This is a genomic window from Ruminococcus hominis (assembly GCF_014287355.1).
Taxonomy (GTDB): domain Bacteria; phylum Bacillota; class Clostridia; order Lachnospirales; family Lachnospiraceae; genus Schaedlerella; species Schaedlerella hominis.
The window spans coordinates 807400-1038085 of record NZ_JACOPE010000001.1; the positions used below are offsets into that span (position 1 = coordinate 807400).

The 230686-nt window shown below is 38.7% G+C and carries 196 protein-coding genes, 1 tRNA gene, 3 pseudogenes and 1 riboswitch (2 of these 201 running past the window's edge); of the genes and pseudogenes, 178 read left to right on the forward strand and 22 right to left on the reverse strand.

Translation table 11 applies throughout. The features are described 5' to 3' along the window. The 10 genes from thiF to bsh all read left to right on the forward strand — a co-directional run. Window positions 1-488 carry the 3' portion of a sulfur carrier protein ThiS adenylyltransferase ThiF gene (gene thiF / locus H8S40_RS03540; protein ID WP_118738007.1) on the forward strand. Its footprint begins 160 nt before the window's first position, so only the last 488 of its 648 coding nucleotides appear in the window; its start codon lies beyond the left edge, outside the window; it ends in the stop codon at window positions 486-488. A 77-nt stretch (window positions 489-565) separates the two neighbouring features. After that, a complete protein-coding gene (locus tag H8S40_RS03545) occupies window positions 566-1339 on the forward strand; it encodes a thiazole synthase (protein WP_022075865.1) in 774 nt (257 codons plus the stop codon). A 12-nt stretch (window positions 1340-1351) separates the two neighbouring features. Further along, entirely contained in the window at window positions 1352-2566 is a 1215-nt protein-coding gene (gene thiH, locus H8S40_RS03550; RefSeq protein WP_186864563.1) for a 2-iminoacetate synthase ThiH, read from the forward strand. A 58-nt stretch (window positions 2567-2624) separates the two neighbouring features. Continuing rightward, window positions 2625-3212 (forward strand): thiamine phosphate synthase, encoded by a 588-nt coding sequence (locus H8S40_RS03555; RefSeq protein WP_186864564.1) that lies wholly within the window; start codon window positions 2625-2627, stop codon window positions 3210-3212. Window positions 3213-3386: 174 nt separating this feature from the next. Continuing rightward, window positions 3387-4286, forward strand: a complete 900-nt coding sequence (locus H8S40_RS03560) for a DMT family transporter (RefSeq protein ID WP_186864565.1) — start codon at window positions 3387-3389, stop codon at window positions 4284-4286. An 18-nt stretch (window positions 4287-4304) separates the two neighbouring features. Further along, a complete protein-coding gene (locus tag H8S40_RS03565) occupies window positions 4305-5693 on the forward strand; it encodes an MATE family efflux transporter (RefSeq protein WP_186864566.1) in 1389 nt (462 codons plus the stop codon). Window positions 5694-5778: 85 nt separating this feature from the next. Further along, complete coding sequence (locus H8S40_RS03570) at window positions 5779-6315, forward strand: HD domain-containing protein (protein WP_186864567.1); 537 nt, start codon at window positions 5779-5781, stop codon at window positions 6313-6315. A 74-nt stretch (window positions 6316-6389) separates the two neighbouring features. Further along, window positions 6390-6480: riboswitch (NiCo riboswitch) on the forward strand. Window positions 6481-6592: 112 nt separating this feature from the next. Beyond that, window positions 6593-7474 (forward strand): cation diffusion facilitator family transporter, encoded by an 882-nt coding sequence (locus H8S40_RS03575; protein WP_186864568.1) that lies wholly within the window; start codon window positions 6593-6595, stop codon window positions 7472-7474. 44 nt (window positions 7475-7518) lie between these two features. Beyond that, window positions 7519-8430 carry a hypothetical protein gene (locus tag H8S40_RS03580; protein WP_186864569.1) on the forward strand — a complete coding sequence of 304 codons (912 nt, stop codon included), beginning with the start codon at window positions 7519-7521 and terminating at the stop codon, window positions 8428-8430. A 28-nt stretch (window positions 8431-8458) separates the two neighbouring features. Continuing rightward, complete coding sequence (bsh, locus tag H8S40_RS03585) at window positions 8459-9433, forward strand: choloylglycine hydrolase (protein ID WP_186864570.1); 975 nt, start codon at window positions 8459-8461, stop codon at window positions 9431-9433. A 230-nt stretch (window positions 9434-9663) separates the two neighbouring features. Here bsh and H8S40_RS03590 read toward each other — a convergent pair whose 3' ends face one another. Beyond that, window positions 9664-10992, reverse strand: coding sequence for an IS4 family transposase (locus H8S40_RS03590; RefSeq protein WP_186864571.1), 1329 nt, complete (start codon window positions 10990-10992; stop codon window positions 9664-9666). A 333-nt stretch (window positions 10993-11325) separates the two neighbouring features. Between H8S40_RS03590 and H8S40_RS03595 the strand changes: the two genes are divergently transcribed. From H8S40_RS03595 to H8S40_RS03615, 5 genes are all read left to right on the forward strand, one after another. After that, a complete protein-coding gene (locus H8S40_RS03595) occupies window positions 11326-12336 on the forward strand; it encodes a response regulator transcription factor (RefSeq protein ID WP_186864572.1) in 1011 nt (336 codons plus the stop codon). A 146-nt stretch (window positions 12337-12482) separates the two neighbouring features. Next, the gene (locus H8S40_RS03600; RefSeq protein WP_186864573.1) at window positions 12483-20693 is read left to right on the forward strand and encodes an InlB B-repeat-containing protein; all 8211 of its coding nucleotides are present in this window, start codon (window positions 12483-12485) and stop codon (window positions 20691-20693) included. 10 nt (window positions 20694-20703) lie between these two features. Further along, on the forward strand, window positions 20704-21192 hold the full coding sequence (locus H8S40_RS03605; RefSeq protein WP_186864574.1) for a hypothetical protein: 489 nt from the start codon (window positions 20704-20706) through the stop codon (window positions 21190-21192). 15 nt (window positions 21193-21207) lie between these two features. Further along, window positions 21208-21702, forward strand: coding sequence for a hypothetical protein (locus tag H8S40_RS03610; protein WP_186864575.1), 495 nt, complete (start codon window positions 21208-21210; stop codon window positions 21700-21702). An 11-nt stretch (window positions 21703-21713) separates the two neighbouring features. Continuing rightward, window positions 21714-22421, forward strand: a complete 708-nt coding sequence (locus tag H8S40_RS03615; protein WP_186864576.1) for a hypothetical protein — start codon at window positions 21714-21716, stop codon at window positions 22419-22421. 110 nt (window positions 22422-22531) lie between these two features. On the opposite strand, the gene H8S40_RS03620 is transcribed toward H8S40_RS03615, so the two are convergent. Together H8S40_RS03620 and H8S40_RS03625 are read right to left on the reverse strand one after the other, a co-directional pair. Continuing rightward, window positions 22532-23893, reverse strand: coding sequence for an MATE family efflux transporter (locus H8S40_RS03620; protein ID WP_186864577.1), 1362 nt, complete (start codon window positions 23891-23893; stop codon window positions 22532-22534). A 243-nt stretch (window positions 23894-24136) separates the two neighbouring features. Further along, window positions 24137-25174: a YeiH family protein gene (locus tag H8S40_RS03625; RefSeq protein WP_121057080.1), complete on the reverse strand. Its 1038-nt coding sequence runs from the start codon at window positions 25172-25174 to the stop codon at window positions 24137-24139. A gap of 364 nt (window positions 25175-25538) precedes the next feature. Here H8S40_RS03625 and H8S40_RS03630 point away from each other — a divergent pair, with 364 nt between their 5' ends. The 10 genes from H8S40_RS03630 (at window position 25539) to H8S40_RS03675 (ending at window position 38273) form a co-directional block, all read left to right on the forward strand. Further along, a complete protein-coding gene (locus tag H8S40_RS03630; protein ID WP_186864578.1) occupies window positions 25539-26420 on the forward strand; it encodes a LysR substrate-binding domain-containing protein in 882 nt (293 codons plus the stop codon). A 210-nt stretch (window positions 26421-26630) separates the two neighbouring features. Continuing rightward, window positions 26631-27749, forward strand: a complete 1119-nt coding sequence (locus H8S40_RS03635; RefSeq protein ID WP_186864579.1) for a 5-methyltetrahydropteroyltriglutamate--homocysteine S-methyltransferase — start codon at window positions 26631-26633, stop codon at window positions 27747-27749. A 205-nt stretch (window positions 27750-27954) separates the two neighbouring features. Next, window positions 27955-28575 carry a phosphatase PAP2 family protein gene (locus tag H8S40_RS03640; RefSeq protein ID WP_186864580.1) on the forward strand — a complete coding sequence of 207 codons (621 nt, stop codon included), beginning with the start codon at window positions 27955-27957 and terminating at the stop codon, window positions 28573-28575. 26 nt (window positions 28576-28601) lie between these two features. Continuing rightward, window positions 28602-29195: a DUF308 domain-containing protein gene (locus H8S40_RS03645; protein ID WP_186864581.1), complete on the forward strand. Its 594-nt coding sequence runs from the start codon at window positions 28602-28604 to the stop codon at window positions 29193-29195. Between the two features lie 140 nt (window positions 29196-29335). Continuing rightward, window positions 29336-31060 carry an ABC transporter ATP-binding protein gene (locus H8S40_RS03650; protein WP_118688740.1) on the forward strand — a complete coding sequence of 575 codons (1725 nt, stop codon included), beginning with the start codon at window positions 29336-29338 and terminating at the stop codon, window positions 31058-31060. A gap of 195 nt (window positions 31061-31255) precedes the next feature. Continuing rightward, on the forward strand, window positions 31256-33094 hold the full coding sequence (locus tag H8S40_RS03655; protein ID WP_186864582.1) for a family 43 glycosylhydrolase: 1839 nt from the start codon (window positions 31256-31258) through the stop codon (window positions 33092-33094). A gap of 19 nt (window positions 33095-33113) precedes the next feature. Continuing rightward, window positions 33114-35648: an alpha-L-rhamnosidase gene (locus H8S40_RS03660; protein WP_121056574.1), complete on the forward strand. Its 2535-nt coding sequence runs from the start codon at window positions 33114-33116 to the stop codon at window positions 35646-35648. A gap of 53 nt (window positions 35649-35701) precedes the next feature. After that, window positions 35702-36379 carry a response regulator transcription factor gene (locus tag H8S40_RS03665; protein WP_117991572.1) on the forward strand — a complete coding sequence of 226 codons (678 nt, stop codon included), beginning with the start codon at window positions 35702-35704 and terminating at the stop codon, window positions 36377-36379. Next, entirely contained in the window at window positions 36369-37394 is a 1026-nt protein-coding gene (locus tag H8S40_RS03670; RefSeq protein ID WP_118725151.1) for a HAMP domain-containing sensor histidine kinase, read from the forward strand. The genes H8S40_RS03665 and H8S40_RS03670 overlap by 11 nt, the downstream gene beginning before the upstream one ends. A 114-nt stretch (window positions 37395-37508) precedes the next feature. Then, entirely contained in the window at window positions 37509-38273 is a 765-nt protein-coding gene (locus H8S40_RS03675; RefSeq protein ID WP_243238175.1) for an SDR family NAD(P)-dependent oxidoreductase, read from the forward strand. A 100-nt stretch (window positions 38274-38373) separates the two neighbouring features. Here the strand turns inward: H8S40_RS03675 and H8S40_RS03680 are convergent, their stop codons facing one another. Further along, window positions 38374-39234: a sugar phosphate isomerase/epimerase family protein gene (locus tag H8S40_RS03680; RefSeq protein ID WP_117991525.1), complete on the reverse strand. Its 861-nt coding sequence runs from the start codon at window positions 39232-39234 to the stop codon at window positions 38374-38376. 247 nt (window positions 39235-39481) lie between these two features. Here H8S40_RS03680 and H8S40_RS03685 point away from each other — a divergent pair, with 247 nt between their 5' ends. The 10 genes from H8S40_RS03685 to H8S40_RS03730 all read left to right on the forward strand — a co-directional run bounded on the left by H8S40_RS03685 (window position 39482) and on the right by H8S40_RS03730 (window position 52122). Then, the gene (locus tag H8S40_RS03685; protein ID WP_117991522.1) at window positions 39482-40786 is read left to right on the forward strand and encodes a glycoside hydrolase family 1 protein; all 1305 of its coding nucleotides are present in this window, start codon (window positions 39482-39484) and stop codon (window positions 40784-40786) included. A 17-nt stretch (window positions 40787-40803) separates the two neighbouring features. Next, a complete protein-coding gene (locus tag H8S40_RS03690; protein WP_117991520.1) occupies window positions 40804-41043 on the forward strand; it encodes a hypothetical protein in 240 nt (79 codons plus the stop codon). 19 nt (window positions 41044-41062) lie between these two features. After that, a complete protein-coding gene (locus tag H8S40_RS03695; protein ID WP_117991517.1) occupies window positions 41063-42268 on the forward strand; it encodes a helix-turn-helix domain-containing protein in 1206 nt (401 codons plus the stop codon). Between the two features lie 242 nt (window positions 42269-42510). Then, on the forward strand, window positions 42511-43986 hold the full coding sequence (locus H8S40_RS03700) for an MFS transporter (RefSeq protein WP_117991513.1): 1476 nt from the start codon (window positions 42511-42513) through the stop codon (window positions 43984-43986). A gap of 5 nt (window positions 43987-43991) precedes the next feature. Further along, a complete protein-coding gene (locus H8S40_RS03705) occupies window positions 43992-46199 on the forward strand; it encodes a glycoside hydrolase family 2 protein (protein ID WP_117991510.1) in 2208 nt (735 codons plus the stop codon). Window positions 46200-46251: 52 nt separating this feature from the next. Next, window positions 46252-47334, forward strand: a complete 1083-nt coding sequence (gene uxuA / locus H8S40_RS03710) for a mannonate dehydratase (RefSeq protein ID WP_186864583.1) — start codon at window positions 46252-46254, stop codon at window positions 47332-47334. Then, window positions 47321-48940: a mannitol dehydrogenase family protein gene (locus H8S40_RS03715; protein ID WP_186864584.1), complete on the forward strand. Its 1620-nt coding sequence runs from the start codon at window positions 47321-47323 to the stop codon at window positions 48938-48940. Before uxuA ends, H8S40_RS03715 begins: the two co-directional genes overlap by 14 nt. A gap of 14 nt (window positions 48941-48954) precedes the next feature. Continuing rightward, window positions 48955-50364 (forward strand): glucuronate isomerase, encoded by a 1410-nt coding sequence (gene uxaC, locus H8S40_RS03720; protein ID WP_186864585.1) that lies wholly within the window; start codon window positions 48955-48957, stop codon window positions 50362-50364. Between the two features lie 70 nt (window positions 50365-50434). Continuing rightward, window positions 50435-51082 (forward strand): bifunctional 4-hydroxy-2-oxoglutarate aldolase/2-dehydro-3-deoxy-phosphogluconate aldolase, encoded by a 648-nt coding sequence (locus H8S40_RS03725; RefSeq protein ID WP_186864586.1) that lies wholly within the window; start codon window positions 50435-50437, stop codon window positions 51080-51082. A gap of 11 nt (window positions 51083-51093) precedes the next feature. Next, the gene (locus tag H8S40_RS03730; RefSeq protein WP_186864587.1) at window positions 51094-52122 is read left to right on the forward strand and encodes a sugar kinase; all 1029 of its coding nucleotides are present in this window, start codon (window positions 51094-51096) and stop codon (window positions 52120-52122) included. Window positions 52123-52182: 60 nt separating this feature from the next. Here H8S40_RS03730 and H8S40_RS03735 read toward each other — a convergent pair whose 3' ends face one another. Further along, on the reverse strand, window positions 52183-53145 hold the full coding sequence (locus H8S40_RS03735) for an AraC family transcriptional regulator (RefSeq protein WP_186864588.1): 963 nt from the start codon (window positions 53143-53145) through the stop codon (window positions 52183-52185). 113 nt (window positions 53146-53258) lie between these two features. On the opposite strand from H8S40_RS03735, the gene H8S40_RS03740 reads away from it, so the two are divergent. Beyond that, entirely contained in the window at window positions 53259-55961 is a 2703-nt protein-coding gene (locus tag H8S40_RS03740) for an alpha-L-rhamnosidase (RefSeq protein ID WP_186864589.1), read from the forward strand. After that, window positions 55939-56871, forward strand: coding sequence for an alpha/beta hydrolase (locus tag H8S40_RS03745; protein ID WP_118688728.1), 933 nt, complete (start codon window positions 55939-55941; stop codon window positions 56869-56871). The genes H8S40_RS03740 and H8S40_RS03745 overlap by 23 nt, the downstream gene beginning before the upstream one ends. Window positions 56872-56926: 55 nt before the next feature. Here H8S40_RS03745 and H8S40_RS03750 read toward each other — a convergent pair whose 3' ends face one another. Next, window positions 56927-58018: a helix-turn-helix transcriptional regulator gene (locus H8S40_RS03750; RefSeq protein ID WP_117991485.1), complete on the reverse strand. Its 1092-nt coding sequence runs from the start codon at window positions 58016-58018 to the stop codon at window positions 56927-56929. A 157-nt stretch (window positions 58019-58175) separates the two neighbouring features. On the opposite strand from H8S40_RS03750, the gene H8S40_RS03755 reads away from it, so the two are divergent. From H8S40_RS03755 to H8S40_RS03820, 15 genes and pseudogenes are all read left to right on the forward strand, one after another. Next, window positions 58176-60548 carry a glycoside hydrolase family 2 TIM barrel-domain containing protein gene (locus H8S40_RS03755; protein ID WP_186864590.1) on the forward strand — a complete coding sequence of 791 codons (2373 nt, stop codon included), beginning with the start codon at window positions 58176-58178 and terminating at the stop codon, window positions 60546-60548. Between the two features lie 101 nt (window positions 60549-60649). After that, complete coding sequence (locus H8S40_RS03760; protein WP_494545939.1) at window positions 60650-60781, forward strand: TnpV protein; 132 nt, start codon at window positions 60650-60652, stop codon at window positions 60779-60781. 176 nt (window positions 60782-60957) lie between these two features. Then, window positions 60958-61914 (forward strand): ORF6N domain-containing protein, encoded by a 957-nt coding sequence (locus H8S40_RS03765; RefSeq protein WP_186864591.1) that lies wholly within the window; start codon window positions 60958-60960, stop codon window positions 61912-61914. 79 nt (window positions 61915-61993) lie between these two features. Next, window positions 61994-62308, forward strand: a complete 315-nt coding sequence (locus H8S40_RS03770) for a helix-turn-helix domain-containing protein (RefSeq protein ID WP_019162573.1) — start codon at window positions 61994-61996, stop codon at window positions 62306-62308. A gap of 251 nt (window positions 62309-62559) precedes the next feature. After that, on the forward strand, window positions 62560-62793 hold the full coding sequence (locus tag H8S40_RS03775) for a hypothetical protein (protein ID WP_436286247.1): 234 nt from the start codon (window positions 62560-62562) through the stop codon (window positions 62791-62793). A gap of 216 nt (window positions 62794-63009) precedes the next feature. Next, complete coding sequence (locus H8S40_RS03780) at window positions 63010-63390, forward strand: plasmid mobilization protein (protein WP_118738334.1); 381 nt, start codon at window positions 63010-63012, stop codon at window positions 63388-63390. Continuing rightward, a pseudogene (locus H8S40_RS16515) lies at window positions 63387-63745 on the forward strand (relaxase/mobilization nuclease domain-containing protein); the annotation flags it as partial. The gene H8S40_RS03780 and the pseudogene H8S40_RS16515, both read left to right, overlap by 4 nt. 18 nt (window positions 63746-63763) lie before the next feature. Beyond that, a complete protein-coding gene (locus tag H8S40_RS03785; RefSeq protein ID WP_436286271.1) occupies window positions 63764-64579 on the forward strand; it encodes a relaxase family protein in 816 nt (271 codons plus the stop codon). A 28-nt stretch (window positions 64580-64607) separates the two neighbouring features. Beyond that, window positions 64608-65210 carry a DUF6040 family protein gene (locus H8S40_RS03790; RefSeq protein WP_186864592.1) on the forward strand — a complete coding sequence of 201 codons (603 nt, stop codon included), beginning with the start codon at window positions 64608-64610 and terminating at the stop codon, window positions 65208-65210. A gap of 534 nt (window positions 65211-65744) precedes the next feature. Continuing rightward, window positions 65745-66101 (forward strand): ArsR/SmtB family transcription factor, encoded by a 357-nt coding sequence (locus H8S40_RS03795; RefSeq protein WP_004841340.1) that lies wholly within the window; start codon window positions 65745-65747, stop codon window positions 66099-66101. A gap of 58 nt (window positions 66102-66159) precedes the next feature. Next, window positions 66160-68280 (forward strand): heavy metal translocating P-type ATPase, encoded by a 2121-nt coding sequence (locus tag H8S40_RS03800; protein ID WP_186864593.1) that lies wholly within the window; start codon window positions 66160-66162, stop codon window positions 68278-68280. A 14-nt stretch (window positions 68281-68294) separates the two neighbouring features. Beyond that, window positions 68295-68804: a DUF6921 family protein gene (locus H8S40_RS03805; protein ID WP_004841343.1), complete on the forward strand. Its 510-nt coding sequence runs from the start codon at window positions 68295-68297 to the stop codon at window positions 68802-68804. Window positions 68805-68812: 8 nt separating this feature from the next. Beyond that, window positions 68813-69352 (forward strand): hypothetical protein, encoded by a 540-nt coding sequence (locus H8S40_RS03810; protein WP_004841344.1) that lies wholly within the window; start codon window positions 68813-68815, stop codon window positions 69350-69352. Further along, window positions 69349-70905, forward strand: coding sequence for an FAD-binding protein (locus tag H8S40_RS03815; protein WP_009246016.1), 1557 nt, complete (start codon window positions 69349-69351; stop codon window positions 70903-70905). Before H8S40_RS03810 ends, H8S40_RS03815 begins: the two co-directional genes overlap by 4 nt. 2 nt (window positions 70906-70907) lie before the next feature. Continuing rightward, complete coding sequence (locus H8S40_RS03820; protein WP_004841347.1) at window positions 70908-71609, forward strand: succinate dehydrogenase/fumarate reductase iron-sulfur subunit; 702 nt, start codon at window positions 70908-70910, stop codon at window positions 71607-71609. Window positions 71610-71753: 144 nt separating this feature from the next. On the opposite strand, the gene H8S40_RS03825 is transcribed toward H8S40_RS03820, so the two are convergent. Continuing rightward, complete coding sequence (locus tag H8S40_RS03825) at window positions 71754-72308, reverse strand: helix-turn-helix domain-containing protein (protein ID WP_004841349.1); 555 nt, start codon at window positions 72306-72308, stop codon at window positions 71754-71756. Between the two features lie 607 nt (window positions 72309-72915). Between H8S40_RS03825 and H8S40_RS03830 the strand changes: the two genes are divergently transcribed. From H8S40_RS03830 to H8S40_RS03935, 22 genes are all read left to right on the forward strand, one after another. Continuing rightward, window positions 72916-73110 carry a hypothetical protein gene (locus H8S40_RS03830; protein WP_004841353.1) on the forward strand — a complete coding sequence of 65 codons (195 nt, stop codon included), beginning with the start codon at window positions 72916-72918 and terminating at the stop codon, window positions 73108-73110. Between the two features lie 200 nt (window positions 73111-73310). Continuing rightward, window positions 73311-74534: a tyrosine-type recombinase/integrase gene (locus H8S40_RS03835; RefSeq protein WP_186864594.1), complete on the forward strand. Its 1224-nt coding sequence runs from the start codon at window positions 73311-73313 to the stop codon at window positions 74532-74534. Window positions 74535-74874: 340 nt separating this feature from the next. Beyond that, a complete protein-coding gene (locus H8S40_RS03840) occupies window positions 74875-75303 on the forward strand; it encodes an Hsp20/alpha crystallin family protein (protein ID WP_118738326.1) in 429 nt (142 codons plus the stop codon). Window positions 75304-75386: 83 nt separating this feature from the next. Next, on the forward strand, window positions 75387-75845 hold the full coding sequence (locus tag H8S40_RS03845; protein ID WP_118725160.1) for an Hsp20/alpha crystallin family protein: 459 nt from the start codon (window positions 75387-75389) through the stop codon (window positions 75843-75845). A 485-nt stretch (window positions 75846-76330) separates the two neighbouring features. Next, entirely contained in the window at window positions 76331-77233 is a 903-nt protein-coding gene (locus H8S40_RS03850) for an AEC family transporter (RefSeq protein WP_186864595.1), read from the forward strand. Window positions 77234-77482: 249 nt separating this feature from the next. Then, window positions 77483-78094 carry an energy-coupling factor ABC transporter ATP-binding protein gene (locus H8S40_RS03855; RefSeq protein ID WP_243238177.1) on the forward strand — a complete coding sequence of 204 codons (612 nt, stop codon included), beginning with the start codon at window positions 77483-77485 and terminating at the stop codon, window positions 78092-78094. Between the two features lie 5 nt (window positions 78095-78099). Further along, window positions 78100-78249 carry a hypothetical protein gene (locus H8S40_RS16060; protein ID WP_186864596.1) on the forward strand — a complete coding sequence of 50 codons (150 nt, stop codon included), beginning with the start codon at window positions 78100-78102 and terminating at the stop codon, window positions 78247-78249. Between the two features lie 35 nt (window positions 78250-78284). Further along, complete coding sequence (locus H8S40_RS03865) at window positions 78285-78800, forward strand: cysteine hydrolase family protein (RefSeq protein WP_186864597.1); 516 nt, start codon at window positions 78285-78287, stop codon at window positions 78798-78800. Window positions 78801-79050: 250 nt separating this feature from the next. Beyond that, a complete protein-coding gene (locus H8S40_RS03870; protein ID WP_366482220.1) occupies window positions 79051-79266 on the forward strand; it encodes a ketopantoate reductase family protein in 216 nt (71 codons plus the stop codon). After that, window positions 79253-80032 carry an alpha/beta fold hydrolase gene (locus H8S40_RS03875; protein WP_186864598.1) on the forward strand — a complete coding sequence of 260 codons (780 nt, stop codon included), beginning with the start codon at window positions 79253-79255 and terminating at the stop codon, window positions 80030-80032. Before H8S40_RS03870 ends, H8S40_RS03875 begins: the two co-directional genes overlap by 14 nt. Continuing rightward, window positions 80032-80832 carry a class I SAM-dependent methyltransferase gene (locus tag H8S40_RS03880; RefSeq protein WP_186864599.1) on the forward strand — a complete coding sequence of 267 codons (801 nt, stop codon included), beginning with the start codon at window positions 80032-80034 and terminating at the stop codon, window positions 80830-80832. The genes H8S40_RS03875 and H8S40_RS03880 overlap by 1 nt, the downstream gene beginning before the upstream one ends. 19 nt (window positions 80833-80851) lie before the next feature. Continuing rightward, the gene (locus H8S40_RS03885) at window positions 80852-81787 is read left to right on the forward strand and encodes an acyl-CoA thioester hydrolase/BAAT C-terminal domain-containing protein (RefSeq protein ID WP_186864600.1); all 936 of its coding nucleotides are present in this window, start codon (window positions 80852-80854) and stop codon (window positions 81785-81787) included. Window positions 81788-81812: 25 nt separating this feature from the next. Beyond that, window positions 81813-82577, forward strand: coding sequence for a hypothetical protein (locus tag H8S40_RS03890; protein WP_186864601.1), 765 nt, complete (start codon window positions 81813-81815; stop codon window positions 82575-82577). A gap of 17 nt (window positions 82578-82594) precedes the next feature. Beyond that, window positions 82595-83083, forward strand: coding sequence for a hypothetical protein (locus tag H8S40_RS03895; protein ID WP_186864602.1), 489 nt, complete (start codon window positions 82595-82597; stop codon window positions 83081-83083). Between the two features lie 223 nt (window positions 83084-83306). Then, window positions 83307-83414 carry a helix-turn-helix domain-containing protein gene (locus H8S40_RS03900; RefSeq protein WP_366482222.1) on the forward strand — a complete coding sequence of 36 codons (108 nt, stop codon included), beginning with the start codon at window positions 83307-83309 and terminating at the stop codon, window positions 83412-83414. 153 nt (window positions 83415-83567) lie between these two features. Beyond that, entirely contained in the window at window positions 83568-84197 is a 630-nt protein-coding gene (locus tag H8S40_RS03905; RefSeq protein ID WP_186864603.1) for a TetR/AcrR family transcriptional regulator, read from the forward strand. Window positions 84198-84376: 179 nt separating this feature from the next. Continuing rightward, entirely contained in the window at window positions 84377-86131 is a 1755-nt protein-coding gene (locus H8S40_RS03910) for an ABC transporter ATP-binding protein (RefSeq protein WP_186864604.1), read from the forward strand. Window position 86132: 1 nt separating this feature from the next. Then, complete coding sequence (locus H8S40_RS03915) at window positions 86133-87872, forward strand: ABC transporter ATP-binding protein (RefSeq protein ID WP_186864605.1); 1740 nt, start codon at window positions 86133-86135, stop codon at window positions 87870-87872. Between the two features lie 202 nt (window positions 87873-88074). Then, window positions 88075-88533: an Hsp20/alpha crystallin family protein gene (locus H8S40_RS03920; RefSeq protein ID WP_186864606.1), complete on the forward strand. Its 459-nt coding sequence runs from the start codon at window positions 88075-88077 to the stop codon at window positions 88531-88533. A gap of 135 nt (window positions 88534-88668) precedes the next feature. Beyond that, a complete protein-coding gene (locus H8S40_RS03925; protein WP_186864607.1) occupies window positions 88669-89712 on the forward strand; it encodes a DnaJ C-terminal domain-containing protein in 1044 nt (347 codons plus the stop codon). 136 nt (window positions 89713-89848) lie between these two features. Next, a complete protein-coding gene (locus H8S40_RS03930) occupies window positions 89849-90454 on the forward strand; it encodes an SAM-dependent methyltransferase (RefSeq protein WP_186864608.1) in 606 nt (201 codons plus the stop codon). A 118-nt stretch (window positions 90455-90572) separates the two neighbouring features. Continuing rightward, window positions 90573-91925 carry a M20 family metallopeptidase gene (locus H8S40_RS03935; RefSeq protein WP_186864609.1) on the forward strand — a complete coding sequence of 451 codons (1353 nt, stop codon included), beginning with the start codon at window positions 90573-90575 and terminating at the stop codon, window positions 91923-91925. A gap of 385 nt (window positions 91926-92310) precedes the next feature. Here the strand turns inward: H8S40_RS03935 and H8S40_RS16290 are convergent, their stop codons facing one another. Beyond that, a complete protein-coding gene (locus H8S40_RS16290) occupies window positions 92311-92433 on the reverse strand; it encodes a hypothetical protein (RefSeq protein WP_276312744.1) in 123 nt (40 codons plus the stop codon). A gap of 645 nt (window positions 92434-93078) precedes the next feature. Between H8S40_RS16290 and H8S40_RS03940 the strand changes: the two genes are divergently transcribed. The 6 genes from H8S40_RS03940 to H8S40_RS03965 all read left to right on the forward strand — a co-directional run bounded on the left by H8S40_RS03940 (window position 93079) and on the right by H8S40_RS03965 (window position 100675). Further along, on the forward strand, window positions 93079-93537 hold the full coding sequence (locus H8S40_RS03940; RefSeq protein ID WP_243238178.1) for a MarR family winged helix-turn-helix transcriptional regulator: 459 nt from the start codon (window positions 93079-93081) through the stop codon (window positions 93535-93537). Beyond that, on the forward strand, window positions 93534-95285 hold the full coding sequence (locus H8S40_RS03945) for an ABC transporter ATP-binding protein (protein ID WP_186864610.1): 1752 nt from the start codon (window positions 93534-93536) through the stop codon (window positions 95283-95285). Before H8S40_RS03940 ends, H8S40_RS03945 begins: the two co-directional genes overlap by 4 nt. After that, window positions 95285-97180 carry an ABC transporter ATP-binding protein gene (locus tag H8S40_RS03950; protein WP_186864611.1) on the forward strand — a complete coding sequence of 632 codons (1896 nt, stop codon included), beginning with the start codon at window positions 95285-95287 and terminating at the stop codon, window positions 97178-97180. Before H8S40_RS03945 ends, H8S40_RS03950 begins: the two co-directional genes overlap by 1 nt. Window positions 97181-98141: 961 nt before the next feature. Next, on the forward strand, window positions 98142-98501 hold the full coding sequence (locus tag H8S40_RS03955) for an ArsR/SmtB family transcription factor (protein ID WP_118725110.1): 360 nt from the start codon (window positions 98142-98144) through the stop codon (window positions 98499-98501). A gap of 20 nt (window positions 98502-98521) precedes the next feature. Then, window positions 98522-98740, forward strand: a complete 219-nt coding sequence (locus tag H8S40_RS03960; RefSeq protein WP_117992008.1) for a heavy-metal-associated domain-containing protein — start codon at window positions 98522-98524, stop codon at window positions 98738-98740. 75 nt (window positions 98741-98815) lie between these two features. After that, window positions 98816-100675 carry a heavy metal translocating P-type ATPase gene (locus tag H8S40_RS03965; RefSeq protein ID WP_186864612.1) on the forward strand — a complete coding sequence of 620 codons (1860 nt, stop codon included), beginning with the start codon at window positions 98816-98818 and terminating at the stop codon, window positions 100673-100675. 78 nt (window positions 100676-100753) lie between these two features. Here the strand turns inward: H8S40_RS03965 and H8S40_RS03970 are convergent, their stop codons facing one another. Further along, window positions 100754-101005 (reverse strand): helix-turn-helix domain-containing protein, encoded by a 252-nt coding sequence (locus H8S40_RS03970; protein WP_186864613.1) that lies wholly within the window; start codon window positions 101003-101005, stop codon window positions 100754-100756. Between the two features lie 197 nt (window positions 101006-101202). Here H8S40_RS03970 and H8S40_RS03975 point away from each other — a divergent pair, with 197 nt between their 5' ends. The 6 genes from H8S40_RS03975 to H8S40_RS04000 all read left to right on the forward strand — a co-directional run bounded on the left by H8S40_RS03975 (window position 101203) and on the right by H8S40_RS04000 (window position 105976). Then, window positions 101203-102153 carry a helix-turn-helix transcriptional regulator gene (locus tag H8S40_RS03975; RefSeq protein WP_186864614.1) on the forward strand — a complete coding sequence of 317 codons (951 nt, stop codon included), beginning with the start codon at window positions 101203-101205 and terminating at the stop codon, window positions 102151-102153. A gap of 150 nt (window positions 102154-102303) precedes the next feature. Next, entirely contained in the window at window positions 102304-102855 is a 552-nt protein-coding gene (locus tag H8S40_RS03980; protein WP_186864615.1) for a hypothetical protein, read from the forward strand. Window positions 102856-102879: 24 nt separating this feature from the next. Beyond that, window positions 102880-103386, forward strand: a complete 507-nt coding sequence (locus H8S40_RS03985) for a hypothetical protein (protein ID WP_186864616.1) — start codon at window positions 102880-102882, stop codon at window positions 103384-103386. Between the two features lie 22 nt (window positions 103387-103408). Beyond that, window positions 103409-104827: a hypothetical protein gene (locus tag H8S40_RS03990; RefSeq protein WP_186864617.1), complete on the forward strand. Its 1419-nt coding sequence runs from the start codon at window positions 103409-103411 to the stop codon at window positions 104825-104827. Window positions 104828-105124: 297 nt separating this feature from the next. After that, window positions 105125-105553, forward strand: coding sequence for a hypothetical protein (locus H8S40_RS03995; RefSeq protein ID WP_186864618.1), 429 nt, complete (start codon window positions 105125-105127; stop codon window positions 105551-105553). 60 nt (window positions 105554-105613) lie between these two features. Then, the gene (locus H8S40_RS04000) at window positions 105614-105976 is read left to right on the forward strand and encodes a hypothetical protein (protein ID WP_186864619.1); all 363 of its coding nucleotides are present in this window, start codon (window positions 105614-105616) and stop codon (window positions 105974-105976) included. A gap of 70 nt (window positions 105977-106046) precedes the next feature. Here H8S40_RS04000 and H8S40_RS04005 read toward each other — a convergent pair whose 3' ends face one another. Continuing rightward, window positions 106047-106988, reverse strand: coding sequence for a DMT family transporter (locus H8S40_RS04005; protein ID WP_186864620.1), 942 nt, complete (start codon window positions 106986-106988; stop codon window positions 106047-106049). 324 nt (window positions 106989-107312) lie between these two features. Here H8S40_RS04005 and H8S40_RS04010 point away from each other — a divergent pair, with 324 nt between their 5' ends. Continuing rightward, complete coding sequence (locus H8S40_RS04010) at window positions 107313-108641, forward strand: IS4 family transposase (RefSeq protein WP_186864359.1); 1329 nt, start codon at window positions 107313-107315, stop codon at window positions 108639-108641. A gap of 275 nt (window positions 108642-108916) precedes the next feature. On the opposite strand, the gene H8S40_RS04015 is transcribed toward H8S40_RS04010, so the two are convergent. After that, window positions 108917-109810: an RluA family pseudouridine synthase gene (locus H8S40_RS04015; RefSeq protein ID WP_186864621.1), complete on the reverse strand. Its 894-nt coding sequence runs from the start codon at window positions 109808-109810 to the stop codon at window positions 108917-108919. A gap of 225 nt (window positions 109811-110035) precedes the next feature. On the opposite strand from H8S40_RS04015, the gene H8S40_RS04020 reads away from it, so the two are divergent. From H8S40_RS04020 to H8S40_RS04090, 15 genes are all read left to right on the forward strand, one after another. After that, complete coding sequence (locus tag H8S40_RS04020) at window positions 110036-112195, forward strand: Tex family protein (protein WP_186865618.1); 2160 nt, start codon at window positions 110036-110038, stop codon at window positions 112193-112195. A 194-nt stretch (window positions 112196-112389) separates the two neighbouring features. Beyond that, window positions 112390-112938, forward strand: coding sequence for a biotin transporter BioY (locus H8S40_RS04025; protein ID WP_117992005.1), 549 nt, complete (start codon window positions 112390-112392; stop codon window positions 112936-112938). Beyond that, window positions 112929-113348: a DUF1284 domain-containing protein gene (locus tag H8S40_RS04030; RefSeq protein ID WP_022074823.1), complete on the forward strand. Its 420-nt coding sequence runs from the start codon at window positions 112929-112931 to the stop codon at window positions 113346-113348. Before H8S40_RS04025 ends, H8S40_RS04030 begins: the two co-directional genes overlap by 10 nt. A 215-nt stretch (window positions 113349-113563) precedes the next feature. After that, window positions 113564-114955 (forward strand): dihydropyrimidinase, encoded by a 1392-nt coding sequence (gene hydA / locus H8S40_RS04035; protein WP_186864622.1) that lies wholly within the window; start codon window positions 113564-113566, stop codon window positions 114953-114955. A 34-nt stretch (window positions 114956-114989) separates the two neighbouring features. Next, window positions 114990-115943, forward strand: coding sequence for an alpha/beta hydrolase (locus tag H8S40_RS04040; RefSeq protein WP_186864623.1), 954 nt, complete (start codon window positions 114990-114992; stop codon window positions 115941-115943). Beyond that, window positions 115940-117757 (forward strand): DUF6320 domain-containing protein, encoded by a 1818-nt coding sequence (locus H8S40_RS04045; protein WP_366482224.1) that lies wholly within the window; start codon window positions 115940-115942, stop codon window positions 117755-117757. Before H8S40_RS04040 ends, H8S40_RS04045 begins: the two co-directional genes overlap by 4 nt. Before the next feature lie 148 nt (window positions 117758-117905). Then, window positions 117906-118832: an orotidine-5'-phosphate decarboxylase gene (gene pyrF, locus H8S40_RS04050; protein WP_118688979.1), complete on the forward strand. Its 927-nt coding sequence runs from the start codon at window positions 117906-117908 to the stop codon at window positions 118830-118832. Window positions 118833-118843: 11 nt separating this feature from the next. Beyond that, window positions 118844-119626 carry a dihydroorotate dehydrogenase electron transfer subunit gene (locus H8S40_RS04055; RefSeq protein WP_022074818.1) on the forward strand — a complete coding sequence of 261 codons (783 nt, stop codon included), beginning with the start codon at window positions 118844-118846 and terminating at the stop codon, window positions 119624-119626. Then, on the forward strand, window positions 119626-120528 hold the full coding sequence (locus tag H8S40_RS04060; RefSeq protein ID WP_118725102.1) for a dihydroorotate dehydrogenase: 903 nt from the start codon (window positions 119626-119628) through the stop codon (window positions 120526-120528). The genes H8S40_RS04055 and H8S40_RS04060 overlap by 1 nt, the downstream gene beginning before the upstream one ends. A gap of 182 nt (window positions 120529-120710) precedes the next feature. Then, a complete protein-coding gene (locus H8S40_RS04065; protein WP_186864624.1) occupies window positions 120711-121874 on the forward strand; it encodes a trans-sulfuration enzyme family protein in 1164 nt (387 codons plus the stop codon). Then, entirely contained in the window at window positions 121868-123058 is a 1191-nt protein-coding gene (locus H8S40_RS04070) for a MalY/PatB family protein (protein ID WP_366482227.1), read from the forward strand. The genes H8S40_RS04065 and H8S40_RS04070 overlap by 7 nt, the downstream gene beginning before the upstream one ends. 904 nt (window positions 123059-123962) lie before the next feature. Next, entirely contained in the window at window positions 123963-124838 is an 876-nt protein-coding gene (locus H8S40_RS04075; protein WP_118725100.1) for a transporter substrate-binding domain-containing protein, read from the forward strand. Between the two features lie 120 nt (window positions 124839-124958). Then, window positions 124959-125618 carry an amino acid ABC transporter permease gene (locus H8S40_RS04080; RefSeq protein ID WP_186864625.1) on the forward strand — a complete coding sequence of 220 codons (660 nt, stop codon included), beginning with the start codon at window positions 124959-124961 and terminating at the stop codon, window positions 125616-125618. Beyond that, window positions 125599-126273 (forward strand): amino acid ABC transporter permease, encoded by a 675-nt coding sequence (locus H8S40_RS04085; RefSeq protein ID WP_186864626.1) that lies wholly within the window; start codon window positions 125599-125601, stop codon window positions 126271-126273. The genes H8S40_RS04080 and H8S40_RS04085 overlap by 20 nt, the downstream gene beginning before the upstream one ends. Window positions 126274-126278: 5 nt before the next feature. Further along, window positions 126279-127028 carry an amino acid ABC transporter ATP-binding protein gene (locus H8S40_RS04090; protein ID WP_117991994.1) on the forward strand — a complete coding sequence of 250 codons (750 nt, stop codon included), beginning with the start codon at window positions 126279-126281 and terminating at the stop codon, window positions 127026-127028. A 61-nt stretch (window positions 127029-127089) separates the two neighbouring features. Here H8S40_RS04090 and H8S40_RS04095 read toward each other — a convergent pair whose 3' ends face one another. Continuing rightward, window positions 127090-127632: a prolyl-tRNA synthetase associated domain-containing protein gene (locus H8S40_RS04095; RefSeq protein WP_186864627.1), complete on the reverse strand. Its 543-nt coding sequence runs from the start codon at window positions 127630-127632 to the stop codon at window positions 127090-127092. 1134 nt (window positions 127633-128766) lie between these two features. Here H8S40_RS04095 and H8S40_RS04100 point away from each other — a divergent pair. From H8S40_RS04100 to addA, 3 genes are read left to right on the forward strand one after another with little or no spacing between them, the layout of a single operon-like run. Further along, window positions 128767-129738 (forward strand): hypothetical protein, encoded by a 972-nt coding sequence (locus tag H8S40_RS04100; protein ID WP_186864628.1) that lies wholly within the window; start codon window positions 128767-128769, stop codon window positions 129736-129738. Window positions 129739-129763: 25 nt separating this feature from the next. Further along, complete coding sequence (locus H8S40_RS04105; RefSeq protein ID WP_186864629.1) at window positions 129764-133159, forward strand: PD-(D/E)XK nuclease family protein; 3396 nt, start codon at window positions 129764-129766, stop codon at window positions 133157-133159. After that, entirely contained in the window at window positions 133160-136837 is a 3678-nt protein-coding gene (addA, locus tag H8S40_RS04110; protein WP_186864630.1) for a helicase-exonuclease AddAB subunit AddA, read from the forward strand. It begins immediately after the preceding gene. 505 nt (window positions 136838-137342) lie between these two features. Here addA and H8S40_RS04115 read toward each other — a convergent pair. After that, window positions 137343-137876, reverse strand: a complete 534-nt coding sequence (locus H8S40_RS04115; RefSeq protein ID WP_186864631.1) for a DUF5721 family protein — start codon at window positions 137874-137876, stop codon at window positions 137343-137345. Between the two features lie 315 nt (window positions 137877-138191). Here H8S40_RS04115 and H8S40_RS04120 point away from each other — a divergent pair, with 315 nt between their 5' ends. The 8 genes from H8S40_RS04120 (at window position 138192) to H8S40_RS04155 (ending at window position 147826) form a co-directional block, all read left to right on the forward strand. Then, a complete protein-coding gene (locus H8S40_RS04120; protein ID WP_118724347.1) occupies window positions 138192-138989 on the forward strand; it encodes a GDSL-type esterase/lipase family protein in 798 nt (265 codons plus the stop codon). Next, window positions 138986-139474 (forward strand): DUF4358 domain-containing protein, encoded by a 489-nt coding sequence (locus tag H8S40_RS04125; RefSeq protein WP_118738080.1) that lies wholly within the window; start codon window positions 138986-138988, stop codon window positions 139472-139474. The genes H8S40_RS04120 and H8S40_RS04125 overlap by 4 nt, the downstream gene beginning before the upstream one ends. Window positions 139475-139491: 17 nt before the next feature. Next, complete coding sequence (locus H8S40_RS04130) at window positions 139492-140904, forward strand: MBOAT family O-acyltransferase (protein ID WP_186864632.1); 1413 nt, start codon at window positions 139492-139494, stop codon at window positions 140902-140904. 8 nt (window positions 140905-140912) lie between these two features. Beyond that, entirely contained in the window at window positions 140913-142088 is a 1176-nt protein-coding gene (locus tag H8S40_RS04135; RefSeq protein WP_022074577.1) for a DHHW family protein, read from the forward strand. Continuing rightward, a complete protein-coding gene (gene rluF / locus H8S40_RS04140) occupies window positions 142081-142845 on the forward strand; it encodes a 23S rRNA pseudouridine(2604) synthase RluF (protein WP_118738078.1) in 765 nt (254 codons plus the stop codon). The genes H8S40_RS04135 and rluF overlap by 8 nt, the downstream gene beginning before the upstream one ends. 58 nt (window positions 142846-142903) lie before the next feature. Continuing rightward, a complete protein-coding gene (gene ligA, locus H8S40_RS04145; RefSeq protein WP_186864633.1) occupies window positions 142904-144856 on the forward strand; it encodes an NAD-dependent DNA ligase LigA in 1953 nt (650 codons plus the stop codon). Between the two features lie 95 nt (window positions 144857-144951). Beyond that, the gene (clpX, locus tag H8S40_RS04150) at window positions 144952-146424 is read left to right on the forward strand and encodes an ATP-dependent Clp protease ATP-binding subunit ClpX (protein WP_022074580.1); all 1473 of its coding nucleotides are present in this window, start codon (window positions 144952-144954) and stop codon (window positions 146422-146424) included. A 130-nt stretch (window positions 146425-146554) separates the two neighbouring features. Then, a complete protein-coding gene (locus H8S40_RS04155; protein WP_186864634.1) occupies window positions 146555-147826 on the forward strand; it encodes a cation:proton antiporter in 1272 nt (423 codons plus the stop codon). A 100-nt stretch (window positions 147827-147926) separates the two neighbouring features. Here H8S40_RS04155 and H8S40_RS04160 read toward each other — a convergent pair whose 3' ends face one another. Further along, a complete protein-coding gene (locus H8S40_RS04160) occupies window positions 147927-149630 on the reverse strand; it encodes a S8 family peptidase (RefSeq protein ID WP_186864635.1) in 1704 nt (567 codons plus the stop codon). Window positions 149631-149777: 147 nt separating this feature from the next. Between H8S40_RS04160 and H8S40_RS04165 the strand changes: the two genes are divergently transcribed. From H8S40_RS04165 to H8S40_RS04185, 5 genes are all read left to right on the forward strand, one after another. Continuing rightward, a complete protein-coding gene (locus H8S40_RS04165; RefSeq protein ID WP_022074583.1) occupies window positions 149778-149948 on the forward strand; it encodes a hypothetical protein in 171 nt (56 codons plus the stop codon). 14 nt (window positions 149949-149962) lie between these two features. Further along, the gene (locus tag H8S40_RS04170; protein ID WP_186864636.1) at window positions 149963-150637 is read left to right on the forward strand and encodes a response regulator transcription factor; all 675 of its coding nucleotides are present in this window, start codon (window positions 149963-149965) and stop codon (window positions 150635-150637) included. Beyond that, on the forward strand, window positions 150634-151575 hold the full coding sequence (locus H8S40_RS04175; RefSeq protein WP_186864637.1) for a sensor histidine kinase: 942 nt from the start codon (window positions 150634-150636) through the stop codon (window positions 151573-151575). The genes H8S40_RS04170 and H8S40_RS04175 overlap by 4 nt, the downstream gene beginning before the upstream one ends. 141 nt (window positions 151576-151716) lie before the next feature. Continuing rightward, window positions 151717-152484 carry an ABC transporter ATP-binding protein gene (locus H8S40_RS04180; protein ID WP_186864638.1) on the forward strand — a complete coding sequence of 256 codons (768 nt, stop codon included), beginning with the start codon at window positions 151717-151719 and terminating at the stop codon, window positions 152482-152484. After that, entirely contained in the window at window positions 152477-154459 is a 1983-nt protein-coding gene (locus H8S40_RS04185; protein WP_186864639.1) for an ABC transporter permease, read from the forward strand. The genes H8S40_RS04180 and H8S40_RS04185 overlap by 8 nt, the downstream gene beginning before the upstream one ends. 216 nt (window positions 154460-154675) lie before the next feature. Here H8S40_RS04185 and H8S40_RS04190 read toward each other — a convergent pair whose 3' ends face one another. Then, the gene (locus H8S40_RS04190) at window positions 154676-155434 is read right to left on the reverse strand and encodes a hypothetical protein (RefSeq protein WP_186864640.1); all 759 of its coding nucleotides are present in this window, start codon (window positions 155432-155434) and stop codon (window positions 154676-154678) included. A 456-nt stretch (window positions 155435-155890) separates the two neighbouring features. Between H8S40_RS04190 and rhuM the strand changes: the two genes are divergently transcribed. After that, complete coding sequence (gene rhuM, locus H8S40_RS04195) at window positions 155891-156466, forward strand: RhuM family protein (RefSeq protein WP_366482231.1); 576 nt, start codon at window positions 155891-155893, stop codon at window positions 156464-156466. 14 nt (window positions 156467-156480) lie between these two features. Then, window positions 156481-157221 (forward strand): hypothetical protein, encoded by a 741-nt coding sequence (locus H8S40_RS04200; protein WP_186864641.1) that lies wholly within the window; start codon window positions 156481-156483, stop codon window positions 157219-157221. A gap of 102 nt (window positions 157222-157323) precedes the next feature. Here H8S40_RS04200 and spoVAC read toward each other — a convergent pair whose 3' ends face one another. Next, the gene (spoVAC, locus tag H8S40_RS04205) at window positions 157324-157791 is read right to left on the reverse strand and encodes a stage V sporulation protein AC (RefSeq protein ID WP_186864642.1); all 468 of its coding nucleotides are present in this window, start codon (window positions 157789-157791) and stop codon (window positions 157324-157326) included. Window positions 157792-157972: 181 nt separating this feature from the next. Here spoVAC and H8S40_RS04210 point away from each other — a divergent pair, with 181 nt between their 5' ends. The 17 genes from H8S40_RS04210 (at window position 157973) to H8S40_RS04290 (ending at window position 173952) form a co-directional block, all read left to right on the forward strand. Further along, window positions 157973-159001: a stage V sporulation protein AD gene (locus H8S40_RS04210; RefSeq protein ID WP_366482232.1), complete on the forward strand. Its 1029-nt coding sequence runs from the start codon at window positions 157973-157975 to the stop codon at window positions 158999-159001. 19 nt (window positions 159002-159020) lie between these two features. Next, window positions 159021-159377 (forward strand): SpoVA/SpoVAEb family sporulation membrane protein, encoded by a 357-nt coding sequence (locus H8S40_RS04215; RefSeq protein ID WP_022074590.1) that lies wholly within the window; start codon window positions 159021-159023, stop codon window positions 159375-159377. A 111-nt stretch (window positions 159378-159488) separates the two neighbouring features. Then, complete coding sequence (locus tag H8S40_RS04220; protein WP_186864643.1) at window positions 159489-160412, forward strand: substrate-binding domain-containing protein; 924 nt, start codon at window positions 159489-159491, stop codon at window positions 160410-160412. 1 nt (window position 160413) lies between these two features. Then, window positions 160414-161307: a phosphate ABC transporter permease subunit PstC gene (gene pstC / locus H8S40_RS04225; protein ID WP_117992181.1), complete on the forward strand. Its 894-nt coding sequence runs from the start codon at window positions 160414-160416 to the stop codon at window positions 161305-161307. Between the two features lie 31 nt (window positions 161308-161338). Beyond that, entirely contained in the window at window positions 161339-162169 is an 831-nt protein-coding gene (pstA, locus tag H8S40_RS04230) for a phosphate ABC transporter permease PstA (RefSeq protein ID WP_118724360.1), read from the forward strand. 14 nt (window positions 162170-162183) lie between these two features. After that, a complete protein-coding gene (pstB, locus tag H8S40_RS04235) occupies window positions 162184-162933 on the forward strand; it encodes a phosphate ABC transporter ATP-binding protein PstB (protein WP_117992180.1) in 750 nt (249 codons plus the stop codon). A 3-nt stretch (window positions 162934-162936) separates the two neighbouring features. After that, window positions 162937-163590 (forward strand): phosphate signaling complex protein PhoU, encoded by a 654-nt coding sequence (phoU, locus tag H8S40_RS04240; RefSeq protein WP_186864644.1) that lies wholly within the window; start codon window positions 162937-162939, stop codon window positions 163588-163590. A 104-nt stretch (window positions 163591-163694) separates the two neighbouring features. Then, window positions 163695-164378: a winged helix-turn-helix domain-containing protein gene (locus H8S40_RS04245; protein WP_117992171.1), complete on the forward strand. Its 684-nt coding sequence runs from the start codon at window positions 163695-163697 to the stop codon at window positions 164376-164378. Continuing rightward, a complete protein-coding gene (locus H8S40_RS04250; protein WP_118724332.1) occupies window positions 164368-165690 on the forward strand; it encodes a sensor histidine kinase in 1323 nt (440 codons plus the stop codon). The genes H8S40_RS04245 and H8S40_RS04250 overlap by 11 nt, the downstream gene beginning before the upstream one ends. Before the next feature lie 155 nt (window positions 165691-165845). Next, the gene (glnA, locus tag H8S40_RS04255) at window positions 165846-167177 is read left to right on the forward strand and encodes a type I glutamate--ammonia ligase (protein ID WP_186864645.1); all 1332 of its coding nucleotides are present in this window, start codon (window positions 165846-165848) and stop codon (window positions 167175-167177) included. Between the two features lie 62 nt (window positions 167178-167239). After that, window positions 167240-167788, forward strand: coding sequence for an ANTAR domain-containing response regulator (locus tag H8S40_RS04260; protein WP_117992168.1), 549 nt, complete (start codon window positions 167240-167242; stop codon window positions 167786-167788). A 15-nt stretch (window positions 167789-167803) separates the two neighbouring features. After that, the gene (dapF, locus tag H8S40_RS04265; protein WP_186864646.1) at window positions 167804-168640 is read left to right on the forward strand and encodes a diaminopimelate epimerase; all 837 of its coding nucleotides are present in this window, start codon (window positions 167804-167806) and stop codon (window positions 168638-168640) included. Between the two features lie 14 nt (window positions 168641-168654). After that, window positions 168655-169869: an LL-diaminopimelate aminotransferase gene (locus H8S40_RS04270; protein WP_186864647.1), complete on the forward strand. Its 1215-nt coding sequence runs from the start codon at window positions 168655-168657 to the stop codon at window positions 169867-169869. Window positions 169870-170940: 1071 nt separating this feature from the next. Then, window positions 170941-171507: a zinc ribbon domain-containing protein gene (locus tag H8S40_RS04275; protein WP_186864648.1), complete on the forward strand. Its 567-nt coding sequence runs from the start codon at window positions 170941-170943 to the stop codon at window positions 171505-171507. A 13-nt stretch (window positions 171508-171520) separates the two neighbouring features. Further along, window positions 171521-171994 carry a signal peptidase II gene (locus H8S40_RS04280; RefSeq protein WP_186864649.1) on the forward strand — a complete coding sequence of 158 codons (474 nt, stop codon included), beginning with the start codon at window positions 171521-171523 and terminating at the stop codon, window positions 171992-171994. Window positions 171995-172108: 114 nt separating this feature from the next. After that, window positions 172109-172945 (forward strand): NAD(+) diphosphatase, encoded by an 837-nt coding sequence (nudC, locus tag H8S40_RS04285; RefSeq protein WP_186864650.1) that lies wholly within the window; start codon window positions 172109-172111, stop codon window positions 172943-172945. Window positions 172946-173088: 143 nt separating this feature from the next. Continuing rightward, window positions 173089-173952 carry a YitT family protein gene (locus H8S40_RS04290; protein ID WP_118724328.1) on the forward strand — a complete coding sequence of 288 codons (864 nt, stop codon included), beginning with the start codon at window positions 173089-173091 and terminating at the stop codon, window positions 173950-173952. Between the two features lie 152 nt (window positions 173953-174104). On the opposite strand, the gene H8S40_RS04295 is transcribed toward H8S40_RS04290, so the two are convergent. Together H8S40_RS04295 and H8S40_RS04300 are read right to left on the reverse strand one after the other, a co-directional pair. Further along, complete coding sequence (locus tag H8S40_RS04295) at window positions 174105-175367, reverse strand: dihydroorotase (RefSeq protein ID WP_186864651.1); 1263 nt, start codon at window positions 175365-175367, stop codon at window positions 174105-174107. A gap of 227 nt (window positions 175368-175594) precedes the next feature. Continuing rightward, on the reverse strand, window positions 175595-176404 hold the full coding sequence (locus tag H8S40_RS04300) for a Cof-type HAD-IIB family hydrolase (protein ID WP_186864652.1): 810 nt from the start codon (window positions 176402-176404) through the stop codon (window positions 175595-175597). A gap of 221 nt (window positions 176405-176625) precedes the next feature. On the opposite strand from H8S40_RS04300, the gene H8S40_RS04305 reads away from it, so the two are divergent. The 9 genes from H8S40_RS04305 to H8S40_RS04345 all read left to right on the forward strand — a co-directional run bounded on the left by H8S40_RS04305 (window position 176626) and on the right by H8S40_RS04345 (window position 186407). Then, window positions 176626-176697, forward strand: a tRNA-Gln gene (locus H8S40_RS04305). Between the two features lie 205 nt (window positions 176698-176902). Next, window positions 176903-179080, forward strand: a complete 2178-nt coding sequence (locus tag H8S40_RS04310; RefSeq protein WP_186864653.1) for a PTS sugar transporter subunit IIABC — start codon at window positions 176903-176905, stop codon at window positions 179078-179080. Between the two features lie 166 nt (window positions 179081-179246). Further along, the gene (locus H8S40_RS04315) at window positions 179247-180083 is read left to right on the forward strand and encodes a PRD domain-containing protein (protein ID WP_121056492.1); all 837 of its coding nucleotides are present in this window, start codon (window positions 179247-179249) and stop codon (window positions 180081-180083) included. A gap of 184 nt (window positions 180084-180267) precedes the next feature. Continuing rightward, window positions 180268-181287: a molybdopterin-binding protein gene (locus H8S40_RS04320; protein WP_186864654.1), complete on the forward strand. Its 1020-nt coding sequence runs from the start codon at window positions 180268-180270 to the stop codon at window positions 181285-181287. 69 nt (window positions 181288-181356) lie between these two features. Beyond that, a complete protein-coding gene (moaA, locus tag H8S40_RS04325) occupies window positions 181357-182346 on the forward strand; it encodes a GTP 3',8-cyclase MoaA (RefSeq protein WP_186864655.1) in 990 nt (329 codons plus the stop codon). Window positions 182347-182348: 2 nt separating this feature from the next. Then, window positions 182349-183293, forward strand: coding sequence for a molybdopterin adenylyltransferase (gene mog, locus H8S40_RS04330; RefSeq protein WP_186864656.1), 945 nt, complete (start codon window positions 182349-182351; stop codon window positions 183291-183293). Window positions 183294-183621: 328 nt separating this feature from the next. Beyond that, the gene (modA, locus tag H8S40_RS04335) at window positions 183622-184512 is read left to right on the forward strand and encodes a molybdate ABC transporter substrate-binding protein (protein ID WP_186864657.1); all 891 of its coding nucleotides are present in this window, start codon (window positions 183622-183624) and stop codon (window positions 184510-184512) included. A gap of 86 nt (window positions 184513-184598) precedes the next feature. Next, a complete protein-coding gene (modB, locus tag H8S40_RS04340; protein WP_186864658.1) occupies window positions 184599-185303 on the forward strand; it encodes a molybdate ABC transporter permease subunit in 705 nt (234 codons plus the stop codon). A 51-nt stretch (window positions 185304-185354) separates the two neighbouring features. Further along, on the forward strand, window positions 185355-186407 hold the full coding sequence (locus H8S40_RS04345; RefSeq protein ID WP_186864659.1) for a sulfate/molybdate ABC transporter ATP-binding protein: 1053 nt from the start codon (window positions 185355-185357) through the stop codon (window positions 186405-186407). Between the two features lie 103 nt (window positions 186408-186510). Here the strand turns inward: H8S40_RS04345 and H8S40_RS04350 are convergent, their stop codons facing one another. After that, window positions 186511-188187: a putative bifunctional diguanylate cyclase/phosphodiesterase gene (locus H8S40_RS04350; protein ID WP_186864660.1), complete on the reverse strand. Its 1677-nt coding sequence runs from the start codon at window positions 188185-188187 to the stop codon at window positions 186511-186513. Window positions 188188-188624: 437 nt separating this feature from the next. Here H8S40_RS04350 and H8S40_RS04355 point away from each other — a divergent pair, with 437 nt between their 5' ends. The 6 genes and pseudogenes from H8S40_RS04355 (at window position 188625) to H8S40_RS04380 (ending at window position 198421) form a co-directional block, all read left to right on the forward strand. Continuing rightward, entirely contained in the window at window positions 188625-189593 is a 969-nt protein-coding gene (locus H8S40_RS04355) for a calcium/sodium antiporter (RefSeq protein ID WP_186864661.1), read from the forward strand. An 83-nt stretch (window positions 189594-189676) separates the two neighbouring features. Then, a pseudogene (locus H8S40_RS16520) lies at window positions 189677-190678 on the forward strand (ABC transporter ATP-binding protein); the annotation flags it as partial. 577 nt (window positions 190679-191255) lie between these two features. Further along, on the forward strand, window positions 191256-192092 hold the full coding sequence (locus H8S40_RS04365; RefSeq protein ID WP_186864663.1) for an ABC transporter permease: 837 nt from the start codon (window positions 191256-191258) through the stop codon (window positions 192090-192092). A gap of 4 nt (window positions 192093-192096) precedes the next feature. Further along, complete coding sequence (locus H8S40_RS04370) at window positions 192097-193992, forward strand: extracellular solute-binding protein (protein WP_186864664.1); 1896 nt, start codon at window positions 192097-192099, stop codon at window positions 193990-193992. A gap of 311 nt (window positions 193993-194303) precedes the next feature. Then, window positions 194304-196901: an ATP-dependent chaperone ClpB gene (gene clpB / locus H8S40_RS04375; protein WP_186864665.1), complete on the forward strand. Its 2598-nt coding sequence runs from the start codon at window positions 194304-194306 to the stop codon at window positions 196899-196901. 356 nt (window positions 196902-197257) lie between these two features. Then, complete coding sequence (locus H8S40_RS04380) at window positions 197258-198421, forward strand: PD-(D/E)XK nuclease family transposase (protein ID WP_186864666.1); 1164 nt, start codon at window positions 197258-197260, stop codon at window positions 198419-198421. 156 nt (window positions 198422-198577) lie between these two features. Here the strand turns inward: H8S40_RS04380 and H8S40_RS04385 are convergent, their stop codons facing one another. Further along, on the reverse strand, window positions 198578-199426 hold the full coding sequence (locus H8S40_RS04385; RefSeq protein WP_186864667.1) for a 3-isopropylmalate dehydrogenase: 849 nt from the start codon (window positions 199424-199426) through the stop codon (window positions 198578-198580). 1067 nt (window positions 199427-200493) lie between these two features. On the opposite strand from H8S40_RS04385, the gene H8S40_RS04390 reads away from it, so the two are divergent. From H8S40_RS04390 to H8S40_RS04455, 14 genes are read left to right on the forward strand one after another with little or no spacing between them, the layout of a single operon-like run. Then, window positions 200494-201216 carry a CpsB/CapC family capsule biosynthesis tyrosine phosphatase gene (locus H8S40_RS04390; RefSeq protein ID WP_186864668.1) on the forward strand — a complete coding sequence of 241 codons (723 nt, stop codon included), beginning with the start codon at window positions 200494-200496 and terminating at the stop codon, window positions 201214-201216. A gap of 2 nt (window positions 201217-201218) precedes the next feature. Further along, window positions 201219-202001 carry a YveK family protein gene (locus H8S40_RS04395; protein WP_186864669.1) on the forward strand — a complete coding sequence of 261 codons (783 nt, stop codon included), beginning with the start codon at window positions 201219-201221 and terminating at the stop codon, window positions 201999-202001. 16 nt (window positions 202002-202017) lie between these two features. Further along, the gene (locus H8S40_RS04400) at window positions 202018-202740 is read left to right on the forward strand and encodes a polysaccharide biosynthesis tyrosine autokinase (protein WP_117991171.1); all 723 of its coding nucleotides are present in this window, start codon (window positions 202018-202020) and stop codon (window positions 202738-202740) included. Then, on the forward strand, window positions 202737-203432 hold the full coding sequence (locus H8S40_RS04405; protein ID WP_186864670.1) for an immunoglobulin-like domain-containing protein: 696 nt from the start codon (window positions 202737-202739) through the stop codon (window positions 203430-203432). The genes H8S40_RS04400 and H8S40_RS04405 overlap by 4 nt, the downstream gene beginning before the upstream one ends. Window positions 203433-203486: 54 nt before the next feature. Beyond that, window positions 203487-204908: an LCP family protein gene (locus tag H8S40_RS16300; protein ID WP_279286784.1), complete on the forward strand. Its 1422-nt coding sequence runs from the start codon at window positions 203487-203489 to the stop codon at window positions 204906-204908. Between the two features lie 41 nt (window positions 204909-204949). Next, window positions 204950-207004: a polysaccharide biosynthesis protein gene (locus H8S40_RS04415; protein WP_243238179.1), complete on the forward strand. Its 2055-nt coding sequence runs from the start codon at window positions 204950-204952 to the stop codon at window positions 207002-207004. Between the two features lie 38 nt (window positions 207005-207042). Next, window positions 207043-208248, forward strand: a complete 1206-nt coding sequence (locus H8S40_RS04420; protein WP_186864671.1) for a DegT/DnrJ/EryC1/StrS family aminotransferase — start codon at window positions 207043-207045, stop codon at window positions 208246-208248. Between the two features lie 17 nt (window positions 208249-208265). After that, window positions 208266-208961, forward strand: coding sequence for a sugar transferase (locus H8S40_RS04425; RefSeq protein ID WP_117991179.1), 696 nt, complete (start codon window positions 208266-208268; stop codon window positions 208959-208961). Between the two features lie 5 nt (window positions 208962-208966). Then, window positions 208967-209752, forward strand: a complete 786-nt coding sequence (locus H8S40_RS04430; protein WP_186864672.1) for a glycosyltransferase family 2 protein — start codon at window positions 208967-208969, stop codon at window positions 209750-209752. Window positions 209753-209761: 9 nt separating this feature from the next. Then, window positions 209762-210535 carry a glycosyltransferase family A protein gene (locus H8S40_RS04435; protein ID WP_117991183.1) on the forward strand — a complete coding sequence of 258 codons (774 nt, stop codon included), beginning with the start codon at window positions 209762-209764 and terminating at the stop codon, window positions 210533-210535. Continuing rightward, window positions 210532-211896, forward strand: coding sequence for a hypothetical protein (locus H8S40_RS04440; RefSeq protein ID WP_117991186.1), 1365 nt, complete (start codon window positions 210532-210534; stop codon window positions 211894-211896). The genes H8S40_RS04435 and H8S40_RS04440 overlap by 4 nt, the downstream gene beginning before the upstream one ends. Window positions 211897-211920: 24 nt before the next feature. Next, a complete protein-coding gene (locus H8S40_RS04445) occupies window positions 211921-212934 on the forward strand; it encodes a glycosyltransferase (protein WP_117991189.1) in 1014 nt (337 codons plus the stop codon). A gap of 1 nt (window position 212935) precedes the next feature. Beyond that, the gene (locus tag H8S40_RS04450) at window positions 212936-214378 is read left to right on the forward strand and encodes a lipopolysaccharide biosynthesis protein (protein ID WP_117991192.1); all 1443 of its coding nucleotides are present in this window, start codon (window positions 212936-212938) and stop codon (window positions 214376-214378) included. Window position 214379: 1 nt separating this feature from the next. After that, window positions 214380-215483, forward strand: coding sequence for a DegT/DnrJ/EryC1/StrS family aminotransferase (locus tag H8S40_RS04455; protein ID WP_117991194.1), 1104 nt, complete (start codon window positions 214380-214382; stop codon window positions 215481-215483). 256 nt (window positions 215484-215739) lie between these two features. On the opposite strand, the pseudogene H8S40_RS04460 reads toward H8S40_RS04455, so the two are convergent. Beyond that, window positions 215740-217071: pseudogene (locus H8S40_RS04460) on the reverse strand (transposase); the annotation flags it as partial. A 241-nt stretch (window positions 217072-217312) separates the two neighbouring features. On the opposite strand from H8S40_RS04460, the gene H8S40_RS04465 reads away from it, so the two are divergent. From H8S40_RS04465 to H8S40_RS16305, 6 genes are all read left to right on the forward strand, one after another. Next, window positions 217313-218155 carry a helix-turn-helix domain-containing protein gene (locus tag H8S40_RS04465; RefSeq protein ID WP_186864673.1) on the forward strand — a complete coding sequence of 281 codons (843 nt, stop codon included), beginning with the start codon at window positions 217313-217315 and terminating at the stop codon, window positions 218153-218155. 95 nt (window positions 218156-218250) lie between these two features. Beyond that, window positions 218251-219504 carry an ATP-grasp domain-containing protein gene (locus H8S40_RS04470; protein WP_117991199.1) on the forward strand — a complete coding sequence of 418 codons (1254 nt, stop codon included), beginning with the start codon at window positions 218251-218253 and terminating at the stop codon, window positions 219502-219504. 17 nt (window positions 219505-219521) lie between these two features. Then, window positions 219522-220655, forward strand: a complete 1134-nt coding sequence (locus tag H8S40_RS04475) for a tyramine oxidase subunit B (RefSeq protein WP_117991202.1) — start codon at window positions 219522-219524, stop codon at window positions 220653-220655. Between the two features lie 41 nt (window positions 220656-220696). After that, complete coding sequence (locus H8S40_RS04480; RefSeq protein WP_243238181.1) at window positions 220697-222082, forward strand: APC family permease; 1386 nt, start codon at window positions 220697-220699, stop codon at window positions 222080-222082. A gap of 480 nt (window positions 222083-222562) precedes the next feature. Beyond that, on the forward strand, window positions 222563-223108 hold the full coding sequence (locus H8S40_RS04485; RefSeq protein ID WP_117991208.1) for a hypothetical protein: 546 nt from the start codon (window positions 222563-222565) through the stop codon (window positions 223106-223108). Window positions 223109-223286: 178 nt separating this feature from the next. Beyond that, window positions 223287-223418: a hypothetical protein gene (locus H8S40_RS16305; RefSeq protein WP_279286785.1), complete on the forward strand. Its 132-nt coding sequence runs from the start codon at window positions 223287-223289 to the stop codon at window positions 223416-223418. Window positions 223419-223612: 194 nt separating this feature from the next. Here H8S40_RS16305 and H8S40_RS04490 read toward each other — a convergent pair whose 3' ends face one another. After that, the gene (locus tag H8S40_RS04490) at window positions 223613-224668 is read right to left on the reverse strand and encodes a helix-turn-helix domain-containing protein (protein WP_117991214.1); all 1056 of its coding nucleotides are present in this window, start codon (window positions 224666-224668) and stop codon (window positions 223613-223615) included. Window positions 224669-225416: 748 nt separating this feature from the next. Between H8S40_RS04490 and H8S40_RS04495 the strand changes: the two genes are divergently transcribed. From H8S40_RS04495 to H8S40_RS04520, 6 genes are all read left to right on the forward strand, one after another. Next, window positions 225417-226532, forward strand: a complete 1116-nt coding sequence (locus H8S40_RS04495) for a hypothetical protein (RefSeq protein ID WP_186864674.1) — start codon at window positions 225417-225419, stop codon at window positions 226530-226532. Between the two features lie 268 nt (window positions 226533-226800). Next, window positions 226801-227589, forward strand: a complete 789-nt coding sequence (locus tag H8S40_RS04500; protein ID WP_022076307.1) for a DUF4393 domain-containing protein — start codon at window positions 226801-226803, stop codon at window positions 227587-227589. A gap of 315 nt (window positions 227590-227904) precedes the next feature. Next, a complete protein-coding gene (locus tag H8S40_RS04505) occupies window positions 227905-228744 on the forward strand; it encodes a hypothetical protein (protein WP_117991222.1) in 840 nt (279 codons plus the stop codon). A gap of 203 nt (window positions 228745-228947) precedes the next feature. Further along, complete coding sequence (locus H8S40_RS04510; protein WP_186864675.1) at window positions 228948-229298, forward strand: helix-turn-helix domain-containing protein; 351 nt, start codon at window positions 228948-228950, stop codon at window positions 229296-229298. Window positions 229299-229418: 120 nt separating this feature from the next. Continuing rightward, complete coding sequence (locus H8S40_RS04515; RefSeq protein ID WP_186864676.1) at window positions 229419-229715, forward strand: helix-turn-helix domain-containing protein; 297 nt, start codon at window positions 229419-229421, stop codon at window positions 229713-229715. Between the two features lie 710 nt (window positions 229716-230425). Next, window positions 230426-230686, forward strand: the beginning of a protein-coding gene (locus H8S40_RS04520) for a PD-(D/E)XK nuclease family transposase (protein WP_243238182.1). The gene runs 447 nt beyond the window's last position; the window shows 261 of its 708 coding nt (coding positions 1-261); its start codon is at window positions 230426-230428; the stop codon falls past the right edge of the window.

Consider the following 230686-nt stretch of genomic DNA (forward strand, 5'->3'; position numbering starts at 1 on the left):
TAGGGCATTTACATTTGATAGATTTTGACGTCGTGGATATTACAAATTTGAACAGGCAGCAATATTTTATGGAGCATATAGGAATGCCAAAAACAGATGCATTGAAATCGTTGCTTTTGAAAATCAATCCTTATCTGGATATTCGCACGGATTGTGTGAAGGTGACGGAAGCGAATCTGAAAGAGCTGTTTGAGGATGCACAGATTGTCTGCGAGGCATTTGATAATCCAGAGGCAAAGGCGATGCTTGTAAATGGAATTCTGGAATATTTTCCGGAAAAGAAGCTTGTGTCAGCAACAGGAATGGCCGGTTATGAGAGTAGCAATACGATTTGTACGAAGAGAATGATGAAAAATTTTTACTTGTGTGGAGATCGTGTGACAGAGCCGACTTATGGAAACGGATTGATGGCTCCAAGGGTGGCAATCTGTGCGGGGCATGAGGCAAATATGATCACACGCCTACTTCTTGGAGAAGAGGATGTCTAAAAGGGCATCTTGGGATTAAAAAACAAGGTGATTATTCTAAAAAATCACAATATAACATAGAAAGAAGGACTTAAATCATGAATCAGAAGGATACATTTACACTTGGCGGAAAAGAATTTAATTCGCGTTTTATTTTAGGATCAGGAAAGTTTTCATTGGATCTTGTGAAAGCATGTGTAGAAAAAGCGGGGGCAGAGATTATCACGCTTGCCCTCCGTCGTGCTAATGAAGGTGGGCTTGCAAATATTCTGGATTATATTCCGGAAAATGTAACACTTCTTCCGAATACTTCCGGAGCAAGAAATGCAGAAGAGGCAGTTCGTATTGCAAGACTTTCCAGAGAAGTTGGATGTGGTAATTTTGTGAAAATTGAGGTTGTAAGAGATTCAAAATACCTTCTTCCAGATAATTACGAGACAATCAAAGCAACAGAAATCCTGGCAAAGGAAGGCTTTGTAGTTATGCCGTATATGTATCCTGATTTGAATGCAGCAAGAGATCTTGTCAATGCGGGAGCTGCGTGTATTATGCCTTTGGGAGCACCAATCGGTTCCAATAAAGGGCTTTGTACAAAAGATTTTATCCAGATTTTAATTGATGAGATTGACCTGCCAATTATTGTTGATGCAGGAATCGGACGTCCATCTCAGGCTTGCGAGGCAATGGAAATGGGAGCAGCTGCAGTTATGGCGAATACAGCAATTGCGACAGCAGGAAATGTTGCAGAGATGGCAGAGGCATTTAAGAAAGCAATTGAGGCCGGAAGAAGTGCATACCTTGCCGGACTTGGAAGAACACTGGAACGAGGTGCAAGTGCATCTTCACCACTGACAGGATTTTTGGAAGACTAGGGGGATGTGAAGATGGAAAATACACATATTAATGAAAGTATTTTAAGCGAAGAAATTCTGGAAGATCAGAAGAAAAACAGAATTGATCATATGACATATCTTCCGGGAATGGAAGACATTGGTTCGGAAATTATGGATCAGGTAATAAGTGCAATGGAGGAATATGATTACAGTAAATATACAGCGGCAGATGTAAAAAATGCGATTGCACATTCGGAGCGTACACCAGAAGATTTCAAGGCACTTTTATCTCCGGCAGCGTTACCATTTCTGGAAGAAATCGCACAGGCCGCACAGCTGGAAACAAGAAAACATTTTGGAAATAGTGTTTATATGTTTACTCCGATCTATATTGCAAATTATTGTGAGAATTATTGTATTTATTGTGGATTCAACTGTCACAACAAAATTAACCGTGCACAATTAAATGCACAGGAGATTGAAAAAGAAATGGCGGCGATCGCTGAAACCGGATTACAGGAAATTCTGATTCTTACGGGAGAAAGCCGTAGCAAATCTACAGTAGAATATATAGGTGAAGCCTGTAAGATTGCAAGAAAATATTTTAAAGTAATCGGTCTGGAAATCTATCCGGTTAATTCGGATGAGTATGCATATTTGCATGAATGTGGTGCGGATTATGTTACAGTATTCCAGGAAACCTACAATTCGGATAAATATGAGACGCTGCATCTGGCAGGACATAAAAGAATCTTCCCATATCGTGTCAATGCACAGGAGAGAGCTTTAAAAGGAGGTATGCGAGGCGTTGGTTTCGGAGCACTTCTTGGATTGGATGATTTCAGAAAAGATGCATTTGCAACAGGATATCATGCATACCTTTTACAACGAAAATATCCACATGCAGAGATTGCATTTTCATGTCCGAGACTTCGTCCGATTATTAATAATGACAGAATCAATCCGATGGATGTCCATGAGCCGCAGCTTTTACAGGTAGTCTGTGCATATCGTCTGTTTATGCCATTTGCAAGCATTACAGTTTCAACGAGAGAGTGTGCACGTGTCAGAGATAATCTGGTAAGTATTTCTGCAACAAAAATTTCTGCGGGGGTAAGTACAGGAATTGGAAGTCATGTGGACGATATTGAAGATAAGGGTGATGACCAGTTTGAAATTTCGGATGAACGTTCTGTAGATGAGGTGTATCAGGCGTTATTAGAGCGTCATTTACAGCCGGTTATGAGTGATTATATTTACGTGTAAATCAGACTTCATTTGAGTCGGGTAAAGATTTTATACATAAAAACAAAGGAGACGAAAAATGAATTGCGATTTGGCAGGGCAGGATTTCAAAATCATAGCAGTTAGTAATCGTAAATTGTGTGAAAGACCATTTACAGAGCAGATAGAACGTGTATGTCAGATAAAGCCAGAAGCAATTATCCTGCGTGAAAAAGATTTGTCAGAAGAGGAATATAAAATTTTGGCTGAAAGGATAATGGAAAGCTGCGAACAGTATCAGGTTAAATGTATTTTACATACTTTCTGGAAAACAGCTGCTAAGCTTGGCTGTACTTCGATACATCTTCCTATGGCAGAATTAAGAAAACTTCCGGAAGAAGAGAAAAAACATTTTAGAGAAATAGGTACTTCTGTTCATTCTGTGGAAGAGGCAGAAGAGGCAGTCAATCTTGGAGCAACGTATTTGACAGCGGGGCATATTTATACGACAAACTGTAAGAAAGGTGTTCCGCCAAGAGGACTTGGATTTCTAAAAGAGGTTTGCAGCAGGGTGAAGCGTCCTGTATATGCAATCGGAGGAATCCGGTTTGATCAAGAACAGTGGGAAGAACTAAAACAGGCAGGCGCAGAAGGCGGTTGCATCATGTCTGGGATGATGAACCTTTAGGGACGGGGATTTCCGGCTTTTTTAAAGCCGGAAATCCCCGTTTTTACATATAAAGCAAAAGAAAAATCAGAAGTCATAGAATAACTTGCTTGAAAAGACTGGACTTACAAAGAAATAAAATGTACACTGAAAAGAAGCTCAAAAAAATGAAGCTATTAATTAGGAGGAAATATAATGAAGAAATGGCTGGCAATCGGAGGCCTTATACTGGTTACGGTCATATGGGGCGGAGGCTTTGTGGCAAGTGATATAGCATTGGAAAGTATGAAGCCTTTTCAAATTATGATGGTAAGATTTTTGCTCGCATCTGTACTTATGGGAGTGATTAGTAGAGGGCAGCGAAAAAGTGAAGAAAAATTGAAAGACCGTGCAGGAGCCATAAAAGCAGGAATCTTGATGGGAGTAACGCTTTTTATGGGATTTGCTTTCCAAATTATTGGATTGCAGTATACGACACCTTCAAAAAATGCATTTCTTACAGCACTTAATGTAGTTATTGTGCCGTTTATAGCATTTGTTATTTTAAAGAAAAAAATCGGTGCAAAGGGGATTATTGGAGCAGTTATGTCTGTTCTCGGCGTTGCATTACTTTCTTTGAATGGAAATTTTACATTAAGTCTGGGAGATGGTTTAACATTATTTTGTGCCGTTGGATTTGCATTTCAAATATTTTTTACTTCAGAATTTGTAAAAAAATATCCGGCATCTGTACTAAATACGATTCAGATGTTTACCGCATTTGTATTATCAGCAATTAGTCTTATGATTTTTGGGGAAAATGATTTCCAGGTCACAATACAAGGCTGGTTAAGTGCGTTATATTTGGGAGTAGTAAGTACGACAATCTGTTACTTGCTTCAGACTGCATGTCAGAAATATATAGATGAGACGAAGGCTGCAATTATCCTTTCCATGGAATCTGTGTTTGGAACAATCTTTTCAATACTGATTCTTCATGAGGTGGTTACCGTTCGTATGGTAATCGGATGTGCGGTTATATTGGCGGCAGTCATTATTTCTAATATGTCTGAGACATCAGAGAAAATAGAAGATAAAGAAATTTGCAAAATATAAAAAATAGGGGAAAATAATATGTTATTGCAATTAAAAGAAAAATATATTGGTGATGCAGCATTTTATAAGAGATATCTTTGTCTTGCATTACCGATGATCTTGCAAAATGCCATTACGAATCTGGTCAGTTTTCTTGACAATATTATGGTCGGTCAATTAGGAACAGAGCCGATGTCAGGAGTAGCCATTGTCAACCAGCTGATATTCGTGTATAATCTGGCGATTTTTGGGGCAGTGTCAGCAGCAAGTATTTTTGGAGCACAATATTTTGGTAAAGGAAACCATAAGGGGCATATGCACTCTTTTCGGTTCAAATTATATGCAACATTAACTGTGACGGCATTAACGATTCTTTTGTTTATTACGAAAGGTTCCGCACTGATATCCTTATATCTGACGGATACGACGGGAAGCGGAGCAACAGAAGTTGCATTACAGTATGGATTGGAATATCTTGCGATTATGATGGTGGGACTGATTCCGTTTGCAATAAATCAGTCTTACGCAACGAATATAAAAGAGACAGGACAGACATTGATACCTATGATAGCCAGTTTTGTAGCTGTTGGAACGAATGCAATCCTGGATTATGTATTGATTTTTGGACTTGGACCGATTCCAAAACTCGGAGTTGCCGGTGCGGCACTTGCAACAGTGATTGCACGTTACATAGAAGCGTTGATCGTAATTGTGTGGGCTCATGCACATAAGGAGAAAAATAGGTATCTTGCAGGGGCTTATAGAGGTTTAGGAATACCAAAATCAGAGTTTAAAGCAATCATTATAAAAGGTTTCCCGCTTATGCTAAATGAAATTTTATGGGCAGCAGGCATGACAACAGTAACGCAATGCTATTCTATCCGAGGGTTAGAGGTTATTGCCGGATTAAATATCGCAACAACGATTACAAACTTGTTTAATATTATTTATATTCAGCTTGGTGCATGTATCAGTATTGTTGTCGGGCAGTATTTAGGAGCAGGAAAATTAAAAGAAGCGAAGGATGCTGACAATAAAATGATTGTTTTCAGTGTGTTTTGTTGTGTAGTTGTTGCAGTGGCAATGTTGCTGATTGGTGGATTCTTCCCACAAATCTATAATACTTCCGAACAGATTAAAGCATTGGCTAAGAGTTTTATTGCTGTTTCAGCGATTATTATGCCGTTTTGTGCTTTCAGCCATTCATCTTACTTTACTCTGCGTTCGGGAGGCAAGACGATGGTTACGTTTTTATTCGATTCAGTATTTACATGGGTAGTTGTAGTGCCATCAGCATTTATTCTGGCACATTATACAGGACTTGGAATTGTGAGTGTATATTTCCTGGTTCAGGCAACAGAGCTGATAAAAGTAGTGATTGGATATTTTATGGTAAAAAGTAACGTATGGGTTGTACAAATGGTATAAGCCGACAGGGACGGGGTTTTCCGGCTTTTTTGCTTGCAAAAAAGCCGGAAAATCCCGTCCCAAAATGGCACTAGGAGGAAAAAAGATGAGTTATATTACTACATATACAAGGAAACATTTTGACCCGGTAAACCCTGATCCGGAATTAATCTGTATCGAAGATATTGCTCATGCACTTCCGCTAATCTGCAGAGGAAATGGACAGGTTAGTTCATTTTGGTCTGTTGGGGAGCACTGTATTTTGTGTTCAAAAGAAGCTGTGGCAAGGGGCCATGAGGATCGACTGGTATTGGCACTTCTTTTGCATGATGCGAGTGAATGTTATATGTCAGATGTTCCACGTCCGTTAAAACAAATCATGGATATATATAACAAACAGGAAAAGCATTTGCTCGATGTTATATATACAAAATTTCTTGGTTCGACACTAAGCGAAGAAGAGGAGCGTCAACTAAAAGAAATTGATGATGCAGTTTTATGGTATGATCTGAAATATTTATTAGGTGAAGGAGAGGAAGCTGAAAAGCCCAAACTTCATGTAAATGTTGATTATACAGTACGTGAATTTAAAGAAGTGGAGCAGGAATATTTGAAATTATTTGAAAAATATACTTGCAAATAATTTCTTTTGAAATATTGACAAGTTATAAAACATATGATATATCTATCATAACTCTTTGCACTGCATATAAAACTACAGTACAAACTGAGCAGACCGTGATAGATTATCATGGAGTCGGGTCACACAGGTGACAGTGGAATGAATCTTTGCATCCACGGGACAGTAGTTGCTTATACTGGTTCGTGGGTGTTTTCTTTTTTTTTGGAAAACGTATCATATTTAATTCCCACATATATTAGTGCCATAGAGCTATCTTATTTATTTGGAGGTAACGAATATGGAAACAAGTGATTTTCAAAAGGTGGCAAATAAGGTATCATTTATTACAATTATTGGAAATATTGTATTGTCGTTGTTGAAGCTTTTCGCAGGAATCATAGCACATTCCAATGCAATGATCAGTGACGCTATTCATTCCGCATCAGATGTATTTAGTACATTTGTAGTAATCATCGGAATAAAAGTATCTTCGAAAAGTGCTGATAAGGAGCATCCTTATGGTCATGAGCGTCTGGAATGTGAGGCGGCGATCATTCTGTCGCTGGTTTTATTTATCACAGGACTTGGAATCGGGCTGGAAGCATTAAATAATATAATGCAGGGAGAATATAATAACCTTCAGGTTCCGGGAATGTTGGCATTGATTGCTGCAATTATATCAATTGTCAGTAAAGAAGGTATGTATTGGTATACAAGACATTATGCCAAAAAAATTGATTCCAGTGCATTGATGGCAGATGCGTGGCATCATCGTTCCGATGCAATTTCTTCGATTGGAGCACTTATCGGAATTGCAGGTGCGAGATTAGGATTTCCAATAATGGATTCCATTGCAAGTTTAGTTATCTTTGTATTTATCGTAAAAGCAGCCTATAGTATTTTCAAAGATGCTATGGATAAGATGGTAGATCACTCTTGTGACGGGGATACAGAAAATGCAATCCGCGCGTGTGTAAGAAAGAATAAAAATGTGCGGGGAATCGATCTGCTTCAGACAAGAATTTTTGGAAATAAAATATATGTGGATATTGAAATCGCACTGGATGGAACTATGACTTTGCAGCAGGCACACAATATTGCAGAAGAAGTTCATGATGAGATAGAAAATGATTTTCCTAAGGTAAAGCATATTATGGTGCATGTGAATCCGGAAAAATAGAATGTCGAGGGTAGCCTTGAAATAGAAAGTATAGAGAAATGTAAATGAATGAAAATCAAAAAGGAAAAATATATTATCATCTTCCGGGATTATTTGAATTTTATGAATTATATAGCGTATTCCTTCCATTATTTCAGGAACATAGAGAATATTTTTATGATTGGTGTGAAATAGGCTCTATATATGGTGCTCCGGCAGATTGCATCTGGGGAGGAGGACGAGTCGGATTTGGAGACTGCGATTCGCAAGCGGTGTTGAAGATGATGCAGAAATATGGAATTTCGGCAAGGCTTACATTTAGTAATTCATTACTGAAGGAAGAGCATTTATCAGATAAAAAGTGTAATGAATTGTGTGTACTGTTTGAAAATGCCAACGAAAAACAGAATGGTATTATTGTTCACTCCGATCTGTTATTAGAATATTTACAAAATAAATATCCGGGATTTTATTTTGTATCATCGACCACGAAAGTCTTAACGGAATTTGAACAGCTCATGAATGAGGTAAACAGGTCAGAGTTTCGTTATGTAGTGCCGGATTTTCGGTTGAATAAGGCTTTTGATAAATTGGAGCAAATGACTGGAAGTGAGAAAGAGAAGATAGAGTTTTTGTGCAATGAATGTTGTTGGTTTGGGTGCAAAGACAGAAAATATTGTTATGAAACGGTCAGTCGGAAGAATCTGGGAGAAGATTGCCCAGAGCATCTGTGTCGCGCACCGGAGTCAGAACAGGGATATCTTTTTTCGAAAGCTATGACAAATCCGGGATTTATTGGTATTGATGAGATAAGAAATATTTATATGCCAATGGGATTTTCAAACTTCAAAATAGAAGGTCGTAGCCTTGGCAGTGCATTAATTTTAGAATTTTTACTATATTATATGACAAAACCAAATTATCAACTTCAAGTCAGAGAAGCAATATATTTGGATAATATGTTGGACCTGTTTTAGAAATACAATGTCTAAGGAGGAAAGCAGTATGTGTACAGCAGCAACTTATAAAACAAAAGATTTTTATTTTGGAAGAACACTTGATTATGAATTTTCTTACGGAGATCAGATTGCGATAACACCGCGCAACTATCCGTTGCATTTCCGACATGCCGGTGATATGGAAAATCATTATGCAATCATCGGAATGGCACATGTGGCAGGCGATTATCCACTGTATTATGATGCCATTAATGAAAAAGGTGTTGGTATGGCAGGACTTAATTTTGTGGGAAATGCAGCTTATGCGGATGTTTGGTCAGGGGTGGATAATATCGCACAGTTTGAATTTATCCCTTGGATATTAAGCCAGTGTTCTTCAATCGTGGAAGTCCGTAAACTGCTTGGACAGATTAATATTGTAAATACGCCATTTAGTGAGCAATTTCCGTTGGCACAATTACACTGGATCATTTCAGATGAAAAAGAATCCATTACTGTAGAATCGATGGCAGATGGCATGCATATTTATGATAATCCGCTAGGAGTACTGACAAATAATCCTCCTTTCCCGCAGCAAATGTTTCAGTTAAACAATTATATGCATCTTTCTCCAAAGCAGCCGGAAAATAATTTCGGCAATGGGATCGAGCTTAATGCATATAGCCGTGGAATGGGAGCATTGGGGCTTCCGGGAGATTTATCTTCATCATCTCGATTTGTACGTGTGGCGTTTACGAAAGTAAATTCATTTTCCGGCGAGTCCGAGGAAGAAAGTGTCAGCCAGTTTTTCCACATTCTCGGTTCGGTAGATCAGCAGCGTGGTTGTTGCGAAGTGTCAGATGGAAAATATGAGATTACATTGTATACTTCTTGTTGCAATGCTACAAAAGGAATTTATTATTATAACACATATGAAAATCATCAGATCAGTGCAGTAGATATGCATAGAGAAGATTTAGAAAGTCAGAAATTGATTTGCTATCCGGTTATTCAAGGAGAAAAAATAAACTTCCAGAATTAAGGGGTGCCGGTTGGGGACGGAGTTTAGGGTGAACCATTGGGGACGGAGTCAATAACATTTAGTTAAGCTTTTTTCATCATAGTATGAACCTATTGAAGTTCTCTTCCCTAAGCTTTTAAAAAGTATTATTATCATAAAAGTAGATGATTTTTATAAGAAAATATTTTTTTGCACCATAATCAGGCAGAGCCTTGCTTCTGCCTGATTAATACAATATAATATATCTTGTGTTAAGCTCTATTGTTTAACGGCTTTACAGTTTGTGATCTGACCTGTCGAGCGGTCTGTTGTTTCACCCTAATAGCTGTTTGATGTCGTAGCATTAGAGCTTTTACTATATCATTCGTCATTCGATGTTTTATGAATCTTCGTGCAATAGGAAGAACATCTTCAAAGGATATTTTGTATTCATATTTCCTTTTTTTCTTTCCTTGCTCTTTCTTTTTTTCTTCTGTAGCAAAGGCGTGAAGAAGTGAGGCAAAGTTATACATAATAAGTTTTGCATATACTTCTTGAATAATCAGTTCCCGATTAACCGAATGTAAATACACTAGTGAAAGCGCATATTTTAAGCGTCGGAAAGAAGTTTCAATAGACCATCTTTTCCAGTAAAGTTCTCGTAGATCCAGTGCAGAAAAATTTTTTAATGGTAAATTAGAAATCAAATATTCGTAGTTTCCATTTTCAAGTTGTATACAGGTGCATCGAATTTTCATGGTATATACACTTTTCTTATCATTAATCGGAATCGGCTCGAAGATTCTTTTATTTTTTACTATTTTCATTTTATCCCCATGACAAAGATGCTTGTTTTTTTTCGATCTTGTTACGTCCAAAACAATCTCTCTATCTGATTCTGTTTCAGCTGGCAAAATATCTTTCAGAAAAGCAGATGGTGCAGACGGAGATTTCCAGCGAATGAGAAAAAATTTCTTTTTTTCAATTAAATGAGCCATTGTGTTTAGCGAGGCATATCCTCTATCTGCGATAAGTATCGTATTTTCTGGCAGATTACAGTGATCGACCATATGACAGAAAGCCTGTGTTTCATTCATTTTAGGGCGTGGTTGGGTAACAGCAGTAATATACCTGTTTTCACAGATATCAAACAAAGTGTTCAAATGCATCTGAAAAAACACATTGTCACTTCGAGCCTGTTTTATACGATATTCAAAATCATTTTTATTAGTAGGAAGATTAATATCAGAACCATCTACTGCAACAAGATGAAACCCTTTATACGTTTTGGTAAAAGGAATTTTTTCATTAAAAGATTTTAAAAGATACGGGAAAAAATCAGCAATTAGTTTTTTTCGCTGTTGTGTGAAAGCTGATTTAGATGGAACTTTCTTGTTTTGGGACATAAAAAAGTTAAATAATTCTGTATTTGTCCTATTCATGGTGAGGCAGAGAGTAGATTTTACCGTGTCAGAAAAAGGACAGAGTCTGTGTCTGGTCATATCTGAACCTGGAGTATTAACATACAAATGAATATTTTTCTCTGCTGTTTCAAGAACAGAGAAGAAACGTTTTCGAATAGTTGCTGGTGTCATGTACATGTGTGGTACCTCCTTGAAGTAAAAATATATCTAACTTCAAAGGGCACCTTACTGATTATAATAATCAGTAAGGTGCCGCACATTTTTACGATTTTGTCAACTATTAATTGAAAAAAGCTTAACTAAATGTTATTGGGACGGAGTTTAGTGGCTTTTTGCGAGCAAAAAGCCACTAAACTCCGTCCCCAAATGGTCCACCAAACTCCGTCCCCAAATGGTCTTGTATGAAAATAATGTTTTTGATAATATAAATATATTAAACTGTTTAAATGTCTTTTATCGATAAAGATCATATTGGCAGAGAAAATAATTTTATAAGAAGTGGTGAAAGAAATGAAAACATCTGACAGAGTCATCCTTCCTTTGGTTGGAAGTGCATTTCAACCGGGAAAGGCAGCAGAAGCAATTGAAAGAATAGAAGATAAGGAACTGGCGCAGATTGCACAGGGAGAATATTATTTCTTCTCAGCTCAGGCAGAAAAATGTGTGGAGATGGTAAAAGATTATCTGGATCATGATGATGTGATGCTCCGGCTATCGGCGGATATGCTTTATATATTTGCGAATCTTACACTTGGAGATCCTCAGGCAGCACAGCATACAAGGGAAGATGTGCATCAGTGTCTGACATGGGCAATGCAGGAGGACGCGCCTGTGAATGTAAAGGCAGCATGTCTGTTCGCATTTTATGTAATCAGCACATTTCTTCATATACCGCCGGAGAAAGGAACCCCACCACTTCAGCAGTACATTCCGTATCTTCCAATTGGACAACGATTATTTGCAGTGAGTCTTTTAGCACATGAGATTTATCTGAGACAGGATTATGCAAAGGCAAAAGGTGTTGTACAGGGTGCATTTCTGATGGCAGACGGAGTTTATCCGATTTCCATGATTTATCTGGGGTGCGTACAGGCAATGTGTCAGATTAATCTGAAAGAACAAGAAGAAGCAATTCAGACGGTGACCCGGGCATGGGAGAGGGCAAGACCGGACAAACTCATGGAACCATTCATCGAGTATCATGGTCTACTTCAGGGGACTTTGGAAGTCTGTATCCGGAGAAAAGAGCCGGAAATGTACAAGAAGCTGGCGGATGGTGTACTTGCATTTAGCTGTGGTTGGATGAAGATTCACAATCCCAAGACGCAAAAGGCAGTGACGGATCTTTTGACTCCGCTGGAATTTTCCATAGCCATGCTGGCGTGCAGGGATTGGACGAACAAGGAAATCGCAGAACATCTGGGACTGTCTGTGAATACGGTGAAGCACTATGTCTCCGGAATTCTGGAAAAACTACAGATTGATAAACGTGATAAGATTAAAGATTTTGTAAATCAATAATATGATATGGAAAGTGTCTGTTTTACAGAGAAATTGTAAAATAGGCACTTTTTTTGCTTTCAACGGGCATGTGCGGATTGTATTTTTTTTGATACAATATGTATAGACACTTATTTTTGAGAAAAAAATGAGGAGGGATAATACATATGAAGAAACGTCTGATCAGTATGATTTTGAGTGCGGCACTGCTTGCAACATCGGTGCCGGTCACGGCATTTGCTGAAGATGCGAATACGCAGAATCCGGTTGTGCATTCGGAGGAAGGAACGTCTCAGGGTTCGAATGTGCTGAAGGAAACCAGCATTGACTATAAGAAAAATGGAGGAGCGTTTGTGGAAGGATACACGGCTCCGTCTAATTACGACGAGCCGGTGACAGAACTTCCGGGAGCAGAGAAGATCACAAAAGCAGGATATGAGTTTGCCGGCTGGTATGATAATGAGAAGTTTAACGGGGAACCGGTTAATTTGCTTAGTACGGCTGATCATACTGGCAGCGTTGTCCTCTATGCAAAATGGACGGAACGTTACTATTATGTGGATATTCCACAGAAGGTCAATGCGAATGGGGATAAGTTTACGATAAAAGCGGATGCAGGTGGATTATATGACAAGGATTATGTGAGTGTGACAGTCCAGTCTGAAAATGACTGGAAATTAAAGAGTGGTTTACATAGTCTTGCATATGAACTGAGAAATCCGCAGAGTGGTTCGGCACTGGAAAATGGTTCGGTTGTCGCAAGTCTTACGAAAGATGAGAGCCATAAGCAGCAGGAATATGACTGCAACATTCTGGACAAACCGAACTATACGGGTGATTATACAGATCACCTGACTTTTGATATTGCATTTCAAGATACAACGTACAACATTAAATATGAGACAAATGGCGGAACTATCACGAAGAAGAATCCGCAGCAGGCAGATCAGATGCTCACAATAACAGAAGAGCAGTACCAGGCAGGAACTATTCTGAAGGATCTGCCGGCACCGGTGAAAAAGTCCAGTACATTTCTTGGCTGGTGTTACGATGAAGCATGCACCAGATATGTGGACAGTAAGGATCGTCTTTTGAGTGATGTGACACTGTATGCTTCCTACGCAGACAACCAGCCGATGGAAGAAGTGTCCATGGCGACTTATGCCAGAGCAAATGATGTGGCAACAGATTTTACGATTCCGGTGACGGATACAAGTGCTGCTATGACGCCTGACCAGGTGCGGAAAAATTTCACGATAAAAAACGTGACAGATTCTTCCGAAATGGTTACGGTAGATGTGACCGAAGGAGCAGACCATACATTTACGATCAGTAATCCGAACGGATGGACACCGGGGGCGGCCTATAAGTTGGAGCTTCAGGAAAAGGCATTATATTTTACAGGATTTGACCCGACGATCCGTGTCTATGATTTTACGGTCTACCGCGAAGAAGTCAAAAATGTAGAGTTAAATAAAGAGATTAAGTATATTCACAAGAAAGAGCTGTCCAATCTGACTGTAAATGGAAAGAAAGTAGAGGAAGTCTCAATCGCGGCAATGACGATTGGAACAGACGGTTCCCTGACCGAAGAAGGCAGTGACACGACCGGAACATTTACTTATAAGAAGCAGTTAGAAGTCGGCGACCAGGTCGCAATTTATTCCGGTGATGTGATCCCGACCATGGATATGTCCTCTGGTGACAACAGTGATGTGTCATTTGTCGAGATTACAGGAGCGGATGGTGACAAGTATACATATCGCGGCTCCAGACCGGAAGATGTGCTCTTTATGCCGGATGTGCTGCCGCTTTCTATGGATAAAGATCAGGACGGTGATCCGGATAATAACAGTGTAACGATTAATGTCAGTGATCTGACCTTTGGTGATGACGCTATGAGTCAGGCTATGGATCTGGACAGTGAGACAACCGTAGATGCGGGTGATTATCTGGCAATTTATACGGGGACAATGGGAGAGAATGGAAGCGGAGCTGTGTCTCTCTATGGAGAGATTACGAGCGTGCTGTTATCTGGAGACAAATATATAGTAAGCTATATTCCTGTGAGCGAAGAAGATATGCGTCAGACTATGGACGTGTATCAGAAGGAAAATGTAGAAGGTGAGGAGCTTCTGGAAGATACAGATGTGCAGGCGCTGGAAGAGGATATTGAGACACAGGCAGTAGACAGCGGATTTGCATCAGAAGTTGCAGAAAGAGTTGCTGATGCGGCAATGGAGACAGAATCTTTTGAGGAGCTTCAGGAATCTCTCAAGGAAGATATGAATGCAGATATCATGATTCAGAGCCAAAGCTATGGTCAGTTGAGAAAGGCAAGAGCCGCAGGTGGGGCAGGCGGTTCCAGTGTGGAATTAGGAGTACCGACTGTAAAAGCAAATCTCGGCACGACACTGAAACATTTTGACGGAGATGTGAGTGGACTAAGGCTTGCACTGGAGATTGGCGTGCCGATTACGATTCATGTGAACCGGGGCGCAGACATCGAGATCATGATCACAGCGACATTTGAACAGGAAGTGCGAGTATCCATCGATGTGGACGGTTCAGCCGTGTGGAAAACATGGGGATTTATTCCGTACATTGCAGATTATCGCGTAACGGCATCTCTGGAATTATATGAATACACAGGAATCGGACTGAATGTCAACTTCAAGACTGCAGAAACCGGAAACCCGGTATCTGATTCCAGTTCGAAATTACGAAAAGGTGTCAACAAGATTACCGAAGAGCTGAAGAATATGATGGAGAATGGCGAGGATTATCTAAATTCTGCATCAGGTCTCGTCAGTGGCGGAGATGAAATATCCGTATCCAAGTCTCTGGCAGAGAGGTACTCGGAACTTCTGGCAGACGAGGCAGACTGGGTGGAAATCTACAAGCGTCCGCTGGTAGACCAGCATTTCCGTGTGCTTCTGATCATTGACATTCAGGTGAAGCTGGAATTCGTTGTTTCCGCGAATGTGAACATTTCCATCGGAATGACGTACTGGTATAAGAATGCGAAAGAGTATGTCTTCTGTGTACGGGTCAAAGAGCGGACGGCGACCAATGATACGACAGATCTGGTAGAGGAGCAGTATGAATTTACGGCATATGCTATGGGAACTCTTGGCATCAAAGCCGGTGTGAGACTGACGGTGCGTGTGGGATTATTATCAACGTCCATCGCCAGTGTTGGTATCTCGGCGGATGTGGGCGGTTATGCACAGGTCTGGGGTTACCTCTACTACGAATTGAAGTATACGGCATCGGCAGGACGAAGCAGCCGTGCTATGGGAGCTATGTATCTGGAAATTGGTATTTATCTGGAAGTGAAGTTCGAGGCACAGGCACTGTCCAATGCATTTACCTATAATCCGACACTTTACGAGAACGAGTGGCCGCTTTATAGGGTAGGTGTTCTGGAAAATGTACTGGATTTTGCTTATACCCAGGATAAGATTGCCGAGATTAATATGAAGCGGGAGATTCAGTCGGTTCAGATTCCGGATGAATATTTCAAGATGCAATATATGGACATGAAGAACGGACTGGACGACGGAAAATATTACGAGAAGATTTACGAAGATGATACAAAGTATTTCAACATTTCCATGACGAACAGTGCGTTTACGTATGATCCGGCGACCAATATTATCCGTGTAAATCCAGGTGATGAGCCGGAGCAGGATGGCGAGATGATCATTACATGGAAAAACCAGGAAGGTACTTTCAATACGAAGCCGTGTGCAAGAAAGATCAAGCTTCACTGGGACCGCCTGCGAGATGGTTACTATATTGCATTCCAGAGTAATGGCGGATCTTTCGTCGATGCAATTACCGGAAAATATAATGCCAGGATCAAGAAACCGGAAGACCCGGTAAGACTCGGATACACATTTGCCGGCTGGTATGAGGACATGGATCTCACCATTCCATACACAATTCCGGAAACCATGCCGGAAGAAGACAGACTTGTCTATGCAAAATGGGAAGCAGCCGATGTGGGTTATACAGTCGTAGATTATATAGAAGGAACGAATGGAACCTATGAAGCACAGACTCCGGTGAAAATGAGTGGCAGGACGCAAGAGAAAGTAAGCCCGGTTCCAAAAGAGCGTACGGGATTTGTAACACCGCCGCAGCTTACGGAGACTGTAAAAGCAGACGGCAGTCTGGTCATCAATTACTATTATGCAAGAAATAAATATACACAGACATTCAAGTCCGAAAAAGAGACGGAGAATGGAACTGAGACAGAAGTGATCGCAGACGGAAATTACCGATATGGAACCATGATGCCGACACCGGCAGTCTACAGACCGGGATATGAATTCCTTGGCTGGGAGGACGAAGAAGGCGCTGAGGTTCCAAAGGAAGTTCCATCTGAGAACAAGACCTACATTGCAAAATGGAAAGCACTGGAAGGCATTACTTATACCGTGAAATACTACGTGCAGAATACGGATAACAGCGGATACAGCTTAAGTGAGACTGCGGCTCTGACCGGACAGATGGGAGAGAAAGTCACAGCAAAAGCAGCAGATTTTGACGAGAAAGTCTATCACTTAAAAGGTGAACTGCCGAAGGGAACGATCAAGGCAGATGGCAGTCTTGTACTGAAAGTGTACTATGATCTGAATGAGTACAAACTGACCTTTGATGCAAAAGGCGGAGAATCAGACCAGACAGAAGTGACGGCAAGATATGGTGACAAGATTGCATTACCGATGCTGACAAGAAAAGGCTATGTATTTGAAGGCTGGTATACAGACGAGGCATGTGAGAACGCATTTGGCCAGACGATGCCGGCAAAAGATATGACGGTCTATGCAAAATGGGAGAAGCAGAAAGTCAACTATACAGTCCGGCATCTGATGGAAAAATTGCCAGATGCAGAAGAAGAAAACCCGGGTGGAGATAAAGAAGAGTATCCGGACTTAGATAAACCGGTTGAGGAAGAAGATCCATATATCTTATATGAAGAGGAAGTCTTTGCGGCATATCCGGAAGATAAAGTGACGCCGGACGTGAAGCGTTACGAAGGCTTTACTTCACCGGAAACACAGACCGTGGTAGTGGACGGAAACGGCAACACAGTTATTGAATACAAGTATGCGAGAAATATCCATAAGCTGAAACTGGTAGACCGCGGGGTCGATGAAAATAATATGGAAGGATTCGGAATGCCATTTGGTGCGGCGATTACAGAAGTAGCAATCCGGGATGGATATCGCTTTGAAGGCTGGTATACAGATAAAGATTTCAACAATCGATTCGATGGAACCATGCCGGACAAAGATCTGACGCTCTATGCAAAACAGACACCAGTGATGAGCAACTATACCGTCTATCATTATAAAGAATCTGTAGATGGTTCTTACTTTGGTCTGACGGACGAAGAAGTATTAAGCGGACTGACAGAATCAGAAGTGACTCCGCAGCCAAAACAGTATGAAGGATTTACTTCGCCGGAGGCCAAAACAGAACAGGTAAATGGCTGGGGCGGACCGGATATCTGGTATTACTATACGCGGAACAGCTACAATCTGACTTATGTCCTGAATAATGGAGAAGATAACAAGACTTCAGAAGTTCGCTATGAGGCAGATATTACAAATACTCCGTCGCAAACAGGCTATGCATTTGCAGGCTGGTACACGGACGAAGCACTGACACAGCCGTACGTACAGACGACCATGCCGGCACATGACCTGACACTCTATGCAAAATGGGAAGCCGGAATGAAGACTTATCAGGTGAGACATTATCAACAGTCCATTGACAATTCAGAGCAGTATGATCTGGCAGAGACAGAAAATGTCACAGCTAAAACAGGAGAACATCTGACGCTGGCAGTAAAAGCGTATGAAGGATTTACAGCACCAAAGCCGGTTAGCTATGATGTAGTAGATGATGGCGAGATCACATATGTAGATTACAAATATACGCGTGACCGTCATCAGGTAACGATCTATTACAATAACGGTAATGACAGCGAGACAAAAGAACTTGCATATGGTGAGAAATGGGAGGAAAAATCATATCGTGCCGGTTATGCATTTGCAGGCTGGTATACAGACGCAGAGTTTACAAAAGCATTTGACGGAGTGGTTCCGGCACGTGACATCACACTTTATGCAAAATGGGATGTGCAGAGTGTAAACTACACAGTCAAGCATTGTCTGCAAAATGCCAATGATGACGGATATTCGCTGGGAGCACAGGAGAACTTCAACGCTGATACGGATACGGTTGTCACACCGGAAGTAAAGAACTTTGATGGATTTACAGCACCGGAGAAACAGCAGGTGACAGTCGAAGGTGATGGAAGAACAATGGTCATTTACCGTTACACAAGAAATGTGCATACGCTGACGCTTAAGAACTACGATGGTAAGACAGATAAGACGGTAGAAGCAAGATATGAAATGTCCATACCGAAGCCGACAAGAGCCGGTTATGCATTTACAGGCTGGTATACAGATGAAAAATGTACGAAAGAGTACAAAGCGAATATGCCGGATCAGGATCTGACACTCTATGCAAAATGGGAAGCAAACATCGTCAACTATGTAGTAGAACATTATCAGCAAAATGTACAAGGTGACGGTTATACGCTGAAAGAAAGCAGTCATGCACGGGCGGCTGCGGATAGCGAAGTGACACCAGAGATCATGAAATATAAAGGCTTCGAGGAACCAAAGACAGAGAAAGTGACCATTTCCGGAGACGGACAGACGACAGTGAAGTACTACTATAAGAGAAATGTACATACAGTCACATTTGACGCAGATTCCGGAACATTCGTTGCAGAAAAGGGTGAGGACGACAGTAAGATTGTCGTGACCGGACGCTATGGTGCGAATATTATAGTGCCGAAAGCGCCGACAAGAACCGGATACCAGTTCCTTGGCTGGGACGAAGACGTTGAAATGACGATACCGGATAAAGACCTTACCTATAAGGCGCAGTGGCTGAAGATGGAATATACCCTTCAGTTCAAGACGGGAGAAGGAACGTCTGTTTCACCAATCAAAGGAAATTACGGCGACAAGATAAATGCACCAGAAAATCCGACAAGAAAAGGATACATTTTCAAAAACTGGAGTGAGAATGGTAAGAAAGTGGACAAGCTTCCGACGACTATGCCGGCCGAAAGTCATATTTACACAGCAATATGGGAGCAGGAGACATACCAGATTACTTATGACTTAAATGGCGGAAGCATGAAGTCCGGGGAGAAGAATCCGACGACTTACAACGTGGATACCACTGTATTCAAACTGAAAAATCCAGTCCGGGCAGGATACACATTTACTGGTTGGAGCGGAACCCAAATTACAGGAGTAAGTGACAATGTGTCTGTAAAACAGGGTTCTACAGATAACCGGACATATAAGGCGAACTGGAGAGAGAATACATATCAGATTACATTTATCTTAAGCGGTACGGAGGCAAAAGGCTCCATGGCAGCAAAGACGGTCAATTACACGGAAAATGTAATACTTCCAAAATGCGGATTCACCTGCAAAGGCCACTCCTTTAAGAGATGGTACACCGTGGATAAGAAGGGCAAGAAGACTTATTACTCTGACCGGCAGAAGGTGTCAAAGCTGACCGATGTAAACGGCGGTGTTGTGACACTCTATCCGGAATGGGAGGCAAATGTGTACAATGTTACATTTGACTATGGTGACGGAAGAGCGAAGACAGTTAGAAAGACCAAATACGGTGATAAATACCAGTTCCCATCAGATCCGACACGTTACGGCTGGGAGTTCAAAGGCTGGAAAAAAGAAGGAGCCAACACAGCATTTGACATGAGTACGAAAGAGCTGCAGCTTCAGGACACGAAAGATATTACCTTATACGCAAGCTGGAAAGCGAACCAAAAATATTCTTACAGACCATCAAATTCCGGCAATACATATCGTGTGACAGATAAACATGAGTATACCAGATTTACTTATTATGTAGACGGTAATCAGACTTCTGTAAAGACAACCGGAGACAGTGGACTGAATCCGGCAAGATATCATTTGAATATGAAGAATATTTCCTATAATGCAGTACATCAGAATTATTCAAAGATGAGGATTAGGATTAGTTACAAGATTAAAATGGTAAAAGATGGTTATTCAGATCTGAGAATTTCCTACCATACGAAATCCGATAATAAGGATCACACAGAGTGGAAGAAAAATACGGAGGATCTGAAGAAGAAAAACGGTAAAACGATTACCTGTGAATATACACTTACGACCGGAAGCAAGATTGATGTGGACAGTCTGACGCTGGAATTTGATGCACATGGAATAGGACCGGATCGATATGATCTCAGCAATCTGAATGTAGATATTACATTTGAGTAGGAGGAAACAGATGAAAGAACATACAGGAAAAAATAAAATATTTATTGTCATTATCATCTGTCTGTGTGCGGTCATCATTGCAGGACTGATTTGTTTCATGAAATTGAAAGGAGGTTCAGATTCGGCTTTTACGCCGGATCTGGATCCAAATGCGAAGACGCAGACGGCAGACGATACCGGGGAAAAACCGATAGGAATCCGGATACCGGGTTATCCGTCCATTACGATTGAGGAAGACAAAAAAGACGTGCAGATGAACCTGATGAATCCGGAAGGAAACCCGTGTTACTTTACATTTGAAATCGTGCTTAACGACACAGGTGAGACCATCTACACATCAAAGATGGTAGAACCGGGGAAGGCAATTACAGAGGTGACATTAGAAAAGGCACTTGCAGCGGGAGAATATCCGGCGACCATCAAGATTACGACAGCATCACTCACGGACGGTTCTGCCATGAACGGGGCAAATGTAGAGACTACATTAATTGCACAGTAACAGGAGGGGAGAACGATGAAAAAGAGAAGTATCAGAACACGAATTTTTTTCGCACTATTGACTCCGGTGCTGTTTACCTGTGTGGAAAAGCCAGCCTATGCAGCAACCACTCAGACGGCAGGAAGTTCAACGGTCACCTATCATGTGGATCCTGCTTACCAGGTTACAATACCGGTAGATACAAGTATGCAGCTCAATGAGACAGAAGTTCCATATGGAAAAATTGTGGTAGATCAGGTGCAGATTGAGGATGGAAAATGTATCCAGGTGTCACTGTTAGCTGATTTTAACTTGAAGAATTCCAACAATTCAAAAGCAATAATTCCTTATCAGATTTTGGCTGGGGACGAGGCGGGAAGCCACCCATTTACATCAGCGCAGTATACAAAAGCCGGGGAAGAGACACCTCTTACTATCGCGATTAAAAAAGAAGACTGGAAGAAGGCGGTGGCCGGACAGTACTCAGATACGGTAACATTTACCATATCCTATGTAGACAAAAGTGAGTAAGGGGGGATTTCATGAGGGAAATAAAAGGAATTTCGTCAGGAAGTGTGGAAAACAGAAAAGTCAGAGTGACAACTGCACTAATTGCGACCATTCTGATTATAGCTGCGACAGTTATTGCCATGTATTTTACAACCCTGTCCGTTTTGGCAGCAGATGCAGGAAGCACATCGAATTTCCAGAGTACCATAAGTACGACTGTACCGGATTCGCATAATATTCGTGTAGAAAAAAGTCATGCAGATGTAGTGATTGAAGGAGAAGAAGACCAGAGCGATGGAAACATGGATAACTTTGTTGTAGATCGTTTTGCCAAGCCGAAGATTCAGATCACACCGGAGAAAGGATGGAAGGTTTCAAGGCTGCTTCTGAATGGGGAAGATGTTACGGAACAGTTCAAGGACGGATATCTGACACTGGAAGAAGTCTGTGAAGATCTGACACTGGTCATTGAGACAGCCGAAGATACCAGCGGCGGAGAAAACAAAGACCAGGACAAAGATAAAGATCCGGGAAAAAATCCAGATAAGGATAAAGATCCGAATAAAGGAACTACAGGCAGTGGAAAGGGAAAGGACTCAGGGGAGAAGACTCCGATGAATAAGCTGAAGAACTGGAAGGCGGCAGTCACAGGAGATGAAGCCAGACCGATGCTTTATATAATAGCAGTGATTGCAGCAGGAGTGATTAGTGTGCTGATATTAAGAAGAAAAAGTAAATAACAGGGCCGGTTGGGGACGGAGTTTAGTGGCTTTTTTGCGAGCAAAAAAGCCACTAAACTCCGTCCCCAAATGGTTCTAACTCCCGTCCCCAACCTTCCATCCCAAAAGGTTTATTCTTTATCTAGTATTTTATTGAACCGGCTTAAGAAAGTTATTGTTGTGATTATCGCAGCCAGTATATCACTGATAGGTTCAGCTAAAAAGACGGCAAATACTTTATTCTGGATAAAAAGTGGCAGGATAAAGATTAAAGGAATCAATAAAATCAGTTTTCTTAAACAGGCAAGCAACAGACTGACCTTTGCCTGCCCAAGAGCCATAAAACTTTGCTGGCAGCAGACTTGAAAACCGAGGGAAAAGATTCCGGCCATATAAATTCTTAAAGCCCATGCAGTATAAGTGATTAATTCCGTATTATTAGAAAAAATTCCGGCAAAGAGTCTTGGAAATGCAGTTACAATAATACAGAAAAGGGTTGTAAATATTGCACATACTTTAAATTGTGTAAAAAAGGCTTTCTTGACGCGGTCTTTATTTCCGGCACCAAAGTTGTAACTCATGATTGGCTGACCACCCTGACAAATTCCCTGAAGCGGTAAGGTGGCAAGCTGACTGATGCTTGTAATAATCGTCATGGCACCAACAGCAATATCTCCGCCGTATCTTGAAAGGCTGGAAGTAAAGCTGATCGAAAGGATACTTTCTGTGGACAGCATGACAAATGTGGAAACACCAAGTGCAAGACAAGGTAAAATAATATCTTTTTGTAATCTAAAATTTTCTTTCTTCAGATGTAAAATCGTCTTTTCCCCAGATAAGAATCTAAGAATCCATATTGCTCCGACTGCCTGACTTAAAACAGTGGCGATTGCAGCTCCTCTTACTCCGAGATTAAATACAAAAATAAAAATCGGGTCGAGAATGATATTGATTACGGCACCGATTATTGTTGTGAGCATGCTGATTTTGGCAAATCCCTGTGTTGTGATAAAGGGATTCATTCCAAGAACAATTAAGACAAAAATGCTTCCAAGAATATAAATTCTCGCATATGCTACAGCATAAGGGAGTGTTTTTGCACTCGCTCCAAATAAAGTCAGAAGTTTTGGTGCTAAAATAAAGAAAATTATGGTAAGGATTATGGCCATAAGAACCAGAAGTGCGAAACAGTTTCCCAGAATTTGTTCAGCTGTTTTGTTATCCTTCTTTCCCATTGAAATTGCAGCACGTGGGGCACCACCGGAACCGGCAAGCATGGCAAATGCATTGATCAACATAAGGATTGGGGTAAATAATCCGACTCCGGTTAAAGCTGCGGCACCAACGCCTGAAATATGTCCAATGTAGATGCGGTCTACAATGTTATATAAAAGGTTAATAATTTGCGCAACAACAGCCGGAATTGCAAGCTGTGCCAAAAGACGTGGTATTTTTTCAGTTTCCATCGCTTGTGTGTTAGACCTACTATTCATATCTGTGTTCTCCTAAATAATTATAAAATCAAAGAGCATTATATCCAGTTATCAACAAAAATTCAAGTATTGGGGAGGGGGTTAGTGAACCATTGGGGGTTAGGGTGCCAGTTGGGGACGGGGTTTGGGTGCCGGTTGGGGACGGAGTTTAGTGGCTTTTTTGCATAGCAAAAAGCCACTAAACTCCGTCCCCAACCGGCACCCAAACCCCGTCCCCAACTGGCACCCCAACCAAATCAACTCTTACCAAATATTCATGATATGTTGCATTATCAGGCTGACTACAGTAATGCCAACCCAGCAGGATGCTCCAAGTAAAATTGGTTTGCCACCGGATTTTACCAGCTTGACAACATTGCTGTTTAAGCCAATTGCAGCCATCGCCATAATGATGAAGAACTTAGACAATTCTTTCAGTGGAGCGAATACATCTGCGCTCACGCCGAGACTCATGCATATAGTTGTGATAATTGCTGCAATGATAAAATACAGGATAAACATTGGAAATGCACGTTTCAGGCTGAAATTTCCGGTTGATTTTCCATCTTTTGCGGCTGACTTTGCACGAATCAAGGACAGAACCAGTGTAATTGGAATGATTGCCAGAGTACGAGTCAGTTTTACAGTGACAGCAGTATTCAGTGTTTCACTTCCAAGATTCCACATACTGTCCCAGGTAGAGGCAGCAGCAGTGACAGAAGATGTATCATTAATCGCAGTTCCGGCAAATATACCGAAAGCATTTCCGCTTGTAGTATCAAAACCGAGTGCATTTCCAAGGATTGGAAATAATACAGCAGCGATGACATTAAAAAAGAAGATAACGGAAATCGCCTGTGCAACTTCTGTATCATCGGCGTCAATGACTGGTGCAGTAGCAGCAATTGCAGAACCACCGCAAATGGAAGAACCAACTCCGACTAAAATAGAGGTATTAGAAGGAACGTTTAACACTTTGCGAAGCAGCCATGCGATAAGCAAAGAGGTACTAATTGTGCTGATGATAATCGGAAGGGACTGACGTCCGGTCTGCAAAATAACTCCGAGGTTCATACCAAAACCAAGGAGGACAACAGCGGTCTGTAAAATGATTTTGGAAGTCCATTTGATTCCGGCTTCTGCATTTTTTTTATTTGTCCAGAAACAAGTGATTACCATTCCGGCAAGAATCGCAATGACAGGTCCTCCGATGACAGGAAATATTTTTCCGATAAGCCAGGAAGGAATGGCAATAAAGAAACAAACCAGAATACCGATAAGATTTTTCTTGATAAAATTCATGATAAATTCCTTTCTTTGAAATAGTTTTGTGTTTTGTAATTGCAATCGTTACGATTTACATTATGTGCGACCAGTAACTTGAAATTTACTAAACAATTACAAAGTATAACACTAGAAAACAATAATAAAAAATTATATAATATTATTAAAAGATAAAAATATATTATCTCAGTCGAGAAGACTCCCACCTCTTCAGGTGGTGAGTAATAGAAAATTTGTCTCAGTGGGAGTCCAATCTCCGACTGAGATAAACGCTCCGCGAGGATGCGCAGTGATTCTGATAGGAATATGTCAGCTTCGCTGACCAGAATCACGCGCCAAGTCTCACGGACATTCGACTTGAATGATAAAAAAGGAAAACAGCATGTTAGATTTTAGAATAGAGACATTTTTGATGGTTTCTGAAACCATGAATTTCACAGAGGCAGCCAAGAGGCTTCATATTACACAACCCGCAGTATCACAGCATATTCATTTCCTGGAGAAAGAATATGATACCAAATTATTTTCCTATCATAACAAGCGGCTTAAAATGACAGAAGCAGGAGCGATATTAAAAAAGCGTCTCATGACGATGAAAAATGATCAGCTTGCACTGAAAAATGAAATCAAAGGGCAAGAAAACAAGAAAGAAGTCCTTTCTATTGGAGTTACAATGACAATTGGAGAATATGCGATTGTAGAGCGGTTGGCAGATTTTTTGCTAAAACATCCCGAGATGAATTTGCATATCCATTATGGAAATACAGCACAGCTGTTAACGTTGCTTGATAAAGGGAATATTAATATGGCATTAGTGGAAGGAAATTATCCGAAAGAGAACTATGAACATAGAAAATATAGTACCGAAGATTATATAGCAGTTTGTGCAGTCGAGCATAAATTCGAACAAGCAAATCCAAAAACAATGAAAGAGCTTTTGCAGGAACGCCTGCTTGTCAGGGAAGCCGGTTCCGGAACGAGAAATATTCTGGAAGAATTATTGCTTGCAAGAGGAATGAAGATAGAAGACTTTCAGCATTATGTAGAAGTAGAAAATATGCATACGATTATAGGATTCTTAAAGAAAGACTGCGGAATTTCATTTATGTATAAAGTTGCAGTTGAAGACGAATTGAAAAAGGGGACGCTAAGAGAAATTCAACTCTCAGATTTTAAAATGCAGCATGATTTTGATTTTATCTGGGAGAAAGGAAGCATTTATGCAGAAAAATATCGTGCAGTGTGTGAAGAACTGCAAAGTTAGGGATCATTTTGGGACGGGGACCATTTGGGGACGGAGTTTAGTGGCTTTTTGCTCGCAAAAAGCCACTAAACTCCGTCCCCAAATGGCCCTCACCAATGGCTCGTCCATAGCTTCAAACTATGAACAACTGCAATTTTTAAGTATTTTTCAAGTTATGGTGAAGATGTTAGAATTTCTTCAGATTCAAAACAAAAAACGGAGGACATGATTATGAGTAAAATAACAACACCATATAGATACGATTTTGTGGGAAGCTTTTTAAGACCGCAGAGATTGAAGGAGGCAAAGATTTCATTTCAAAATAATGAAATTACACAGGAAGCATATGATGAAATTGTGAATGAAGAGATTACAAAAGTTGTAGCAAAACAGAAAGAACTTGGATTTCATGTAATCACCGATGGAGAATTCAGAAGAACTTTCTGGCATCTTGATTTTATGTGGGGACTGGAAGGCGTTGCACATGAAAACACGGGAAATGGGGTAAAGTTTGATGCAGAGTTAGCAGTGCTTGACGACACCTATCTCGTAGGAAAAATCAAGGCAAAAGCACATCCATTCGTAGAATATTTCAAATTTTTAAAACAGTTTGAAGATGAAAATACAGTTGCAAAATATACCATCCCGGCACCGGCACAGACATTCCAGCAGATGGTTGTTCCAATGAATCTGGAAAATACAAGAAAATATTATGCAACAAATGAGGAGTTGATTAAGGATATCGGAAAAGCATATCAGGAGGTCATTAAACAATTTTATGATGCCGGGTGTCGAAATCTTCAATTGGATGATTGTACATGGGGTGCAGTAGTCGGTGATGCAGCAGCACTTCGTTATAAATCATTGGGAGAAAATCTTGAGGATGTAAAACAACAGTTACTTGAAGTAAATAATTTGGCATTGGAAGGAAAACCAGAAGACATGGTGATCACTTCACACATTTGCAGAGGCAATTATCATTCCACATTTTTTACAAGTGGACCATATGATACAGTAGCTGATTATGTATTTGCAAAAGAAAATGTAGATGCACTGTTTCTTGAATATGACGACGAAAGATCAGGAGGATTTGCACCACTTGCAAAAGTATCAGAAGATAAGACCGTAGTATTAGGGCTTATTACAACAAAATCCCCGGTACTTGAAGATAAAAAAACGGTGATTAAGAGAATAAATGAAGCTGCCAGATATGTTCCATTAGACAGATTGTGTTTAAGTCCACAGTGTGGATTTGCTTCCTGTGAGATTGGAAATAAACTGACAGAAGAAGAACAATGGGCAAAACTCAGACTTGTAAAAGAAATAGCAGAAGAAGTCTGGGGAGAATAGACCATTTGGGGACGTAGGAACATTTGGGGACGGGGTTTAGTGGCTCTTTTGGCATGCCAAAAGAGCCACTAAACCCCGTCCCCAAATGTTCCTATTCTTGTAAAAAATAAAAAAACGCCGTATAATAGCGTTACAAATTGTAACACTATTATACGGCGTTTTTTTTATTAGCAAGAGAATATTTATTAGAATTGGAGTCAAAACAATGAAACTGATATTGGTGCAAGTCATTCTGCTTTCTTTCCAGACCCTATTGTATTTCGGCTGCGAGTTTTTTCAGAGCAGGATCCATGACGTAAAACGTCCGGTGGATGATAAGATTCCTTTTCTTCCATGGACGGTGTTGCTTTACTGTTTTTGGTTTCCGCTGATTGCTTTTTATCCGCTGATCGTTTTCAGGACAGATTCATATTCTTGTTGTACTTATCTGATGACTATGATATTGGAAGTTGTACTCAGTGTGTTGTGTTATCTGCTCTATCCGACTTCTTTTCAGAGACCGGTGCCTCCGGATGGTTTCTGGGGCAATTTTATGAAATTTATTTATCGTGGCAGTTATAGAGGATTGAATTGTGCACCAAGTCTGCATTGTTCCAGTTGTTTTCTTGTAATATGTGTTTCTTGCACATGTGAGGGAATGAATCCGTGGGTTCGGATATTTACAACTTTAATTGCTGTCATAATTGTGCTGTCAACACTTACAACAAAACAGCACACACTAATTGATGTGCTGACAGCAGTTCCACTTTTTGGGATTAGCAGGATTCTGGGAATTTGGTTGACAGTACGATATTATGTACCGATTTTGACGTTTATTGGGAATTAAGTAAAATTTTAAAGGAAGGTGTAACTATGAAAATGATAAAAAAGATTAAGATGGATATGTGGATTAACGTGTTTATGCTGCTTTTGATTGGCATAGTGTTTGTTGTTCGTCCACAGGACTCGCTGGAAGTGGCAGCTATGATCGCAGGGGCAGTGATACTTGCAAATGGTATTTTTGACCTCATTTATTATTTCCGGGTGTGGGTAGATTTTTATTCAAGGGGTTCTCTGTTTGAAGGAATCATGAAGTGTGTTTTGGGAATTTTTATAATTACCCATGCAGGAATTACGACAGTCTTATTTTCATATGTGTTTAGCATTTATATTATAATTAACGGCATTATCTGTATAGAAACAGCAATTTATATGCAAAGGGCATTTGAAGTGAATTGCATAAAAGATGTGATTTTGTCATGCTTTGTAGTGGTGGGTGGAATTATTATGATGTTCTTTTCACCAAATACAGTAAAGCTGGCTGCAATTATGACAGGAATTATTTTTATTATAAATGCGGTAATTGATGGAGTAATTTTATATCGTATTCATAGAATAAGCAGAAAATGTGCCGAAAAGCTTCAGGATGCCGTAGATGAATTGAGTGGAAATATTATTGATGAATGATTATTTGGGGACGGTAGACCATTTGGGGACGGGGTTTAGTGGCTCTTTTGGCATGCCAAAAGAGCCACTAAACCCCGTCCCCAATCGACTCTCCTTGTGCTATAATATAATGGAATAATTAAAAAGAAAAGGAGATTGGTATGCATACATTAAAAAAATTTATTCAATATTATGGACCGTACAAAGGGGTATTTTTTCTGGATTTGATCTGTGCTGCTGTAATCAGTCTGGTGGACCTGGCATTTCCGCAGATTTTGCGGATACTAACGAAGACTTTATTTACGGAGAGTTCTGCCACAATCCTGCAAGCTTTATTGCCGATGGCAGTGATTTTGTTTGTAATGTATTTGATTCAGACAGGATGTAAATATTATGTCAGCTACCAAGGGCATATGATGGGGGCACGTATGGAGAGTGACATGCGTCAGCAGTTGTTTGATCATTATGAGAAATTATCATTTTCTTATTACAATAAGAATAATTCTGGACAGATGATGAGTAAACTGGTGTCAGATCTTTTTGATATTTCAGAGTTTGCACATCATGGACCGGAAAATTTATTTATTTCATTAATAAAGATCATCGGCTCTTTTGTATTTTTGTTCCTGATCAACTGGAAACTGGCAATTCCTCTTTTGATACTGGTAGTATTTATGGTGATTTTTTCTTATGGACAGAACCGCAAGATGCAGGCAACATTTATGGACAACAGACGTAAGATTGGGGATTTGAACTCAAGCCTGCAGGATACATTAGCGGGAATCCGTGTAGTGCAGTCTTTTGCAAATGAAGATATTGAGCGGGAGAAGTTTAAAAAGAGTAATCAGGGATTTTTGATTTCAAAAGATGCCAATTATCGTTGTATGGGCAGTTTTATGAGTGGAAATCTATTCTTCCAGGGAATGATGTATCTGATGACACTTGTATTTGGCGGATGGCTGATTGCACATGGACAGATGGAGGCAGGTGATCTTGCGATGTATGCTTTATATATCGGAATCTTTATCAGTCCGATCCAGATTCTGGTGGAGCTGACAGAGATGATGCAGAAAGGATTGTCTGGATTTAGAAGATTTTTAGATGTAGTTGAAACAGAACCAGAAATTGTAGATGCAGAGGATGCAAAGCCGTTGGAGAATATTAAAGGTCATGTACGTTATGAAGACGTTTCTTTTCATTATAGTGATGACAATACTTTAGTACTTGCGGATGTGTCTATTGATATTCCGGCAGGAAAATCAATTGCGCTTGTGGGACCGTCGGGAAGTGGAAAGACAACAATCTGTTCACTGCTTCCAAGATTCTATGATGTGACCGGCGGACGTATTACGATTGATGGAAAAGATGTAAGAGAACTGACTTTAAAGAGTCTGCGTAGCCAGATAGGGCTGGTACAGCAGGATGTGTACTTATTCTGCGGAAGTATTCGTGATAACATTGCATATGGAAAGCCGGGTGCGTCGATGGAAGAAATCATAGCTGCAGCAAAGAGGGCGAATATCCATGATTTTATTATGGAATTGCCGGATGGTTATGAAACTTTTGTAGGAGAACGTGGAACAAGATTATCAGGAGGGCAGAAACAGAGAATTTCGATTGCAAGAGTATTTTTAAAGAACCCTTCCATTTTAATTTTAGATGAGGCTACCAGTGCGCTGGATAATGAGAGTGAGAGATTTATTCAGAAGAGTCTGGATGAGCTGGCAAAAGATAGAACCACGATTACGATCGCACATAGATTATCAACTGTCCGTAATGCAGATGAGATATTGGTAGTGGCTGATACGGGAATCGCAGAGCGTGGAACACACGAAGAACTGCTGGCAAAAGGCGGAATTTACGCACATTATTATGAAATGTCGTAAAATTGTGCTGAAAGAGGAAAAAGAGTGACGTAGAAAAAAATGTTCAAAAATGATTATTACTGATACAACAAAATATTTAACAAAAAAATAAACATCTTAGCGAAAAACGGAACGCAGTAAGAAATAAGATAAAGTAGAATTACAATTACAGTAAGATTACTTATCGGAAATTTTATTCTTCAGGAGGAAACATATATGAAATATTATTGTAATCCAATTAACGTTCCGTATCGCTATCAATTCAATATGGATCCACGCTCCCACGGGAAATTACAAATTGACAGGGAAGCGGCGGATCCTTCTATGATTTTATTTCAGGGAAAATATTATATCTTCGCGTCAATGAATCTTAGCGTATGGGTATCAGAGGATATGGTGAACTGGGAGTCTTACAGATTACCGGATAATCTGCCTCTTTATGATTATGCACCGGATGCAAGGGTATGTGGAGATTATGTCTATTTCTGTGCATCCAAAAAAGGAGAAAACTGTAATTATTACAGAACAAAAGATATTATAAACGGACCATATGAGGAAATTCCAGGAACGTTTGATTTCTGGGATCCGAATTTATTCTTTGATGAAGACGGAAGAGTATATTTTTATTGGGGATGTTCTAATATTACATCGGTCTGGGGTGTCGAGCTGGATCCGGTTACGATGGTTCCAAAGACAGAACGGATTGACCTTTTATCTGGTAATGCCTATGAAAGAGGTTATGAACGGATGGGCGTGGATCATTGTGAATTTCCGAAAAGCGAGGAAGAAGTGGAGATGATGTTCCAAGAATTTGTGAAGCAGAACGGAATTAGCGTAGATCAGATACCAAAACAGATGATTCCACAGATTCGGGGAATGTTTACAAGAAGAGCATTTATTGAAGGAGCGTGGATGGATAAGCAGAATGGAAAATATTACCTTCAGTATGCATGTCCGGGGGCTGAGTATAATGTCTATGCAGATGGTGTCTATATGTCAGATTCACCGCTTGGCCCATTTGAACTTGCAAAGAATAATCCGTTTTCCTATCATCCGGGTGGATTTATGCCGGGAGCAGGACATGGTTCAACTATGTGGGATAAAGAAGGAAATCTCTGGCACACTTCAACGATGAGAATCAGTGTAAACCACCAGTTTGAGCGGCGTGTAGGTATCTGGCCGGCCGGCTTTGATGCAGATGGGGAATTGTTCTGCAATCAGAATTATGGAGACTGGCCAAGAGCTGTAGCAGAGGGATGCAATGATCCGTGGAAAGAGCCGGACTGGTATCTCCTTAGTTATGCGAAACCTGTGAAATGTTCTTCCAACGAAGAGGGCAAGGGCGCAGAGCAAACAGTAGATGAGGATTCTCAGACCTGGTGGAGGGCAAAGACAGCAGAAAGCGGACAGTGGCTTGAGGTGGATCTGGAGCAGGTAATGGACGTAAGAGCCGTCCAGATTAATTTTGCAGATGATAATCTTCCGATTGCTTCACCGGGAAAAATACAGGGCTCTGTTACACAGCCGAGATATATTGAAGAGCGAGAATTGTGTACAAGATGGAAGTTTGAAGGCTCAACAGATGGAATTGAATATTTTACAATTGAGGATAAATCAGAGGCAGTGACAGATCTTCCACATGATTTTATTGTTAGGGAAAATGGAATTCAGGTACGTTTCCTGCGTCTTACAATCCTTGAGATTCCATATGATGTGGCACCATGCATCTCCGGGGTACGTGTATTTGGTCTGGGGGATGGAGAAAAAGCAGAGGTACCGGAGTTCACAGCGAAAAGAAGTGAAGACCGGCTGGATCTTCTTCTTACGATTGAAGGAAAGAAGGATGCCATTGGTTATAATATTCTCTGGGGACATGAAGAGAATAAACTGTATCACAGTTATCAGATTTACCGTGATACAGAAGATGTACAGGCAAAAAAGAATCATGTGATAAAGAAAAGAATCGGGGCACTTGTGAAAGCACAAGAGTATTTTGTGCGAGTAGATTCTTACAATGAAAATGGAATTACAAAAGGACAGGTTGTCAGACTGTAAAGGAGCATTAGAAGCATAGATGAAAGCAGTAAATTTAAGAACAGAACATTTAGTAGATCCAATCGGAATTGATATCCGGACGCCATATCTTTCCTGGAACTGTGAAGAGGGAAAAAAGCAGACAGCTTATGAGATTGAGGCAGTATCTGATGGAAAAGTGGTTTGGAACAGTGGGAAAAAAGAGTCAGATGAGATGCATACTACATTCGGGAAAGAAGCAGAAAGCAGACAGAACATTTCCTGGAAAGTACGTCTTTGGGACGAAAACGGAAAAGAAGGAGAATGGAGTAAGGAAGGAGTCTTTGAGCTGGGAATTCTTGAAAAAAATCAGTTTGTGGCAAAATGGATCAATCCGGAACTGGTCTGTGATCCGAAAGTGCACAAGCCGGCAAGCTGTCTGAAAACTTCATTTTTCCTTGAAAAAGCAGGTAGAGCAAGACTTTACATTACTTGTCATGGGTTATATGAAGCTTCAATCAATGGAAAAAGAGTAGGAAATTTTGTGCTGGCACCGGGTACCTATACTTATGATAAAAAGTTGGCATATCAGACTTACGATGTATCTGGACTGGTACACGAAGGAGAAAACGAAGTGCAGGTGATTCTGGGAGATGGCTGGTACCGTAGTTGTTCAGGTGTTGATGGAGACAGAAATCTGTATGGAGAAGATATTGCACTTTATTTCCAGCTCGAAGTTGACGGAAAGCCAGTATGTATCTCGGATGAGAGCTGGAAGGCTTCTCAGTCTGGACCAATCCGGGAAAATGATATGCAGCAGGGAGAAGTAATCGACGCCACGATGGAAGAGCCAGATGATTATCATGAAGTGAAAGTGGAAGACTTTGGCGTGGAAAATTTTGTATGTTCAAACTGCGTACCAATCGTAGAGTGTGAGCATTTTGAAGGAAAGATTATAAAAACACCAAATGGTGAAATCGTGATTGATTATGGACAGAATCTTGCGGGTTATATTGAATTTACAGTAAATGCCCATGCAGGTGATAAAATTGTCCTGACACACGGAGAAACTTTAGATGAAAATGGAAATTTCACGACAGAAAATTTTCAGGATAGAAAACGTCATAAAGAAGGTGGAACAAAACAGCAGGTTGTTTATACTTGTAAAGAAGGAGAAAATCATTACAAATCCAAATTTACAATATGGGGATTCCGTTATGCACTGGTTGAAACAGAGATTAATTTGTCCGATGCCAAATTCACTTCCATTGCGGTATATTCAAAGATGGAACAGCTTGGAACATTTACCTGTTCCAATGAAGATGTCAATCAGTTAGTTAAGAACAGTATCTGGAGTCAGAAGTCTAATTTCTGTGATGCACCGACAGACTGTCCAACAAGAGAGCGCGCAGCCTGGACAGGAGACATGGGTGTATTTGCGGATACAGGAATTTATCTTGAAGACTGTTATCCGGTAATCCGTAAATGGCTGGATGAATGTAGAATTAACCAGTATGAGGATGGAAAGGTAGCGAATATTGCACCGAAGAATAATAATCCAAGTTTCTTTTCAAAATTGTTGGCTGGTTCTGTCGGATGGGGAGATGCATGTATTATTGTTCCGTATGTCCTTTATAAGAGATATCAGGATAAGAGAATTCTTGAAGAAAACTATGAGATGATGCAAAAGTGGTATCACTTTCTTGAAGAACGTGCAAAGCAGAAGCCGAAGAATCCAATGAAGCTGTTAAAGAGAAATCCATACCGCAGATACACGATCGAGACAGGAATTGATTATGGTGAGTGGTGCGAGCCGGATGTGGAAAGTACGAATGCAATGCGTACTCCACAGGGAAAAGTGGCAACTGCGTATTTCGCAAAATCTGGAGAAATGCTTTCAGAGATTGCATCTATTCTTGGAAAAGAGGAAGATGCTTCCGCATATAGAAAAACAGCGCAAATGGCAAAGAAAGCATTCCGGCATATTGCTCTGAAGGATGGAAAAATCAGTTCTGACAGACAAGCAGAATATGTACGTGCAATCTCTTTTAACCTTCTGACAGAAGAAGAGAAAAAGCAGGCAGCAGAGGAACTGAATGCACTGGTAGTAAAAAATGATTATCATTTGAATACCGGATTCTTATCAACACCATCCCTTTGTCCGGTATTGGCGCAGTATGGATATATAGAAACAGCGTACAGACTGCTTTTGCAGGACACGAAGCCTGGCTGGTTATATGCAGTGAAAAAGGGGGCTACGACAATCTGGGAAACCTGGGACGGAATCAATGAAAAAGGAGAAGTGAAGGAATCATTGAACCATTATTCTTACGGTGCTGTGACTGGCTGGCTTTTCTCCGGAGTTTGTGGGATTTCTCTAAATGAAGGAAAAATCAGTATAACACCACAGCCGAATCCACAACTGGGATATGCAAAAGCAAGTTATCAATCACCAGTGGGAAGAATTGTCAGTGGATGGAAATATGAGAATGATAAACCAATATATGAAATTGAGATTCCGTCCAATACAGAGGCAGAAGTTACACTGCCGGATGGAAGAAAAAGAATCTTGACAGCAGGAAGCTATAAACTGTGATGAACAGAAATTCCAGTTCTGCAGGCTACATTTTTAATAAGGGGTTAGGAATTATGATTACCGTGTTAGTGATTGAAGATGATTACAGTACAAGGTTGGTTACAAAATTACATTTGAAAAATGAATACAATGTAGTGGAGGCATCCAATGGAGTAGAAGCACTGGAGAAGCTGGAACATCAGAAAGCAGATCTGGTCATTGCAGATGTGATGATGCCGAAGATGGACGGATATGAATTTGTAAAACAATTTCGGCTGATGAATAAAACAACTCCGATTCTCATGCTGACAGCAAAAAAAGAATGGGAAGATAAGAAGAATGGATTCGCAATCGGTATTGATGATTATATGACAAAACCTGTGCATTACGAAGAACTTCAGTGGAGAGTACGTGCACTTCTGAGAAGATCACAGATTCATCTGGAAAAGAAAATTACAATTGGCGATTTGATAATAAGCGAAGATGACAATACAGTAAGCTGTGGGGAAGAACGTATCACACTTCCCAAAAAAGAATTTGATTTGTTATTTAAACTTCTGTCCTATCCGAAGAAAGTATTTACTACAACACAATTGCTGGATGACATTTGGGGATATGAAACAGATTCTGATGAAACAACTGTAAGAACGCATATCAACCGTCTGCGGAAGCGGTTTGCTTCTTATCAGGAATTTGAAATTGTTACAGTACGTGGACTTGGGTATCGAGGAGAAATAAGATATGGTAAGTGAAGGAAGAAGGCGGATCGGTACAATTCGCTGGGCTGTCGGACTGGGGATTATCATCAATGTTTTTGCAGTTGCATCCTATCTGGTCATGGTAGCTATACGTTATTATTATTTTGATATAAAAAGTGACAATTTTTTAGTATGGAGCGTTGCAATCTATCAGACCATGGGAAATCTGTGTGGCGTTGTTCTTGCTGTTGTTTCTGCTATGTTGTATCGGAGAATGGAAAAACTGATCAATGGACTGGATGAGGTCGCAAAAGGAAATCTGGATGTAGAATTATCATTAAAGTATTCAGGTGAGTATAAAGCAATTTACGAAAACTTTAATCGCATGGTAAAAGAACTGAAAAATGCAGATGAGCAGCAGAAGCAGTTTATGAAAGATTTTTCCCATGAATTTAAGACACCGATTAACTCTGTAAAAGGAATGGCAGAATATTTGGCAGTAAATGAGCTCCCAAAAAAAGAGGAAAAAGAATATCTGAATATTATGGCAAAAGAAGCAGGGCGTTTATCCCAATTATCCCAGAATACCCTGTTACTTTCCAAACTTGAAAATATGGAGCTAATTCAGAAGAAAGAAAAATATCGGCTGGATTCCCAGATAAGGAATTGTGCAATTCTGCAGTTGCCGGCTTTTGAAACAAAATACATCAGTCTGGAAGTGAATCTTCCAGAGATATGGTATTTCGGAAACGAAGAGTTACTGGATGAAGTCTGGACGAATCTGCTAGACAATGCCAGAAAGTATTCATCGGAACATACAACGGTATTTATTAATGGAAGAAAGACAGAAGAAGGCATCTGGATTGAAGTAAAAGATGAGGGACAGGGAATGGATGATGATATAGTGAGTCATATTTTTGAACGTTATTATCAGGGGGATGACTCGCATGAAACATCGGGCTTTGGACTTGGATTGTCCATTGTAAAAAGAATTGTCGAATTGTCAGGCGGTTCTATACGTGTGGAGAGCAGAGCAGGAAAAGGAACATCATTTTTTGTATATTTATAAGCAAAAGTTTATGTTGAGTTTATATACATCTCTTATTCTATTATCAGAAAACAGGTGATGGATTACAGAAACAAAAAGCAGTAATCCACAGAATAAAGGAAGGAAAGAAGAAAGATGGATTTTTCAAGTGTAAATGGAAAAGTAGCAATTGTTACAGGAGCGGGCAGCGGAATTGGGGAGGCAGTTGCAAAGATTTTCGGAGAAAATAGAATGAAAGTAGTCTGTGCAGATATAAATATAGAACAGGGACAGGCAGTAGCAGATAAAATCTGTGCGAATGGTGGAGATGCAATATTTGTACAGACGGACTGCAGTGAGAACAGTCAGGTTAGAAATTTGATTGATAGAACAGTAGAGCATTATGGAAAGCTGGATGGAATTGTGAATAATGCAGGAATCGGGCAAGGAGGCCGTCCATTGCATGAATATGAGATGGAAGAGTATGACAAAATCTTTGAACTCAATAGTAAAGGTGTATTCGCCGGAATGAAATATGCGGCAGAAGCAATCTTTAAATCCCACAGTCAGGGTGGATTTCTAATCAATGTGGCATCCATTGCAGGTCTTATCCCACAGCGAGGACAGGCTCTTTATACAGCAACAAAGCATGGAGTTGTTGGCATGACGAAAGCAGCAGCACTCGACTATGCCCCATATGGAATTACTGTAAATGCAATCTGTCCTGGATATACGAAGACGTCTATCTTTGGAAATGCTCCGGAGCAGGCAATGGCATTTTTTGCAAAGGACTGTCCGGCAGGACGGATTGGAAACCCAGAAGAATGTGGATATCTGGCACTTTTCCTTGCAAGTGATTTGTCACGTTATATCACAGGAGCAGCCATTCCTGTAGACGGAGCATTATCGCAGGTCACATGAATGTATCAACATGGAAACATCCTGAGATTCGTGAGTAATAAAAGAAAAGAAGCCGGTGCGTTCAACGTAAAAAACGTTTGAAGCACCAGCTTTTTTTATATTAGGAAAGTCCTTGTATTTCACGGTTCATAAATTCAGAACTGACTTCCAAAGATCTTAAAGGAGATTTATCAATCCAGTTTTTATGACTCTCAAGAATAATGGCATCCACATTTACACGCAACGCCTGTGTTACAAGCTCTTTCAAATTCATATTACCATAGCCAAGTTCCATACTGTCAGATTTTAAAATTGGTGTCATGGATGCTCCTTCCAGTCTCGTTCCACGATCATTAATATGGTATAATTTCATGCGGCTGCCTAATTTTTTCATAAGTGAAATGGCAGATATGCCGGCTTCTGTAGGCCAGTAGGAATCAAACTCGAATCCGACCAGATCGGGATCTGTATTTTCGAACAGAAGGTCATAGGCTGTTTTCTCAGACTCCACTTTACGAAATTCACAGTTATGATTGTGATAAAGCAGGTGGATTCCAGATTGTTTAAGCGTTTTACCGGCTTCATTTAAATCACGCGCAAGTTTTAATACAGTGTTTTTGTCTGAATAATCAAAGCGGTACATTCCTGTGATAACAACTTTGTCAGTACCGAAATTTTTTGCTTCGGTAATCACAGTGTCAGATTCACGCTGAATAGTTCCAAGATCTTCATGGACACTGACAACCTGAAGCCCTGCTTGTTTTACAAGGGAAGCCCAGTCGTAATTGCCACCTTTTCCGACAGGCATTCCGGCCATCTTTGTCATTATACGAACCAGAAATGAAGTGGGCCGGATCATAAATCCGTTCAACTCAATCCCATCATAGCCGGCTTTTTTTATTCGGTTTAATGTTTCTAGTGTTTCTTTTTCGTTTTTTGTCACGCTTCCAAGCATAATCTGTTGTACTGCTCTTATTGCCATCTTAATCCTTCTTTCCTATTTTTATTAAGAATACAACAAATTTTATAATTTTGTGTTCTTAATTTCGTGTAAATGTATTATAATTCGTTATACAGACTGTATTAAACGAAAAAACGAACATCATCCTTAATTATTTAACACAAGAAGTAGAAAAAAGATTTATTATGAATATGAAAATTATACAGAATATACATTGTTGTCATTCATGCGACATGTGAAATAATAAAGAATTAAGGAGGATATTTAAATGACACATTTTCCAAAAGAATTTTTACTCGGGGCATCGACAGCAGCACACCAGGTAGAGGGAAACAACACAAATAGTGACTGCTGGGCAATGGAACATATGGAACATACAAGTTATGTAGAGCCTTCTCTGGATGCAGTGGATCATTACAATCGTTACGAAGAAGATATTAAATTAATGGCAGAGGCGGGATTGAATGCTTATCGTTTCTCACTGGAATGGGCGAGGATTGAGCCGGAAGAAGGTGTTTTCAGCAAAGAGGCAGTTGAACATTACCGCAGCGTAATCAGATGTTGTAGAAAATATGGGGTAGAGCCGGTTGTTACATTGCATCATTTTTCAAGCCCGATATGGCTGATTAGTAAAGGTGGCTGGGAAGCAGAAACTACAATTGATGATTTTGCACGTTATACACGCTATGTGATTGAAAAACTGGGAGATGAGATTAATTATATTTGCACAATCAACGAAGCAAATATGGGACTGCAGATTACAGCAATTGCCGAACGCTATAAACGCCAGATGATGGCACAGATGGCAAAAGCGCAGGAAACTGCCGGCAAAGATGATGCAGATGGTACAGTTCAGGTTGGTATTAATTTACAGAAAATGATGGAGGAGCAGAAGGAAGCAGCAGAAGAAAATAAAAAAGTATTTGGCGTAGAAAAAGTTGCCAATTTTACTTCAGTGCGTTCTGTGGAGAGTGATATTCTTGTCATGAAAGCACATCAGGCTGCAAAAGAAGTAATTAGAGAACTGGCACCGCAGATTCAGGTGGGACTTACTTTAAGTCTTCATGATATGCAGGCTGTCCAGGCAGGAGGAGAGCCTTTTGCTGAAGAAGAATGGGAAAATGAATTCACACATTATCTTCCATATATTCAGAATGATGATTTTCTTGGAGTACAGAATTATACCCGTTCTTTATTTGGACCGGAAGGTGGAATGCCTTCTCCGGAAGGAGCTGAACTTACCCAGATGAACTATGAAGTTTATCCGGAAGCACTTGAACATGTAATCCGCAAGGTTGCAGAGAATTTTAAAGGAACGCTGCTTGTGACAGAGAATGGAATTGCGACAGATGATGACAGCAGACGAGTTGCGTTTATCGAAAAAGCACTTGAGGGTGTTCAAAACTGTATTCAGGATGGCATTCCGGTAAAAGGGTACTTCCATTGGAGTTTGCTGGATAATTTTGAGTGGCAGAAAGGATATTCTATGACATTTGGTCTTATTGCAGTGGACCGTTCTACACAGACAAGAATACCGAAAAAGAGTCTTACATATCTTGGATCTTTCAGGTAGATAAGGGAGGGCATTTTATGGAATATGTGTTTCCATTTAAAAATACAATTAATCTGAAAACATTTCTGGAAGATGTGACAAAGTGTGAACAGGAGGTGCTTTTTGAGTCGACAGAAGGAGATAAACTTGCATTGAAATCTTCTCTGAGCCGGTTTATCTTATATTCTGTCTGCAACCAGCCAGAATTATTGGAAGGTGCAGTTATACGCTGTAATTGCGATAATGACAGAAAACTTCTTGCACCATATTTTGAATAATACAAAGGAGGAAAGTAGTATGGAGACAAAGGATAAGATTTCTTTTTTTCTGGAATTGATTAATTGCAATTATGAACTGCATCATTGGAGCTTTGATCTGGATTTTAATCTGTTGGAAACAGATTGGGAGAATGCTTTGTTTTCCTGCGATTTCTTTGAGTTTGTGAATTTTAAAGACTTGCTCTTCCAACATTTGTCTGAAAAAAAATATGTTCCAGTTGTGCTGGAAACAGATGCCAGTCTTATGTGGATTGCCGGGTTTCAACTGGAAAATGGAAATCCGGTCAGAATCCACATAGTCGGTCCGGTTTTTTGTGGACAGAATGATCATCTGCTTCTCCAGAAAAAACTGGATTCTTATGAATTGTCTGTAAAACTGCGTATTGCAATACTGTCAATTTTTGAAAAAATTCCGACAGTCCCTTCTAATATTGTGATACAGTATGCAGTAATGCTTCATTATTGTCTGAATCAACAGAGGATTGCAATGAATGAGGTCGTTTTTTTGTCAAACAATCCATCCGGACAAGAGAAAGTTGCTGTAAAAAGTACTTCTCATGCCGGAATATGGGCGAATGAACAGCTTTTCTGCCAGATGCTGGCAGATGGAAATCTGAAGTACAAAGAAGTGCTTCAAAAATCATATACCTTAAGCCATGGTGTAAAGGCGAATATTGGAGATGCACTCCGCAGCCACAAGAATAATTGTCTTGTTTTACTAACTTTATGTTCCAGATCATGTATTTATGGAGGGTTGTCTCCAGATATTGCGTATGATCTGAATGACTATTATGCCAAGAAAATTGAGTGCTGCAAATCAATGGCAGATACGAACAGATTATGTTCAGAGATGTTGGATGATTATGTTAGTCGTGTACAGGAAATGAAGAATAATCCGTCTGTTTCTAATTTGATGAGAAATGCATGTGAATATATAAAGAATCATCTGACAGAAGAAATTTCGATTGCAGATCTCGCAAATAATACAGGATATACAGAATATTATTTTTCACATAAGTTTAAAAAAGAAATTGGCAATAGTGTGAAGGAATATGTTCAGAAGAATAAGATTGAGAGGGCAAAAAGCCTTCTGTCCAGTACAGAAAAGACGATTCAGGGAATCAGTGATGAACTTGCATTTAGTACGAGAAGCTATTTCTATACCTGTTTCCAGAAAATGACAGGAATGTCTCCAACAGAATATCGGAAAATATACCGCAAATGAAACAGCACATCATTAGGATGTGTCTGTTTCATTTGCTTTTTCTATATTAGGAAAGTACCTTCAATGTTCAATTTTTTGGTAAAATGTTTTGAAATTCATACTATTATGAAATATGCATGAATTACAGAACATCTTTGTGAATTTGTGAACAGCATAATATACAAAATTATTCTATAGTAACATCATGAAGAAAACACATCAAAGAACGAATAGATGTATGGAGGACAAGGGAGAGAAAAATTATGGCGAAAACAAAAAAACGAACACAGAGTGAGATCGATGGCGTTCAGTATAGACGCGCAAAATTATGGCAGATTCTTTTGTATGCCTGCAATGGTCTGGTAGGAATGGGAATCTACCAGTTAATCGGTATGGCAAGCTATGCAGCAAGCGTTGGATTCGGAATTGCTACAGTAGCAGTCGGAGTAATACTGACAAGTACACGTATCCTGGATGCGATTACAGATCCGATGCTGGCATTTGTATATGACAGAGTAAATACGAAATACGGAAAAATCCGTATTCTGTTAATCAGTGGTTTTATTATTGAGGCAATTGCACTTCTGGCAATGTATGACTGGACAGCAGGAAAAGGATTTGGAGTTGCAGTATTTGTCATTCTGTATGTATTTTATGTTATTGGTTACACATTGGCAAATATGACAGCACAGACAATCCCGCCGCTTCTTACAAACGATCCGAAGCAGCGCCCGACAGTAGGTGTATGGACAACAATTGTGAACTATATGACACCGATGATTTTAAGTATTGTATTAAATGCAGTTCTACTTCCAAAATTCGGTGGAACATATAATCTTGAATTTCTGGCAGCAGCATGTAAGCTTTGTCTTGTAATTGCAGGAATCGGAGTAATTCTTGTATGCATCGCAGTTTCAGAATATGACAAACCAGAAAATTTTGTTGGTCTTCAGGAAAAGAAAGAACCACTGAAAGTAAAAGATATGATTGAAGTATTGAAGGATAATCGTCCACTTCAGTGCTATATTGTATCCGCAGCTTCTGATAAGCTGGCACAGCAGACAGCAACACAGGCAGTTATCACAACAATGCTCTACGGTATTATAATTGGCAATATGGGACTTTCTTCTATTCTTACAGTAATAGGAATGGTTCCATCTATCATCTTTGCAGCAGTAGGCGCAAAGTATGCCGGAAAGGTTGGAAGCCAGAGAACAATCGTTACATGGACAAAAATCAGCGTTGGTGTATCTGTTGTGATGTTTCTGTTCTTTGTAGCAATCGACCCAAGTAAGATTGCACAGATGGGCGCCATGACGATTGTTTATGTTTTACTTACATTCTGTAAAAATGGCGCAATGATGTGTGTTTCAACAGCAAATACATCGTTTATGTCAGATATCATCGACTATGAGCTTGACCGCAGCGGTCGTTATATTCCAGCAGTTGTCACAGGTGTTTATAGTTTCCTGGACAAAATTATTTCTTCTGTCAGCGCATTGATTGCAGCGGGGGCAGTTGCTGTGATTGGTTATACGGAGACAATGCCACAGCCGGGAGAAACCTGCACACCGCAGATTTTATGGCTGACAATGTTCATTACATTTGGACTTCCAATCTTAGGATGGATTTGTACACTAATCGCTATGAAGTTCTGTAAGCTCGGCAAAGAAGAAATGATTGCTGTACAGAAGCGTATTGAAAATAAAAAGAATGCGGCAAAGACAGAAGGGAATTAGAAAATATGAGAAATATCGTATCATTTAATGATAATTGGAAATTTATAAAAAATGCGGCTGACGAAGTGGAAGCAGCAAAGGGAGAAGGGGAGAGCATTGCTCTCCCACATACCTGGAATGCGGTTGACGGACAGGATGGCGGAAATGATTATCATCGTGGAACCTGCTGGTATGTTAAAAAATTTGCAAAACCGGAAAAGAATGAAACAGATAAAGCCTATCTCGAATTTTGTGGAGCTGCAATGACAGCAGAAATTTATCTGAATGGAGAAAAAATATCCCGTCATGAAGGCGGATATTCTACGTTTCGTGTAGAAATCACAGAAAGACTGGAAGAAGAGAATACACTGGTTGTTTCTGTTGATAACTCGAACAATACGACAGTATATCCTCAGACAGCAGACTTTACATTTTATGGTGGACTCTACCGTGATGTAAATTTAATCATTGTTCCGGAAACACATTTTGAGCTTGCTTACTGCGGTTCACAGGGAATCAAAGTAACACCGGTTGTTAATTTGGAAGAAAAGAAAGCTGTTGTGACAGTTGAGGCCTGGGTATGTGGTGACGCAGATATGGTTACTTTTGAAGTAAATCAGGAGAAAATAAATGCTTCGTTAGAAGATGGACGTGCAAAGGCAGAATTTGTGATTGAAAATGTACATCTCTGGGATGGAGTGGATGATCCATATCTCTATACCGCAAAAGCATTTATGGAAAATGGAGACATCGTTAGCACTCGTTTTGGATGTCGCAAATATTATATAGATCCACAGAAAGGTTTCTTTTTAAATGGACATCCTTATCTGCTTCGTGGTGTTTCCAGACATCAGGATTTCAAAGGGGTTGGAAATGCACTTACGATTGAACATCACAAAAAGGATATGGAAATCATAAAAGAAATCGGAGCCACAACACTTCGTTTGGCGCATTACCAGCACGCACAAGAATTTTATGATCTGTGCGATGAAAATGGACTGATTGTATGGGCAGAGATACCGTATATTACAATGCACATGAAAAATGGACGTGCAAATACACTTTCCCAGATGGAAGAACTGGTGGTACAGAATTACAATCATCCATCCATTATCTGTTGGGGACTTTCCAATGAAATCACAGCTGCCAGTGCGGTAGATGATGACCTTTTGGAAAACCACAGATTATTGAATAATCTGTGTCACAGACTGGACAGCACGCGTCTTACTACAATGGCAAATGTATTTATGCTCGAGACGGATTCCCCGATTCTGGAGATTCCGGATATCAATAGTTATAACTTGTATTTCGGATGGTATCTTGGAGAATTGGAGCAGAACGATGAATTCTTTGATGAATATCACGAAAAATATCCGGACAGAGTGATTGGATTTTCTGAATATGGTGCAGATGCGAATCCACAGTATCAGGCAGCGGTACCGGAGAAAGGCGATTATACAGAAAGCTATCAGGCAGTATACCATGAACACATCCTTCAGATGATTGAAAAACGTCCGTGGTTATGGGCAACACATGTATGGAATCTATTTGATTTTGCAGCAGATGGAAGAGATGAAGGCGGCAAACATGGAGAAAACCAGAAAGGTCTTGTGACAATTGACCGCAAGACAAAAAAAGATGCATTTTATCTGTATAAAGCAGCATGGAATAAGAAAGAACCATTCGTACATTTATGTGGAAAACGCTATGTAGACCGTACAGAAGATGTAACGGAAGTGAAAGTATATTCCAACCAGTCCAAAATAACATTGGTTGTAGATGGAAAAGAATTTGAGACACAGACAGGAAAAACAATTTTCAAATTCAATGTGCCAATCTCAGGTGAGCATAAGATTACTGCAATTGCAGATTCTTGTACAGACAGCATTACAGTGAAAAAAGTGGAAGAAGAAAACCAAGATTACATTTTTATAAAACGTAGTCCGGTTACGAACTGGTTTGATGCAGATGAGTTAGATCCGGAATGTTTTTCAATCAATGATAAATTAGCAGAGATTAAAGCAAATCCAAAAGCAGGTGCAATCATTGATGAAATGATGGCAAAAGGAGCTTCTGACCGCGGAGATGTGGCAGATGCAGTAAAAGACAATCCGGGACTGCAGAGAATGATGGGACGCATGACACTCATAAGTCTGCTCAAGCAATCGGGTGCAGACGATGAAAGCATTAAACAGGTGAACCGCATTTTGCAGGGAATTAAGAAAGAAAACTAACAGATGCGACCGCGAGAAATCCGCAGGCATTATAGAAAGGATGATCAGAGTTATGGAAATGACCCTTAGATGGTATGGATCAAAATTTGATACTGTTACATTGGAGCAGATTCGTCAGATACCGGGAGTGACAGGAGTTATCACAACATTGTATGACACAGATCCGGGAGAGGTATGGAGCAGGGAACGTATTCGTGCATTGAAAGATGAAGTAGAAGCGGCAGGACTCCATATTTCAGGTATTGAGAGTGTGAATGTACATGATGCAATCAAGACAGGAAGTGCAGACAGAGATAAATATATTGACAACTACATTGAGACACTGGAGAATCTTGGAAAAGAGGATATCCATCTGGTATGTTATAATTTCATGCCTGTTTTTGACTGGACGAGAACAGAGCTTGCCCGTAAGCGACCGGATGGATCAACAGTTCTCGCTTATACACAGGAAGCTGTTGATGCACTGAATCCAGAAGACATGTTTGGCTCGATTGCTTCCGATATGAATGGCACAGTGATGCCGGGCTGGGAGCCAGAGCGTATGGAACATATCAAAGAACTGTTTGCAATGTATAAAGATATTGACGATGAAAAGCTCTTTGAAAATCTGAAGTATTTTCTTGAGCGTATCATGCCTGTATGTAATAAATATGATATTTACATGGCAATCCATCCAGATGATCCTGCATGGAGTGTGTTCGGACTGCCGCGTATCATTATTAACAAGGAAAATATTCTTCGCATGATGCATATGGTTGATGATCCGCACAATGGTGTTACATTCTGTTCAGGTTCTTATGGAACAAATCGTGAAAATAATCTTCCGGATATGATTCGTTCCTTAAAGGGAAGAATTCACTTTGCACATGTGCGTAATCTGAAGTTCCATACACCGACGAATTTTGAAGAAGCTGCACATCTCTCATCAGATGGCTCCTTCGATATGTTTGAGATCATGAAAGCACTCTATGATATCGGATTTGACGGACCGATCCGCCCGGATCACGGAAGAATGATCTGGGGAGAAAAGGCAATGCCAGGATATGGTCTATATGACCGTGCACTCGGGGCAACTTATCTTAATGGGTTGTGGGAAGCAATCACAAAGGAGGAGAAAAGGCATGAAGCTGTATAAGGAAGGTCTTAAAGATCATGCTTTATGGGAAGAGAAAGGTTATCAGCTTCCTAAATACAATCGTGAAAAGGTTGCAGATGCTACAAAGAAAAATCCGTTCTGGATACATTTTGGTGCAGGAAATATTTTCCGCGCATTCCATGCAAACGTAGTCCAGAACTTGTTGGATGCAGGTGCGCTTGAGCGCGGACTTATTGTGGCAGAAGGATATGATTATGAGATTATTGAGAAGATGAACCATCCGCATGACGATTATTCTATCCTTGTAACTTTAAAAGCAGATGGAACAATGGAAAAGAGTGTAACGGGAAGTGTCGTTGAGTCTCTTGCACTAGACAGTGAAAATGAAAACGCTTTTGGAAGACTAAAAGAAATCTTTGCTTCCGATTCCCTTCAGATGGCAACATTTACTATTACAGAAAAAGGTTACAGTGTGACTGACAGACATGGAGAGGTTGTTCCGGATGTAAAGAAAGATATTGAGAATGGACCGGAAAAACCATGCAGCTACATGGGAAAAGTGGCATCTCTTCTCTATACACGTTTTGAAAACGGAAGAAAACCAATCGCATTTGTAAGTACTGACAACTGTTCTCATAATGGAGACAAGCTGAGTACTGCCATCCTCACATTTGCAAGGGGATGGGCTTCTAACAAGTCTGTTTCACAGGAATTTGTGGAATATGTTTCCAATCCAAAGGAAGTATCTTTTCCATGGTCTATGATTGATAAGATCACACCACGTCCAAATGCCTCTGTGGAAGAAGTACTTCAGAACGATGGTGTGGAAGAAGTGGCTCCGATTATCACTTCAAAAAACACTTATGTTGCACCGTTCGTGAATGCAGAAGAATGTGAGTATCTCGTAATTGAAGATGCATTTCCGAATGGAAGACCTGCACTTGAAAAGGGCGGACTGATTTTTACAGATCGTGAGACAGTAGATAAAGTTGAGCGTATGAAAGTATGTACCTGCTTAAATCCACTTCACACTGCTCTTGCAGTATTTGGATGTCTGCTGGATTTCCAGCTTATTGCCGATGAGATGAAAGATGAAGATCTTAGACAACTGGTTGAAGTAATCGGATACAAAGAAGGGCTTCCGGTTGTGACAGATCCTAAGATTATTAACCCAAAGGATTTTATTGATACAGTTTTAAAAATCCGAATTCCAAATCCATTTATGCCGGATACACCACAGCGAATTGCGACAGATACTTCACAAAAACTTTCCATCCGTTTTGGTGAGACAATCAAAGCATATGAAAAATCAGAAGAGTTGAAAACTTCAGACTTGAAGCTGATTCCACTTGTGTTTGCAGGATGGCTTCGCTATCTGCTTGCTGTGGATGATAATGGAAATGCATTCGAACTTAGTCCGGATCCGATGTTGCAGAGCCTGAGCCCGGTATTTTCTAAGATACAGCTTGGTGAAACTGCTGAGATAGAAGAAATAATCCGTCCGATTTTGAAGGACAAGAAGATCTTTGGTGTGGACCTTTACGAAGTAGGGCTTGCAGAAAAGGTATGTGGTTATTTCAAAGAGATGCTACAGGGAACTGGTGCAGTCAGAGAAACTTTGAAAAAATATGTATGGGAAAAATAAATGGAGGCTCTTTAATGAAATCATTTATTCATGACGACTTCTTACTGACGAATGAGACAGCAAAGGAGCTTTATCACAATGCAGCAGAGACTATGCCGATCATTGATTTTCATAACCATCTGAGCCCAAAAGAAATCTATGAAGACCAGTGTTACGAGAATCTGACACAGGTATGGCTCGGTGGAGATCATTATAAATGGCGAGGGATGCGTGCCAATGGTGTACCAGAAAAATTAGTTACGGGAGATGGAGATCCTTATGAAAAGTTTCTTTCATGGGCAGAGACTGTGCAGAACAGTATAGGAAATCCACTATATCACTGGACACATTTGGAAATGAAAAGATATTTTAATATTGATGAAACACTTTCACCGGCTACAGCAGAGAAAATCTGGCAGATTGGAAAAGAACAGTTGCAAAGACCGGATCATTCCGTTAGAAATCTTCTTCGGATGCAGAATGTAGAAGTGCTTTGCACAACAGATGATCCGGCGGATGATCTGAAATATCATAAGCTTTTGGCACAGGACGAGACACTTGGATTTAAAGTGCTCCCGACATTTCGCCCGGGCTCTGTACTGGATATTGAAAATCCAGGATTTTCAAACTATATTACACATCTTGGGAAAGTTGCAAAAACTGATATTACAACACTACACGGACTGTTTGAGGCTCTTGAGAAAAGACTGGATTATTTCGTGGAAAATGGATGTCATGTAACGGATCATAGTCTGGAAAAGGATTTCTATCGTCCGGATACGACATTCGAGGAAGTATCATACATTTATACGAAGGCATTAGGCAATATTCCGCTCACAAATAATGAAGCAGCTGCATTTCGCGGTTTTGTTTTAAAGAATCTTGGTCAGATGTATGCAGAGCGATCTCTTGCAATGCAGCTTCATATTGGTGCGCTGCGGAATACTTCTACAAGATTATATGAAAAACTGGGTGCAGATATCGGATGTGACAGCCTGAATGATTTCAACTATGCACCGCAACTTGCAGGGCTGCTGGATTCTATGGATGTTACAGATAGTCTTCCGAGAACAATCCTGTATTATCTGAATCCGAAAGATGGTCCGATGCTTGCCGCTATGGCAGGAAATTATCAAAGCAATTCTGATGGAATCCGCGGAAAAGTACAGCTAGGAACAGCCTGGTGGTTCTGCGATCATAAGCGTGGTATGGAAGATCAGATGGATGCACTGGCAGATACCGGAATGATTGCAAACTTTATAGGAATGCTTACCGATTCCAGAAGCTTTCTGTCATTTCCAAGACATGAATACTTTCGGAGAATTCTATGCAACAAGATCGGTTCATGGGTAGAAAATGGTGAATATCCAAAAGATATGGAATATCTGAAACAGATGATTAAGAGAGTCTGCCATGATAATGCAGAAATGTATTTCCGATTTTAACTTATAAATGAAGCCGGCAGGATAAGTAATTCTGCCGGCTGTTGTATATAGATAGAGGAGATTATAGAAGATGGAGAATATTTATTTAAAAATTAAAGAAATAGGAATTATACCGGTTGTTGTTCTGGATCAGGCAGAAGATGCTGCTCCGCTTGCGAAAGCTTTGTGTGATGGTGGAATTCCATGTGCCGAAGTTACATTCAGAACACAAGCAGCAGAAGAGGCTATCCGTGAGATGTCGGAAAAATATCCTCAGATGCTTGTTGGTGCCGGAACTGTACTTACAACAGATCAGGTAAACAGAGCAGTTGAAGCGGGAGCAAAATTCATTGTCAGCCCGGGCTTAAATCCTACAGTCGTAGATTATTGTGTGAAACGAGGAATTCCGATCATTCCCGGATGTTCTACACCAAGTGATGTAGAAGTAGCTATGGAGTTTGGGCTTAGCGTTGTGAAATTTTTCCCGGCAGAACCGGCAGGTGGACTGAATTATATTAAAGCAATTTCAGCTCCGTATTCTAATATAAGATTCATGCCGACAGGTGGGATCAATCCAAAGAATGTAAGTAGTTATTTAGAGTGTCCGGCAATTCTTGCATGCGGCGGAAGCTGGATGGTGAAAAAGGATCTGATCTGTGAAGGAAAATATGATGAAATTGAAAAACTGGTCCGTGAAGCGGTAGAACTCGTTTCAGAGGCAAGGAAGAAATTAAAATAGGAGGAGAAATCATGGCAAAGGTTGTTACACTTGGAGAAATCATGTTGAGACTTTCTCCTCCCGGAAATCAGAGATTTGGACAGGCACAGTTATTTGATGTCTGTTATGGAGGTGCAGAGGCAAATGTCGCAGCATCACTTGCGCAATTTGGCCATCAGGCTGTATTTCTTTCCAAACTTCCAGATCATCCGCTTGGTGATGCTGCAATTGGACAGCTGCAGAAAGTCGGCGTAGATTGCTCACAGATTGCTCGAGGAGGAAAGCGTCTGGGAATTTATTTTCTTGAAAACGGAGCATCTGTCCGTCCGTCAAGCGTCATATATGACAGACAGGATTCTGCGATTACAGAGGCAAAGGCAGAAGAATTTAATTTTGAAAGCGTATTTAAAAATGCAGATTTATTTCATGTATCAGGAATCACCCCGGTCCTTAGTAAGGATACATCGTTACTTACACTAGAAGCTTTGAAAAAAGCAAAAAAGTATGGAGTTACGACATCTTTTGATTTGAATTACAGAGCGAGACTTTGGACAGAAGATATTGAAGGAAAGCAGAAATCTCTTGCAGAAATGATGAAGTATGTAGACATCTGTTTTGGAAATGCAAGAGATGCAGCAAAATGTCTCGGATATTCAGTTCCGGGAGTGGATCTGATTGACGGAGATTATAGTATCTGTGTAAATGAAGAAAATATGAAAAAAGTGTTGGAAAAATATCAGTTGAAGTGCCTGATCACGACATTGAGAAAAAGTATCAGTGCTTCTGATAATACATTATCAGCAGCAGTATGCAGCGAAGAAGGACTCTATACAGGAAGTTCGTATCCACTTCATATTGTTGACCGCGTAGGTGGAGGTGATTCCTTCGCAGCAGGATTTCTACATGGATATCTTTCTAAAATGAGTATTTCGGATGCACTGGAATTTGCCATTGCAGCATCTGCGATTAAACATACAATGCCGGGGGATATCAATTATACGACGGAAAAAGAAGTACTGGCACTTATGAACAGTGATGGAAGTGGAAGAGTGCAGAGATAGAGGGATACTGGTTCACAGGCAATATGTGAAATGAGGGGGATGTGATTTTATAAGCTCTATTCAATTTTTTATCGTATTCCGGTATTCTCCGGGGGTCATATCAAATGCTTTTTTAAAATGCTGAATAAAATTTGCTTCATTTGCAAATCCCACCATAATCCCGATTTTATAACAGGGAATTTCCGTAGACTGCAATAACATCTGTGCCTGAAGCAACCGCAGATGTATGAGATATTCTCTGGGAGAAAAGCCTGTATATTTCTTGAATTGCCTGCATAAATGATATTTACTGATTCCTGTAAAACCTGCCATGGCTTCTAACGTAATATCCTGCGCAAAATGATGTTCCAGGTAATTTTGAAGAAGACTGATCGTATCAGGTATTTCTTCAGTATTATGAAATTCTTTCAGGCATTCTAAAATATAAAAGAGCATTTTCTCCAATTCAAAAGAAATATAAAAATCACGATTGATCACCGGTTCGTTTTGCATTCTCAGAATCTTCTCTAATTGTGTTTGAAAAGATTTTTGCTGTGTGCAGTGAAATACAGGTGGTTTATTTGCAAAATTTTCGTTGTAAAAAAGCGCAGATTGACCTCCCCAAAAGTGCAGATCAGAATGGCACCAGTGATTGCCCATGGTTTTGTAGAATTGTGCTTCTCTGCAGTCGATGACAAAACCGTCTCCTTTTCGCAATGTATAACGCTGTCCCCTGTAAATCAGTTCCCCTATTCCCTCATAGGTATACAGTAGCAGAATGGATGGGTAATTACTGCGTTTCGTATAGTAAGAAGCTCCAGTGTCCATATAAGAAAAAGACTGTAGATACATTAAGTATTTTTGCTTTTCCAGGGACAGTGGATGCTGCAGAAGATAACGGGATTTTCCATCAATACAGAATGATGTGTCTTTTGCCGAAGGAAGATGGTACATTTTCACCATTTTCTGATAAGCTTCATCTTTCAGCACATCCTGATTTTCTCCATCTGTCTGATGAGTAAAGAAATAAATATGTTCAAACATATATGCTCCTCCTTTAAAACAGCAATTTTCAATAGTTATACAGCAATAAAATATCTAAAATCAATGTATAAATTATACTATAATGAAGCAAATAATAAAAGGAGGATGCTAAAATGTTAGTTAAAAATCTGAAAGTGCTTCACATGGAAAAACCTCTCGCTATCGATGTTGTGCCATATTTTTCCTGGATGATGGAAAGTGATATTCCGAATACCATGCAGGAGTCTTATCAGCTCACAATAAAGGATTCTGTGGGGAACTGCATATATGACTCGGGGGTTGTTGAAAGCAGTCGCAATGCCTATATTCCGTATAAAGGAGCAAAATTACAGAGTAAAATGAGGTATCTATGGACTGTGCATGTTTTGGATAATCACGGAAATACTGCGACTGCCACATCTTCTTTTGAGACAGGTTTCTTATCAGAAAGTGACTGGTCTGCAAAATGGGTGAAGGCTCCTGGAAAAAGAAAAAAAGGAAAGCCAGGATTTGGGAAACAACAGCCTGCCACTCTTTTCCGTAAACAATTTGCACTGAAAGATAAACCTGTGAAAGCCCGTCTGTATGCTACCTGTCATGGTGCTTATGAATTATATCTGAATGGAAGCCGGGCAGATTCCCGTCTTCTGGCTCCGGAACATACCGTTTATGAGAAATATCTGTGCTACCAGACTTATGATGTGACAGAGCAATTGACAGAAGGGTCGAATGCCATTGGCATGCATGTGGGGGATGGATGGTATTTATGTCCTCAGTCATTGCCCAATATGAAAAAAATGGACTATGCACATGCAGTACTCTTTCAGTTGGAAATTACTTACCCGGATGGTTCAATGGATATGATTATCTCTGATGAGGATGTGAAATGTTCCAACGGTCCCGTTCTGTCTGCAGATTTGTATGCAGGAGAATATTATGATGCGAATAAGCAGATAAAAAACTGGAATTGTGCAGACTTTATGGATTCCGGATGGATTTCCTGCATGGAAGCAAATTATGGATATGAGAGTCTGGTTTCTCAGATTGGAGAGCCCGTCATGATCGTGAATGAACTTCCTGTTTCCCGGCTGACGAAAAGTCCGAAAGGAGAATGGATTCTGGATTTTGGACAGAATATTGCAGGATTTGTCCGTATGAAGGTAAATGCTCCAAAGGGAACACAGATTACCTTAGAACATTGTGAGATACTGGACAAGCAGGGAAATTTCTTTAACAATATTCAGGGAGCCGGCGGCGTGGGAAAAGGCGTTGACCAGAAGGAGGTTTATGTCTGTGATGGAACTTCAGCCACTTATGAACCTCATTTTACATACCATGGTTTCCGCTATGTGCGTGTTACCGGAATTGAGCCGAAAGCAGAAGAGTTTACGGCATGTGTCGTATCAACAAAAAAGGAAAATCTCGGTACTTTTAAGACATCAGATGAACGTCTGAATCGTCTCTACGAAAATATCAGATGGTCTCAATGCGCTAATATGCTTTCTGTGCCGACAGACTGCCCACAGCGGGAAAAAGCAGGATGGACAGGAGATATGCTTGTTTATTCCAGAACAGCTCTTCTGAACGAAGACTGCACCGCTTTCTTTACTCGTTGGCTGTACAATATGGAATGTGATCAGGATGAGTATGGGATTATTCCCATGGTAGTTCCGCAGGATGGAAATTATCCTTCCATGGGCAAACTGATGAGTATGATGTACGGGGTAAAAGGTTCAGGAACTTCTTCCGGCTGGGGGGATGCTGCTGTGATTGTTCCGTATTCTATGTATGAGATTACAGGAAATACAGATATCCTGAGACAACAGTATTACTGTATGAGACGCTGGTGTGACTACATAATTCTTCAGGCAGCATCCAATAAACCCAAAGACAGTACCATTCCTGATGATATTGAGAAATATCTCTGGGATACCGGTTATCACTATGGAGAATGGTTGATTCCAAGTCAGAGCAAAAATGGTCTGGATATGAAAAACCTGAAAAATATTATGAGTATGAGTTCCTGCTACACTGCTCCGATTTTTGGATGGAATTCGGTTCATACCTTTGCGAAGATTGCTGAAATTCTTTCTGAAGAGACCGATGACAACATTTTATATTTGTCTGACATGAAAAAATATCAGGATATTGCGGACCACATGAAGGAAGCCATTCAAAAAGGTGTTATAAAAGAAGATGGTTCTATGCCTTCGAATCTGATGGGAGCATATGTACTCCCAATTTATTTCAATCTGGTTCCGGAAGAACATAAAGAGACTTTTGCTGGAAATCTTGTAAAGTCTATTGAGAATAACGATATGTGTATGGATACAGGATTTCTGACCACACCGTATCTGCTTGATGCACTATGCAAAATCGGACGAATAGATCTCGCTTATACGCTGCTGTGGCAGTCAAAAAAGCCTTCCTGGTTATACGAGGTAGATGCGGGCGGTACAACGATATGGGAAAACTGCAATGGCTATGATGATGACGGAAATCCCGGTAACTTAAGCTTTAATCACTATGCATTTGGTGCTGTTGCAGACTGGATCTTCCGTACAGTAGGAGGTATTGATACAAAGGGTGCCGGTTTTAAACACTTTCGTATTGCACCGAAGCTAGATGGAAAGATTAGTTCCAGCAGTAGAAGTTACAGAACGGAGCAGGGTACAGTAGTCTGTGAATGGAATATAACAAAATCTGAGAAGAAAAATATTTTTTCATTGCACACGGTAGTTCCATGTAATACAGTTGCAACTATCGAATTGCCGGATGGTACTGTTCATGATGTAGGAAGTGGAGAATATAGATATGAAGTCGAAATATCCTTATAGTAAAGAATTGAGAAAAACCATAAGTTTTAGCAATATAAATCTGGAAGAAAAAGTAAGAGACGGCAGTCTGGCAAAAGTTGCCGGTTTTTTCAGTAAGCAGGTCTCATCATATAAGAGCAAAATAGCAAAAGTCAGAAAAGATACCTGTCAATCTTTTGATCAAAAAAGTATTACTTTTTACGAGTTTACCCCGAAAAAAGAAGAGTCGCTGTATCCTGCTATGATTTATTATCATGGAGGAGGATTTATGTTTCCTATTCAGAAAGCTATGATGAATAATAGCTCCCTGTATGCAGAGAATACAGGCGTAAAAGTTTTTTTGCCTGAATACCGTCTGGCCCTTGACAGCCCATGTGACACGACATTGGAGGATTGTTATGCCATGCTGAAGTTTATATTCGAAAATGCAGAGAAACTTAAAGTAGACAAAAATCGTGTATTCCTGTATGGGGACAGTGCTGGTGGTTGTCTTGCTGCCGGTATTGCGCTGTTAAATCGTGACAGAAATCATTATCCGTTATGTGGTCAGATGCTTATTTATCCGGTATGTGACAATGAAAGAGGAAAATATGAATCGATGGAGAAGTATAAAGATGCTGCATGGAGTAAAAATTCCAATGAGCAAATGTGGCGTATTTATTTAAGCCGTGGTGTTGAAAAGGAAACCTATACCATTCCTATGAAAAATGAGTTACATGATTTGCCGCCTGCTTATATAGAACCACAGCAATTTGATACTTTACGGGATGAGGCAATTGCTTATGCCAATAAGTTAAAAAATGCCGGAGTAGACGTAGATTTAAATGTAATCTCAGGCTCTTATCATGGATTTGATGCAGATTTAAAGAGTCCTCTTGTAAAAAGAGTTTTTGAGAAACGATATGAAGTGATACGAAAGTTTATACAATAAAGTAAGAGCCATGGAGATTTTCTTCCATGGTCTTTACTTTATTCGATCAATGTAATTAATTTTGCAATCGGTTCAACTTCCTATACTTTGCCGGACTCATCCCATGGTATTCCTTGAATTTCTTGAAGAAATAGGTTTGATTACTAAAACTAAGCTGCTGGCAAATATCTGCAATCGGCATGGCGGTTGTGATGAGTAAATCGCACGCTTTCTGCATGCAGAATTTCATACCATAATCAAATAGCGAAAGCCCGGTGAATTTTTGAGTAATCTTATATAGATAATCTCCAGAATAGTGGAAATGTGTCTCTAATTCTTTGCGGCTCACACGACCATTATGCTGCACAAGAAATCTGGTAATAGAATCAAAAAGCTCCTGCTCGGCACTAGAGGTAAAGTGTAAGGGCGTATTGTGATAATGTTTATTATCAAAAAGCAAGCTGATAAGCTCGAGCATCATTGCATTTATGCGAAAGGTAGATCCCATAGAAGGTGACTGGATTTCCCATAATATTTTTTCAAATCGGTCATGAATGTTCTGATCAATCCACATGGGTGTTTCCAATGGAATAAAATCTATATAATTCTTATCTGAAAAATAATTCTTTTTATGATTGATATTAAGAAAATCATTGAATAGATTGGATTTGATATTTTCTTTTTTAGTGAAATATCGAGGGGCTTCCATCAACTGTAACAGGTATTCTTCAGAGAATTGTAAAAAGGCAATTCGATGATAACCGCCGTATTCTTCTTGATGAAAGACATTTTTATTCATAAGACAGCAGCTGCCTTGAGGATAGTAATGTCGAAGATTTTCTATATTCTGGTAAATATCACCGTCTATTACAAACATTAATTCGTAAAAGTCGTGACGGTGTAATGTGGACATACGAGATTGTATGTCCATTTCTTTTGCATTCAGTGTTACATACATATTTTGTATGGGGGATGATTGCATAATGATGAGTGCAGTCTCCGATGAATCAGGATGATGAGTTGAAAAGTATAGATTAAAAGGGCCATCCAGATGATGCTGCTCAGGTATGCTTTTAATTATTTCGTTAAATGGAAGCTGGTTTAATATCCCAGAAGACATTCCAAAATAATGGTTTTGTGACGTATTGGTATCTAAAATAGAAAACATAATACCTCCATTATTGAATATGTTGTAAAATATGAATTTATGCTTGATTATGACGTATCTTTTAAATTATACATCATTTATAATAAAACACAATAGGAAACATTGAAAATATATATTGTAACTTACAATTAAATGAAAAAACAGTTTGGAGGAGCAAATGAAAATTAGAGACTTTAATAGAGACTGGGAATTTCACAGCGACAAAAGTGCTGAGGTGCAGATCGTAAATCTTCCTCATGATGCCATGATTATGGAAAACAGGGATAAATCAAATCCATCGGGTGGAGCATGTGCCTATTTCGATGGAGGAAAATATTCATATAAGAAGAAATTCAACCATGATGAAGAAAATAAGAATGTGATTATGTACTGTGAGGGCATCTATCAGAACTCAAAAATTCTATTAAATGGTGAAATGATAGATGAGAGACCATATGGATATGCAGCATATTACATATCACTTAGCGAGCATCTTCATTCTGGAGAAAATGAAATTGAAATAATTGCGGATAACGCAGATACACCGAATACCAGATATTATTCTGGTGCCGGAATATATAGGAATATAAGCCTTTTTACAGCAGGAGAATCGTATATTTTACCGGATGGCGTCAGAATTTCCACAATCAATAATGATAGTGTACATATTAAAACAGAAATGCATGGAACAGGTAGTGTACATGTATTGGTATATGAAGATGACGTAGTAGTAGCTGAGGGAGATGGTAATGATGTAACCTTGAAAATTCCTAATGCAAAAACATGGGATGAGGAGAGCCCTTTTCTTTATTCATGCAAGGTAGAGTTAATTGAATCAGGAAAGTTATTGGACTCTGTAATGAAGCGATTTGGAATTCGAACGCTTGCATGGAATGGTAATGGATTCTTTGTAAATGGTAAAAATACTTTACTCCGTGGAGCATGCGTTCACCATGATAACGGTATTCTTGGAGCATGCAGTTTCAGGGATGCAGAGTATCGCCGTGCCAAAATACTGAAAGAAGCTGGATTTAATGCCATTCGAAGCTCTCATAACCCGATTTCTTCACATTTGCTCGAGGCGTGTGACGAGCTTGGAATATATGTAATGGACGAGACTTGGGATTACTGGCTCGTGCATAAGAACCCATATGATCAGGCAAATGAGAACTTCCTGAAATGGTGGAAGCAGGACGTGGAATCTATGATCCAGACGGATTATAATCATCCATCAGTGATTATGTATTCAATCGGAAACGAAATTTCTGAACTCGGTACAGTTAAAGGACAGGAGCTTTGTAATGAAATTGCAAATTATGTCAGAGAGTTCGATGAAACCAGACCTGTTACCTGTGGGGTGAACTTGCTTCTTGCAGGAATGGCTAAAAAAGGTAAAGGTCTTTATTCTGATAGCGATAATAAGAATGGCAGTCAGAGCATGGATTCTATGCCGACTAGTGCTTTTTACAATGTGCTTATGAATAAAATGGGAGGACTGATTGACAAAATGGCTTCGTCAAAAGCTGCGGATAGTGTTTGTGATTCACTTTCTCCAATATTAGATATTGCTGGATATAATTATGCTACTTCCAGATATCAGAAGGAGAGCAAGACAAGACCGGATAAATGCTTTGTGGGTTCAGAAACATTGCCTAAAACACTGTATGGTAACTGGAAATTAGTGAAATCTATCCCTAATTTAATAGGTGATTTTATGTGGACTGGATGGGATTACTTAGGAGAGACAGGTCTCGGAACTATACGTTATGTACATAAGAAAACAAAGGAAAATGCATATAAGGGACTTCCGATTATCTCTGGAAGCGGTGTAATTGATATCTGCGGAACTCCACAGGCTGAAGTAGCATGGAATAAAATTATTTGGGGATTACAAGATGAACCAGCAATCGGAGTTGACCCGATGCAGTTCCCTGAGTATACCAGAGCAATGTCTATGTGGCGCAATACAGATTGCGTTGAAAGTTGGTCATGGGAAGACTGTGACGGAAACAAGACCAACATAACTATATATGCTTCTGGAGTCAGTGCTGAACTAATTTTAAATGGAAGAAGTCTTGGTAAAAAGAAAGTAAAGGAAGGAAAGGCAATATTCAAAAATGTGAAATACATTCCTGGAAAAATCGAAGCAGTTAATTTGGATGCAACCGGTAAGGAAATTGGCAGAACAGCGTTGCAGTCAGCTACTGGAAACACAACTCTAAAATTAGAGGCTGATAAAATGCAGCTTAGGCCAAATGGGCAGGATCTTTGCTTTATCGAGTTGAGCTTAGTAGGAGAAAATGGAATCTTAAAAATGAATGCAGATACAGAAATAAATGTACGGATATCCGGAGCAGGAACTCTTCAGGGATTTGGCTCAGCTGTACCTAATACAGAGAACAGTTTCATTTCAGGTATCTACACAACATATCGCGGTAGAGCATTAATAGCTGTACGAACTGGTTATGAAGAAGGAGAAATTCATGTTTCAGTAAGTGCAGATGGAATATCGGAGCAGACAATAAGTATTCAGGTAAAAGGAGAAGAATAATGGCTAAATGGTTAACTGTATGGGCGCAGGCTCAAGAGGGTGCGCAGAGACAGATTATGGTCAGAATCTTATGCGAAAGATGATGAGGACGAGAAGAAGCCATTTTGAAACAGTTAGAAGAAAAAGAACCATTGCCGGATAAAGAGAAAGATCAGATTGCCTGGGTAAGAGCTGCTAATCAACACAAAGCAATTGCAGAAGAGATTATTCTCAAGGAATTGATTTATGTTTAAATGAAGGTGATGAGGTCGTGGATTGCGACCTCATTATTGTATGAAAAATAGCAGTAGGCAGAATGAGAAAAATAGGGTAAAATGGGAACATGGATTTTGGGAACTCATAAGAAATGATTGTGCGGTAAAGTAACTTGAAATGCCAGTTTGGCATTTCAAGTTATAGAGGAGATGGAATGGCGGATCAGAAAGTAAGAGAAATGGAACCAGTGGAAACACAAATAGTTGAAATCATGCCACCGGACGTTGAAAATCTGATTTATGTAGTAAGAAACAAACAAGTCATGGTGGATAGTGATCTGGCAATGCTTTATCAGGTAGAAACGGGAGCGTTAAACAGAGCCGTTAAAAGAAATATTGCCAGATTTCCAGAAGATTTTCGATTTCAGCTTACAAAAGATGAATATGAAAACTTGAAATGCCAATTTGGCACCTCAAATGGCAGTGGAACAGAAAATGGTTATGGTGGCAGACGTACATTACCGTATGTATTTACAGAGCAGGGAATATCCATGCTTGCAAGTGTATTGCATAGCGAGGTGGCAATTAATGTAAGTATAGGTATTATGCGTGCATTTGTAGAAATGCGACGGTTTATAGCCAACAATGCACTTTTGTTTGAAAGGATTAGTAACGTTGAGCTAAAACAACTGGAATATCAGAAAAAGACAGATGAAAAACTGGAGCAGATTTTTGAGTACATATCAGATCATGAGGAGTCTAATCAAAAGATATTTTTTGATGGTCAGATATATGATGCATTCAGCTTATTGATAGGACTGATTCAGAAAGCAGAAATGGAAATTGTTCTGGTAGATGGATATGTGGATGTAGGAACATTAAATATTTTGTCAAAGAAGAAAGAAAATGTGGCGGTGACAGTTTATACACAGCAACGGACAAAATTATCTCAAACAGATGTAGATAACTTTAATGTACAGTATCCTAAACTGGATGTGAAGTACACAAGAGCATTTCATGATCGTTTTTTAATTCTTGATAAAACGAAAGCATATCATGTGGGTGCGTCTTTGAAGGATGCAGGTAAAAAATGTTTTGGTATTAATCTGATTGAAGATGCAGGTATTGTAAGAGATATTTTACAGAGATTGGAATTGGAAACAGAAGAATAGAAAAGTAAGTTATGCAGAAAGGCGTGAGTCATAAGAATATGGCTTGCGTCTTTTTCTGTCTGGAAAGGAAGTGGGGAGCATGGCACAGATTTTTCGTGTAGAGAGAACTAAGAATTTTACGGTAATGAGTAATCACCATTTCAAGAATAAGAATCTGACATTGAAAGCGAAAGGTCTATTATCGCTGATGTTAAGTTTGCCAGATGACTGGAATTACAATATGCAAGGACTGGCAACATTGAGCAGAGATGGGATTGATTCTGTTCGTTCTGCAATTAAGGAATTAGAGCATCATGGATATGTGGAACGTCATAGATTGCGTAATGAATATGGTTTTTATGGCGATACCGAATATATTATCCGGGAAGTTCCATTAGGAGAAGAAAATGATTAAGTGGAGCAGAGAAGTGCCTAAGGGTGGATAGTCCAATTTTGGACAATCAGGTCATAGGAAATTTCTATCTCCGGACATCAGAAAATAGGAAAACCAGATATGGTAAATCCCATACTGGACAAACCGTTGCTATTAATAATCCATGTTATTAAATATGAATTATTAAAGAACTAGTAAATAAAATATCTATCTTATCAATTCACGTAAGTATTAATAGGATTGGATAAGAAAAGAAAGAATGAGGTATGATTATGAGAATGATGAAAAATAACGATAATGAAACAATTGTGGTGATTGGGATTGATCATGGGTATGGAAACATGAAAACAGCCACCAGATGCTTTCCATCCGGTGTAGCCAGATATGACAAGGAGCCAATCTTCCAGAATAATCTTCTTGTTTACAATGGTATGTATTACCAGATCGGAGAGGAACACAAGGAGTTCTGTGCAGAGAAACGCAGGACGAGGACTATTATGTGCTGACACTGGCGGCTATCGCAAGAGAACTTGATGGGAAAGAAATGAATCAAGCAAAGGTACACATTGCAGCCGGACTTCCGCTTACCTGGGTAGGACGCTGTCCTGCACCTGTATAAGGGAGCGTTGCACTCTCTTATAAATCTCCTGCCAATATACACCAAAACGCTGTGTCTGTTAATAAAGAATGAAAAATTAGGCAAAGAAAGGAGACAAAAGCCTATGAGAAAACGAAATCATACAGTAACCATACGAATGAATAAAGCAGAGTACGATCTGCTTCAAAGCAAGGTAAAAGAATCCGGGCAAACCCAGCAGGCAGTGGTACTCCATGCGATAGCAGATTTAAAAATTGCATCCGCAGAGGAAGTAGAAGAATTGAAAAAGTTGAATCTGATGCTTGCAGAGATACTCAGCCAGCTTCGTGGTGCTGCCACGAATATCAACCAGATTGCACGGACAATAAATGCTGGTGGCTTTATACCAAGAGAAGATATTTTGCATCATCTTAATCAGAATATCCTCAACTACCGGAAGGAGAGTGAAAAGATATGGCAGTCAATAAGACAGTTAATAAGCGGACAAATTCTCATGGAGCAATGAGAAACTGTATCGAATATGTATTGCGTCAGGATAAGACGAATGAACAGCTTGCCTATGTGACAGGTCCTTATCCACATGAGGAGATTAACTATAATCTGGTGTATCGCACATTTTTGGAAGAAAAGAAATTATGGAATAAAGACTCCGGAAGGATGTACGCCCATAACATTATTTCCTGGCATAAAGATGAGAAGATTACACCGGAGCAGGCATTTGAATTTGGAAAAGAGTTTGCAGAAAATTGGTTCAGTGGATTCCAGACCTTAGTGGCTGTGCATAAGGATAAAACCATATCCACTGCCATCTGGTTACAAATTCTGTGAGTTATGAAGATGGGAGAAAACTGCATAACACCAAAAAGGATCTGGAACGTATGAAACAGCTTACTAATCAGATGTGCCGAGAACGTGGACTGACAGTTGTCGAGAAAGGAAAGCACTTTGATGGAAGCCAGATTGAAAAAGGGGAAGTCATTGCATGGAGCAAAGATAAATATAACCTGTTCCGTCAACAGGTAAAGGACAGTTTTGTAGCGGACTGTGCAATGGCGGTATTAAAGGCACTGGAAAATTGTATCAATAAAGAAAAGTTTATAGAAAAAATGAAGCAGTTTGGATGGAACGTGAACTGGACGGAAAAGCGAAAGCACATCACATTTCAGAATCAGGATGGAAAGAAAGTGCGTGACAGCAATTTGTCTAAAACCTTTCATCTGGACATCAGTAAGGAGGCATTGGAATATGAATTTAATGGAAATTACGAAAGGACACGAGCCGAAGCAGAACGAACAAACGGATCAGACGAAGAATTCGCTGGATACTACCGACAAGTGGAAGCAGCTTGCGAAGGAGCAGGCAGAAACGCTGGAGAAAGTGTCGGCAGAGAGGGACGAGTTGCAGGTGAGAAATCAGAAGATGAACGAGTTTATTCAGGAATTTCAGGAAAGGACACACAAGTTGAAAATGGAAAAACAGCAGTTGTTCTTCGAGAATCACGAAATGCAAGAAGAAATGCAGAAGTCGAACGCCGAAATTCAGCAGATGACAGTAGAACTGTCCGAAATGCGGAAACTCAATCAGTCCTTACAGCAGAGCAACGACGACTTGAGGAACAGAAACGGATTGATGAGCAGGAGCGAGCAAGAGCAGCTCGAAGAAGAAATAAAAGACGTTCGGGACCGGAACTCTAAGTTGCAGATACAGGTGAACTAGTCATCGGTGGAAGCGTTTGAACAGGCACAGCGGAAACAGGAAGAAGCAGAAAAACAGGCAAGGCAGGCAGAGTATCAGACTGAAAGGGTAAGAAAACGGGCAGATGTGGAGATACAAAGAGCCAGGAGAAAAGCAAAATCAGAAGTTGAGGATATGAAAGAAATGCAGTTTTTCTGGGATTGGGGATATCTTTGTGTCATTTTCTTTTCACTTATTCAGAATGGAGCATTTCAAAGAGATATATTGCAGCTAATCATGTTGCCAGTTAATTGGTGCAGAGAGTATGTGATATGGTTTGAACAGCTGGATTATATGGGATATCCTTCAGGAGAAGTCACATTTGAACGAATAGTTTCAATGGTTGCGATTATGGCAGGAATTGTCGGATGTGTAATTCTTGTATGGGGTGGAATTGAGCAGTATAGAAAGATATGGGATGATATTTATAAAATGGTTTTGATATCTAGTATTTCCTTTAGTGCAGTGCTGGGAAATATGGTGCGAGAGTATCTATCGTTAAATTTGATTTTTTTGATTTTCCTTATAAATATGGGGGCTATTTTTCTAAGAATGTATTTGAGTAAAAAGAAAAATAAATTTATCTTATAAAAAATTTATTTTTGAATCAGAAGTTACGTGAAAGACTGGCTGGAAGAACGAGGATATTATTAAGAAAAACACAGGGAGATTTCCGAATCTTCCTGTGCTTAAAAAGACAGGAGAAAAGTAAGAAAGGGAATTGAAACGACAATAGTGTTGGTATGTGCAGGTGGTATTGCGTTTACAGTAATCGGGATTTTACTGGTTCCTGATATGCTGCGAATGGATTAGGAAGAATATTTTACATTATCCCACTTTCCGGCTGAATATAAAAAACATTAGGCTATCTTGGGAGTCATTCAGGGAAAAATGAGGATAAGATACAAGCTACCGGTCTGACACCTGTATTTTCAGATGGAACTACATATTTTAAAGAAGCTAATATGGTATTCATCTGCCGGAAGCTGTATCAGGCATCACTTCTGGAAAAAGGATACATTGATAAAAAAATGAATAATTCAGGTTAAATTTTATTGACAGTGAAAAAATAACATATTATAATTAGTTGAGCAGTTGTTCAACTAAAGCATAAGGAGGAAGATAATGGCAGATTCTCAATTCACTTGTAATTGTGACGTTATCCATGAAGACATCGTAAATGATGTAAAAAAGAAGATGCAGTCTAAAGAGGAATATATAGAACTTGCTTCACTTTTTAAATTATTTGGGGATGGTACCAGGGTGCAGATTCTTCATGCATTAGAACAAAGCGAGATGTGCGTCTGTGATCTGGCAGTATTGCTTGGAGTTACGAAATCCGCAGTATCGCACCAGCTTAAGGCACTACGTCTGGCTAAGTTAGTAAAATATCGTAAGGAAGCTCAGATTGCGTATTATTCTTTGGCAGATGAGCATGTTAAGGAAATTATTGATAAAGGCTTTGAACATTTAAGAGATTAAAATTTTTACCTTTTAAGTTGAGTGATTGAGCAACTAAACATATACAATGGAGGTTAGAATGGAACGAATATTTTTACTGAAGGGACTTGATTGTCCCAATTGTTCGGCAAAGATTGAAAAAGAAGTTGGCGATTTAGAGAATGTGAATTCATCATCTGTCAATCTGATGAAACAGACTCTTACAATACAAACTGAAACATTCGACAATTCAATCGTTGAGCAGATTGAGACGATTGTACACAGCCATGAACCGGATGTTGAAGTATCAGAACAAAAGGCAGATACATCTGTTGCTCCAGATAAGAAAGAGAAAACACCGGTATATAGTGATGATGATAAAAAGCTTACAATACGTCTGATCTCAGGTGCAGTCATCTATGCGGTTGGAATGGGATTGACCTTATTTGGACATGTATCGCTTCCTGTAGAACTTGGTGTATTGATTGTTGCATATATTATTCTTGGCTGGGATGTCGTATGGCAGGCAGTAAAAAATATTACCAGAGGACAGATTTTTGATGAGCATTTCCTGATGAGTTTATCTACAATATGTGCATTTGCAATCGGGGAGTATCCAGAAGCTGTAGCAGTTATGCTCTTTTATCAGGTTGGTGAGTTTTTCCAGTCACTTGCTGTAAAGCGTTCCAGAAAATCAATTTCTGATCTTATGGACATCAGACCGGATTCGGCTACAGTCAGAAGAAATGGCGAACTGGTAGTAGTAGCAGCGGAAACTGTTTCGATTGGCGAACTGATTGTTGTAAAACCGGGAGAAAAGATTCCTTTGGATGGAATTGTTACAGAGGGTGAGTCAATGCTTGATACAAGAGCACTTACCGGTGAATCTGTTCCAAGAAGCATCCGTAAGGGAGAAGAAGCACTGTCAGGATGTGTCAATCAGAGCGGTGTTCTTACAATTAAAGTTACAAAGAGTTTTGGAGAATCAACAGTTACAAAGATTATAGATCTGGTTGAAAATGCTTCTTCCAGAAAAGCACCTACGGAGAACTTTATCACAACATTTGCACGTTATTATACACCGATTGTTGTTGGCATGGCTGCTATTCTTGCTATTATTCCGCCTGTCATTCTTGGTGGTGGATGGTCAGAATGGCTTCGCAGAGGTTTTGTATTCTTAATCGTTTCATGCCCTTGTGCATTGGTTATTTCCATCCCTCTGACCTTCTTTGGTGGAATTGGTGCGGCATCAAAGAGAGGTGTGCTTGTAAAGGGAAGCAATTATCTAGAAGCACTGAATAAGGTAAGCGTCGTCGTGTTTGATAAAACTGGAACCCTGACAAAAGGTGTGTTTAAGGTTGTTAATATCACAGTAGAATTCGGCTTTACAAAAGAGCAGGTTCTTGAATATGCTGCACAGGCAGAAAGCTATTCAAACCATCCGATAGCAAAATCCATACAGGAGGCTTTCGGCAAAACAATTGATCAGTCTGTTCTTTCCGGTTATGAAGAAATATCAGGACATGGAATTCGTGTATTGATTGGTGGTAAAAGAGTACTTGCAGGAAACAGCAAACTTATGGATTCTGAGAAAGTATCTTATGCAGCCTGCCAGTCAGCCGGAACAAAGGTTTATATTGCTGTTGATGGCAGATATGCCGGATGTATCGTAATAGCCGATGAAGTGAAAGATGACAGTCAGAATGCGATTGCCAGTCTGAAGAAAATCGGTGTTGAGAAAACAGTTATGCTTACCGGTGATGATGAAAAGATTGGAAAGGCTGTGGCAGAGCAGCTCGGACTGGATGAATATTATGCACAGTTACTTCCAGATCAGAAAGTTGAAAAACTGGAGTATCTGGATCAGCATAAGACAAAAGGAAGCAAACTTGCATTTGTAGGAGATGGTATCAATGATGCACCTGTTCTTGCAAGAGCCGATGTAGGAATTGCGATGGGTGGACTTGGTTCAGATGCTGCGATTGAAGCTGCAGATGTTGTTCTGATGACAGATGAACCATCAAAGCTTGTGGATGCGATTGATGTTGCAAAAGCAACGAAAAGAATTGTTATGCAGAATATTATCATTGCACTCGGAATCAAGAGTGTGTTCCTTATACTGGGTGCATTAGGCATAGCAGGCATGTGGGAAGCTGTATTTGGTGATGTTGGTGTTACGATTATAGCAGTATTGAATGCCATGAGGATTTTGAAAAAATAAAGGAGAAAAGTGCAGTGAAGCGTAGACTTATTTTACTGGTGGTGGTAATTGCTTTGATTGCAGGGTTTGGTGCATTACTGCACTCCCCTCCATCCATTATAGATGCTGTTACAGGTGCAACACCAAAGGCAAAGAAAGCAGCCCAAAGCTCGGCACAGCTTGAGGGCAGTTATATTTTCTGTATGAATCCGTTGCTTGATAAACTGTCAGATGAGGATATAAGAGAGCAATTAAAAGCATTTGTAACAGGAAAGACGGATAGCATTCGTACAGATACAGAATTATCATTTGATATTTATGTTTCGGAAACAGATTATGCGCTTATAAGATATGCCGATTCCTTATGCGAAAGGCTTAATGATGCAGGTGCTGATGTGCAGATAAAACAATACAGCGGTACAATGCTGCGTTCAAGGGCAGTCAGTGGGAAATATGAAGCATTCCTTTCTGAAAGTGATCTGGTCAGCACAGACGCTCTTGAAAATGCTGACTATATCATACTGGACAGTGCAGAAATGAGGTGAGCGGAAGAATGAGAAAAATAAATACAATACTTTCCGTATTACTGCTCGTGATTTTTATGCTGCATGGTCTTATGGGAAGTTTTATGCTTCTTGGAATTGGAAGCAGTGCCGGGAAAATACTTGCATGGGTTGGAGTGGCTGTTCTTGCAGCACATACTGTGATTGGAGTCATACTTACCATAAATACTTTGAAAATTTCTAAAAATGCAGGTAACAGCTACTTAAAACAAAATGCAGTATTCTGGGCAAGGAGAGCCAGCGGACTTGCAATACTTATTCTGATGTTTTTCCATATAGGATTATTTGGCGGAGTACAGGACGGGATCTATATTTTGTTTCCGTTTACAACAGTAAAACTCATTACGCAGCTGTTACTGGTTGCAGCACTTTTTATTCATCTTTTTATAAATATCCGTCCACTGCTTGTATCGCTTGGAATCATAAGCTATAAGGAGAGAAGAGGAGACATTTATCTGATATTGTCGGTTCTGCTGCTGTTTAGTGCAGGGGCAGTTATCATTTACTATATAGGATGGCATACATTATGAAAAAGAATATGATTATTGTCGGAGCAGGGCTTGCCGGTCTGTCGGCAGCTTTGCAGGCAGTAAAAGAAGGATGCAGTGTAAAGTTAATCTCTTCTCTGCCTTCTGAGAGAGCACAGTCAGTTATGGCAGAGGGCGGTATCAACGCCGCACTTAATACCAAGGGAGAAGATGACAGTACACAGGAACATTACGAAGATACGATAAAAGCCGGATGCAATCTGGCAGATCCAAACGCAGTCTGGAATATGACACAGGCGGCACCGGAAGTGGTAAAGTGGCTTCACAGCATCGGAGTGCAGTTTAATACATGTGGTTATGATGAACTGGATCTGAGAAATTTCGGGGGACAGAAAAAGAAACGGACAGCGTTTGCAAAGAGTGATACCGGAAAACAGATCATGACAGCTATGATAGATGCAGTACGGCGATTAGAAGTGCAGGGACAGATAGAGCGTTTTGAACATCACTCTTTCCGTACTTTACTGATGACAGCGAACATATGTCATGGATGTGTTGTCTGCGATAACTATACAGGTGAGATAAAAATGCTATATGCGGATGCAGTTATCGTGGCTTCCGGTGGTATGCATGGACTGTTTGGAAATACGACAGGTTCCTTAGCAAATACCGGTGAAGTAAGTGCCAGCCTGTTTTCGGCAGGTGTTCCTATGGCTAATCTTGAGATGATCCAGTATCATCCGACAACAGTTGAGATTGGCGGAAAGAAAATGCTGATCAGCGAAGCTGCCAGAGGAGAAGGTGGTCGCCTTTTCACATACAGGGATGGAAACCGATGGTATTTTATGGAAGAAAAATATCCGGAACTTGGCAATCTGATGCCAAGAGACATCACTGCAAGAGAAATATGGAAAATAAGTAAGGAAAGTCCTGTTTATCTGGATATGACAGAGATACCTAAAGATGTGACAGACAGGAAACTTGCGGGGCTGGTATCGGATTGTCAGATTTATCTTCATAAGGATATCAGAAAAGAGCCGGTACAGGTTGTGCCGGGTATCCATTATTTTATGGGTGGTATTTACGTGGACGAGAAGCATCGTACACCTGTCAGAAATCTATATGCTGCCGGAGAGTGCTGTGCACAGTATCATGGAGCAAATCGTCTTGGTGGTAATTCTTTGCTTGGAGCAATCTATGGTGGCAGAATTGCAGCACAGACTGCCTGCGAGGATGCAATGACAGCTAAGGATATGCTGGTAACAGAGACGCAAGAGCTGGCAGATTTGTGTGAATCCATCAGCCAGCCTGATAAGAAGAAAATAAATAAAATCATGCTAAATACACTTGGAGTTGTAAGAAATCGGAAACGCATGGAAGAAGAACTGGAGAAGCTATGCCAAATAAAAGGCTCACTTTCACTGCTGGGACAGGCTGCAATCATGAGTGCCATCGAAAGAACAGAGAGCAGAGGTGCACACTACAGAGAAGACTATCCGAAGAAAAATGATGATTTTGCAAGAACAACCATTGCAAGCTATAATGGACAAAAGATACAGATACATTTTGAAGAAATTCCGGAAAGGCGGCAGTAAAAATGAGATATACCATTCGTATAAAGCGTCAGGAAAATAAAGAAGCAAAGCCTTTCTGGCAGGAATTTGAAATAGAAGCAGAGGGTGAGCTTTCCATTGCAGCTATGCTGAATGAACTGAATGCAAGACAGAAACTTACTGATAAATCAGGCAAAGAAGCTGAACCGATTTCATGGGAATGCGGCTGTATGGTGAAAAAATGCGGGGCATGTGCGATGCGAATCAATGGTCTGCCAGAACTTGCCTGTTCTACATTTTTGCAATCTCTAAAGGGAAAAGTAATTGTACTGGAACCTTTGAGTAAATTTCCGGTAGTAAAAGATCTGATCGTCGACAGGTCAGTTGTTTTTGAAAATCTTAAGAAGATCAACCTGTGGCTTGAAAGCGATGCATATATGACAGAGTATACTCATGAGATACGCTATCAATCAGCAAGATGTCTTATGTGTGGATGTTGTCTTGAGGTCTGTCCGAATTTTGATTTTGGGAAAGACTTCGCAGGTGCCATTGCTCCGGTAAACGCATACAGGATACTGAATGAGGAGCAGGATACTTCACACCATGAACAAATAGCAGAGAAATATAGGAAACATTATTTTGAAGGATGTGGGAAATCACTATCATGCCAGAATATATGTCCGGCAGGGATTCCGGTGGAGGAGCTTATGGTAAGGTCAAATGCAGCCGCTGTGTGGAAGAAATGATTAAAAAGAGCTGGAAGTTTTTCTAGCTTAATCTTCTACATGGAAGACATGCTCTATCATACAAAATTATAGTAGAGAAAAAGAGATATCAGTATATTACTGGCATCTCTTTTTTATTTCGAGTGTACGGTGAGTACAGATAAATTATGATTTTTTCCAATGCTTTTGGGGTTCATATTTTCCACAGTCATCACAGGTTTGTGGCCAGTTGATTTTCCACTCAAAATATTCATCTCTGGTAATCACGCCAGATTTCAGTTCTTCTTTTCTAAGAGTCCATTCTTTCAAAAAATCATTGAGAACCCCATAATTAAACCACATGCCAACAGGTGGATGGACTGGCCAGTCGTCAGAGTCATGATAGCGGACGGCGGTATCTTCACTGGAATTGCATTTTTCACCGGGATAAGTCTCTAATTGAAATAGTTTAATCATACCGGGATTAAATTCATCAATCCAAAAAAGTGTTTCCATTAATTCTTCGGCATTCATTATAGTTGGTTCATACAGAGCAATTGGGTTCACATCGAGAATTTTAGCCATTTCAGTAACCAGATCTTTACGGGGAACCCGGTAGTTGGTTTCGTATTGAGCAAGGCGATTTGCACCTTTATCGCCCCAGCCGAGAGCTGCACCGAGTTCTGCCTGTGTCATATTCCGGAATGTCCGGATTTTTTTTATTTTATCACCAATCGTCATATCAGATTTCCTGCTTTCTATTTGATAATTCCATTTTACTATCAAAATCTCAAAATGTAAACAGAAACATTCGCATTTGAGCGAATAAAAAAACTTGACATTAACATTAAAGCGAAATATAATGACAGTATAATCAATATTCGCATAAAAGCGAATGGACAAGGCTGAGATGAAAAAAATCAAATTTTTTATGAAAAATATGACCTTATCGCCTCTGCCACGTGTGATTAGTAGAAAAAGGTTTTGAATAGGAATTCAAGAGCTTTTCCGCACCTTGAAAATTGAATGAGCTGTATAGGTGCCCTTAGAGGATTAAAGGACAACACAGAGTTCCACCGCTATACCAGAGAGTAGTATGTGGAAATCGAAGATACTCCGGCAACGGCTGGTATGCTTGAAAAGAAGCTGGCAGCATTCAGAAAAGTTCTGATAGAGGTCAAATGTAACGTTGACACCGCCTGTACGAATGGAAGCCAACACGCCGAACAGAAAAAGATTCATCATTAGGTAAAACCAGAAACAACAGGAGAAGGTACTGACAACGGGCATGAAACCGCTGTCTGGGAGGTGATGCAAAAGAATACGGAGGAAAGGAGGTATGTGCATCATGAGAAAGACAACAGAGTATAACACTGAAAATCGTCTGACTGTGGACATTGAAGGCTTAATGGCAATGTTATCCTGTGGTGCTGTCACAGCAAGAAAAATTGCAGATTGTGCAGAAGCAAAGATCATTGTTGGCAGACGTGTTCTCTATAACGTAGATAAGATAAAAAAATATCTTGATGCAATGGCAGTGTAATGGATGAGAACAGGAGAAAACAACGAATTTCCTTCGGAATGAGAGTGCAAAGAAAAATTAGTGTTTTTCAAGAATTTACCCTTGGAAATCCTAAAATATTATGTTAATCTGTGAACAGATATCAGACAGATTATGACTGATACGAACAGGACAAAAATCATTCCGAATAACAAACAACGAATGTGAAAGGAATGATTAGTATGGCAAGAAAAGACAATAAAGGCAGAAATTTAAAAACTGGAGAAAGTCAGCGTCCAGACGGACGTTATATGTATCGTTACAAAGATGAGCTTACCGGAAAGCGTGTTACAATCTATGACATGGATCTGGCAAGTCTGCGTGAGCAGGAAAAGAAAATCAATAAAGATATTGACGATCAGCTTATTACGGACACATCTGTAAAGAAATTGACGGTAAATGGATTATTTAAGCGATATATGGCGACAAAGAATATCCGGGAAAAAACGAAAAAGGACTACTGGCGAACATGGAATTATCGGATAAAGAATACTCTTGGAAACATCCGTGTAGTTGATTTTAAGACATCTCATGTACGGACATTTTTTTCAGGACTTTCGGATGAGGATTTGGCACACAGCACGATTAAAAGTATGTATGCTTTATTAAACCCAGCATTTAATATGGCTGTGGAGGATGGGATTATCCGTAAAAATCCGGTAACAGGAACTCTTGGCGATTATGGTGCTGCTGCAAAGGAGAAAGAGGCATTAACGCTGGAACAACAAGAGAAGCTTCTGAAATTTGTGGAGAACAGTAAGGTGTATAAGCCGCATTTGCAAATGATGCAGATTATGTTTGGAGCCGGCCTGAGAATAAGTGAAACAATCGGATTGACCTGGTCAGATGTGGATATGAAAAACCGGGAAATTCATGTGAATGGACAGCTTGTTTATTATGAGGGAGAAGAAGGTTATTGTTTCCATGATTCGGAGACAAAAACGGATGCTGGAATCAGAACAATTCCTATGACTCAGACCGTATATGATGCGTTTCGTAAGCAGAAGGAATTAAATTTGATGTTGGGATTGCAGAGTAATGTAGAGATTGGTAAACGCAGTGGTTTTATTTTTAACACAAAACATGGGCGTCCGATTATGCCAGCAGGTGTGAATAGTTTTCTGAAGAATATCGTTAATGCCTATAATAAGAGAGAAACAATATTGGCGGAAAATGAGAACAGGGAGCCAGAACTGATGCCTCATATATCTGCACACATTCTTCGTCACACAGGATGTACCAGATTGGGTGAGAATAATGTTAATCCGAAAGTTATGCAATATGTAATGGGACATTCTGATGCGAAGATCACTATGAATATCTACAATCATATCGCTGAAATGGCTCATGTAGAAAATGAGATGTCAAAAATGAATCTGCCGGAAACTGTACCTGCTGTGGTGTAAATGTAAGTCGATGGTGTAATTTGGTGTAAATAAAGTGAGTGTTACACCAAAATCAAATGAAATGGTGTAAAAATGGTGTAAAATCAAGAAAATCGAGTGCGAAAGCAAGTGAAAAACCTCTGTGAAGCCCATAAAATCAAGGCTTCACAAATTCTTCACAAAAAATTAGCACTCACCTCTTGACAGTGCTAATAATGAGTGCTATATTACATATAGAACAAAGGAGGAGGAACAAAAAGAAGAGTTCCGAATCCGGAGTTGAAAATGTTGATAACACTCAGGAGCAATCCGAAAGTGCTTGATTAGATTTTAAGATATCTTTTGAAAGGAGATATGACTTATGTTAATGCCTAGTATTTTTGGAGAGAATTTGTTAGATGACTTTTTTGGATTCCCATTTGATGGAAATTATAATTATAATGCAGCAGGTTTGATGACCACAGATGTGAAAGACACAGATCATGGTTATGAAGTAACGATGAACATGCCGGGAGTAAAGAAGGAAGATGTGAAAGCTGAACTGAAGGATGGCTACTTGACCGTCAGTGCTGTATCGAATAAGCAGACAGATGAGAAGAACTCGGAGGGCAAATATCTCAGACGTGAACGTTACAGCGGTTCATGCAGCAGAAGCTTTTATGTTGGTGAAGGTGTTAAACAGGAAGACATCAAGGCTAAGTTCGAGGATGGCACTTTGAAGCTTGAAATTCCGAAAGAGGAAGCAAAGCCTGCAGTAGAGCAGAAGAAATATATATCCATTGAGGGATAATGATTCATCGGCTCAGATGTTTTTAGACAATAACAGTTAACAGATTGGAATATAGATATTTGATTGAAAAGGAGATATGACTTATGTTACCTAGCATTTTTAACAATAATTTATTTGATGATTTCTTTGATTTTCCATTTTATTATGACAACAGAGCAGAAGATAAGGCAGAGAAGAAACTGTATGGTCACCATGCAGGCAATCTGATGAAGACAGATATCAAGGAACTGGACAATGGCTATGAACTTGAGATTGATCTTCCGGGCTTCAAGAAAGACGAGATTAAGGCTGAATTGAATAATGGTTACCTGACCGTCAGTGCAGCAAAGGGTCTTGATGAAGATAAGGAAGACAAGAAGACAGGCAAGTACATCAGACGTGAGCGTTATGCAGGCGCATGTCAGAGAAGCTATTATGTTGGCGAAGATATCACAGAAGAGGATATCAAGGCATCCTTTGAACATGGTATTCTGACACTGTTCGTACCTAAGAAAGAAGCAAAACCTGCTGTAGAAGAGAAGAAATATATTTCTATCCAGTAAAAAATAAATGTATATGAAGCGCAGGAATTCTAAGCAAGTCCTGAATCAAAAAGGCCGCAGCCCATTTGGGTTGCGGCCTTTCGCTACTTTTAGGGTTTTAAATAAATCGGATGCAAAAATGAAAATAATTGGAGCTGTTTAGAATCAGCTTCAAAAGTTGGAAGGCTTTATAATCTTAGAATTAGAGACGATTTTGGATTATAAAGCCTTTTTTGTGGATAAAAATGTCAATTTATATAGATGTGGTTGAAAAGTTGTCGAATCTTGTCGAAATGTTGTGGGCAAACAGGGTCTGTGCTCTGGAACTGTCACATTCCCTGGCAATCTGAAGAGTGCAGTAGCTCTTTAATGCGGAGCGAATCTGCAAGGTTTCATTCATGTCATCGACATGAAGGTGCTGATCGGCTTGTTGACCGGTATATCGGTATGTAGTATTATATGAGTTGAAAAAATGGACAGTTAAAGAGAAAGGCGAAGCATAGCGAATGATAGTTGCAACGGTATTTGGAAAGATTATTTCTATTTTTATTATTATGATTGTAGGCGTGATCTGTTGTAAGATGGGAATCATTGATGATTATACAAAACAGCGTTTGTCCAGACTGAGTACACTGGTTGTGAATCCTATTTTGATTTTTACTTCCTTTCAGATGGAGTATGACAGTGAGTTGCTGAAAAAAATGAGCCTTCTTTTTGTGTTGGCCGTCATCAGTTATCTGATTTCCATTATGATTGGTCATTTCCTTTTGCATGAGAGAGAAGGGTATGATCTGTCAATTGAGAAGTTTGCAGTGATCTATGATAACTGTGGATTTATAGGGGTTCCGCTTGGTTATGCGCTTTTTGGAAATATCGGTGTTATCTATGCAACCGTGTTTGTCGCCGTTTTTCATATTTTCTGCTGGACACATGGCATCATGCTGTTGGATAAAGGCGGTTTTCAGCTGAAGAAGCTGATTAATCCATGCCTCATTGCGGTCATCGCAGGTATGGTATTCTTTATTTTTCAGATTCGTCTGCCGGAAAGTATTGATTTTGCAATGGGTGCCATTGGCGATATGAATACGCCGCTGGCGATGCTTTTGTCCGGCGCGATTATGACACAGCTGAATTTTAAGGAGGTTTTGATAAAAAGAAGACTCTTTTTCGTGGCGTTACTGCGCTTGATCGTTTCGGCAGGTCTGTTCTGTTTGTTACTGAGATTTCTGCCGATTGATGATCAGATGCGGACAGTAGCCGCAGTGACTGCAGCGTGTCCGGCCGGTGCCATGACGATTACGATGGCGATTATGTATGAGCATGATGATCATTATGCGACAGAGCTTTTTACAGTGACAACGTTGCTTTCAATCCTGACAATGCCACTGTGTATGCTGATTGCCGGATAGGGCACTGCGCAGCAATTTTACATGCGAATACGTCACGATGAAAATCAAACTAAATCATAAGCATTTCTTGGTGTGCCGTCGGCAACATGGATAATTCCGCAGTAGCGGAAGCCATAACTGTCGATGGCATTTTGCATTGGCTTGTTGTCAGCGTGGGTATCAATGCGCAGACAGTCTATTTTGTTATGACAGAAATCTATAAAGGTTGAAAATTTAAAATACCGCTATCCAAATACAACAAAGCTTGCATTGGATGGGCTAGATTTTGAAATAGACAAGGGTTCTTTTATTGGGATTATTGGAGAGAATGGAGCTGGAAAAAGTACGCTCTGTCAGGTGTTCAATGGTCTAGTTCCGGGGTTTTTCAAAGGGGCTTACGGAGGAAAAGTTCTGATCGGGGACACGGAAGTAGCAAAAACGACTGTTTCAAAGCTGTGCCAGAAAGTCGGTCTGGTATTTCAGAATCCGTTTAACCAGCTCACTGGTGCAAAAGAAACGGTTTTTGAAGAAATTGCATTTGGTTTGCAGAACTTCGGTGTTCTGAAAGAAGAGATGATAAGCCGTGTCAATGAGGTGATGGAACTGCTGGATATTGCGGATTACCGGGACAGAAATCCGTTTGATCTGTCCGGTGGTCAGATGCAGAGGGTAGCGCTGGCAGGTATTCTTGCGATGAAACCGGAAGTAATCGTGTTAGATGAGCCTACTTCACAGCTTGATCCGGCGGGAAGTGAGGAAGTTTTTGCGGCGGTCGATAAGCTCACCAAATCAGGGATTACGATCATTATGGTGGAACAGAAACTGGAAAAACTGGCAGAATACTGTGACAGGATTTTGTGGCAGAGAGTTTCGAGCGTGTGATTGTTATGGCGCACGGAAAAGTGCTCGCAGACGGCACAAAAGAGGAAGTGTTTGCACAGAAGGATATCCTGGAGCAGGCAAGGCTCGACCAGCCGTATTTGACAAAGCTGTGTCAGCGGCTTGGGTATAAGAAGTTCTATTTTTCATTAGAATAAGAAAAGGAATATAAACAAAAGCGGAGGTTTAGATAATGAGAAATTTGTTAGTAGTGGTAGATATGCAGAATGATTTTATCGACGGTTCACTCGGAACAAAAGAGGCAGTGGCTATCGTGGATAATGTAGTGGCAGAGATTGCAAAGTATGACACAAAAGACATTTTTGCAACAAGAGACACACATCTGGAAAATTATCTGGAGACACAGGAAGGAAAAAATCTTCCGATTGTGCACTGTGTGAAGGGAACAGAGGGCTGGCAGATCAATGAAAAAGTGAAAACTGCATTAAAAGATGCAACAGTGATTGACAAGCCAACGTTCGGTTCAAAAATTCTTGCAGACGAGATTGCAAAAATCGCAGAGAAAGAAGATATCACCGTTACATTGGTCGGACTTTGCACTGATATCTGTGTTGTCTCCAATGCAATTTTAATTAAGGCATATCTGCCGGAGATTCCAGTAAAAGTCATTGCTTCCTGCTGCGCAGGTGTCACACCGAAAAGTCATGAAGCAGCATTGACCACGATGAAAATGTGCCAGATACTATGAAAAATGCTGGATAGTGGTAATGAAGTGCCAGATACGACAGAGAAAATGCCGGATAGTGAACAGAAACGTACGATTTTGAAGACAAAATTTGGTTGATTAACCAGGTAAAAGTGATATACTGAATGCATAAGAAAAGAAACCGTGTGGAATTATAGTTTTGTTTTCACACGGTTTTTTAGAAAATGAGAGTTAGATATTACTAACATGAGCACTGGAAGTTTTTTGAAAATGAAAAAGAGGACGGATTTCTATGAGAATATTGATTTATGGTGCAGGTGTGATTGGATCCTTGTATGCGGTCTTATTTGCAGAAACTGGCTATGATACGAGTATTTATGCCAGAGGTAAAAGACTTGAGTTTTTAAAGAAAAATGGACTGCTTTATAAGAAAAATCAGAGGGAGCTGCATAAGCAATTTTATGCTTATATGAAAAAACTAAAGGAGGCCAGATATGAAATTTTATGAAAGTGGAGACAGTAGTAAACCAGTGATATTTTTATTTCCTGGTACCTGTTGCCTGTATAGCAGCTTTGAACATGTACTGGATAGATTACATCCTTATTTTTACACGGTAACAGTTTCTTATGATGGATTTGATCCAAATGAGAAAACAGAATTTTATTCAATGGAAGATGAATGTGAAAAGATTGAGCTGGAAATTAAGAAAAAGTATGGTGGAAGAATTAAAGCAGCGTATGGGTGTTCCCTTGGTGGAAGTTTTGTATCCCTTTTGATTCAGCGAAAAAGAATCCATATAGATCATGGCATTATTGGGAGCAGTGATATGGACGAAGCAGGTCGTCTTGTGGCAAAAATCAAGTCATCCATGGTAGTCCCTTTCATGTATAAAATGATACATACAGGTGCTCTTCCGAAATTAATGCAGAAAAAACTGAATAAGACAGATGAGGTTAAAAAAGAATTATATAATGGATTTTTGAATATGTTTGGAATCGGTAAAGGAGGAAATCCGTGGATTACAAAACAGAGTATTTATAATCAGTTCTATTCGGATCTGGTTACGAAAGTCCAGCATGGAATTGATGTGCCGGGAACAACTATCCATGTGTTTTACGCTACAAAGATGGGTAAAAAATATGAAAAGAGATATTGTACTTATTTCAAAAATCCGGATATTCGGAGACACAACATGCAGCATGAAGAACTGTTTTGCTGTCATAGTGCAGAGTGGGTAAAAGAAGTAAAAAAATCAGTGGAAGGCGACAGATAATGAAAGAAAAAGTGAATGTGACAGGTGTGCCGGAAACGATGGTACAGACCCTGTATGCAAGAGCAAAAGAAACAAAAAAACAAAATGCAAAGATCAAAGATGAGATTGCAGTAGAACTTGTGGAAAAGCTGGACTATGACTTTTCTATAGCAGATAAAGATAAAGCCATGAACTATGGTGTGATTGCAAGAACAATTGTATTAGACCGGATGGTTGAGCAATATTTGGAGAAAAATGCAAATACAATTGTTATAAATATTGCATGTGGACTGGATACCAGATGCTACCGGATGAAGGGAAAATATTTGCGCTGGTATAATGTAGACCTTCCGGAAACAATGAAAATAAGGAGCCAGTTCCTTACCGAAACTGATCCGGTGTATCAGATTGCAAAGTCTGCAATGGATGATTCCTACATAGATGATATCGATTATCACGGTAAGAATATTCTGGTAATAATCGAAGGACTTACCATGTATTTGTATGAGAAAGATATCAGGAAGATGTTTTCTATTATTGATAAATCATTTCAGAAAGTTACAGTAATGGTCGAAACCATGTCACCTTTTGTTGTAAATCATGTGAAAGAAAAATCCATAGAGGGAAGCAATGCAAAATTCACCTGGGGAGTTAAGAACGGAACAGAACTGCAAAGAATTGTGCCGGGATTTTCTGTTCAACAGGAAGTCAGTCTTGTTGAAGGAATGAAAGAGCTTATGCCTGTTTATTGTGTGATAGGTAAAATACCAGCTGTTCGGAATATCTCGAACAAAATAATAGTTTTGGAGAAATGTGACTGATATTAAGGAGATGATGCAGATGCAGAAAAGACATTTTGAAATGGAAACAGATGGATTTTATGGTGCATATTGGAAATGTAAAACCGACTCAGACTGTGCAATGATTGCAATGATCGGAGATGACTCGGAAGATTATCTGGCACGAACATCCGTAAAATGGTTACATAAACTTGGTGTGAATGTGATGACAATGTCTCCGGCAAAAAAGGATTATGGACATCATAATTATCCGCTGGAACGTATAGAAAAAGCAATCAGTTGGTTAAAAACACATGGTAATCGGAAGATAGGAATTGTCGGGGCATCTACTACAGGAACACTTGCTTTAACTGCCGCTTCTTATTTTGAAGATCTTACATTGACAATAGGTCTGACACCGAGTGATTTTATCTGGCAGGGGTTTATGCAGGGGAAAAAAGATGGCTGTAAGGAATGGCCGATTGAGGGAGAATCACTTTTCTCTTATAAAGGTGAACCGCTTCCGTATATGCCGTTTTGTTATAAACATCCGGACTATTGGCACGTGATTGAGAAAGAAACAAAACGGACCGGTGATATGATTAATTCGAGAAAATTGTTTGATGACTCAGAAACAGCTCATCCAATTACAGAAGAAGAAATGATCAAGATTGAAAAAATTCATGGAACATTATTGCTGATTGGCGCTGAAGATGATGTGTTGTGGGATACTGCAAAATATATACGCCGTATGGAGCTGCGTATGAAAGATCGTCCCCACACATGCAGGTTGGAGTCTGTTATTTACGAGCATGCGACCCATTTCGTATTTCCGGAGAGTATGTTAAAGACGATGCTGCCAATTGGTTCTGGAATCTTTATGAAACTGGCATTTCAGGCGGCAAGAAAGTATCCGAAAGAATGCCAGAGAGCACGGCTGGATATTGACCAGCGGGTGAGAAATGCTGTTGCTGAATGGAAGAGTACAGAAAGATAGATTAAAATAGATAGAAGGTATAAGTATGGTATTTAAAACAATAGGAAATAAATCAAATCCAGTCATCTTGTTTTTCCATGCAATGGGAGTAATTGGGGAAAGTAGTATGCCGGTTGCAGAGAAAATGAAAGAAAAATATTACTGTATTATGCCAACATCAACCGTGTATTGCTCTGGGCAGAGATATCAAAGTAAAAGAGATGAAATACAGCAAATTGTACGATTTCTGGAAAATCATGGAATCAAAGAGATAGAACTTGCAGTTGCATCTTCGATTGGTGCAGATCTTGCCATGGCATTCCTGACAGAGACAAAAATAACGGTAAAGCATGTTTTTTTTGATGGCGGACAGTTTGCCCAGATTGGAAAAGCAACTCGCAGAATCATGGTCCCGTTCTTATATATAGCAATGAAAAGTTTATATTGGTCAAAAGGAAAGACACTAAAGAGAATCATGTGGTGTGACGATGACAAAATTAAACCCTATTTTATAGAGGCAGGGAAGAACTTGACATATGGGAATCTGAGAAGACAGCTGGCAGACAGCTTGGAAGATAAACCATTTCCAGAACTGTCAGAAGAATTGCAGAAACATACATTTTGGGAATTTGGAAGTATAGAAGAACATTTTAAATATAGAAATGCAGTGATGCAGACCTATATACACGGTAACTTTCCCGTTTTTGAGGGATTTAACCATATGCAGTATCAAATCCAAAATCCGGAAGGATTTGCCAGAATGCTCAAAAAAATTATTGAGACAGATAGATTACCTGAATTGGTATTTTGAAAGAAGGTATCAGAAAAATGTTATTATTGTTGCAAAATGTATTGTACTGTCTGCTGTATGCATCCCTGATAAAATGTGCAGTGAGGAACGACGGGCGTAACTGTTTATATTTTTATCCAAAAGAATATGTAGAAGAAGCACAGAAACGTGGAATTGCTGATAAAGAAACTGTGATGAAAAGGTCAAAGTGGTTTATGATACCATTTTGTATTATTATATTTGTGGCTCTGATCTTGATTATTTCTGTTTGGAATCATGTTATGGATTTTAAAACGGCATATCTTCAAGCCTGTCTTTTTCTTGTGGTCATGAACTGGTTTGATGGTATTGTGATTGACAGATTATGGGTGGCGCACAGCAGAATCTGGCATATAGATGGTATGGAAGGAATTCCGTATGTAAAGCCTTGGAAGACTGTGTTGGTAAAACGAGGGGCGGCTACTGTACTGTATTTGGTGGTTGCATTTGTAGTAGCAGGGATTGTGGAATTACTTGGTAAAATATGATAAATTTCAGTTTCATTAAGTAAAAATATTTTGTTGTAGAGACAGAGGTGTATTTAATTATGAACTTTTTATAGAGTGTATGGAGAAATCCGTATGCTCTTTTTTGATTTGGAAAAAGTAATGCAAAAAAAGTATTTTTGACCGCTGTTAAACATGTGCTGTCCCTTTCGATATATGAAGGAATTATTTTTCCTGCATATTTTATAGAAAAGAGGATGAAGATATGTCAGAAAAAAGATGTTATACAGTTCAGGAATTACAGGAGATATTGGGAGTCAGCAGACCGACAGTCTATAATCTTTTAAAGAAGAAAGAATTTCGCTGGTCTTGACATAGGACCAGTATCTGCTAAGTGGAAACTGAATACAAGGAAAAATAAAAAATCTAAACAGTAGACTTGACAAATTCCTGTAATGAGTTAAAATATAACAGTGTTATATAGTACTGTTATATTTTAAAAAGAAGTTTAGAGGATACGAAAAGAATGTCGACGAAAGCAGAAGATACACAGAAAAACATATTAGATACAGCCAGAAAACATTTCCTGAAAGAGGGTTTGACAGGAGCATCTTTAAGAAATATTGTAAAAGATGCAGGGCTTACTACTGGCGCATTTTACAAATATTATCCGACGAAAGAGGCACTTTTTGATGCACTGACAGATCCCTATATGGAACATATTTATCAGATTTATGATCAGATTGTTGAGGCGTTTGAAAAGCTTTCAGCCAGTGACCAGACAAGGAATATGTCGGATACATCCAGTGATGGGATGGAACAGATGGTTGATTATATCTATGATCATTATGATAATTTTAGATTATTGTTGAAATGCGGAGACAGTGGAAAATTTGAACTATTCATACACAATATGGTAGAGCGGGAAATGAAGTCCAGCTTGAATTATATGGAAAAGATGAAAGAGAACGGTGTGAAAATACCGATTGTAGAGGAAAGCCTTATGCATATGATCTATACGGGATTTTTTTCATCAGTATTTCAGATTATTGAGCATGATATAGATAGAGAGACTGCAAAGAAAAATGTAGATCAACTGAAAGAATTTAATACAGGTGGCTGGGAGCGATTGTGGAATATTGAGTTTCCGGTATAACTGATGTAAGAATCCGGAATAGATTGTATGTGTTGCAGGTTTTGGATTTCTGAATAAAGTTCAGACAGGATAATAATATCAGGTGGTTGATGCCAGTAGACCACCTATTTTATTATATGTTGGTTAGCGCAAACTAACAGAAGGTAAAACAATAAAACGAACGTAAGGAGTGAAAAGATGTGAAAGAAAAAAAGAAGTCGGCAGTCAGCTGGATCCTGACGTGGGCCGGACAAAAAAGAATTGCCTATGTGTGGAGTGTGTTACTTGCAATAGGAAATGTGATTTTTAAGATTTTGCCGTATTTTATTATTGCAGATGTAGTAAAGCTGTTTTTAAATGGTGAAAAGGAGTTTGAAATATATCTTGCAAAAGCGGTTCTGATTGCATTATCGTTTATCATTGCAGAACTGCTTCATTCACTTTCGACAGCATTGTCACATAAAGCAACGTTTGCAGTACTTGCAAATATAAGAAAATCTTGCTGTGACAAGCTGGCGCGGGTACCTCTTGGCTATGTGAAAGACACACCTTCCGGTACATTTAAAAATATTATGGTGGAAAGAATCGACAGTATCGAGACAACACTGGCGCATATTGTCCCGGAATTCACGTCCAATCTGCTGGCACCGATTGTGATTTTGATTTATTTCTTCCTGACAGACTGGAGACTGGCACTTTGGTCATTGGTGCCGGTTATAGTGGGATTTCTTTCCTATTTTGGAATGATGATGGATTATAAACCAAGCTTCGAGAGAACGGTTCAGACAACAAAAGATCTGAATGATGCGGCAGTGGAATATATTGACGGAATCGAAGTGATCAAGGCATTTGGAAAGACAGAAAGTTCTTATGCAAAATTTACAAAGGCGGCTTTTGAATATGCAGATTCCTTTATTTCCTGGATGAAACGGTGCTCGATCTTTCATGGACTGATGATGGTGGTCACACCTTATACGCTTCTTACGGTATTGCCGTTTGGGGCACATTATGTAGCCAATGGAACACTTGCGATTTCAAATTTTGTCATCTGTATTATTTTATCACTTGGAATCGTTGGACCGTTGATCACAGTGGGTTCCTATACAGATGATCTTGGCAAGATCGGAGTGATTGTTGGTGAAGTGGCAGGAATTCTGGAACAGCCGGAGCTTGAACGTCCAGAGAAAAGTAAAAGTGTTCCAAAAGACAACTCCGTTACTCTTGAAGATGTCAGATTTGGTTATCACGACAAAGAAATCCTGCACGGAGTAACTATGGAGCTGAAAGCAGGAACGGTAAATGCAATCGTAGGACCTTCCGGAAGCGGCAAGTCGACCATCGCAAAGCTGATTGCGTCCCTATGGGATGTGGATTCCGGAAGCATCAAAATCGGTGGAGTTGATGTCAAAGAACTGGCATTTGCAGATTTTAATCGGAAAATTGCATATGTTGCACAGGACAATTATCTGTTTAATGAAACAGTCCGTGAAAATATTAGACAAGGAAATCCGGATGCTACAGATGAACAGATCATCGAGGTGACAAAGAAAAGTGGATGCTATGAATTTATCATGCAGTTGGAGAATGGATTTGATACGGTTGTAGGAGGTGCAGGAGGACATCTGTCAGGTGGCGAGAGGCAGCGTATCTCCATTGCAAGAGCAATGTTAAAGGATGCTCCGATCGTGATCCTTGATGAGGCAACTGCCTACACAGATCCGGAAAATGAGGCAATTCTGCAGAATTCTATCGCAAAACTGGTAGCAGGGAAGACCCTGATCGTAATAGCACACAGACTTTCTACTGTTAAGGACAGTGACCAGCTCTTTGTTGTAAATGATGGAAATGTAACAGCACATGGCACACATGAGGAACTTCTGGTGTCATGCCCGCTTTATAAGGAAATGTGGAATGCCCATATTTCTGTAAAAGATACGGTGAAGGAGGGAGAATGATATGTTTGGGATTCTGGCAAAATTCTTTCGTTTTTCAGGCAGAGAAAATGGCAATAAATTTAAACTGTCGATAGTGATCGGACTCATAGAGGATCTTGCCTCAGCAATGAAGATTCCGGCTATTATGTACATACTGATTGGTCTGCTGAGTGAGAAACCGACAGGAAAATATATTGGAGGCTCCGTTGCGATTATGGTTCTTGCAATTGTAGTCGATGTAATCTGCAAGAGATACTCTACAGTGCTTCAGACAGAGGGAGGATATAATGCAAGTGCTTTTATGAGAATCAAGATTGCAGAACATCTGCGATATCTGCCGATGGGGTATTTCAATTCCAATAGTATCGGGGAAATTTCTTCCATTACAACCAATACAATGGAAATACTTGGCGATGTGGCTGCGAGAGTGGTTATGCTGACAATGCAGGGAATTCTGGAAACATCAATGATCATTCTTATGCTGTTTATTTTTGACTGGAGAATCGGACTGATAGCTGCAGCAGGAGTACTTATTTTCTTTGGGGTCAATTCTGTGATGCAGAATGCGGGTAAAAAAGATTCAGAGCAAAAAGTGGTATGCGATACGGAGCTTGTAAACCAGATCATGGAGTATCTGCAGGGAATATCAGAAGTTAAATCATATAACTTGCTTGGGAAACAGGCGAAAAGATTAAATGATGCAAATGAAGCATGTGAAAAGATCAATACAAAGATGGAAATGCTGTTTGTGCCCTATCATTTTCTGCAAAGTGTGATAACAAAAATTACAGGTGCTGTGATCGTGGCTTGCAGTGCATATTTTTATATTAATGGAACTATGAGTGCGGTCTATGCGATCGGTATGACAATTTCAGCATTTATGCTTTATGCCAGTCTGGAATGTGCAGGAAATTATTCATCTCTTTTACATGTGGTAAGTGTATGTGTAGATAAAGCAAATGCAATATTGGAGCTGGATACCATGGATATCGACGGCAAAGAGATTCAGCCGGAAAATTACGATATCAGACTTTCTAATGTTTCGTTTTCTTATGACAAACGGAAGATCATTGATGATATATCGCTCTCTATTCCGCAGAAAACGACGACAGCAATCGTTGGACCATCTGGTGGAGGAAAATCAACACTTTGCAATCTGATTGCCAGGTTCTGGGATGTGGATTCCGGGGAAGTGACACTTGGAGGTGTGAATGTAAAAGACTACAGCATGAACAGTCTGATGAGTAATTTCTCATTTGTGTTTCAGTCGGTGTATTTGTTTGCAGACACCATTGAGAATAATATTAAATTCGGACGCCAGGATGCAAGTCATGAGGAAGTGGTGGAAGCGGCGAAGAAAGCATGTTGTCATGATTTCATCAGCAAACTTCCGAATGGATATGACACAGTGATCGGAGAAGGAGGAGCCACACTTTCCGGTGGTGAGAAGCAGCGTATTTCGATAGCCAGAGCGATTATGAAGGATGCGCCAATCGTCATATTGGATGAAGCAACGGCAAATGTTGATCCGGAGAATGAAAAGGAGCTGATGGATGCAGTAGATGCACTTACAAAGGAAAAAACGATTATTATGATTGCCCACAGATTAAAAACAGTTAGACATGCAGACCAGATTGTGGTTGTTGACAAAGGACGAATTGTGCAGCAGGGAATACATGAGCAACTAATGAAGCAGGAAGGTATTTATAAGAGATTTGTGGATGCAAGGCAGCAGGCGGTAAGTTGGAAACTGGTGCACTGAGAAATCAAGGCGTTCACAAAATCTTCACAAAATAATTAGCACTCAACTCTTGACAGTGCTAATAACAGGTGCTATAGTACAACTAGAACAAAGGAAGAGGGAAATAAAAGAGAAAGCCTCAGATCCGAAAGTTCAAGAATACAACACTTTTGCAAATCAAAAGTGCTAACATATATGGATTCAAAAAAAGGAGAGATGACTTATGTTAAGACCTAGTATTTTTGGAGAAAGTTTTTTAAATGATTGGAACGATTGGGATAACTGGATGAATTTTTCATTCCCGGATGTAGAGAAAAAGTTGTATGGAAAACATGCAGCACATGTAATGAAAACAGATATTAAAGAACATGATGATGGATATGAATTGGTAGTAGATTTACCGGGATTCAAGAAAGATCAGATTCAGGTAGAATTGAAAGATGGTTATTTGACTATCAGCGCAGAGAAAGGTCTTGAAAAAGACGAGAAAGAGAAAAAAGGAAAATACCTCAGACAGGAACGTTATTCAGGAAGCACAAGCCGTACATTCTATGTAGGTAAAGATGTTACAGAGAATGATATTCATGGAAAATTTGAGAATGGTATTTTGACACTCGATATCCCGAAGAAAGAGGAGAAGAAAGAAGTGGAAGCAAACCACTTTGTAACCATTGAGGGATAGGATAAAAAGAGCTCCCTGGGAAGTCCTGGGGAGCTTTTTCTAAATAAGAGGAAAATTTTATGTGTTGTTGATTTGAAATAAGTTGATAGATGCTGTTAAGGCAATGCTTTGAAAAAATATCAGGAGGTGATATGAATGGCAAAGAGGGATTATTATGATGTATTAGGGGTTAGTAGAAGTGCAAGTGCCTCAGAGATCAAGAAAGCTTATAGGAAGCTTGCAAAAAAATATCATCCTGATACGAATGCGGGAAATAAAGAAGCAGAACAGAAATTCAAAGAAGTTACAGAAGCGTACAATGTATTAAGTGACGAAGAAAAGAAAAAAATGTATGATCAGTTTGGTCATGCAGCATTTGACGGAAGTACACCAAATGGAGCATATCAAGGTAATGCAGGAAATTATGGTTCTGGTTTTGGCGGCTCTTACAGCGGAGCATATCAAGATGCGAATGGCGCTTATCACGAATATCATTTCAACAGCAGTGACATGGGAGACATTTTTGATGATATGTTTGGAAATATCTTCCATGGTGATGAAAGCGGCAAAGGTTTTGGCAGTTTTAGAAGCGGAAGTACCGGTGGTTTCAAAGGCTTTGGAAGTGGCGGAAGCAAAGGCTTTGGCGGGCAATATTATCAAAATGCACCACAAAAAGGTTCTGATATCCACGCAGATGTAACAGTAGGATTTGATGAGGCAGCATTTGGCTGTGATAAGATAATTACATTACAAAATCCATCAAATGGAAGCAGTCAGTCGTTAAAAGTACACATTCCGGCCGGTATTGATACCGGAAAAAGTGTACGGCTTCGAGGAAAAGGACAGCCGGGATTTCAGGGCGGCGAAGCCGGAGATTTGTTCTTGAAAGTGACAGTTGCCAATAAACCGGGATATGAACGAAAAGGTTTGGATGTTTATACAACGATACAAATTCCATATACAACAGCAGTATTCGGAGGCGAAGCAAGAGTACACACGTTGTATGGCGATGTGATGTGCAAGATTAAAGAAGGAACACAGTCAGGAAGCAAGATTCGATTAAGAGGAAAAGGAATTGTTTCCATGAAAAATGCATCCGTGCATGGAGATCAGTATGTCACAGTGGAAATTCAAGTGCCGAAATATTTGAATCAAGAAGCAAAAGAAAAATTAAAAGAATATCAGAGAGCGTGTGCGTGATAAAAAATAGTACACGCGGATAATAGAAAGAGACTTTACACTATGCTATAATATTTACGATAAAGGCAGAGCGTGTAAGGTCTTTTTTTACTTTATACAAAAGCCTTTCCATTTTACACAAAGGAAATAAATAAAAATGTCGAATATAAATGAGTATAATTGGGATAAATTGTTAAAAATAAAAACAAGTGGCAGAGATGATACAAAAGCAGACCAACATTGCTATCCGTATGAACCTACGCCATATTGTGTACTTGAGAGACTGGCAAACAGCGGGTATATCAAGAAAAATAATTGCGTGATCGATTATGGTTGTGGAAAGGGCAGGGTTGATTTTTTCTTATCTTATCAGACAAGATGTAAAAGTGTCGGAATAGAATATGATGAACGGATTTACAAAGATGCCTGCAATAATCAAGACACTGCCGTTTCCGGCTCAAGAACCGAATTTTTACTTCAAAAAGCAGAAACATATTCATTAGAAAAACAAGAAGACAGGATGTTTTTCTTCAATCCATTTTCAATAGAAATATTGAGAAATGTAATAGCTCGAATTATTCAATCATATTATGCAGAACCAAGACAAATGTTGTTGTTTTTCTACTATCCGTCAGATGAGTATATTGCGTATCTGATGACGGTAGATGAATTGACATTTGTTGACGAGATCGAGTGTATGGATTTGTTTGAAGGAAACAATAAACGTGAACGAATTATGATTTTCGAGATAGGAAATGAGTAGAAAAATAATGGATTTGTGTTGAAAATGTTGCCGGAAATTGTAAAGCATGTGGATATTTGTTATAATAAAAAATATTTGCAATTCAAAGGGGAAAATACAAGTAGAAAGGAATAGAGAAATGAAAGAAAAAATTCATGCATTGACAGAAGAAATGTTGGAAAATATGGGGAGATTGGTAGCAATTGATTCTCAGCTGGGGACACCAGAGGAAGGAAAACCATTTGGCGAGGGACCTGCAAAAGCTCTGGAAGAAGGGCTTAAGATTGCGGAAGAGCTTGGATTTAAAACAGTAAATCTGGACAATTATTGTGGATATGCAGAGATGGGAGAGGGCGAAGAAATCATCGGAATCGCAGGACATCTTGATATTGTTCCGGTAGGTGGAGACTGGAATTATGATCCATTTAAGCTTACAAGAGATGGAGATTATGTATATGGACGTGGAACAACAGATGACAAAGGTCCGGTTATAGAGGCACTTTATGCAATGAAATTGTTGCGTGATTCTGGAATTAAAATGAATAAACGTGTCCGTCTCATTATGGGATGTAATGAAGAAAATGGATCAAAATGTATGGAGCACTATAATGAGGTCGCAGAAGAATTATCCTGTGGATTTACTCCGGATGCAAGCTATCCATGTATCCATGGTGAAAAAGGACACATGGCTATGATGGCGTATTCTAAAAATACAAAAATCATTTCCATGAATGGTGGATTTGTTTCAAATGCTGTATGTGATACATGCACAACAGTGATTCCAAGTGAAGCCGGTCTGAAAGAAAAACTTGAGAAAACATTTGCTGAAACAAAACTCCAGGAATATAAATTGACAGAAGAAAATGGAGAAATCAGCATTTATGCAAAAGGAGTACCGGCACATGCAAGTACCCCAACTCTTGGGGTAAATGCAGCAGGCGTGACATGTGAGTGTCTTGAAAAAGCAGGTTTTGAAGATGATTTTGTAAAATTCTATAATACACATATCGGTACTGCATGTGATGGCGCAGGTGTAGGACTGAAAATAGCAGATCAGTATGGTGATTTGACATTTTGTAATGGAATAGTTAAGACAGAAGATGGTGTTATTTCATGCACAATTGATATCCGAGTACCGGTGACATTGAAGGCAGAAGATGTCCGTAAAATGTGCGAAGACAAATTAGAAGACGAAAATGGACGTATTGAGATATTAGAAATCGGAGATCCATTATTTTATCCAAGAGAATCACCACTTGTAAATGCTTTATATAAAGCATATGTAGATGTGACTGGAGATACAGAGAATGAACCAATGGTAATCGGCGGTGGAACTTATGCAAAATCATTAAAAAATATAATTGCATTTGGACCGGAGAAGGTTGGTATGGATTATCGTATTCATGGTGCGGATGAATTTATTCTTGTTTCTGAGATGGAGGAAACTGTGCTGATTTATATGGAGGCAATTAAGAATTTGCTTGCTATTTAGTTCATTAGGTGGCAATACGTTCCTTACAAAAAATTGATATAAGAATTCTTGCTCAGATTCCATGAGCGGGAAATACATAAAGGTCAGAATTATTACTAAAAGCAGAGCTTAGAAACCAGCAATTCGAGCTGTGCCCTCAAACAGCAAGTTTCTAAGCTCTAACGTAAAATTCTGGCCTTTTAGTATTTCCAATCGCTTCCTTTGTATTCACAGAAATTCATATCCAATATTTTTTCTCTGTACTTTATCGCAAATCAAATGAATTAAAGAGCAGTGCTCTGTGGTGTACCGTAATAGAAACAGGTAGATGATTTTTTTTGTAACTGTTGTATCTGCAAGCCCTTGATATTCGTTATTGCAGATGCTCTTTTTTAGACCGATGTATCTACAAGGCTTTGATATTCATTGTTGCAGATGCTCTTTTTGGAATCAATGTATCTGCAACTTGCTTTTCTTTGAACTTGCAGATACTTTTAATCCTGCCTGTCATGTACAATTGCATCTGCATCTTGCCTTTTCTGGGATTTAAAGATACTTCCTTTGCAAATTTTGCATCTACATCTCACATTTTCGATAACGTGAAGATGCTCCCCAGTAAAATTACGCATCCGCAACTTGCTCTTTCAATGCTTTGCGGATGCTCCCATCAAAATTTTGCATCTTCAATCCTCTATCGCAGATATCGTCGCTCGATATCCTTTGAGTTCTATTTACTTCACAACTTGAGCCAATACATTACTTACAAAAAAATTGATATAAGAAATTCGAGCGAATATGGAGTGAGCGTTGGAGACACTTGGAGCGTAAATTTTTGCGTTAATGAATTTGAACGAACGTGTTTGAAGCTGCGTAGCAGCAAGTTTGAGTTCAAATTCATTTGCTTTTAGCAAAAATTTACGCTCTTATGTGTCTCCCGCTCATGGAATCTGAGCAAGAATTCTTATATCAATTTTTTGTAAGGAACGTATTGCCACTTAATGAACTAAATAGCAATCTAATGAACCAAAGTAACTTGACTCCCTCTTGACAATACAAAAATAATTGTGATAAACTTGTTTATAGATAAACAGTTCAACAATGAACAATTTAAAAATAAACAGTTCTTTTTTGAACAAATAAATTGATTAAACATGAACGAAAGGTGGAGAGACATTTGTGTGAAGAACAAATCCATGTTAATCATCAAATACACAAAATGGACAGGACAATATCAAAATTGTTAGAGACGCGTGTAAAGGACGAAGGGCTGGATGAGGCTACACTGATGCATGGATGGATATTGCGTTATCTGTACGAGCATCAGGAGCAGGATATTTATCAGAAAGATATAGAGAAGTATTTTGGAATATGTCGTTCGGGAGTGACAAATATCATTCAGGCTTTGGAAAAGAAAGGGCAGGTGTACCGTGCTTCGGTAGAAACTGATGCCAGATTAAAGAAAGTTATGTTGACAGAAAAGGGAAAGTTAAGTCATGAAAAACTTGGAGAGATTTTCCAAAAGATGGATGCAGATCTTGAAGAAGGAATTTCAGAAGAAGAAATCCAGGCATTTATGAAGGTAATCAATAAGGTTTATTGTAATATTGAAAAAATGAAAGGAGAGAATCTATGATTCGTACTTTATTAAAAGAAGTAAAAGAGTATAAGGCAGCATCGATCGCGACACCAATTTTTATGATTCTGGAAGTATTGTTTGAAACATTGATTCCATTTTTAATGGCGTCGATCATTGATAAAGGTGTTAATACCGGAGACATCAACCATATTTATAAGGTTGGTGGAATTATGATCGTTGCGGCAGCATTAGGTCTGGTTGCGGGAATGGCAGGAGGGCGTTATGGTGCGAAAGCTTCTACCGGATTTGCAAAGAATTTGAGAAATACGATGTTTGATCATATTCAGACATTTTCATTTGCAAATATCGATCATTTCAGCACAGCGGGATTGGTTACGCGTCTGACAACAGATGTGACAAACGTACAAAATGCATATCAGATGGTTCTGCGTATGATGATGAGGGCACCGGCGAGTATGATCTGCGCCATGGTCATGGCATTTGCAATCAATGTAAGACTGGCAAGTATTTATCTTGTTGCTGTTATAATTCTGGGAATCATTTTATTTTTCATTATTCGCCATGCAACAGCTTATTTCCAGCAGGCATTTCCGAAATACGATGCATTGAATGAATCTGTTCAGGAAAATGTATCTGCGATTCGTGTTGTAAAAGCATATGTAAGAGAAGAGCAGGAGACAAGCAAATTTCAGCGTGCGAGCAAAAATATTTATGACATTTTTGTAAAGGCAGAAAAGAACGTTGTGTGGAATGCTCCAATCATGATGTTTACGGTATATACCTGTATCATTCTGATTAGTTGGTTTGGAGCAAAAATGATAGTAGTTGATTCTCTGACGACAGGAGAATTGATGAGTCTTCTTGCATATTGTATGAATATTTTGATGAGTTTAATGATGTTGTCTATGGTGTTCGTTATGATTTCAATGAGTATGGCCAGCATGCGCCGTATCGCAGAAGTGTTAAATGAAACAACAGATATCCACAATCCGGAAAATCCGATTTACGAAGTTTCGGATGGAAGTATTGAATTTAAAAATGTAGATTTTTCTTACAAAAAAGACAGTGCAGAAAAAGTTTTGAAAAATATTAATCTGGATATTCATTCAGGTGAAACAATCGGAATCATCGGAGGAACCGGCAGTGCAAAAACGAGCCTTGTCAATTTGATCAGCCGTCTGTACGACGTGTCGGACGGAGAGATTCTGGTTGGCGGAAAAAATGTAAAAGAATACGATTTGGAAGTACTGAGAAATCAGGTTTCGGTTGTGCTTCAGAATAATGTATTATTTACCGGAAGTATTTTAGACAACCTTCGCTGGGGAAATAAAGAGGCTTCGGATGAGGAATGTATTCAGGCATGTAAATTGGCATGTGCCGATGAATTTATCGAGCGTTTCCCACAGAAATACAATACACATATTGAGCAAGGTGGAAATAACGTATCCGGTGGTCAGAAACAGAGACTTTGTATTGCAAGAGCATTGCTGAAAAAACCGAAGATATTAATTTTGGATGACAGTACGAGTGCTGTCGATACAGCGACAGATGCAAAGATACGTCGTGCATTTAGAGAGGAAATTCCGGATACAACAAAGCTTATCATTGCACAGCGTATCTCCAGTGTACAGGATGCAGATCGTATCATTGTTATGGATGAAGGCCAGATCAATGGATTTGGTACGCATGAAGAACTACTCAAGACAAATGAGATTTATCGCGAGGTATATGAATCACAGACACAAGGCGGCGGAGATTTTGACGAAAATGGAGGTGAAGCATAATGCCAAGAGCAATGGGAAAACCACAGAATAAAGTTAAAAATCCGGGGAAATTACTCATGCGATTGATGAATTACATTTTTCGGGATTATAAATTTCATTGTATTGCAGTATTCATTCTCATTTTTGTAGGTGTTATTGCAAATGTACAAGGAACGATGTTTACAAGAGATTTAATCGATAAATATATAACACCATTTCTTTTATCCAGCGATACACCGAATTTTTCGCCACTCGCACATGCAATTGCAAGAGTTGCAGTATTTTATGGTATTGGAATTGTAGCAACATATGCATACAATCGTATTATGATAAATGTTACTCAGGGTATGATGATGAATATGCGAAATGAAATGTTTGAACATATGGAAAAGCTTCCTATCAAATATTTTGACACGCATGCACATGGCGATATTATGTCAATCTATACAAATGATATTGATACGTTGCGCCAGATGGTCAGTCAGAGTATCCCGCAGATTATCAATAGTGGATTTACAATCATCAGTGTATTTATCAGTATGTTGATTTTAAATATTCCATTGACGATTGTGACACTTATTATGGTTGCAATCATGATTTGGGGAACAAAGAAATCTGCCGGACAGAGTGGAAAATATTTCCTGGAACAGCAGAGAAATCTTGGTAAAGTAAATGGATATATTGAAGAGATGATGAATGGTCAGAAGGTTGTAAAAGTATTCTGCCACGAAGAAGAAAGCAAAAAAGAATTTAAAGAATTAAATGAAGCTTTGTTTGTAAGTGCAGACCGTGCAAATACATTTGCCAACTTCCTTGGACCTATGAATGCACAAATCGGAAATATCAGTTACGTAATCTGTGCAATCGTCGGAGGAGCACTTGCATTAAATAGTGTCGGCGGATTTACGTTGGGAGGACTTGCAAGTTTCCTGACATTTAATAAGAGCTTTAGCATGCCGATCAACCAGGTCAGCCAGCAGATGAATGCGATTGTAATGGCACTTGCCGGTGCGGAACGTATCTTTACATTGCTGGATGAGAAAGTGGAAGTAGATGATGGTTACGTTACATTAGTAAATGCAAAAGAGGAAAATGGAAAGCTTGTAGAGAGTGAAAAACGTACAGGACGCTGGGCTTGGAAGCATATTCATCAGGCAGATGGTTCCGTAGATTATATTGAACTTCAGGGAAATGTTGTCTTTGACGGAGTAGATTTCGGATACAATGATGATAAGATTGTGCTTCACGATGTGAAATTATATGCGGAGCCGGGGCAGAAGATTGCGTTCGTTGGTTCTACAGGGGCAGGAAAAACAACCATTACAAACCTGATTAACCGTTTCTATGATATTCAGGATGGCAAAATCCGATACGATGGAATCAACATCAACAAGATAAAAAAAGCAGACCTGCGTCATTCGCTTGGAATTGTATTGCAGGATACACATTTATTTACAGGAACAGTAAAAGAAAATATTCGTTTTGGAAAACTGGATGCCACAGATGAAGAAATCATTGCAGCAGCAAAACTTGCAAATGCAGATGGATTCATCCGCAGACTTCCGGACGGATACGATACAATGATCACCGGCGATGGAGCAAACTTAAGTCAGGGACAAAGACAGCTCTTAGCAATCGCCAGAGCAGCTGTGGCAGATCCGCCGGTATTGATTTTGGATGAGGCGACAAGTTCAATTGATACACGTACAGAGCGTATCATTCAGGAAAGTATGGACAGATTGATGCATGGACGTACAACATTTGTTATTGCACATCGTCTGTCAACAGTCCGTAACTCGGATTGTATCATGGTTCTCGAACAAGGTAGAATTATTGAAAGAGGTACACATGATCAGTTGATTGAAGAGAAAGGGAAGTATTACCAGTTGTATACGGGAAATGCGATTTCGGCGTAGGGGCTATTTAGTTCACTGGGTGGCGATACGTTCCTATAAGAAACATTGGATATGAATTTCTGTTCAGACTCCGTCAGCGGGAAATACATAAAGGTCAGAATTATTACTAAAAACAGAGCTTAGAAACCAGCAACTCGGGCTACGCCCTCAAACAGCAAGTTTCTAAGCTTTAACGTAAAATTCTGGCCTTTTAGTATTTCCAATCGCTTCCTTTGTATTCGCAGAAATTCATATCCAATGTTTTCTTAAAGTACGTTATCGAATGCTTGATGAATTAAATAGTAGAACTTTACTGGACGAGTGTTGCGGATATATCATTCTGATGGGGGGTATCTGCGATAATGGATTTGATGGAATTGAAGATGTGTAATTTCTGCAGGATGTATCTGCAAGTTATAGAAAGAGCAAGTTGAGGATGCACAATTTCAATGAGAAGCATCCTCATGTTATCGAAAATGTGGGATGTAGATGCAAAATTTGCGAAGGCAGTATCCTCAAATCCAAGAAAAGGCAAGATGTAGATGCAATTTAATATAGTAGACAGGCTGAAAAGCATCTGCAAGTTCAAAGAAAAGTAAGTTGCAGATACGTTGGTCCCCAAAATAGCATCTGCAATAGTGAATATTAAAGTCTTGCAGATACATTGGTCTAAAAAAGAGCATCTGCAATGGCGAATAAACCGAGAATATAGATACATCAGATACCAGAAAATTGAATCTACTCATCCCTCCATCTATTTTAATTACGGTACACCTCCAAGAAAGAAAAGACTATGCAATCCAGCGAATTGGAGTCGGGCTTGCCCGACGAAGTTGAGCAGGAGTGCATAGTCTTTTCTTTCTTGGAGGTTGTCGAGAATTAAATACGTAAATAGCAACTTCCACTTGACATTTGCAAAACACAGCGTTATTATGAACATATGAACAAATGCTCATACGTTAAAAAGAAGGAGGACACACAAATGGCGATACACGATGTAGAATGTTGTGAAGAATACCAGACTCATGAAGAATTATTAAAGCTTGTTCATGAGCAGATGCCGGATGAAGATGAGCTATATGATCTGGCAGAGTTGTTTAAGGTCTTTGGAGATTCAACAAGAATCAGAATTTTATTTGTGCTATTTGAAGCAGAAGTGTGTGTGTGTGACCTGGCAGAAGCATTGAATATGACGCAGTCAGCAATTTCACATCAGCTTCGAATTTTGAAACAGTCAAAATTAGTAACGAGCAGAAGAGATGGTAAGCAAGTGTTTTACTCACTGGCGGATGGTCATGTAAGAACGATCATTGCACAGGGGAGAGAACATATAGAAGAATAAAAGAAAGGAAGTCAATTATTATGAAGAAAAAATTCAAATTACAGGATCTGGATTGTGCAAACTGTGCAGCTAAAATGGAGGAAGCTATCAAAAAAATCGATGGTGTGAATGATGCAAGTGTAAGCTTTATGATGCAAAAGATGACAATCGATGCAGATGATGCGAGATTTGATGAGATTGTAAAAGAAGCAGTTGCTATCTGTGCAAAAGTTGAGCCGGATTGTAAAGTGTTACTGTAATTATTCAGATTCTATGTTATAAAATCCAGTATAGTTGTGAATTAATAAAAGAAAAATCAGATTTTAGGAGGAATTATGACAAAGAAACAAAAAAAGATGTTATACCGAATCATCATAACATTTATTTTATTTTCAATATTGATGGTTACAGAGCATTTAGGAATGTTGGAAAAATTTAATACGATTGTATTATTTATCATTTATTTAATTCCTTATCTGGTTATTGGATATGATATTGTATGGAAGGCAGCCCGAAATATCAAAAATGGACAGATATTTGATGAGAACTTTTTAATGATGATTGCAACTTTCGGTGCTTTCGGAGTGCAGGAATATTCAGAAGCAGTAGCAGTTATGCTGTTCTATCAGGTAGGCGAATTATTTCAGGGATATGCGGTTGGTAAATCGCGCCAGTCTATTTCAGCCATGATGGACATTTGCCCGGAATATGCAAATGTGGAAGAAGATGGGAATCTTGTTCAGGTAGACCCGGATGATGTGGAAATCGGAACCGTGATCGTGATAAAGCCGGGTGAACGTATTCCACTGGATGGCGTTGTTGTAGAAGGTGAATCCATGATCGATACTGCGGCATTGACTGGTGAGTCTGTTCCTAGAAGGGCAGTTGCCGGTGATGAGATTATCAGTGGTTGTGTCAATGGAAGCGGTACGCTGAAAGTTCGTACGACAAAAGAATTTGATGATTCTACAGTTGCAAAGATTTTAGAGCTTGTTGAAAATGCAAGCAGTAAGAAATCGAAAACAGAAAATTTCATTACGAGATTTGCAAAATATTATACACCGGTTGTAACGATTGGTGCAGTTATTCTGGCGGTTTTGCCACCATTAATCCTCGGTGGAGGTTGGGGTGACTGGATTCAGAGGGCATGCATTTTCCTTGTTATCTCATGCCCATGTGCACTTGTTATTTCCGTACCGCTTGGATTTTTCGGTGGAATCGGAGCAGCATCTAAGATTGGTGTACTTGTAAAAGGAAGTAACTACTTAGAAGCTGTTGCGGAGATGACAACGATTGTATTTGACAAAACAGGTACATTGACAAAAGGCGAATTCAAAGTATCCGAGTTGAAACCAGCCAATTGTACAGAAGCGGAATTGTTGGAGCTTGCGGCATTGGGAGAAGGGTATTCTACACATCCGATTGCAAATTCTATCAAAGAAGCATATGCACAAAATATTGATATGAATCGTGTGTCAGATGCGGAAGAAGAAGCCGGACACGGTGTAAATGTTAAGATTGACGGTCAGGAAGTGCTAATTGGTAACGAGAAACTGATGAAAACACATCAGATTGAATATGTGCCATGTGAGAGTGCAGGAACAATCGTATATGTTGCAAAAGCAGGAACATTTGCAGGAGCGATTGTAATTTCCGACACGATTAAAGAAGGTGCCAAAGAGGCAATTCATGATATGAAACAGGTCGGCGTAAAGAAATGTGTTATGTTGACAGGTGACCGTCAGGCAGCAGCACAGGCAGTTGCAGACGAATTGGCTTTGGATGAAGTTCACGCAGAACTGTTTCCGGGAGACAAAGTATCGCAAGTCGAAACTTTGTTATCAAGTCAGGAAAACAAAGAAAAATTAGCATTTGTCGGAGATGGAATCAATGATGCACCGGTACTTTCCAGAGCAGATATCGGTATTGCAATGGGAAGCATGGGTTCCGATGCAGCAATCGAAGCGGCAGATGTTGTATTGATGGATGATGATGTGAGAAAGATCGCATCGGTTGTAAAAATTGCAAGAAAAACACTTAGGATTGTAAAACAGAACATTGTATTTGCACTTGCAGTCAAGGCATTGGTATTAATTCTGGGTGCACTTGGTATGGCAAATATGTGGGAAGCTGTATTTGCAGATGTTGGAGTATCAGTCATTGCAATTTTAAATTCAATGAGAGCGTTGAAATGAACCACAGGGACGGGGATGAATGGCTCTTTTGCGAGCAAAAGAGCCATTCATCCCCGTCCCTAACTGGTTCACTATTGGTTATTCTGGCACTACTGATGTGAAAAAATCTTCAATTGGAGTAGAGAGCACCTGGGATAAACCATACAATTCAATATCTGTTACAGTACGGCTCTGATCTTCAATACGTGAAATAGAACCACGACAAATATAGATTGCCAAAGTCTCTAATTTAGCGGACAATTCCTGCTGACTCATATTCTTTTCTTTACGCAATATTCGTACCTTTTTTCCAATTAAATTCTTGTGATTACTATCGATGATTCTAGCCATAGATTAGCCTCCTTTGTCTTGTAATAAGACATCTTCAATGCTATACTATTTAATAAAATAGTATGTCCTGTGAGAGGACAAAATATGGATTTGAGAGACAAAATATGTCCAATAAAAAATGTCAAATTTATTGAAAATGACAGTATGTGTCCATGGCATCATATATACTAGAAGAAAAAGAGACAGGGAGAAAAAATATGGATAAATCATCGGATGCAAAATCGGAAAGAATACTATCAATCTATTCCAGATTACGACAAGGCAAAGTGATATATAAGGCAGAAGAGAGTCTGCATTTTGATGTGGCACAAAGAACGATACAAAGAGATATTGCTGATATTCAATGTTTCTTAAATAACCAGAATTCAGAAACCGGAGAGATTCAAGAGATTGTGTTTGACAGACAATCAGGTGGATATCGACTGGAAACAAAGTTGCAGAATTGTCTGACAGGAAGTGAATTATTAGCGGTATGTAAAGTGCTATTGGAAAGTCGTTCACTTGTTAAAGAAGAAATGTTTCCAATTATCAATAAATTAATCAATACTTGTAGTGACGAGAAACAGAAGAAACTTGTAAAAGAGTATATAGGAAATGAAATGCATCATTACATAGAGCTTCAACATCATGAAAAGCTATTGAATAAATTATGGATATTGGAAGGCTCGATAAAGAAACAGAGTTATATCGAGGTGGAGTATCAGCGAGTTAACAATAAGAAATTAGTGAAACGTAGATTGAAGCCGGTAGGAATTATGTTTTCAGAGTTTTATTTCTATTTAACGGCGTATATTGAGGATATCGATAAGGAGGAGCATTTTTCAAATCCGAATGATAGTTTCCCGACGATTTATAGGGTGGATAGGATTGAGAATATGCAGGTGTTGGATGAGCATTTCATAGTGCCATATGCAGAGCGATTTGAGGAAGGTGAATTCAGAAAACGCGTTCAGTTCATGTATGGAGGCAGGTTGCAGAAAGTAAAATTGAAATGCAAACAAAGCATTGTAGAAGCAGTTTTAGATAGATTCCCAACTGCAGAGATCACGAAAAGAGAGGGGGAAGAGTGGGAAATAAAAGTGGAGGTGTTTGGAAATGGGATTGATATGTGGCTGAAGGGGCAAGGTGATAAGGTGAAAATGTTATAAATATGAGTGAGGAAAATTAATTTAAGAACTAAATAAGATTAATGAATTATCAGTTAATGATAAGGAAAATAATATCTTAGTTTTTATAGGAATAAAGACTTTACAAACTATAAGGCATAATTAATACACAATGTTCAGGAGGATAATGTTATGGGAAAATATATTACAAATAAAAAGGATATGAAATTTCAAAGTCAGGATGCATTGAAAACAGTTCAGGCGGTTATTGATGATGCGGATAAAGCATTAAAAGATAAGTCAAGAAGAATGGAAAATTCGCCTATAGGCGAAGCTGTTGCTGGTGCAGTAGGGGTAGGAGTAGGAGCAGGTATTGGGTTCGCAGGATTATATCTGGGCGGCTCGGTCGCAGGATTAAGTGCAGCAGGAATAACAAGTGCATTGGCTGCGGCAGGAAGTTTGATAGGAGGTGGAATGGTAGCTGGAATCGCAGTATTGGCAGCTCCGGCAGTTGTATTAGGTGGGGCAGGAATAGGAGTAGCGTCACACATGAAAAAGAAAAAATTGCATGAAGCAAAGGATTTATTATATAAAAATGCACTTGCAAAACAAAGCGCGATCTTAAAAGCTCTGAAAGAAGAAAGTGATGCAGATAAAGACCGAATGGAATATTTGAATGGACTTAATATTCTGTTGCAGGCAGCCATTAAAGATTTACAGCATGATTTAGGAATAGCTGACTAATCAGAAATGAATGGAGAAAATAGTATGGGAAAAGACAGTAAAAAGAAAATGAAAATTCAGAGTCAAGAAGCGTTACAAGTAGTTCAAGCAGTTATTGATGATGCAGATCAAGCTTTAAAAGATACGTCTAGGAAAATGAAAGATTCACAGTTAGGTAAAGTGGCTGCTACCACTGGAATGCTGACAGTAGGAGGAACTATTGGAAGTTCAATTGCTGGATTAGGATTAGGTGCTGTGGGAGCGACAGCAGCAGGTAGTGTATTGACTCTCAGTAGCTTACTTGCATCGCCGGTTGTTGTTTTAGGTGGCATAGGAATAGGCGTAGCATCCCACATTAAAAATAAAAAAATGCAGGAAGCAAAAGAGTTATTATATAAAGATGCAATTGCCAAGCAAAATGCGATTCTAAAAGCTTTGAATGAAGAAAAGAATGCCGATAAAGAAAGAATTGAATATTTAACTCAAATTAATATTTTATTAAAAGAAGCAATTGAAGATTTAAGAAATGATCTGGGCGGGGCACCTTGTTAAGAAAGTTTAAGGAGGAAGTTAAATGAGTAGATTCAAATATTCGGATGACGAATTAGATATTAATAAGGTTTTGAAAATGAACCAAGATAATTCTGATGCATTACTCAATGATTTAGATATGAAGCACACAAGAAGTGTTGCTGATAGCAATATAGATTCGTCCATAGAGTTACTTCGGTCATTGGGAAAGAATAAAGAGATTATTGAATTGTCAAATGAAATCAAAAATAAGAAAGAGGATAGAAAACTAGAGCATAGACCACAATTAGAAACATGGGAAGAACTGGTAGAACAGGCGAATTTACATGAACCAAAAGCTGTTGTCCTAGAAGATATTATGTCTGAAAAAGAAATACAAAGCGCATTTAGAGAAGCGGAAGAAATTAATAAACAGTTTTCCAAAAAGACAAGTATAGTAAATAAAACGGATTTATCATTTCTGGCAATTGCAACAGCTTTACAAGTTACGAAAGCACTTGTGTTTCCATATGTTGCAGAAAAGTTTGACTATGGAAAAAGTTTTAATCCGGAAGAAAGATTAGCGCATAATGATAAATCTATTGAAAAAATGCATAGAGAAGCGAATGATAAATTTCGAGATAAGCATATAGCAAAACATGGGACGGGGCATTGGATAAATATTTTATATCAGACAGTTCCTTATGATATTACAACTGGTTCAAAGGATTTGGGAATTAATATGGGCGGAAAATATCATCGCCTGTATACACTTGGTCATGATCCGATTTTAGGTTGGATTTTTGGTACAGCAAATATTTTGACAGATTGTATTACGTTTAATAATTTTCATACTAATAGAATATCAAGAGTTGATTCTATTACAGGAAAGAATAAGATGGTTATTACACCGGAAGCAGTTTTCGTGGGAACAATGTTTAGGGAATGTTATGAGGAAGTTAGAGCGGATTATTTAAATCTGCCAGCAGCCTTGTTTGCACAAGCTCAGCATTTGAAATCAGATGAATTTACAAAGTTAGGATTACCGGTTCCTTTACTTTCAAGTATAAACGAGAATTTTGCAAGTAAATTATATAGTGAGAATTACGACGCATTGTGTTTTTCACGTGATGTAAAAATAGTTGGTGCTTCATTTGTGATTTCAAAGTTATTTGATATAATTATCTCATTAACTCATGGACTATTTAGAAATGAAGACGAAGACAGGGATTTATACGAAGTTAGGACAAGAAAGATTTTGCTAATTTCAAATAGTATTGCATCTACAAGCTCGCTTATAAACGCAGCTATAACAGAGAATCCGAAGAATCTTGATATTGGAAGTTTATTAAACACAGTTACGCATCTTTTTACTGATTTGAGATTTATTGCAAAGATAAAGCAGGAATTTATAGAAAGTGAAATATCCGACAGAATTCAAAAAGAAATTGCAGAGATTGATGAGTTGTTTGAAACAATATAGTTAGTTGTTGGGCAGTGCATAATATAAAATGAGAATGAAATTTGCATAACTCCACACTACAAAAAAGTAAAGTATTCTGATTGCGAAGAATCCACAAATGAGATAGTATATAGATACAACTGTAAACAATATATAAGCGAATTAAGAAGCAGGTTGAAAAATATGACAAGAGTATATCATGGTACTCTGAAGAAGGCGATTGTAAATATCTATGACTTACAGCTTGCTTTCAAGTGCCCGGAATTACAGCACGATATGCAATACAGAATAAGTTAAGATATCAAGGAGATGGAACCTATGACCACACCAGCATATGATGAATGTTATCTGGACAGTATGATAAAGAAGCACCGATATCTTTTTAAGCTGATCGGGCGCTATTGTGAGGACAATGCATTCGATATAATTGACCAGTATTTATGCTGTGAATACAGAAAGCGAATGGATGAGGGAAACCCATTATATCTCAATAAGACACCAAAACAGATTCTTGGAGAAATGGGAATCGAGGTCGGTCTTGTATCGGATATCAGCGAGGTATATGATGAGTTCATTTTAGCTTGGATGGCAGATATCTATACTTATATGCAGTGGAAATATGCAATCCCATCTGCTAAGATTGGAGAAAAGATAAAAGCGAAAGATTTGTATCATAAGTATAATCCACTACATGAAGCTTCACTGGAAAATGCGGTGGAGAAATTAAAGAAGATATATGATTTGTAACATTCTGTGCAAGAAGAGGTGTTTCATTCAGGCAATACTTTTAGTAGATAGAGGTTATGTATGAAAAAAATTGTATTATTGATAATTTTAGGTATTTTGTCAATTATAATAGGAGCTTCAATATTGAATAAAGAAAATAATAAGCCAAAGAATGGGGAAGTATCCAAAAAGCAAAATGCGCATCTTTTATCAGAAGAAGGAACCGTTTTGGAAAGTCCAAACGACAAAAGAGAAGTTCTTATACAAGTAGACAGTTCAGACAGTAGTTTTGCTTATAATGAGATTACTTTAATTTACACAGGAGCAGCCAATGCTCAAACAATTGATTCATTAAAAGTAGGGGATAAAATAAGATTTTCCTATTTTCCTTATGAACCAACGGATAAACAAACTTTAAATGTTTATATAATTGAAAAATTCTAGAACCATAGGGACGGGGATAACTGGCTTTTCGGCTTGCAAAAAAGCCAGTTATCCCCGTCCTTGTTTGGCACTACTTGTCTCTGTTTGGCCTATTGGCATTTACGATATATATTCCGGCACATACTAAAATTAATGCCATCAGACTTCCAATATTGAATGCCTGTTTTACCTCTCCGAGTATCAGTGCTGATAAAATTACACTGCAAAGAGGATTTACAAATCCAAAAATTGCAACTTTGGAAACATCATTCCATGCAAGAAGTATTGACCAGAGTGTGTATGCCACAGCTGAAACCATTGCAAGATAAAATATTATTATCAGACCTGCGGCAGTAATATTTTCCAGGTGTCCGCCCATTCCAATTCCGATTAAAGCAAGAACAATTCCGCCCATTGTGAATTGGGTTCCGCTTAATACTACAGGTGATACTTTTTTAGAAAAAAGATTGATCAACACAGTAGACATTCCATAAGATAATTGTGCAATCAGGATAAATCCCTCTCCAATTAGTTTAAATCCCATATTCAGGGAATTCCCCATCAGATTAATTACCACTACTCCGGCAAATCCGAGAACGCATCCTACAAGTTTTCTGCCTGTCATACGTTCATTTCGAAATATCAGGCAAGACAATAAAATTGCGATAAAATTTCCAAGACCGGTGATGATTCCACCCTTTACTCCGGATGTGTGTGCAACACCAATATAGAAAAAGAAGTATTGTCCGACTGTCTGAGCAAGACACACGGGAATGGCATATTTGAGAAGTTTCCTATCAGGAAGCATCACTTTCTTTTCCTTGATTGATGCAAAAATTAATACCAGAATACCAGCTAGTGTAAAGCGGATTCCGGCAAAGACAATCTGGCTTGCAGTGTCTGAAGAATCGACTTGCAAGATGTGATACCCTGTTTTAATCACGGGGATTGCACTTCCCCACAGGATACAGCATACACAAGCAAGAAGTGCTACAATACCAGTTTGAGTCAATTTGTTTTGTTTTTGTGACATTTTCGTATTTCTCTTTTCATTTAAATTTCGTTATTTCGATTCTTTTTTTGATAAATTTTGATATTTGATATTCTTTGCATAACGTTCATAAACAACATTATCATAAATATAAGACAAATGAAAGAGGGAGTGCCAAACAGTGACGGAACCACTAGGGACGGGGACGGAATGAACCACTAGGGACGGGGACAATAACATTTAGTTAAGCTTTTTTCAATTAATAGTTGACAAAATCGTAAAAATGTGCGGCACCTTACTGATTATTATAATCAGTAAGGTGCCCTTTGAAGTTAGATATATTTTTACTTCAAGGAGGTACCACACATGTACATGACACCAGCAACTATTCGAAAACGTTTCTTCTCTGTTCTTGAAACAGCAGAGAAAAATATTCATTTGTATGTTAATACTCCAGGTTCAGATATGACCAGACACAGACTCTGTCCTTTTTCTGACACGGTAAAATCTACTCTCTGCCTCACCATGAATAGGACAAATACAGAATTATTTAACTTTTTTATGTCCCAAAACAAGAAAGTTCCATCTAAATCAGCTTTCACACAACAGCGAAAAAAACTAATTGCTGATTTTTTCCCGTATCTTTTAAAATCTTTTAATGAAAAAATTCCTTTTACCAAAACGTATAAAGGGTTTCATCTTGTTGCAGTAGATGGTTCTGATATTAATCTTCCTACTAATAAAAATGATTTTGAATATCGTATAAAACAGGCTCGAAGTGACAATGTGTTTTTTCAGATGCATTTGAACACTTTGTTTGATATCTGTGAAAACAGGTATATTACTGCTGTTACCCAACCACGCCCTAAAATGAATGAAACACAGGCTTTCTGTCATATGGTCGATCACTGTAATCTGCCAGAAAATACGATACTTATCGCAGATAGAGGATATGCCTCGCTAAACACAATGGCTCATTTAATTGAAAAAAAGAAATTTTTTCTCATTCGCTGGAAATCTCCGTCTGCACCATCTGCTTTTCTGAAAGATATTTTGCCAGCTGAAACAGAATCAGATAGAGAGATTGTTTTGGACGTAACAAGATCGAAAAAAAACAAGCATCTTTGTCATGGGGATAAAATGAAAATAGTAAAAAATAAAAGAACCTTCGAGCCGATTCCGATTGATGATAAGAAAAGTGTATATACCATGAAAATTCGATGCACCTGTATACAACTTGAAAATGGAAACTACGAATATTTGATTTCTAATTTACCATTAAAAAATTTTTCTGCACTGGATCTACGAGAACTTTACTGGAAAAGATGGTCTATTGAAACTTCTTTCCGACGCTTAAAATATGCGCTTTCACTAGTGTATTTACATTCGGTTAATCGGGAACTGATTATTCAAGAAGTATATGCAAAACTTATTATGTATAACTTTGCCTCACTTCTTCACACCTTTGCTACAGAAGAAAAAAAGAAAGAGCAAGGAAAGAAAAAAAGGAAATATGAATACAAAATATCCTTTGAAGATGTTCTTCCTATTGCACGAAGATTCATAAAACATCGAATGACGAATGATATAGTAAAAGCTCTAATGCTACGACATCAAACAGCTATTAGGGTGAAACAACAGACCGCTCGACAGGTCAGATCACAAACTGTAAAGCCGTTAAACAATAGAGCTTAACACAAGATATATTATATTGTATTAATCAGGCAGAAGCAAGGCTCTGCCTGATTATGGTGCAAAAAAATATTTTCTTATAAAAATCATCTACTTTTATGATAATAATACTTTTTAAAAGCTTAGGGAAGAGAACTTCAATAGGTTCATACTATGATGAAAAAAGCTTAACTAAATGTTATTGGGACGGGGATGAATGGCTCTTTTGCTCGCAAAAGAGCCGTTCATCCCCGTCCCCAAGTGGTTCACGTCCCCAAGTGGTTCATTCATCCCCGTCCCTAGTGGTCAAACCCCAATACCTGCATATCCTCAGGTAGTGGCGCAATAAAGTCCATATGCTCCCCAGTAATCGGATGAGTAAACTGCATACGATAGGAATGTAGTGCCTGTCGACTCATAAATTCCATATCCGGGTTGTAGAGATAATCTCCAATCAGCGGAAAACCGAGATATTTCATATGAATACGAATCTGATGGGTACGGCCCGTTTCCAGATGAAGGGAGACAAGGCTGTGCCCGTTTTTCTCTTCTAATACCTGATAATGTGTCACGGCCCGTTCACCATGTTCAAAATCGACGGTACGTTCAATGATTGAGCCTGGCTTTCGGGAAAGCGGAGCATCAATTGTACCACAAGGTGGTGTTACAGAACCACGGACGATGGCACGATATTCTCTCGAAATCGTATGTTCTCTTACCATTTGAGAGAGGATACTGGAACTGACCATATGTTTTGCGATAATCGTCAGACCGGAAGTGTCACGGTCCAGGCGGTTGGTACAACGGAAGATAAATGGTTTTCCTTGCTGTTCGTAATACCAGGCCAATGCATTTGCAAGAGAGTTGTAATAATTATTTTGTGATGGATGGATTGGCATGCCGGCAGGTTTGTTGATGACAAGAATATCTTCATCTTCGTAAATGATATTTAGCGGAAGTTCTGTCGGTGGAATCTTCTCGGAACATTCAGTTTCCTGAATGCGGATAGTAAGCGTGTCATCCGTATGAAGGTGTTCATTTAGATGAAGCCAGACTCCGTTTACAAGAATGCTTTCGTGCATCTTCTTTAACTCCGTAAGATTCTGGCGAGAGTAATCTTGGCGGCGTAAAAACTGTTCGATGCGAAGCCCGGAATCGGATTTAGATATATGGTAAGTGATTGTGCGGTTCATGTAATTTGAAAATCTCCTTTTATAGTCTGAAAATAGTGTATCATATTTGTCAACTAGGGAACCACAGGGACGGGGATAACTGGCTCTTTTGCGAGCAAAAGAGCCAGTTATCCCCATCCCTGTGGTTCCCTGTGGTTCTACTTGTCAACTATACTATCAATTGTGTATAATAGAAAAATCAGAAAAACACTGAATATGAATTTACGAGAGGTAAGAAAGACAAGTATGGATATTAATCAGAGATTAACAGAAGAACTTCAGGTAAAACGCTGGCAGATTGATGCAGCGGTAAAATTAATAGATGAGGGAAATACAATTCCATTTATTTCACGATATAGAAAAGAAGCAACTGGTTCATTAAATGATGAGCAGTTGAGAAAGTTATATGAGAGACTTGTGTATCTTCGCAATCTGGAAGAGAAGAAGGAACAGGTGTTATCAAGCATTGAAGAACAGGGCAAGCTGACAGAAGAGCTTAAAGCACAAATTCTTGCGGCAGAAACGCTTGTTGTTGTGGAGGATTTGTATCGTCCATATCGTCCGAAGAGAAGAACGCGTGCGACGATCGCGAAGGAAAAAGGACTGGAACCTCTGGCAGCATTGATCACATTGCAGCAGACGAAAGTTGCACTGGAAGAGGAAGCACAAAAATATATATCAGAAGAAAAAGATGTGAAGACAGTGGATGATGCCATCGCAGGAGCAAAAGATATCATTGCAGAATCTATTTCAGATGAGGCGGACTATCGTAGCTGGATTCGTAAGCAGACAATGAAAAAAGGTAAGCTGGTGTCAACAGCAAAAGATGCCGAGGCAGAGTCTGTCTATGAGATGTATTATGAATTTGAAGAAGCTTTGAGTAAGCTGGCAGGACACCGTATACTTGCGTTGAATCGTGGTGAGAAAGAAAAATTCCTGACAGTAAAGATTGAGGCACCGGAAGACGATATTTTGCGTTACATAGAAAAGCAGGTGATACACCAGGATAATCCATATACGACACCGGTTTTAAAAGCGGTTGTGGAAGATAGTTATAAACGTCTGATCGCACCGGCGATTGAGCGTGAAATTCGAAGCGAATTGACAGAGACGGCAGAAGATGGCGCAATTGAAGTATTTGGCAAAAACCTTCATCAGCTTTTGATGCAGCCGCCAATTACAGGTCAGGTCGTGCTTGGATGGGACCCGGCATTTCGTACAGGATGTAAACTGGCAGTAGTGGATGCGACTGGAAAAGTAATCGGCACAACAGTCATTTACCCGACAGCACCGACTACTCCGGCAAAGATTAAGGCATCGAAGGATTTGCTTAAGAAAATTATTCCAAAGTACCATGTGTCATTGATTTCTCTTGGAAATGGAACGGCTTCACGTGAGTCTGAGCAGTTTATTGTAGAGTTATTAAAAGAGATGCCGGATCAGCATGTGCAGTATGTAATCGTAAATGAGGCCGGAGCTTCGGTATATTCGGCAAGTAAGCTGGCAAGCGAAGAATTTCCAAAGTTTGATGTAGGACAGAGAAGTGCGGCATCAATCGCACGCCGTTTGCAGGACCCACTGGCAGAGCTTGTTAAGATCGATCCAAAATCCATCGGTGTCGGTCAGTATCAGCATGACATGAACCAGAAGAAACTGGGTGAATCTCTGAATGGTGTGGTAGAAGATTGTGTAAATAAAGTCGGTGTGGATCTAAATACAGCGTCTGCCCCATTATTATCTTATATTTCAGGTATTTCCAGTGCCATTGCAAAAAATATTGTTGCATATCGTGAGGAAAACGGAACATTTGCAGACCGTAAACAATTATTAAAGGTTGCAAAACTCGGACCAAAAGCATTTGAGCAGTGCGCCGGATTTATGAGAATCCAGGGCGGAAAGAATCCTTTGGATGCCACAGGAGTACATCCGGAATCTTACGAGGCAGCAGCGAAGCTTCTTGAAAAACAGGGCTTTTCACTGGACGATATCAGAAATGGTAATCTGACCGGATTGTCATTGACGATCAAGGATTATAAGAAACTGGCAGAAGAACTGGAAATTGGTGAAATTACATTGCGAGATATCGTAAAAGAACTGGAAAAACCAGCAAGAGATCCGCGTGATGAGATGCCGAAACCAATCCTCCGCACAGACGTACTGGAGATGAAAGACTTGAAAGAAGGCATGGTTTTAAAAGGAACTGTGCGAAATGTAATTGATTTTGGTGTATTTGTTGATATCGGAGTACATCAGGATGGGCTCGTACACATTTCACAGATTACAGATAAATATATCAAACACCCATTAGAAGCAGTCAGTGTGGGCGACATCGTAGATGTTAAAGTAATGAGTGTGGATTTGAAGAAAAAGAGAATCCAGCTTACAATGCGTGGAATTTCACAATAAAAAATAAGAAGAAAAAACTAAAAAATGTTTTTAAACGGAAACAATTGTCAACTTTAAATAAAAATAGGTTGACAATTGTTTTCTTTTTTTTTATACTGTCAACGTATTGTTGTTTGCTAAAGATTAGTTGAAGCAATCAATATATTCATGAATGAAGTGGATGAATAGTTATTACGAATGGGAGGCATAAAAATATGCAAAAATCAAAAATTTCAGTTCAGGATATCTGTAGTATTGCAATCATGACAGCGATTACTGTAGTGATGGCACAGATTTCAATTCCAATGCCAATGGGTGTACCAATGACGATGCAGACATTTGCTATTACACTGGCCGGAGTTATTCTTGGTTCGAAAAAGGGCGGTCTGTCAATTCTTGTTTACGTTTTACTCGGAGCAATCGGTGTACCGGTATTTGCAGGATTTTCAGGTGGAGTTCAGAACCTGATCGGACCTACAGGCGGATTTATTATTTCATTTCCAATTATGGCTTATGTCATTGGTCTTGGTGTTGAACACCGTAAGAAAAAAGGAATGTTCGTATTGATGCTTATCCTTGGAACAGTTTTGAATTATGTGGTTGGTGTAGCAATGTTCTGCATTATCATGAACAGCTCTGTTATGACAGGAATTACAGCCTGCGTACTTCCATTTATTCCAACTGCAATTATTAAAGCTGTTGTTGCAGCACTTTTAGGATTGCAGATCCGTTCAAGATTGGGAGCAGCATTACAATGGGCATAAAATTAAGACCACACCATTTATTGTGTACGCAAGGGTATAGCGGAAAAGGATATAGTGAGGAATTTGTAGAGCATATGAATGAGGTTGTGGCAATGCTTCGAAGAGAAGAACCGACCTTAATTGATCTGACATTTTCAACAGATACATTGTGCGGCGCCTGTCCAAATATGAAGGCTGTCGATAATTGTGAGACAAATGAAAAAGTAAAACGATATGACCGAAAGGTAGTAGAATATTTTCAATTAGAAGAGAAAGAATATGTTTATCAGGAGCTCGTGAAACAGATTCGGGAACAGATCACTCCTGAGATGCTGGAAGATATCTGTGACGGATGTAGCTGGTATCCGATCAGTGCCTGTCGCAAAAAGATATTATGCAATTATTTCCAGAGGTTAGATAAAGCAGAGTAATCAGTGAATATTGAAGATAAGAATGCAGAGGCATTCTTGAATGTAAAGGAGCATTTTTCTGTTCTGTATATAAAAATGATAATTGGCTTCATAAGGAGGTCAGTTATCATTTTTTTATTCAAATTTCCTTGACATCTCCTGTAAAACACAGCACAATATTAGTTAGAGTATACAAAAAAATGTACGTAATTACAAAAAAGAAATGGGGAAAGAACATGAAGATTTTAATTAAAAACGGCATGATTGTTTCTGATTCAGAAACTTATCAGGCAGATATTTTGATTGAGGATGAAAAAGTAAAATGGATTGGAACAGATTTGCCAAAGACAGATGTAGACACAGTGATCGATGCAGAAGGAAAATATGTAATTCCGGGAGCTATTGATGTGCACACACATATGGACATTGATGTCGGGATTGCAAGAGCAGTAGATGATTTCTATGACGGAACAGTTGCTGCGGCATGTGGAGGTACAACTTCGATCGTGGATCATATGGGGTTTGGTCCGGCAGGAGTTCCGCTTCATTATCAGTTTAATGAGTATAAAAAACTGACAGAAGGAAAAGCTGTCATTGACTATGGATTCCATGGTGTTGCACAGCATGTGGATGATGACATTATCGCAGAGCTTGAGACAATGGCAGAGGATGGAATTCCAAGTGTGAAAGCGTATTTGACTTATGGATTTAAACTGAATGACGCAGAAGTCCTCCAGATATTGAAAAAGATGAAAGAGATTGGCGGAGTGACAGCATTTCACTGTGAGAACCATGAATTAGTAGAATACATGAGAAAAAAACTGGTAGAGGAAGGGAAAACAGCACCGATTTACCATGCGAAGAGCCGTCCGAATCTGGTAGAAGCGGAAGCAGTAGAGAGAGTATTGAAGCTTGCACGCCTTGCGGGAGACGCACCGGTTTACATCGTTCATTTATCATGTAAAGAAAGTCTGGAAGCAGTTCGTGAAGCAAGAAGAAACGGACAGAAGAACATTTTTGTAGAGACATGCCCACAGTATCTGCTGTTGACAGAAGAATGTTATGAAAGAGAAGATGGTTTGAAATATATCATGTCGCCACCGCTTCGTACACAGGCAGACTGTGATGCACTCTGGGAAGGGCTGGCAGATGGAACAATCCAGGTTGTGGCAACGGACCATTGTCCATTTAATTATGGAATTGAAAAACAGATGGGTAAAGATGATTTTACAAAATGTCCAAACGGTGCACCGGGAGTCGAGGAACGCTTGATGCTTCTTTATTCAGAAGGTGTTGTGAAAAATAGAATTTCATTCCAGAAACTGGTAGAGACTCTTTGTACAAATCCGGCCAAGATTTATGGATTATGTCCACAAAAAGGCGTATTGCAGCCGGGAGCGGACGGAGATCTGGTAGTGATCGATCCGAAGAAAGAGTCTGTTATTACAAAGAGCAGAATGCATGGGGCAGCAGATTACACAGGATATGAAGGATGGAATATAAACGGTGAGATCGACATGGTTATGCAGCGTGGACGCGTGATCGTAAAAGAGAATGATTTTGTGGGAGAAAAAGGTGCAGGACAGTTTATCCACCGTCACACATTAAAGGCAGAAGATATAAATTAAGGGCTGTAAAAACAGTTATGAGCAGGAGAACAGTATGGCAATCAATCAGGCAGCAAAAAGAATTTTAAAGGCATTATCGTTTGACGGCGTGGAAGTAGAGGCGTTCCGTCATATGGCGGATTTAAAACGCTTAGATCCGATGAAGATATTTTATAAGAAGATAGATGAAAAAATATATAATGGAAGTCATGAGGTACCAGTCCGTATTTTCTTCCCGAATGAAAAGAGCTTTCAGGAGAGTGAAGATAAGCGGCATGACAGTAAAGATAAAAAGCTGCTTTTGTTCATACATGGAGGCGGCTGGGTGACAGAGAGTATTGATAATTATGAAAGAATCTGTGCAAGACTTGCAGATGCAACCGGGCAGTATGTTGTTGCGGTTGAATACAGACTGGCACCGGAAGATAAGTTTCCATCCGGATTAGAGGATTGTTATGCGGTTGCAAAAGCATTATATCGCGGAGAATTTGTGTTAAATGTAAAACCGGAAAATATTACATTGATCGGGGACAGTGCGGGCGGCAATCTTTGTGCGGCACTGTCTTTGATGGCACGGGACCGCGGTGAATTTATGCCGGGCAGACAGATTTTAATCTATCCGGCTACTTATAATGATTATACAGAGAATTCGCCATTTCCGTCTGTGAAGGAAAATGGGACAGACTATCTTTTGACAGCGGGAAAAATGCAGGATTACATCGATCTTTATGCAAGAGATGAAGAAGACAAAAAGAATCCGTATTTTGCACCATACGTGGCAGAAGATGTGAGTAATCAGCCGGATACATTGATACTTACATCCGAATTCGATCCGCTTCGAGATGAAGGTGAGGCATATGGAAAACGTTTGAAAGAGGCTGGTAACCGTGTGGAGATCCATCGTATCAAAGATGCACTTCACGGCTATTTTGCACTGGGTATCAAGCAGTTACATGTGCAGGAAAGTTTCACCTATATCAATGCATTTTTGAAGGGAGAAACATTGTGAATCAAAAAAAAGCGCGCTGGAGAAAACTAGATAATGCAGCAAAATTATATTCTGCAGCCAGCAATAAAAAGGATACAAGAGTATTTAGGTTTTACTGTGAACTAAAAGAAGATGTCAAACCAACGATTTTACAAAAAGCACTGGACCAGACTATGGAGACATTTCCAATGTTTCTTATGGTACTTAGAAAAGGCTTGTTCTGGCATTATCTTGAACCTTGTAATTTGCATCCGATTGTAAAAGAAGAATACAAAGAGCCTTGCAGCAGGCTTTATATAAAAGATAAAAAAAACCTGCTTTTTGAGGTGACATACTATAAAAAAAGAATCAATTTTGAAGTGTTCCATGTATTGACGGACGGAACCGGAGCAACTGAATTTTTAAAAGAGCTGGTGACCAATTATTTGTATCTGGCACATAAAGAGGAAGGATTAGAGCAGATTTCAATGCTTCCGGAAGATATGACTGTGCAGGATCAAGAGGATGACAGCTTTTTGAAATATTATTCAAAAGAGCAGCGCCGTCCAAAAGAAAAGAAAATACATGCATTTCAAATTAGAAAGAAAAAGAAAGATGGACATCACCTCCATGTTCATGAAAGTGTAGTTTTGGTGCAGGATGTGCTGAAGCGAAGCAGGGAGCTTGGGGTGTCTATGACCGTATTTTTGACGGCGGTGTATTTGATGGCAATCCATGAGGAGATGTCAAAGATGCAGGAAAAAAGACCGGTAGTATTGATGGTGCCTGTAAATTTGAGGAAATTTTTCCCATCTACTTCGATGCTGAATTTTTTCAACTGGATTGAGCCGGGATACGATTTTGCAAAACAGGACAACAGTTTTGAAGCTATACTGGAATATACGAAAGAATTTTTTAAAGAGCAGCTGACAAAAGAAAAAATGTCGGCACATATAAGTGAGCTGCTTGCATTGGAGCTTCATCCGATTTTAAGACTTGCTCCATTGGAGTTGAAAAATCTGTGTATTCATGCAGGAGCAAAATTTTCTGAGAAAAATGTGACGGCAATCTTTTCGAATATGAGTGTAGTCAAGATGCCGGAGAGCTATGTACCTTATATAGAACGGTTTGGTGTGTATACCAATACTCCGAAATTAGAACTGTGTCTGTGTTCATTTCAGGATAGATTGTCATTTGCATTTACATCCAGATATGACACAGAAAATATTGAGAGAAATTTTTACCGCCTGTTAAAAGAACAGGGAATTTCATCAGAAGAAGTTAAGCCGGTATTTCCAAAACCGCACGTGCTAAGCGAACAGGAAATGAAAGTATATAAAATATATAGTTTTCTGTGTATCGCACTTGTGGCAGTGATGCTTGTTACTGACTGGAATTTTCATCCACAGGTCCGCTGGACTCTGTTTACAGCAGGCGGTGTGACAACAATGTGGATTGCTTCGTCAATTGGATTTTTTAAGCGGTATAACTTATTGAAAAATGTGATGTGGCAGCTTTTTATCGGCACGATCGTTTGTTTTATATGGGATGTTTTGACCGGCTGGCATAGCTGGTCGGTAGATCTTGTACTGCCGATTATGAGTGTGGCTACGCTTGCAGCAATGTTTGTGATTGCAAAAGTGCAAAAAAGTCCGGTGAGAGAATATCTTATATATGAAATTATGGCGGCCGGATATGGGCTGATACTGCCTATGATCCTGCTTTTATGCAAGAAAGTAAAAAATCCGACAGTGAGTATGTTTGGAGCACTGATCTGTTTCTTGTTCCTGGTAGGAGTGATTTTATTTAAAGGAAAAGAATTTAAAGAAGAGATGCATAAAAATTTGCATGTATAAAAATAGAATCGTTGCATTTTTGAGAGTGAAGAGTAACATTTTTCACAAAGAAAGTGCAACGATTTTTTTTAGAATCTTGAACAGAGTCATACCTTTATGGTAAGATAAACATAATTATGGAAATATAACGTTTTTGAGGAGGAAAATCATGATTAATAAACTTATTGAGAACATTAAAAAGACAAATGCACCAATCGTAGTAGGACTGGATCCAATGTTGAATTACATTCCGGAGCATGTACAGAAAAAAGCATTTGCTGAATATGGGGAAACTTTAGAGGGTGCCGCAGAAGCAATCTGGCAGTTCAATAAGGAAATCGTGGATAAAACATATGATTTGATTCCAGCTGTAAAGCCACAGATCGCAATGTATGAGCAGTTTGGTATTCCTGGACTTGTGGCATTCAAAAAAACAGTAGATTACTGTAAATCAAAAGGACTGGTTGTAATCGGAGACATCAAACGTGGAGATATCGGTTCTACTTCAGCTGCATATGCAGTAGGACATATCGGTAAAGTTAAAGTTGGAAGCAAAGAATTCACTCCATTTGATGAAGATTTCGTAACAGTCAATCCGTATCTTGGATCTGATGGAGTAAAACCTTTCGTTGAAGTATGTAAAGAAGAGAAGAAAGGTCTCTTTATCCTTGTTAAAACTTCAAATCCATCTAGTGGAGAATTCCAGGATCGTCTTGTAGACGGACGTCCGCTCTATGAGCTGGTAGGCGAAAAAGTAGCAGAGTGGGGAGCTGACTGCATGGGTGATGAGTACAGCTATATCGGAGCTGTTGTCGGAGCAACATATCCGGAGATGGGTAAAGCACTTCGTAAAGTAATGCCAAAATCTTACATTCTTGTACCAGGATATGGTGCACAGGGCGGACAGGGAAAAGACCTTGTACATTTCTTTAATGAAGATGGACTTGGCGCAATTGTAAACTCTTCTCGTGGAATTATTGCAGCTTACAAACAAGAAGCATATGCAAAATTCGGAGCTGAAAACTTTGGTGATGCATCCCGTGCAGCAGTAGAAGCAATGGTTGCTGATATCCAGGGAGCACTTGCAAACAGATAAGGAGAGTTAAGATGACAAAACAGAAAGAACAGGCATTGGTAGTTTCACAGGAGCAGCTTGCAGACGGAATCTTCAGCATGTGGATCCAGACAAAAGCAGCTGAAACAGCAAAGCCGGGACAGTTTATTTCAATGTATACAAACGATGGAAGCAAGTTGCTTCCTCGTCCAATCAGTATCTGTGAGATTGATGCGGTAAATGGACGTCTTCGTGTTGTATATCGTGTGACAGGAGAGAATACAGGAACAGAGCAGTTTTCAAAGCTGGAAGCGGGAGATACAATTCCTGTTGTCGGACCTTTGGGAAATGGATTCCCTTATGAGAAGGCAGCAGGCAAGAAAGTATTTCTTATGGGTGGAGGAATTGGAGTTCCACCGATTCTTGAGCTTGCAAAACAGATGGAATGCGAGAAAAAACAGATTGTTGTAGGATATCGTGATGCACAGACATTTTTAAAAGAAGAGTTTGAGCAAAACGGAGAAGTTTATATTTCCACAGAGGATGGAAGTGTGGGAACAAAAGGGAATGTTATGGATGCAATCCGTGAGAATGCTCTGGATGCGGACATGATCTATGCCTGTGGACCGACACCGATGCTTCGTGCGATCAAAGCATATGCAGAAGAAAACAATATCGAATGCTACATTTCACTGGAAGAGCGTATGGCATGTGGAATCGGAGCATGTCTCGCATGTGTATGTAAATCGAAAGAGAAAGATCATCACAGCAATGTAAATAACAAACGAATCTGTAAGGATGGTCCGGTATTCTTATCTACGGAGGTGGAAATCTAATGAATATGAAAGTGAATATTGCAGGTGTAGAATGGAAGAATCCGGTTACAGTTGCATCCGGAACCTTTGGTTCAGGAGCAGAGTATTCTGATTTTGTAGATTTGAATAAGCTGGGAGCTGTCACAACAAAAGGTGTGGCAAATGTTCCTTGGGCGGGAAATGCAACTCCGAGAGTAGCAGAGACTCCAAGCGGAATGATGAATGCGATCGGTCTGCAAAATCCGGGTATCGAATTATTCTGTGAAAGAGATATTCCATATCTTAAGCAGTTTGATACAAAGATTATTGTCAACGTTTGTGGACATGCACCGGAAGAATATCTGGCAGTTGTAGAGCGTCTGGCAGATGAGCCAATCGATATGATGGAAATCAACATCTCATGTCCAAACGTTAACGCAGGTTTCCTTGCTTTTGGACAGGATGCACGTAATGTGGAAGAGTTGACAGCACAGATCAAAAAACTTGCAAAGCAGCCGGTTATTATGAAACTGACTCCAAACGTGACAGATATTACAGAGATTGCAAAGGCAGCAGAAGCCGGTGGGGCGGATGCAGTGTCACTGATCAATACATTGACAGGTATGAAGATTGATATCAATCGAAAAACATTTGCGGTAGCAAATAAAACAGGTGGTGTATCAGGTCCGGCAGTACATCCAATCGCAGTGCGTATGGTATATCAGGTTGCTCAGGCAGTTCAGATCCCAATCATCGGAATGGGCGGTATCGCATCAGCAGAAGATGCAATTGAGATGATCCTCGCAGGTGCAAGTGCAGTGTCTGTGGGAACAGCAAACTTCTACAATCCGACAATTACAATGGATGTTGTAGAGGGCATCGAGCAGTACATGAAGAAAAATGGATTCGAGTCCGTAGCAGATATGGTAGGAATCGTAAAATAGAACCAAGAACCAGTTGGGGACGGAGTTTTCCGGCTTTTCCTTGCAAAAAAAAGCCGGAAAACTCCGTCCCTTTTTGGCTTTTTTTAAAAGAATACTTGCAAATTTATACAAAAATATGTATACTAAATGCAATTCAATAAACCTACCGAAATGGTATGGAAATAGAATCTGGAGGACATAACATGGGAAGAGAGATAGAGACAAAATGTATTCATTTAGAATCGGAAGAAGACTGTATAAAGAATTATGGTGCAATTAGTTATCCGATTTACCAGACAGCAACCTATGCACATCCGGGTGTGGAACAAAGTACAGGATATGATTACAGCAGACTTCAGAATCCGACTAGGGAACATCTGGAGAAAATTATTGCAACACTGGAAAATGGAAACGATGCATTTGCATTTTCATCCGGAATGGCAGCAATTACGATGGCAATGGAGCTGTTCAAACCAGGAGACCACCTGATCGTCGATTCAGATTTGTATGGTGGAAGCATCCGGCTGTTTCGCAATGTATCAGAAAAAAACGGAATTACATTTTCAAGAGTAGATTGTTACAAAGAAGATGTAGAAACTTATGTTCAGGATAATACAAAAGCAATTTATATTGAAACTCCGACCAATCCAATGATGAATGTAACCGATATTCGGAAGATGGCAGAGATTGCAAAAAAATACAAGCTATTATTAATCGTTGACAATACATTTCTATCTCCGTATTTCCAAAATCCGTTGGAGTTGGGAGCTGATATCGTAATTCACAGTGGGACAAAATATCTTGGCGGACATAATGATACGCTGGCAGGATTTCTTGTGACAAAGAGTGAAGAAATCAGTGAAAGATTCCGTTTTTTGATTAAAACAACCGGAGCAGGACTGGCACCATTTGACAGTTGGCTGATTTTAAGAGGGGTAAAGACGCTTGGACTTCGTATGGAACGAGCACAGGAAAATGCGATTGAAATTGCAAAATGGTTAAAGACGCAGCCGGCGGTTACTAAAGTCATTTACCCGGGCTTAGAGGAGCATCTGGGACATGAAATTATGAAAAAGCAGGCGAGAGGATTTGGCGCAATGCTGACATTCCAGCTTAGGAGCAAAGAGGACGCATTTACAATATTAGAAAAGGTACGATTGATCCAGTATGCAGAAAGCCTCGGAGGAGTAGAAACCTTGATTACATATCCTACAACACAGACACACGCAGATGTACCGGAGGAAATCCGCATAAAAAACGGAATTACCGATGCAACACTTCGTTTGTCTGTCGGAATCGAGAATATCAAAGATTTGCTGGAAGAGTTGGAGCGTGTGTTTGGAGAACTGGAAGAAAAGGAATGGTAGAAAACATGGCAGAGAGAAATTTAGATTTTGATAAAATAGTAGACCGAAGAAATACAAGATGTTTGAAATATGATTTCGCAGTGGAGCGTCATATGCCGGCAGATGTGTTGCCACTGTGGGTAGCGGATATGGATTTCGAGACTTCTTCTTATATTGAAGATGCACTGATCGAGCGTGCAAAGCATGCAATTTACGGATATAGCGATGTGAAGACGCCATATTTTGAGATTTTGAAAAAATGGATGCAGAAACATCACGATTGGGATATCCAGAGAAAATGGCTCATCAAAACGCCGGGAGTCGTATTTGCCCTGGCAATGGCTGTAAAAGCTTATACAGAACCGGGAGATGCTGTTTTAATCCAGCAGCCGGTCTATTATCCGTTTTCAGAAGTGATTAAAGATAACGGAAGAAATGTTGTAAGTAACACCCTGTATCTTGGAGAAGATAATCGCTATCACATTGATCTTGAAGACTTTGAGCAGAAAATCGTAGAGAACCAGATCAAATTATTCCTCTTATGTAATCCGCATAATCCGGTGGGAAGAGTCTGGACAAAAGAAGAACTTACAAGACTTGGAGATATTTGCGTCAAACATCATGTAACTGTTGTAAGTGATGAAATCCATGAAGATTTTGTGTTTAAAGGAAAACATCAGGTATTTGCAAATGTTAAGAAAGAATACGAAGACATTACAGTAACTTGCACTGCGCCGAGCAAGACATTTAACATTGCCAGTCTGATGATATCAAATATTCTGATTCCAAATTCGGAATTAAAAAGAAAATTTAAACATCAAATGGATGCAGCAGGTATCAGCCAGCTAAATGTATTAGGGCTGGTGGCGTGTGAAGCAGCCTACGAGCATGGCGAAGAATGGTATCAGGCAATGAAGACTTATGTAAAAGAAAACATCGAGTTTGTAAAGCAGTACGTGGAAAAACAGCTTCCGGGTGTAAAGATGGTGGAGCATGAAGGTACTTATCTTGTATGGCTTGATTTCAGAGAAAGAGGACTTAGTGTGGAAGAGCTGGATGATAAAATCGTCAATCAGGCCAAGCTGTGGCTGGATAGTGGGAAAATATTCGGAAGTTGCGGAGAAGGATTCCAGAGGATTAATGTGGCGTGTCCAAGGAAGGTGCTGGAGGAAGCGATGGAGAGGATTAAGAATGTGGTGGGGTAAGGAGTTATTTGGTTGCTATTTAATTCACTGGGTGGCAATACGTTCCTTACAAAAAAATGATATAAGAATTCTTGCTCAGATTCCATGAGCGGGTGACACATAAGAGCGTAAATTTTTGCTAAAAACAAATGAATTTGAACTCAAACTTGCTGCTATGCAGCTTCAAACATGTTCGTTCAAATTCATTAACACAAAAATTTACGCTCTAAGTGTCTCCTACGCTCACTCCATATTCGCTCGAATTTCTTATATCAATTTTTTGTAAGTAATGTATTGGCTCAAGTTGTGAAGTAAATAGCAACAAAGGATATTGAGCGACGATATCTGCGATAGTGGATTTTCGGAAATTGAAGATGCAAAATTTGCGAAGGAAGTATCCTCAAATTCCAGAAAAGGCAAGATGTAGATGCAATTTATACATGACAGGCAGGCTGAAAAGTATCTGCAAGCTCAAAGAAAAGCAAGTTGCAGATACATTGGTCAAGAAAAGAGCATCTACAACAGCAAATATTAAGGTCTTGCAGATATATCGGCCTAAAAAAGAGCATCTGCAACAGCGAATATTAAGCCAGTGCAGATACAACGGTTGCCACAAAGGCATCTGCACAAGCAAATAACCCCATGATATAGATACATCAGACACCAGAAAAGTAAATCCCTCATCGCTCCACCTATTTCAACCACGGTACACCACAAAGCAAGAAAAAGACTATGCAATTCAGCGAATTGGAGTCGGGCTTGCCCGACGAAGCTGAGCAGGAGTGCATAGTCTTTTTCTTGCTTAGGGCTGTCATGAACTAAATAGCAAACGTAAAACTTTTTGAAAAAAACACATAAAACCTATTGACATAGTAGGTAGAGGGGTATATAATTCGTACCATCAACAAAAAAGGAGAGAGAAAACATGAAAAACTTGAAAAAAACATTAGCACTGACATTAGCATTTACATTAGCAGTTGGAGTAACTGCTTGTGGTAGTTCCAAGGATTCAGCTGATTCATCGGATAAAGCATCTTCAGGGAAGGAAGTGTATCGTACACTCGATGAAATCAAAAAATCTGGAGAGATTAACATCGGAGTATTCTCAGACAAAAACCCATTTGGTTATGTAGATGAGAATGGAGAATATCAGGGATATGATATTTATTTTGCAAATAGACTGGGAGAGGATTTAGGAGTTGATGTAAACTTTGTATCCACAGAGGCAGCCAACCGAATTGAATATCTTCAGACAGGTAAGGTTGATGTGATTTTGGCAAACTTTACAGTAACAGATGAGCGTGCAGAAGAAGTTGATTTTGCACTTCCATACATGAACGTATCACTCGGTGTTGTATCAAGAGATGACAACGTAATCGAGAGCCTGGATAACTGGAATGAAGACGACTCAATCATCGTAATTTCCGGAACAACAGCAGAGACATATTTACATGAGAATTATCCGGACATCCCACTTCAGAAGTTTGATTCTTATGCAACAGCAAAAGAAGCATTTGAAAATGGTACATCAGTAGCTTGGGCAAATGATAATACAGAGGTTATCGCATTTGCACTTCAGAATAAAGGCTACACAGTAGGAATTCCAAATCTTGGAAGCGCAGACAGTATCGCACCTGCTGTAACAAAAGGAAATGACACATTATTAGATTGGATCAACGGAGAAATCGAATCATTAGGTGAAGAGAATTTCTTCCATGCAGATTATGAAGCAACATTGAAAGATACTTATGGTACAGACTATGAGGACAGCTTAGTTGTAGAAGGTGGAAAGACAGAGTAATATCTAACATAATATAGTAAAAAACATAGCAGAAAACTGTGCAAATCTGTTCTTGTGCATCAATTTTGAGAATGGTAGAATAAAAAAATGCAAATATCAATGAAAGGAGAACACGATTTCATGAATTGGGAATTTATTATAAAGTACATTCCTTTATATGAAAAGGCTGCAAAATTGACAGTCAAGATAGGAGTAATCGGAATTGTCTTAGCAATTTTAATCGGATTGATATGTGCAATGATTCAATATCACAAAATTCCTGTAGCAAGGCAGATTGCAGCAGTTTATATTGAACTTAGTAGAAATACCCCCTTGTTAGTACAGCTTTTCTTCATATATTATGGATTTCCGAAGATTGGTCTGCAGCTCGATGCAGAAATTTGTGGAGCAATCGGACTTGCGTTTTTAGGCGGAAGTTATATGGCAGAAACATTTCGCAGTGGACTGGAAACCATAGAACCAATCCAGCGAGAAAGTGCAGTTAGTTTGGGATTAAGCAATCGCCAGACAATGCAATATGTGATTCTACCGCAGGCAATGTCGGTCAGCGTACCGGCTTTTGTGGCAAATGTAATATTTTTGTTGAAGGAGACGAGTGTGTTCAGTGCCATCAGTTTGATGGATTTGATGTTTACAGCCAAAGATTTAATTGGTCTGTATTACAAAACAACAGAGAGTCTGTTTTTGCTCGTCGTCTTCTACCTGATCATTCTGCTTCCAGTGTCAATTCTGGGCAGTCTGTTGGAAAGGAGGCTGCGCCATGCCGGATTTGGGGCTTGATGTATTATTAAAAGGAAACAACATGATTCGTCTGCTGCAAGGTATGTGGGTAGCACTGCAAATCAGTCTCATTTCTATTGTAATCAGCATGCCGCTTGGAATTCTTGTTGGAGCACTGATGACAATGAAAAATAAAATCGTACGTGCGATTTTCAGAATTTATCTGGAGATTATCCGTATTATGCCACAACTGGTGCTTTTGTTCATCGTATATTTTGGAAGTACAAGAGCTTTTGGATGGAGTTTGTCGGGAGAAGTTGCTTCAATTATCGTATTTGTACTGTGGGGAACCGCAGAAATGGGAGATTTGGTAAGAGGAGCGCTGATCAGTATTCCAAAGCATCAATACGAGAGCAGTGAGGCACTTGGCCTTACAAAAATCCAGACATATCGCTATATCATTATTCCGCAGACCGTCAGACGACTGGTACCGCTTGCAATCAATCTGATCACACGAATGATCAAGACAACCAGCCTTGTGCTTATGATTGGTGTTGTGGAAATGTTGAAAGTGGCACAGCAGATAATCGAGGCAAACCGTATGACAAGTCCGAATGCAGCATTTGGAGTATTCCTTGTTGTATTCTTGCTTTACTTCATTGCATGCTGGCCAATTAGTACGCTTGCCAGATATCTGGAAAGAAAATGGGGGTGATGTTCATGGCAGAAACATTATTGAATGTAAAAAATCTTACAAAGAAATTTGAAGGCCATACGATATTAGATGGTATGGATTTGGAAATAAAACAAGGTGAAGTAGTAGTCGTAGTTGGTCCAAGTGGATGCGGAAAGAGTACATTGCTTCGCTGTATCAATGCATTGGAGCCAATTCAGGGAGGAGAAATCCGTCTTCAAGGAGACCTGGTTGAGTATGGCAGCAAGAATCTGGCATCGCTTCGTCAGAAGATAGGAATGGTATTCCAGAGTTATGAATTATTTCCTCATTTGACAGTGATGGATAATATTACATTGGCACCGACAAAGGTACAGAAACGTAAAAAAGAAGAAGTAAAAGAAGAGGCAATGCAGCTTCTTGAAAGAGTCGGTTTGGCAGATAAGGAAAATAGTTATCCAAGACAGTTGTCCGGTGGTCAGAAACAGCGTGTGGCAATCGTTCGTGCACTGTGTATGCATCCGGAGATTCTGTTATTCGATGAGGTAACGGCAGCACTTGACCCGGAGATGGTTCGAGAAGTATTAGATGTAATGCTCGACCTTGCAAAGCAGGGAAGAACAATGATCATCGTAACACATGAGATGCAGTTTGCAAAAGCTGTTGCAGACCGCGTGATATTCCTGGACCAGGGCAAGATTGTGGAAGAAGATGCACCAGAAGTATTCTTCGAGAATCCAAAGACAGAAAGAGCAAAACAGTTTTTAAATGTGTTTACATTTGATAGAGCCAGATAGGAACGGAGTTTTCCGGCTTTTTTGCAAGCAAAAAAGCCGGAAAACCCCGTCCCTGTTTGGCTCAACCAAGGGTTACTATTTGGGGCGTATGTTCAAGTGCCGGAATGATACGCTCTATAAGATCTGTTGTTTTGAATTTTAAGCTTGATGTATTTACACAAGGATGGCATCCAAAATATTCTTTTTTCAAAATATCTTCATCAATCAGAAGTTGTACTTTATGCTCTATATCATTCATCAATCCCATAACACTGACGGAGCCGGGAGTGATGTCTAAATATTGTTCCATAAATTCAGGCTTGGCAAAAGATAATCTGGAACTTCCAATTTGTGCAGATAATTCTTTGGTTTTAAATGGTTTGTTTCCCGGTATAAGAAGTAGATAAAAATCAGTTGCCTGTCGGTTACATAAGAATAGATTTTTACAAATCGAGGTGTTATCTCCGAGTACTTGATCGATTTCTTCACAAGCTTCCATTGTCATAGCTGCTTCATGGTCAACTCTCTGATAAGATATATTGAGGGTATCTAAAAAATCATATACGCGTATTTCTTTTGGCAATCTGCCGGTTAAATCTGTTGGTCTTCCGTCTTGTAATTTCATGTCTGTTTCTCCAAATTAAGAATTAAACTAATGTGTAACATAGGAATATATTAGAACGAGGGTGGAAGAAAATCAAGGTGGAGTTGCTATTTAGTTCATTAAGTTGGATAAGCGTCCCTGAGAGAAAATATTGGATATGAATTAAAAAGCAGAGCTTTGCTAGACAGGCGCTGGCACCTCATGTATCTACACATCTCGCTTATTCCGTGTTATAGATGTCTTTGTGGCAACTGATGTATCTGCAAGACCTTAATATTTTCTGTTGCAGATGCTCTTTTCTTGACTAATGTATCTGCAACTTGCTTTTCTTCGAACTTGCAGATACTTTTCAGCCTGCCTGTCATGTTAAATTACATCTGCATCTTGCCTTTTCTTGGATTTAAAGATACTCCCTTTGCAAATTTTGCATCTACATCCCACATTTTCGATAACGTGAAGATGCTCCCCAGTAAAATTACGCATCTACAACCTACTCTTTCTATGCCTTGTGGATACTCTCCAGTAAAAATGTGCATCCTCGACTTGCGCTTTCCATGACTTGCAGATACTCCCCATCAAAATTTTGCATCTTCAATCCCCTAGAATCCACTATCGCAGATATCCTTTGCGTTCTATTTACTTCACAACTTGAGCCAATACATTACTTACAAAAAAATTGATATAAGAAATTCGAGCGAATATGGAGTGAGCGTTGGAGACACTTAGAGCGTAAATTTTTGTGTTAATGAATTTGAACGAACATGTTTGAAGCTGCGTAGCAGCAAGTTTAAGTTCAAATTCATTTGCTTTTAGCAAAAATTTACGCTCTTATGTGTCTCCCGCTCATGGAATCTGAGCAAGAATTCTTATATCAATTTTTTGTAAGGAACGTATTGCCACCTAATGAACTAAATAGCAACTCAAAGGAGGGAGGTACTTGAATGAAACCGTAAAATCCCCTCTTGCAATTCATTCCTACTCTATGTTAAAGTAGGAAAAAGCATGTTTCTATACGAAATCTAAGGTACGTCGTACCATCTATATTCTAATAACATTTCAGAAATCTATGCTTTAATACCAAACATTATGAAAAAAGCAGAAGAGGACTGGGAGTGATTGAAGATAGAGGAAGTTCCTTCTGCAAAAGGAGGAAAAATGAATACTGAGTTGAAAAATGCTGTATTAGCGACTGACCTTAAAGCACAGTATGATGCCTGTGCCAAAAAGCTGCTTGGATACAAAGATATACTGGCACGAATTTTGATAGAGGCAGTAGAAGAATTTCGGGGCATGTCACCGGAAGAAGTGAAGCCATTGATTGAAGATGATATACATATTGGGAAGATCCCTATTGACCCGGGGCTTACTAACAAAGTTGTTGGAGTGGATGAAAACGGAAAAGAAATCATAGGAATGAATACGGTAAATGAAGAGGTAAATGCGGGATACATTTTGTTTGATATTATTTTTTACGTGAGCTTGAAAGCGGGGCGCTCGAAGATTATCATAAATGTAGAGGCACAGAGAAAAGAACCAACAGAATATGACATTCTTAACCGGACCATTTTTTACGTTAGCAGAGAAATTTCATCCCAGAAAAACAGAGAGTTTGTGAATAGCAATTATAACGATATTAAGAAAGTTTATTCCATTTGGATATGCATGAACATGTCAGAGAACAGTATGAATCACATTCATTTGCAAAATGATACGATTATAGGAAATCAAAACTGGAGAGGAAGAGAAGACTTGATAAATATCGTTATGATAGGGTTGACAAAAGAAGTATCTCCCAGAGAAGAGAAACATGAATTGCACCGGCTTCTAGGAGCACTATTGTCAGAAACACTAAGAGAAGAGGAAAAATTGAATATACTCAAAAACGAATACCATATACCAATGGAAAAATCAATAGAGGAGGATGTGAAAGTAATGTGTAATTTAAGTGAAGGAATAGAAGAACGTGGAATAATGAAAGGAAAAGCAGAAGGCAGAACAGAGCACCTCAAACAACAAGTCCAAAAGAAACTTGTCAAAGGTAAGAGCGTTGAAGTAATCGCAGATGAGCTGGAAGAGAGTGTATCTGCAATTGAAAATGTGCTTGAAGAATTAAGAAAGAATGCATAGTCAGTATTTATCTCAGGAGGGTGTCATGTCATTACAATTCATTTTTGGAAATTCAGGTGCAGGAAAATCGCATCATTTATATAAAGAAGTTGTCGCAGAATCCTTGGCTCATCCAGACACCAATTATATTGTATTGGTGCCAGAGCAGTTTACGATGCAGACGCAAAAGGATCTGTGTATGGCACATCCGAACAAAGGAATCATGAATATTGATGTGCTAAGTTTTATTCGTTTATCACACCGTATATTTGAAGAGACAGGCAGAGAAACAAAACATGTTTTAGATGATGAAGGAAAGAATTTAATCCTGCGGAAGATTGCCGGACAGTATGAGTCGGAGTTGAAGGTATTGCGAGGTAATTTAAAAAAACAGGGATATATCAGTGAAGTGAAATCTGTGATTTCTGAGTTTACGCAATATGGCATCGGATTTGATGAACTGGATGAAATGATTGATTCGCTTGGTGAGGAAAGCTATCTTTCTTATAAATTGCGGGACATTCGTACAGTATATGGAGGCTTTGAAAATTATCTTGCAGACAAATATATTACAAAAGAAGAATTGTTAGATGTGTTGAGTGATGCGGTTCCGGAATCGAAAATATTGAAGGATAGTGTTGTCGTACTCGACGGATATACCGGATTTACCCCAGTTCAGAACAGGCTTTTAGGGGAGCTTCTGAAGGTATGTAAAAAAGTTATGATAACCGTAGAAATGGATCAAAGGGAGAATCCATTTGTTTATAAACACCCATATCAACTATTTGCACTTAGCAAGCAAATGGTTACTTCGCTTGTTGAGATTGCAGGAGAAAATCGTATTTTGGTAGATGAACCGGTATATTTATACGAAAAAACACCTTACCGTTTTCGGGATAATCCGGCGATGGCTTTTTTGGAAAATGAGTTGTTCCGCTACAAATGTGGTCATTATACAGAAGAACAGAATGCAATATCATTACATGTAACTCGAAATCCAAAAGAAGAGGCGAATTTTGTTGCGGCGCAAATACATCGGCTTGCGAGAGAAGAAGGAATCCGTTATCGGGAAATGGGCGTGATTGTCAGTGAGATGGGAACATATGCAAATCATTTAGAAAAAGCATGTGAAGAGTACCGGATTCCGATTTTTATGGACCACAAGAAGAGCATTTTGTTAAATGCATTTGTAGAATATTTACGAAGTCTGCTGGCAATGGAAGAAGAAAATTTTTCATACGAAAGTGTTTTTCGTTTTTTGCGGACAGGTATGTCAGGATTTACGAGGGGAGAAGTGGATCGCATGGAAAATTATGTGATTGCACTGGGATTGCGTGGATATAGTAAGTGGTCAGATAAGTGGGTGAGGACTACTTATGAAATGAAAAGAAAAGATGCAGCAGAACAAAAAGAGCTGGCGGCAAGTGCACAGGCATTGGATTCGTTGAATCAATTGAGAGAACGGTTTGTAAAGAAAATAGAAACACTTACAAAGGTATTAAAAAAGCGAAAAAAGACAGTTAAGGAAATAACAATTGCAGTACATGAATTCTTGCTTCAAGAAAAGATGCAGGAAAATGTGCAGGAGATGGAAAATTATTTTCAAGAGCAGGGAGAGCTTGCGCTGGCAAAAGAATATTCGCAGGTATATCGCATTGTAATGGAGCTGTTTGATAAGTTTGTTGAACTTCTCGGAGACGAAGAGATTTCATTAAAAGAATACAATGAGTTATTAGATGCTGGTTTGGAGGAGGCAAAGGTCGGGGTTATTCCACCAAGTCTGGATCAGGTTGTGATCGGTGATATGGAGCGTACTCGTCTGAATCATTTGAAAGTGTTGTTTTTTGTCGGGGCAAATGATGTTTTTCTTCCGGGAAATCTTGGACAGGGCGGTTTGTTATCGGACAGAGACCGAGAACAGTTTGCAGAACAAAAATTCTCATTATCACCGGGAGCAAAAGAAAAAACATACACGCAGAAATTTTATTTGTATATGAATCTGACAAAACCATCGGAGAAGCTCTATCTTTCTTATTCAAAAACATCTGCCGATGGAAAAGGATTGAGACCGGCATATTTGATACAGGATTTGAAGAGGATGTATCCGAATCTGGAAGTGATTGAGGAAGAGAAAAAATCATTATCAGAAAAAGAAATGACATGGATGCAGGGAGCTGAATATCTGGTAGATGGACTGGCCAAGCGACAATACGGATTGAGTAACGAGTGGAAGGAATTGTATTCGTGGTATTTTGAACAAGAAAAGAATCAAGAGAACCCACTTGTATTGCAAAGAATATTAGACGCAGCATTTTACAAGAAAGAAAAAGAGCAATTAAAAAAAGAGACTGCAAAGGATTTATATGGAAACACAGAGCGTGTCAGCGTGACCAGACTGGAGCGGTTTTCTTCGTGTGCATATGCACATTTTCTGACATATGGGCTTCGCCTTTCAGAGCGAGAATGCTATCAGTTTGAGGCGATGGATCTGGGAAATATAGCACACCAGTCTATGGAAAGATTTGCAAGAAAAGCAGATGATATACAGGTAGAATGGACGGCTATGTCGGAAGAAGTAAAGGAGCGGTTTATTCAGGAAAGTGTGGAAGAAAGTATTCTTGAATACGGAAATACAGTATTGTACAGCACTGCAAGAAATGAGTATACGATCACAAGGATTAAGAAGTTAATCCAGCGTTCTGTATGGGCATTGACAAAGCAAATGGCAGAGAGTGATTTCCGTCCGAGTCTGTATGAATTTAATTTTGGAAGCGGAAAGATTGACAGAATTGATACATGTGAAGATGAAAATGGAGTATATGTAAAGGTTACGGACTATAAGACCGGTATGAAAGCATTTGACATTACAGCATTTTATCATGGATTGCAGATACAGCTTCCGGTTTATCTAAATGCGGCGCTGGATGTGGAGCAGAAGAGACATAAAGGAAAAGAGATTATTCCTGCCGGAATTTTCTATTATCGTATGCAAGACCCAATCGTAGATAAAGAAGAGGACGATGAAGTGCTTGAGGGTAAAATTCTAAAAGAGCTTCGTCTGGATGGTCTCGTAAATGCGGACGAAATCGTTGTGGAACATTTGCAGCATAATCTGGAAGGAACGTCAAATTATATTCCGGTTTCAAAAACGAAAAGCGGAGCATTGAGTAAAACCTCGAAAGCTCTGTATCCAGATGAATTTTTGGAATTTCTTGATTATACAAAAAAATTAGAAGCGAAACTAAAAGGCAAAATAGCAGATGGCGAGGTGCAGGCAGAACCATATGAAATGGGCGGTGCGACCGGATGTGATTATTGTGCCTATCGTGCAATTTGCGGATTTGATACAAGAATCGAAGGCTATGAATATCGCAGACTTGAGAAATATTCCAAAGAGGATGTGTTGGAAAAGATTCATATTGCTGCACAGGAGGAAAGATAAATGGGTGTGAAATGGACAGAAGAACAGCAGAAAGTCATAAATCTGCGTAACCGGAATATTCTTGTATCTGCTGCAGCAGGGTCTGGAAAAACGGCAGTTTTGGTAGAGCGTATTATACAAATGCTGACAGACGAGAAGCATCCTATAGATGTGGACCGTCTGTTGATCGTGACATTTACAGAGGCGGCGGCCGCTGAAATGAAAGAGCGTGTACGAAATGCAATCGAAAAGTCATTAGAAGAAAATCCGGAGAATGCACATTTACAAAGACAGGCAACATTGATCCATAGCGCCTCAATTACAACGATCCACAGCTTTTGCCTATCTGTTATAAGAGAACATTTTCATGTGATAAATCTTGATCCGGGATTTCGTATTGCAGAAGAAGGCGAGTTGAAGCTTCTTTCGCAGGACGTATTAGGAGAAGTTCTGGAATCGTGCTATGAAGAGGCGGATGAGACATTTTTAAAACTGGTAGAAAAGCTTGGAAGCGGACGGAATGATAAACGCTTAGAGACACTTATTTTACAGTTGTATGAGTATTCAAGGAGTTATCCACAACCGGAAAAATGGCTTTGGCAATGTGTTGATAACTATGCCGTAAATGAACAGGATGGGGCATATTTTATCTTTGAGATTGCGGCAAAACAGACAAAATACTATGTAGAAGATATGCTTGGTATCCTGGATGAGGCATTGACAATTTGTGAAGAAGCAGATGGTCCATATATGTATGCAGAAATGCTGGAAATGGATATAGAAATGTTGTCAAATCTCAATAGAGAGCAAAATGAATATGAACAGTTATATCAAGAGCTGACATCTATAAAGTGGAAAGCGTTGTCCAGAAAGAAGGATGAAAGCGTTTCGGAGGAAAAGAAAGAAAAAGTAAAACAGCTTCGTGATGAAGTCAAAAAGCAGGTGAAAGATCTAATCGCAGCTTATTATTATGAAAAGCCGGAAGAAATGCTCAAAGACATGGAGGCATCCCACGATACGATGCAGGCATTTGTCGCGTTGGTCCAAATGTTTGCGGATGCATTTGCGGAGAAAAAAAGAACACGAAATCTTATTGATTTCAATGATATGGAGCAGTTTGCCTTGCAGATTCTGACAGAAGAAAAAGAAGGAAAACTGGTTCCGTCAATCGTCGCACAGGAATATCAGGAACAGTTTGCAGAAATTATGATTGATGAATATCAGGACAGTAACCTAATTCAGGAAGCAATTTTAACAAGCGTATCTACGATAAGCAAAGGCAAATACAACGTGTTTATGGTTGGGGATGTCAAGCAGAGTATATATCGTTTCCGTTTATCGCGTCCGGAATTATTTATGGAAAAATATGAGAATTACAGTCTGGAAGATGGAGAAAAGCAGCGTATTGATCTGCATAAGAATTTCCGAAGCCGTGCAGAAGTGCTTGATAGTACAAATTATATTTTCGAGCGGATTATGAGAAGAGAGCTTGGAGGAGTAGAGTACGACGAGAATGCGGCACTTTATCTAGGGGCAGATTACGAGAACTTGGTGCGTGAAGATGGCAGCTTGGAAAATGAAGCTGAATTATTGCTTTTAGACACATCCGATGCAGAAATCCCCGATGATTTGGAAGAGGGAACAGAATTTCTTGACGGAACAGGAAAACAATTAGAAGCGCAGATGGTTGCAAAGCGGATTAAAGAACTGGTCGGAAAAGCAAGGGTGAAGGATAAGGAAACCGGCGAATATAGACCGGCCCAATATCGGGATATTGTAATCTTATCAAGAAGTGCAAAAGGGTGGTCGGATATATTTTCAACGATATTGAATGAAGAAGGGATTCCGGCATATGCAGGTAGCAGGGAAGGCTATTTTGAAACATATGAAGTAAGCGTTTTACTAGATTACCTGCAGCTTTTAGATAACCAGAGACAGGATGTTCCACTGGCAGCAGTATTGACCTCTCCATTTGTCGGATTATCTGCACAAGAGCTTGCCGAAATCCGAAACTCAAAAGAAAACAGCACATTTTACGAGGCGGCAGAACAAAGCGAAAGACTGCAGGAATTTTACCGACAGCTGGAACATTTCCGCAAATTAATCCCATACACATCCATTCACGAATTGTTGTGGAAAATATTAGAAGAAACAGGGTACGGTGTCTATATCTCGGCAATGCCCGGCGGTGCGCAGAGAAAGGCAAACCTTGAAATGCTAATTGAAAAAGCATGTTCATTCGAAGGGACAAGTTATAAAGGTTTGTTTAACTTTGTGCGATATATCGAGCAGCTGAAAAAATATGATGTAGATTACGGGGAAGCGAATATTATAGATGAACAGGCAGATACCGTGCGGATCATGACAATCCATAAAAGTAAAGGTTTGGAATTTCCAATTGTATTTGTTGTAGGAATGGGCAAACGTTTCAACATGCAGGACGTAAACGGAAGTATGATTATTCATCCGGAGCTTGGTGTAGGAATCGATCAGATTGACTTGGATAGACGTACAAAAATTCCGACATTTTTAAAGAAAATGATCCAGCAGCAAACAAAATTGGAAACCTTAGGAGAAGAACTTCGAGTACTTTATGTTGCGCTGACCAGAGCAAAAGAAAAATTGATTATGACAGGGCAGCTAAAAGATGCTCGAAATCTTGTGCTCCAATATGAAAATGCTGCGATTGAAAATGCATCGAAAGGCAGTATGACGTTTTCAAAATTAGCATCCGCACATAAATATTTAGACTGGGTACTTCCGGTGGCTGCACAGCCAGATGCACCGATTTCGATTAAAGTGTGGGATTACTGGGATGCTGCGGTACTCGACAAAAGAGAAGAACAAGCCGAGCAGGTAGCAAAGGATATATTAGAGCATTGGAATCTGGAAAATGTATATGACAATGAATTAAAAGAGCATTTGAATGAGCAGTTTTCATATCGTTATCCATACCAGCAAATGCAAAAATGGAAAATGAAATTTACCGTATCCGAACTGAAAAAACGCACATATCTAAGTGAAGATGGCAGCGGAGAAAATGGTGAGGAAATGATAGAAGAAGCACCGATAGTTCCTCTTTTGCCTAAATTTTTACAAGAAGAGGAAGAGGTAAAGGGTGCTTCGCGAGGAAGTGTATATCACAAAGTATTAGAATTGCTTGATTTTACACAAGAATACAATACTACATCCCTAAAAGAAGCAATCAGGCAGATGGAACAAGATAAAATTATTACAAAAGAGATGACAAAGTGCATCCGAATAAAAGATATACAGAACTTCTTGAATAGTAATATCGGAAAAAGAATGCAGAAAGCTGCAAAAAGCAAGCTGCTAAAAACAGAACAGCCATTTGTACTTGGAGTAGATGCAGGAGAGATTTATCGAGAAGAAATAAAGGATGCCTGCCAGACGGCGATGGAAGATATGTGCCAGAAAGAAGTAGAGGATGTTTGTCAATCAGATATGAAGAATGAAATGATATTGGTACAGGGAATCATTGATGTTTATTTCGAAGAAGATGGAGAAATTGTACTGCTGGATTATAAAACCGACAAGGTTCGAAATGGTGCAGAATTGAAAGAGAGATATCATGCACAGTTGGATTATTATGCGAAGGCACTCGAGCAGCTGCTTGGGAAGAAAGTGAAGGAGAAAGTGATTTATTCGTTCTGTCTGGGGGAGACAGTTGCTATTTAGTTCATTAAGTTGCTATTTAGTTCACGACAACCCCAAGCAAGAAAAAGACTATGCATTCCTGCTCAGCTTCGTCGGGCAAGCCCGACTCCAATTCGCTGGATTGCATAGTCTTTTTCTTGCTTTGTGGTGTACTGTGATCGAAATAGGTGGAGCAATGATGGATTTACTTTTCTGGGGTCTGAGAATACTTCCCACGTATCCTTTGAGTTCTATTTGCTTCACAACTTGAGCCAATACATTACTTACAAAAAAATTGATATAAGAAATTCGAGCGAATATGGAGTGAGCGTTGGAGACACTTAGAGCGTAAATTTTTGTGTTAATGAATTTGAACGAACATGTTCGAAGCTGCGTAGCAGCAAGTTTGAGTTCAAATTCATTTGCTTTTAGCAAAAATTTACGCTCTTATGTGTCTCCCGCTCATGGAATCTGAGCAAGAATTCTTATATCAATTTTTTGTAAAGAACGTATTGCTACCCAGTGAACTAAATAGCAACTTAATGAACTAAATAGCCACCTCAAACGCCACCCCATTCTTAGTAAAAAACCTCTGCACCATCCCATCCCACGCTTTCTCAAGTGACTTATCCAACGTGAATGTATTTAAAGATGTTCCGGTGACGCAGGTCAACCCTTGCTCATTAAATTGAATATTCAGATAAAGCCCCTGTACGGTGTTTGGCTGAAAGTCCAGATTCTGCTTAGAGATTAATTTGGCAATATTAGTAGGGGAAAGGCGAAACACAAACTTGAAGCTGAGAGGTGTCCGTTTGCCTTTGATCAAAGAAAAACAATATTCGCGTACTTGTTTCCAGTAAGAATATTCTGGAAGTGCCTCAGAACCGGAGAAAGAGGAAGCAGCAGAAAAAAGTTCTTCGGGTGGAAATTCTGTATAAAAATCTTTTTGAATATAACCATCAATATGGAAGCTGTTAAAGGTGACAATATCACCTTCAATGAAAAGAAAATGGTCAAAAAGCTCTGATAAAAGAAGTTGAGACATAAATTTTTTCGTTTCTGTTAATTTTAAAGAAATCATGTATAAAAAACCTCCGAAAAAGTACTAAAATTGTTACTGTTCACAGTACATGTGACCAGCAACGCATCTCGCCGTTTTAAATCGCCTTTGGCGATGGACGAGATGCCGTTCAAGATAAAACGTGCATCCTCCGTGCCAATCAGCGTAGTGATTGACACGGGAATGAACAGTAACCTCCAATTACAGTATAAAATATCATACCATACTTGTTGACTTTTTGGGGTAAAAAAAGTATTATTAAATAAGGAAAATTATGAACAAAAATTCATGATTATTCTCATATGAAAAAACAATTAGAACAGTGAAAATAGATGTTTGGGAAAGGCACGAACGAAGAAATTGAAACAGTATAACAAAAGAAAGAATAGAAGAAAAATAGAAGTATATAGTAGAATTGCTGCTACAGGTGTTGTAGCAGCAATTCTTGTCGTAATTGGAGTTCGATTATCGAATAAACATGAGAACGCAGAGATAAGTGCAGGGATTAAATATATTGAGACGAATGAGAAAAAAGATGTCGCTTCGGTCGAGACAAAGATAGAACGTGTTGAGGCAAAAGACAAAGAAGAAGCGTATAAGGCAGGTACGATCAGCTTAAAAGAGATGTTTGCAAGTACGGTCGTGATGGGAGATTCCATTACGGAGGGATTTACGGCATACGATGTTTTGAATGCGAACAGTGTCGTATCAAAAATAGGTGCATCACTTACTGATCTGGATGACCAGTGTGAAAAGCTAAAAGAGATTAACCCACAGATGGTGTTCGTCTCTTATGGAATGAATGATGTGATCAATACGAATGGAGATACAGATACATTTATCAAACAATATAAAGAGTTGATCACAAAGATTCAAAAAGAAGTACCGGATACAAAGATTTTGATAAATTCAATATTTCCGGTGCAGCAAAGTGCAATAGCCGAGAAACCGGCATTGGCAAATATTTCAAAATACAACGAAGCATTACAGAAGATGTGTGATGAATTACAGATTGCGTATGTGGACAATACAGATCTTGTAAAAGATGAATATTACGACGAGGACGGAATTCATTTTGTATCTGAGTTTTATCCAATATGGGCAGATCACATGGTGGAGGTGTCTTTATCATGACGAACAGGGGAAGCGTTACAAGAACAGAACTTTTTAAATACATAACAGTTGCAGCAATTTTAGTCTTTGTGATTCTGATGCTGATTTTTGCGAGTGGAAGTACAAAAGCATTTGATGAAGTTGCAAAAGGCGTGGAGGCATCATTGGACACAGAGAACCTTGTGAAGCAGGACAGCCAGGCACTGAAGCGTTACTATGGTCTTAACAGTGCAGACTATGATGGTGTGTTATTTTATTCTTCTGCTTCAAGCATGTCAGCGGAAGAAGTGCTTATGATCAAGGTAAAAGATGATGGACAGATGCAGGGCGTTCGCGATGCGATCAATCGGCGTCTTGAAAACAGAAAGAATGACTTTGACGGTTATGCACCAAAACAGGTACAGTTGTTAGATTCAGCACAGCTGAAGGTGAGAGGAGATTATATATTCCTTGCAGTAGCTCCGAAGGCGGATGAATATCGCGCAGCATTTTCGAAGAGTCTGTAAGGTGGAGGGAGAAACATATGCTATTTAGCAGCATTACATTTTTATTTATATTTTTACCATTGACATTGCTTTTGTATTATCTTGTTCCATTTAGGATGAAGAACTATGTGATGTTGGCGGCGAGCTTGATTTTTTACGCATGGGGCGAACCTGTTTATATTATTTTAATGATTCTCTCCATCATATTGAATTATTTTTGTGGACAGGATATTTACGAAAAACGGGATAATGCAAGGGCTATGAAGATGAGCCTTATGTTTGGAGTGGTAATGAATCTGTTGATTCTTGGATTCTTCAAATATTATGGGCTGCTTATGGATACGATCAATGCAATTTTGCCAATCGATATTCCGTATCGTGTGCTGGCTTTGCCAATCGGAATTTCATTTTATACATTCCAGGCAATGTCCTATTTGATCGATGTATATCGAAAAGAGGTAAAACCACAGGAAAATGTTTTATATTTCGCATTGTATATTTCAATGTTTCCGCAGTTGATCGCAGGACCGATCGTCCGCTATATTGACATTGAGGAGCAGTTAAAGGAACGTAGCATCAACTCGACTAAGTTTGGCGAGGGTGCAATGTATTTTATCAGGGGATTAGCAAAGAAAGTAGTTCTGGCAAATACATTTGGCTCGGTATATGAACAGGTTGCTGCGATGCAGATGGGTTCATTTTCAACTTTGACAGCGTGGGTAGGAGCAATCGCGTATGCATTCCAGATTTATTTCGACTTCGGCGGTTATTCGGATATGGCAATTGGTCTTGGCAAGATGTTTGGGTTTGAATTTTTGCCAAACTTTAATTATCCGTATATTGCCAAAAGTATTACAGATTTCTGGAGAAGATGGCACATTTCGCTGAGTACATGGTTCCGTGAATATGTATATATTCCGCTTGGAGGGAATCGATGTACTCCGTCAAGACATATCTTAAATCTGTTGATCGTATGGATGTTGACAGGATTATGGCATGGAGCACAATGGAACTTTATGTTCTGGGGATTGTATTACGGAGTGATCCTTATTTTAGAAAAATATCTCTGGGGAAGTAAGATTGAGAAGCTTCCAGCAGCAGCCCAGCACATTTATGCATTTGTATTGGTTTTATTTGGATGGGTATTTTTCTTCAGCCCGACATTGGGATATGCAGGCCAGTATCTGAAAGTGATGTTTGGTATTGGTGCAAAAGGAATTTTTGATAAGCAGGGATTCTTTATGATTTTTACAAACTGGTTATTGATCGTAATAGCAATTCTGGCATCTGCACCAAGAGGATACAAGCTGTTGAAGAAGATAACAGGATGTTGGCAAAGCGAAGAAGTAAGAGCTATCGTAACTTGTGCGGTTTACATTGCAATGTTCTTACTTTGTATTGCATTCCTTGTAACAGAAACATATAATCCATTTTTATATTTTAGATTCTAGGTGAAAAAATGCAGAATAATAGAAAGAGAAAAAGAAGTGGCTGGAAAATAGAACATATAATAGGAATGGCATTTGTTGTATGTATCGTATTTTTCCTTGTATTAAATATTATCGTTCCGAATAAAGAAATGTCGGAAGAGGAAAATCGAATGTTGGCGGGCAGACCGAAGCTGACAATTGAAAGTCTGGTTTCCGGAGATTTTATGGACAAATTTGAAACCTATCAGGCTGACCAGTTCGTAGGAAGGAATGCCTGGAGAAAATTAAAGACGGCGTTAGATAGAATTGGCGGAAGCAAAGAAGAGAATGGCGTTTTGATTGGGAAAAAAGGTCAGTTGATGGAAGAAATCGCAACACCTGATCAGGAACAGTTGAATGCGAATTTGAAATCTATGAAATCATTTGCGAAATCTTATCCGGATATCAATACATCGGTAATGCTTGTTCCGGATGCTGCAAATGTATTGAAAAACCGTTTGCCGGCACTGGCAACAGTTGCAGATCAAAATCGTATGTTTTCACAGGCAAAACGTGAACTTGGGGAGTCAATCAACTGGATTGATGTGACAAGTTCACTTAAGAAGCATACAGACGAGAAGATTTTCTATAAGACAGATCATCATTGGACAAGCCTTGGAGCATTTTATGTATTTGGAGATGCTGTGGAGTCATTGAATATCAAGTCAGATGCAGTAAGCAACTTCGTGGCATATCCGATATCAACCACATTTAACGGAACCTTGTCCGCAAAGGCCGGGTGCAGATTGGGAGAGAAAGAACAGATTGACATCTATGTTCCGGAAGACTCGGATGAAGATATTTTAGTAAGTTATATTGATGAACAGAAAAAAACAGCATCATTATATGATTCTTCAAAATTAAAGACGAGAGATCAGTACGGTGTATTTTTAGGCGGTAACACATCAGTTATTGATATTAAAACAACATCCGAGGAATCACGGAGAATTTTAATTATAAAAGATTCGTTTGCAAATAGTTTCATTCCGTTTTTGACACCATATTTTAGAGAAATCGTAGTCGTAGACCCGAGATATTATAGTGGAACGATTCAGGACATCATGGATTCTTATCGAATCACAGATGCGTTGTTCTTATACAGCGGAAATACATTTTTCCAGGATAATAACATTAGTGGAATGTTAGGAGCAGGTAAAAGTGAGTAATCAGATAAAAAAAGAGTTTCAGCAGAAAAATGAACCTGTCCGCTTGAATAAATATTTAAGCGAGGCAGGTGTATGTTCGAGAAGAAATGCGGATAAACTGATTGAGAGCGGAGCAGTAACCATAGATGGGAAAAAAGCGACTATGGGGATGAAGGTGCTGCCGGGTCAGGTTGTAAAGGTCGGAAAAAAGACGGTTTCCAGAACAGATGAGATGGTGGTTTTAGCAGTAAATAAGCCGGTCGGTATAGTCTGTACAGAAGAGCGCAGGGAACGCAATAGCATTGTTAGATTCTTAAATTATCCGATTCGTGTGACATACATCGGCAGATTGGATAAGGATTCGCATGGTCTTTTACTTATGACGAATAACGGTGATATCATTAATAAAATGATGAGAGCCGGAAATCAGCATGAGAAAGAATATAAAGTGACAGTAGACAAAGAAATCACACCCGAATTTATAAAACAAATGTCGACAGGAGTTCCGATTTTGGATACTGTGACAAGACCTTGCAAGGTGACACAGATTGGAAAATATACATTTACAATCGTGCTTACGCAGGGTTTGAATCGACAAATCCGCAGGATGTGTGAGGCACTTGGATATCAGGTAAAAGATTTGTTCCGCACTCGGGTTATGAATATAGAGTTGAATGGATTAAAAGACGGAGCATATCGGAAGTTGACAGATGCGGAGTTGAATGAATTATATGAACTGATCAAGGATTCTTCAAATGAGACAATTCGATGGGAATAAAAAGAAAATAAACGTATAGTAGAGGTTGCTTTAAAAGTAACCAAGGAGAGGAAAAAAGATGGAAGATAAGAAACAGCGAATGCTGCAACTTGTGGAAATTTTGAATCAGGCTCGCCGTGCTTATGAGCAGGAAGACAGAGAGATCATGAGCAATTACGAGTACGATAAACTGTACGATGAGTTATTGGGACTGGAGCAGGAATTAGGAATGACGCTTGCTTCCAGTCCCACAATTCATGTTGGATATGAAGTGTTAAGTGAGTTGCCAAAAGAGCGTCATGAGAAACCGATGCTCTCATTGGATAAGACGAAAGAAGTTTCACGCCTGAAAGAATTCTTAGGAAGTCAGAAGGCGATGCTGTCCTGGAAGATGGATGGTCTTACAATTGTTCTCACATATCGTGGTGGAGAATTGGAAAAGGCAGTTACCCGAGGAAATGGAGAAGTAGGAGAGGTTATTACAAACAATGCAAAAGTATTTAAAAATGTACCGCTCCACATTCCGTATAAAGGAGAATTGATCCTGCGTGGAGAAGCAATTATCGGATATCATGATTTTGAAAAGATCAATGCCAAGATAGAGGATGTTGATGCAAAATATAAGAATCCAAGAAACTTATGCAGTGGTTCAGTACGACAGCTGAATAATGAAATTACAGCTAAGAGAAACGTAAAATTCTACGCATTTACATTGGTAAAAGCAGATGATGTGGATTTTCAAAATTCCAGAATAAAGCAGATGGACTGGCTGAAAGGACAGGGATTTGAAGTGGTAGAGCATCATCTTGTAGATGCATCTACAATTGAAGATGAGGTTTCATGGTTTGCAGAGCATATTGCAGAAAATGATTTTCCATCAGATGGACTGGTGCTTGTGTATGATGACATTGCATACGGACAGTCTTTGGGAACAACAGCAAAATTTCCGAGAGATTCTTTTGCATTTAAATGGGCAGATGAAATCCGAGAGACAACACTTCGGGAAATTGAGTGGAGTGCATCAAGAACAGGGCTTATTAATCCGGTAGCAATATTTGATCCGGTCGAACTGGAAGGTACGACAGTGAGCAGGGCAAGTGTTCACAATGTCAGTATTATGGAGGAGCTTCAGCTGGGAGTCGGAGATACCATACAGGTATATAAGGCGAATATGATCATTCCTCAGATTGCAGAAAATCTGACACGAAGTGGTAATTGCGTTCCACCGAAGGTATGTCCGGTCTGTGGTGGAGAAACAAAGATTTCCATGGATAACGATACCAAAACATTGTATTGTACAAATCCAATGTGTCAGGCAAAACAGGTGAAATCATTTACGTTATTTGTCAGCAGAGATGCGATGAATATCGAAGGCTTGTCAGAGGCAACTTTAGAAAAATTAATCGACAGGGGATTTATTAAAGATTTCTCAGACATTTTTCATGTAGAGCGTTATAAAGAAGAGATTCAGAAGATGGAAGGTTTTGGAGAAAAATCCTACGATAATCTGATGAAAAGCATCGAGCAGGCAAGAACTACGACACTTCCGAAATTAGTGTACAGTCTTGGGATTGCAAATATCGGACTGGCGAACGCAAAGGTAATCTGCCGGGCATTTGATCAAAATCCGGAAAAAGTGATGAATGCAACAGAAGAAGAGTTAAGTGCGATTTCCGGAGTGGGAGATGTGATTGCAAAAGCTTACGTTGATTATTTTGCAGATGAGAAACATCGAGAATTATTTGAAAAGCTTTTGTTGGAAGTGACAATCCCAAAAGAAGAACAGACAACAGAGCAAAAGTTCACAGGTATAAATTTTGTTATTACAGGAAGCGTACACCATTTTGCAAATCGTGCAGAGGTAAAAGAAGAAATCGAAAAACGTGGCGGAAAAGTGACAGGTTCGGTTACATCGAAAACAAATTATCTGATTAACAATGATGTAGAATCCACTTCTTCAAAAAATAAGAAAGCAAGAGAGCTCGGTGTTCCGATTATATCAGAAGATGAATTTGTAGAAATGTTAAAATAAAGAGCTTGTTTACAAAAACTTCATTTGAAGTAAGAGTGATATTCCGTTATAATGAGGAATGGTATATAGATACAAAAGAACGGAGGATTTGTAAGATGTCAGATCACGACACAATAATTATAGATGAAGATCAGAATCAGGATTTCAGAGAAGTAGATCTGGAAACAGTGGAAGATCCGAAGGAAGAAGTAGTAACAGTGGAAGATTCCCAGGACGATAAAGAAGATGATTATGAGAAAGTCTGTTTTATCTGCCATCGCCCGGAAAGTGTAGCGGGTAAGATGATGGAATTTCCAAACAATATTACAGTATGTCAGGACTGTCTGCAGAAGAGTTTTGATGCAATGTCAAATATGCCGACAGATCTGAATAAGATGATGAATATGCCGGGAGTTCAGTTTTTGAATCTATCTGATTTGGATAGTCTGTTTCCACAGCAGCCAAAGATTAAGAAAAAGAAGAAAAAATCAACTAAAAAATATAAAAAATTAGATATCAAAGAGATTCCGGCACCACATAAGATCAAAGAGCAGCTGGATCAATATGTAGTTGGTCAGGAATATGCTAAAAAAGCAATGTCAGTAGCAGTATACAACCACTATAAAAGGGTTGCTACAGACACGATGGATGATATTGAGATTGAAAAATCTAATATGCTGATGATCGGACCAACAGGATGCGGTAAAACATTTTTGGTAAAGACATTGGCAAAATTATTAGATGTGCCGTTGGCCATTACAGATGCAACATCTCTGACAGAGGCAGGCTATATCGGAGATGATATTGAAAGTGTTGTTTCTAAGCTTCTGGCAGCAGCGGATAATGATGTAGAGCGTGCTGAACAGGGAATCATTTTCATTGATGAGATTGATAAGATAGCGAAAAAGAAAACGTCCAGTCAGCGTGATGTAAGCGGAGAATCGGTACAGCAGGGAATGCTAAAGCTTCTTGAAGGTAGTGAAGTGGAAGTGCCTGTTGGAGCAAACAGTAAAAATGCGATGGTTCCGCTCACAACAGTAAATACAAAAAATATTCTTTTTATCTGTGGAGGTGCATTCCCGGATTTGGAAGAAATCATTAAAGAAAGACTGACAAAGAAAAGTTCAATGGGATTTAATGCTGAGCTGAAAGATAAATATGATGATGACAAAGATTTGATCAGTAAGGTGACAGTAGAAGATTTAAGAAAATTTGGAATGATTCCGGAGTTTATCGGCCGTCTTCCTATTATTTTCACATTGAAAGGTCTGGATAAAGACATGCTTGTGAAAATCCTAAAAGAACCAAAGAATGCGATACTGAAACAGTATCAGAAATTACTTGCATTAGACGAAGTAAATCTTATCTTTGATGATAGTGCACTTGAGGCGATTGCTGAAAAAGCAATGCAAAAGGATACCGGAGCCAGAGCGCTTCGCGCGATCATTGAAGAGTTTATGCTTGACATTATGTATGAAATACCGAAGGATGATAACATCGGACAGGTGACGATCACCCGAGAATATATTGAAGGAACCGGGGGACCGATCATTGAATTGAGAGGCCAGCAGGTACCACGACTTAGTTAGAAAAGTTATCGTTTATAGTTATACTATGACTATGAACGAACATGAGAAAGTGTTCTAAAAAATATATAAGATGTCACACGTAAGTTATTGGGGGATAACGAAGTGAAAATGACAACATAGGAGGAGCATAATGAACAGCTATGGTTATCTATTGGATCTGGCAATCATACTTCTTGGCACAAAAGTATTGGGGCTTTTGACAAAGAGAGTACAGATGCCGCAGGTAGTAGGAGCACTTTTGGCAGGACTGGTTTTAGGACCGGTAGGGTTAGGAGTGTTAAGTGAAACAGCCTTTATTCATGAAATTGCAGAAATCGGTGTAATTGTACTGATGTTCTGTGCCGGAATGGAGACTGATATCAAAGAACTCAAAGCAAGTGGAAAAGCGTCATTTGTAATTGCACTTTGCGGTGTAATCGTTCCACTGATTGGAGGATATTTCTGTGCGCTTATATTTAACAGACCAGGAATGATTCCGTCTTATGCAAGTGCAAGAACATTTTTACAAAATATTTTTATTGGAGTAATCCTCACAGCAACGTCTGTAAGTATTACAGTTGAAACATTAAAGGAACTGGGGAAATTAAAAACACGTTCAGGAAATGCAATACTTGGAGCAGCAATTATTGATGATATTCTTGGTATTATTGCACTTACAATTGTTACAAGTATGGCAGATGACAGTGTAAATATTGCGATTGTTCTGATCAAAGTAGTGGCATTCTTTGTATTTGCAGCAATCGTAGGAGTTATTTTTTATAAATTTTATAAGAAATGGGTCGACGGAGCAAAAAAAGAATTACATCGTCACACAATCGTTGCATTTGTATTCTGTCTATTAATGTCATATATTGCAGAAGCAGTATTTGGCGTAGCAGATATCACAGGTGCATTTATCGCAGGTCTGATTATTTCTAACATAGAACGTTCAGAATATTTGCAGACTAAATTTGATACAATTTCATACATGCTGCTTTCACCGGTATTCTTTGCAAGTATTGGACTTAAAGTTGTATTGCCGAAAATGAATTTTACAATTGTTGCGTTTGCAGTAGTACTTACAATCGTTGCAATTCTGACAAAAATTATTGGTTGCGGTATCGGTGCAAAAATGTGTGGATACCAGAATTATCAGGCAAAACGTATTGGTATCGGTATGATCTCACGTGGTGAGGTGGCATTGATTGTTGCCAGTAAAGGTTCTACGCTTGGACTGTTGGGAATTGCATTTTTAGGACCTGTCATCATTGTGGTGGTAATTACAACAATTATCACACCGATTCTTCTGAAAATGGTATTCCGTGATGGAACAAAACCGACAGAGCCAATTGCTGCCGGAGAAGAAATCAAGAGTTACTATGAGAATGTAGAAGAGATTCGTCGTGGTGACAAGCGCGAATAACAATAATAGAAATTAATAAAAAGAGAAACATTGTAAGAGAAAATCCTGCAATGTTTCTTTTTTGTTGCCCGGTATAGGACGAAAGCTTAGGAAAACTTTTTTAGTAATTTCGTAATTCCTCAAAAGTGTGAAATAAATTCAATTGTCCATATCCCCATTCAGGATTTGGAAATGTCATATTTGAAGGTCTGGTAGCACCGATGATAAAAAGGCTTTTAATTTGTGTAGAATCCACACTTTCCGTGCCAAGCTGGAACAAGATCCATTCCAGAAGAAGGGCACATGCACCGGCGGTAATGGCAACGGACAGACTAGAGCCGGAGCGGACGGCAAAACGATTGTTTGGTAACGAACCAAGAATAGAAATGCCGGGGGCAGTGAAATCAGGATGGATTCCATCGTAGCGGTCATATCCTCGTCCGGAATCCAAAGCAATCGCATTTGTATTTCCATCGTAATAAGAAACACAAATCGGTCGGGAAGCATTTCCGGGATTTGTGATTGTATAATAAGGATTCGAATTCAAAAAGAATACTTCCCCTTGGATGAAACTGCTTAACGGGAGCCACATATGAAATAGCCCGTCGATTATACGAAGTGGTGAAACGATGATTTTCCATATACCGGGAGAAGGTTTTTGAAAGCGAAAGAAAATCAGCTCCTGATTGGTTCGCTCTACCAATAATTTATAATCAACAATAGCTGTTGTGCCTTCTAGTAAAAACTGAAATTCATCACGTTCTGTAGTGCGGATTGTATTTCGCCCACGGGTTTCACCGGAAGGAGAAACGATGGAAAAAGCAAGAACATTAGGAATACTGTTCCAAAGCTCCAGCGTAAATCCGGGAACTCCTTCACCTACACGGATTTCCACTGTTGCACTATCAGCAATATTTTTTAGAGTATATTGAAAATGATGTCTGCCATTTGCTTCATTTCCTACGCCGGTAACAGGAATGATATTTGCCTTGGATGCATATAGATCCAGAAGATTAGAGAGTGGGAGCAAGCCAAGATGTCCACCGGAATTTGTGCCGAGTGCAATGCAGAGAATAAGTGGCAGTTTATATTTTGCAGCAAGGTCAGATAAATATTTTATAGCAAGCAAAATGTCAGTCTCCTGATAAGCTGTTGTAGAATCAGCAATAAAATAATAGTCGCGGAGATATTGTTTGGCAGGTTTTAATTTTACAACAGCGAGAGTCGATTCCGGGGCAGCCCCAAGAAAATTTTCCTGCGGGGCACCGCCACCACATGCAAGAGAGGCAACAAAAGTCCCATGGCCTTCGACATCTTGTGAAGGAACGATTTTCAGCGGTTGTTCTGATGCAAGTGCATCATTAATCTGTGGTTGTGTATATTCAGAGCCATAATAAAAATTGTCAGGAGGAGTTCCTGTTTGAATCGTCTGATCCCATATAGAAAGAATTCGAGTCGAACCGTCCAGATTACGAAAAAGAGGGCTTAAATAATCAATTCCACTGTCTAAAAAACCAATCAAGACACCCTTACCTTTCAATTGCAGAGTAGGATAATTCTGGATTGAGAGAATACCGGTTTGGTTTAACGTTTCCATACTAATAGGGGCATAGCATTTCGGAATAGAAGCGTAAGGAAATTGCTTTAATGTGATGGGTTCGGCCTGAATGGCAGAAATATAAATACAGCGATAATCAAAATCCGCATTTTGTATACAGGAATTTTGCAAGGCAATATCAGAGAGAAAAGAAGTCTGGATGCCATCGAGGATGAAGTCACGATAGTCTTCGGAAAGAATACGTTCTTTACAGAGAGAATTGGACATGGCGGGACCTCGTTTTTTATTAGTATATGCAGAGTCGGTACCGGCAATGACGTAGAATAAAATATTTAGATGTAATTAGAAGAAAGATATGCTATTATGTGAGGGAGAAATCAAAAAAAGTAAACGAATGTGAAGGAGATACCACAAATGTTAGTATGTGATTATATAGTAGAATCAATTGATGGAGATTACGCCAACTTAAGAAGAGTGGACAAACCAGAAGAAGAGTTAAAATTAGTTGCGAGAGCATTATTGCCGGAAAATATTGTAGAAGGCGGAAGACTGCATTATGAGATGTTGCAGTATACAATTGTGTAAAGAAGAGGTGTAGCATGTATAAAATATTAATTGTGGAGGATGATACGACCATTGCAAATGGTTTAAAGAATCATCTTGAAAAATGGGGTTATGAGGTGGAGTGTATCACGGATTTCAAAAATATTATGGATAGCTTTACAAAAAATGAACCACAATTGGTATTGCTGGATATCGTATTGCCATTTTTTAATGGATTTCACTGGTGTCAGGAAATCAGAAAGATTTCAAAAGTTCCAATTATTTTCCTCTCATCGGCGAATGATAATATGAATATTGTGATGGCAATGAATATGGGCGGGGATGAATTTATCGAAAAACCATTTGATTTTGCGGTGGTAACGGCGAAGGTGCAGGCTGTTTTGCGAAGAACATATGAATTCAGAGGAAACACCAACATGTTGGAATGGCATGGTGCATATTTGAATCTTTCAGATGCAACACTTCAATATCAAGAGCAGAAAATGGAGTTGACCAAAAATGAGTTCCGCATTTTACAGATGCTTATAGAAAATGCCGGGAAGATTATATCCAGAGACAATATTATTACAAGGCTCTGGGAGAGCGACGAATTTATAGATGATAATACATTGACAGTCAATGTTGCAAGACTTCGAAGGAAGTTGGAAAAGATGGGATTGGAAAATGTGATTCTTACAAAAAAAGGTATTGGATATATGGTGGAAGCATGATAAAAATGTTTTTGAAATCAAAACAGAACGAGCTGCTGTGTTATATCGGAAGCATGCTATTATTTGTTACAGTACTATTCCTGTATGATGTAAGGACAGATGCAATTCAATATGGTTTATTGCTTTCAACTGTTTTATTCCTGCTCAATTTAACATTACAATTTTTTAAATTCCAAAAACGTCTATCTGAGCAGGATTATCAGAATATTATAAAGAATCTGAAGGAACAAAACAGTGAGTTAAAATCTCAGGAACGCATTTTCAAACAGGAAATGTCAGACTACTATAGTATGTGGGTGCATCAGATTAAGACACCGATTGCTGCCATGCATGTATTGCAGCAGACATTAGAGGAAGAATACCCGGAACAAAAGTATATAAAAGAAATCAAACTGGAATTATTTAAAATCGAGCAATATGTAGAAATGGTGCTGACATATCTTAGAATGGGAGAAATGTCAGGAGATTTGAAGTTTGAGAAATATTCATTGGATGCTATAGTAAGGCAGGTTATCCGAAAATACTCACAGATGTTTATTTTACGGAAAATACATTTGCAGTACGCAAAAACTTCGCAGTGTATTGTCACAGACGAGAAATGGCTGCAGTTTGTGCTGGAGCAGGTTCTTTCCAATGCACTAAAATATACGAAAGACGGCGGAATGATTTTTATTTATACAGAAGAAAAAGAAAATAAAAAATGTCTTGTGATTGAAGATTCCGGAATCGGCATTCAGGCGGAAGATTTGCCAAGAGTATTTGAAAAAGGATTCACAGGTTATAATGGAAGAGCCGACAAGAAATCCACAGGAATAGGATTGTATATGTGCAAGAAGATTATGGAACGGCTGAACCATCAAATTTGGATTGAGTCGGAGATAGATAAGGGGACAAAGGTGTATCTGGATCTTGCAAGAGAAGAATGGACGATTGAATAAGTATGAAAGAGTATGAATAAGCAATCTTACAGTAATGTAAGATACGAGAGGAAAATGTAATCTATTTCGATGGAAACACATTTTCCTTTTTTCTATAATAAGCCTTGTAAAAAAGAAAAACGTTGGGAAAGGATGGAAAAAATGGCATTACTGGAAGTAAAAAACGTAAAGAAAATATATACGACAAGGTTTGGAAACAATCAGGTTGAGGCTTTGAAAGATGTAAATTTTTCAGTAGAATCCGGAGAGTATGTCGCAATTATGGGAGAGTCCGGTTCAGGAAAAACAACGCTTTTAAATATACTGGCAGCGTTGGATAAACCGACAGAAGGAAAAGTATATTTGAAAGGGAATGATCTGGGAAATTTAAAAGAAAAAGATATTGCAGCATTTCGCAGACAAAATATGGGATTTGTATTTCAGGATTTTAATCTGTTAGATACATTTTCATTAAAAGATAATATTTATTTACCGCTTGTATTGTCCGTAGCAAAATATAATACGATGGAGAAACGGCTGGCTCCGATTGCAGAAAAGCTGGGAATCACACAGATTTTAGATAAATATCCGTATGAGGTGTCAGGCGGTCAAAAACAGCGGGCGGCAATAGCAAGAGCATTGATTACAAAACCACAGCTGATTTTGGCAGATGAGCCGTCAGGAGCATTGGACTCAAAGGCGGCAGACAGTCTCATGAATTTATTTACTACGATCAATCAGGACGGGCAGACCATATTAATGGTAACTCACAGCGTAAAAGCGGCAAGCAGTGCAAACAGAATCTTATTTATCAAAGATGGAGAAGTATTTCATCAGATTTACAGAGGAAATCTCACCAGTGAACAGCTGTATCAGAAAATCGCAGATACACTTACAGTGTTGACAACAGGAGGTGAGGAGGGTGAATAATACACTTTATCCGAAACTTGCGGTTACAAACTTGAAAAATAATAGAAAGACATATGTCCCATACATTTTCACGGCAGTATTATGCGTCATGATGTTTTACATGATTGACGCACTTAGCAGAAGCGAAAGTGTGGAAGAAGTTACGATGCAAATATGTTTACGTTATGCAGTCGCAGTGGTGATGATTTTTTCTTTGATCTTTTTATTTTATACAAATAGTTTTTTGATTAAAAGAAGAAAAAAAGAAATTGGGGTATATCACATTTTAGGAATGGGAAAATCGCATATATCGAAAATGATGTTGATAGAAATGCTCATAACAGCCGGAGTTAGCATTGTAGCCGGAATCGTATTTGGCGTGATATTCGGAAAACTGATGTATCTTATTTTATTAAAAATCCTGCACAGCAAAGTGTCGATGGCATTCGCAATCAGCCTGAGCTCAGTGAGAGATACAGTATTGCTATTTGTTGTGATTTTTTCACTTTCATTTCTGTATAATTTATTGCAGATTAAATTATCAAATCCAATCGAACTTTTACATGGAGGAAATCAAGGAGAAAAAGAGCCAAAAACAAAATGGTTTTTAACGCTGGTCGGAGTGGCAGCACTCGGGACAGGGTACTATCTTGCTATTACAACAGAGCACCCGCTTGATGCCCTTTCTCACTTTTTTGTTGCAGTTGTCTGTGTAATCGTGGGAACTTATGCACTTTTTACAGCAGGCAGTATTGCAATTTTGAAAATGTTGAAAAAGAATAAAAAATTTTACTATCAGCCAAAGCATTTCACAACAATATCCGGCATGATATACCGCATGAAGCAAAATGCGGTTGGACTTGCGAATATTTGCATTTTAAGTACAATGGTGCTGATCATGGTTTCGACAACAGTGTCACTTTATGCCGGAATGGAAGATATTTTAAAGGCAAGATTTCCACAGGATTCTAGCATTACGATGCAATTTCAGGATGAAAAAACAAAAATGTTGATAAATGAGTTGATTGATAAAACAGAAAAAGAAGGAGTAAAGATTTCATCCAGATTTGAATACGATTATGGAGCATTATCAGGAACCCAGAATGGTGACACATTAAATTTAACTCCAGTGACAAATTATGGAAGAGCAACTCTCTTTATTGTAAATCTAATTCCGGTCGAAGATTATAATCGAATAGAAAAGAAACAGGTTTCATTGAAAGATGATGAAGTGATGATTTATCGGACCAATGGAACTTATGGAGAAAATAGTGTAAAGATAAATGACCGGACTTATAAAATAGCGCAGGAATTAACTGAATTAAAAGCCGAGCCGAAAAATAAAGCAGGTGCATTCGGAACCTATTATATTATTTGTTCAAGTAAAGAGCAGGTTCAGAAAATGCTGTATGAGATTGTGTCAAACACAAAAGGAATAGAACCAGAATATATAGATATTTTAGCTGCACTGAATCATACTGTACGTTTTAATATGTCAGGTGATGCAAACAAGTATGAAAATGTAATCCATAATATGCAAAATGAATATCCAGAGCTTTCTAATGTGGAGTTCCAAAACAGACAAATGAGTGAAAATTCATTTTACGAACTCTATGGAAGTCTCTTATTCATCGGAATTTACATGGGGATTTTATTTGTCGTAGCAACAGTCTTAATCATTTATTACAAGCAAATATCCGAAGGTTACGATGACCGGGAACGCTTCCAGATCATGCAGAAAGTAGGGATGAGTAAAAAAGAAGTGAAATATTCTATTAAAAATCAGGTGTTAAGCGTATTTTTCCTTCCACTTATCACAGCTGTGATTCATGTGATGGTCGCATTTCCTGTAGTAATGAAACTACTGGCATTATTGAATCTGGCAAACAAGACACTGTTTATGCTTTGCACAGGTGTGACAATAGTAGCGTTTGCAGGATTCTATGCAGTTGTGTATGGCGTGACGGCTAGAGAGTACTATAAGATTGTAAATTGAGAAAGCATCAGAAATGACCACATTTACGAAACACTAAAAAACAAGAACTGACTATGCCCTCCTGCGGGAGCTTCGTCGGGCAAGCCCGACTCCAATTTGCTGGATTGCATAGTCAGTTCTTGTTTTTGGTGTTTCACAAAGTTTGTTGGGTTTTCGCCCTTGTTGAGAATGAGAGTTGCTGGTCACAGTACCTGTGACCAGCAACGAATGAGATATTTATATGTCCGGTTTAGTAATTGAGATCTTTTTTCCGCGTTCGGTTATAGTAATAGTTGTGATTACTTTGTACGCACCAGATTCGTTTACTTCTTTTCTGGCATCGGTCTCCGATAAATTCTCTTCGCACATTTTTTGTAATACTTGTTGGTCTGTATCATATTTACTTTCATCCCATTGAATTTTGACTACTTCTTTAGATTGCATGTCTAAATAAAATTTCAGATATACAATCGTATCTAAAGTTGCTTTATTTTCAGAATTTGTATTGGATTCATAGCTGACTTGTGTATTATAAGAAGATGTATATAATGCAACGTTTTTTCCATTTAACTTTTCTTTTCCTTCATATTTATAATTTAAATCAGGAGCAGTATACATCTGATTTAATTTTACACCGTTGCTTTTGGGAGTCCATAAATATTGTCCGTTGCCGGTTTGGCCGGATTGAATTTGCATACGTTGATATATTGCTCCATTCTCTTCATAAGAATAGATTTTACTTAATGCAGATCCATTGGAAACACATGTCTCTATTCCAACGTATGGTTCAGCGGTGATTGTTCCTTCCCAAATTAATTCAGCTTTTTCATTGTTAAATTCGGATGAAACAGTTTTGGTATACATGTAGTTTTCGCTTGCAAGATTATTAATTATTTCTTTGGCGGCACTGTTTTGTACTTGCACCTTAACAAAGTAAAGAAGGATTATGCTAATTATAATTATAGCGATAGTTATAATAATTCTTTTTTTCTTCATAAGCCACTTCCCTTCCAACGGAATAAATCAATTATATGTTTATAACTTCAATTATACAACAAACAGCACAAAAGAACACGTATAAAAACTTTAGAAAACATAAGTGGAATATAAGAATTGTGCGTGGTAAAATAAATAGTGAAAAAATTGAAGGCTTTTTTGCAGCGATAAATGTAAAAACCAGTATAATGTGTATAAGAGCCTGGCTAAGGATAAAGACAACACTAACTAATTCACCTGTTATAAGAAAGAAGGCTGATTATGAATACAGATATTATAAAGCAAATGGAAATGGTGCTGTACAGAACCGAAGATGATAACGTAACAGTCAGTGTCTTAATAAAGGATGAAACGATATGGCTGAATTGTTTGGTATTGACAAGTCGGGCATCAGTCGCCATTTAGCAAAGATTTTTGAAACCGGAGAGCTGGATGAGTAAGTGGTTGTTGTAAAAATTGCAACAACCACTCAGCACGGAGCAATGCAGGATAAAACGCAGAATATGGCAACAGATAACAGATATCTTTGCAGAGTGCAGCATTGATTACAATAGAGATTCTGATACTGCATATTATTTTTATGCAACCATACAGAACAAATTTCATTATGCCATTACCGGTAAAACAGCGGCAGAAATTGTGTATAATCAGGCTGACCATACCAAGGAAAATATGGGCCTGACTACATGGAAAAATGCTCCGGATGGTCGTATTCTCAAATCTGATACACCGATTGCCAAAAACTATTTGGACGAAAAACAGATTCGTCAGTTGGAACGTGCCGTTACAGGATATTTTGATTACATAGAGGATTTGATTGAACGTGAAAACGTCTTTACTATGGAAGAATTTTCAAAAAGCGTGAACGAGTTCCTTGCGTTCCGCAGATACGATATCTTGAAAGATAATGGGAGTATTTCCCATAAGCAGGCAGTTGAGAAAGCATATCGGGAATATGATATTTTTAACAAGACACAGCCGATAGAATCTGATTTTGATAAGATAGTAAAAGGATTGGAAAAGAAAATTTAAAGTAGGGGGTGTTGATGTTCAATAAGCGATTTATAAAATGTATCATAGGTGCTGTTTGTATTTTTATACTGGTAATTACTCTGATTGGTGGAAAAACTATTTTAGAAAAGAAAGCAGCATTAGAGGTTATAAATAATTTTTTCCAAAGCAATTATGAATATACAAAGGTTTCTTCGTCCAATTACAGTTATAGTGGTGAAGATGTAGTCTACAAAGGAAAAATTATTTATGAACCTTATCAGGGAATTGAAGAATATGTGTCCGGAAGTTCCATTATAAAAACAGTTTATACCTATGAAGAGGATAATAAAATTTATGGTGATACACAACTTGAATTGGAGCCCGGAAAATATACTTGGACGAAAAAACAAATAATGAATAAGTTGAATTTCCAATATGTGAAAGAGGATCTTAAATTCAAGCATGCAGGAAGTAAGAAGGAAAAAGGGAACGAGTTGGAAGTATATAGAACTTCCTATGAATATCCAGTATTTCTCAATGATGATGATGCGAAAATGTATTCTACAATCAATGTAAATTACTACTTAGATATGAAAAATAAAAAAGTAGTTAAAATAATCATTGATGATAGTGAATATCAGCAGGATTATCAGATTTTGCAAAAAATGGAAAATGAAAATATCACAGAAGATGAAGCGCATAAACAATTCATTGAATCAAATGAATCAAATGAATCAGTAAAATCAATCACAACGATTACTGTTTCAAATATTGATGAATCCACTAAAAACTAGAACTGACTATGCAATCCAGCGAATTGGAGTCGGGCTTGCCCGACGAAGCTGAGCAGGAGAGCATAGTCAGTTCTTGTTTTTTAGTGTTTCGTCAAGTTCACCTTAAGCCGCTACAACCCAATAGATAACCCAGTAAACCACCCCCAGCGCCCAACTTGTAACTACGCCATACAGCAGTACAGGTCCGGCAATTGTAAAAATCTTCGCCCCGATTCCAAAAACCTGGCCTTCTTTCTTATATTCAATTGCCGGGGCGGCAACAGAATTGGCAAATCCGGTTATTGGGACGAGTGCCCCGGCACCACCCCAATTTGCAATCTTGGAATACACGTTCAGTCCGGTTAGGATAACACTGAACAGAACAAGAACTATAGCAGTCCAGGCACCACAATCTTTTTCAGATAAGCCCAGAGTCTTACAATAGTTTGAAATCAGCTGTCCGATGGTGCAGATGCTTCCACCGGTTAAAAAAGCTTTGAGCATATTTGTCCAGACATTATGGACGGGGGTATGTTGTTTTACATAATCCTGATATTGCTTTTCTTTTATCTGTTTTTCTAATGGAGTCATAAAGAAGTCCTTCTTTCTACTAAATTTCTAATGATATTCTTACCAATAGCATTTACAAATCCAAACAATTCTATGCACGAATATATTTTGCAGAAGAGAGGAAAACTAAGGCAAAGAAAGAGAATAAATAACCAAAAAAAACAAAATGAAGTGAATAACTTCAGGAAACGAGGGTGACAATTTGGAGAAAGAAATGTTGATTTGTGGAAAACAGAGCATCCGTTTTCGGAAAGCACCTTATATTATAAGTGCGGCATCTGTAGTCGGCTCAAAAGAATTTGCAGGACCACTTGGAAAACGCTTTGATTTTCATGCGGAAGATGATTTGTTTGGAGGAAAAACATGGGAAGAAGCGGAGAGTAATATGCAGCGGAAGGCTTGTATACTTGCTTTGCAAAAGGTAAATATGAATGTATCGCAGATACGATATTTGTATGGCGGAGATTTGCTAAGGCAGGGGATTGCCACTTCGATGGGAACGGAAAGTCTGCAGATTCCTACATTTGGATTGTATGGAGCATGTTCTACATCGGGGGAAGCACTGGCGCTTAGCTCAATGGCAGTGGCGGCAGGATACGGAGAGGCTATGCTGGCTGTAACCTCGAGTCATTTTGGCAGTGCAGAAAAAGAATTTCGTTTTCCGCTTGGGTATGCAAGTCAAAGACCATTGTCTGCACATTGGACTGTGACAGGGAGCGGCGCTTTTATTGTTGCCAAAGATGCATCCATAAGTCACGTGCGGATTAGTGGCGTGACGATTGGAAAAATTGTAGATTATGGATTGAAAGATTCACAGAATATGGGAGCGTGTATGGCTCCGGCAGCCATGGATACAATCTTAATGAATCTAAAGGATTTTGATCGGCAGGCAGAAGATTACGACCGGATCATTACAGGAGATTTAGGAGCTGTGGGACAAAAGCTATTGTTAGATATGATTTATAAAAAAGGTGTAGATTTGCAGGAAAAACATTTGGACTGTGGGATGCTTATATTTGATGCAAAGGAGCAGGATACACATGCAGGAGGAAGCGGGTGCGGATGTGCGGCAGTCACGCTTGCGTCCTATATTTTACCAAAGATAGAAAAAGGAGAATGGAAACGAATCCTATTCGTACCGACAGGAGCATTGATGTCGACAGTCAGTTTTAATGAAGGCGCAAGTGTGCCGGGAATTGCACATGGAATTGTATTGGAGCATTGTAATTAAAAAAGCGAGGAGAAAAGATATGGACTATATTAACGCATTTTGGGTAGGAGGCGCAATCTGCGCATTGGTTCAAATATTGATGGACCGCACGAAAATGATGCCGGGAAGGATTATGGTACTTTTAGTCTGCAGTGGTGCAGTACTTGGATTTTGTAATTTATACGAACCATTCCAAACATTTGCCGGGGCCGGGGCAAGCGTTCCGCTGCTTGGATTTGGAAATACATTGTGGCAGGGCGTAAAAGAAGCTGTTGAAAAAAACGGACTGCTTGGATGTTTCCAGGGAGGATTTACCGCAGGGGCGGCAGGTACAGCGGCGGCGCTGATATTTGGCTACATTGCATCCTGGATTTTTGAGCCTAAGATGAAAAAGTAAAACATTTTTACACAGATTTAACAAACATCCATTTTTACATTTTACAAGACCCCCGTATTATACAACCTGTAAACAAAATATAGCTTAAAAAACAAGGAGATATTTGTAAAAATGAAAATGAAAAAATTAGTTGCAGTATTAGCAGTAGTAGGAATGACAGGAGTTATGATGGCAGGATGCGGAAGCAGTTCGGCTGCAGCAAATACAGATTCTGATGCGGCATCACAGGATCAGGCAAGTGACTGGGACAGCTCAAATGATATTTCAATCGTATCAAGAGAAGATGGTTCAGGTACAAGAGGAGCATTTATCGAGTTATTTGGAATTGAAGAAAAACAGGGTGATCAGAAAGTTGATATGACAACTGAAGACGCACAGATTACAAACAATACATCCGTTATGTTAACAACAGTTGCAAAAGATGATTACGCTATTGGATATGTATCCCTTGGTTCTTTGGATGACAGTGTAAAGGCATTGAAAATCGATGGAGCAGAAGCAACAGAAGAAAACATCAAAGATGGCAGCTACAAAGTATCAAGACCATTTAACATCGCAACAAAAGGTGACCCGACAAATGAAGTTGCAAAAGATTTCATTGACTATATCCTGAGCAAAGACGGACAGCAGGTAATCTCAGACAACGGTTACATTTCAAACGATGATGCAGCAGATTACGCCAAAACAGCTCCTTCGGGAAAATGTGTAGTAGGTGGTTCTTCATCTGTATCACCGGTAATGGAAAAACTGATCGAGGCTTATAAAAAAGTAAATCCAAATGCAGAAATCGAACTTCAGACATCAGATTCTACAACAGGTATGACATCTACGATCGAGGGAAGCTATGATATCGGTATGGCATCTCGAGAACTGAAAGATTCAGAGGTATCAGAAGGATTGAAAGCAACAGTAATAGCAACAGATGGTATTGCAGTAATCGTAAACAACAATAACCCAGCAGATGAACTGTCAAGTGAGCAGGTAAAAGAAATCTACACAGGTTCATACACAACATGGGATGAGGTCGCAGAATAATATGAAATCAAAAGCATGGATTGAGAAATTCATGCAGGGAGTGTTCTTTGTTGCCGCTTGTGCTTCGGTGCTGGCGGTAGCACTCATTTGTATCTTTCTTTTCGCAAATGGAATCCCTGCAATGAAGGAAATCGGATTTGGTAAATTCATAAGCGGAACAATGTGGAAACCGAAAAATGAAATATTTGGAATCTTCCCAATGATTATCGGAAGTATTTATGTGACTGCAGGTGCGATCATTATCGGTGTTCCGATTGGAATTCTGACATCCGTATTTATGGCAAAATATTGTCCGAAACAAATTTACAGACCATTGAAAATGGCAACAGAGCTTCTGGCAGGAATCCCTTCCGTTGTATATGGATTTTTCGGAATGGTAGTATTGGTTCCGTTGATTAGAGATTTCGGAAGAACACTGAAAGGTGCAGGAGTGGTTCACTCATCCGGAAATGGAAGCAGTATATTGACTGCGTCAATCCTTCTTGGCATGATGATCCTTCCGACGATCATCGGAACAACAGAAGCTGCGATCAGAGCAGTACCGTCACAGTATTATGAAGGTTCGCTTGCTTTGGGAGCAACAAAAGAAAGAAGCATTTTCAGAGTTATGATCCCGGCTGCTAAATCCGGTGTCATCGCAGGAATTGTTCTTGGTATTGGACGTGCAATCGGTGAGACAATGGCTGTGATTATGGTAGCAGGAAATCAGGCTAGAATGCCGGAAGGGATTCTCAAGGGAGTGCGAACCTTGACAGCAAACATTGTAATCGAAATGGGATATGCCACAGATCTTCACCGAGAGGCATTGATCGCAACAGGCGTTGTACTTTTCGTATTTATTTTGATCATTAACTTTAGTGTAGCATTGTTGAATAGGGGGAAAGATCGTGAGTAAAGAAGCTAATAATACAACATTTACGGATAAGATGAAGATGTATCTGGCACATCCGGGGTCTATGATTCTGATGCTTCTTGTTATGCTCTCAGCAATTATCACATTTACGGTATTGATTTTCCTGATTGCATATATTTTGGTTCATGGTGTCCCTTATATTAAACCGTCACTGTTTTCACTGCACTACACATCGGAAAATGCATCTTTGATGCCGGCACTTATCAATACAATCATTATGACTTTTCTTTCATTACTGATCGCAGTGCCATTTGGGATTTTTGCAGCAGTATTCTTGGTTGAATATGCAAAACGTGGAAATAAATTTATGGACATAATCCGACTGACGACAGAGACATTATCAGGTATTCCATCTATCGTTTACGGACTGTTCGGAATGTTATTTTTTGTAAATACATTAGGCTGGGGCTTCTCGTTGCTCGCAGGAGCATTTACATTAGCAATTATGATTCTTCCATTGATCATGCGTCAGACAGAGGAGTCGTTAAAATCGGTACCGGACTCATTTCGCGAAGGAAGCTTTGGTTTAGGTGCAGGAAAACTTCGTACCGTGTTTTGTATCGTACTTCCGTCAGCCGTTCCGGGAATACTGGCAGGTGTGATTCTGGCAATCGGCCGTATTGTAGGTGAGACAGCAGCACTTATGTATACTGCCGGAACAGTGGCAAAGGTGCCGAATAGTATCTTTGGTTCAGGACGTACACTGGCTGTACATATGTATAACCTGTCAAGTGAAGGTCTGTATATGAACCAGGCATACGCGACAGCAGTAATCTTGCTGATACTGGTAGTCGGTATCAATACATTATCAGGAGTGATCGCAAAACGTCTTGCGAAAGCATAAGAAAGGAAAGAACAATGTCAAAATTAAGTATTCAGAATATTGATCTATATTACGGTGATTTTAAAGCACTTAAGAATATCAATATGGAAATCGAAGAAAATAAAATCACCGCATTTATCGGACCAAGTGGATGCGGTAAGTCTACATTGCTCAAATCCATCAACAGAATGAATGATCTTGTGGAAGGATGCAGAATTGAAGGAGATATCCTCTTAGATGGAAAGAGCGTATTTAAAGGAATGGATGTCAATCTTTTAAGACGCCGTGTCGGTATGGTATTTCAGAAGCCAAATCCATTTCCAATGAGCATTTACGACAATATTGCGTATGGCCCTCGTACTCATGGAATCCGTTCAAAAGCAAAGCTTGATGATATTGTGGAAAAATCATTGAGAAATGCGGCAATCTGGGATGAATGTAAAGACAGATTAAAGAAAAGTGCACTTGGTATGTCCGGTGGACAGCAGCAGAGATTGTGCATTGCCAGAGCACTGGCAGTAGAGCCGGAAGTCCTTCTGATGGACGAACCGACTTCGGCACTGGACCCGATTTCTACATCTAAGATTGAAGACCTTGCACTGGAATTGAAAAAAGATTATACTATCGTTATGGTAACGCATAATATGCAACAGGCAGTACGTATATCGGATAACACTGCATTTTTCCTTCTTGGAGAAGTTGTAGAATACAATGAGACAGAAAAATTATTCTCTATTCCGTCAGATAAGAGAACAGAAGATTATATTACAGGGAGGTTTGGTTGATTTATGCGTAATCGATTTGACAGACAGTTACAATTATTGGAAGAAGAACTTACTCACATGGGTGAGCTTTGTGAGGTTGCTATCGCCAACGCAACAAATGCATTGACAGAAGGAGATTTGGAGCAGGCACAGGCAGTGATCGAAGCTGATGAAGAGATTGATCAGCTGGAAAAAGAGATTGAAGGTCTGTGTATGAAATTATTACTTCAGCAGCAGCCGGTAGCAAGAGATCTGCGTAGGATTTCAGCAGCGCTTAAGATGATCACAGATATGGAGAGAATCGGAGACCAGACTTCTGATATCGCAGAGATCGTAATCTCAACAAGAAGAAATACCCCAACGCAGCTGAAGAAGTTAAACGAGATGTCTGTAGCAGCAAGTAAGATGGTGCGTGACAGCGTGACAGCTTATGTTGAGAAGGACCTTGAGCTTGCAAGAAAAGTAATGCTTGAAGATGATACTGTAGACCAGTATTTTGATGAGATCCGCGAAGAGCTGATAGCATTCATCAAAGAAGAACAAGGAAACAAAGGTAAAGAGATTTTTGACTTGATCATGATCGCTAAATATTTGGAGCGAATTGGAGACCATGCAACCAATATTGCAGAGTGGGTTGAATTTTCTATTACAGGAAGCCATAGAAGCGAAGTTGTTTAGAGGGACGGGGGTTGCGGTTGGTGCCGGGGTGCCGGTTGGGGACGGGGTGCCGGCACCCCCCCACCAGCACCCCTCAACAATCAAAAAAAGAAAGGGAGCTTGCGATGATTTATTGCGTAGAAGATGATGATAACATTCGCGAACTGGTAGTCTATACATTGGAATCAACAGGATTGGAAGCAAAAGGGTTTGCAGAGGGCAGATCCTTTTTGGAGGCTCTGGCGTTTGATACACCAGAGCTCGTTTTGCTGGATATCATGCTTCCGGGAGAAGACGGAATGCAGATTCTGCGTAGACTGAAAAGTTCGTCAAAAACAAAAGATATTCCGGTCATTATGGTGACTGCGAAGGGAACAGAATACGATAAGGTAATAGGACTTGATTCCGGAGCAGACGATTATGTGACAAAACCATTCGGCATGATGGAGCTTGTCTCAAGGATCAAAGCTGTCCTGCGACGTACTGGAAGAATAAAGACAGATACTTCTGAACTTGAGATAAATGGAGTGAAGATAGATCTAAAAAAACATGAAGTTACAGCAGACGGTAAGACAATTGTTCTTACACTAAAAGAATTTGAGCTGTTAGAGAAATTGATGAAGAATCAAAATATCGTGCTGACCAGAGACCAGCTTCTCACAGATATCTGGGGGTATGATTTTGATGGCGAGACAAGAACGGTAGACGTACATATTCGAACACTCAGACAGAAGCTTGGAGAGTACGGATCGATGATAGAAACAATTCGAGGAGTGGGATATCGCATTGGAGAAACGAATGAGAGATAAGATTCAAAAAAGTATGATTTTTATCTTGGCAATAACCATTATTATTTCATATGGATTTGTTTCCTTTTTTGTATATAATCAAAGTCTGGGGATTTTGGAAACAGATGTGTGCCAGGAAGCGAAGTATATTGAAAAAGCAATAGAGATTACCGGGACACAATATCTGGAAGAACTCGATGAAGTAGATGCAAGGACCCGCATCACAAGGATCGCACAAGACGGAAAGGTGCTTTACGATTCCAGGGGTGATGAAAGTACACTTGATAATCACAAAGACCGAGTGGAAGTACGTGAAGCATTGAAAAATGGAGTCGGTGAGGATATCCGTATGTCCGATACCGTTGGAAAAGAACTCTATTATTATGCAGTCCTTTTAGACGATGGCACAGTCCTTCGTGTGGCAAGAAATATGGATAGTCTGATAAGCACGGCAATTCAGATATTTCCTGTGATGGCAGTGATCGCGGCAATCGTGCTTGCATTTGTATATATACTCGGCAGATGGCAGACAGCAAGACTCATTCGTCCGATCAACGAACTGGATATAGAGCATCCTCTGGATAATGAAATTTATGAGGAGCTGGATCCGCTTCTAGAGGCAATCGATAAACAGAACAAAGAAAAAGATGCAGTGGCAAATATGAGAAAAGAATTCTCGGCAAATGTTTCCCATGAGCTAAAGACACCGCTGACTTCAATATCCGGTTATGCAGAAATTATGAAAAATGGACTTGTAAAACCGGAAGATATCCAAAACTTTTCCGAGCGCATTTACAAAGAAGCAAGAAGGCTTATCACCCTTGTAGAAGATATCATCAAACTGTCAAAACTTGATGAAGAATCCGTAGAGTTAGAGAAAGAAGAAGTCAATCTGTATGATATGACGAGGGAAATCGTAAGCCGCCTTTCTATGCAGTCATCTGCAAAGCATGTCAGGATGATTTTGGAAGGAGAGTCAGTGACTTATACAGGTATCCGTCAGATATTAGATGAGATGATTTATAACATTTGCGAGAATGCAATAAAATACAATCGTCCCGGAGGAAGCGTGAGCATTTGGGTTGGTAATACACTGGAAGGTCCAAAGGTAAGCGTAACGGATACAGGAATCGGAATACCAGAGGAACATCTGGAGAGAGTTTTCGAAAGATTCTACAGGGTTGACAAAAGCCATTCCAAAGAAATCGGAGGAACAGGACTGGGGCTTTCTATTGTAAAACATGGAGCATTGCTTCATCAGGCAAAGGTATCCGTAGATAGTACAGTCGGGGAAGGAACACGGATTTCCATAGTGTTTTCTAAGAATAAATAAAATCAATTTGACAATTTACCATATCAAAGTTATAATAACGAAGAACAAGGGCGTTTTCTAAAGGTAGAGAACGCCCATTTTTCACTTTATAGGAAATTTGAAGCGGACTTGTCCGTTTCATTTCTAATATTGAAGTATGTTTGGAGGGTTCGATAATGCACAACTATACACGTGAAGATATTCTGAAAATGGTAGAGGAAGAAGATGTAGGATTTATCCGTCTGCAATTTACAGACATTTATGGAACGATAAAAAACATGGCAGTCACTGTCAGTCAGTTAGAAAAAGCATTGGATAACAGATGCGTATTTGATGGTTCATCGGTAGAAGGATTTGCAGAACTCGGTGAATCAGATATGTATTTATATCCGGATCTGAATACATTTGAGATTTTCCCATGGAGACCACAACAAGGAAAAGTTGCACGTATGATCTGTGATGTGCATTATCCGGATGGAAGACCATTTGAACTGGATCCGCGTTATATATTGAAAAAAGTTGTAAAAGAAGCCGAAGAAATGGGGTATACGCTGAAAGCAAGTCCGGAGTGCGAATTTTTCCTTTTCCACACAGACGAGGATGGAATTCCGACAACGATCACACATGAGCAGGGAAGCTCATTTGATGTAGGACCTCTGGACCTTGGAGAAAATGCAAGACGAGACATGGTTTTGACATTAGAAGATATGGGATTTAACGTAGAAACATCACATCATGAGCTGGCTCCGGCACAGCATGAAATTGATTTTCATTATGATGATGCACTTTCAACGGCAGACAATATCGTAACATTTCGTATGGTAGTAAAAACCATTGCAAAGAGACATGGCCTGCATGCGACATTTATGCCAAAACCAAAAATCGAGACAGCCGGTTCAGGAATGCATATGAATCTGTCACTCTGGAAAGATGGCAAAAACATTTTCAGGGATGATACAGATAAAAATGGTATGAGTCAGGAAGGATATCAGTTTATGGGTGGAATTCTGGAACATATCAAGGCAATCACATGCATCACCAATCCGACGGTTAATTCTTACAAACGTTTTGTGCCTGGGTATGAAGCACCGGTCTATATTACCTGGTCAGGCAAATCACGTTCACCGCTTATCCGGATTCCGGCTATGCGAGGAGAACATACGAGACTGGAGCTTAGGAGTCCGGACCCTTCGGCAAATCCTTATCTGGCACTGGCAGTGCTTCTGGCAGCAGGTCTGGATGGAATTAAAAATAGCATCAAGCCGATAGGAAGCATAGATTTGAACGCACAGAAAATGACAGATGAGCAGCGCGCTTCACTGCACATTGATATGCTGCCACAGAGCCTTCCGGAAGCTATAAATGAACTGGAACAGGATTCATTTATCAAAGATGTGCTTGGAAGAGAATTATCAACAAAGATGATCGATTCGCATAAAAAAGCATATCATGAATATTGCATGCAAGTTACAGATTGGGAAATTGCAAATTATCTACACAAAATCTGATCCCGCTTTCAAAGGTAACAAAGTAGTACTGTTTACAGTATGGGATGCAGGAGGTGTAGAATATGAACGAAATTATTGTAGCATTTCCTAAAAAAGAAATTGCAATTAATATTCGAAATATCCTTGTGCGTGGTGGAATAGATGTATATGGAGTATGCACGACTGGGGCGCAGGTACTTCATATGGCAGATACATTGGATGAGGGAATCATAATCTGCGGATACCGTATGCAGGATATGATGTACACAGATATCCGAGAGTATCTTCCGAAAGAATTTGAAATATTGTTGGTGACATCTCCCGATAAATGGAGTGATGGGAGTGTACAGGGTGTTATCGGATTATCAATGCCGATAAAAGTACATGATTTAATAAATACGGTGGAAATGATGCTGCAAAATATGAGGAGGCGAAGGAAAAAACGTCATGAAGCTGCAAAACAGCGCAGTCCGGAAGAAAAAGCATTAATTGCGAAGGCAAAGTCTCTTTTGATGGAACGAAATAATATGACAGAAGAAGAGGCACATCGATATTTACAAAAAAGCAGTATGGATAGCGGGACCAATATGTTGGAAACCGCGCAGATGGTTTTAACAATTATGGATGAATAAGAGAGGTAACTGGTTATGGAATTTACAAAAATGCAAGGATTAGGCAATGATTATGTCTATGTAAATTGCTTTAAAGAAAAAATAGAAAACCCATCTGAGATGGCGGTCAAAGTAAGCGACCGTCATTTCGGAATCGGCTCAGACGGACTGATTTTGATCAAACCATCCGAAGTAGCTGATTTTGAAATGGAAATGTACAACGCAGACGGTTCGCGTGGGGAAATGTGCGGAAATGGAATCCGTTGTGTAGCAAAATATGTTTACGACTATGGTCTGACAGATAAAACAAGCATTTCAGTAGAGACGCTTGGCGGAATAAAATACCTTGACCTGACAGTAGAACATGGAAAAGTTACACTTGTAAAAGTCGATATGGGAACGCCGATTTTAAAACCGGAATTAATTCCAATCGTTGCAAAAGGCGAGACTGTGATCGACGAACCAATCATGGTTGGAGGGAAAGAATACCATATGACAGGAGTATCTATGGGAAATCCTCATGATGTGGTATTTATGGATGATATAAAAAATCTGGAAATAGAAAAGATAGGACCATTATTTGAAAATCATGAAAGATTTCCAAATCGAATAAATACAGAATTTGTAAATGTAATAGACCGTCATACAGCTCAAATGAGAGTATGGGAAAGAGGCTCGGGAGAAACACTGGCATGCGGAACAGGTGCCTGTGCAGTTACAGTTGCCTGCATCTTAAATGGACTGACAGAAAATACTGTGACAGTAAAATTGTTAGGCGGGGACCTTCAAATTGAATGGGACCGCGAAAAAAATACTGTCTACATGACCGGCCCTGCAGAAGTCTCATTTGACGGAGTGTGGAAAGAAAAATAGGGAGGAACCCAATAATGTTTAAAGTAAATGAAAATTATTTAAAATTACCAGGAAGTTATCTGTTTTCAACAATAGGAAAAAAAGTTGCTGCATTTAGCGAGGCAAATCCAGATAAATCAATCATCCGACTTGGAATTGGTGATGTTACACAGCCACTTGTACCGGCAATCATCGATTCCCTTCATAAAGCAGTAGATGAAATGGCACATGCAGAGACATTTCACGGATATGCACCAGACCTCGGATACGAATTTTTAAGAAGTGCGATGGCAAAAAATGATTATCAGGCTCGCGGATGCGATATCGCAGCTGACGAAGTATTTATTTCTGACGGAGCAAAATGTGATTCCGGAAACATTCAGGAAATCTTTAGCATCGACAATAAAATCGCAGTGTGTGACCCGGTATATCCTGTATATGTGGATACAAATGTTATGGCAGGAAGAACAGGAGTCTATGATCCAACAAAGGAAACATGGAGTGATGTAATTTATATGCCATGTACTAAAGCGACAAACTTTGCACCAGAGCTTCCAAAAGAAACACCGGATATCATTTATCTTTGTTTCCCAAATAATCCGACAGGCTCTACAATCACAAAAGCACAGCTGCAGGAATGGGTTGACTATGCAAATAAAGTAGGTGCAGTTATCATCTATGATGCAGCTTATGAAGCATACATTTCAGAAGATGACGTGCCACATACAATCTACGAATGCGAAGGCGCAAGAACATGTGCGATCGAGCTTCGAAGCTTTTCAAAAAATGCCGGATTTACAGGAGTACGTCTCGGTGCAACTATTATTCCAAAAGATGTAAAATGCGGCGATGTGACATTACATTCACTGTGGGCAAGACGTCATGGGACAAAATATAACGGTGCTCCATACATTGTGCAGAGAGCCGGTGAAGCTGTATATTCTGAAGAAGGAAAGGCGCAGCTCAAAGCACAGATCGCATATTATATGAACAATGCAAAAGTAATTTCACAGGGATTAAAAGATGCAGGATATACTGTATCAGGCGGTGTAAATGCTCCATATATCTGGCTGAAAACACCGGACAATATGACTTCCTGGGAATTCTTTGATTATCTTCTTGAAAATGCAAATGTAGTCGGAACTCCGGGTTCAGGCTTCGGACCAAGCGGGGAAGGCTACTTCAGACTGACCGCATTTGGAAGCTATGAAAATACAGTGGCTGCGATTGAGCGGATTAAGAAGATGTAGGTTGCTTTTTGGGTCATTAGGTTGGATAAGCGTCCCTGAGAAAAATATTGGATATGAATTTCTGTTCAGACTCCGTCAGCGGGAAATACATAAAGGTCAGAATTATTACTAAAAACAGAGCTTAGAAACAAGCAACTCGGGCTACGCCCTCAAACAGCAAGTTTCCAAGCTCTAACGTAAAATTCTGACCTTTTGTGTTTCCAATCGCTTCCTTCGTATTCACTGAAATTCATATCCAATATTTTTTCTCAGTACGTTATCGCAAATCAAATGAACAAAAAAGCAAAGCTTTAATGGATAGGCACTGGCACCCTTTGTTGCTATTTACTTCACAACTTGAGCCCATGGAGTAAATATGGCTCAAAGAATAGTGAGCAGCGATATCTGCGATAGTGGATTTTAATGGATTGAAGATGCGTAATTTTGATAGAGAGTATCTGCAAGGCTTAGAAAGTGTAGGTTGAAGATGCATAATTTCAATGAGGAACATCCTCACGTTATCGAAAACGTGGGATGTAGATGCAAAATTTGCGAAGGAAGCATCCTCAAGTTTTAGAAAAGGCACAATGTAGATGCAATTTAACATGATAGGCAGGATTAAAAGTATCTGCAAGCTCAAAGAAAACCAGGTTGCGGATACATTGATTCAAAAAAGAGCATCTGCAACAATGAATATCAAAGCCTTGTAGATACATTGATCCAAAAAAAAGCATCTGCAACAGCGAATATTAAGTCAGTGCAGATACAACGGTTGCCACAAAGACATCTGCATAAGCAAATAACCCCATGATATAGATATATCAGACCCCAGAAAAGTAAATCCCTCATCGCTCCACCTATTTCAATCACGGTACACTACAAAGCAAGAAAAGACTATGCAATCCAGTGAATTGGAGTCGGGCTTGCCCGACGAAGCTGAGCAGGAGTGCATAGTCTTTTTCCTGCGTGTGAGCTGTCATGAATGAAATAGCCATAAAAAACATAAAATTTCTCAAAACAACATTGAAGTTCCCCCATAATAGGTTATAATGAAACTATGATTTTAACCGGCGGGGAAAGGAGACTTATATTATGAAGACATTTTTTGAAGATTTAACAAAGAGACTTGGAGAGACAGCGGAACTCGTAGGTAATAAAGCGAATGAAGCAATGGAAGTTCAGAGATTGAAAAATCAGATTCGTACATTAGAGAGAAATAACGAAGATGATTTAGCAGAATTAGGAAGAGTCTTATACGAAAAGTTTCTAAACGGGGAAGAATTAGAAGCAGAAGAAGAGGCGCTGTGCGAGGCAATTCAAGATCGTAAAGAAAGTATTGAAGAATACAATGAGCAGATTGTTGAACTTAGAGGCGATACAAATTGTGCAGCATGCGGCAAGAGTATTGCGAAAGGTATGGCATATTGTCCATATTGCGGAGAGAAGGTTTCAACATCTGTACCGACAGATGCAGATTTTGTAGATGAAGAAGATATTGTTGTAGATGTCAAAGAGTCTGTTGATGAAGTAAAAGAAGAGCCAACAGCAACACAGGAAAAAGAAGAACCAGAAGACAAGCCACAAGTTCAGGCAGATGAATTAAAAGAAGAGCCGGAAGCTCAGGCAGAAGAAAATGTGACAGAATCACCGGAAGAATAGAGGTGAGAGGAGAATGGGAATCTTGGTATTAATCAGCGTGACAGCAGTGCTGGCTATGCTTGATATCACTATCAAATCCTGTATAGAGAACGGCATCACGAGAAAAGAAGAACGGGAAACTTTAAAAGGGAAAGTAACCTTACGAAAAGTATATAATCGTGGGTTTGGATTGAATGTATTGCAGAACGATCCGGATACGGTAAAATATGTATCTTCATTTGCTACGATAATTTTGACGATCACACAGCTGATTCAGCTGATGCGTAAAAAAGGAAGCAAGCTGAAGAAGATAGGTTTGTCACTTATGACAGCAGGGGCATGGAGTAATACATTTGACCGGTGGCTTCGCGGATATGTGATTGACTATATCGGATTTGAAAATAAAAATAAAAAAATCGAAAAGATTACATGGAATCTGGGAGATTTCTTTTTGATTGCAGGAGGAATTATTGTTTCTCTTGGTTCATTGCTTCATAAGAAGAAATAATAAAATATTGCTTCACAAGAAGATGTAACAAAATGCTGCTTCATAGGAAGATTTACAGGAAGAGAAGATATAATGAAGCAGACGAATACTTAACAGAAACAGAGGAAGAGATAGATGATACAGGATATCGCACCACATCAGTATAACAATGCATATAAGCCGGTGCCGCCAAAGAAAGACAGCTTTGCTCTTTATTATGAAAAGAGAACTTGTCTGATGAAAAAAAGCGAAGAGGGGATGACATTTCCGACATTTGCAGATTTAGAACGATTGAACGAAGATATTTACGAGAATTACACGTATTTATTTTCTATTGATAATAAGCCTTTTTATCTTGTAAATGATATCAATCGTGAGAGGTTATCAGCTTACACTATGGAGAATACGGAAGTGTTTCGGACGATACAGCCGCGGTATCTGGCATTTGCCGGAATCACAGGATATCAGCTGTATTCCTGGTATCAAAGCCACAAGTTTTGCGGAAGATGTGGTTCGCCGACTCAAAAAGACGAGAAAGAGCGCATGCTTTATTGTGAAAAATGTGGATTAATGGAATTTCCAAAAATCTGTCCGGCAACGATTATTGCTGTACGAGACGGGAATCGGCTTCTTCTTTCAAAGTATGCAGGAAGAACTTACAAAAAGTATGCCCTGCTTGCAGGATACACAGAGATTGGCGAGACGATAGAAGAAACGGTGAAGCGTGAGGTTATGGAAGAAGTTGGCTTGAAAGTAAAGAATATTCAATACTATAAAAGCCAGCCGTGGTCATTTTCGGATACATTATTGATGGGATTTTATTGCGATCTTGACGGAGAAGATAAGATTACATTAGATCAGGATGAGCTTGCGCTGGCAGAATGGTTTGAGCGAGAAGATTTACCGGAGGTAACATCAGATGAAAGCTTAACAAATGAGATGATACAGATGTTTAAGCTTGGGAAAATATAATTCATATTGCCTGAGATTCTGATAATACTGAAAAGTATAAAAAGAAGAGCGTTTGCGGATTATAATTGATATGATTTGCAAATGATCTTCTTTTTTTCGAGGAAATAGAAAAATAAAAATAGATGTAAGGTAGGGATTACACAATGAAAAGTAACTGGAATATAAAAAAATTTTCATATGATATTTTTATAGATATTGTGGGAGGCGTTTTGATCGGCCTTGGAATTTACAATTTTGCTGCAAATGCAGAATTCCCATTGGCAGGAGTATCAGGTCTTGCATTAATTTTATATCGTTTGTTCAATATTCCAATCGGATGGGGAACAATTGCACTAAATATACCGATTGTAATTATATGTTTCAAGACATTAGGAAAAGAGTTTTTTGCACGTTCAATACGTTCACTTATTATTTCATCTTTAATCACAGACTATGTAGTTACATTACTTCCGGTTTATTCCGGTGACCGTATGCTTGCTGCATTATGTACCGGCATTTTTTCAGGGCTAGGCTATGCACTGATATTTATGAATCATTCTTCAACAGCGGGAATGGATTTCGTGTGTGTGGCAATCCATTCCAAACACCCACATATTTCATTGGGGAAAATTGTATTCTCAATCGATTGTGCAGTTGTATTATTAGGCGGAGCAATATTTAAAGACGTAGACGCCACGATTTATGGTTTGATCATTTCCTATTTTCTGACCGTTGTAATTGATAAGATCACATATGGCATCAATTCAGGTAAGATTGCATTGATTGTGACGGACGAAGGGCAAAAAGTAGCAAATATGATAGACGAACATGTAGGACGAGGCTCAACAATTTTAAGGGGATGCGGAAGCTATACAGGTGCTGAAAAGGATATTGTAATGTGTGCAAGTAATAATAAGGAAATGTATGCGATTCGCGAAATGGCCAGAAAGGCTGATGAGAAAGCATTTGTGATTATAATGGAGTCAAATGAAGTACTTGGAGAAGGATTCAGAGAAGAAATTCAATAGTGGAATAGAGGCGCCGGTTGGGGTGTCGGTTGGGGTTGGAGTGCCAGTTGGGGACGGGGTTTAATGGCTCTTTTTCCCAAGAAAAAGAGCCATTAAACCCCGTCCCCAACTGGCACTCCAACCCCAACCGACACCCCAACCGGCACTACCTGTTAATCCTGGTAAACAATTTTTCCGCGGCAGATGGTATATTTGATTTTTCCGTATAATTCTTTTCCGGTAAATGGACTGTTGGATGATTTGGATGCGTATTCTGTCGGTATCCATGTTTCATCTGGATTGAAAAGTACAAAATCGGCAGCAGCACCTTCTTCAATCGTGCCGTAAGGCAGATGATAAAGTTTGGCCGGATTGATTGTCATTTTCTCTAATAATTCCATCATAGTCAAGTGTCCCGGACGAACAAGCGATGTAATGCCAAGTGAAAGGGATGTTTCCAGTCCGATGATTCCACTAGGAGCTTCTGTCAATGGTTTTGCTTTTTCTTCGGCACTGTGAGGTGCATGGTCTGTTGCGATTAAATCGATCGTTCCGTCTTTTAAACCTTCGATGATTGCCAGACGGTCTGCTTCAGTACGAAGTGGCGGATTCATTTTTGCAAGCGTTCCATGCTCTAACAAGGCCTCATCGGTCAATGTGAAATGATGCGGTGTGGCTTCAGCGTGAAGTTTTGCACCTTGCGCCTTGAACATGCGGATTAGTTCAACGGAACGTCCGGAGCTGATGTGCTGGATAACAACGTCTGCGCCGGAGCGAAGAGCAAGCATACAATCGCGGGCAACCAAAGACTCTTCAGCAATAGAAGGAGAGCCATATACACCCAGCTTTTCAGACACATCACCATGATTGATTCCGTTGTTCGTAATAAATGCAGGGTCTTCTTCGTGAAGGCTTATCGGAACATTCAAAGAGGCAGCTTCTTCCATAGCTTTATAGCAGAACGCAGCATTTTTTAAAGGAATACCATCATCAGTAAATCCACATGCTCCGGCTTCTTTTAACGCTTTCATATCAGTCAGAGTTTCACCCTTTAAAGAATGTGAAATAGAAGCAGCCTGATAAATACGAATATCTTCAGCCTTGGCACGCTGTAAAATGTCCTCAAGTACAGGAACATTATCTACAGTCGGAGAAGTATTTGCCATGCAGATGACAGTTGTAACTCCTCCGTGTGCAGCAGAAAGCGAACCGGTATGGATATCTTCTTTATAAGTGAATCCAGGGTCGCGGAAATGAATATGCGTATCGATCAGACCAGGCGCAATGACCAGTCCGGAAGCATCAATGACTTCTTCTGATTCCGATGGAGTGATTGACTTAGCAATTTTAATAATCTTATCATCTTCAATAAGAATGTCACCGGAAATAATTGTTTGTGTGGCAGGGTTCATAATTGTACCATTTTTAATAATCATGGGAAAAACCTCCTTAAAATTTATCTCAGTCGAGAAGACTCCCACCTCTTTCGGGTGGTGAGTAACAGCAAATTTGTCTCAGTGGGAGTCCAATCTCCGACTGAGATAAACGCTCCGCGAGGATGCGCAGTGATTCTGTAAAGAATATGTCAGCTTACGCTGACCAGAATCACGCGCCAAGTCTCGCAGCTGCTCGACTTGAATGCATAATGTGAATATCTCTTTTCTTATCTCATAAATGTGTTGATAACATGAAGAATTCCGTCGTCATCATTCGAATGAGTAATAAAATCCGCATGTTCCTTTACAATTGGCTGAGCATTTTCCATAGCAACACCAAGTCCGGCATATTCAATCATAGAAACATCATTGAAGCCGTCACCACAGCATATCATAGAGTTGGCGGTCAGACCGATACTGTTGAGCAATTTCTGCAGAGAGTTTGCCTTGTCAATTTTCTGTGGCATAATCTCTAAGAAAAATGGTTCCGAACGGTAAATATTTAAAAGTGAATGGAATTTACGCTTTAATTCTGGCATTAATTTCTCCAATACAGCCGGTTCACCCGGAATCAGCATCTTGTTTACCGGAAAATCCAAATATTCAACAAAATTGTCGACTTCTTTCACGGGCATTTTATTGATAAACATTTCTTTTTCCGTATATTCATTTACCTTAATTCCGGAAATGACACAATCATTCTCATAAGAAATAATATCCAGTCCCGGATAATTTTTGGTATATTCAAAAATTGGTGCAATAACTTCACGAGGCAGAGTTTTATTATAGATCGGTTTATTTGTTGCACAGTCGATAATAAGTGCACCGTTAAAAGAAAGAATATAGCTTCCAAAACGGTCAAGTTCTAATTCTTTTGCGAGTGGCACAACACCACATGTCGGACGTCCACTGGCAAGAACCACCTTTTTTCCGGCTTCCTGAATTTCTATAAGAGCCTGCTTTGTGGCAGGGGTGATTTCTTTCCTTGAATTTGTGAGGGTTCCGTCCAAATCAAGGACAAGCATTTCGTACTTCATAAACAACTCCTAAATTAAAATTGATAGTACACGTATTACGTGAATATGTACAATAACAGTATAAATTCTTTGAAAAATCTTGTCAATTGAATAGGAAAAATAGGTTGGCTGTTAGGCAACAAAAATATTTCTTAAAAAAATTAAAAAAGTACTTGCTTTTTCTTTCAGAGTCTGTTATATTAATGGAGTTGCAGCTGATAAGCAACAAACTTAATAACTGATGCGGAATGGTGTAATTGGCAGCACAGCAGACTCTGACTCTGTTAGTAGGGGTTCAAGTCCCTTTTCCGTAGCTATGGTGTGTTACTGCACGGCAGGCATTAACCAAGCATGAATATTACGAGAGTATATTTGTGTGGGTTAATGTCTTTTTTGTTTATTATCAACATAAAAATTAAAAACACTCTTTGATAACTAATAAAAAAGACAATTCTTTCAAAATAATATAGAACGTGATATTTATGGATCTTAAAAAAGAACAAGAAGGAGAGAAATGTCATGAAAGACAAAATTTTTGGTGTCCTGCAGAGAGTAGGACGAAGCTTTATGCTTCCAATCGCGATTCTTCCGGTAGCAGGTTTATTGCTTGGACTTGGAAGCTCATTTACAAATGAAACAACAATCGCAACATACCATCTTCAAAAAGTGTTGGGAGACGGAACCGTGCTCCATGCCTTGCTGACAATTATGAATAAAGTCGGCAGTGCGATTTTTGATAACCTGCCACTGATCTTTGCGGTAGGTGTTGCAATTGGTATGGCAAAGAAAGAAAAAGAAGTTGCAGCGTTATCTTCTATGATTGCATTCTTTGTTATGCATATATCCATTAGCGCAATGCTTTCCATTAATGGAAAGATTCTTACAGATGGTTCAATTGCGAAAGATGTGCTGGAAGGAACAGTTGCATCAGTTTGTGGAATCCAGAGCCTGCAAATGGGTGTGTTTGGAGGAATTATTGTAGGTCTGGGTGTTGCGGCACTTCACAATCGATTCCATAAAATTGTATTGCCAAATGCATTATCATTTTTCGGCGGCTCAAGATTTGTGCCGATCATTTCTACAATCGTTTATATGTTTGTCGGAATATTAATGTATTTTGTATGGCCGGCAGTTCAGAATGGTATTTATGCACTGGGCGGACTTGTAACAGGAACAGGATATTTCGGGACACTGATTTTTGGTATTATCAAGAGAGCCTTGATTCCATTTGGACTGCACCATGTGTTCTATATGCCATTTTGGCAGACAGCAGTTGGTGGAACAATGGAAGTTGCAGGACAGATGGTTCAGGGAGGACAGAATATCTTCTTTGCACAGCTTGCAGATTCCGCTAATATAACACATTTTAGTGCCGATGCTACAAGATATTTCTCAGGAGAATTCATTTTCATGATCTTCGGACTTCCGGGAGCAGCACTCGCTATGTATCGCTGTGCAAAACCGGAAAAGAAGAAACAGGCAGGCGGACTTTTATTATCTGCAGCACTTGCAAGTATGTTGACAGGTATTACAGAGCCAATTGAATTTTCTTTCTTATTTGTAGCTCCAATGTTATTTGCAGTACAGGTTGTATTGGCCGGAGCCGCTTATATGATCGCACATATGTTAAATATTGCGGTAGGTCTGACATTCTCAGGCGGATTTCTTGATTTGTTCCTGTTTGGTATTTTACAGGGAAATGCAAAGACAAGCTGGGTAAGAATCATCCCGGTTGGTATTATTTACTTTATCTTATATTATGTGATCTTTACATTTTTAATTAAAAAATTTGATCTGAAGACTCCGGGACGTGAGGACGATGATGTAGAGACAAAATTATATACAAAGGCCGATGTAAATGCCAGAAAAGAAGGTCAGAAAACTTCTGAGACCAGCTCAAAGGATGCCATCAGCGAGATGATCACAGAAGGTCTTGGCGGCAAGAAAAATATCAGTGATGTTGACTGTTGTGCAACAAGACTTCGTATTACGGTATACGATACAGAACGTGTAAATGATGAAATTTTGAAACAGACAGGTTCAAGAGGAATTGTGAAAAAAGGACAGGGGGTTCAGATTATTTACGGACCACATGTGACAGTAATCAAATCAAATCTGGAAGATTATCTGGAAACAGCACCTGACACATATGCAGAAACAACAGTTCTGGAAAATACAGAAACCAAAACAGAAGAAACAACAGTTTCAGAAAATGCGGAAAATGAAACAAAAGCAAAAAGCACAATCATTATTTCCAGCCCTATCACAGGAAATGCAGCTGACCTTTCAGCGGTACCTGACGAAGCATTTGCAGGACGTATGATGGGAGATGGAGCGGCAGTTACACCAACAGATGCAATTATTACAGCACCGGAAGACGGAGAAGTGGCATTTGTATTTGATACAAAACACGCAATTGGATTTGAGACAGAAAGCGGTGTTGAACTTTTAATCCATGTCGGAGTTGATACAGTATCACTCAATGGAGAAGGTTTTGAGGTGTTTGTAGAAAATGGTCAGAAGGTGAAAAAGGGAGATGTGATGATGAAAATCAATATCCCATATCTGACTGAGCATGCCCCATCTTTATGCTCACCGGTATTATGTACAGATTTAGATGACAATCAGAAAATCCGTTTACTTGCTAAAGGCGAGATTAAAGCAGGAGAGCCGCTGTTTGCAATAGATCTATATTAGGCGATTTAAAATGATGAGATGTGTTGCTGTTTGCGAGTACTCATGAACAGCAGCTAATGATGTATCTGCCTCGGCCAAATTAGGCCGAGGTACTTTACATTTTGGCGAGATTTTGTTACGCTGTTTTTAGTCTTTAGGAAATGAAATGGTCAGGGGGAATATTTATATGTATCGGGTGAGTAAAGTACTCAATAACAATGGTGTTATCGCAATAGAGATGGAAGAAAATCAAGAGTATGTCCTGCTTGGAAAAGGAATTGGATTTGGGAAGAAAGTCAGTCAACGATTTGAAGCACCTTCTGACTGTACAAGATATTCATTGAAAAATGATACAGAACGAGGGAGTGCGGCATCGCTTGTTAAAAGTGTGGACCCTGTATTTTTGGAAATTGCAAATGAAGTACTCAAAGAAGCAGAGCATACTTTCGGAAATATTGACAAGAGAATCTTATTTCCGTTGGCAGACCATATATCCTTTGCAGTTGCACGGATGAAAAACGGAGAACAGATCAGTAATCCCCTGACAGGTGATATACATGCTCTATTTTATAAGGAATTTCAGGTCGCATCTGTATTGAAGAAGGTTTTATCAGACAGGATGCAGATAGAGATTGGAGACGATGAGATTGGCTATGTAGCCTTGCATGTCCATTCTGCGATAGAAGATGAGAAAGTATCAGTGGCAATGCAGATGGCACGAACCGTTCGTGAATGTGTAAGCATTATAGAGACAGAAACGGGCAAAAAAATTGATGTTATGACGCTGGATTATAATCGTTTGATGAATCATGTGAAATATATGGCGGCAAGACTTTTGCGCGGTGAAGAACTTAAGGTTAATATCAATGATTATATAGAAATAAAATTCCCAAAAGCATTTGCAATTGCGACAACAGTCTGTGACCATTTGGGTGAGAATATCGGCGTTCAGCCGGGTGAACGAGAAATCGGATATCTGGCGATGCATATTGAGAGAGTATACAATTCCGGTGAAAATAACTAAAAATCCTCGTTTATTAATTGACAATATATGCAAAATGTGATAATCTGAAAAAAATTAGAGAAGCTAAAAAAGAGTTTGGCAACCTTTCCTGAAAAGGCTGACAAGCTCTTTTTTGAAATTAAAAATTTTTTTACTATGCGATTAGTAAAAAAATAACAAACGACATATTAAAAGGGGAATAATTATGAAATTAATGAAGACAGAGGATGCAGTAGGCCAGATTTTATGCCATGATATCACACAGATCATCAAAGGCGTAAAAAAAGATGCTGTATTTCGCAAAGGGCATATTATCCGGGAAGAAGACGTTCCGGTATTGTTAAGTGTCGGAAAGGACCACATTTATATCTGGGAGAATAATGAAAATATGCTTCATGAAAATGATGCGGCACTGGTGCTTTATGACATGTGTAAGAATGATAACATGGCTCCATCTCAGATTAAAGAAGGAAAGATTGAACTGATTGCAGAATGTGATGGCGTATTAAAAGTAGATACAGAAAAATTAAATCGCATTAACAGTCTCGGTGAAATGATGATTGCCAGCAGACATGGCAATTTTCCAGTGAAGAAAGGCGATAAGCTTGCGGGAATGCGTATTATCCCTCTTGTGATCGAGAAAGAAAAGATGGAGCATGCAAAAGAAGCTGGCGGTGAGGGACAGATTTTCGAACTGCGTAAATATTTATACAAAAAAGTTGGAATCGTAACGACTGGAAATGAAGTATATCATGGGCGTATCGAAGATACATTTACACCGGTTATCAAAGAAAAATTAGCAGAATTTGATACCGAGATCATCGGACATCATGTAAGTGATGATAACCCGGAGCGTATTACAGGTTATATCCGCGAATTGCTCGATGAAGGTGCAGACATGATTATCTGTACGGGTGGAATGAGCGTAGATCCAGACGATAAGACACCGTTGGCAATCCGTAATTCAGGTGCAAAGGTCGAGACTTACGGAGCACCGGTATTACCGGGAGCAATGTTCTTGCTTTCCTATTATAATGAGACAATTCCTGTACTTGGACTTCCGGGATGCGTAATGTATGCAAAGCGAACAATATTTGACCTTGTATTACCAAGACTGATGACAGGCGAGAAAGTAACAAAAGAAGATATAGATACACTTGGCGAAGGTGGATTGTGTCTGTCTTGCCCGGTCTGTATATTTCCTAATTGCGGATTCGGAAAATAAAGGAAATGCAGGCAAGTAAGAAGCAGGCTGGCAACATGCAAACAAGAGATGTGTAGAAGGGGAAGGACAATGATTGACGGATATGGACGAACAATTGAATACATGAGAATATCCATTACTGACCGTTGCAATCTTCGTTGCCGATACTGTATGCCGGATGGGGTTGATCTGGTGTCAATGTCAGACCTTCTTTCTTTTGAAGAAATAGAAGAAATTTGTTGTGCGGCGGCAGAACTGGGGATAAAAAAAATAAAAATTACCGGCGGAGAGCCGTTGGTACGTAGGGGATGTACTGCACTCATTGGCCGAATAAAACAAATACCGGGAATTGAAGAGGTGACACTGACGACGAATGGAATACTTTTGGCACAGCAGATGTCAGAGCTTTGCGAAAATGGGCTGGATGCGGTGAATATCAGTCTTGATACGTTGAGTAGATGTAATTATGAAGAAATTACAGGAAAAGATAAATTAGAGAGTGTGCTAGAAGGGATTCAGGCGGCAGTAAAAGCCGGGATACGTGTTAAGATTAACAGCGTATTGCAAAAAGGACAAAACGATGCGGAATGGGGGCAGTTGATCGGCTTGGCGAAAGACCTGCCAATTGATGTACGTTTTATCGAGATGATGCCAATTGGTTACGGGAAACAATTTGAAACAATATATAATGAAGACATCCAGAAAAAAATCAGGGAAATATACCCGGATTTAGAAGAGGATACAAGAGTTCATGGAAATGGACCGGCAACATATTATCACATACCGGGATTTAAAGGAAGCATCGGATTTATCAGTGCGATACATGGAAAATTTTGTGATAAATGCAACAGAATACGCCTGACATCACAGGGGATGATTAAGCCGTGTTTATGTTATGGAAAATCTTATAATCTAAAAGAAATACTAAGAGATTCCGGAGAAAAAATCGGAACAGAAGATATGAAGAGAATGCTGAAGCAAAGATTAGAGACAGCAATATTGGAAAAACCAGAACAACATTGTTTTGAGCATTTGGATGATATTACAGAAAAGAAAGATATGATACAAATAGGTGGTTGAAAATGGGAAAGATAATTGCAATTTGCATTAGTGAAAAAAAAGGAACGCAGAAGCACAGTATTGAATCTGCAGTCTTAAAAGAAAACTGGGGAATTGAAGGAGATGCACATGCAGGGAAATGGCATCGTCAGGTAAGTTTGCTTTCATTTGAAAAGTTTGATGAGTTCCAGAAAAAAGGTGCAGAAATTGATTACGGTGCCTTTGGAGAAAATATTCTTGTAGAAGGATTTGATCTTCGAACAATTCCGGTAGGAACAAGATTTCAGATAGGAGAAGCAATTTTAGAGTTAACACAGATAGGAAAAGATTGCCATAGCCACTGTGAAATTTACAAAAAGATGGGCGATTGCATCATGCCACGTGAAGGCGTATTTACAGAAATTATAAAAGGCGGCGTGATAAAACCAGGTGATGAAGTTATTCAGTTACCACTGCCAAAAGACAGACCATTTACCGCAGCAATCGTTACATTAAGTGATAAAGGTTATGCAGGAGAACGCGAAGATAAAAGCGGTCCGATGATTCAGCAGATATTAGAAGAATGTACAGACTCTAAATATCAGATTATAGAAAAAATGATTTTGCCGGATGAAAAAGCAAAGATAGAAAGACAGCTTTGCAGACTGGCAGACCAAAGACAGATCAATGTAGTATTTACAACAGGTGGAACCGGATTCGCAGACAGAGACGTAACACCAGAAGCAACAATCGCTGTCTGCGACAAGATGGCACCGGGTATTGCTGAGGCAATGAGAAACTATTCCTTAAGCATTACAAATCGCGCAATGCTTAGCAGAGCTGTAGCTGGAATCAGAAAGAAAACATTGATCATCAACCTGCCGGGAAGTCCAAAAGCAGTAAAAGAGAGCTTAGAATACATCCTTCCGGCACTGGGGCATGGCCTTGGAATCCTTCGCGGAACAGATGGAGAATGCGGTAACGCTTAGCAAGGTATTTTCGAGCTTAGCGTTACCGTACACTACGACAGCAGGCGAGGTGTTTTCGAGCCGCTGCTCGGAGTGTTACCGCGTGAAAAATAACGCTTAGCGAGGTATTTTCGAGCTTAGCGTTACCGTACACTACGACAGCAGGCGAGGTCTTTTCGAGCCGCTGTTCGGAGTGTTAGCGAAGAAAAACAACGCTTAGCGAGGTCTGAATAGAATGATTGTAAATAGAAGCAGCGCCCTAACTGCTTTCTATTTTGCATAGCGAATGGTTTAGAAAAAATATTCGCATGCAACAAATATTTACACAAAGTCATCAAGGAGGAACAGGATGAAAAAAAGAATTTTAGCAATGATGCTTGCGTCAGCAATGGTAGCAGGAATTGTAGGATGTGGCGGAAGCTCAGATTCGAAAGATACGAAAGAAGAAATAAAAACAGAAGAGACAGCAAAAACAGATGATGCCGAAGAAACAGAAATCCAGGTATTTATCGCAGCCAGCTTAAACACAGTTATGACAGAGCTTGCAGAAGAATACAACAAAGAACATCCAGAAGTAAAAATCACATACAACGCAGACAGTTCAGGCACATTGCTGACACAGATTGAAGAAGGTTACGAATGTGATATTTTCTTCTCAGCAGCTCAGAAACAGATGGATCAGCTGGAAAAAGACGGACTTGTAGTAGATGGAACTCGTGCAAATGTTGTAAATAACCAGGTAGTTGTAGTATCATTAAAAGACAGTGGTACAAAGGTCACAGGACTTGAAAACTTAAACGAAGCAAGTAGCATCGCTCTGGCAGGCGGAAGCGTTCCGGTTGGCAAATATACTCGCCAGACACTTGTAAATCTCGGAACATTAAATAAAGTAGATGATGTATCAACAATCACAACACAGGAAATTTCAGATGCTTTAGGCGGAGTTGAAATCAGCGAGCAGGATAACGTAAGTAAAGTACTTGCAGCAGTTGTAGAAGGTTCTTGTGAAGTTGGAACAACATATTTCTCAGATACATATGGATATGAAGACAAACTGGATATTCTTCAGAAAGTAAGCTACGATCTGACAGGAAATGTAATCTATCCAATCGCACGCGTTTGGAATGACGAAGCCGATGAAGTACAAAACAAAGCTGCTGATGATTTTATCAAATTTATCACATCAGATGCAGCAAAAGCAGTATTTGATTCATACTATTTCGATACAAACGTAGAATAAGCAGTATATTTCGCTCAGAAGAATAAACAAAAAATCAGAAAAAGATGGCATTTGCTGATAGCGGATACTCATCAGAAAGGAAAAACATGGAAGCAGTGATAGAGGTCATCAAGACATTAGACTGGAGTCCGTTATGGATTTCATTAAAAACAGGAATTGTAGCAACGATATTTTCCTTCTTTTTAGGTATTTTTGCTGCACGCAAAATTGTAAAAGCATCGCCTGGAGTAAAAGCAGTGCTGGATGGCATCCTGACGCTTCCGATGGTTTTGCCTCCGACAGTAGCGGGATTTTTCCTGCTACTTATATTTAGCAGACGTCGTCCGTTTGGAATCTTCTTATATGAAACGTTTGATATTAAGGTTGTTCAGAGCTGGCTTGGCTGCATAATTGCAGCGACAGTGATTGCATTTCCATTGATGTATCGAAATGCAAGAGCGGCCTTTGAACAAATCGATGTAAATCTTGTTTATGCAGGAAGAACACTTGGAATGTCCGATTTGAAAATATTTTGGAAGGTAGTCATCCCGACTGCCGGACCGGGAATTGCATCCGGAACAATCCTTACATTTGCAAGGGCACTTGGCGAATACGGTGCAACATCGATGCTTGCCGGAAATATTCCCGGAAAGACAGGAACCATTTCACAGAAGATTGCAATGGTCATTCAAGACGGAGATTACCTGACAGCCGGAGTGTGGGTTGCAATTGTGATGGCAATTGCATTTGGAATTGTTGTGTTAATGAACATAATTGCAGGTAAGAAAATGAAACAAGTCAAACGCTGGTAAATCCAGGTGAAAAGTAAAACAGACGAAACGCTAATAAAAAGGAGACAAAAAATGGCAATAAGTGTAGATGTCCAGAAAAAGCTCGGGGAGTTTGAGTTGAATGTAAAGTTTGAAAGCACATCAAAAAGAATTGGGATTCTGGGCGCTTCCGGTTGCGGAAAAAGTATGACATTGAAAAGCATTGCCGGGATTGAAACTCCGACAGAAGGAAAAATCCAGATTGGCGAACATGTACTGTTTGATTCCAAAAATAAAGTGAATTTAAAGCCACAGAAAAGAAAAATAGGATATTTATTTCAAAACTATGCATTATTTCCAACGATGACGGTAGCTCAAAATATTGCGGCAGGATTAAAAGGAAGTAAGCAGGAAAAAGAAAAACGAGTCAGGGAGATGGCAGAAAAATTTCAGATTCAGGAATTATTAAAACGTCTGCCCGGACAACTTTCAGGAGGACAACAGCAAAGGGTTGCGCTGGCAAGAATCATGGCATACAGCCCGGATGTGATATTATTAGACGAACCGTTTTCTGCATTGGACGTATTTTTGAAAGACCATTTGCAACAGGAACTTGAAGAGCTGTTGAAGGATTACGAAGGAACAGTAATTATGGTTTCTCATAGCCGCGACGAAGTATATCGCTTTTGTGAAGAGCTGCTGATTTTGGATCAGGGAAGTGTAATCACAGCCGGAAAGACAAAAGTAATCTTTAGTAACCCTCAATATCGCGCAGCAGCAAAATTGACCGGATGTAAAAATTTTGCTGAAATGCAATACACAGAATCTCCGAATAAAATTATTTTGCCGGATTGGGGAGTTACATTACAGCTGAAAAAGGAAGTGCCAAAAGGGTGTACCTGCATCGGGTACCGTGCACATGATTTTGTGCCGATATGGGGAGAAAAAAAAGAAAATTGTATAGAGGTACGATTAAAAAGCATGTCAGAACTTCCGTTTGAAAATCAGTATTATTTAAATCCAGCAAATCCGAAGACACCTTCTATCTGCTGGTTTGTACAGAGAGAAAAGGAAAATGTAGTTGAGACAAATGGTTTGCCAGAGTATCTTCAGATTACAGAAGAAAGATTAATGTTTCTAAAATAATGTTTTTAATACAAAAACAAATGAAAAGTTCTCTTTTGGAAAGTGTGAAAACCATTTTCCGAAAGAGAACTTTTTGTATAGAATGGATAGGTAATATGAATTGTTATAGCTCATCTAACATCTTCTCAAAAACATCTTGTGGGACCGGCTTGGAATAATAATATCCCTGTATAAAATCACAGTTCACAGATTTTAAGAAGTTTACCTGCTCGTTGGTTTCAGCACCTTCGGCAATGACCTTGATGCCAAGTTCATGAGCCATGGAAATGATGGTGTGCAGGACAGCTTCAATTTTTGGATTCTTCCCAATAGAACGTACAAATTCCATATCCAGTTTTAAAATGTTAAAATCATAGTCTGTAATCGTGCTGAAAGAAGAAAATCCACTTCCAAAGTCATCTAATAAAATGCGTACATTTTGATTCTGAATCTTTCTCAAAGGATGTAAATCCAGATTGTTAATAGAAATATAAGCACTTTCAGTAAGCTCTAACATCTTATGTGAACAAAGAAATTCGTCGTTTGAAAACTCATCTACAAGTGCACTTAACATATCAGGATCATAAAAATCCATCCGTGAAATATTCATAGAAATCGGAACTACCTTTTTGCCGGCATCATGACGCCGGTGCAGAAAGAGTGAAATCATGTCAGATACAAATTTATCCAATACCGAAATATGCCCATTTTTTTCAAGCGTAGGAATGAAAACGTCTGGGGAAATCATCCCTTTTTCCGGGTGAATCCAGCGAATCAGAGCTTCTGCGCCGACAATCTTATCTGTTGCAGCACTAAAGATTGGCTGATAGTACACCTGCAATTCATTATTTTCCAAAGCCTGTCCGATATTGCGTCGAATCTGGGACTGTGCCATATAGATTTCCTTCATCTTCAAATCATAGATGGCATAAGGCTGTAAATATTCGTTCTCAATATGCTGACATGCCAGATGGGCACGGTCACACATTCCATTTACAGAAACATGCCGGTCATGAATATGATAAATACCACATTTCGCAAAAATAAGAATATTTTTATCATGATATGTGAAGGATTGCTTTAAAAGCTTTGTCAATTGTTCATAGTCCAGATATTTACGTTCTATAAGACAGACAAAATGATCGGAAGTCAGTCTTGCAGCAGCAATTGGATGCAAGAAGCAATTCCGAAGCTCATTATGAAAATGATGGAGAAACGCATCGCCACCCTCAAATCCAAGAATCTCATTCAATGCTTTAAATTCCTTGAAGTCAATAAAAAGAAGAGAAAACTTGTCAGTGTGAGGATCATTTTTAATAATATTCGAAACGATGTGGTAAAATCCAATACGATTCAAATCGCCGGTTAAAAAATCCTGATAAGCAAGATAGCTGATATCCTGGATTGTGCTTAAAACAAGCTGTTGTTCTTTATCAAAATAAACAAAATTGTAGCGTACAATCAGCTCTTTATCATTTTTTATATGATGCAGGGTATAACTATAGTCGCCTTGTGTATCCAAAGCATGTTTGACTTTTGTCAGAGGATTATGAGAATCAAAATAATCATAATCTGCCGGGGAAATATGAAGACGCTTCATCAATTCACAAATCCGTTCGTAAGAATCAGTGGAAGTAAGAAAATCTTCACCGGACTTAGCATCAAGACGACATCTGCTGATCGTATGGTGATTAAGGTCAATTAAACCGACAAAAGAATATTCGCTTTGATACAAAAGTTCTGGAACACGCGTAGCGGCAATTTTTTTCAAATCGTTCCGGTTAGGATTGAGTGTTTTCATGATGGACATTCCCCCTATACTCTGATTTTGAGAATAAAAATGAGTTACGATTTACAGAGTAGCTGTAAAATTTATCTCAGTCGAGAAGACTCCCACCTCTTTCAGGTGGTGAGTAACAGTAAATTTGTCTCAGTGGGAGTCCAATCTCTGACTGAGATAAACGCTCCGCGAGGATGCGCAGTGATTCTGTAAAGAATGTGTCAGCTTACGCTGACCAGAATCACGCGCCAAGTCTCGCGTCTGCTCGACTTGAAGAATAATAGAACTGTTAATTTATTATAACCTAGATTTAATATAAAAGCTATAGCGAAAAACAAAGCTCATAAGAAAAATTATGCGAAAATTTATGTGAAAATAAATAGAAGTTCCTTGACAGAAAATGCATTGGATTTTATCATGAAAGATACGTGAATTACGCAGGATGAAGGAGAAAAAATATGGATTATATATTATTGATCATCGGATTTGTATTGTTAATCAAAGGGGCAGACTTTTTCGTGGACGGAAGCTCCAGCGTGGCAAAAATATTAAAGGTGCCGACAATCATCATCGGTCTTACAGTCGTAGCATTTGGAACAAGTATGCCGGAGCTCTCAGTCAGTGTGACGGCAGCACTTCGGGGAAGTAACGACCTGGCAGTCAGCAATGTGCTGGGTTCTAATATTTTTAACCTGTTGGTTGTCTTGGGATGTTGTGCATTGGTAAAACCCGTGGCGGCAAAATGGTCTTTGCTCAAAAAAGAGTTTCCATTTTCAATATTGATCACAATTATTTTACTGCTTGTAGATTCTGACTTTTCTATTATGAAAATATTGGACGGAAACCAGGGATTTGTCCTGGGAAGATGGGCAGGCTTACTGTTTTTGATTTTGTTTGTTCTTTATATATATGCAACCGTAAAATCCGCACTTCGCTCCAGAGCGGAAGCAAAAGATATGGAAGAGGAAGAGTATAAGACGATGAGCCCGCTAAAAAGCGGCATTTATATCGTAATCGGATTAATCGGAATCGTGTGGGGTGGCAATCTGGTCGTAGACAGCGCATCGAATATCGCATTGACATTTGGATGGAGCCAGACATTTATCGGGCTTACAATTGTAGCACTTGGAACATCACTTCCAGAACTGGTTACATCTGTTGTAGCAGCAAGAAAAGGAGAAAATGATCTTGCAGTAGGTAATGTTGTCGGTTCAAACATTTTCAACATTTTATTGATACTTGGAGTGTCTTCCTTTATCACACCAATCACACTCGATGTGACAGCGGTGTATGATACAATCATTTTAATTATAGCAAGTATCGTCGTGTATGTATCAGCAATCAGCAAACGCGAGATTCAAAGAAAAGAAGGAATTTTCTTTTTAGTTTGCTATTTTGCATTTTTCCTTTACGTGTTTATGAGATAGAAACAAGTGAGATATCTCATAAGGAATAGAGTTATAAAAAAGAAAAATCGTAGTCGATAGATTACAAAAGAAGGGAGAGGACAATGGAGAAGAAAAAAATTATTGAATTCCGTAACATTGTAAAAAATTTTGATGGACAGATTGTATTAAAAGGTATCAATCTGGATATTTATGAAAATGAATTTGTGACCCTGTTGGGACCAAGTGGATGCGGTAAAACCACATTGCTTCGAATTCTGGGAGGTTTCCTGGATGCAGACGAGGGAAGCGTAATGTTTGATGGAGAAGAAATCAGTCAAAAACCTCCATATGAACGTGAGTTGAATACTGTATTTCAGAAATACGCATTATTTCCACATTTAAGTGTTTATGAAAATATTGCGTTTGGTCTTAAGATAAAAAAGATGAGCAAGGATATCATTGACCAGAAGGTTATGAAGATGCTTAAACTTATCGGTCTGGAAGGGTATGAAGATAAAAATACAACCCTGCTTTCCGGAGGACAGCAGCAGAGAGTAGCGATTGCCCGTGCCCTTGTAAATGAGCCGAAGGTCTTATTATTAGACGAACCATTGGCGGCGTTGGATTTGAAGCTGCGTAAAGAGATGCAGTATGAGTTGAAACGTATCCAACAGGAAGTAGGAATCACATTTATTTTTGTAACACATGATCAGGAAGAAGCATTGACAATGTCAGACAAGATCGTTGTTATGAAAGGCGGAGAAATCCAGCAGGTAGGAACACCGGAAGAAATCTACAACGAGCCTGCAAACGTATATGTAGCCAATTTCATCGGCGAGAGCAACATCATTTCCGGAAAAATGCTCGAAGATTACAAAGTACGATTTGATGATGTAACATTTGACTGTGTAGATTTCGGATTCAGAAAAGACGAACCGGTAGATGTAGTATTGCGTCCGGAAGATATCGATATCGTTGATGTCAAAGACGGAAAACTTACCGGAGAAGTACAGAGCGTACTCTTTAAAGGAGTCCACTACGAGATTATTGTTGAGACAGTCCCGGGAACAAGTGTAACCGTAAACATGCGAGTAGTACATAACCGTGATGTGACAAGCGAAGACGGAACAGAAAAAATCAGTGCCAGCGATTTTTACGTCGATGTGGAAGATGTAGAAGCACTTGATGATAAAGACATTATCGCTTTCTCAAATGCACAGGCATGGGATCCAAAGACAGACGAGTACATTTCCATCGCAAGAATTGAATATGATTTGAGGCCGGAAGAAGGAGAATATCCAGTTACATTCTCAACACCGAAAGGAACAAGTGTACAAAGAAATATTTTTGTTGTCAACCAGCCTTTCGTTAAAAATGAGAGAGCAAATGAAGGTGTTATGGCATTTAACTTCTCAAAAACAGTAGATGAAATCATAGAATCCCAGGCATTGGATACAGATTTGAAGACATGGGCAAATGCACAAGGCTGGAAGCTGACAGACGAAGACCAGAGTGTAGACCTAAGCGTAGATTACGATTTTGAGCCGGAAGATGTAAAAGAAGGTGTATATAAGATCACATTCTCAACGACAGGTCGTGAGTTTAAGATCCATACAACAGACTATTCCGAGGAAGGTCAGGAAGTCGGACTGACATTCTTCCCGGAAGATATCCATGTTATGTCGAAGGTGGTATTCTAATATGAAGAAATTCTTACAGTTAGCAATTCCATATATCGTGTGGGCGGTGTTGATGCTCGTACTTCCAATGGCACTGATTTTCCTTTACTCTATCACAGAGCCTGGAAACAGCATTATATCCTTCTCAATAACACTGGATCAGTACATCAAATTCTTTACCGACAAAGATTTCTTACTGATTCTGTGGCGCTCACTTGCAATTGCGGTTAAGACAACCATCATCTGTCTGCTGCTTGGTTATCCGATTGCATATTACATTGCAAGAACAAAAGAAAAAACACAGAACATGTTAATCTTATGCATTACAATTCCAATGTGGATCAACATGCTTGTACGTACTTATGCGTGGATTGGTCTCTTAAGTGATGGCGGATTGATCCAGAAAATATTAAGCCTCGTAGGTCTTGGACACATAAAGCTCCTTTACACAGAAGGTGCAGTATTGCTTGGTATGGTATACAACTTCCTTCCATTTATGATTTTGCAGATTCAGACATCCCTGTGCAAGATGGATACATCCTTATTAGAAGCAAGCGCAGATTTAGGGGCAAGTCCGGCGCAGACATTTCGACGCATCACCCTGCCATTATCATTGCCGGGCGTGATCAACGGAATCACATTAGTATTTTTGCCGGCAGTAAGCTCCTTCTTCATTCCAAAGCTGTTAGGAGGAGGTCAGTACTTCCTTATTGGAAATATGATTGAAAACCAGTTTATTACAGTAGGAGAGTGGAACTTCGGAAGTGCCATCTCTATGATCATGGCAGTTATTATGATGCTGCTTATGATGGCAGTGCGTAAAACTGAAAAACGAAATGCAGGCGGAAAGGAGGCATGATTTAATGAAAAAAAATAAGCATCCATTTGGTAAGATACTTCTGATTTTGACGATCATGTTCTTCTATCTTCCAATTATATACATGATTATTTTTTCATTTAACGATGGAAAATCATTGACAAAATTTACCGGATTTTCATTGCGCTGGTATCAGCATATGATGGATTCCGGAGATATGATGAGCGCATTATCCACAACATTTAGCGTGGCAATCATCGCAACAATCATTTCAACAATTATCGGAACAATCACGGCAATCGGATTAAGCAAATCCAAAAAGATTATCAGAGATCTGATGGAGCAGGTAAACAATCTGCCGATGATGAATCCGGAAATCGTAACAGCGATTGGATTTATGCTGCTGTTCATTACATTTAAAATAGAAAAAGGCTATGTGACAATGCTTCTGGCACATATCGCATTTTGTATACCATATGTAATCTTGTCAGTCATGCCAAAAATCCGTTCACTCGACCCAAACATCGCAGATGCGGCAATGGATTTAGGGGCGACACCATGGCAGGCATTGACAAAAGCCATTGTACCGCAGATCACACCGGGAATTATCTCAGGTGCACTGATTGCATTTACCATGTCAATAGATGATTTTATTATTTCATACTTCGTGACAGGACGCGGCGTAAAAAACTTAAGTATTGTAGTTTATACGATGAGCAAACGTGTAAATCCAAGTATCAATGCGGTGTCAACACTTGTTGTTGTCATTATTACAATAGCCCTGGTGATCATTAACATTGCACCGGTCGTAGCTTCAAAACGTGCAAAAAAAGAAAATGTAGGCCGAAGAAAATTCGTATACCCGGCAACTGCAGCAGTATGTGCACTATTAGCAATTGTGTTTTTTGTAAATATATCCGGAAACAGGGCAGCATCAAAGCCATTTGAAGGTCAGACCTTGCACATTTACAACTGGGGCGAATATACAGGTGAAAATATCATCAACGACTTCCAGAAAGAGACAGGGGCAACAGTTGTTATGGAAAACTTTGATTCCAATGAACAAATGTATATCAAAGTCGCAAATGGAGAATCCTACGATATCCTTGTTCCAAGTGATTATATGATACAGAGATTGATAAGCGAAGGATATCTGCAAAAATTAGATCACTCAAAACTGGATTGCCTTGATAAGCTCAATGACGGCGTAAAAAATCTGGCATACGATCCGGGAAATGAATACTCAATACCATATTTCTGGGGAACAGTCGGAATCATTTACGACAAAACAAAGGTAGATATCGAAGATTTGAAAAAAGAAGGCTACAACATTTTCCTCGATGAAAAATATAAAGGAGATATCTATCTCTACGATTCCGAGAGAGATTCCTTCATGATGGCGTTGAAAGCATTGGGATATTCAATGAACACAACGAATGAAAAAGAAATCCAGGAGGCTTATGACTGGCTACTTCAGTGTGTGCAGACGATGGATTCGGAAATCGTTATGGATGAGATCATTGACAACATGGCACAAGGCCGAAAAGCATTAGGCTTAATCTATTCAGGAGATGCAACCTATGTCATGGCAGAAAATGAAAACATGGGTTACTATTTACCGGAAAGCGGAACAAACCTCTGGTCTGATGCGATGGTTATTCCGAAAAATGCAAAGAATCCAGAACTTGCATACGCATTTATCAACTATGCAAGCGACTATGACGGAGCTTATGATAACTCAAGCTATGTAGGTTACACTGCCGCAAATAAAGAAGTTATGGATGATCTCTCCAAAGTGGGCGGCGAATTCGAAGGAATCAATGCGTACATTCCAAGAAGTGATAATCAAAATGATGAAATATTTGAATATAATGAAGATACAAAAAAGATCATCAGTGATCTGTGGAGCAGAGTAAAAATTGCAGCAAGTAATGCGAAGTGATAAGAGGGGTGCGAAAGCACTCCTTTTTCTACGTGGCGAACGTAAGAGCTTATTATGTGGCGAACGTAAGTATTTCTTATTATATGAAGGTGGATATGAGGGCTTACGAAAGCAGATTGGTATCTGAAAAGAGACATGAAAATAAAATTAGCACTCACCTTTAAAAAGTGCTAACAAAAGTGTTGACAAACAAAAAAAGCAGTGGTATTGTTATAGAGTAAATAGAACAAGAAAGATTCGTGGTAGCTTTTAGAACGCTTTTAAAAACTACCATTTAGCAACCATTTTTTATAAAAAAGGGGGTTTGTATTATGAACATTAATAAATTTACACAGAATTCATTGCAGGCAGTTCAGTCTTGTGAGAAGGTTGCCTATGATTATGGCAATCAGGAGATCGCACAGGAACATTTACTCTATGCACTGCTCACACAGGATGACAGCCTGATTTTAAAATTATTAGAGAAGATGAACATTCAGGGCACATTGTTTATCAATCGTGTAGAAGAAGCAATCAATAAAAGACCAAAGGTGCAAGGTGGTCAGGTGTTTGTCGGACAGGATTTGAATAATGTATTGATCCATGCAGAAGACGAAGCCAAACAGATGGGAGACGAATACGTTTCAGTTGAGCATTTGTTCCTCGCATTGTTAAAACACGCAAGTAGAGAGATGAAAGCACTGTTTCGAGAATTCGGAATCGACCGCAATTCATTTCTCCAGGCATTGTCCAGTGTCAGAGGTAATCAGAAAGTGACAAGTGATAATCCGGAGGCAACCTACGATGCACTTGCAAAATATGGCACCGACTTGGTTGAGCGTGCAAGAGAGCAGAAGTTAGATCCGGTTATCGGACGAGATGCTGAGATTCGTAATGTAATCCGAATCCTTTCACGTAAGACAAAGAACAATCCGGTTCTGATCGGTGAACCTGGTGTCGGTAAAACGGCAGCAGTAGAAGGCCTTGCACAGCGAATTGTAAGAGGAGATGTGCCGGAAGGACTGAAAGATAAGATTATTTTCGCACTGGATATGGGGGCACTCGTAGCAGGAGCAAAGTATCGTGGTGAATTCGAAGAACGTCTGAAAGCCGTATTGGAAGAAGTAAAGAACAGCGAAGGCAAGATCATTCTCTTCATCGATGAGCTGCATACAATTGTTGGAGCTGGTAAGACAGAAGGCTCTATGGATGCCGGAAATATGCTCAAGCCAATGCTTGCACGAGGCGAGTTACATTGTATCGGCGCTACAACTCTGGACGAATATAGAAAATACATCGAGAAAGATGCAGCACTTGAGAGACGTTTCCAGCCAGTTTTAGTAGATGAACCAAGCGTAGAAGATGCCATTTCCATCCTTCGTGGACTGAAAGAGCGTTATGAAGTATACCATGGCGTTAAAATCACAGACGGAGCACTTGTGGCAGCGGCAACATTGTCCAACCGATATATATCAGACCGTTTCCTTCCGGATAAAGCAATCGACCTTGTCGATGAAGCATGTGCATTAATCAAGACAGAATTAGATTCCATGCCGGCTGAGATGGATGAACTGCGAAGAAAGATCATGCAGCTTGAGATCGAAGAAGCAGCACTTAAAAAAGAAGAAGACAGATTAAGTAAAGAAAGACTGGAACATTTACAGCAAGAACTTGCAGAACTCAGAGAACAATATTCAAAACAGAAAGCACAGTGGGATAATGAAAAACATTCCGTAGAACGTGTCCAGAAAATCCGTGAAGAGATCGAACAGATTAATAACGATATCCAAAAAGCACAGCGCTCATACGATCTGGAAAAAGCAGCCGAGCTGCAGTATGGAAAACTTCCACAGCTTCAAAAACAATTAGAAGAAGAGGAAGCACATATCAAAGAGAAAGACTTACGTCTGGTACATGAAAGTGTTACAGATAATGAAATTGCCAGAATCATTTCCAGATGGACAGGAATTCCGGTAGCAAAACTCAACGAGAGCGAGCGTAGCAAGACCCTTCATCTCGACGAAGAACTGCATAAACGTGTTATTGGACAAGATGAAGGTGTAACAAAAGTTACAGAAGCTATCATCCGTTCCAAAGCAGGAATCAAAGATCCATCCAAACCAATCGGTTCATTCCTATTCTTAGGACCAACCGGTGTAGGTAAGACAGAACTTGCGAAAGCTCTCGCAGAAAGCCTATTTGATGATGAAAATAACATGGTTCGTATCGATATGAGTGAATACATGGAGAAATATTCCGTGAGCCGTCTTATTGGAGCACCTCCGGGATATGTCGGATATGATGAGGGCGGTCAGTTGACAGAGGCAGTGCGCAGAAAACCATACTCAGTTGTACTGTTCGATGAGATTGAAAAAGCACATCCAGATGTATTCAACGTACTTTTGCAAGTACTGGATGATGGCCGTATTACAGATTCACAAGGCCGTACAGTAGACTTTAAAAATACAATCTTGATTATGACATCCAATATTGGATCATCCTACTTGCTGGATGGAATTCAGGATAACGGCGAAATCAAACCAGAAAATCAAGAAATGGTAATGCAAGATTTAAGAGCACATTTCAGACCAGAGTTTCTGAATCGTCTCGATGAGATTATCATGTTCAAACCATTGACAAAAGAAAACATCGGCTCAATTGTAGATTTAATGATCGCAGATGTAAACAAGAGACTGGAAGATAAAGAAATCTCCATCGAATTGACACCAGAAGCAAAAAGCTTCGTTATAGATGGCGGTTACGATCCAACTTACGGTGCAAGACCACTCAAACGATATCTGCAGAAACACGTTGATACATTAGCTGCAAAACTGATCCTCGAAGGAAATGTCGGAACAGGCGATGTGATCTTATTACAGGTTGAAGATGGCAAACTTGTAGCGAAGATAAAAGGTCGAAGTGATATTTAATAAAGAGAATAAGTAATATTAGATGGCAGACTGTGCGAGCAGTCTGCCATTGTTTCGTAGAAAAGGAGCCGGTTGGGGACGGGGTTTTCTGGCTCTTTTCGGAGCCGGTTAGAAGGTTAGGATTCTACTACTTGACTCAACAGAATATCCCAGTTTTGCAGATACCACAACATCAAAAAATAACACAGAAGTTATCTTTACAACACTCCAAACTCATGCTATGATAACCATATCTTCGGAGAACTTCTTTTCTCCGAATACATCTATAGCCGTAAGGCTCTCATCTCGGGTTTCAATTTCAGAAACAAAATCCGATATGAAAAACAACAAAATATTAAAAATGGAGGAAAATGCCTATGACAAACAAACTGCAACAGTATTTCCCTATGATTCGGACGAAAGAACAACTAATGACCGAGATAGAGGAAAAACCAAAACTAAAATCAATTTTCTATAGTTGGAAAGAAGAAGCAAGACAAGATTTTATCAACTTCTGTACCGGTGCACGTGGTGTAAAGATGATGTATGATTTTATAAGTAAAGAAATTCTAAATCCGGAAATATATCGTGAGCGGGTAAATGAATTTTTATCATTACTTTTAAATCAAAAAGTAAAAATATTGGAAGTGTTACCAAATGATGGGACAAGACTTGCGGATGAGTCAACTTTATTAATCATGGACATTGTCGTTGAATTAGAAGATGGAAGTATTGTAAACTTAGAAATTCAAAAAATAGGATATATGTTTCCAGGAGAACGAAGTGCCTGCTATTCAGCCGATTTGTTGTTACGACAATATAAGCGTGTAAAACAGAAAGCAGAAAAGAAACTTGATTCTCATACAAAAATGTCATATAAAGATATAAAAGATGTCTACACCATTGTTCTATTTCAGCAAAGCCCACAAGAATTAAAAAAATTCAAAGACGTATATATGCATCGCTTTAAGCAAGAATCTGATACAGGGGCAAAGATGAATCTTCTACAAAAATATCTCTTCGTAACGCTTGACAACTTCAATAAAATTAAGCACAATAATGACAAGACAATAAAACTAGACAATCGTCTTGAGGCATGGTTAGCATTTCTGAGTATGGATGCTCCGGAAGATATTGTGCAGATATTAGAGCAATATTCCGATTTCAAAGCACTTTACAATCAAGTGTATGACATTTGCCTCAACATAGAAGAGGTGATGGGAATGTTTTCAAAAGAATTATTAGAACTAGATCGCAATACAGTAGAATTGATGATTGATGAGATGCAGAAGCAAGCTGATAATTTAAGAACTCAGAATGAAAATATGACACGTGAGAACGAAAAATTGGGACTTGCGAATGAAAATTTGGTGTTTGAGAACGAAAGCATAAAAAGCGAGAATGAAAGTATAAAAAGCGAGAACGAAAGCATAAAAAACGAAAACGAAAGAATAAAAAATGAAAACAAAGAAATAAGAGCCATGATGGAAGAATTGAAACGGCAAAATGAAGAAATCCTAAAATCGTTAGGAAAGAAGTAAATCTCTCTTCCCTTCCATTTACGACGACATACCACAAAAATACCAAGCGACTATGCAATCTGGCGAATTGAAATCGGGCTTGCCCGACGAAGCTGAGCAAGAGAGCATAGTCGCTTGGTATTTAGTGCAGTTTCGTCGAGCTTTGGCTAAACCACATCACTTATCCAATACTTTATTAATCTGTTCCACAGGTAAATTCAAAAGTTCAGCAAGCTTATCAACATCAGTGATCGACTTAGATAAAGTTCTGATAAATTCTCCGGTCACCTCCTCTGTCACTCGCTTCGTCACCAGAGCTTCCTGTTCTTGGAATTCCTCTGCCATTAATTCTTTCAACGCTTCGCACATAGTTTCTTTAACCTCCTTTACTGCATCCCAGTTCGCCCGGGTAATAACTTCCATTGCAGCTTGATATAATTTCGATGATTTTTTTGTCTCATATTCCTTGAGAAGTGTTTTGATTTCCTCAGGCTCAGACATGTTATTGCGCAAACTCTGCAACCAGAGATTTTCTTTCGAATCCAATTCCTTCGTCACCAAAAGCTGCATCGGAAAAGCATCTCCGGTAATATAATAGATTCCAGCTTCTACATGGCTAATATTCAGTCCACGAAATTCCTTCAAATGTTGAACCATTCTTCTCGGAAAATGATTACAAATGAAAGTGATAGTCAATTCATCGGGTGGAATCTCGCAAATTTTATCTGTGTCGGACTGATAAAAACAACAGTATCCGTATACTTTGTAAAAATCGTTGATTGTTAGATTATCATCAGGACTTTTGTATTCGATGATATTGTATCGTCTAAAAATCCTACCAATATTTTTGTGAATCGCTTCGTTTTCAGCAACCTTGATGATCAATTCATCCATTTGCATAGGCTTTTTAGAAAGCAAATGCTCCGGCTCAAAGGTGAGTTTTTCAGCTTCGGCTTCAAATTCAATCTGGATCGATGCCTGAAAAGCCGGATGCCATTGAATCGTATCTTTTGTACCTTTCTTCAATTAAAGTCTCCTTTCATTATAAAGTTTCCAGTTACTTAATGCAATGACAAAGAGACAACAAAAATTATACCACTGAAGTGAAATAATATAGAAATCCTCGATTATCAACTTGTCAAAAGCATCTCTTTTCATATCGGATTATGTTTCAGAAATCGAAACCCGAGATGAGAGCCTTACGGCTTAGAAAATTCAGAGAAAAGAAATCCCCTGAAGATGTAGTGATACCATATCACGAAATTAATGGTGTGTAAAGTAAGAAGTTTTATGTTTCACAATACACAGATTAGTAAGAATTGTGGGGAAGTATCTACAAGTCTTAAAATAAGTGAATTGAGGATGTTGTTTTTGGAGCAGAAGCATCTACAAGTCTTGAAATAAGTAAATTGAGGATGAAATTTTTTGAGTGGGAAGCATCTTCAAGTTGTAGAATAAGTAGGTTGCAGATGCAATTTTGTAGAAGTGAGTATCTGCAAGTCATGAAATAAGTAAATTGCAGATGCAATTATACATGACTGGCAGGAAAAAAGCATCCGCAACAGCGAATATCCCACTCTTGCAGATACCGCCGCATCAAAAAAGCATCTGCGATATCGAATACCCCACTCTTGCAGATACCGCCGCATCTAAAAAGCATCTGCAACAGCGAATAACCATTCCCCCCACCCACCTCTTGTACAAATAAAAAACAACAAATTTTTCGGGGGGGGGGGGGCGTTGACATAGGTATATCAAAGTTTTATACTTATAATGTTTTGTAAACAAATAATTGCAATTTATAGTTATACGTAAGATGGAAAAAATGAAAAAATGAAAAGATACAAAAAGCATAACCCAAAAGCGTAAGGAAAAACTTTTCGCTTGTCTTATTTCTAGAGACATTTTAATATCAAAATGTTTTGTCTGGATAACACTACCCGATTTGATACGACAGATACTAAAAGGCAAAATAGAATTAGAGTGGAATTTATTGACAAATTTCATGAATACCTATAGACTAATATTAGCGTAATAGGTCTTTTTGCGACCTTTTTTAGCAAATAATTAAGAAAGATGGAGGTCATTTTTGAATGGACAGATACATAGATATGCACTGTCACATTTTACCTGGTGTGGACGACGGAGCACAGAATCTGGAAGAGACAAGACAGATGTTGCAGATTGCCTTTAATGAAGGAACCCGTTTAATCATTGCAACTCCACATCATCATCCGCGCAGAGGACATAAAAGGCCGGAGATACTTAACGAACAGTTAAGGCTGGTACGGGCAGAAGCAGCGAAGATTAGTGATAAATTCCGAATTTATCTGGGGACCGAGGTTTTCTTTGGACAGGATGTTCCGGAGAAGATAAACAGGGGAGAGATTCTTACAATGAATAAAAGAAACACTGTATTGCTGGAATTTTCTCCATCTGATGGTTATGATTACATACGTCAGGGAGTGCAGCAGGTTCAGATGACCGGGAATCAAGTGATTATTGCCCATGCAGAGCGTTATCAATGTCTGCTGGATGATATTGGATACGCAGAAGAATTGTGTGATATGGGCGCAAGCATTCAGGTGAATGCAGGAAGCATCATTGGCGATGGCGGTCGCAGAGCCAAGAAGTTTGTGAAAGAATTGATGGATGAAGATATGGTGTTCGGAGTAGGAACCGACGCACATGGAGTACAGACACGTGCTCCGAAGATGAAAAAGGCGGCAGATTACGTCAAGAAAAAATATGGAGAAGAATACATGAGGAGGATTTTCTTCGATAACGCAGCTACGTTATTGAGAAAGAGAAAGTAGTTATGAATCAATACACAAAAAATACAAGAATGAATCCAGAGTCAGATAATGACGAATTAACAATTGACCTGACAGAAGTTATCGGTGCTTTGTTAAAAAAAGCACACATCATTATTTTGACAGGAATTATCGTAGCTTTGTTGGCATTTATTGGAACAAAGCTTTTTATTACGCCTATGTATACGGCAGAGACAAAAGTATACGTACTGTCTAAAAGTGAAGGAAGTACTGGGATTTCAGCAACAGATTTACAGGCTGGTTCATATTTAACAAAGGACTACACAGAGCTGGTAAAGAGCCGTACAGTGATGGAACAGGTTATCGCAGTATTAAACCTGGATGTGAAACCTGAAGAGTTAATGGAGATGATATCAGTTGAATCTGCAACAGATTCACGAATCCTTACTATTAAAGTAGAAAACGATGATCCAAAACAGGCGAAAGAGATTGCAGATGCAGTTCGCGAAGCTGTTAGCGTACAGATTACAGAGATTATGAATGCCGATGCAGTTAATACAGTTGAGAAGGCAGACCTTCCAAGTGCACCATCTTCACCAAATACAATGAAGAATACAATGCTCGGTGGAATTCTTGGTATCATTCTGGCAATGGGAGTAGTCGTATTAATCTCCATCATGGATGACACAATTAAGACACCAGACGACGTAGAACGTTATCTGGGACTGAATACATTAACTTCCATTCCAATCGCAGCTGGAACTAAGAAGAATAAAAAAGCGAAAGGATTGTCAGTTCGTCAGTTCACAAAGACGATGAACAGATAACGGAGAGGGGATAAAGATGCAGGAAATAGAATTAAAAGAAATAAAAAGAGATTATCGGAGTAATGAAGCATACAAGTCTCTCCGTACCAACATTGAGTTTTCAGGAGAGGATAATAAAGTATTGGTGTTTACAAGTTGCACACCAAACGAAGGAAAGAGTACAGTAACAATCGCAGTGGCACATTCACTTGCCGAGGCAGGTAAGAAAGTACTGTTTATTGATGCTGATTTAAGAAAATCAGTATTAGCAGGACGACATAAAGTAAACGGACAACTGAAAGGACTGTCACATTTCTTATCAGGACAGACAGAGCTTGGAGAAGTTATGTATCGTGTAAAAGATACAAACATGGTTATGATATTCGCAGGTGTAGTACCGCCAAACCCTGCCGAGCTGTTAGGAGGCAAACGATTTGAAAGTCTCCTTACAAGTGCAAGAAAAGCCTATGATTATGTAATTATCGATGCACCGCCGTTGGGAAGCGTTATTGATGCAGCGATTATAGCAAAACAGAGCGATGCATCAGTGCTTGTAATTTCAGCAAACACAGTCAGTCATAAATTTGCAAAAGTTGTAAAAGAGCAGTTGGAAAAATCAGGCTGTCCAATCCTTGGAGTAGTATTAAATAAAGTAGATATGGGACAGAATAAGTATTATGGAAAATACTATGGAAAATATTATGGCTCATATGGCGATTATGGTCATGAGGAAGAGGGAAAGGCTGAGGAAGAGGCATGAAACAAGAAAAGTTAGTAGCTGTGCTGATAGCAGGCTGTCTGATACTTGGAGGTGCAGCACTGGTTGTTCGTGGCAGTCAGGATCGACAGGCTCCGGTTATTAAAGTGAAGAAAGCAGACCTCACATATCAAGAAGGGCAAGGTTATGGAGAACTTTTAAAAGGTGTCAGTGCAGAAGATAACCGAGACGGAGACCTTACCGATGAAGTGTTTGTAGACCGCGTTGTGCAGATTAAAGATGGCAAAGCAATCGTATACTACGGTGTGATGGACAAGGAAAAGAATGTAGGAACTGCCAAGCGGACAGTTAATTATGTGGAAGATGGAAATGCACATCCTATAACAGAAGATACAGTGGCAGAAAATACAGAACAGGCTCCAGAGGCAGCAGCATCACAGAACGAGCCTGCCAAAGCAGATGCAAACAATGATCTCACACCGGTCGGAGAAGCACCGGTAATCGCACTTACAACAGACCAGGTAACAATTGCAGCCGGAACAGAATTTGACCTTATGAGTGTAGTTAAAGGTGTTGCCGATGGCAGTGATGATGCAGATTCACTATCAACGCGTATCAGCGTGGATGGTCAGTATGATGTAAATACACCAGGAAGTTATTTGTTACACTACTATGTAATAGATTCCGACGGCAACACATCTGAGGTAAAGACATTGACACTGAATGTGCAGTAAGATATGTACATTAAGGAGATACAAACAGCAGGATAGAAGGAGTATATCAATCAGATGAAAGAACAGAAGAAGACACTGCATATGGCAGGTAAGTTGATTACATTAATACAGTTGATTCTTGCAGTTGGTTTGATTGCAGTTATCTGGAACAGCGGATTGGTACCAACAAAATATCTGGTGGCAATTATTATTGTATTATTAATATTATTCGGAGTAACATTCGGATTACAATATGTAAAAAATAAAATCTATATCGTAGGAATTGTACTTAGTGTTATACTGAGTATCTTACAGGCAATTGGAATTGTCTATATGTTGAAGGCAGACAAGCTGATGGCAGATGTAGGCGGAGCAAATTATAAGACAGATAATATGATCGTAGTTGTTAAAAAAGATAATCCGGCGTCGAATCTTATGGATGCTTCGATGTATCGCTTTGGTACACAGACTGCTGTAGACCAGGAAAATACACAGACAATGCTGGATAACATTAACAAGGCATTGGGACGCGAAGTTAAAGTAGAGCAGTATGGTACTGTTCAGGAACTTGCAAATGCATTGCTGGAAGGCAGGGTAGATGCTGCAGTATACAATCAGGCGTTAGACGGTCTGATCACAGATTCAATTGAAGATTATTCCGACAAAGTACGTGTATTATATCACTATGGAATTGAGACAGAACTCGAACAGGAAACAGCAGATGTAGGAGAACCATTTAATGTATACATAAGCGGTATTGACGTAGATGGACCAATCGCAACAAACAGCCGAAGTGATGTCAATATTATTATGACAGTAAATCCGAATACAAAGAAGATTCTGCTGACAACAACACCACGTGATTATTACGTACAGATACCGGATATCTCAGGAGAGCAGAGAGATAAGCTGACACATGCCGGTATTTATGGTGTGGATGCATCTATGCGAACATTAGAGCAGTTGTATGGCATTGATATTTCGTATTATGCAAGAGTAAACTTTTCGTCGCTGGTTAAAATCGTAGATACATTAGGCGGCGTGGATGTGGATTCAGATTTTGAGTTTACAGCAGGAGGATATCAGTTTAAAAAGGGAATGAATCATCTTGACGGAAAACAGGCATTGGCATTCTCACGAGAGCGTTATAGCTTTGAAGATGGGGACAACCAGAGAGGAAAAGACCAGGAGAAGGTTCTGACAGCGATATTGAATAAAGCAATGTCACCTGCAATATTGTCTAATGCAAGTGCATTGATTGCAGATGTCAGCGACAGTGTACAGACCAATATGACACAGGAAGAGATGGCGAAATTTATTAAGATGCAGTTGAATGATGGTGCAAGCTGGACTATTGAATCACAGGCAGCATCAGGAAACGGAGATACACAAGCATGTTATTCATCAGGAGATCAGCCACTGTATGTGATGTGGCCGGATGAGGCAGTTGTACAGAGCATCAGTGCAAAGATGAATGAGATATTAAATGGAAATTAAAGGATAAAGGTAATAAGGTTTAAAGGAAGAGAAGAAAAAATATGAGTGGAGTATCAAATCAAGATAAAGAAAGAAAGATGAAAAAAAAGAAAATTGAACACTGGCAGATGATAGCATTATATCTGATGATATATGATGTGCTCGCAATTAACTTTGCCTACTTTTTTGGATTGTGGCTGCGTTTTGATTTGCACTTCACAAGTATTCCGGCAGAGTATATGAGTGCATTCTTGAAGTTTGCACCGATATATACAGTATTTACGATTTTTGTATTTGCACAATTACGTCTCTATAACAGCTTGTGGAGATTCGCAAGCTTTAGCGAACTGAACAGAGTAATTGTTGCATCTGTGATTACAACTATCTTTAATATAGTAGGAATGACAGCATTTATTCGGCGTATGCCATTATCTTACTATATAATCGGATCGGTTTTACAGTTTGGACTTACATTGACAATTCGTTTTTCATACCGCTATATGAATTTAGAGCGTGGCAGACGAGAGAAAGAGGCGAACCCATTACATAATGCAATGATCATCGGTGCCGGTGCAGCAGGTCAGACTTTAATCAGAGAGCTGAAAAGCTCAGGAGAGGTAAAATCAAAAGCTTGCTGTGTGATAGATGATAACCCAAATAAATGGGGACGTGTTATGGAAGGTGTGCCGATTGTCGGCGGTCGTGAAGATATTCTTATTAATGTAAAGAAATATAAGATTGACCAGATATTATTTGCAATACCGACTGCAAGTGCACAGGCAAGAAGAGAAATCTTAAATATATGTAAAGAAACAGATTGTGAATTAAAACAGCTTCCGGGAATCTTTCAGCTGGCAAATGGCGAAGTGTCCATGAGCAAAATGAGACCGGTTGCGATTGAAGATTTACTTGGGCGAGATACAATCAAAGTAAATATGGAAGAAATCTTCCAGTACCTTAAAGGAAAAGTAATTCTCGTAACAGGTGGTGGCGGTTCAATCGGAAGCGAGCTGTGCCGTCAGATTGCGGCACATGAACCGAAACAGTTGATTATATTTGATATCTATGAGAACAATGCATATGATATCGAGCAGGAATTAAGACGAAAATATCCAGAATTAAACTTGAAGGTTCTGATCGGTTCAGTACGTGACAGTAAAAGAATCAATCAGGTGTTTGAAACATATAAACCACAGATTGTATATCATGCGGCAGCACATAAGCATGTACCGCTTATGGAGACAAGCCCGAATGAAGCAATTAAAAACAATGTAGTAGGAACTTACAAGACAGCCTACGCAGCACTGAAGAATGGAACAGAGAGATTCGTACTGATCAGTACAGATAAAGCCGTAAACCCGACAAATATTATGGGAGCGAGCAAGCGTCTCTGTGAAATGGTCATCCAGAGTATGGACAAGATCAGTAAATCCGGTCATACAGAATGGCTTCCATTCTTACATGAACATGAAGATAAACATGTGAATGGACAGATAGTTCCGGACCCGGAAGACCATATGACTGTAAATGTAGAAGAAAATGCGGCTGCATATGGTAAAGGAAAAACAGATTTTGTTGCCGTTCGTTTTGGAAATGTACTTGGAAGTAATGGTTCAGTCATTCCATTATTCAAAAAACAGATTGAAAATGGTGGTCCGGTAACGGTTACACATCCAGATATCATTCGTTACTTCATGACAATCCCAGAGGCGGTCAGTCTGGTACTTCAGGCAGGAACTTATGCAAAAGGCGGAGAAATCTTCGTGCTGGACATGGGAGAGCCGATGAAGATTGATACATTGGCAAGAAACCTCATCAAATTGTCAGGATATAAACCAGATGAAGATATCCGAGTTGTATACAGCGGATTACGTCCGGGCGAAAAACTGTTTGAAGAAAAGCTGATGGCAGAAGAAGGTCTGGAGAGAACAGAAAATGAGTTAATCCATATCGGTAAGCCAATCCCGTTTGATACAAAAGAATTCCTCGGACAGTTGGAAGAACTGGCGATGGCTAGTTACGAGAACAGTGAGGAGATTGTAGAGATGGTAGAAGGCGTTGTGACAACGTTCCATCCAGTAGGGGCAAATCCGACAGGAAAAGAAAATCAAAGATAGTAACATGATAAAGCAGATAAAGAGAGAAGGAAAGAATTATGCAAATACCATTTTCACCACCGGATATTAGTGAATTAGAAATTGAACAGGTTACAGAAGCTTTGCGTTCTGGTTGGATTACAACAGGTCCAAAGACAAAAGAATTAGAACGACAGGTAGCAGATTTTTGTGGGACAAGCAGGGCAGTATGTCTTGGGTCACAGACTGCATGTGCGGAGATGACTTTGCGTTTACTTGGAATAGGTGAAGGAGATGAAGTAATCACAAGCGCATATACTTATACAGCAACAGCATCTGTAGTTTGTCATGTTGGTGCAAAATTGATCTTGGTTGATACGCAGAAAGATTCATTAGAAATGGATTATAATCAACTTGAAGCAGCAATTAGCGAGAAAACAAAAGTAGTGATTCCAATTGATCTTGCTGGAATTCCATGTGATTATGAGAAAATTTATTCTATTGTAGAAAAGAAAAAAGCAATGTTTCATCCAACAAATAAAATTCAAGAGGCAATAGGCAGAGTTATTGTCATGGCAGATGCAGCTCATGCATTTGGTGCAAAGCTGAATGATGGAAGTATGGTTGGAAGTATTGCAGATTTTTCAAACTTTAGCTTTCATGCTGTTAAGAATTTTACAACAGCAGAGGGTGGTGCTGTTACATGGAAATCAATAGAAGGAATTGACGACGAAGAATTATATCATCAATATCAATTACTTTCTTTACATGGACAATCAAAAGACGCACTTGCAAAAACACAGTTAGGTGCATGGGAGTATGATATTGTTGGACCATGGTATAAATGTAATATGACTGATGTAGCGGCTGGAATCGGTCTGGCACAGATGCAGAGATACAAAGGAATACTTGCACGTCGTAAAGAAATTATTGAAAAATATAATGCAGCATTTAAACCAATTGGAATTGAAGTGTTAGAGCATTATAATGATGCACATCAGTCATCAGGACATCTGTATATTACAAGAATTCCGGGAATTACTTTAGAGCAGAGACATGAAATTATCGTGAAAATGGCAGAAGCAGGTATTGCCTGCAACGTACATTACAAACCATTGCCGATGATGACTGCATATAAAAATCTTGGATTTGATATTAAAGATTATCCAAATGCATATAAGAGATTTGAAAATGAGATTACATTACCTCTTCATACAAGACTCAAAGATGAAGAAGTGGAATATGTGATTGAGCAGTATTGCAGAATAGTGAAGGAACATATTTAATAGAGGGAGAATTATTGATGCTCAAAAAATGGGAAACATTGCCTGATTTTATGAAGAATGATGCAGTTAGAGAATATTATGATTTACTACAAAAGAAAAAAGTAAGTATGTTTCTAAAAAGGGCAATGGACTTAGTTGGTGGAGTAATTCTCCTAATTATATTAGCAATTCCAATGGTAATCATAGCTGTTATGATTAAATTAGACTCGGAAGGTCCGGTATTTTACAGACAGGAAAGAGTTACAACATACGGTAAACATTTTAAAATTCATAAATTCAGAACAATGGTTAGTAATGCTGATAAGATTGGATCAGCTGTAACTGTTGGAAACGATAGCCGTATAACAAAAGTGGGAGCAAAACTTAGAGGATGCCGATTGGATGAATTGCCACAGGTGTTTGATCTTATCTCTGGAGATATGAGTTTTGTAGGTACACGACCAGAGGCAGTGAAGTATGTCGAAAAGTATAAGCCAGAATATATGGCAACATTGTTGCTTCCGGCAGGAATCACAAGTGAGGCAAGCATTCGGTATAAAGATGAAGCTGAATTGTTAGATGGTGCAGAAGATGTAGATAAGGTGTATATAGAAGAAGTTCTTCCAGGAAAAATGAGGTACAATCTTGAGAGTATTAAAAGATTTTCATTTGTGGGAGAGATTGTCACAATGTTCAGAACTGTGTTTGCAGTACTTGGAAAGGATTATGAATAAAAGTTATGGAAAATAGAGAAGTAGCTGATGGATTAGTATCAATTATTATGCCATCATGGAATACGGAAAGATTTATCGCAGAGACAATACAATCTGTAATCAATCAGACATATACAAATTGGGAGCTGCTTATTGTGGATGATTGTTCTTCTGATAATACCGATGAGGTAGTTGCTTCTTTTAAAGATGAAAGAATCAAATATTTTCACAATGAAAAAAATTCTGGTGCAGCATTGACACGCAACAAAGCAATGAGAGAGGCAAAGGGAGAATGGATTGCATTTCTTGATTCTGATGACCTTTGGACACCGGAGAAATTGGAACACCAGATTGATTTTATGAAGAAAAATGGATATACACTTTCTTTTACAGAATATGAAAAGATTGATGAAGAGTCTAATCCATTAAATATATATGTATCCGGGCCTGAAAAAGTTAATAAGCGTAAAATGTATAATTACGATTATATCGGACAGCTTACAATGATGTATAGTGCAAAAGAATTTGGACTTATTCAGATCAAAGATATTAAAAAAAATAATGATTATGCGATTCGCTTGCAGTTATATAAAAAGCCAGGAACTTGTGCATACTTGCTGAAAGAGAATCTGGCAAAGTATAGAGTTCGTAAAGTAAGTATAAGTCATGATAAATTCAGAAGAAAATTCAAAAGCCATTATGATTTATTTCATATGTGTGATGAAAAGCCAGCTGCTGTTGCCGTATGGTATACATGTTGGAATATGTTTTATGGTTTATTGAAGAAAAGAAATTATGAGAAAAGTAGATAAGGAGTTTTTATGAAAGTTCAAGTTTTAGTAGCGGCAATGAATCAACATGATCATACTTTAGTAGAAAAAATGAATATACAGTCAGATGTTATAGTTGGAAATCAGTGTGATTTTAATTCTATAGAACAGTTTGAATATAGAGGGTATTCAGCTACGTATTTGAATTTTTCAGAACGAGGAGTTGGTCTTAATAGAAATAACGCGTTAATGAGAGCTACAGGTGATATTTGTTTATTCGCTGATGATGATATGGTTTATGTTGAAAATTATACAGAGCTTATTGAAAATGCTTTTTTAAATCACCCGGATGCAGACATTATTGCATTTAATTTGGTTGAAGATGTTCCAACACGTTACATTATTAAAGATACGAAAAGAATTAGATTCTATAATTTCTTGACATATGGCACTGCTAGAATTGCAGTAAAATTAAGTAAAATTAGAGAAAATGGTATTTTATTTAATCTCTGTTTTGGCGGTGGAACGACGCATTGTCATGGAGAAGATAATATTTTTATATCTGATTGTTTAAAAAAAGGTTTAAAAATGTATGCTGTTCCAATTAGCATAGCAGAGCTTACAGAAGAAAGAGAATCTACTTGGAATAGTGGGTATAATCAGAAATATTTTTTTGATCAAGGCGTATTGTATAAAACTATATCAAAAAAACTATGGAAGTTATTGTGCTTACAGGATTCAATAAGACATGCAAGAAAAGAGTATAAAACTAGTTGGATGAATGCGTATACCCTCATGATTAAAGGGGGAAAGGAACTTAAATGATAATTGATAAAACTAAAATAAAGAATAGTAGTATTCTTTTCTTGTTAATAATTAGAATTACATATGTTATCACTACAATAAAGATATTAGATGGTCTTTGGTATTATGGTGGTGGGTATGATATAAATTTTAATTCCCTGAAAGAAGTACTCGCATTATGTAGTTTTGTTATTATGGCTTTTTATTTTAGAGAGAATTATTATGCTAATAATTTTAAGAGTGTGGTAATAAAAGTTTTATTTATATTATATTACATACCACTTAATGCATCGTTTTCAATTCATAATCAAACAATGGAATATTTTGTGCTAACGAATAGTTATTTTTTCCTATTGATGTTTTTTTGCTGTAAAGCAATGAAAATTGGTGCGATTACAATTAGTACTAAAAGTGAGAAGGGGTTTAAAACATATGCTAATTACAATCAAGAAAAGATATTAGATTTATTGAATAAAAGAGCAGTGCGTGTGGTTCTATTCTTGATTTGTTTGATATGTATAGTCTATAAAATTTCTTATAATGGTTTTACATTTGCATTGAATATCTTTAGTGATTCTGTTTATACAACAAGAGAAAGCTATGTTGAAACCATGAATGCGATAGATAGTACGGCAGTAGGATATATTGCTACATTAATTATGAATTTGGCTGGATATACAGTTCCATTTTATTTGTATTTAGCCATCAAGAAAAAAAATTATTTTGCAGGGCTTGTTAGTGTTATATGTTTAGTGTCCATATTTAGTGTTAACTCAAGTAAGAGTGCAATGATTTTTATTGTTATCGTTTTTGCAATTGCTTTTTTAGAAAAGAGGGGGGGAGTTGATAAGTTTTCGAGCTATTTCGAGGTTGGAATATTCCTTCTCTTAATTACATCGTTGCTTGTATATTTGATTTTCAAAAGATATGATTTTTATTTTTTGATACTACGCCGAGAGATGTTTTTGCCATCATGGCTAGATACTAAATACTATGCATTTTTTGAAAATGGACCTAAAATATTGTGGTCTCAAGGCACTTTCTTGTTGCAAAAAATAATTCCTAGTACATACTCAGAAGGGTATTTAAAAATGATAAATGACAATTATTTCGGAGGATATGTTCCGTCACCAAATACGGGGTTGTTTGCAGATGCTTACATGAATTTAGGAATTGTCGGTGTGTTGACATATCCAATGCTAATTAGTTATGTTTTGAATAAAAGTGATGGGATATATCAAGAATACGGTTCGGGCATAATGAATGTCATGGCGGTTAAATTGGCAATCCACTTGACGAATGTACCACTTCTTAGAACAGATTTTATTCTTTCATATTTTTTATTTACATTCGTTTTATGGTTTGTTTCGAAAGTTAAATAATTGAAAATTGGGGGTGAAGTTTAGATGAACAAAGATAAAAAAATAAGGGTTACAGTATATTGTTTAGCATTTAATCATGCTAATTATATAGAACAAACAATTGAAGGATTTCTTTCTCAAAACACCAATTTTTCGGTCAAATTTATTATTCACGATGATGCATCAACAGACAATACAGCTGAAATAATTAAAAGATATGAAATACAGTACCCAAATTTGATACATGGAATTTATCAACAGGAAAATCAGTATTCAAAAGGAGCGAAAATTTTAGAAAAATTTATTCTACCACATATTGAAGGAGATTATGTTGCTGTATGTGAGGGTGATGATTATTGGTCAGATTCATCCAAATTACAGAGACAGATTGATATGCTGGATGCAGACAAAAATTGCTTTATGAGCGTTCATAAAACAAAAGAAATATATGAGAATGGAGCTCCTACTGGGGTTTACTTCCCTAATGAGAGTCTAGAAACGGGTATTATAAAACGTGATGAATTTTTAAAATTGAGATATGGATTTCATACAAGTTCATATGTGTTTAGAAAAAATGAATGGATTGAGTATATTAGTAATCCGCCAAGCTTTAAATTGACATATGGAGTTGGGGATGTTCCATATCTTTTATATTTTGGATCGTTAGGAAATGTGGCGTATATAGAAAGAGAAATGTCTTGTTATCGCCGTGGAGTTATAACGAGTTGGTCAGTTCAACATGCTAAATCGAATATAGAATCTCTGGCAAATCATGCTTCGCAGATTTATAAAATGTATGTTGAGTTTGATAAATATACAGATGGTCGATTTAAAGAGATATGTAGGAGTCGTGAAGCTGTGTATAAGATGCAAGAGGCAGTTCTGTTGAAAAAACCAAGAGAATTAATCACAGCGAAGTATAGGAAATTAATACCGTATTTGCCTATATCTAGAAAGATGTTTTTGGCATTATCTTTGTTTGCACCAAGGGCAATGAGGGAAATGTATATGAAGCATTTGGAATCTAACAATAATAAATGGCTAAAGGAGAGGAGGTAATATGAATAATAAAAAGGTTTTTACAAATTTATTATGGAGATTTGCAGAACGTTCTGGTGCTCAAATAGTCAAGTTCTGTGTAGAACTGATTCTTGCAAGAATATTACTTCCTGATGATTATGGTCTAATCGCCTTGGTTACTGTTTTTATTACAATATCAAATGTTTTTGTGGATAGTGGCTTAGGAAATGCGTTAATTCAAAAAAAAGACGCAGATCAAACAGATTTTTCTACAGTTTTTTTCTTTAATCTTGTATGGTGCTTAGTTTTATATGGCTTGATATTTTTCTTAGCACCATTTATATCTGGATTTTTTTCTCTGCCAGAATTTGCTACAGTTTTAAGAGTGTTAGGTCTGCAGATTATCGTTTCTGGGGTAAAAAATATTCAGCAGGCATATGTTTCCAAGAATTTTATGTTTAAAAAGTTTTTCTTTGCAACGTTAGGAGGCACACTAGGAGCTGCAGTATTGGGCATATGGATGGCTTATCATGGATTCGGAGTATGGGCTTTAGTTACTCAACAATTGTTTAATGTAATTGTTGATACAATTATATTATGGATTACTGTGAAATGGCGTCCAACAAGAGAATTTTCGTGGAATAGATTTAAAGTTTTATTCTCTTATGGATGGAAATTGTTAGCATCTAGTTTATTAGAAGCTATTTATAATAATATTAGGCAATTGATTATTGGACGTGTCTATTCATCAGGAGATTTAGCTTATTATAATAGAGGAAGACAATTTCCAGATTTTATAATCTCAAATGTAAATAGTTCCATAGATAGTGTTTTGTTGCCTACATTAGCCTCAGTACAAGACAAAAGAGAGCAAGTAAAACAGATGACACGAAGAGCCATCAAGCTGAGTACATATATTATAGCTCCATTAATGTTAGGGTTAGCATCTGTTGCAGAACCAATGATACGGGTTGTACTTACAGAAAAATGGATTCCGGCATTACCATATCTTCGAATTTTTTGCATTACATTTATGTTTTATCCACTACATACTGCAAATTTAAATGCAATTAAAGCATTGGGAAGAAGTGATTTGTTTTTGAGATTGGAGGTTCTTAAGAAAATTATTGGAATTGTTGTTTTGCTTTTAACTATGAAATTAGGTGTTTTAGCAATGGCATATAGTTTGCTGTTTACTACACTTACTAGCCAAATAATTAATTCATGGCCTAATAGAAAATTATTAAATTATGGATATATGGAACAAGTAAAAGACATCATGCCTAATATTGCTTTGGCGTGTGTGATGGGAGTAATAGTATATCCATTGAAATACTTAGAGAGTAACAGTTTAATTATCTTATTAATTCAGATAGTTGCGGGGGGAATCGTATACGTGGTAGGTTCGGTTATATTTGGGTTAGAATCATTTAAGTATTTGTTAGAAATTGCAACATCATATATAAAAAAAAGGAGGATGTAAAATGTCAAAGATATTAGTTACACGTTCTTCAATGCCTTCTTATGAAGAGTATTGTAGGGAAATTAAAGAACTGTGGGATTCACATTGGCTCACAAATATGGGAGTAAAACATAAGGAATTGCAGAACGCTCTGGAAGAATTTTTTACTGTTCCTCATGTTACTCTCTACACCAATGGACATCTTGCATTAGAGAATGCGATAGCTGCATTAAATCTTCCAAAAGGTGGAGAAGTTATTACTACACCATTTACATTTGCCTCAACAACACATGCAATTGTGAGAAACGGATTGGTTCCGGTTTTTTGCGATATAAGAGAATCAGATTACACAATTGATACTTCAAAAATTGAAGCATTGATTACGAATCAGACTGTTGCGATTGTTCCGGTACATGTATATGGTAATCTGTGCGAGGTGGATGAAATCGATAGAATTGCAAAGAAATATGGATTAAAAGTAATTTATGATGCAGCGCATGCTTTTGGTATTAAATATAATGGTGTTTCTTCGGCATGTTTTGGCGATGCATCTATGTTTAGTTTTCATGCTACGAAGGTGTTTAATACGATTGAGGGTGGTTGTGTATGTTTCAAGAATGATTCTTGGGTACAACTTTTAAATGATCAGAAGAATTTTGGTATTCATGGTCCGGAAGAAGTTGCTTATATAGGTGGAAATGCAAAGATGAATGAATTTCAGGCAGCAATGGGGATTTGTAATTTACGTCATTTCAAAGAAGAAATTGCAAAGAGAAAAGTAGTTGTTGAAAGGTATCGTGAAAGACTTTCAGGAACGGAAGGAATTAAACTTTCTTCGATTCAGAAAAATGTTGAATCAAATTATGCGTACTTTCCTGTAGTTTTTGATGGTTATAAATATACTAGAAATGAGATATTTGAAAAGCTCGCAGAGCAGGGGATTGGGGCAAGGAAATATTTTTATCCACTTACAAATAGTTTTGAATGCTATAGAAACTATCCTACAGCTGGAACCGAGAAAACACCAATTGCGCAACATATGGCACTTAGGGTATTAACACTTCCACTTTATGCTGATTTGAAGATAGAAGACGTAGACAGAATTTGCGATGTTATCTTAAAATAGGAACTTAGATAATTGCGAAACAAGTTCACAATCCTGATTAAAAATGCGGTAGGAATCCTACAATGCAAGATTCCTAAGATGAGAAGCAGGTGATATCAAAATTAGACATGACAAAATGACCTCACAGATGGACTGCGAAGAAAAAATATTATCAATACCAAAGGTCAGGCAATTAAAGGTTTTAAACTTCGTATGTATTGATACTGGTGGATTTTATCAGCAACAAGTACAGTAACAAGCTGTGTAATTTCTGCAAGAAGTAGAACAGCATGAAGCGTTTTTTCATTCTGTGTTTTACGATTCGCAATGCAGAAACTATCCTTGAAATGGTTGATTGATTTTTCGACATTTACACGGATTTTGTAAGTGTCTTCCCATTCCTGTGAACCTCGTTCCACACTAGGATAGGCGCGAAGATTCTTTTCTGGATAAATGTAAATCATTCGTCCGCAGGACGAGGTAGTGCATGGATTATCGCAGTGACATACCCGATGTTTTGACTTGTCGGCAGGATTATATTCCCATTTCATTTTTGGACATACAAACTTCATTGTAGGAAGTTTGCTCCGTAAATGAGATTTGCTTCCTTCCCGTTTCATAGGAAGTGTTGGATCATGAGGACAGCAGGGAATACCATTTTCATTAACTGTGTAGTCTGTTCCTTCCATGGATAGTTTTGAATAAAAGCCTTACGAAATCCGATGTCAGTGAAAAGAGATTTATAGATTTCAATTGTATCAAAAGTTGCATCGCCAAGAAAAGTTGTTGGTTCTATCAAGGGATGCTTTTGGAAAAAATCGATCAAAACAGGAAGCAAAGCTTTTGAGTCAGCAAGCGATTTATCCTCATCTGGAGAATCCGATTTTTTTTCTACAACAATATCAGGATGTGCATTTAGGAAATCCTTGTTGTAGAAAGATATGTCGCGGACAATGCCAAGTCCATTTGTGACGATACCGAATTTATAGGCATAACAGAAGTGATCGCTGATGTACATCTGCTGGATTGCCTGGTTGGATGTAGCATGAGTTGGCATGGAACCATAAGCGGCTTTGTAAGGCTCATAGGAATCATCAAGGTTATGGGATTTCTTAAAAACCTTTAGTTGTTTAATAATACGGTTGGCATACTTTGGATTATTTCCCGTAACCCATGCTTCAATACCGGAGGTGGCATAGATCGTCATGCTGGCAAGAGCAGGATTCAGTTTTTGACATATCGGTTCAGTCGGGTCTACAAGATGATCGAACATAGCTTGTAAGTCCACTAAGAAATCCTGTTTAAATTGAGTGAATTTTGAACCATCTGGTACAACATCAAAACCGCAGAAATCACGTAGTTACTGAGAGTATTTCAAAAATACAATAAGGAGCGTGTCAGTCGGGATTGAAAAAATACGCTGGAGTAGAAGTGCCTTGAGCATAGGATAAAGCTGGTGCTTGCGTGACCTTCCGGATCGAGCATGAAAATGAGAAACAAAAGAAACAGGAACAATTTCATCGAGGTTAAGGGCTTCGCTGAGAAGAGAAAGAAACTGATATTTATGGTTGTCGAATTTATTTTGACAATCTTCAAAAACTTCTGCCAAAGTGAGTTACTTATGTGTTATCATATAGATATATCTCCTTTAAGGTGGATTGGTATTTAGTTTTCTAGTCAACTCTATTTTACCATAAACCTTGAGGAGATATTTTATTTTAACAACAAAAAATGCCGTATTTATGCGGTATTTGGCGTTTCGCAAACGCCTAAAAAATAGGAACTAAATGAAAGGAGTAACGCCTAGTTGTGCTTGAGAAAAATGGAGTAGGTGGAAATGATGAGCAAAAATGAATCTAGATAATACAGGGAAAACAATAGCCAAATTAAGAAAATCAGCAGGATTTACTCAGTCTTCTTTAGCTGAAAAATTAGGTATTAGTGATAAAGCTATATCAAAATGGGAAAGAGGAATTACTTTCCCAGATACTTCATTGCTTAATCAACTCTGTATTTTATTGGATACAGATATTGAAAGCATAATGTATGGTCATGAGCAGACAAACCAATGGGGAGGTTTATTGATATTAGATGATGCTATTCCCGCGGAAACTATTATTTATAATAAATTACTTATTCATTATTTGATTTCACAATTTTTACTTGTAGGAATAGGAGATATTAGGATAATAGGAAAATGTAAACCGATTAAAGTAGAAGGCATCAATATTAGCATTAGTTCAGAACTAAACCATAAGTTTACGAAGAATGTATTTGTTATTTATGGAAATCAGTTTATATATGGACCTAATCTGACAAAACATTTTATGCGCGCTATGTCACGAGATAAGGTTACTGTGATAGCTACAATGAAAGCGAAAGGTAAGTATCCTTTGTTTGTCGATAGTGATAAGAAGGCGGTGATATCGAGTGAAGAAAATATCAATAAATACTATGCATTACCGTATGTATTTGATTCACACAATAAAGAGATGAAGTCATTTGATACAATAATTAACCAACAAGTAAACGTTGAAACGATGGTCAGAGGAATGATTCATTTTAATTTGAACAGTTATGAAAAAGTCTATCAAATGGCCGGATTTGTTAAAATGATGGAAGAAAATACTGGTGAAAGGATAGCAGATCTTGATGAAATTATTAGTAGAAGAATAATTAATGTAAACCAATAGTTGGTTTACAGGATTCGGTAGGATTTATATAATATGAAATAGTGATAGCTGAAAGTGGATATCATATAAAATAAAAATAGAATAGAAGGTGGAGTATGAAAAAAATACTTGTTTTAGGTAGTGCATCTGTACATGTGAAATTGATAAAAGCTGCTCAAGAAATGGGAATATATACAATTACTACAGATAATGTTCCATATGAAGATTCACCAGGAAAAAAGGTTGCTGATGAATATTGGAATTTAAATATCTATGATGTTGATGGTATCGTGGAAAAGGCAAAAGAAAGCGAAATTGATGGTGTTATAAGTGGGTGGCTTGATCCGTGTCAGCGTCCATATTTTCAGATTTGTAAAGAATTAAAACTTCCATGCTATGGTGATGAAGAACAGTTTTTTAAAATGACCGATAAGCATGCCTTTAAGAAAATGTGCAAAGAAAATGGTGTTGATACAATTGATGAATTCAGTGAGAGGGACATAAAAGCTGGAAATGTTGAATTTCCTGTATTTGTCAAACCTGTTGATAGTAGAGGATCAAGAGGTCAAAACGTTTGTTATACTATGGAAGAATTACTTTCAGCAATGGAAATTGCAAAATCAGAATCTTCAAATGGAGATATCTTAGTTGAAAAGTATATGAGTGGAAGTCGAGAGTTTCATGTAACATATTTCTTTGTAGATGGTGAGCCATATTTGCTTAGAACGAGTGATAATTATTGTGGAGCCGAAGATATGCATATGGAGAAAGTTGTCTCTTGTGCAGTAATGCCTTCTAGATATACAAAGAGATATATAGAAACGGTACATTCTAATGTAGTAAAGATGTTCAAAAAACTTGGAATAAAAAATGGTCCTATTTTTATGCAGGGATTTGAAGATAATGGGCGTTTTAGATTTTTTGATCCGGGTTTGAGATTCCCAGGGGTAGACTATGAATTAGTGTTCAAGAAAGTATTTAATGTAGATTTAATGAAAGCGATGATTCAAATTGCATTATATGGAAAGACAGATATTGAGATACCAAGAGAGGCGGCTTTTATTAATGGATTTAGAGCAGCTGTTTTATATTTAACAGTTCGAGCTTGTACAATTGCACATTTAGGTGGAGAGATGGAAGTAAGTGCTAATGGGAATGTGATTTCTTATTTACCGAGATGTAAAGAAGGTGAAAAAATTGTCTGGGCGTATAATGTAAACCAAAGATTGGGAGAAGCGGATTTATTATGTGCCAATACTGAAGAATTGATAAATACAATAAATTTTGTTAATTCAACGCTTACGGCTACAGATGCAAATGGTGAGGATGTTATTTTTGCAAGATTTGATACAAGTAGAATTGATAGATAGTGAATGGAGAAAAAATAATGAGTACTAAAGTAGAGTTTATTTATCTGAATGAACAGGACATGATCCAGGCGGGGGTTAAGAATATGGAAAAATGTATTGATTCCATTGAAGATATGTTTATTCTTTTGCATAAGGGCGATTATAGAATGGGTGGAGAAAATGCTAACGAGCATGGTATCCGTGTCTCATTCCCGAAGAAAACAACCATTGAGGGGATGCCAACGCATAAGCCAGATTTTAGATTTATGGCAATGCCGGCATATTTAGGTGGAAGGTTTAAAATGTTTGGTATTAAGACTTATGGATCAAATCCTGATAATACACAGAAAGGATTGCCTAGATCAATTCTTATGATGCAGCTAATGGATGCTACAACAGGTGCACCTTTAGCTTATATGTCTGCAAATATTCTTAGTGCGATGAGAACAGGCGCAACAGCTGGTGTTGGAGTACGACATCTCACAGCTAAGAATCCGAAAACGGTAGCAATTATCGGTCCAGGAACAATGAGTAGATATACAATGAATGCATTTATTTCTGCGCAGCCGACTATTGATACAGTAAGAGTTAAAGGAAGGAGTCAGAAAGGGATAGATTCTTTTGTGTCTTACTGTAGAGAAAATTTCCCCAATATTAAAGAGTATATTGTGTGTGATGATTTAGCAGACGTATGCAAGGATGCAGATATTGTGTTTTATGGTACTACTAATGCAGCAAAATATGAAGATAATCCGACTGTAAAAAAAGAATGGCTAAAAAAAGGTGCATTAGTAATTGCTGCTTCTGCATTATTGGTTGATACTGATTTTTTAGCAGATAAAGAAGTAAAACTTATATCCGATAATTATGCGATGTATGATGGATGGGGAAGTGAACAACCGCTTCCTACACAGAAGAACGTATCCACACTTTTAGGTATGGGATTTTATGATGCTGTTACAGAAGGTAGAATTTCTAGAGAATCAATTACTGAGATTGGCGAAATTCTTTCAGGAGAAAAGAATGGAAGAGATAGCGATGAGCAGATTATTCTTTATGCTGTTGGAGGAATGCCTATTGAAGATGTTGCATGGGGACATGATGTATATCAGAATGCACTTAAAAACGGGATTGGTACTAAGCTGAATGTTTGGAATAGTCCAGCTCTTTAATGAAAGGTTTGTAGATGAAAACAAGGGCGAATGAAGATGGGTTGAAGAAGGTATTAAATACAGGTGATGTTTTGGTTGTTGCTTTTGGAGCAATGATTGGATGGGGATGGGTTGTTTCGTCCGGTGGATGGATACAAAGCGCAGGAACCATTGGAACTATGATTGCATTTTTAATCGGAGGAATAATGATATATTTTGTCGGATTAGTATATGCGGAGCTTACTACTGCTATGCCAGAAAGTGGTGGAGCAAAAGTGTTTAGTCAGAGAGCGTTTGGACCAGTAGGAGCATTCATATGTACATGGGCCGTTATATTGAGTTATATTGGGGTAGTATGTTTTGAAGCTTGTTCGCTTCCTACAATTATTCAGTATATTTTTCCAAATTTTTTAAAAGGATACTTATATACAGTTTGTGGATTTGATATATATTTAAGTTGGTTAATGGTTGCAATATTTTTTTCGATGTTGATTACCTGGATAAATATAAAAGGTGTTAAAGCAGCTGCTGTTTTGCAAAAGATTCTTACTATTACAATTGCTGGAGTGGGGATAATTCTTATAGTCATGTCTGCATTAAAGGGAGATCCTTCAAATTTGTATGGACAAATGTTTGTTGGGAGAAACATGAAAAGTGTTATTGGAAGTATTATGTCTATAGCGATGGTTGCACCATTCTTTTTATTTGGCTTTGATGTCATTCCTCAGGCAGCAGAAGAAATTAATGTTCCTTTAAAAAAGCTTGGAAAACTTTTGGTTTTTTCTATTGCCTTAGCAGTGGCTTTTTATGGTTTAGTTGTACTAGCAGTTGGGTATGCAATGAATACATTTGAGGTGGCAGATTCAGTTGCTAGAAGTGGACTTGTCACTGCTGATGCAATGAAAAAAATTTTTAATAGTGAAGTGATGGCAAAAGTGCTTATATTAGGTGGTATGTGTGGGATTGTGACAAGTTGGAATTCATTTATGTTAGGCGGTAGTCGCGCATTAATGGCTATGGCGGACTCATGTATGATTCCTTATGTTTTTTCAAAAACACATCCAAAGTATAAGACACCGCATCTTTCGCTAATGCTTATTGGAGCATTGTCAATTATCTCAGTTTTTTTTGGACGAGAGATGTTGATTTGGATTTCTAATAGTGCAAGTTTTGCATGTTGTTTAACGTATTTTATTGTTTCAATGGCTTTTGTAAAATTGAGAAAAACCGAGCCAAACTTAAAACGCCCATATAAAGTGAAAAATTATAAATTTATTGGGTTTATGGCTATTTCTATGTCAGGGATTATGTGTGTAATGTATCTGTTCCCTGGAACGGGATGTACGTTATCCAATCAGGAATTTGCAATAGCAGGAGGCTGGACTTTATTAGGAGCTATATTTGCAATGGTATGTAAACGAAGATATAAGGATAGATTTGGCAAATAGGAGAGTGGTTATTGCACCAGAAGATTCTTCAATAACAAGGCGGCTTTTCTGCAAAATACCAGGTGACAGGCACCATTAAGTTTTTATGAACAGATAAATTCGGGTTAACGTATAAATAAATACTAGGTGACAGACACCATTAAATTTCTATAAACATATAAATTCGCTTTAACGTATTTATGAGAAAGATAAAATTTAGAACTGGCAGAACAGCCAGTTTTAAATTAAAGCCGATACTTTGCTGCGGTGAATCACAAAAGCAGAGGGGATTCTTAATGACTTGATAATTTGGTACATCCGTGGTAACATAAGAAAAAGATTCTGCTAAAGAGACATGCTTATGAATGAACAATTGCTGAAAATGAATGGTTTATCAGTGGAAGTTTTGAATGAATTGTCGTTTGAGTTGCATCTGAGAATTCCATTGAAGAAAAATTTGCATTATTTTGATAAGTAGAAAACACAAGGTGTTAGATATTATTGAAAATTCTTGATTTTCAAGGAAAATTTGACTATAGTGAGGTAGGCAAAATCATGTGGGTTATTTTTGTGATTGGAGTTGTAATAGGGATTGTAATTGCAATATGTGGCTTTTTTCTACATTTTTATTCAAAAAAGGATTTAGGAAAAAAGTTTTTTGAAGATAGTGAAAAACCTTTTAAGAAAAAAGCACCTGAAATGTATTATCATAAACAAAGGATGTTTAGAATTTGTTATGGCTTTTTTATCGGAGTTCATTACTTTTTAGTTGTTGCTTCAATTAGTTTTACTACAATAACAATTTATATGGTTATGGATGCAAATTTGTCTTTGTTTATTCGTATATTTGTATCTGTGATGGCAACGATTACAACTACGTTACAAACTATTTTAAGATTTGATAAAGTCGGTGAGGGGTATATTTGTGCGATGCGAATAATTGAACAGGCGATATTAGAATATGAGGATACGGAATCTCTAAGTTTGGAAGTGTTGTTGCAAGCAAATAGAGAGGCAGAGCGCGTTATACATAACATGCACCATTAATGTGAGACACAAGATGTCAGGCACTAATAAATTTTTATGGGGAAATCTTAGATTTTATTCAAGGGAAAGAAAAAAGAGGTGAATAGGCATAGACGAATACTCTAGAATTATAATTGACGAATACTGTATGAATCATCCAAAAACAAAAAAGGCTGATTTTCTATGGGAGCTGGTTCACATGTCATATGATGTAGCTTGTGAACCAGCCCCTTTGCAATTGATGCAACTGTCTCAATTAATATCAAGAGAAAGAAATCCGGAATTGAGAGAAGCACTGGAAGAATTGGATGAGTTTATGAACGGATACTAAATAGTGTGTTTTTGATCTGTATCGATTACATCAGGAGAAGATCAATTTGGTTGTAAAATTTCTGGAAGTTAACAATTATGCTATTTTTTGAAGCACTTACTTATTAAAAAGGCTGGAAGAATATTGCCTTTTACGAATAAAATCGAATTTTGCATCGTGCAAAATTCGATTTTATTCGTAAGGACGTTGAATTTCTATTCATTCAATAAGTGATGTAGTTTATTATCTTCCTCAGGACTGATAGTATAAGAGCTAGGATTAGATGAATAATGTAGTAATCTGGCAATTGCCTCATATGTTTTTTGTGAATTAATCGGTGAAGAAGATTCTAAAGCTTTTATAGGTAATAAGTACGAATCTGAATCATGCCATTTAGAGTAAGTAGAAGTCTTTTCTGCAATGGTGGAGCGGAGTTTGTTTTTGAAGGCATCGTCCACATCTTCTGATTTAAAAAAAAGATCCAGATTTTTTGCTGAAATGATGATATGTTCACTATGAAGGCGGAGTAAATCTTTAGTAAGTGCTCTCGCTTCAAGTGATAATTTTTTTGTACTTAAATACGCAAAATGAATTGTAGGGTAGCGATGTCCCTTTCCGCTTGATAATGTAACAGCGCAACCGAGAGAACAAGTTAAAGGATTGGTGTTTAGGTCACCATGATTGAATATCAAAGACCAAACATCCCCGGAATCACAGGAAAGCAGATGGATAAAGATGGATGCGTTATGATAAATAATCATATTTCCTTGATATTTTTTGTAGTTAGGAGTATGTTCATTTTTATTGTGCTGATTTGTGTCGATTTGTAAGCGAACGATACATTCGTTGGTGTGATAAAAGTCTCCCATTTCTAATTCAGCACAGATTAATTCATCTGCATGGTTGCTCTCTGTAGAAAGAAAATAAATATACATTTCCGATTCAGAAGAATATCCTTTGAATGCCGGATTGGATATATCATATATTAGAGCATTGTTATTTGAAGCAAGAGAATTATTGATTGAACGGAAAATTGCAAATAAACTCAAATCAAGACCATCACAAATCTTTAGAAGATTTGACAGTGTGGCAGAAGAGGGTTTCTTTAAAATATTTGAAATAGAACTCTGTGAGATTCCTTTAGCATGGGGATCTTTTTCTTTGATTTTTTTTGTGCAAAGATTTGCAAGGTCTTCTTGAGATAAATTTTGTCGTTTCATTTCTTGTTTAATCTTGTCGATAATGGCTTGTAGGATTTCTTTGTTTGTCATATGGAAATTTCCCCTCCCTTAGATTTATTAATATTTCGTAAATAGTAAGTAACATCTATATAAATAGTATCAAATTTGAAAAAGATGGTCAACCAGAATATTGGTGAATAGTACAATAAGAAAACATTATTTTATTTGAAGTGAATAAAAATAGTAAAATAAACATAAAAAAACTATGCATATTGACAAATATGCATAGTAATGTTATAATCTGTAGCAGAGAAATTGCCTTGCGAGATTCTCTGTAAAAAATTGTAAAATCATTATCAACAAATTGTAACATAATGATTTGAAATTATAATGTGATAAAATACCGTATTTTAATTGGCACTTAAAATACATCGTATTTTACAGCTAATCATAACTCAAGTGGAATGCTTAAGTTTGAAGATAAAACATTATAATAGTAAAATTGTTATTTTCTAAACAACTTAACTTATTATAATTAAATTTATTTTGTTTGTCAAGTACAATTTGCGAAAAAAAGGAGGTAGAACATTGCTCTTTGGAACAGATTGGGTAGAGATACATAAAGAAAAAGACCAAAATAATAGGTTACAGACAGACAGAAGGTGATGATGTGAAATATGGGAGGGTCCGAGACTATATAATTACAGCTATTGTAATTTTAGTTTTGGAAGAAATACTGTTTAATTTACTCCCATTAGACCAAATTATTAGTAAAATAAAAATCATATTTTCTCCAATAATAGTATTGCCTGTAGACACTTCGGTGGTTGTATCGGCAGTGCGTAATCACAAAAAAATTTACACAGCTTTAGAAAAAGCATGTAGGAAAATAGAATATAAGCGAAAATATGAAGAACAAGAATTACCACTTTATTGGGTTGTACTTTATCGTGCAGTATATAGCCTGTTTTCTTTTATAAAACCATTATGTACAAGATGGTGGATTACGCTTATTAGTGTTGTATTTGTGCTGATATCTCCTGGAGTTGCATATTGTCATCCGACTCGGGGAGCAATTCTTGGGTGTCGGTATGTGTCAAATGTGATAGGAACCAACTTTTTGAAGCTGGATGAAGGCGGAAAAGCAGAGAATTCAGAAGAAAAAGATTCAGAAGAAAAAGATACAGAAGAGATAGTAGATACTTCATCGGATAAAGAATATGACTCAATGCAGCGTAAGATGACGATGCAAGAGTCGGAAATTGATGAGTCCGAAAACTTGCAAATGGATGAGAAAGTGGATAGCAGTCGAGAGAAGAAACCGGATGGATATTCGTTTGTTCTTGCAGAGCCGGGAAGAAAATCGGAATTGGAAGAAAGTGTTGAAAAAGCTGTTTTTCAGACCAAGCTGGATAAGAAGTGGGTAAAGCAATATTGTGCAAAAAAAAGTGATTGTATTAAAGATAAAAAGATAAAAAAAGAAGATAGTGATACTATGGCAAAACTTTCAAGAATGCAGGAGGCATTTCAAGATAAAGTAAATGCAACTGCTTCCATGGAATATTTGGATGAATGGAACGTAATGGCTCCAAATTCGATAGCATTAGATGATCGAATGGAGCAGCGTATGAAATTGATTGAGAAAATGGAAAAAGAGGAAGGTTGCTATGAAAATTGGTGGCGCATAGCAAATGACGCCCAATATTACGCAATTGAGTATCAGAAACAAACAACAAATCAAACTGCAATTTTGTATTATTATACATACAGTATTTATTATTGTATGAAATCGTTGGAGTATGAAATGGATGATGAGACGCAAGATATGATCTATAAGTATATGGCAGAACGATATCATGATATTTCATCAGCTCAGGGGATGATTCAAGAGGAATATACAGAGAACGCACAGAAGAAGTATGAAGAATTGTTGAAAAGCAGGGATGTAGGATGAGTATATATGAAAACATGAAGGTTTTCATGAAAAAATATAAGAGGTTGTGTCTAATGGAATAGATATAGAGAAATGAAAAAGAATGATAAGCTGCTGTGAAATAGATTATGGAATCTGTGGAGCAGCAGTTTTGAGTTGAAATGAAAATCTGCAAATGGCTGTTATGCAGCAATTTTAGTCGAATATTCCGAAAAGCAGAAGGCATCAGTCCAAGGGAGTACAAAAATCAATAGAAGATAAAAAATGTTTTAAGGAGAACGTGTAATATATGAACGAAATAATTGGGAAATTAGCGGAAGAATCTGGCGGCGTTTTGAAAAAAGCATATACAGATGTGGTAGAACCATCAGCAAAACCAGTAGGAATAATGCTTAGTTTTTTGCCAAGAACAATACGGTTAGGACTAAGTAAATGGGAAAAATGGATTATTAATGGAGAGGAAAGTTTACAATTAACAGCAGAAGCACTACAAGAAAAAGTAGAAAAGATACCGGAAGAAAAACAGTGCGAGCCGGAGCCTTATGTTGCTGTTCCGGCAATACAACAAATTGCATATTGTTTTGACAGTGAAGTGCTAAGAGATATGTATGCCAATCTTTTGGCAGCTTCGATGAATATAGATAAAAAATGGAGAGTTCATCCTAGTTTTGTTGATATAATAAAACAAATAACACCAGATGAGGCAAAATTATTAAAAATTTTACCGAGAAGTTCAAAGGAGTATATTGCTGTGATGAATTTAAAAGTGGATATGGGCAACGGTAATGGGGCCCGAATGATTGCGCGTAATATAGTGGATGAAGAATATTATGATATCTGCGATGCTCCAGATAATATGAGTAGTTATTTAGAAAATTTATGTAGATTAAAAATTATAGAAATTCCGGAAGATTTACATATTCTGGATGATAAAATTTATTCGGTGATTGAAAATGCATTGAGAATACAGCAATTGAAAACAGTAGCATTGGAAGATGGGGAAAAGTATACATGTGAAAAGAAGTTATTATATGTTACAGACTTTGGGGTTGAATTTGCACAATGTTGTATTGATTAAACATTGTGTGTTAGGCGCCAATGTGGTCAACCTAATGTCAACTTAAGACAAGTGCCTGCTCAGGTTAATGACTAACGGTGCAAAATTGAGAAAAGAGGAAGATAGATTTGAAAAGAAGACGTATTTTAATAGAGATTTACAGGAATATGCATCTGATGACAAATCATGCTTTTTGAATCAACATTGGTGTCAGGCACTATTGAGTTTTTATAAACATATAAATTCGTATTTACAAATAAGGTACAAGTAATGAAAACAACATTAGTAATCATGACAGCATGAAGAACTTGACGGTACAGAAAGGAGCACCTAAATATGAACCAAAATATGAACCTAAATATGAAACGTTTGAAAAAAATACCATGGACATTAATTTTTTGTGTTGTTGGTATTGTTTTTAGTATAATTTGTAGAGATAATCTGGGAATGGGTATTATACTGACCATTTTAGCTACCCTGCTTGCAGCATTAGTGGAATGGTATATAAAATATGAAAAAGATAAAACATTTTATAATAATGAATTTTTAAAATTGGAACACAGATTAGAGGAGATAAGCAATCAGATCAGTTATACAAATCAGATTACTACTGTGAAACATCCGTATTTTAAAAGAGTGATCGACGAAAAAATGAAAAAGTTCCTGTCTGATAATCAAGAACTTTTATCGGGTATTCATGTTACAAATCCTCATGCGGATGATACGTTTGGAATAGAAGGAATAAGTTATACAAAAGAATTTGGAAGTATTAAAGCGGTAAGTTCTATACCGGACTATTGGGAAGATGATTTTACGAAAGAATATTTGAAGGTGCAAAGCGAACTGATTGATCAGAAGCATGTTACGATCCAGCGGATTTTTATTTTTGAAAAAAAAGATTGGAAGAAAAAAGAACAGCACATGAAGGAACAGGTGAATTGTGGAATACAGGTTTTTTATATTGATAAAGATTCTGAATATTTTAATCCACAATGGATGCAAGAGGATTTTCTGATTCAGGATAACGAATTGCTTGTTGATATTGCGGGGAGAACACATAAATTTAGCAAAAATGATAGTGTGGAAGAAAGAATTACAATGAATAAGAATGAGGTTCAGCAAAAGCTGCAACGTTTTGACCGGCTATTAGAAAGAGCAACAGAATATAAATGCTAACTTCCTAGGGATTGTCACAATCTGGATGGACTACATTGGTGTCAGACGCCATTAAATTTTCATAAACATATAAATTCGTATTTACAAACAGAACATAAAGTGATAGACTTATGAAAACAACAAAATTAGAATAAGTGTCCAGCCGCTACATCATGTGTAGGGGCTGGTAGAATAAAAAGAAGAGAAAAGAGGCGAAAAAGGAAATGAAGACAATTAGTGATAAGATTTTTGAATTATTGAAAGAAAAAGGAATGAGTCAGAAAGAATTTGCCCAAAGAACGGGAATTGCAGAAAGTTCGATAAGTGACTGGAAGAAAAAAAGAACCAACCCGGTAAGTGATAAGATTTTGATAATTTGTGAAGTATTGGATGTGACACCATATGAGCTGTTATCAGGAGCAGAGCATACAGGAAACAGAAGCAGAGATAATAATACGTATGTAATTAGCAAAGACACAGAGATTGGAATGTTGGTAGAGACATATCAAAAGTTAAATACAGATGCACAGAAAAGAGTGATGGGATATTTGGAAGCACTCAAAGAGTTTACATAAAAAATTTACCCACAAAATACGTATAAACGAACAAATAATGAAATGAGAGGTAAAAATATAGGAAGAAAAGAAAGGAACTGGCAAAGCAATATAAAGCAGATTATGAACGGAGGTATGGCAATGAGTAGCTATAAAGATTATAAAAAAAGAGCATTGCAGAATCTAGAGGTAAAAGCAGAATATGATGCACTGCAACCGGAATATGATATTATCCAGGCAATGATTGATGCAAGAGTGCAGCAGAATATGACACAGAAAGATTTATCAGCTAAAACCGGAATTACGCAGGCAGATATAAGCAGGATTGAGAATGGAACAAGAAATCCCAGCTTGAGTATGGTGAAAAAACTTGCACAGGGCTTAGGGATGCAATTAAAACTAGAATTTGTTCCGATGCCGACAAAAAATAAAATGTAAATTTCTATAAACATATAAATTCGCTTTAACGTATTTATAAGACAGATAAAATTTAGAACTGGCAGAATAGCCGGTTTTAAATTCTATCTAATGCTTTACCACTGTGAATTTTGAATGCATTGTCGTTTGAGTCGCATCTGGGAATTCCATTGAAGAAAAATTAGCATTATTTTGATAAGGAATTATTGATTGAAGAACTGGTTGCAATGGCGGAGTGGCTGGATGAATAGGAAATCATTTCAGGAATTGCGTTGGATTATAGAGTGAAAAGTTTGGATTCTATACTTTTAAAGTATGAACGTTATTACCCAGACAATCAGACGCGAAAAGTATTCAATGATATTTTAGGATTCCGAGCATTTTGTGGATACGGAACAGGAGTTTAAGACTCTTGTTATAGGGCTTCGTCCGTAATGTTGGCTTATCCGCCGCTAGGTGTCACACTACCAGGTGTCAGACGCCATCAAATTTTTACAGCACATAACTTAAAAGTACTATCCTTTTGCATTTACAGTATTGCATCAACATTCCATATATGCTAGAGTAGAGAAAAGCATATTTCTTAATGAATTCTAAGGTGCGATGCGCCATCTATATTCTAATCACATTTCAGAAATCTATGCTTTAATACCAAAACAAATGTAAAAAGCAGGAGAGGACTGAAAGACATTAGATAAGAGTAAGTTCCTTCTGCAAGAAGGAGGAAACAAATGAATACTGAGTTGAAAAATGTTGTATTATCGACTGACATTAAGGCACAGTATGACGAGTGTGTCAAGAAATTGCTGGGACACAAGATTATACTTGCTCACATTTTAGCAAAATCAGTAGATGAATTTCGTGGAATGCGCCCGGAAGAAGTGGTCCATCTGATTGAAGGAGAGCCACTTATAAGTAAAGTTCCGGTCGGGCTGGGACTTACAAATAAGATTGTCGGAGTAGATGAAAAAGGAAATGAAATTGTAGGATTG

Bases quoted from the DNA above. Each gene is read 5' to 3' on its own strand.
- nudC (WP_186864650.1), top strand. From the start codon at position 172,109: ATGATACAGGATATCGCACCACATCAGTATAACAATGCATATAAGCCG.
- H8S40_RS04370 (WP_186864664.1), top strand. From the start codon at position 192,097: ATGAAAAAAAATAAGCATCCATTTGGTAAGATACTTCTGATTTTGACG.
- H8S40_RS04215 (WP_022074590.1), top strand. From the start codon at position 159,021: ATGGACTATATTAACGCATTTTGGGTAGGAGGCGCAATCTGCGCATTG.
- H8S40_RS03770 (WP_019162573.1), top strand. From the start codon at position 61,994: ATGGCACAGATTTTTCGTGTAGAGAGAACTAAGAATTTTACGGTAATG.
- H8S40_RS03975 (WP_186864614.1), top strand. From the start codon at position 101,203: ATGGATAAATCATCGGATGCAAAATCGGAAAGAATACTATCAATCTAT.
- H8S40_RS04365 (WP_186864663.1), top strand. From the start codon at position 191,256: ATGAAGAAATTCTTACAGTTAGCAATTCCATATATCGTGTGGGCGGTG.
- H8S40_RS16305 (WP_279286785.1), top strand. From the start codon at position 223,287: ATGTCATATGATGTAGCTTGTGAACCAGCCCCTTTGCAATTGATGCAA.
- H8S40_RS03830 (WP_004841353.1), top strand. From the start codon at position 72,916: ATGAGAAAGACAACAGAGTATAACACTGAAAATCGTCTGACTGTGGAC.
- uxaC (WP_186864585.1), top strand. From the start codon at position 48,955: ATGAAATCATTTATTCATGACGACTTCTTACTGACGAATGAGACAGCA.
- H8S40_RS03730 (WP_186864587.1), top strand. From the start codon at position 51,094: ATGGCAAAGGTTGTTACACTTGGAGAAATCATGTTGAGACTTTCTCCT.
- H8S40_RS04260 (WP_117992168.1), top strand. From the start codon at position 167,240: ATGAACGAAATTATTGTAGCATTTCCTAAAAAAGAAATTGCAATTAAT.
- H8S40_RS04430 (WP_186864672.1), top strand. From the start codon at position 208,967: ATGGAAAATAGAGAAGTAGCTGATGGATTAGTATCAATTATTATGCCA.
- H8S40_RS03655 (WP_186864582.1), top strand. From the start codon at position 31,256: ATGAAATATTATTGTAATCCAATTAACGTTCCGTATCGCTATCAATTC.
- pyrF (WP_118688979.1), top strand. From the start codon at position 117,906: ATGATTAATAAACTTATTGAGAACATTAAAAAGACAAATGCACCAATC.
- H8S40_RS04490 (WP_117991214.1), bottom strand. From the start codon at position 224,668: ATGACAAACAAAGAAATCCTACAAGCCATTATCGACAAGATTAAACAA.
- H8S40_RS04220 (WP_186864643.1), top strand. From the start codon at position 159,489: ATGAAAATGAAAAAATTAGTTGCAGTATTAGCAGTAGTAGGAATGACA.
- H8S40_RS03755 (WP_186864590.1), top strand. From the start codon at position 58,176: ATGAAAATTAGAGACTTTAATAGAGACTGGGAATTTCACAGCGACAAA.
- H8S40_RS03820 (WP_004841347.1), top strand. From the start codon at position 70,908: ATGAGATATACCATTCGTATAAAGCGTCAGGAAAATAAAGAAGCAAAG.
- H8S40_RS04455 (WP_117991194.1), top strand. From the start codon at position 214,380: ATGTCAAAGATATTAGTTACACGTTCTTCAATGCCTTCTTATGAAGAG.
- H8S40_RS03895 (WP_186864602.1), top strand. From the start codon at position 82,595: ATGTTATTATTGTTGCAAAATGTATTGTACTGTCTGCTGTATGCATCC.
- H8S40_RS03945 (WP_186864610.1), top strand. From the start codon at position 93,534: ATGATTCGTACTTTATTAAAAGAAGTAAAAGAGTATAAGGCAGCATCG.
- H8S40_RS03630 (WP_186864578.1), top strand. From the start codon at position 25,539: ATGTTAGATTTTAGAATAGAGACATTTTTGATGGTTTCTGAAACCATG.
- H8S40_RS03650 (WP_118688740.1), top strand. From the start codon at position 29,336: ATGCATACATTAAAAAAATTTATTCAATATTATGGACCGTACAAAGGG.
- clpB (WP_186864665.1), top strand. From the start codon at position 194,304: ATGAACATTAATAAATTTACACAGAATTCATTGCAGGCAGTTCAGTCT.
- H8S40_RS04125 (WP_118738080.1), top strand. From the start codon at position 138,986: ATGACGAACAGGGGAAGCGTTACAAGAACAGAACTTTTTAAATACATA.
- H8S40_RS03850 (WP_186864595.1), top strand. From the start codon at position 76,331: ATGATAGTTGCAACGGTATTTGGAAAGATTATTTCTATTTTTATTATT.
- H8S40_RS03645 (WP_186864581.1), top strand. From the start codon at position 28,602: ATGAAAATGATAAAAAAGATTAAGATGGATATGTGGATTAACGTGTTT.
- H8S40_RS03665 (WP_117991572.1), top strand. From the start codon at position 35,702: ATGATTACCGTGTTAGTGATTGAAGATGATTACAGTACAAGGTTGGTT.
- H8S40_RS03800 (WP_186864593.1), top strand. From the start codon at position 66,160: ATGGAACGAATATTTTTACTGAAGGGACTTGATTGTCCCAATTGTTCG.
- H8S40_RS03590 (WP_186864571.1), bottom strand. From the start codon at position 10,992: ATGTACATGACACCAGCAACTATTCGAAAACGTTTCTTCTCTGTTCTT.
- H8S40_RS04415 (WP_243238179.1), top strand. From the start codon at position 204,950: ATGAGTGGAGTATCAAATCAAGATAAAGAAAGAAAGATGAAAAAAAAG.
- pstA (WP_118724360.1), top strand. From the start codon at position 161,339: ATGAAGATGTATCTGGCACATCCGGGGTCTATGATTCTGATGCTTCTT.
- H8S40_RS04070 (WP_366482227.1), top strand. From the start codon at position 121,868: ATGGTAGAAAACATGGCAGAGAGAAATTTAGATTTTGATAAAATAGTA.
- H8S40_RS03995 (WP_186864618.1), top strand. From the start codon at position 105,125: ATGACCACACCAGCATATGATGAATGTTATCTGGACAGTATGATAAAG.
- H8S40_RS03870 (WP_366482220.1), top strand. From the start codon at position 79,051: ATGAGAATATTGATTTATGGTGCAGGTGTGATTGGATCCTTGTATGCG.
- H8S40_RS03950 (WP_186864611.1), top strand. From the start codon at position 95,285: ATGCCAAGAGCAATGGGAAAACCACAGAATAAAGTTAAAAATCCGGGG.
- H8S40_RS03960 (WP_117992008.1), top strand. From the start codon at position 98,522: ATGAAGAAAAAATTCAAATTACAGGATCTGGATTGTGCAAACTGTGCA.
- H8S40_RS03610 (WP_186864575.1), top strand. From the start codon at position 21,208: ATGAAAAAGAGAAGTATCAGAACACGAATTTTTTTCGCACTATTGACT.
- H8S40_RS03935 (WP_186864609.1), top strand. From the start codon at position 90,573: ATGAAAGAAAAAATTCATGCATTGACAGAAGAAATGTTGGAAAATATG.
- H8S40_RS03715 (WP_186864584.1), top strand. From the start codon at position 47,321: ATGAAGCTGTATAAGGAAGGTCTTAAAGATCATGCTTTATGGGAAGAG.
- H8S40_RS03570 (WP_186864567.1), top strand. From the start codon at position 5,779: ATGAGTTATATTACTACATATACAAGGAAACATTTTGACCCGGTAAAC.
- H8S40_RS04390 (WP_186864668.1), top strand. From the start codon at position 200,494: ATGGACAGATACATAGATATGCACTGTCACATTTTACCTGGTGTGGAC.
- H8S40_RS04245 (WP_117992171.1), top strand. From the start codon at position 163,695: ATGATTTATTGCGTAGAAGATGATGATAACATTCGCGAACTGGTAGTC.
- H8S40_RS03825 (WP_004841349.1), bottom strand. From the start codon at position 72,308: ATGACGATTGGTGATAAAATAAAAAAAATCCGGACATTCCGGAATATG.
- thiH (WP_186864563.1), top strand. From the start codon at position 1,352: ATGGAAAATACACATATTAATGAAAGTATTTTAAGCGAAGAAATTCTG.
- H8S40_RS04310 (WP_186864653.1), top strand. From the start codon at position 176,903: ATGAAAGACAAAATTTTTGGTGTCCTGCAGAGAGTAGGACGAAGCTTT.
- H8S40_RS03930 (WP_186864608.1), top strand. From the start codon at position 89,849: ATGTCGAATATAAATGAGTATAATTGGGATAAATTGTTAAAAATAAAA.
- H8S40_RS03840 (WP_118738326.1), top strand. From the start codon at position 74,875: ATGTTAATGCCTAGTATTTTTGGAGAGAATTTGTTAGATGACTTTTTT.
- H8S40_RS04130 (WP_186864632.1), top strand. From the start codon at position 139,492: ATGCTATTTAGCAGCATTACATTTTTATTTATATTTTTACCATTGACA.
- H8S40_RS03615 (WP_186864576.1), top strand. From the start codon at position 21,714: ATGAGGGAAATAAAAGGAATTTCGTCAGGAAGTGTGGAAAACAGAAAA.
- H8S40_RS04075 (WP_118725100.1), top strand. From the start codon at position 123,963: ATGAAAAACTTGAAAAAAACATTAGCACTGACATTAGCATTTACATTA.
- H8S40_RS04295 (WP_186864651.1), bottom strand. From the start codon at position 175,367: ATGATTATTAAAAATGGTACAATTATGAACCCTGCCACACAAACAATT.
- H8S40_RS03815 (WP_009246016.1), top strand. From the start codon at position 69,349: ATGAAAAAGAATATGATTATTGTCGGAGCAGGGCTTGCCGGTCTGTCG.
- H8S40_RS03885 (WP_186864600.1), top strand. From the start codon at position 80,852: ATGCAGAAAAGACATTTTGAAATGGAAACAGATGGATTTTATGGTGCA.
- H8S40_RS04395 (WP_186864669.1), top strand. From the start codon at position 201,219: ATGAATCAATACACAAAAAATACAAGAATGAATCCAGAGTCAGATAAT.
- H8S40_RS04320 (WP_186864654.1), top strand. From the start codon at position 180,268: ATGAAATTAATGAAGACAGAGGATGCAGTAGGCCAGATTTTATGCCAT.
- H8S40_RS03810 (WP_004841344.1), top strand. From the start codon at position 68,813: ATGAGAAAAATAAATACAATACTTTCCGTATTACTGCTCGTGATTTTT.
- H8S40_RS03595 (WP_186864572.1), top strand. From the start codon at position 11,326: ATGAAAACATCTGACAGAGTCATCCTTCCTTTGGTTGGAAGTGCATTT.
- H8S40_RS04345 (WP_186864659.1), top strand. From the start codon at position 185,355: ATGGCAATAAGTGTAGATGTCCAGAAAAAGCTCGGGGAGTTTGAGTTG.
- H8S40_RS04170 (WP_186864636.1), top strand. From the start codon at position 149,963: ATGTATAAAATATTAATTGTGGAGGATGATACGACCATTGCAAATGGT.
- H8S40_RS03605 (WP_186864574.1), top strand. From the start codon at position 20,704: ATGAAAGAACATACAGGAAAAAATAAAATATTTATTGTCATTATCATC.
- H8S40_RS04465 (WP_186864673.1), top strand. From the start codon at position 217,313: ATGAATCTAGATAATACAGGGAAAACAATAGCCAAATTAAGAAAATCA.
- modB (WP_186864658.1), top strand. From the start codon at position 184,599: ATGGAAGCAGTGATAGAGGTCATCAAGACATTAGACTGGAGTCCGTTA.
- H8S40_RS16300 (WP_279286784.1), top strand. From the start codon at position 203,487: ATGAAAGAACAGAAGAAGACACTGCATATGGCAGGTAAGTTGATTACA.
- H8S40_RS04200 (WP_186864641.1), top strand. From the start codon at position 156,481: ATGTTCAATAAGCGATTTATAAAATGTATCATAGGTGCTGTTTGTATT.
- H8S40_RS03660 (WP_121056574.1), top strand. From the start codon at position 33,114: ATGAAAGCAGTAAATTTAAGAACAGAACATTTAGTAGATCCAATCGGA.
- H8S40_RS03670 (WP_118725151.1), top strand. From the start codon at position 36,369: ATGGTAAGTGAAGGAAGAAGGCGGATCGGTACAATTCGCTGGGCTGTC.
- H8S40_RS03785 (WP_436286271.1), top strand. From the start codon at position 63,764: ATGAAACAGCTTACTAATCAGATGTGCCGAGAACGTGGACTGACAGTT.
- modA (WP_186864657.1), top strand. From the start codon at position 183,622: ATGAAAAAAAGAATTTTAGCAATGATGCTTGCGTCAGCAATGGTAGCA.
- H8S40_RS04400 (WP_117991171.1), top strand. From the start codon at position 202,018: ATGCAGGAAATAGAATTAAAAGAAATAAAAAGAGATTATCGGAGTAAT.
- addA (WP_186864630.1), top strand. From the start codon at position 133,160: ATGGGTGTGAAATGGACAGAAGAACAGCAGAAAGTCATAAATCTGCGT.
- dapF (WP_186864646.1), top strand. From the start codon at position 167,804: ATGGAATTTACAAAAATGCAAGGATTAGGCAATGATTATGTCTATGTA.
- H8S40_RS04015 (WP_186864621.1), bottom strand. From the start codon at position 109,810: ATGAACCGCACAATCACTTACCATATATCTAAATCCGATTCCGGGCTT.
- H8S40_RS03640 (WP_186864580.1), top strand. From the start codon at position 27,955: ATGAAACTGATATTGGTGCAAGTCATTCTGCTTTCTTTCCAGACCCTA.
- H8S40_RS03920 (WP_186864606.1), top strand. From the start codon at position 88,075: ATGTTAAGACCTAGTATTTTTGGAGAAAGTTTTTTAAATGATTGGAAC.
- H8S40_RS03980 (WP_186864615.1), top strand. From the start codon at position 102,304: ATGGGAAAATATATTACAAATAAAAAGGATATGAAATTTCAAAGTCAG.
- H8S40_RS03925 (WP_186864607.1), top strand. From the start codon at position 88,669: ATGGCAAAGAGGGATTATTATGATGTATTAGGGGTTAGTAGAAGTGCA.
- moaA (WP_186864655.1), top strand. From the start codon at position 181,357: ATGATTGACGGATATGGACGAACAATTGAATACATGAGAATATCCATT.
- H8S40_RS03690 (WP_117991520.1), top strand. From the start codon at position 40,804: ATGGAATATGTGTTTCCATTTAAAAATACAATTAATCTGAAAACATTT.
- H8S40_RS03965 (WP_186864612.1), top strand. From the start codon at position 98,816: ATGACAAAGAAACAAAAAAAGATGTTATACCGAATCATCATAACATTT.
- H8S40_RS04380 (WP_186864666.1), top strand. From the start codon at position 197,258: ATGACAAACAAACTGCAACAGTATTTCCCTATGATTCGGACGAAAGAA.
- H8S40_RS04040 (WP_186864623.1), top strand. From the start codon at position 114,990: ATGGCAATCAATCAGGCAGCAAAAAGAATTTTAAAGGCATTATCGTTT.
- H8S40_RS04505 (WP_117991222.1), top strand. From the start codon at position 227,905: ATGAACCAAAATATGAACCTAAATATGAAACGTTTGAAAAAAATACCA.
- H8S40_RS04160 (WP_186864635.1), bottom strand. From the start codon at position 149,630: ATGTCCAATTCTCTCTGTAAAGAACGTATTCTTTCCGAAGACTATCGT.
- H8S40_RS03890 (WP_186864601.1), top strand. From the start codon at position 81,813: ATGGTATTTAAAACAATAGGAAATAAATCAAATCCAGTCATCTTGTTT.
- H8S40_RS04290 (WP_118724328.1), top strand. From the start codon at position 173,089: ATGAAAAGTAACTGGAATATAAAAAAATTTTCATATGATATTTTTATA.
- H8S40_RS04425 (WP_117991179.1), top strand. From the start codon at position 208,266: ATGCTCAAAAAATGGGAAACATTGCCTGATTTTATGAAGAATGATGCA.
- H8S40_RS03700 (WP_117991513.1), top strand. From the start codon at position 42,511: ATGGCGAAAACAAAAAAACGAACACAGAGTGAGATCGATGGCGTTCAG.
- H8S40_RS04155 (WP_186864634.1), top strand. From the start codon at position 146,555: ATGAACAGCTATGGTTATCTATTGGATCTGGCAATCATACTTCTTGGC.
- H8S40_RS03680 (WP_117991525.1), bottom strand. From the start codon at position 39,234: ATGGCAATAAGAGCAGTACAACAGATTATGCTTGGAAGCGTGACAAAA.
- H8S40_RS03560 (WP_186864565.1), top strand. From the start codon at position 3,387: ATGAAGAAATGGCTGGCAATCGGAGGCCTTATACTGGTTACGGTCATA.
- H8S40_RS04515 (WP_186864676.1), top strand. From the start codon at position 229,419: ATGAGTAGCTATAAAGATTATAAAAAAAGAGCATTGCAGAATCTAGAG.
- H8S40_RS04445 (WP_117991189.1), top strand. From the start codon at position 211,921: ATGAACAAAGATAAAAAAATAAGGGTTACAGTATATTGTTTAGCATTT.
- H8S40_RS03555 (WP_186864564.1), top strand. From the start codon at position 2,625: ATGAATTGCGATTTGGCAGGGCAGGATTTCAAAATCATAGCAGTTAGT.
- H8S40_RS03745 (WP_118688728.1), top strand. From the start codon at position 55,939: ATGAAGTCGAAATATCCTTATAGTAAAGAATTGAGAAAAACCATAAGT.
- H8S40_RS04105 (WP_186864629.1), top strand. From the start codon at position 129,764: ATGTCATTACAATTCATTTTTGGAAATTCAGGTGCAGGAAAATCGCAT.
- H8S40_RS04010 (WP_186864359.1), top strand. From the start codon at position 107,313: ATGTACATGACACCAGCAACTATTCGAAAACGTTTCTTCTCTGTTCTT.
- H8S40_RS04020 (WP_186865618.1), top strand. From the start codon at position 110,036: ATGGATATTAATCAGAGATTAACAGAAGAACTTCAGGTAAAACGCTGG.
- H8S40_RS04435 (WP_117991183.1), top strand. From the start codon at position 209,762: ATGAAAGTTCAAGTTTTAGTAGCGGCAATGAATCAACATGATCATACT.
- H8S40_RS04005 (WP_186864620.1), bottom strand. From the start codon at position 106,988: ATGTCACAAAAACAAAACAAATTGACTCAAACTGGTATTGTAGCACTT.
- H8S40_RS04440 (WP_117991186.1), top strand. From the start codon at position 210,532: ATGATAATTGATAAAACTAAAATAAAGAATAGTAGTATTCTTTTCTTG.
- spoVAC (WP_186864642.1), bottom strand. From the start codon at position 157,791: ATGACTCCATTAGAAAAACAGATAAAAGAAAAGCAATATCAGGATTAT.
- H8S40_RS03990 (WP_186864617.1), top strand. From the start codon at position 103,409: ATGAGTAGATTCAAATATTCGGATGACGAATTAGATATTAATAAGGTT.
- bsh (WP_186864570.1), top strand. From the start codon at position 8,459: ATGTGTACAGCAGCAACTTATAAAACAAAAGATTTTTATTTTGGAAGA.
- H8S40_RS16060 (WP_186864596.1), top strand. From the start codon at position 78,100: ATGGCGCACGGAAAAGTGCTCGCAGACGGCACAAAAGAGGAAGTGTTT.
- H8S40_RS04420 (WP_186864671.1), top strand. From the start codon at position 207,043: ATGCAAATACCATTTTCACCACCGGATATTAGTGAATTAGAAATTGAA.
- H8S40_RS04300 (WP_186864652.1), bottom strand. From the start codon at position 176,404: ATGAAGTACGAAATGCTTGTCCTTGATTTGGACGGAACCCTCACAAAT.
- H8S40_RS03875 (WP_186864598.1), top strand. From the start codon at position 79,253: ATGAAATTTTATGAAAGTGGAGACAGTAGTAAACCAGTGATATTTTTA.
- clpX (WP_022074580.1), top strand. From the start codon at position 144,952: ATGTCAGATCACGACACAATAATTATAGATGAAGATCAGAATCAGGAT.
- H8S40_RS04060 (WP_118725102.1), top strand. From the start codon at position 119,626: ATGAATATGAAAGTGAATATTGCAGGTGTAGAATGGAAGAATCCGGTT.
- H8S40_RS04190 (WP_186864640.1), bottom strand. From the start codon at position 155,434: ATGAAGAAAAAAAGAATTATTATAACTATCGCTATAATTATAATTAGC.
- H8S40_RS04135 (WP_022074577.1), top strand. From the start codon at position 140,913: ATGCAGAATAATAGAAAGAGAAAAAGAAGTGGCTGGAAAATAGAACAT.
- H8S40_RS04475 (WP_117991202.1), top strand. From the start codon at position 219,522: ATGAGTACTAAAGTAGAGTTTATTTATCTGAATGAACAGGACATGATC.
- H8S40_RS03835 (WP_186864594.1), top strand. From the start codon at position 73,311: ATGGCAAGAAAAGACAATAAAGGCAGAAATTTAAAAACTGGAGAAAGT.
- H8S40_RS03915 (WP_186864605.1), top strand. From the start codon at position 86,133: ATGTTTGGGATTCTGGCAAAATTCTTTCGTTTTTCAGGCAGAGAAAAT.
- H8S40_RS03575 (WP_186864568.1), top strand. From the start codon at position 6,593: ATGGAAACAAGTGATTTTCAAAAGGTGGCAAATAAGGTATCATTTATT.
- H8S40_RS03705 (WP_117991510.1), top strand. From the start codon at position 43,992: ATGAGAAATATCGTATCATTTAATGATAATTGGAAATTTATAAAAAAT.
- H8S40_RS04355 (WP_186864661.1), top strand. From the start codon at position 188,625: ATGGATTATATATTATTGATCATCGGATTTGTATTGTTAATCAAAGGG.
- H8S40_RS04030 (WP_022074823.1), top strand. From the start codon at position 112,929: ATGGGCATAAAATTAAGACCACACCATTTATTGTGTACGCAAGGGTAT.
- H8S40_RS03775 (WP_436286247.1), top strand. From the start codon at position 62,560: ATGAGAATGATGAAAAATAACGATAATGAAACAATTGTGGTGATTGGG.
- H8S40_RS04065 (WP_186864624.1), top strand. From the start codon at position 120,711: ATGGGAAGAGAGATAGAGACAAAATGTATTCATTTAGAATCGGAAGAA.
- H8S40_RS04510 (WP_186864675.1), top strand. From the start codon at position 228,948: ATGAAGACAATTAGTGATAAGATTTTTGAATTATTGAAAGAAAAAGGA.
- H8S40_RS03675 (WP_243238175.1), top strand. From the start codon at position 37,509: ATGGATTTTTCAAGTGTAAATGGAAAAGTAGCAATTGTTACAGGAGCG.
- H8S40_RS04085 (WP_186864626.1), top strand. From the start codon at position 125,599: ATGCCGGATTTGGGGCTTGATGTATTATTAAAAGGAAACAACATGATT.
- H8S40_RS04315 (WP_121056492.1), top strand. From the start codon at position 179,247: ATGTATCGGGTGAGTAAAGTACTCAATAACAATGGTGTTATCGCAATA.
- H8S40_RS03900 (WP_366482222.1), top strand. From the start codon at position 83,307: ATGTCAGAAAAAAGATGTTATACAGTTCAGGAATTACAGGAGATATTG.
- H8S40_RS04470 (WP_117991199.1), top strand. From the start codon at position 218,251: ATGAAAAAAATACTTGTTTTAGGTAGTGCATCTGTACATGTGAAATTG.
- H8S40_RS03625 (WP_121057080.1), bottom strand. From the start codon at position 25,174: ATGAATTTTATCAAGAAAAATCTTATCGGTATTCTGGTTTGTTTCTTT.
- H8S40_RS04165 (WP_022074583.1), top strand. From the start codon at position 149,778: ATGTTAGTATGTGATTATATAGTAGAATCAATTGATGGAGATTACGCC.
- H8S40_RS03735 (WP_186864588.1), bottom strand. From the start codon at position 53,145: ATGTTTGAACATATTTATTTCTTTACTCATCAGACAGATGGAGAAAAT.
- mog (WP_186864656.1), top strand. From the start codon at position 182,349: ATGGGAAAGATAATTGCAATTTGCATTAGTGAAAAAAAAGGAACGCAG.
- H8S40_RS03955 (WP_118725110.1), top strand. From the start codon at position 98,142: ATGGCGATACACGATGTAGAATGTTGTGAAGAATACCAGACTCATGAA.
- H8S40_RS03545 (WP_022075865.1), top strand. From the start codon at position 566: ATGAATCAGAAGGATACATTTACACTTGGCGGAAAAGAATTTAATTCG.
- H8S40_RS03685 (WP_117991522.1), top strand. From the start codon at position 39,482: ATGACACATTTTCCAAAAGAATTTTTACTCGGGGCATCGACAGCAGCA.
- H8S40_RS04450 (WP_117991192.1), top strand. From the start codon at position 212,936: ATGAATAATAAAAAGGTTTTTACAAATTTATTATGGAGATTTGCAGAA.
- phoU (WP_186864644.1), top strand. From the start codon at position 162,937: ATGCGTAATCGATTTGACAGACAGTTACAATTATTGGAAGAAGAACTT.
- H8S40_RS03970 (WP_186864613.1), bottom strand. From the start codon at position 101,005: ATGGCTAGAATCATCGATAGTAATCACAAGAATTTAATTGGAAAAAAG.
- H8S40_RS16290 (WP_276312744.1), bottom strand. From the start codon at position 92,433: ATGCAGATGCAATTGTACATGACAGGCAGGATTAAAAGTATCTGCAAG.
- H8S40_RS03580 (WP_186864569.1), top strand. From the start codon at position 7,519: ATGAATGAAAATCAAAAAGGAAAAATATATTATCATCTTCCGGGATTA.
- H8S40_RS04100 (WP_186864628.1), top strand. From the start codon at position 128,767: ATGAATACTGAGTTGAAAAATGCTGTATTAGCGACTGACCTTAAAGCA.
- H8S40_RS04280 (WP_186864649.1), top strand. From the start codon at position 171,521: ATGGGAATCTTGGTATTAATCAGCGTGACAGCAGTGCTGGCTATGCTT.
- H8S40_RS03635 (WP_186864579.1), top strand. From the start codon at position 26,631: ATGAGTAAAATAACAACACCATATAGATACGATTTTGTGGGAAGCTTT.
- H8S40_RS04080 (WP_186864625.1), top strand. From the start codon at position 124,959: ATGAATTGGGAATTTATTATAAAGTACATTCCTTTATATGAAAAGGCT.
- H8S40_RS03600 (WP_186864573.1), top strand. From the start codon at position 12,483: ATGAAGAAACGTCTGATCAGTATGATTTTGAGTGCGGCACTGCTTGCA.
- H8S40_RS03620 (WP_186864577.1), bottom strand. From the start codon at position 23,893: ATGAATAGTAGGTCTAACACACAAGCGATGGAAACTGAAAAAATACCA.
- pstB (WP_117992180.1), top strand. From the start codon at position 162,184: ATGTCAAAATTAAGTATTCAGAATATTGATCTATATTACGGTGATTTT.
- H8S40_RS04405 (WP_186864670.1), top strand. From the start codon at position 202,737: ATGAAACAAGAAAAGTTAGTAGCTGTGCTGATAGCAGGCTGTCTGATA.
- hydA (WP_186864622.1), top strand. From the start codon at position 113,564: ATGAAGATTTTAATTAAAAACGGCATGATTGTTTCTGATTCAGAAACT.
- H8S40_RS04275 (WP_186864648.1), top strand. From the start codon at position 170,941: ATGAAGACATTTTTTGAAGATTTAACAAAGAGACTTGGAGAGACAGCG.
- H8S40_RS04175 (WP_186864637.1), top strand. From the start codon at position 150,634: ATGATAAAAATGTTTTTGAAATCAAAACAGAACGAGCTGCTGTGTTAT.
- H8S40_RS04350 (WP_186864660.1), bottom strand. From the start codon at position 188,187: ATGAAAACACTCAATCCTAACCGGAACGATTTGAAAAAAATTGCCGCT.
- H8S40_RS03865 (WP_186864597.1), top strand. From the start codon at position 78,285: ATGAGAAATTTGTTAGTAGTGGTAGATATGCAGAATGATTTTATCGAC.
- H8S40_RS04115 (WP_186864631.1), bottom strand. From the start codon at position 137,876: ATGATTTCTTTAAAATTAACAGAAACGAAAAAATTTATGTCTCAACTT.
- H8S40_RS04270 (WP_186864647.1), top strand. From the start codon at position 168,655: ATGTTTAAAGTAAATGAAAATTATTTAAAATTACCAGGAAGTTATCTG.
- H8S40_RS03765 (WP_186864591.1), top strand. From the start codon at position 60,958: ATGGCGGATCAGAAAGTAAGAGAAATGGAACCAGTGGAAACACAAATA.
- H8S40_RS03845 (WP_118725160.1), top strand. From the start codon at position 75,387: ATGTTACCTAGCATTTTTAACAATAATTTATTTGATGATTTCTTTGAT.
- H8S40_RS04095 (WP_186864627.1), bottom strand. From the start codon at position 127,632: ATGAAATTACAAGACGGAAGACCAACAGATTTAACCGGCAGATTGCCA.
- glnA (WP_186864645.1), top strand. From the start codon at position 165,846: ATGCACAACTATACACGTGAAGATATTCTGAAAATGGTAGAGGAAGAA.
- H8S40_RS03795 (WP_004841340.1), top strand. From the start codon at position 65,745: ATGGCAGATTCTCAATTCACTTGTAATTGTGACGTTATCCATGAAGAC.
- H8S40_RS04180 (WP_186864638.1), top strand. From the start codon at position 151,717: ATGGCATTACTGGAAGTAAAAAACGTAAAGAAAATATATACGACAAGG.
- H8S40_RS04090 (WP_117991994.1), top strand. From the start codon at position 126,279: ATGGCAGAAACATTATTGAATGTAAAAAATCTTACAAAGAAATTTGAA.
- H8S40_RS03880 (WP_186864599.1), top strand. From the start codon at position 80,032: ATGAAAGAAAAAGTGAATGTGACAGGTGTGCCGGAAACGATGGTACAG.
- H8S40_RS03985 (WP_186864616.1), top strand. From the start codon at position 102,880: ATGGGAAAAGACAGTAAAAAGAAAATGAAAATTCAGAGTCAAGAAGCG.
- uxuA (WP_186864583.1), top strand. From the start codon at position 46,252: ATGGAAATGACCCTTAGATGGTATGGATCAAAATTTGATACTGTTACA.
- pstC (WP_117992181.1), top strand. From the start codon at position 160,414: ATGAAATCAAAAGCATGGATTGAGAAATTCATGCAGGGAGTGTTCTTT.
- H8S40_RS04250 (WP_118724332.1), top strand. From the start codon at position 164,368: ATGAGAGATAAGATTCAAAAAAGTATGATTTTTATCTTGGCAATAACC.
- H8S40_RS03780 (WP_118738334.1), top strand. From the start codon at position 63,010: ATGAGAAAACGAAATCATACAGTAACCATACGAATGAATAAAGCAGAG.
- H8S40_RS04500 (WP_022076307.1), top strand. From the start codon at position 226,801: ATGAACGAAATAATTGGGAAATTAGCGGAAGAATCTGGCGGCGTTTTG.
- H8S40_RS04000 (WP_186864619.1), top strand. From the start codon at position 105,614: ATGAAAAAAATTGTATTATTGATAATTTTAGGTATTTTGTCAATTATA.
- H8S40_RS04025 (WP_117992005.1), top strand. From the start codon at position 112,390: ATGCAAAAATCAAAAATTTCAGTTCAGGATATCTGTAGTATTGCAATC.
- H8S40_RS03740 (WP_186864589.1), top strand. From the start codon at position 53,259: ATGTTAGTTAAAAATCTGAAAGTGCTTCACATGGAAAAACCTCTCGCT.
- H8S40_RS03565 (WP_186864566.1), top strand. From the start codon at position 4,305: ATGTTATTGCAATTAAAAGAAAAATATATTGGTGATGCAGCATTTTAT.
- H8S40_RS03725 (WP_186864586.1), top strand. From the start codon at position 50,435: ATGGAGAATATTTATTTAAAAATTAAAGAAATAGGAATTATACCGGTT.
- ligA (WP_186864633.1), top strand. From the start codon at position 142,904: ATGGAAGATAAGAAACAGCGAATGCTGCAACTTGTGGAAATTTTGAAT.
- H8S40_RS03695 (WP_117991517.1), top strand. From the start codon at position 41,063: ATGGAGACAAAGGATAAGATTTCTTTTTTTCTGGAATTGATTAATTGC.
- H8S40_RS04055 (WP_022074818.1), top strand. From the start codon at position 118,844: ATGACAAAACAGAAAGAACAGGCATTGGTAGTTTCACAGGAGCAGCTT.
- H8S40_RS03750 (WP_117991485.1), bottom strand. From the start codon at position 58,018: ATGTTTTCTATTTTAGATACCAATACGTCACAAAACCATTATTTTGGA.
- H8S40_RS03905 (WP_186864603.1), top strand. From the start codon at position 83,568: ATGTCGACGAAAGCAGAAGATACACAGAAAAACATATTAGATACAGCC.